The organism is Brevibacterium sp. 50QC2O2 (genome assembly GCF_024580675.1).
Lineage (GTDB): Bacteria > Actinomycetota > Actinomycetes > Actinomycetales > Brevibacteriaceae > Brevibacterium > Brevibacterium moorei.
On record NZ_JANIJZ010000004.1, the window covers coordinates 1 to 208,736 of the forward strand.

At 66.7% G+C, this 208,736-nt stretch carries 187 protein-coding genes and 2 tRNA genes; 47 read left to right on the top strand and 142 right to left on the bottom strand.

Features of this window, described 5'->3' with window-relative positions; genetic code table 11:
* Window positions 1–395: 395 nt before the first annotated feature.
* The 9 genes from tyrS to argC all read right to left on the bottom strand — a co-directional run bounded on the left by tyrS (window position 396) and on the right by argC (window position 10,622).
* Window positions 396–1,682, bottom strand: coding sequence for a tyrosine--tRNA ligase (gene tyrS, locus NQ038_RS04565; RefSeq protein WP_257061923.1), 1,287 nt, complete (start codon window positions 1,680–1,682; stop codon window positions 396–398).
* 131 nt (window positions 1,683–1,813) lie between these two features.
* A complete protein-coding gene (gene argH / locus NQ038_RS04570; protein WP_257047560.1) occupies window positions 1,814–3,232 on the bottom strand; it encodes an argininosuccinate lyase in 1,419 nt (472 codons plus the stop codon).
* Between the two features lie 154 nt (window positions 3,233–3,386).
* Entirely contained in the window at window positions 3,387–4,583 is a 1,197-nt protein-coding gene (locus tag NQ038_RS04575) for an argininosuccinate synthase (RefSeq protein WP_257047558.1), read from the bottom strand.
* 103 nt (window positions 4,584–4,686) lie between these two features.
* Window positions 4,687–5,214: an arginine repressor gene (locus NQ038_RS04580; protein WP_257059669.1), complete on the bottom strand. Its 528-nt coding sequence runs from the start codon at window positions 5,212–5,214 to the stop codon at window positions 4,687–4,689.
* Window positions 5,211–6,149 carry an ornithine carbamoyltransferase gene (argF, locus tag NQ038_RS04585; RefSeq protein WP_257061924.1) on the bottom strand — a complete coding sequence of 313 codons (939 nt, stop codon included), beginning with the start codon at window positions 6,147–6,149 and terminating at the stop codon, window positions 5,211–5,213. Before argF ends, NQ038_RS04580 begins: the two co-directional genes overlap by 4 nt.
* Window position 6,150: 1 nt before the next feature.
* Window positions 6,151–7,398, bottom strand: a complete 1,248-nt coding sequence (locus NQ038_RS04590) for an acetylornithine transaminase (RefSeq protein ID WP_257061925.1) — start codon at window positions 7,396–7,398, stop codon at window positions 6,151–6,153.
* Between the two features lie 40 nt (window positions 7,399–7,438).
* On the bottom strand, window positions 7,439–8,398 hold the full coding sequence (gene argB / locus NQ038_RS04595) for an acetylglutamate kinase (RefSeq protein WP_257061927.1): 960 nt from the start codon (window positions 8,396–8,398) through the stop codon (window positions 7,439–7,441).
* Window positions 8,395–9,552, bottom strand: coding sequence for a bifunctional glutamate N-acetyltransferase/amino-acid acetyltransferase ArgJ (gene argJ / locus NQ038_RS04600; RefSeq protein WP_257061929.1), 1,158 nt, complete (start codon window positions 9,550–9,552; stop codon window positions 8,395–8,397). The genes argB and argJ overlap by 4 nt, the downstream gene beginning before the upstream one ends.
* Window positions 9,549–10,622 carry an N-acetyl-gamma-glutamyl-phosphate reductase gene (gene argC / locus NQ038_RS04605; protein ID WP_257061934.1) on the bottom strand — a complete coding sequence of 358 codons (1,074 nt, stop codon included), beginning with the start codon at window positions 10,620–10,622 and terminating at the stop codon, window positions 9,549–9,551. The genes argJ and argC overlap by 4 nt, the downstream gene beginning before the upstream one ends.
* A gap of 99 nt (window positions 10,623–10,721) precedes the next feature.
* Between argC and NQ038_RS04610 the strand changes: the two genes are divergently transcribed.
* Entirely contained in the window at window positions 10,722–11,693 is a 972-nt protein-coding gene (locus tag NQ038_RS04610; RefSeq protein WP_257059677.1) for a quinone oxidoreductase, read from the top strand.
* Window positions 11,694–11,735: 42 nt separating this feature from the next.
* Here NQ038_RS04610 and NQ038_RS04615 read toward each other — a convergent pair whose 3' ends face one another.
* The 5 genes from NQ038_RS04615 to NQ038_RS04635 all read right to left on the bottom strand — a co-directional run bounded on the left by NQ038_RS04615 (window position 11,736) and on the right by NQ038_RS04635 (window position 19,241).
* The gene (locus NQ038_RS04615; RefSeq protein ID WP_257059679.1) at window positions 11,736–13,721 is read right to left on the bottom strand and encodes an AarF/ABC1/UbiB kinase family protein; all 1,986 of its coding nucleotides are present in this window, start codon (window positions 13,719–13,721) and stop codon (window positions 11,736–11,738) included.
* Between the two features lie 79 nt (window positions 13,722–13,800).
* The gene (locus NQ038_RS04620) at window positions 13,801–14,655 is read right to left on the bottom strand and encodes an SDR family oxidoreductase (protein ID WP_257047543.1); all 855 of its coding nucleotides are present in this window, start codon (window positions 14,653–14,655) and stop codon (window positions 13,801–13,803) included.
* On the bottom strand, window positions 14,655–17,198 hold the full coding sequence (gene pheT / locus NQ038_RS04625; RefSeq protein ID WP_257059681.1) for a phenylalanine--tRNA ligase subunit beta: 2,544 nt from the start codon (window positions 17,196–17,198) through the stop codon (window positions 14,655–14,657). Before pheT ends, NQ038_RS04620 begins: the two co-directional genes overlap by 1 nt.
* On the bottom strand, window positions 17,198–18,241 hold the full coding sequence (gene pheS / locus NQ038_RS04630; RefSeq protein ID WP_257047540.1) for a phenylalanine--tRNA ligase subunit alpha: 1,044 nt from the start codon (window positions 18,239–18,241) through the stop codon (window positions 17,198–17,200). The genes pheT and pheS overlap by 1 nt, the downstream gene beginning before the upstream one ends.
* A gap of 58 nt (window positions 18,242–18,299) precedes the next feature.
* Window positions 18,300–19,241: an RNA methyltransferase gene (locus tag NQ038_RS04635; protein WP_257047539.1), complete on the bottom strand. Its 942-nt coding sequence runs from the start codon at window positions 19,239–19,241 to the stop codon at window positions 18,300–18,302.
* Between the two features lie 72 nt (window positions 19,242–19,313).
* Here NQ038_RS04635 and NQ038_RS04640 point away from each other — a divergent pair, with 72 nt between their 5' ends.
* A complete protein-coding gene (locus tag NQ038_RS04640; protein WP_257059683.1) occupies window positions 19,314–21,122 on the top strand; it encodes a hypothetical protein in 1,809 nt (602 codons plus the stop codon).
* Window positions 21,123–21,199: 77 nt separating this feature from the next.
* On the opposite strand, the gene rplT is transcribed toward NQ038_RS04640, so the two are convergent.
* From rplT to infC, 3 genes are all read right to left on the bottom strand, one after another.
* Entirely contained in the window at window positions 21,200–21,586 is a 387-nt protein-coding gene (rplT, locus tag NQ038_RS04645; protein ID WP_257047536.1) for a 50S ribosomal protein L20, read from the bottom strand.
* Between the two features lie 34 nt (window positions 21,587–21,620).
* Window positions 21,621–21,818 carry a 50S ribosomal protein L35 gene (gene rpmI, locus NQ038_RS04650; protein ID WP_257047535.1) on the bottom strand — a complete coding sequence of 66 codons (198 nt, stop codon included), beginning with the start codon at window positions 21,816–21,818 and terminating at the stop codon, window positions 21,621–21,623.
* A gap of 97 nt (window positions 21,819–21,915) precedes the next feature.
* Window positions 21,916–22,530 (bottom strand): translation initiation factor IF-3, encoded by a 615-nt coding sequence (gene infC / locus NQ038_RS04655; protein WP_373456782.1) that lies wholly within the window; start codon window positions 22,528–22,530, stop codon window positions 21,916–21,918.
* 475 nt (window positions 22,531–23,005) lie between these two features.
* Between infC and NQ038_RS04660 the strand changes: the two genes are divergently transcribed.
* Entirely contained in the window at window positions 23,006–23,332 is a 327-nt protein-coding gene (locus tag NQ038_RS04660) for a DUF1844 domain-containing protein (RefSeq protein WP_257059684.1), read from the top strand.
* Between the two features lie 85 nt (window positions 23,333–23,417).
* Window positions 23,418–24,782: a catalase gene (locus NQ038_RS04665; RefSeq protein ID WP_257047534.1), complete on the top strand. Its 1,365-nt coding sequence runs from the start codon at window positions 23,418–23,420 to the stop codon at window positions 24,780–24,782.
* 39 nt (window positions 24,783–24,821) lie between these two features.
* Here the strand turns inward: NQ038_RS04665 and NQ038_RS04670 are convergent, their stop codons facing one another.
* Genes NQ038_RS04670 through NQ038_RS04700 form a run of 7 tightly spaced genes read right to left on the bottom strand, consistent with a single transcriptional unit; the run spans window position 24,822 to window position 29,716 of the window.
* A complete protein-coding gene (locus NQ038_RS04670) occupies window positions 24,822–25,607 on the bottom strand; it encodes an SseB family protein (RefSeq protein WP_257047533.1) in 786 nt (261 codons plus the stop codon).
* On the bottom strand, window positions 25,604–26,350 hold the full coding sequence (gene priA / locus NQ038_RS04675) for a bifunctional 1-(5-phosphoribosyl)-5-((5-phosphoribosylamino)methylideneamino)imidazole-4-carboxamide isomerase/phosphoribosylanthranilate isomerase PriA (RefSeq protein ID WP_257047532.1): 747 nt from the start codon (window positions 26,348–26,350) through the stop codon (window positions 25,604–25,606). The genes NQ038_RS04670 and priA overlap by 4 nt, the downstream gene beginning before the upstream one ends.
* A gap of 46 nt (window positions 26,351–26,396) precedes the next feature.
* The gene (gene hisH, locus NQ038_RS04680) at window positions 26,397–27,005 is read right to left on the bottom strand and encodes an imidazole glycerol phosphate synthase subunit HisH (protein ID WP_257047531.1); all 609 of its coding nucleotides are present in this window, start codon (window positions 27,003–27,005) and stop codon (window positions 26,397–26,399) included.
* The gene (locus tag NQ038_RS04685) at window positions 27,002–27,613 is read right to left on the bottom strand and encodes a hypothetical protein (RefSeq protein WP_257047530.1); all 612 of its coding nucleotides are present in this window, start codon (window positions 27,611–27,613) and stop codon (window positions 27,002–27,004) included. The genes hisH and NQ038_RS04685 overlap by 4 nt, the downstream gene beginning before the upstream one ends.
* Window positions 27,610–28,215 (bottom strand): imidazoleglycerol-phosphate dehydratase HisB, encoded by a 606-nt coding sequence (hisB, locus tag NQ038_RS04690; protein WP_257047529.1) that lies wholly within the window; start codon window positions 28,213–28,215, stop codon window positions 27,610–27,612. Before hisB ends, NQ038_RS04685 begins: the two co-directional genes overlap by 4 nt.
* Before the next feature lies 1 nt (window position 28,216).
* Window positions 28,217–29,371 carry a histidinol-phosphate transaminase gene (locus tag NQ038_RS04695; protein ID WP_257047528.1) on the bottom strand — a complete coding sequence of 385 codons (1,155 nt, stop codon included), beginning with the start codon at window positions 29,369–29,371 and terminating at the stop codon, window positions 28,217–28,219.
* Between the two features lie 9 nt (window positions 29,372–29,380).
* Complete coding sequence (locus NQ038_RS04700) at window positions 29,381–29,716, bottom strand: LysM peptidoglycan-binding domain-containing protein (RefSeq protein ID WP_257047527.1); 336 nt, start codon at window positions 29,714–29,716, stop codon at window positions 29,381–29,383.
* 254 nt (window positions 29,717–29,970) lie between these two features.
* On the opposite strand from NQ038_RS04700, the gene lexA reads away from it, so the two are divergent.
* Window positions 29,971–30,726, top strand: coding sequence for a transcriptional repressor LexA (gene lexA / locus NQ038_RS04705; RefSeq protein ID WP_257047526.1), 756 nt, complete (start codon window positions 29,971–29,973; stop codon window positions 30,724–30,726).
* A gap of 54 nt (window positions 30,727–30,780) precedes the next feature.
* Here the strand turns inward: lexA and NQ038_RS04710 are convergent, their stop codons facing one another.
* Both NQ038_RS04710 and hflX read right to left on the bottom strand, forming a co-directional pair.
* Entirely contained in the window at window positions 30,781–32,769 is a 1,989-nt protein-coding gene (locus NQ038_RS04710; protein ID WP_257047524.1) for an ATP-dependent DNA helicase, read from the bottom strand.
* Between the two features lie 4 nt (window positions 32,770–32,773).
* Window positions 32,774–34,252, bottom strand: coding sequence for a GTPase HflX (gene hflX, locus NQ038_RS04715; RefSeq protein WP_257047522.1), 1,479 nt, complete (start codon window positions 34,250–34,252; stop codon window positions 32,774–32,776).
* A gap of 284 nt (window positions 34,253–34,536) precedes the next feature.
* Between hflX and NQ038_RS04720 the strand changes: the two genes are divergently transcribed.
* The gene (locus NQ038_RS04720; RefSeq protein WP_257061935.1) at window positions 34,537–35,733 is read left to right on the top strand and encodes an IS110 family transposase; all 1,197 of its coding nucleotides are present in this window, start codon (window positions 34,537–34,539) and stop codon (window positions 35,731–35,733) included.
* A gap of 89 nt (window positions 35,734–35,822) precedes the next feature.
* Window positions 35,823–36,434, top strand: coding sequence for a class I SAM-dependent methyltransferase (locus NQ038_RS04725; protein WP_257047521.1), 612 nt, complete (start codon window positions 35,823–35,825; stop codon window positions 36,432–36,434).
* A 23-nt stretch (window positions 36,435–36,457) separates the two neighbouring features.
* Here the strand turns inward: NQ038_RS04725 and dapF are convergent, their stop codons facing one another.
* The 14 genes from dapF to NQ038_RS04795 form a co-directional block, all read right to left on the bottom strand.
* Window positions 36,458–37,402 carry a diaminopimelate epimerase gene (gene dapF, locus NQ038_RS04730; protein ID WP_257057601.1) on the bottom strand — a complete coding sequence of 315 codons (945 nt, stop codon included), beginning with the start codon at window positions 37,400–37,402 and terminating at the stop codon, window positions 36,458–36,460.
* 22 nt (window positions 37,403–37,424) lie between these two features.
* Complete coding sequence (gene miaA / locus NQ038_RS04735) at window positions 37,425–38,375, bottom strand: tRNA (adenosine(37)-N6)-dimethylallyltransferase MiaA (RefSeq protein WP_257047517.1); 951 nt, start codon at window positions 38,373–38,375, stop codon at window positions 37,425–37,427.
* Window positions 38,372–39,145, bottom strand: a complete 774-nt coding sequence (locus tag NQ038_RS04740) for a hypothetical protein (protein WP_257047516.1) — start codon at window positions 39,143–39,145, stop codon at window positions 38,372–38,374. Before NQ038_RS04740 ends, miaA begins: the two co-directional genes overlap by 4 nt.
* A 1-nt stretch (window position 39,146) precedes the next feature.
* Window positions 39,147–40,625, bottom strand: coding sequence for a tRNA (N6-isopentenyl adenosine(37)-C2)-methylthiotransferase MiaB (gene miaB, locus NQ038_RS04745; protein ID WP_257047515.1), 1,479 nt, complete (start codon window positions 40,623–40,625; stop codon window positions 39,147–39,149).
* A 60-nt stretch (window positions 40,626–40,685) separates the two neighbouring features.
* Window positions 40,686–41,312, bottom strand: a complete 627-nt coding sequence (locus NQ038_RS04750; RefSeq protein WP_257047514.1) for a regulatory protein RecX — start codon at window positions 41,310–41,312, stop codon at window positions 40,686–40,688.
* Window positions 41,305–42,510: a recombinase RecA gene (gene recA / locus NQ038_RS04755; RefSeq protein WP_257047513.1), complete on the bottom strand. Its 1,206-nt coding sequence runs from the start codon at window positions 42,508–42,510 to the stop codon at window positions 41,305–41,307. Before recA ends, NQ038_RS04750 begins: the two co-directional genes overlap by 8 nt.
* A 397-nt stretch (window positions 42,511–42,907) precedes the next feature.
* On the bottom strand, window positions 42,908–43,180 hold the full coding sequence (locus tag NQ038_RS04760) for a DUF3046 domain-containing protein (RefSeq protein ID WP_306427744.1): 273 nt from the start codon (window positions 43,178–43,180) through the stop codon (window positions 42,908–42,910).
* Window positions 43,140–43,457, bottom strand: coding sequence for a helix-turn-helix domain-containing protein (locus NQ038_RS04765; RefSeq protein WP_257047509.1), 318 nt, complete (start codon window positions 43,455–43,457; stop codon window positions 43,140–43,142). The genes NQ038_RS04760 and NQ038_RS04765 overlap by 41 nt, the downstream gene beginning before the upstream one ends.
* Window positions 43,458–43,643: 186 nt before the next feature.
* Entirely contained in the window at window positions 43,644–44,120 is a 477-nt protein-coding gene (locus tag NQ038_RS04770; protein ID WP_257047507.1) for a CinA family protein, read from the bottom strand.
* Complete coding sequence (gene pgsA, locus NQ038_RS04775; protein WP_257047566.1) at window positions 44,110–44,751, bottom strand: CDP-diacylglycerol--glycerol-3-phosphate 3-phosphatidyltransferase; 642 nt, start codon at window positions 44,749–44,751, stop codon at window positions 44,110–44,112. The genes NQ038_RS04770 and pgsA overlap by 11 nt, the downstream gene beginning before the upstream one ends.
* An 18-nt stretch (window positions 44,752–44,769) precedes the next feature.
* Window positions 44,770–47,688, bottom strand: coding sequence for a DNA translocase FtsK (locus NQ038_RS04780; RefSeq protein ID WP_373456783.1), 2,919 nt, complete (start codon window positions 47,686–47,688; stop codon window positions 44,770–44,772).
* 74 nt (window positions 47,689–47,762) lie between these two features.
* Window positions 47,763–49,901, bottom strand: a complete 2,139-nt coding sequence (locus tag NQ038_RS04785) for a pyridoxal-dependent decarboxylase (RefSeq protein ID WP_257047506.1) — start codon at window positions 49,899–49,901, stop codon at window positions 47,763–47,765.
* 136 nt (window positions 49,902–50,037) lie between these two features.
* Window positions 50,038–51,642 carry a malate synthase A gene (gene aceB / locus NQ038_RS04790; protein WP_257047505.1) on the bottom strand — a complete coding sequence of 535 codons (1,605 nt, stop codon included), beginning with the start codon at window positions 51,640–51,642 and terminating at the stop codon, window positions 50,038–50,040.
* 141 nt (window positions 51,643–51,783) lie between these two features.
* Window positions 51,784–53,163: an FAD-binding oxidoreductase gene (locus NQ038_RS04795; protein ID WP_257047504.1), complete on the bottom strand. Its 1,380-nt coding sequence runs from the start codon at window positions 53,161–53,163 to the stop codon at window positions 51,784–51,786.
* A 119-nt stretch (window positions 53,164–53,282) separates the two neighbouring features.
* Between NQ038_RS04795 and NQ038_RS04800 the strand changes: the two genes are divergently transcribed.
* Window positions 53,283–54,014 carry an IclR family transcriptional regulator gene (locus NQ038_RS04800; protein ID WP_257047503.1) on the top strand — a complete coding sequence of 244 codons (732 nt, stop codon included), beginning with the start codon at window positions 53,283–53,285 and terminating at the stop codon, window positions 54,012–54,014.
* Between the two features lie 63 nt (window positions 54,015–54,077).
* Here the strand turns inward: NQ038_RS04800 and NQ038_RS04805 are convergent, their stop codons facing one another.
* Together NQ038_RS04805 and dapA are read right to left on the bottom strand one after the other, a co-directional pair.
* Window positions 54,078–55,769 (bottom strand): ribonuclease J, encoded by a 1,692-nt coding sequence (locus NQ038_RS04805; protein ID WP_257047501.1) that lies wholly within the window; start codon window positions 55,767–55,769, stop codon window positions 54,078–54,080.
* Entirely contained in the window at window positions 55,766–56,686 is a 921-nt protein-coding gene (dapA, locus tag NQ038_RS04810) for a 4-hydroxy-tetrahydrodipicolinate synthase (protein WP_257047500.1), read from the bottom strand. The genes NQ038_RS04805 and dapA overlap by 4 nt, the downstream gene beginning before the upstream one ends.
* Before the next feature lie 98 nt (window positions 56,687–56,784).
* Here dapA and NQ038_RS04815 point away from each other — a divergent pair, with 98 nt between their 5' ends.
* From NQ038_RS04815 to NQ038_RS04830, 4 genes are all read left to right on the top strand, one after another.
* Window positions 56,785–57,417: an ATP-binding cassette domain-containing protein gene (locus NQ038_RS04815; RefSeq protein ID WP_257047499.1), complete on the top strand. Its 633-nt coding sequence runs from the start codon at window positions 56,785–56,787 to the stop codon at window positions 57,415–57,417.
* Window positions 57,417–58,940 (top strand): hypothetical protein, encoded by a 1,524-nt coding sequence (locus tag NQ038_RS04820; protein ID WP_257047498.1) that lies wholly within the window; start codon window positions 57,417–57,419, stop codon window positions 58,938–58,940. Before NQ038_RS04815 ends, NQ038_RS04820 begins: the two co-directional genes overlap by 1 nt.
* 69 nt (window positions 58,941–59,009) lie before the next feature.
* On the top strand, window positions 59,010–60,251 hold the full coding sequence (locus tag NQ038_RS04825) for a DUF1624 domain-containing protein (protein WP_257057603.1): 1,242 nt from the start codon (window positions 59,010–59,012) through the stop codon (window positions 60,249–60,251).
* 134 nt (window positions 60,252–60,385) lie between these two features.
* Window positions 60,386–62,917 carry a heavy metal translocating P-type ATPase gene (locus NQ038_RS04830; protein ID WP_257047564.1) on the top strand — a complete coding sequence of 844 codons (2,532 nt, stop codon included), beginning with the start codon at window positions 60,386–60,388 and terminating at the stop codon, window positions 62,915–62,917.
* A gap of 8 nt (window positions 62,918–62,925) precedes the next feature.
* On the opposite strand, the gene NQ038_RS04835 is transcribed toward NQ038_RS04830, so the two are convergent.
* Genes NQ038_RS04835 through dapB form a run of 4 tightly spaced genes read right to left on the bottom strand, consistent with a single transcriptional unit; the run spans window position 62,926 to window position 66,322 of the window.
* Window positions 62,926–63,756 carry an SDR family NAD(P)-dependent oxidoreductase gene (locus NQ038_RS04835; protein ID WP_257047493.1) on the bottom strand — a complete coding sequence of 277 codons (831 nt, stop codon included), beginning with the start codon at window positions 63,754–63,756 and terminating at the stop codon, window positions 62,926–62,928.
* A gap of 49 nt (window positions 63,757–63,805) precedes the next feature.
* Window positions 63,806–65,104, bottom strand: coding sequence for a hemolysin family protein (locus NQ038_RS04840; RefSeq protein ID WP_257047492.1), 1,299 nt, complete (start codon window positions 65,102–65,104; stop codon window positions 63,806–63,808).
* Window positions 65,097–65,573, bottom strand: a complete 477-nt coding sequence (locus tag NQ038_RS04845; protein ID WP_257047491.1) for a tetratricopeptide repeat protein — start codon at window positions 65,571–65,573, stop codon at window positions 65,097–65,099. The genes NQ038_RS04840 and NQ038_RS04845 overlap by 8 nt, the downstream gene beginning before the upstream one ends.
* Window positions 65,573–66,322: a 4-hydroxy-tetrahydrodipicolinate reductase gene (gene dapB / locus NQ038_RS04850; RefSeq protein ID WP_257047490.1), complete on the bottom strand. Its 750-nt coding sequence runs from the start codon at window positions 66,320–66,322 to the stop codon at window positions 65,573–65,575. The genes NQ038_RS04845 and dapB overlap by 1 nt, the downstream gene beginning before the upstream one ends.
* Before the next feature lie 193 nt (window positions 66,323–66,515).
* On the opposite strand from dapB, the gene NQ038_RS04855 reads away from it, so the two are divergent.
* The 6 genes from NQ038_RS04855 (at window position 66,516) to lpdA (ending at window position 74,210) form a co-directional block, all read left to right on the top strand.
* Window positions 66,516–67,841 (top strand): MFS transporter, encoded by a 1,326-nt coding sequence (locus tag NQ038_RS04855; protein WP_257047488.1) that lies wholly within the window; start codon window positions 66,516–66,518, stop codon window positions 67,839–67,841.
* Window positions 67,842–67,947: 106 nt separating this feature from the next.
* Window positions 67,948–69,258, top strand: a complete 1,311-nt coding sequence (locus tag NQ038_RS04860) for an MFS transporter (RefSeq protein WP_257047486.1) — start codon at window positions 67,948–67,950, stop codon at window positions 69,256–69,258.
* 12 nt (window positions 69,259–69,270) lie between these two features.
* Window positions 69,271–70,392 carry a thiamine pyrophosphate-dependent enzyme gene (locus NQ038_RS04865; protein WP_257047484.1) on the top strand — a complete coding sequence of 374 codons (1,122 nt, stop codon included), beginning with the start codon at window positions 69,271–69,273 and terminating at the stop codon, window positions 70,390–70,392.
* Window position 70,393: 1 nt separating this feature from the next.
* Window positions 70,394–71,371, top strand: coding sequence for an alpha-ketoacid dehydrogenase subunit beta (locus tag NQ038_RS04870; RefSeq protein ID WP_257047483.1), 978 nt, complete (start codon window positions 70,394–70,396; stop codon window positions 71,369–71,371).
* 28 nt (window positions 71,372–71,399) lie between these two features.
* Window positions 71,400–72,779, top strand: a complete 1,380-nt coding sequence (locus NQ038_RS04875) for a dihydrolipoamide acetyltransferase family protein (protein WP_257047482.1) — start codon at window positions 71,400–71,402, stop codon at window positions 72,777–72,779.
* Window positions 72,780–72,782: 3 nt separating this feature from the next.
* Window positions 72,783–74,210: a dihydrolipoyl dehydrogenase gene (gene lpdA / locus NQ038_RS04880; protein WP_257057605.1), complete on the top strand. Its 1,428-nt coding sequence runs from the start codon at window positions 72,783–72,785 to the stop codon at window positions 74,208–74,210.
* A 129-nt stretch (window positions 74,211–74,339) separates the two neighbouring features.
* Here lpdA and NQ038_RS04885 read toward each other — a convergent pair whose 3' ends face one another.
* On the bottom strand, window positions 74,340–75,086 hold the full coding sequence (locus NQ038_RS04885; RefSeq protein WP_257047478.1) for a VOC family protein: 747 nt from the start codon (window positions 75,084–75,086) through the stop codon (window positions 74,340–74,342).
* A gap of 353 nt (window positions 75,087–75,439) precedes the next feature.
* On the opposite strand from NQ038_RS04885, the gene NQ038_RS04890 reads away from it, so the two are divergent.
* Genes NQ038_RS04890 through NQ038_RS04905 form a run of 4 tightly spaced genes read left to right on the top strand, consistent with a single transcriptional unit; the run spans window position 75,440 to window position 80,656 of the window.
* On the top strand, window positions 75,440–77,131 hold the full coding sequence (locus NQ038_RS04890; RefSeq protein WP_257047477.1) for a TIGR04028 family ABC transporter substrate-binding protein: 1,692 nt from the start codon (window positions 75,440–75,442) through the stop codon (window positions 77,129–77,131).
* Window positions 77,128–78,078: an ABC transporter permease gene (locus NQ038_RS04895; RefSeq protein ID WP_257047474.1), complete on the top strand. Its 951-nt coding sequence runs from the start codon at window positions 77,128–77,130 to the stop codon at window positions 78,076–78,078. The genes NQ038_RS04890 and NQ038_RS04895 overlap by 4 nt, the downstream gene beginning before the upstream one ends.
* A complete protein-coding gene (locus tag NQ038_RS04900; RefSeq protein ID WP_257047471.1) occupies window positions 78,075–78,929 on the top strand; it encodes an ABC transporter permease in 855 nt (284 codons plus the stop codon). Before NQ038_RS04895 ends, NQ038_RS04900 begins: the two co-directional genes overlap by 4 nt.
* A gap of 11 nt (window positions 78,930–78,940) precedes the next feature.
* Window positions 78,941–80,656, top strand: coding sequence for an ABC transporter ATP-binding protein (locus NQ038_RS04905; RefSeq protein WP_257061936.1), 1,716 nt, complete (start codon window positions 78,941–78,943; stop codon window positions 80,654–80,656).
* 139 nt (window positions 80,657–80,795) lie between these two features.
* Here the strand turns inward: NQ038_RS04905 and NQ038_RS04910 are convergent, their stop codons facing one another.
* The 3 genes from NQ038_RS04910 to NQ038_RS04920 all read right to left on the bottom strand — a co-directional run bounded on the left by NQ038_RS04910 (window position 80,796) and on the right by NQ038_RS04920 (window position 85,217).
* Window positions 80,796–81,422 (bottom strand): superoxide dismutase, encoded by a 627-nt coding sequence (locus NQ038_RS04910; RefSeq protein WP_257047468.1) that lies wholly within the window; start codon window positions 81,420–81,422, stop codon window positions 80,796–80,798.
* Window positions 81,423–81,653: 231 nt separating this feature from the next.
* The gene (locus NQ038_RS04915) at window positions 81,654–82,988 is read right to left on the bottom strand and encodes a pitrilysin family protein (protein ID WP_257057608.1); all 1,335 of its coding nucleotides are present in this window, start codon (window positions 82,986–82,988) and stop codon (window positions 81,654–81,656) included.
* Window positions 82,989–82,997: 9 nt separating this feature from the next.
* Complete coding sequence (locus tag NQ038_RS04920) at window positions 82,998–85,217, bottom strand: polyribonucleotide nucleotidyltransferase (RefSeq protein ID WP_257047466.1); 2,220 nt, start codon at window positions 85,215–85,217, stop codon at window positions 82,998–83,000.
* A 181-nt stretch (window positions 85,218–85,398) separates the two neighbouring features.
* On the opposite strand from NQ038_RS04920, the gene NQ038_RS04925 reads away from it, so the two are divergent.
* Entirely contained in the window at window positions 85,399–86,265 is an 867-nt protein-coding gene (locus NQ038_RS04925) for an acyl-CoA thioesterase domain-containing protein (protein WP_257047464.1), read from the top strand.
* A gap of 95 nt (window positions 86,266–86,360) precedes the next feature.
* Here NQ038_RS04925 and rpsO read toward each other — a convergent pair whose 3' ends face one another.
* Window positions 86,361–86,630: a 30S ribosomal protein S15 gene (gene rpsO, locus NQ038_RS04930; RefSeq protein WP_257047463.1), complete on the bottom strand. Its 270-nt coding sequence runs from the start codon at window positions 86,628–86,630 to the stop codon at window positions 86,361–86,363.
* Window positions 86,631–86,834: 204 nt separating this feature from the next.
* Between rpsO and mtnN the strand changes: the two genes are divergently transcribed.
* Entirely contained in the window at window positions 86,835–87,653 is an 819-nt protein-coding gene (mtnN, locus tag NQ038_RS04935) for a 5'-methylthioadenosine/S-adenosylhomocysteine nucleosidase (RefSeq protein ID WP_257057611.1), read from the top strand.
* A 37-nt stretch (window positions 87,654–87,690) separates the two neighbouring features.
* Here mtnN and NQ038_RS04940 read toward each other — a convergent pair whose 3' ends face one another.
* The 11 genes from NQ038_RS04940 to rimP all read right to left on the bottom strand — a co-directional run bounded on the left by NQ038_RS04940 (window position 87,691) and on the right by rimP (window position 100,968).
* The gene (locus NQ038_RS04940) at window positions 87,691–89,358 is read right to left on the bottom strand and encodes an HNH endonuclease signature motif containing protein (RefSeq protein ID WP_257057614.1); all 1,668 of its coding nucleotides are present in this window, start codon (window positions 89,356–89,358) and stop codon (window positions 87,691–87,693) included.
* 474 nt (window positions 89,359–89,832) lie between these two features.
* On the bottom strand, window positions 89,833–90,747 hold the full coding sequence (locus NQ038_RS04945; RefSeq protein ID WP_257057617.1) for a lysozyme: 915 nt from the start codon (window positions 90,745–90,747) through the stop codon (window positions 89,833–89,835).
* Between the two features lie 385 nt (window positions 90,748–91,132).
* A complete protein-coding gene (locus NQ038_RS04950) occupies window positions 91,133–92,155 on the bottom strand; it encodes an LLM class flavin-dependent oxidoreductase (RefSeq protein WP_257057620.1) in 1,023 nt (340 codons plus the stop codon).
* Between the two features lie 210 nt (window positions 92,156–92,365).
* Complete coding sequence (locus tag NQ038_RS04955; protein ID WP_257057621.1) at window positions 92,366–93,316, bottom strand: bifunctional riboflavin kinase/FAD synthetase; 951 nt, start codon at window positions 93,314–93,316, stop codon at window positions 92,366–92,368.
* A 127-nt stretch (window positions 93,317–93,443) separates the two neighbouring features.
* The gene (locus NQ038_RS04960; protein ID WP_257047457.1) at window positions 93,444–94,475 is read right to left on the bottom strand and encodes a tRNA pseudouridine(55) synthase TruB; all 1,032 of its coding nucleotides are present in this window, start codon (window positions 94,473–94,475) and stop codon (window positions 93,444–93,446) included.
* A 77-nt stretch (window positions 94,476–94,552) separates the two neighbouring features.
* Window positions 94,553–95,314: a ligand-binding protein SH3 gene (locus tag NQ038_RS04965; RefSeq protein WP_257057623.1), complete on the bottom strand. Its 762-nt coding sequence runs from the start codon at window positions 95,312–95,314 to the stop codon at window positions 94,553–94,555.
* Between the two features lie 236 nt (window positions 95,315–95,550).
* On the bottom strand, window positions 95,551–95,985 hold the full coding sequence (gene rbfA, locus NQ038_RS04970; protein WP_257057625.1) for a 30S ribosome-binding factor RbfA: 435 nt from the start codon (window positions 95,983–95,985) through the stop codon (window positions 95,551–95,553).
* Between the two features lie 92 nt (window positions 95,986–96,077).
* On the bottom strand, window positions 96,078–98,945 hold the full coding sequence (gene infB / locus NQ038_RS04975) for a translation initiation factor IF-2 (RefSeq protein ID WP_257047454.1): 2,868 nt from the start codon (window positions 98,943–98,945) through the stop codon (window positions 96,078–96,080).
* Window positions 98,946–99,075: 130 nt separating this feature from the next.
* Window positions 99,076–99,360 (bottom strand): YlxR family protein, encoded by a 285-nt coding sequence (locus tag NQ038_RS04980; protein ID WP_257047453.1) that lies wholly within the window; start codon window positions 99,358–99,360, stop codon window positions 99,076–99,078.
* A 25-nt stretch (window positions 99,361–99,385) separates the two neighbouring features.
* A complete protein-coding gene (nusA, locus tag NQ038_RS04985; protein ID WP_257047452.1) occupies window positions 99,386–100,345 on the bottom strand; it encodes a transcription termination factor NusA in 960 nt (319 codons plus the stop codon).
* Window positions 100,346–100,452: 107 nt separating this feature from the next.
* Window positions 100,453–100,968 carry a ribosome maturation factor RimP gene (gene rimP, locus NQ038_RS04990; protein ID WP_257047450.1) on the bottom strand — a complete coding sequence of 172 codons (516 nt, stop codon included), beginning with the start codon at window positions 100,966–100,968 and terminating at the stop codon, window positions 100,453–100,455.
* 111 nt (window positions 100,969–101,079) lie between these two features.
* Here rimP and NQ038_RS04995 point away from each other — a divergent pair, with 111 nt between their 5' ends.
* Together NQ038_RS04995 and NQ038_RS05000 are read left to right on the top strand one after the other, a co-directional pair.
* Window positions 101,080–102,051, top strand: coding sequence for a hypothetical protein (locus NQ038_RS04995; protein ID WP_257061938.1), 972 nt, complete (start codon window positions 101,080–101,082; stop codon window positions 102,049–102,051).
* Window positions 102,052–102,055: 4 nt separating this feature from the next.
* The gene (locus tag NQ038_RS05000) at window positions 102,056–103,075 is read left to right on the top strand and encodes an aminoglycoside phosphotransferase family protein (protein WP_257047447.1); all 1,020 of its coding nucleotides are present in this window, start codon (window positions 102,056–102,058) and stop codon (window positions 103,073–103,075) included.
* Window positions 103,076–103,077: 2 nt separating this feature from the next.
* Here the strand turns inward: NQ038_RS05000 and NQ038_RS05005 are convergent, their stop codons facing one another.
* The gene (locus NQ038_RS05005) at window positions 103,078–103,881 is read right to left on the bottom strand and encodes a TSUP family transporter (protein ID WP_257047446.1); all 804 of its coding nucleotides are present in this window, start codon (window positions 103,879–103,881) and stop codon (window positions 103,078–103,080) included.
* Between the two features lie 31 nt (window positions 103,882–103,912).
* Window positions 103,913–105,730 carry a proline--tRNA ligase gene (locus NQ038_RS05010; protein ID WP_257057631.1) on the bottom strand — a complete coding sequence of 606 codons (1,818 nt, stop codon included), beginning with the start codon at window positions 105,728–105,730 and terminating at the stop codon, window positions 103,913–103,915.
* Between the two features lie 111 nt (window positions 105,731–105,841).
* Here NQ038_RS05010 and NQ038_RS05015 point away from each other — a divergent pair, with 111 nt between their 5' ends.
* On the top strand, window positions 105,842–106,234 hold the full coding sequence (locus tag NQ038_RS05015) for an RNA-binding S4 domain-containing protein (protein ID WP_257057633.1): 393 nt from the start codon (window positions 105,842–105,844) through the stop codon (window positions 106,232–106,234).
* A 106-nt stretch (window positions 106,235–106,340) separates the two neighbouring features.
* On the opposite strand, the gene NQ038_RS05020 is transcribed toward NQ038_RS05015, so the two are convergent.
* The 5 genes from NQ038_RS05020 to dxr all read right to left on the bottom strand — a co-directional run bounded on the left by NQ038_RS05020 (window position 106,341) and on the right by dxr (window position 112,292).
* Window positions 106,341–107,342, bottom strand: a complete 1,002-nt coding sequence (locus NQ038_RS05020; RefSeq protein WP_257057634.1) for a cytochrome b/b6 domain-containing protein — start codon at window positions 107,340–107,342, stop codon at window positions 106,341–106,343.
* 134 nt (window positions 107,343–107,476) lie between these two features.
* Window positions 107,477–108,403, bottom strand: a complete 927-nt coding sequence (locus NQ038_RS05025; RefSeq protein WP_257047439.1) for a DUF4081 domain-containing GNAT family N-acetyltransferase — start codon at window positions 108,401–108,403, stop codon at window positions 107,477–107,479.
* Window positions 108,400–109,551, bottom strand: a complete 1,152-nt coding sequence (ispG, locus tag NQ038_RS05030) for a flavodoxin-dependent (E)-4-hydroxy-3-methylbut-2-enyl-diphosphate synthase (protein WP_257047438.1) — start codon at window positions 109,549–109,551, stop codon at window positions 108,400–108,402. The genes NQ038_RS05025 and ispG overlap by 4 nt, the downstream gene beginning before the upstream one ends.
* Window positions 109,552–109,593: 42 nt before the next feature.
* Complete coding sequence (locus NQ038_RS05035) at window positions 109,594–111,069, bottom strand: RIP metalloprotease (RefSeq protein ID WP_257061939.1); 1,476 nt, start codon at window positions 111,067–111,069, stop codon at window positions 109,594–109,596.
* Window positions 111,066–112,292: a 1-deoxy-D-xylulose-5-phosphate reductoisomerase gene (gene dxr / locus NQ038_RS05040; RefSeq protein ID WP_257047434.1), complete on the bottom strand. Its 1,227-nt coding sequence runs from the start codon at window positions 112,290–112,292 to the stop codon at window positions 111,066–111,068. The genes NQ038_RS05035 and dxr overlap by 4 nt, the downstream gene beginning before the upstream one ends.
* A 166-nt stretch (window positions 112,293–112,458) precedes the next feature.
* On the opposite strand from dxr, the gene NQ038_RS05045 reads away from it, so the two are divergent.
* Together NQ038_RS05045 and ald are read left to right on the top strand one after the other, a co-directional pair.
* Window positions 112,459–113,667 (top strand): acyl-CoA dehydrogenase family protein, encoded by a 1,209-nt coding sequence (locus NQ038_RS05045; RefSeq protein WP_257057638.1) that lies wholly within the window; start codon window positions 112,459–112,461, stop codon window positions 113,665–113,667.
* A 173-nt stretch (window positions 113,668–113,840) separates the two neighbouring features.
* Window positions 113,841–114,956 (top strand): alanine dehydrogenase, encoded by a 1,116-nt coding sequence (gene ald, locus NQ038_RS05050; RefSeq protein WP_257047431.1) that lies wholly within the window; start codon window positions 113,841–113,843, stop codon window positions 114,954–114,956.
* A gap of 19 nt (window positions 114,957–114,975) precedes the next feature.
* On the opposite strand, the gene NQ038_RS05055 is transcribed toward ald, so the two are convergent.
* The 9 genes from NQ038_RS05055 to rpsB all read right to left on the bottom strand — a co-directional run bounded on the left by NQ038_RS05055 (window position 114,976) and on the right by rpsB (window position 123,435).
* Window positions 114,976–115,611 carry a hypothetical protein gene (locus tag NQ038_RS05055; RefSeq protein ID WP_257047430.1) on the bottom strand — a complete coding sequence of 212 codons (636 nt, stop codon included), beginning with the start codon at window positions 115,609–115,611 and terminating at the stop codon, window positions 114,976–114,978.
* A gap of 15 nt (window positions 115,612–115,626) precedes the next feature.
* A complete protein-coding gene (locus tag NQ038_RS05060; RefSeq protein ID WP_257047429.1) occupies window positions 115,627–116,184 on the bottom strand; it encodes a DivIVA domain-containing protein in 558 nt (185 codons plus the stop codon).
* Window positions 116,185–116,302: 118 nt separating this feature from the next.
* On the bottom strand, window positions 116,303–117,664 hold the full coding sequence (rlmN, locus tag NQ038_RS05065) for a 23S rRNA (adenine(2503)-C(2))-methyltransferase RlmN (protein ID WP_257047428.1): 1,362 nt from the start codon (window positions 117,662–117,664) through the stop codon (window positions 116,303–116,305).
* A gap of 112 nt (window positions 117,665–117,776) precedes the next feature.
* Window positions 117,777–119,147: an FAD-binding oxidoreductase gene (locus NQ038_RS05070; RefSeq protein WP_257057640.1), complete on the bottom strand. Its 1,371-nt coding sequence runs from the start codon at window positions 119,145–119,147 to the stop codon at window positions 117,777–117,779.
* 43 nt (window positions 119,148–119,190) lie between these two features.
* Window positions 119,191–120,111, bottom strand: coding sequence for a phosphatidate cytidylyltransferase (locus NQ038_RS05075; protein WP_257047425.1), 921 nt, complete (start codon window positions 120,109–120,111; stop codon window positions 119,191–119,193).
* A gap of 3 nt (window positions 120,112–120,114) precedes the next feature.
* Complete coding sequence (gene frr / locus NQ038_RS05080) at window positions 120,115–120,672, bottom strand: ribosome recycling factor (RefSeq protein WP_257047424.1); 558 nt, start codon at window positions 120,670–120,672, stop codon at window positions 120,115–120,117.
* A gap of 151 nt (window positions 120,673–120,823) precedes the next feature.
* The gene (gene pyrH / locus NQ038_RS05085) at window positions 120,824–121,576 is read right to left on the bottom strand and encodes a UMP kinase (protein ID WP_257047423.1); all 753 of its coding nucleotides are present in this window, start codon (window positions 121,574–121,576) and stop codon (window positions 120,824–120,826) included.
* A gap of 159 nt (window positions 121,577–121,735) precedes the next feature.
* Window positions 121,736–122,563, bottom strand: a complete 828-nt coding sequence (gene tsf, locus NQ038_RS05090) for a translation elongation factor Ts (protein ID WP_257047422.1) — start codon at window positions 122,561–122,563, stop codon at window positions 121,736–121,738.
* Between the two features lie 14 nt (window positions 122,564–122,577).
* Complete coding sequence (rpsB, locus tag NQ038_RS05095; protein WP_257057642.1) at window positions 122,578–123,435, bottom strand: 30S ribosomal protein S2; 858 nt, start codon at window positions 123,433–123,435, stop codon at window positions 122,578–122,580.
* Between the two features lie 496 nt (window positions 123,436–123,931).
* On the opposite strand from rpsB, the gene NQ038_RS05100 reads away from it, so the two are divergent.
* The 3 genes from NQ038_RS05100 (at window position 123,932) to NQ038_RS05110 (ending at window position 126,515) form a co-directional block, all read left to right on the top strand.
* A complete protein-coding gene (locus NQ038_RS05100; RefSeq protein WP_257057644.1) occupies window positions 123,932–124,912 on the top strand; it encodes a D-alanyl-D-alanine carboxypeptidase family protein in 981 nt (326 codons plus the stop codon).
* Between the two features lie 203 nt (window positions 124,913–125,115).
* On the top strand, window positions 125,116–126,279 hold the full coding sequence (locus NQ038_RS05105) for an inorganic phosphate transporter (RefSeq protein WP_257047418.1): 1,164 nt from the start codon (window positions 125,116–125,118) through the stop codon (window positions 126,277–126,279).
* The gene (locus NQ038_RS05110) at window positions 126,276–126,515 is read left to right on the top strand and encodes a hypothetical protein (protein ID WP_257047417.1); all 240 of its coding nucleotides are present in this window, start codon (window positions 126,276–126,278) and stop codon (window positions 126,513–126,515) included. Before NQ038_RS05105 ends, NQ038_RS05110 begins: the two co-directional genes overlap by 4 nt.
* Window positions 126,516–126,646: 131 nt before the next feature.
* On the opposite strand, the gene NQ038_RS05115 is transcribed toward NQ038_RS05110, so the two are convergent.
* From NQ038_RS05115 to NQ038_RS05285, 34 genes are all read right to left on the bottom strand, one after another.
* Window positions 126,647–127,711 (bottom strand): tyrosine recombinase XerC, encoded by a 1,065-nt coding sequence (locus tag NQ038_RS05115; RefSeq protein ID WP_257061940.1) that lies wholly within the window; start codon window positions 127,709–127,711, stop codon window positions 126,647–126,649.
* 31 nt (window positions 127,712–127,742) lie between these two features.
* Window positions 127,743–128,987: a DNA-processing protein DprA gene (locus NQ038_RS05120; protein WP_257061941.1), complete on the bottom strand. Its 1,245-nt coding sequence runs from the start codon at window positions 128,985–128,987 to the stop codon at window positions 127,743–127,745.
* Window positions 128,984–130,516, bottom strand: coding sequence for a YifB family Mg chelatase-like AAA ATPase (locus tag NQ038_RS05125; RefSeq protein WP_257061943.1), 1,533 nt, complete (start codon window positions 130,514–130,516; stop codon window positions 128,984–128,986). Before NQ038_RS05125 ends, NQ038_RS05120 begins: the two co-directional genes overlap by 4 nt.
* Entirely contained in the window at window positions 130,513–130,863 is a 351-nt protein-coding gene (locus tag NQ038_RS05130) for a YraN family protein (protein WP_257061945.1), read from the bottom strand. Before NQ038_RS05130 ends, NQ038_RS05125 begins: the two co-directional genes overlap by 4 nt.
* Window positions 130,864–131,164: 301 nt before the next feature.
* Window positions 131,165–131,479 carry a DUF2469 domain-containing protein gene (locus tag NQ038_RS05135; protein ID WP_257061946.1) on the bottom strand — a complete coding sequence of 105 codons (315 nt, stop codon included), beginning with the start codon at window positions 131,477–131,479 and terminating at the stop codon, window positions 131,165–131,167.
* Between the two features lie 46 nt (window positions 131,480–131,525).
* On the bottom strand, window positions 131,526–132,218 hold the full coding sequence (locus tag NQ038_RS05140; RefSeq protein ID WP_257047411.1) for a ribonuclease HII: 693 nt from the start codon (window positions 132,216–132,218) through the stop codon (window positions 131,526–131,528).
* Window positions 132,215–133,042, bottom strand: coding sequence for a signal peptidase I (gene lepB / locus NQ038_RS05145; RefSeq protein ID WP_257061947.1), 828 nt, complete (start codon window positions 133,040–133,042; stop codon window positions 132,215–132,217). Before lepB (NQ038_RS05145) ends, NQ038_RS05140 begins: the two co-directional genes overlap by 4 nt.
* 88 nt (window positions 133,043–133,130) lie before the next feature.
* Entirely contained in the window at window positions 133,131–133,568 is a 438-nt protein-coding gene (locus NQ038_RS05150; protein WP_257061948.1) for a hypothetical protein, read from the bottom strand.
* Between the two features lie 95 nt (window positions 133,569–133,663).
* Window positions 133,664–134,218 (bottom strand): signal peptidase I, encoded by a 555-nt coding sequence (lepB, locus tag NQ038_RS05155; protein ID WP_257047407.1) that lies wholly within the window; start codon window positions 134,216–134,218, stop codon window positions 133,664–133,666.
* Between the two features lie 53 nt (window positions 134,219–134,271).
* Complete coding sequence (gene rplS / locus NQ038_RS05160) at window positions 134,272–134,613, bottom strand: 50S ribosomal protein L19 (protein WP_257047405.1); 342 nt, start codon at window positions 134,611–134,613, stop codon at window positions 134,272–134,274.
* A 328-nt stretch (window positions 134,614–134,941) separates the two neighbouring features.
* Window positions 134,942–135,142 (bottom strand): hypothetical protein, encoded by a 201-nt coding sequence (locus tag NQ038_RS05165; protein WP_257061949.1) that lies wholly within the window; start codon window positions 135,140–135,142, stop codon window positions 134,942–134,944.
* A 75-nt stretch (window positions 135,143–135,217) separates the two neighbouring features.
* Window positions 135,218–135,700 (bottom strand): hypothetical protein, encoded by a 483-nt coding sequence (locus tag NQ038_RS05170; RefSeq protein WP_257061950.1) that lies wholly within the window; start codon window positions 135,698–135,700, stop codon window positions 135,218–135,220.
* Window positions 135,701–135,801: 101 nt separating this feature from the next.
* Window positions 135,802–136,653, bottom strand: a complete 852-nt coding sequence (trmD, locus tag NQ038_RS05175; RefSeq protein WP_257061951.1) for a tRNA (guanosine(37)-N1)-methyltransferase TrmD — start codon at window positions 136,651–136,653, stop codon at window positions 135,802–135,804.
* 3 nt (window positions 136,654–136,656) lie between these two features.
* Entirely contained in the window at window positions 136,657–137,181 is a 525-nt protein-coding gene (gene rimM / locus NQ038_RS05180) for a ribosome maturation factor RimM (RefSeq protein WP_257047401.1), read from the bottom strand.
* 157 nt (window positions 137,182–137,338) lie between these two features.
* Window positions 137,339–137,569 (bottom strand): RNA-binding protein, encoded by a 231-nt coding sequence (locus NQ038_RS05185; RefSeq protein WP_257047399.1) that lies wholly within the window; start codon window positions 137,567–137,569, stop codon window positions 137,339–137,341.
* 2 nt (window positions 137,570–137,571) lie between these two features.
* Window positions 137,572–137,991, bottom strand: a complete 420-nt coding sequence (rpsP, locus tag NQ038_RS05190) for a 30S ribosomal protein S16 (RefSeq protein ID WP_257047397.1) — start codon at window positions 137,989–137,991, stop codon at window positions 137,572–137,574.
* A 149-nt stretch (window positions 137,992–138,140) separates the two neighbouring features.
* On the bottom strand, window positions 138,141–139,748 hold the full coding sequence (ffh, locus tag NQ038_RS05195) for a signal recognition particle protein (protein WP_257047395.1): 1,608 nt from the start codon (window positions 139,746–139,748) through the stop codon (window positions 138,141–138,143).
* A 170-nt stretch (window positions 139,749–139,918) separates the two neighbouring features.
* Window positions 139,919–140,257 (bottom strand): P-II family nitrogen regulator, encoded by a 339-nt coding sequence (locus NQ038_RS05200; RefSeq protein ID WP_257047393.1) that lies wholly within the window; start codon window positions 140,255–140,257, stop codon window positions 139,919–139,921.
* A gap of 45 nt (window positions 140,258–140,302) precedes the next feature.
* Window positions 140,303–141,637 (bottom strand): ammonium transporter, encoded by a 1,335-nt coding sequence (locus NQ038_RS05205; protein WP_257047391.1) that lies wholly within the window; start codon window positions 141,635–141,637, stop codon window positions 140,303–140,305.
* Between the two features lie 170 nt (window positions 141,638–141,807).
* A complete protein-coding gene (gene ftsY / locus NQ038_RS05210; RefSeq protein WP_257057667.1) occupies window positions 141,808–142,962 on the bottom strand; it encodes a signal recognition particle-docking protein FtsY in 1,155 nt (384 codons plus the stop codon).
* A gap of 66 nt (window positions 142,963–143,028) precedes the next feature.
* Complete coding sequence (locus NQ038_RS05215; RefSeq protein ID WP_257047388.1) at window positions 143,029–143,469, bottom strand: hypothetical protein; 441 nt, start codon at window positions 143,467–143,469, stop codon at window positions 143,029–143,031.
* A 172-nt stretch (window positions 143,470–143,641) separates the two neighbouring features.
* Window positions 143,642–147,340, bottom strand: coding sequence for a chromosome segregation protein SMC (smc, locus tag NQ038_RS05220; RefSeq protein ID WP_257057668.1), 3,699 nt, complete (start codon window positions 147,338–147,340; stop codon window positions 143,642–143,644).
* A 7-nt stretch (window positions 147,341–147,347) separates the two neighbouring features.
* A complete protein-coding gene (locus tag NQ038_RS05225) occupies window positions 147,348–147,983 on the bottom strand; it encodes an isochorismatase family protein (protein WP_257047386.1) in 636 nt (211 codons plus the stop codon).
* Window positions 147,984–148,482: 499 nt separating this feature from the next.
* Window positions 148,483–149,394, bottom strand: coding sequence for a bifunctional DNA-formamidopyrimidine glycosylase/DNA-(apurinic or apyrimidinic site) lyase (gene mutM / locus NQ038_RS05235; protein ID WP_257047384.1), 912 nt, complete (start codon window positions 149,392–149,394; stop codon window positions 148,483–148,485).
* A gap of 36 nt (window positions 149,395–149,430) precedes the next feature.
* Window positions 149,431–150,135 (bottom strand): ribonuclease III, encoded by a 705-nt coding sequence (gene rnc / locus NQ038_RS05240; RefSeq protein WP_257047383.1) that lies wholly within the window; start codon window positions 150,133–150,135, stop codon window positions 149,431–149,433.
* Window positions 150,136–150,156: 21 nt separating this feature from the next.
* Window positions 150,157–150,360, bottom strand: a complete 204-nt coding sequence (gene rpmF / locus NQ038_RS05245; protein WP_257047381.1) for a 50S ribosomal protein L32 — start codon at window positions 150,358–150,360, stop codon at window positions 150,157–150,159.
* Between the two features lie 2 nt (window positions 150,361–150,362).
* Window positions 150,363–150,881, bottom strand: coding sequence for a DUF177 domain-containing protein (locus NQ038_RS05250; protein WP_257047380.1), 519 nt, complete (start codon window positions 150,879–150,881; stop codon window positions 150,363–150,365).
* 177 nt (window positions 150,882–151,058) lie between these two features.
* A complete protein-coding gene (locus NQ038_RS05255; RefSeq protein WP_257047379.1) occupies window positions 151,059–151,295 on the bottom strand; it encodes a hypothetical protein in 237 nt (78 codons plus the stop codon).
* A gap of 49 nt (window positions 151,296–151,344) precedes the next feature.
* Window positions 151,345–152,529: an MFS transporter gene (locus tag NQ038_RS05260; protein ID WP_257057670.1), complete on the bottom strand. Its 1,185-nt coding sequence runs from the start codon at window positions 152,527–152,529 to the stop codon at window positions 151,345–151,347.
* Between the two features lie 2 nt (window positions 152,530–152,531).
* Window positions 152,532–153,098, bottom strand: coding sequence for a pantetheine-phosphate adenylyltransferase (gene coaD / locus NQ038_RS05265; protein ID WP_257047377.1), 567 nt, complete (start codon window positions 153,096–153,098; stop codon window positions 152,532–152,534).
* A 25-nt stretch (window positions 153,099–153,123) separates the two neighbouring features.
* Window positions 153,124–153,678, bottom strand: coding sequence for a 16S rRNA (guanine(966)-N(2))-methyltransferase RsmD (gene rsmD, locus NQ038_RS05270; RefSeq protein WP_306427748.1), 555 nt, complete (start codon window positions 153,676–153,678; stop codon window positions 153,124–153,126).
* Complete coding sequence (locus NQ038_RS05275; RefSeq protein ID WP_257047376.1) at window positions 153,678–155,888, bottom strand: ATP-dependent DNA helicase RecG; 2,211 nt, start codon at window positions 155,886–155,888, stop codon at window positions 153,678–153,680. The genes rsmD and NQ038_RS05275 overlap by 1 nt, the downstream gene beginning before the upstream one ends.
* Before the next feature lie 6 nt (window positions 155,889–155,894).
* A complete protein-coding gene (locus NQ038_RS05280) occupies window positions 155,895–157,649 on the bottom strand; it encodes a DAK2 domain-containing protein (RefSeq protein ID WP_257047375.1) in 1,755 nt (584 codons plus the stop codon).
* 54 nt (window positions 157,650–157,703) lie between these two features.
* Window positions 157,704–158,819, bottom strand: coding sequence for a thiamine-monophosphate kinase (locus tag NQ038_RS05285; RefSeq protein WP_257047374.1), 1,116 nt, complete (start codon window positions 158,817–158,819; stop codon window positions 157,704–157,706).
* A gap of 33 nt (window positions 158,820–158,852) precedes the next feature.
* Between NQ038_RS05285 and NQ038_RS05290 the strand changes: the two genes are divergently transcribed.
* The gene (locus NQ038_RS05290; RefSeq protein ID WP_257047372.1) at window positions 158,853–159,380 is read left to right on the top strand and encodes a DUF3515 domain-containing protein; all 528 of its coding nucleotides are present in this window, start codon (window positions 158,853–158,855) and stop codon (window positions 159,378–159,380) included.
* A 27-nt stretch (window positions 159,381–159,407) separates the two neighbouring features.
* On the opposite strand, the gene NQ038_RS05295 is transcribed toward NQ038_RS05290, so the two are convergent.
* The 7 genes from NQ038_RS05295 to leuC form a co-directional block, all read right to left on the bottom strand.
* A complete protein-coding gene (locus NQ038_RS05295) occupies window positions 159,408–160,508 on the bottom strand; it encodes a D-alanine--D-alanine ligase family protein (RefSeq protein WP_257047371.1) in 1,101 nt (366 codons plus the stop codon).
* Window positions 160,509–160,541: 33 nt separating this feature from the next.
* Window positions 160,542–161,084: a YbhB/YbcL family Raf kinase inhibitor-like protein gene (locus tag NQ038_RS05300; protein WP_257047370.1), complete on the bottom strand. Its 543-nt coding sequence runs from the start codon at window positions 161,082–161,084 to the stop codon at window positions 160,542–160,544.
* Window positions 161,085–161,211: 127 nt separating this feature from the next.
* Window positions 161,212–162,216: an NAD(P)H-dependent glycerol-3-phosphate dehydrogenase gene (locus tag NQ038_RS05305; protein ID WP_257047369.1), complete on the bottom strand. Its 1,005-nt coding sequence runs from the start codon at window positions 162,214–162,216 to the stop codon at window positions 161,212–161,214.
* A 69-nt stretch (window positions 162,217–162,285) separates the two neighbouring features.
* Complete coding sequence (locus NQ038_RS05310) at window positions 162,286–163,092, bottom strand: 1-acyl-sn-glycerol-3-phosphate acyltransferase (protein WP_257047367.1); 807 nt, start codon at window positions 163,090–163,092, stop codon at window positions 162,286–162,288.
* Window positions 163,089–164,408 (bottom strand): UDP-N-acetylglucosamine 1-carboxyvinyltransferase, encoded by a 1,320-nt coding sequence (gene murA, locus NQ038_RS05315; RefSeq protein ID WP_257047366.1) that lies wholly within the window; start codon window positions 164,406–164,408, stop codon window positions 163,089–163,091. The genes NQ038_RS05310 and murA overlap by 4 nt, the downstream gene beginning before the upstream one ends.
* 72 nt (window positions 164,409–164,480) lie before the next feature.
* Window positions 164,481–165,080, bottom strand: coding sequence for a 3-isopropylmalate dehydratase small subunit (gene leuD / locus NQ038_RS05320; protein ID WP_257047365.1), 600 nt, complete (start codon window positions 165,078–165,080; stop codon window positions 164,481–164,483).
* Between the two features lie 21 nt (window positions 165,081–165,101).
* On the bottom strand, window positions 165,102–166,601 hold the full coding sequence (gene leuC, locus NQ038_RS05325) for a 3-isopropylmalate dehydratase large subunit (RefSeq protein ID WP_257047363.1): 1,500 nt from the start codon (window positions 166,599–166,601) through the stop codon (window positions 165,102–165,104).
* Between the two features lie 143 nt (window positions 166,602–166,744).
* Between leuC and NQ038_RS05330 the strand changes: the two genes are divergently transcribed.
* The gene (locus tag NQ038_RS05330) at window positions 166,745–167,464 is read left to right on the top strand and encodes an IclR family transcriptional regulator (RefSeq protein ID WP_257047362.1); all 720 of its coding nucleotides are present in this window, start codon (window positions 166,745–166,747) and stop codon (window positions 167,462–167,464) included.
* Window positions 167,465–167,561: 97 nt separating this feature from the next.
* On the top strand, window positions 167,562–168,119 hold the full coding sequence (locus NQ038_RS05335) for a DUF4282 domain-containing protein (RefSeq protein ID WP_257047361.1): 558 nt from the start codon (window positions 167,562–167,564) through the stop codon (window positions 168,117–168,119).
* Between the two features lie 157 nt (window positions 168,120–168,276).
* On the opposite strand, the gene NQ038_RS05340 is transcribed toward NQ038_RS05335, so the two are convergent.
* The 5 genes from NQ038_RS05340 to NQ038_RS05360 all read right to left on the bottom strand — a co-directional run bounded on the left by NQ038_RS05340 (window position 168,277) and on the right by NQ038_RS05360 (window position 172,531).
* Window positions 168,277–168,352: transfer RNA gene (locus tag NQ038_RS05340), tRNA-Glu, on the bottom strand.
* A 36-nt stretch (window positions 168,353–168,388) separates the two neighbouring features.
* Window positions 168,389–168,460: transfer RNA gene (locus NQ038_RS05345), tRNA-Gln, on the bottom strand.
* Between the two features lie 188 nt (window positions 168,461–168,648).
* Window positions 168,649–169,980, bottom strand: coding sequence for an alpha/beta hydrolase (locus NQ038_RS05350; protein WP_257061952.1), 1,332 nt, complete (start codon window positions 169,978–169,980; stop codon window positions 168,649–168,651).
* A gap of 199 nt (window positions 169,981–170,179) precedes the next feature.
* A complete protein-coding gene (gene gltX, locus NQ038_RS05355; protein ID WP_257061954.1) occupies window positions 170,180–171,673 on the bottom strand; it encodes a glutamate--tRNA ligase in 1,494 nt (497 codons plus the stop codon).
* 48 nt (window positions 171,674–171,721) lie between these two features.
* A complete protein-coding gene (locus NQ038_RS05360; RefSeq protein ID WP_257047357.1) occupies window positions 171,722–172,531 on the bottom strand; it encodes a fumarylacetoacetate hydrolase family protein in 810 nt (269 codons plus the stop codon).
* A gap of 72 nt (window positions 172,532–172,603) precedes the next feature.
* Between NQ038_RS05360 and NQ038_RS05365 the strand changes: the two genes are divergently transcribed.
* Window positions 172,604–175,354 carry an ATP-dependent RNA helicase gene (locus NQ038_RS05365; RefSeq protein ID WP_257061955.1) on the top strand — a complete coding sequence of 917 codons (2,751 nt, stop codon included), beginning with the start codon at window positions 172,604–172,606 and terminating at the stop codon, window positions 175,352–175,354.
* Window positions 175,355–175,428: 74 nt separating this feature from the next.
* Here NQ038_RS05365 and NQ038_RS05370 read toward each other — a convergent pair whose 3' ends face one another.
* The gene (locus NQ038_RS05370) at window positions 175,429–176,424 is read right to left on the bottom strand and encodes an LLM class flavin-dependent oxidoreductase (protein WP_257061956.1); all 996 of its coding nucleotides are present in this window, start codon (window positions 176,422–176,424) and stop codon (window positions 175,429–175,431) included.
* A gap of 250 nt (window positions 176,425–176,674) precedes the next feature.
* On the opposite strand from NQ038_RS05370, the gene NQ038_RS15585 reads away from it, so the two are divergent.
* Complete coding sequence (locus NQ038_RS15585) at window positions 176,675–177,355, top strand: hypothetical protein (protein WP_373456786.1); 681 nt, start codon at window positions 176,675–176,677, stop codon at window positions 177,353–177,355.
* A gap of 45 nt (window positions 177,356–177,400) precedes the next feature.
* On the opposite strand, the gene NQ038_RS05375 is transcribed toward NQ038_RS15585, so the two are convergent.
* From NQ038_RS05375 to NQ038_RS05395, 5 genes are all read right to left on the bottom strand, one after another.
* Window positions 177,401–178,684: an O-antigen ligase gene (locus NQ038_RS05375; RefSeq protein ID WP_257061957.1), complete on the bottom strand. Its 1,284-nt coding sequence runs from the start codon at window positions 178,682–178,684 to the stop codon at window positions 177,401–177,403.
* A gap of 9 nt (window positions 178,685–178,693) precedes the next feature.
* Window positions 178,694–179,602, bottom strand: a complete 909-nt coding sequence (locus NQ038_RS05380; RefSeq protein ID WP_373456785.1) for a glycosyltransferase family 2 protein — start codon at window positions 179,600–179,602, stop codon at window positions 178,694–178,696.
* 1,178 nt (window positions 179,603–180,780) lie between these two features.
* Complete coding sequence (locus NQ038_RS05385; protein WP_257061958.1) at window positions 180,781–181,656, bottom strand: glycosyltransferase family A protein; 876 nt, start codon at window positions 181,654–181,656, stop codon at window positions 180,781–180,783.
* Window positions 181,653–182,357: a WecB/TagA/CpsF family glycosyltransferase gene (locus tag NQ038_RS05390; protein WP_257061959.1), complete on the bottom strand. Its 705-nt coding sequence runs from the start codon at window positions 182,355–182,357 to the stop codon at window positions 181,653–181,655. Before NQ038_RS05390 ends, NQ038_RS05385 begins: the two co-directional genes overlap by 4 nt.
* 71 nt (window positions 182,358–182,428) lie before the next feature.
* On the bottom strand, window positions 182,429–183,682 hold the full coding sequence (locus NQ038_RS05395) for a nucleotide sugar dehydrogenase (protein WP_257061960.1): 1,254 nt from the start codon (window positions 183,680–183,682) through the stop codon (window positions 182,429–182,431).
* 405 nt (window positions 183,683–184,087) lie between these two features.
* On the opposite strand from NQ038_RS05395, the gene NQ038_RS05400 reads away from it, so the two are divergent.
* The 3 genes from NQ038_RS05400 (at window position 184,088) to NQ038_RS15365 (ending at window position 187,654) form a co-directional block, all read left to right on the top strand.
* On the top strand, window positions 184,088–185,455 hold the full coding sequence (locus tag NQ038_RS05400; protein WP_257061961.1) for a polysaccharide biosynthesis tyrosine autokinase: 1,368 nt from the start codon (window positions 184,088–184,090) through the stop codon (window positions 185,453–185,455).
* Between the two features lie 102 nt (window positions 185,456–185,557).
* Entirely contained in the window at window positions 185,558–187,036 is a 1,479-nt protein-coding gene (locus tag NQ038_RS05405) for a sugar transferase (RefSeq protein ID WP_257061962.1), read from the top strand.
* Between the two features lie 216 nt (window positions 187,037–187,252).
* Complete coding sequence (locus tag NQ038_RS15365) at window positions 187,253–187,654, top strand: hypothetical protein (RefSeq protein WP_306427749.1); 402 nt, start codon at window positions 187,253–187,255, stop codon at window positions 187,652–187,654.
* Here NQ038_RS15365 and NQ038_RS05415 read toward each other — a convergent pair.
* Together NQ038_RS05415 and NQ038_RS05420 are read right to left on the bottom strand one after the other, a co-directional pair.
* Window positions 187,644–188,933 carry an MFS transporter gene (locus tag NQ038_RS05415; protein ID WP_257061963.1) on the bottom strand — a complete coding sequence of 430 codons (1,290 nt, stop codon included), beginning with the start codon at window positions 188,931–188,933 and terminating at the stop codon, window positions 187,644–187,646. The two genes, NQ038_RS15365 and NQ038_RS05415, sit on opposite strands and share 11 nt — an antisense overlap.
* A 115-nt stretch (window positions 188,934–189,048) precedes the next feature.
* The gene (locus NQ038_RS05420) at window positions 189,049–189,951 is read right to left on the bottom strand and encodes a DMT family transporter (RefSeq protein WP_257061965.1); all 903 of its coding nucleotides are present in this window, start codon (window positions 189,949–189,951) and stop codon (window positions 189,049–189,051) included.
* A 9-nt stretch (window positions 189,952–189,960) separates the two neighbouring features.
* Here NQ038_RS05420 and NQ038_RS05425 point away from each other — a divergent pair, with 9 nt between their 5' ends.
* From NQ038_RS05425 to NQ038_RS05435, 3 genes are all read left to right on the top strand, one after another.
* The gene (locus NQ038_RS05425; RefSeq protein ID WP_257061966.1) at window positions 189,961–190,191 is read left to right on the top strand and encodes a hypothetical protein; all 231 of its coding nucleotides are present in this window, start codon (window positions 189,961–189,963) and stop codon (window positions 190,189–190,191) included.
* Between the two features lie 133 nt (window positions 190,192–190,324).
* On the top strand, window positions 190,325–190,879 hold the full coding sequence (locus tag NQ038_RS05430; protein ID WP_257061967.1) for a dihydrofolate reductase family protein: 555 nt from the start codon (window positions 190,325–190,327) through the stop codon (window positions 190,877–190,879).
* A 115-nt stretch (window positions 190,880–190,994) separates the two neighbouring features.
* The gene (locus NQ038_RS05435; RefSeq protein ID WP_257061978.1) at window positions 190,995–191,876 is read left to right on the top strand and encodes a 3-methyladenine DNA glycosylase; all 882 of its coding nucleotides are present in this window, start codon (window positions 190,995–190,997) and stop codon (window positions 191,874–191,876) included.
* A 35-nt stretch (window positions 191,877–191,911) separates the two neighbouring features.
* Here the strand turns inward: NQ038_RS05435 and NQ038_RS05440 are convergent, their stop codons facing one another.
* Window positions 191,912–192,751: a LysE/ArgO family amino acid transporter gene (locus NQ038_RS05440; protein ID WP_257061968.1), complete on the bottom strand. Its 840-nt coding sequence runs from the start codon at window positions 192,749–192,751 to the stop codon at window positions 191,912–191,914.
* 206 nt (window positions 192,752–192,957) lie between these two features.
* On the opposite strand from NQ038_RS05440, the gene NQ038_RS05445 reads away from it, so the two are divergent.
* On the top strand, window positions 192,958–193,878 hold the full coding sequence (locus NQ038_RS05445; protein ID WP_257061969.1) for an ArgP/LysG family DNA-binding transcriptional regulator: 921 nt from the start codon (window positions 192,958–192,960) through the stop codon (window positions 193,876–193,878).
* 77 nt (window positions 193,879–193,955) lie between these two features.
* Window positions 193,956–195,032, top strand: a complete 1,077-nt coding sequence (locus NQ038_RS05450; RefSeq protein WP_257057706.1) for an alcohol dehydrogenase catalytic domain-containing protein — start codon at window positions 193,956–193,958, stop codon at window positions 195,030–195,032.
* Between the two features lie 117 nt (window positions 195,033–195,149).
* On the opposite strand, the gene NQ038_RS05455 is transcribed toward NQ038_RS05450, so the two are convergent.
* The 9 genes from NQ038_RS05455 to NQ038_RS05495 all read right to left on the bottom strand — a co-directional run bounded on the left by NQ038_RS05455 (window position 195,150) and on the right by NQ038_RS05495 (window position 206,819).
* Complete coding sequence (locus tag NQ038_RS05455) at window positions 195,150–196,295, bottom strand: hypothetical protein (RefSeq protein ID WP_257049920.1); 1,146 nt, start codon at window positions 196,293–196,295, stop codon at window positions 195,150–195,152.
* Window positions 196,296–196,488: 193 nt separating this feature from the next.
* A complete protein-coding gene (locus tag NQ038_RS05460) occupies window positions 196,489–197,220 on the bottom strand; it encodes a hypothetical protein (RefSeq protein WP_257057710.1) in 732 nt (243 codons plus the stop codon).
* Between the two features lie 86 nt (window positions 197,221–197,306).
* Window positions 197,307–198,095 carry an FAD-dependent thymidylate synthase gene (gene thyX, locus NQ038_RS05465; RefSeq protein WP_257061970.1) on the bottom strand — a complete coding sequence of 263 codons (789 nt, stop codon included), beginning with the start codon at window positions 198,093–198,095 and terminating at the stop codon, window positions 197,307–197,309.
* A gap of 71 nt (window positions 198,096–198,166) precedes the next feature.
* On the bottom strand, window positions 198,167–199,327 hold the full coding sequence (locus tag NQ038_RS05470; protein ID WP_257061971.1) for a DUF418 domain-containing protein: 1,161 nt from the start codon (window positions 199,325–199,327) through the stop codon (window positions 198,167–198,169).
* 102 nt (window positions 199,328–199,429) lie between these two features.
* Window positions 199,430–200,524: a biotin/lipoate A/B protein ligase family protein gene (locus tag NQ038_RS05475; protein ID WP_257049916.1), complete on the bottom strand. Its 1,095-nt coding sequence runs from the start codon at window positions 200,522–200,524 to the stop codon at window positions 199,430–199,432.
* A 39-nt stretch (window positions 200,525–200,563) separates the two neighbouring features.
* On the bottom strand, window positions 200,564–202,906 hold the full coding sequence (locus NQ038_RS05480; RefSeq protein ID WP_257061973.1) for a prolyl oligopeptidase family serine peptidase: 2,343 nt from the start codon (window positions 202,904–202,906) through the stop codon (window positions 200,564–200,566).
* A gap of 126 nt (window positions 202,907–203,032) precedes the next feature.
* A complete protein-coding gene (locus tag NQ038_RS05485; protein WP_257061974.1) occupies window positions 203,033–204,124 on the bottom strand; it encodes a branched-chain amino acid aminotransferase in 1,092 nt (363 codons plus the stop codon).
* 61 nt (window positions 204,125–204,185) lie between these two features.
* Window positions 204,186–205,226, bottom strand: coding sequence for a 3-isopropylmalate dehydrogenase (locus NQ038_RS05490; RefSeq protein WP_257049913.1), 1,041 nt, complete (start codon window positions 205,224–205,226; stop codon window positions 204,186–204,188).
* 93 nt (window positions 205,227–205,319) lie between these two features.
* The gene (locus tag NQ038_RS05495) at window positions 205,320–206,819 is read right to left on the bottom strand and encodes a glycosyltransferase family A protein (protein ID WP_257061975.1); all 1,500 of its coding nucleotides are present in this window, start codon (window positions 206,817–206,819) and stop codon (window positions 205,320–205,322) included.
* Window positions 206,820–207,080: 261 nt separating this feature from the next.
* On the opposite strand from NQ038_RS05495, the gene NQ038_RS05500 reads away from it, so the two are divergent.
* The gene (locus NQ038_RS05500) at window positions 207,081–207,938 is read left to right on the top strand and encodes a CoA ester lyase (RefSeq protein ID WP_257049911.1); all 858 of its coding nucleotides are present in this window, start codon (window positions 207,081–207,083) and stop codon (window positions 207,936–207,938) included.
* 140 nt (window positions 207,939–208,078) lie between these two features.
* On the top strand, window positions 208,079–208,633 hold the full coding sequence (locus NQ038_RS05505; RefSeq protein WP_257061976.1) for a helix-turn-helix domain-containing protein: 555 nt from the start codon (window positions 208,079–208,081) through the stop codon (window positions 208,631–208,633).
* Window positions 208,634–208,736 lie beyond the last annotated feature (103 nt).

Genomic DNA, 208,736 nt, shown 5'->3' on the forward strand with positions numbered 1-208,736 from the left:
ATTGTTCTTCGTATCATCCATCATTATTATTTTCAGCCAGAAAATATGTACTACTTAGTTCTGGCATCACGAAAAAAACTATTCAAGTACGCTATTGAGTTCTCAAACAACAGGCACACACCCACACTGGCCAACCCCGACAACCACCCGTGAAACACGGGCAATCACAAGAGGAGTCACCGCGAAGGGATGCTCGATTATGTTCACTGCCGCCGGGATTTCCGGCCCCGCGAACCCGCTGGGCTGTCCTGGCGACAAGAGAAAACATTACACGACCCGCAACCCGGCCGCAACCCGAACCAGAGTGATCCGTGCTACAAGCATCGGGGCCCGCCGGCATATGGGGACGCAATCGTCCTCAGTACGCCGGCGGGCCCCATGTCCGGAGGAGCGGATCAGCGGGTCACGCGCACGGCGCCCAAGGTCTTCTTGCCGCGCCGCAGCACCGCCACACCCGCACCGGCCGCCTCCAGCAGATCCTCGGCACGCAGCACGGCATCCGCCTCGGCGACCTTCGTGTTGTTGATGTAGGCGCCGCCCTGCTGGATGGCCTTGCGGGCATCGCCCTTGGACTTGACGATGCCGGAGGCTGCGAAGGCATCCACGACCGAGATGCCGGCGGCCAGGGCAGCAGCGTCGAACTGCGCTGTCGGCAGGTCCGCGGTGGCGGACGCCACGGTGGCCGGCGCCAGCTCGCCCAGGTCTCCTCCCCCGAACAGCGCATCGGCCGCGGCGAAGGCCTGCGCGGTCTGCTCAGGGCCGTGGACCAGGGTCGTGACGTCCTGTGCCAGGGTCTTCTGCACCAGGCGCTTGTGCGGGGCGGCTTTGAATTCCTCGATGATCGCGTCGATCTCGTCCATCGGACGCAGCGAGAACACCTTGAGGTAGCCCGGCGCATCGGCGTCTGCCGCGTTGAGCCAGAACTGGCTGAAGGCGTATGGGCTGGTCAATTCCGGATCCAGCCAGACCGTGCCGGATTCGGTCTTGCCGAACTTGGTGCCGTCTGCCTTTGTGATCAACCGGGTCGACATCGCGTGTACGCTGTCACCGGTCACCCGCCGGATCAGGTCGATGCCGGCGGTCAGGTTGCCCCACTGGTCCGAACCTCCGGTCTGCAGGCTGGCCCCGTAGCGCTTGTGCAGTTCGAGGTAGTCATTGCCCTGCAGCAGCTGGTAGGAGAATTCGGTGAACGAGATCCCGGAATCGCTCTTGAGCCGCGCCGCGACGGCCTCCTTGGCCAGCATCCGGTTGACGGAGAAGTGCTTGCCGACTTCCCGCAGGAAGTCCAGCACGTTGACCTCGCCGGTCCAGTCGTAGTTGTTGACCATCCGAGCGGCATGCGGGCCCTCGAAGTCCAGGAAGCGCTCGATCTGGCCGCGGATCCGCTCAACCCAGCCCTCGACGACGTCGCGCGGGTTCAGAGTGCGCTCGGAAGTCAGTCGCGGATCGCCGATCAGGCCGGTCGCCCCGCCGACCAGTGCCAACGGGTTGTGCCCGGCGTCCTGCAGCCTGCGGGCCGTGAGGATCTGCACCAGATTGCCCATGTGCAGGCTGGGCGCGGTGGGATCGAAACCGACATAGAAGGTCAGGGATTCGTTCGCCAGGGCATTGCCCAGGGCCTCTTCGTCGGTGGTCTGTGCGACGAGTTCGCGCCTGCGAAAATCGCTGAGGATGTCGGTCACTGTTTCCCTTTCATATGTGCATGAGCGCCGAACGACAAGGCTCGGCACCCTTGATTCTAGCGGCGCACCGCCGCCGAGGTCCCGGCCGGGACCTCGGCGGCGGTGTTCCAGAGTGCCCCGTTCCCGCCGATTCAGCGGGTCGGCGTGTTCGCGAAGGCGCGCAGCCGCGCGACCTCGGCCCTGGCGTGCTCGAGCTGCCCTGCCACGGCCGAGCGCGCGGTGCCACCCTTGGAACTGCGCGAGTCGATCGAGCCGTGGGTCGACAGCACGCTGCGGACCTCACCGGTCAGGTGTTCCGAGATACCGGCGAAGTCCTCGTCGGTGAGATCCCACAGTTCCTGGTCACGGGACTCGGCCAGCTTGACACAGGCACCGGAGAGCTCATGGGCCACCCGGAAAGGAACTCCCTGCCGGACCAACCATTCGGCGATATCCGTGGCCAGGGCGAATCCGCGCGGGGCCAGATACTCCATCCTCTCGGTGTTGAAGGTCAGAGTGGCGACCATGCCACCGAAGGCCGGCAGCAGCAGCTCCAGGGTGTCCACCGCATCGAACACCGGCTCCTTGTCTTCCTGCAGGTCCCGGTTGTACGCCAGCGGCAGGCCCTTGAGGGTGGTCAGCAGGCCGGTCAGATCACCGATGATGCGCCCGGACTTGCCGCGCGTGAGTTCGGCGACATCGGGGTTCTTCTTCTGCGGCATGATCGACGAACCGGTGGAGAAACGGTCGTCCAGGGTGACGAAGCCGAATTCCTTGGTCGCCCACAGGATGACCTCCTCCGACAGCCGGGACAGGTCCACGCCCAGCATTGCCAGGTCGAAGAGGAATTCGGCGAACACATCGCGGGAGGCCGTGCCGTCGATCGAATTCTCCACCGAGTCAGCGAAGCCCAGTTCGGCGGCCACCGCCTGTGGGTCGAGGCCCAGCGAGGACCCGGCCAGAGCACCGGAACCATAGGGCGAGACCGCGGCACGGCGATCGAAGTCGGTCAGCCGGTCCACATCGCGCAGCAACGGCCAGACATGTGCCAGGAGCTGGTGGGCCAGCAGGATCGGCTGGGCGTGCTGCAGGTGGGTGCGCCCCGGCATCGCCGCTTCGGGGTGTGCGGCCGCCTGCTCGAGAAGCGCCTCGGTCACGTCGAGCACCAGGCCGGCCAGGCTGCGGGCGTGGTCGCGCAGGTACATCCGGCCCAAGGTGGCGATCTGGTCGTTGCGGGAGCGGCCGGCGCGCAGTTTGCCGCCGAGCTCGGCGCCGGCGATCTCCAGCAGGCCGCGTTCCAGCGCCGAGTGCACGTCCTCATCGGATTCCTGTGCCACGAAGTCCCCGGAGTCCACTCGTGCCTGGAGTTCGTCGAGGGCCGCCAGCATACCGGCCAGTTCCGTCTCGTCGAGCAGGCCGGCGGACGCCAGCACGCGGGCGTGGGCACGGGAGCCCGCGATATCGTAGTCGGCCAGGCGCCAGTCGAACTGGGTCGACTTCGAGAGTTTGGCCAGGGCGTCGGCGGGGCCGTCGGCGAAGCGCCCACCCCACAGGCTGATCCGTTCGGACACGGGTTCCTCACTTCTTCGTATGTAGCGGATACGTCGGTTGATGCGTGTTCCCCGGATACGGCCCAGGCCGCAAGCGGGAGGCTTTCGCCCTCAGCTTACGGCCTGGGTCCGGGTGCGGCCGGTCCGGATCATCCACCGGACCGGCCCGCTGCGCTCAGAACTTCTGGTTGCGCGCGGTGGCCTGCTTCGAGGACAGGCCGTAGATGTCGATGAAGCCACGGGCGGCGGACTGATCGAAGGACTGGCCCTCATCGTAGGTCGCCAGGTTGAAGTCGTAGAGCGAGTGCTCGGACTTGCGCCCGGTGACGACTGCCGTACCGCCGTGCATGACCATGCGGATGGTGCCGGAGACGTGGTCCTGGGTGTCCTCGATGAAGGCGTCCAGGGATTCCCGCAGCTCGGAGAACCACTGCCCGTCGTAGACCACTTCGGTCCACCGCTGGTCGACGAACTTCTTGAACCGGGCCTGTTCGCGTTCCAGAGTGACGTTCTCCAGTTCGCGGTGCGCGGTGATCAGCGCGATCGCGCCCGGCGCTTCGTAGACCTCGCGGCTCTTGATGCCGACCAGGCGGTCCTCGACGATGTCGATGCGTCCGATCCCCTGTGCGCCGGCACGCTGGTTGAGCTGTTCGATGGCCTGCAGCGGGGTGACCTTCGCACCGTCGATGGCCACCGGGATGCCCTTTTCGAAGGTGATCTGGACTTCGTCGGCCGGCGGCGGGAATCCCGGATCGTCGGTGTAGTCGTAGACGTCCTTCGTCGGGGAGTTCCAGATGTCCTCGAGGAATCCGGTCTCCACGGCGCGACCCCACACGTTCTGGTCGATCGAGAAGGGGTTCGACTTCGTCGTGACGATCGGCAGGTTGTTCCGCTCCGCGTATTCGATCGCGGCTTCACGCGTCAGCGCCAGGTCGCGCACCGGGGCCAGGCACTTCAGATGCGGGGCCAGCGAGGTGATCGCGACTTCGAAGCGGACCTGGTCGTTGCCCTTGCCCGTGCAGCCATGGGCCACCGTCGTCGCACCGTACTTCAGCGCTGTGGCGACCAGGTGCTTGGCGATGAGCGGACGGGACAGGGCCGAGACGTTCGGGTAGGCGTCCATGTACATGGTGTTGGCCTTCAGGCCCGCCATGCAGTACTCGTTGGCGAACTCATCGCGGGCGTCGGCGACGACGGCCTCGACAGCACCGCAGTCCATGGCGCGCTGGCGAACGGTCTCCAGGTCCTCGCCCCCCTGGCCCACGTCCACGGCCATGGCGATGACGTCCATGCCCGTCGCTTCCTTGATCCAACCGATGGCGACCGAGGTGTCGAGGCCCCCGGAGTACGCCAGTACGACGCGTTCAGTCATGAAACTCTCCTTCGTGATTTATTAAAATACTAACCCATGAATGTCTATTCATCATAGTGCCGGCACTGTGATCTGCGTCGGGCCCGGCCGAACACCCGACCGATCAGCCGGAGATTCCCGCCTGCTCCAACAGCGCGGCGGCCAGCTTCGGCCCCCCGTCGGCGGAGAAGGTGATGACCAGGACGGTGTCATCGCCGGCGATCGTGCCCATCACATCGGGCAGCCTGGCGTGGTCCATTGCCGAGGCCAGATACTGCGCGGCCCCCGGCGGGGTGCGCAGAATCACCATATTGCCCGAGTGCACCGCTGAGACCAACAGGTCTTCCAGCAGGCGGCCCAGCCGGGCGTCGAAGACCTCGGCGCCCAGGCCCTGCTGCAGGGAGGAGTCCCCACCCTCTCCAGGGACCGCGTAGACGGCGCCGGCCCGGGTGCGGACCTTGACCGCGCCGAGGCCCACCAGGTCGCGCGAGAGCGTGGCCTGGGTGACCTCGAAACCGGCTTCGGCCAACAGGCCGGCCAGCTCCGTCTGCGAGCGCACCTGCCGGGTGCGGATCAGCTCCGTGATCTTCGCCTGCCTGGCGGCCTTGGTGGTCACGGCCGCCATCCGACCGGCGGCGGGATGCGCGCTCAAGCCCGCTCCACCAGCCAGGCCAGCAGCGCCTTCTGCGCGTGCAGGCGGTTCTCCGCCTCATCGAACACGACCGAGGCCGGGCCGTCGATGACCTCGGCAGCCACCTCTTTGCCACGGTAGGCCGGCAGGCAGTGCAGGAAGATCGGCTCGTGGCCCAGCGCCATCAGTTCCTCGGTCACCTGGTACTTGGTGAACGGCGAGTCCTCATCGTCGCGGCCGGCGTGGTCCTGGCCCATCGAGACCCAGGTATCGGTCACCAGCACATCGGCGTCCTGTGCGGCCGCGACGGGGTCGTCGGTGATCATCAGCGAGCCGCCGGTGACGCGGGCCAGCTCCTGGGCCTCTGCGACCACGGATGCGGCGGGCTGGTGGCCGGTCGGAGCGGCGATGCGCACGTGCATCCCGGCATTGACCCCGGCCAGGGCATAGGAATGGGCCATATTGTTCGCGCCGTCGCCGTAGTAGCTCAGCGTCAGTCCTGCAACGCCGGAGGCGGAGTCGTTGCCGCGGTGTTCGCGGATCGTCAGCAGATCGGCCAGCAGCTGGCAGGGGTGGTAGTCGTCGGACAGCGCGTTGATCACCGGCACGCTGCCGGAGGCGGCCATCCGTTCCAGGCCCGACTGCTCATAGGTGCGCCAGACCATCGCCGAGACCATCCGGCTGAACACCTGTGCGGAGTCCTCGATGGACTCCTTGTGGCCCAGCTGCGATTCGCCCGGGTTGATGATGAGCGGATTGCCGCCCAGGGCTGCGACTCCTGCGGCGAAGGACACGCGGGTGCGCGTCGAGGTCTTGTCGAAGATGATCGCGACGGTCTGCGGCCCGGCCAGGGGCTTGAACGCGTAGGGGTCGGCCTTCATCGCCTGGGCCAGGTCGAGCACCTCGACCAATTCGGCCGGGCTCAGGTCGGTGTCCTTGAGGAAGTGGCGGGTCATATCATGCCTCCGTGGGGGTGGGCGCGGATTTCTGCGCAGCGGCCAGGATACCCGGCAGATCGTCCACGAACGCCATCAGGTCGGCGTCGTCGATGATCAGGGGTGGGGCCAGGCGCACCTTGCTGGGGGTGACGGCATTGGTGATGTAGCCGGCGGCCAGGGCGGCGTCGACCACGTCGTGGGAATCCAGGTCCGCGACCTCGAAGGCGCGCAGCAGGCCCGCCCCGCTCACCGCGACCACGCCGTCGACCTTGGCCAGGGCATCGGCGAATTCCTGGCCAACGGCTTCGGCGCGGCCCACCAGGCCGTCGCGTTCGAACACGTCGAAGACGGCATTGCCGGCCGCGGTGACGACCGGGTTGCCCGAATATGTCGAGCCGTGCTGGCCGGGCACCAGCAGGTTCGTCACCTCGGACCCGAAGGTCACGGTGGCCCCAATCGGCAGCCCGCCGCCCAGACCCTTGGCCAGGGTCATGATGTCGGGCACCACGCCCTCGCCGATCAGCGGATGCTGGTGTGCGAACCAGGCGCCGCACCGGCCCATCCCGGTCTGCACCTCGTCGAGGACGAGCAGGGCGCCGTGGGCCCTGGTCAGTTCGCGTGCCGCCGTGAGATAGCCCTGCGGATGGTTGCGCACCCCGCCCTCGCCCTGGATCGGTTCGATGAACATCGCCGCAGTCGTATCGTCGATCTCCGCCTCGAGGGCGGCGATGTCACCGAAGGGCACGAAGACGACACCGGGCACGCCGGGGGTGAAGGGCTCGCGATACTTCGGATTGCTCGTCAGCGCCAGGGACCCCATGGTCCGGCCGTGGAAGGAGCCCTCGACGGCGATCACCTTGGTCCGGGTGCCACCGGCGACCCGGCGCGACATCTTCAGCGCCGTCTCATTGGCCTCCGAACCGGAGTTGGCGAAGTAGACTGCCGAACCCCCGGGCGCCTTCGCGTGTTCGAGGATCCGCGTGGCCAGGTGGATCTGCGGCTCCGAGGCGAAGTAGTTCGAGATCTGCGCCAACGTGGCCACCTGGTGGGATACGGCGGCGACGTAGTCCGGATGTGCGTGGCCCAGGGCGTTGACCGCGATGCCGGCCAACAGATCGATGTACTCCTTCCCGTCGGAGTCCCACACATGGGCCCCGCGACCGTGGTCGAGCAGGAGCTGGGGCCGTCCGATGGCGGGCAGGATGGAGTGTTCGTGGGCGGTCCGCCAGCCGGTGGCGGTGGTCTGGGGCTGGGTCTGATCAGCCATGATTCCTTCTAACATTCGTGAGTGGTGGGGAGAAACGGGGTCAGCCGACGGAGCGCGGCACGAAGTCCGGGTACTGCACCAGGGTTCCGATGCCCTCGTCGGTGAAGACCTCGAGCAGCAGCGAGTGCGCGGTGCGCCCGTCGATGATGTGGGCCTGGCCCACACCGTTGTCCACCGCGTCCAGCGCGGCGGTCATCTTGGGGATCATGCCGGAGTCGAGGCGGGGCAGCAGTTCCCGCAACTCCTCCGGTGCGATGCGTGAGATGAGCGAGTCGCGATCGGGCCAGTCGCGGTACAGGCCGGGGACGTCGGTGAGCATGATGAGCTTGTCGGCGCCCACATACTTGGCGATCTGGGCCGCGGCCAGGTCCGCGTTGATGTTCAGCGGTTTGCCCGCCGGCCCGCCGAGTTCCGCCGCGATCGAGCACACCACCGGTACGCGCCCGGCGTCCAGCAGCTCGTTGAGCAGCTCGACGTTGACCCGGCGGATCTCCCCCACCCGACCCAGGGCGACCTGTTGGCCGTCAACCGTCACGGAACTGGGCGTGGCCAGCAGCAGGTCGCCGTCCTCGCCGGACAGGCCCACCGCCGCATCGCCGTTCATATTGATGCGCGCGACGATATCGCGGTTGACCTGGCCCGAGAGCACCATGCGCACGACCTCGGCGGCCTCCTCGGAGGTGTAGCGCTGGCCGGCGATGAATTCGCTTTCGATGCCCAGGCGCTCCAGCATCGTGTTGATCTGCGGGCCGCCGCCGTGGACGACGATGGGCCGCAGCCCGGCGAAGCGGAAGAAGGCGATGTCATCGGCGAAGGCCTGCTGCAGTTCCGGGGAGACCATTGCATTGCCGCCGTACTTGATGACGATCGTGGCGCCCTTGAAGGTCTTGATCCAGGGCAGGGCCTCAGTCAGGACCTCCGCCTTGGACTGGGCCACGGCCAGGCGCTGGGCGGGGCTCAGATGCTGGTGTGCGCGGCTACCGCGCGGCGTGTCGTTCATGATGAGTAGGCGCTGTTCTCTTCGACGTAGTCATGGGTCAGGTCCGAGGTCCACACCGTGGCAGCGGCCCCGCCTGCGTGCAAGTCGATGTCGACGGTCACCTCGCGGCCGAAGACGACTGTGGCCGGGTCGGCGTGCGGGGTGGATCCCTGGCAGACCATGACGCCGTTGATCGTCACGTCGATGGCATCGGGTTCGAAGGTGGCGTCCGTGGTGCCGACCTGGGCGACCACGCGGCCCCAGTTGGGGTCCTCGCCGAAGATCGCGGCCTTGAACAGGTTCGAGCGCGCGACCGCGCGGGATACGGTGACCGCTTCGGCCTCGCTGGCCGCCCCCCTGGTGGTGATCGCCACATCATGGTGGGCGCCCTCCGCGTCCACATGCAGCTGGCGGGCCAGGTCGACGCAGGCCTGGCGCAGCAGCTCCGCGAATTCCCCGGGATCGGGCTTGGCGCCCAGCCCGGAGCTCATCAGGACCACGGTGTCGTTGGTCGACATGCACCCGTCGGTGTCGAGCCTGTCGAAGCTGGCGTCCGTGGCGCTGCGCAGCGCCGCATCGAGTTCCTCCGAGTCCAGATCCGCGTCCGTGGTCAGGACGACGAGCATGGTGGCCAGGGCCGGCGCCAGCATTCCCGCTCCCTTGGCGATCCCGCCGATCCGGAAGCCGGTGCCTTCGTAGCCGATGGTCTTGGGCACGGTATCGGTGGTCATGATCGCCTCGGCGGCGTCCTGTCCGGCCTGCGATGTCTCCGCCAGGTCCGCGACCAGGCCGGGCAGTGCGCCCAGGATCTTATCGCGGAAGTCCTGCCCGCCCACACCGATCAGCCCCGTCGAGCACACCAGCACATCGCCTGCCGCGACGTCCAACAGCCCGGCGGCGGTTTCCGCTGTGGCGTGGGTGGTCTCGAAACCGAAGGGGCCGGTGAAGCAGTTGGCGCCGCCGGAGTTGAGGACGACCGCGCGGGCCCTGCCGTCGGCTGCGGCCTGGCGGCTCCACAGCACGGGGTTGGCCTGGCAGCGGTTGGAGGTGAAGACCGCGGCGACGGCATCGGAGGGGCCGGTGTTGGCGATGACGGTCAGGTCGGGTTTGCCACTGGGCTTGAGGCCCGCGGTAGCGCCTGCGGCGCTGAAGCCCTGCGGATAGGTGACGCTCACGGTGCAACTCCTTGAACTGGGATTGAGAGGTCTTCGGGCAGCCCGAGGCTCAGCTGGGCCGATTGCAGTGCCTGGCCGGCGGTGCCGCGGACCAGGTTGTCGATGGCTGCGCACACCAGGACGGTGCCGGCGCGCTCATCGATGGCGAACTGCAGATGCGCGGTGTTCGAGCCGACCGCCGCCGAGATGTGCGGCCACTGGCCGTGAGGCAGCAGCCGGATGAAGGGCTCATCGTCGTAGGCGGCATGGAAGGCCGCGGCGATCGTCGCGGGGTCTGTCCCGGGGGTCAGCGGCGCCTGGCAGGTGGCCAGAATTCCGCGGGCCGCCGGAATCAGCGTGGGGGTGAAGGAGATCCGCACGTCGGTTTCGTCCGGAGTCTGGCCCAGCACCGCGGCCAGGTTCTGCTCGATCTCCGGGACGTGCCGGTGGGTCCCGGCTGTGCCGTACGGGCTGGCGTCGCCCAGGATCTCCGCTGCCAGCAGGTGCGGTTTGAGCGACTTGCCGGCGCCGGAGACGCCATTGGCCAGCACCGCGTGCAGCTGGGTGTGGTCGATCAGCCCGGCTGCGACCAGGGGCTGGAGGGCCAGGGTGATCGCCGTGACATTGCACCCGGGTACTGCGATCCGCTTGGCACCGGGCAGGAGCGCGCGCTGCTTGCGGCCGCCGGGCAGCATGAGTTCGGGCAGGCCATAGGTCCAGGTGCCCTGGTGTTCGGATTTGTAGAACTTCTCCCAGGCCGCTGCGCTGACCAGGCGGTGGTCCGCCGCCAGGTCGAGGATGAGGGTGGCGGGCGAGGCGGCTTCGAGTTCCGCCGCGATCTTGCCGGACTCCCCGTGTGGCAGGGCCAGGACGACGATGTCGTGGCCCGCCAGGACCTCGGCCGTGGACGGCTCGATGACCATGTCCGCATATCGGACCAAATGGGGCTGGTACTCCCCCAAAGTGTGACCGACGGACGAATTGCCGGTGAGCGTTGTAACGTGAAGGGATGGATGGCCGTCGAGCAGCCGGAGCATTTCCCCGCCTGCGTACCCGGTGGCCCCGGAGACTGCAACACTGAAATCGGACATGTGCATAACGATACATGATGTTTAAACTTTATGCACTAGCGTGACGGTTCACCGTCCCGCGGTCCGAATCGATCCGCAAACCGACTCGAAGGAGCACCCATGTTCGCAATCCAGGCGATGCGCCAGGGCGGGCCCGAAGTACTCGCCTACAACGAACTGCCCGATCCCGTGCCAGGCCCCGGCCAGGTCCTCGTCGACGTCCGCGCCGCAGGCGTGAACTTCATCGACACCTACCGCCGCGGCGGCATGTACCCCATGCCCTTCCCCCACATCGTCGGCTCCGAGGGTGCGGGCACGGTGGCCGCCCTGGGTGAGGGCGTGAGCACCGTGGCCGTGGGCGATGCGGTGGCCTGGCACGACGCCCCCGGCTCCTATGCCACCCGCGTCGTGGTCGCCGAGAAGTCCCTGCTGCCGGTACCGGACGGAGTCGACTTCCCGACCGCCGCGGCGATCCCCCTGCAGGGTCTGACCGCCCAGTATCTGGCCACCGGCTCCCACCGGATCGAACCGGGCCAGACCGCGCTGATCCATGCCGCCGCCGGCGGTGTCGGCCTGCTGCTGACCCAGTTCGTCAAGCACCTGGGAGGCCGGGTGATCGGCACGGTCTCCACCCGGCAGAAGGCGGACCTGGCGCGGGCAGCCGGCGCCGATGAGGTGTTCCTCTACGGCCCGGATGTCGACATCACCGCGACCGTTATGGACCTGACCGACGGCGCCGGGGTCGACGTCGCCTACGACGGGGTCGGCAAGGACACCTTCGACGCCTCTTTGGCCAGCCTCAGGCCGCGCGGTTCCATGGTGCTCTTCGGAGCCGCCTCGGGCGCCGTGCCGCCATTCGACATCCAACGCTTGAACTCCGGTGGCGGCATCTTCCTGTCACGGCCCTCACTGCAGTGGTTCGCCCGGACCCCGGAGGAGTTGCAGGAGCGCAGTGATATGGTCTTCGCCGGGCTGAACGAGGGCTGGCTGGACTTCCGGGTGGGAGCGACCTTCCCCCTGGCCGAGGCCGCTGACGCCCACCGTGCTCTGGAGGGTCGGAAGACCACCGGTAAGGTCGTGCTCCTGCCCTGAGTGGGGCCGGCTGAGCGCCGCGGCCGATGATCCGCGCGCCGCTCAGCCGCTTCGGCGGGTCATCGCCGGGGCGACGACGCGTTCGGCCAGGATCGCTCCGGTTAACAGCAGCCAGGAGCCGAAGTACGTGAAGATCTTGAGCTCACTGGACAGGGTCGGCCCGATATCGGCGGCCATCAGCATGATCCCGCCGATGATGAGCGCCGTCGCGATCACCGTCTGCACCAGGGAGTCGCCCAGCAACCGCATCATCCTGCCCAGAGTGGACTGGTCCATCCCCGTGGGGCCCACGTTGAGCTCCCCGTCCTCCAGATGGGCCACCGCACGCGAGACCCGCCCCGGCAGTTCGAGCAGCTGTGTGCCCGTGGTCAGCGCATAGAGCTTCGCCCGGTCGACCATATCGGCCGGCCGCCTGGCCTGGGCCAGGAGGGAGTCACCGCGCGCCTGCACCATATCCAGTAGGTCGAGATCCGGATCGAGCACCTTCAGCGAACCCTCCAACGTGCTGATCGCGCGGAAGGCCGAACCGATCGGCGTTGGCATCGTGAAACCGTGGACGACGAAGAAGTTGGCCAGTTGGGTGAACAACTCGGAATAGTTCCCGCGCCCGGCGGTGGCGAAGCGCAGCATGACATCGCCGATATCGCGTTGCAGCATCCGGGCGTTCGCGCCGGCGGGATTGCCCAGCATATCGAGCACGGCCGAGGTCGCCGCCCGTGAGTCCTGGGTCTGCAGAGCAACCAACAGGATCATGATGTCCTGCCGGTCCCCGGCCTCCAGCCGGCCCACCGCGCCGAAGTCGATCAGCCCCATGGTGCCGCCGGGCTGGATCAGGATATTGCCGCCGTGCAGATCGGCGTGGAAGGTCCCATCGACCAGCATCTGTCTGGCGATGAGTTCGAACAGGTCCTCTGCCAGGCCCCGGCGCAGCCGCCTTGGCATCGTGGCCAGTTCCGTGTGGGCCTTCGACAGCGGGGTGCCCGCCACCCGGTCCATCACGATGACGGTGGGCCCCGAGAGCTCCGGGTAGATGCGCGGGATAACGATATCTTCCTGGCCCGAGGCCGCGGTGACCTCGCGCATCGCGATCGTCTGTGCGGCCTCCTCCCGGTAGTCCAGTTCGGTCCGAAGGGACTTCACGAAGGACTCCGCCAGTTTGTACACGCCCACTTGGCGCGCCCAGACCGCCCGTGCCTCCAGGCTCTCGGCCAGGGTCAGGATGATATCGGAGTCCGCCTGGACCTGCCCGCGGATCCGGGGGCGCTGCACCTTGACCACCACCGGGGTGCCGTCGTGGAGCACTGCGGTGTGCACCTGGGCCACCGAGGCCGCCGCCAGTGGTCTGCGGTCGAAGGAGGCGAACACCTCGTCGACGGGCTTGCCCCAGGATTTGAGCAGTTCGGGCTCCAGCTCCGAAAACGGCACGGGCGGGACCTCGGCCTGGAGCTTGGAGAACTCGCGGACGAATTCCGGTGGCACGGCGTCGGCGCGGGTGGCGGCGAACTGACCGAGTTTGACGAAGGTGACCCCACAGGCGGCCAGGGCCCGTGCGAGCGTGGCAGCCAACGAGTCCAGATCCACGTGGATCCGCCGTGGCAGGCGCGGACGGACATAACTGGACAGCCCGTGGACCACCAGGATCCGTTGGATCTCCAACAGGCGCCTGGTCCGCCGGTAACGGCCGGGCACCCGGGTGGCGCCCCGGGCGACCGACCCCAGGGTGCCCCCGGGCCACACGATCTCGAGTCCCAACAGCACGGCCACCTGAATGGCCACCAGCCAGCCGAACAACAGCAGGTAGACCATCGCGCCGGCCAGGCCCCACTGGTTGTCCAGCACATCGAGCACATCGGTCACATGCAGTAGCCGGTACGCCTCCTGGGTGATGGGCCACAGTGCCATGCCGAAGACCAGGGACAGGACGGCATTGCGGACCAGTCCTGTGCCCACCCGGGACAGCCGGCGGACCAGCACCCCCAGGATCGCCGCATTGAGCAGGCCCAGGGCGATCGTCCACACAACGGTCATGGGGCACTTCCTTTCACACCGGCACGGATCGTGCACCGTCCGGTGCCTGGCATACGGTCAGGGGATTCCGAGTCAGGATCTACATGTCCACGCGCAGCAGTCGCCGCCCGGCCTGCGGTGACGCGGCCGCCAGCGATTCAGGGGTGTCAAGGCCCGCGCGGACATAGCGACCCGACCATGCGTCGAGGTCTCCGGAGGCAAAGGCCAGCGCCAGGTCCGCCACCGCCTGTGGGTCCGTCCACTCGCTGCGTCCGTCGTGGACCGACATCGCAGAGGTCATCTCCGTGCGCACCACGCCCGGTGCCATTTCGAAGATCCGCAGGCCCTGCTCGTGCCCGTAGTGTTCGACCGAATCGGCCAGGCGGAACAGGGCGGCCTTGGAGGCCGAATACGCAGCGTATTCGACGGTGCCCTGGGCACCGGAACCGGAATTGAGATCGATGATGCGCGCCGGGGCCCCGGTAGTGGCCGCGGTGGCCAGCAGCACCGGCGCCAGGGCGTTGACCAGCAGGAGGGGGCCCGCGACGTTCGCTGCGACGACGGCCAGCAGGTCGGCCGGGTCGTCTTCCCAGACGGGGCCCGCGTTCGGCTCAATGCGCCCTGCGTTGTTCACCAGCACGCGCAGCCGGGTACCGGTGCGCGCGGCGATCTCCTCCAGGGATTCTCGCAGCGCCGTCACGGATCCGGGATCGGCGACGTCGAGGCCACAGCCGAAGACCCGCTGTGGTGCCCCGGCCGCGGCCGCGAGTTCGGCCGCCGTGGCCTGCGCCCGGGTGGCATCTGTGGCGGTGAGCACCACTGTGTAGCCGGCGCGGGCGAAGGCCTCGGCCAGATGGCGGCCGATTCCCCTGGCCCCACCGGTGATGAGCACCAGGTCCACACTGTGTTCCGTCCCGGCCGTACCCTGGCGGCCGACTGCCTGCTGCGCGCTCATCAGCCGCGGACCTCGGCCCCGTGACGCTGCGCGGCCACCGCGGTCGCGGCCTCGCGCAGGGCGGAGGCCTCGTCAGCGGTCAGCGTCCGATCGTGGGCGCGGAAGGTCAGCCGGAAGGCCACGGACTTCTTGCCCTGGGCGATCTGGTCGCCGGTGTAGACGTCGAACAGTTCAAGGGATTCGAGCTCGTCCCCGGCCCCGGCGCGCAGAGCCGCTGCCAACTGGCCCACGGTCACCGTATCGTCGACCAGCAGGGCGACGTCCTGCCTGGACACCGGGTAGCTCGACAGGGCCCCGTGCCAATCGCGGGCAGTGGGCTGCGCCAGCAGCGCGTCCAGGTCGATTTCGAAGGCAACGGTGCGCGCGGGCAATCCCAGGTTCTCGCACACCTTGGGGTGCAGTTCGCCCGCATGGCCCAGCACGGCGCCGGTGGCCCCGGTGAAGCGGGCGCAGCGGCCGGGGTGGTAGGGGGCGTACTCCGCGGCCGCGACCTCCGGACGCACGCCGATAAGGGCCGCAATCCGGTGGACCAGTTCGATGACGTCCTGGGCTCCGGCCTGCCGGCCCTTGCCCCAGACGCCGGGCAGTTCAGCGTGTCCGGAGATGATGCCCGCGAAGTGGTACGGCTGGGCCGGGACCGAGGCGAAGATCGCCTCGAGTTCGGCATCGTCGGGGTGATAGCCCGGCTGGAAGCTCAGTCCCTGGGCCAGGGCGGTGGTCTGTGGCGTGGTGACCAGTCCGGCCTCGAACAGGGCGACGTCCTTGAAACCGCGGCCCAGGTTGCGGGCCAGCGCATCGGGCAGGGTCGCCAGCAGGTGCGTGCGCATGAGCGGATTGTCCTCGGCCAGCGGATTGGCTAGGCGGATGTTGACCCGGCGGGGGTCGGCGGCGTCGATGAGTTCGGCATCGCTGCGCTTGTCCGAGGTGAACGGATAGGTCAGGACCTCCGTCAGCCCGGCGGCCGCCAGCAGGTTCGAGACCGCACGACGGGTCCGCTGGGCCCGCGTCAGCCCGGCGCCGCCGGGTGCCTGCGGCAGGATCGAGGGGACCTGGTCATAGCCGTTGACCCGAACGACCTCCTCGACCAGGTCCTCCGAGGCGCTCAGATCGGGGCGCCAGCCCGGCACCGTGACGCGCAGCAGCGCGCCCGGCTGTGCGGCCTCGGCCACCCCGTCGACGCGGCAGCCCACGGATTCGAGCGCGGATACCACCTGGGCCGGCGTGTAGGCCACGCCCACGCGCTTGGCCGCGGCGTCCACCGCGAAGTCCAGCACCGCTTCGCTCGGGGCGGAGCCGGCCACGGTGACATCATGGCTCAGCGTCCCGCCACCGAGTTCGACCAGCAACAGCGCACAGCGCAGTGCGGCAGTCGGCCCCAGGAACGGGTCGACTCCGCGTTCGAACCTGCGCGCGGCCTCACTGGGCAGCTTGTGGCGTCGCGCGGTCCGGGCGATCGACACCGCATCGAAGTGCGCGGCCTCGATCAGGATGTCGGTGGTCTGCTCGGTGACCTGGAGTGCGGCACCGCCCATCACACCGGCCAGGCCGATGATGCGGGTATCCCCCGCGGCACCGCCCTCATCGGTGATGAGCAGGTCCTCGGGGTCCAGCTTCCGCTTGACGTCGTCGAGCGTGGTCAGCTTCTCACCCTTGCGGGCGCGGCGCACGACCAGTTTGTCGCCCAGTTTCGCGGTGTCGTAGGCGTGCAGGGGCTGGCCGAGTTCGAGCATGACGTAGTTCGTCACGTCGACGGTCAGGGAGATGGGGCGCATGCCCTCGTCGAGCAGCCGCTTGACCATCCAGTAGGGGGTCCGCGCGGAGGCGTCGATCCCGGTGACCCGCAGAGCGGTCAGGCGGTCGCAGCCGGGCACCCCGTGGATCGGGGCCTCGTCGGCCAATTCGACGGGGAAGCCGGTGCCGGCGGCGGCCAACAAGTCGGAGGTGTCCAGGGCGGCGGGGTCGGCGAACTCCTGGTTCTTCAGCAGGGCGAATTCCCTGGCCACCCCGCGCAGCGACAGCTGGTAGCCGCGGTCGGGGGTGATGTTGACGTCGAGCACCGTGTTGTCCAGCCCCAGCAGCGCTTTGGCATCATCGCCGGGGGTCCCGTCCAGGCCCCAGTCGGCCAGTCGGATGATGCCGTCGTGGTCCTCGCCCAGGCCCAGCTCACGGGCCGAGCAGATCATCCCGTCGGAGACGTGGCCGTAGGTCTTGCGGGCGGCGATCGCGAAGTCACCGGGCAGCACGGCACCCGGCAGGCAGGCCACGACCAGGTCGCCCGGGCCGAAGTTGTGCGCCCCGCAGACGATCCCGCGCGGTTCGTCCTCGCCCACATCGACGGAGCACCAGTTGACGGTCTTGCCGTTCGAGTGCTTCTCGGGTTCTGCGGTGAGCACGCGGGCGACGACCAGGGGACCTGTAACGGTGGGGCCGAAGAAGTCCTCTTCCTCCAGGCCGATCCCGGCCAGCTCCGCCGCCAGTTCCCTGGCATCGGTGACGCCGGAAAGGTCGACGAGTTCGGAGAGCCATTCCAGGGAGACGCGCATCAGGCGACACCTCCGAAGGTGTGCGAGAAGCGGATATCGCCCTCGACCATATCGTGCATATCGTTGATACCTTCTCTGAGCATGAGGGTGCGTTCGATGCCCATGCCGAACGCGAAGCCCTGGTAGACGTCGGGGTCGATCCCGGCGGCGCGCAACACGTTCGGGTGGACCATGCCGCAGCCACCCCATTCGATCCAGCCGGGTCCGCCGACCTTATTGGGGAACCAGAAGTCCATTTCCGCGCTGGGCTCGGTGAATGGGAAGAAGCTGGGCCGCAGGCGCGTGGTGGATTCGGGGCCGAACATCGCGCGGGCGAATTCGTCGAGCGTACCCTTCAGATGGGCCATGGTCAGGCCCTTGTCGATCGCGATGCCCTCGACCTGGTGGAACACCGGGGTGTGGGTCGCATCGAGTTCATCGGTCCGGAAGGTCTTGCCGGGGCACACGACGTACAGCGGCACACCGCGGTTGAGCAGGGAACGCGACTGGACCGGGGAGGTATGGGTGCGCAGCACCAGACCCGCCGAGGCCGGATCGACGAAGAAGGTGTCCTGCATCTGCCGGGCCGGATGATCCGGTCCGAAGTTCAGCGAGTCGAAGTTGACCCATTCGTTCTCGACCTCGGGTCCCTCGGCCACTTCCCAGCCGTGGCCCACGAAGTGATCGGCGATCTGCTCCTGCAGCTGCTGGAGCGGATGGCGCGAGCCCGCGGGAGTCCGGTTGGTGGGCGCGGTGACGTCGATCGCCTCGCTGACCAGCACACGGGCGTCGCGTTCATCCTCGAGCTGCTGCTGGCGGGCGGCCAGGGCCTTCGAGACGCGCCCGCGGCTCGAGCCCACCAGCTTGCCCGCGGCGGCCTTGAGCGACTTGTCCAGCTTGCCGATGGACCGGTTCGCCAGCGCCAACGGCGCCTTATCGCCCATATGATCGATCTTGGCCTGTTTCAGGTCGTCCAGGGACTCGGCTTGGGCGAATGCGGCGAGCGCGGCTTCCACCGCGGCGGTGACGCCCGCCTCGTCGAGCGGATCAAGATGCTCGGACATCGGCCTTCTTTCTCACGATTTCGTTCAATGTGCAGTCAGGGGTCATTCTACCGGTGGCCTAGAGGCGGACGTTCTTGGCCGATTCGTAGATGCAGATACTGGCCGCCGAGGCCAGGTTGAGGCTTTCGGCCCGCCCGTAGATCGGGATGGCCACGGCGGCGTCGCACTGTGCCCGGTCGGCCTCGGGCAGACCCCAGGCCTCGTTGCCGAAGACCCAGACAGTGGGCCGGGTCAAGTCCAGCCCGGTGTCCCAGGGCACGTGCAGATCGTGGGCGGGCTGATGGGCGTCGGCGGCCAGCACCTGCATGCCGCGGGCACGGGCCAGTTCGGTGACCTCCGGCAGTCCGACCCCGGTGACGACCGGGGTGTGGAACAGAGAGCCGGCGGTCGAGCGGACCGTCTTCGGGTTGTACACGTCGACGCTGGCCGAGGTGAAGACGATGCCATCGGCACCCGCTGCGTCCGCGACGCGCAGCACGGTGCCGGCGTTGCCGGGGTCCCGCACCTGGCTGAGCACGATGACCAGTTTGGATTGTTTGGTCACCACGTCGGTCAGCGGGACGTCCAAGCGCTCGGCCACGCCGACCAGGCCCTGGCTGTGCTCCGTATCGGAGACCTCTGTCAGGGCCTCCTTCGTCGCCTGGTGGATGCGCACGTCCGCCTGCTTGGCAAGCCCCAGGATGTCCGTGTGGCGTTCCGCGGCCTCCGCGGTGATCCACAGATCCACCACCGAGCCGCGCGGCGCGCCCTTGGGGAAGATCGGCTCGCCGGTCTCTTTGTCCCGTCCGGTGGGAATCGTGACGGCCGCCGGTGCGAGTTCGAGCTGGTGGCGCAGCGCCTCGCGAATGGTCTGCGGTCCCTCCATCAGGAAGCGGCGGGCCTTATTGCGCCAGCTGCGCTTGTGCAGCTTCGCGGCCTCCTTCAGGTGCTTGGACTGCGGGGAGGTGATGACCGGTCCGCGCAGGCCGGGATACAGGGCGACGGGTTCGTCAGAAGTCATGGTCCAAGCCTAGCGGCCCCGACGGGGACGACGGCGATGCTATGAGATTCGGTGATTTGATATACAGGTGATGTGAGCGACACAGACCAGCCCAGACCGACCGCGCCCTTCATGCCCTCGGCCCCACCCCCACCCGTTCCTCCCCTGCCACCACAGGACCCGCCGACAGGCGCACCCGGTTCGGTGAACACCGGTGGTAGCCGGCGGAGCGCGCTGCGGCCGGCCCTGCTGGGAGCCGGTGCCGGTGTGCTCGTGCTCGTCCTGGCTCTCGGCGGGTTCGTGCTGTTCCGACATCTGGGCGCCGCGGACTTCAACCGGCCGCCGGTGGCGTCCGGCCGCGTCGATACGACGGGTCTGGAGGACTATGCACTGGTGCCAGCCCCCTCGGGTCTGGTCCCGCCGGAGAAGGACTCCGGCTATCTGTTCCTGGCTGGGGAGGATTCCGATGCCGTGGCGAAGCTGACACCCGATTCGCCCAGCCCCGACTGGATCGCGCCCATTCCCCGCAAACAGGGCACCAAGCGTTCGGATTGCAAACTCGCCGAGGACCACCTCGACTGTGGCAGTGTGACGATCGACCTGCGCACCGGCGACTCCACCGCCACGGGCGGGGACGACACCGGATCCACGGGTGCCGGCACAGAGGACATCACCGTCGACGACACCACGATCACGCGCGAGGGCGATACGATCGTCGGCCGCGATCCGCAGGGCACCGAGGTCTGGCGAGTAACCGTCAAGGATGCCAAGTCGTTCAGCGTCTCCGGAAGCAAGCTCTACGTCAAGGTCGCCGATATGATGTTCGTCTACGATTTCGCCAAGCGCGGCGGTGACACCGAGCAGACCGTCACGGACGAACAGCGCACGGCCGACCGGCCCCAGCGACTGGACAAGAAGGCCTTCGCCCAGGGGAAACTGCAGATCCCCAGCGTGTGCAAGGAGTTCGTCGACTACAAGGAGGACCTCGATCCGGAGCAGGCCGCACGCCGGGCAGCAGACCAACCCTTCACCGAGGTCACCATGTCCGGCGGTCGATTCCATCCGGCCGGGGCGCCGGTCGACTATCAGGCCGCCGAAGTGACCAAGGTCGTGCCGATGACAGTGGCGGGTGGGCCCGCCGCCGCGGTGGTCTTCACCTGTAACCCCGGCGGGAACTACACCTATGATTCGCTGGCCGTCTACGACGCCGAGCGCAAACCGCTGGGCAGCGTCGAGTTCGCAGGAGCCGATGCCCCGGCTCTGCTTGGCTGGGCGCCCAAACTGTATTTGGAGACCGTCAAGGCCACCGGGGACTACCTCCAGCTGAGTGTGCCGGTGGGAGTCTACGGAGACGGCTCGTGCACCGGCTGCGAGAAGTCGGGGACCGCCCGCTACAGTTACCGACTCGGTGCCGATGGTCTGCACATGGTCGACGGGGTGTTGGGAATCAAGGGCAAGCAGGTGCGCAAACCGGCGGTCCAGGATGTGCAGCGCTTCCTCGATGCGGTGCGCACCGGCGACGACGACTATGCCACGAAGCATGCGACGAAGGAGCAGATGGACACGCTCTCCTCCGTGTTGGGGGACGGCCAGGAGAAGGGCGCGCCGACCGTCCGCTCGGTGCAATTCGGTCCCGGCGTCAAAGCCGACAGCTGCGAGGTCGTCAATCCCGTGGACGACTCGGAATACGGTACCGGCACCTACTACTTCGCCAATGGCAAGACCCTGTTGGGCCTCGGCGCGCAGGACATCCGGCCGGGCGATACCGTCTGCGGCATCGTCACCGATGAGATCAAGACGTTCACGTCGGACGACTCCGAGTCCTGTCCGATCTACCTGCTGCTGCGCGGCAATGCCAAGGGCGATGTGCAGGCCTACTACTTCGGACGACAGTTCAGCTGAGGGCAGCGGGCAACACAAAGGGCCGGTAGGGGATCTCCCCTACCGGCCCTATGAAAAACCGTTGGCGCTGAGCGGACTCAGGCTGCGTTCTTCGGTGCGTTCACATCTGCGGGCAGCGCGGCCTTTGCCACGGCGACCAGCTTCGCGAAGGTGGCGGCGTCGTTGACGGCCAGTTCGGCCAGCATACGACGGTCGACCTCGACCTGCGCGGCCTTCAGGCCCTGAATGAAGCGGTTGTAGGTCATGCCGTTGGCGCGGGCTCCGGCATTGATGCGCTGGATCCACAGGCGACGGAAGTCACCCTTACGGGCGCGACGGTCACGGTAGCTGTAGACCAGCGAATGGATGACCTGTTCCTTGGCCTTGCGGTACAGGCGCGAACGCTGTCCGCGGTAGCCGCTGGCGCGGTCGAGAATGACCCGACGCTTCTTCTTGGCGTTGACCGCCCTTTTCACACGTGCCACGTGTACTCCTTAAGAAAAAAGTTTTCGGAAAGACTCAGCGCTTGCCCAAGAGCTTGAGGCCCTTTTTGGCATCGCCCTTCGCCAGGACCTGGTCCTGCGACAGGCGGCGCTTGCGACGCGAGGACTTGTGCTCGGCCAGGTGGCGGTTGTTGACGCGTTCGCGCATGACCTTGCCACTGCCGGTGAGGCGCAGGCGCTTCTTGGCGCCGCTGTGGGTCTTCTGCTTCGGCATGTTGCCGTTCTCCTTTACATCGACACCGTCGGGTGAACGACGGGGCTGGTCCCCGACGCAATGGTGCCCGGCAGGGCACCACCGCGTGGTTTGACGATTATTCCGCCTTGGACTTGCGTGCCTCGGCGTCTGCCTGGGCCTTCGCCTGGGCCTCGCGCTCACGACGCGATTTGACCTCGGCCGTCGAACCCTTGGCTCCGGCGGTGGCCTGACGGGACTCCGCCCTGGCATCCGCCTTGGACTTCAGTGGTGCAATCACCATGACCATGTTGCGGCCGTCGACACGCGGGGACGACTCCACGGTTCCCAGATCCGATACGTCCTCGGCCAGGCGGTTGAGCAGTTTGATGCCCATCTCCGGCCGCGACTGCTCGCGTCCACGGAACATGATCATGACCTTGACCTTGTCGCCACCGGACAGGAACCGGGAGACATGGCCCTTCTTGGTCTCATAGTCGTGGGCATCGATCTTGAGTCGGAACCGGATTTCCTTCAGGGCCATATTGGCCTGATTCTTCCGGGCCTCGCGCGCCTTCTGGGCCGACTCGTACTTGAACTTGCCGTAATCCATGAGCTTGGCCACCGGGGGCTTCGCCTGTGGGGCAACCTCTACGAGGTCCAGATCGGCTTCGCGAGCGAGGTCGAGCGCCTTACGAATGGCGACGATACCGACCTGTTCACCGTTGGGTCCGACAAGGCGGACCTCGGGCACCCGGATCCGATCATTAATGCGCGGCTCGCTGATGTGCTCGCTCCTAACATTCCAAGAAAAAGATCACTCGGGCCAAAAGGAAAGGCTCCCTTTCGACCAATGCGAAGGGAGCCCGGAATCTTATGATTGCAACCCGAGGGCTGCAACGCATTACCACATCAGTGGTGAAAATTCGTACCCGACCGCTTGAACGGTCAAGGTGGGAGCGGGCTCCGCTTTGCACTAACGACCATAGTACCCGTATCCGTCGGCATTTGCACATCGACTCCGTCACACACATGAATCTCACTCGACGTCGTCTTCCCCTCCCCTGCATTTCAACACCGGAGGGCGGCCACGGGGCCGAGGACCTGCGCAGTGGTCCGTGTGGGAAGCTTGGACCATGAATGAACAGACGAATTTCTCCTTCGAGACCCAGGATGCCGAGTCCGGCGCCGCCGCAGCCAACGCCGAGGAACAGGCCGCCGGCACCGCGATGCGCGACATCGCCGAGGTTGCGGCCGTCGAGGTCATCACCTCGGCAGCCGTCCACCTGATGAGCGCAGCGGCGGTCAAGGTGGGGCTGGCCGAGGACGCAGACGGAGTCAAGGGCGCGGAGTTGATGGACCTCGACGAGGCCCGCAAGCTCATCACCGCTCTGGCCGGCTTGATCACCGCAGGCGCGCCCGAGGTCAGCGATTCCCACGCCCGCCCGCTGCGCGATGGACTGCGCAGTCTGCAGTTGGCCTTCCGCGAGGCCTCGGCCATCCCCGATGCCCCCGGCAAGGGACCGGGCGAGAAGTTCACCGGCCCCGTTATGTGAGCCGCGAACCGAACCCGGGCCCGAGCCCGGTTTAGGTCGCCCAACCTTCCTTGCACGCGCACGCGCCCCCGTTATCCTGGGACGCGTGCGTGATCTTTTTGCATCGGACGTCCCCAGTGCCTCGGTTCTCAGCGGACCGGCCGGACCGATCCTCCTCCAGGACCACTATCTGATCGAGCGACTCTCCCGGCCGACCCCGCGGCGGCGGTCGGTCAACGCCAAGGGCGGCGGAGCACTCGGCACGTTCACCGTCACCGGCGATGTCTCCGCGCTGACCCGTGCCCAGGTCTTCGCCCCCGGCGCCCGGACCCAGGTGCTGGCCCGCTTCTCCTCGACCTTCGGCGAACCGGGATCCCCGGATACCTGGCGCGATCTGCGCGGCTTCGCCGTGAAATTCTACGGTCCCGACGGCAACCTGGACATCGTCGGCAACAACTCCCCCGTGTACTACGTGCGCGATACGACGGCAGTCGGGGCGCTCATGCGCGCTGGCCTGCGCGATCCGGAAACCGGGCTGTACTCCCACGACGCCCAGTGGGACTTCTGGTCGGCCACTCCACAGACGGCCCACCAGGTCGCCTATCTGATGGGCGACCGCGGGATCCCGCGGTCCTGGCGCGAACAGAACGGCTACGGCACGCACACCTTCCAATGGGTCGCCGCCGACGGCCGCAAATCCTGGGTCAAGTACCACTTCGAATCCGCGCAAAAGGCCGACTTCCTCTCCGCCCACGGCCATGAGGGCTTCGGACAGGCCGACGCGCAGGCGATGGCCGGCATCGACGCCGACTTCCACCGGCGCGATCTGGCACAGGCGATCAACGCGGGGAACTATCCCTGCTGGACCCTGTCGGTTCAGGTGATGGACGAACAGCGGGCGACCGAAGTCGACTTCGACCCCTTCGATCCGACCCGCGTGTGGCCCCACTCCGAGTTCCCCCTGCACGAGGTGGGCCGCCTCGAACTCGACCGCAACCCGCGCGACTTCTTCACACAGGTTGAACAGGCGGCCTTCACCCCGGCCAATCAGGTGGCCGGAACCGGGCTGAGCCCCGATCCGATCCTGCTGGCCAGGGTCCGTGCCTATGGGCTCTCGCACCGGCAGCGCATCGGCGCCGACTTCGCGGCTCTACCGGTCAATCGGACCCTGCCCGGCGTCGTGCCGGGTACCGCGGAGCCGCTGGCGGCCGAGGACCTGCTCGTCGGTGCCCAGTCCGCGGGGAGCCCGGCAGCGGGTCGAGCCGCCGCCGACTTCGCGCAGGCCCACACACTGGTGCGCACCGTAATGGACGATGAGCAGCGCGACCGGCTTGTCGGCAATGTGTCCGGGCACCTGCTCTGCGGCGTCAGCGAGCCGGTGCTGAGCCGGTCATTCGACTATCTGCGGCGCATCGACGCCGAGACCGGGGACCGCGTCGAAGCAGTGGTCCGTGCGGCCGGGCACCGGTGAACCGGACCGGGTCCCGATAGGACCGGCCCCGGCCGGCCGTTAAGCGGACTCGAGACTCAGAGTCAGGGAATCAGCGGCCTCGGCGATCTGCGGGGAGCCGGCCAGAGCCGTCTGCAGGGAGCCCAGCTCCGCCTGACTCGGCTGCCGTAGCGCCCGCACGTGCAGTGATACCTCGGGACCGCTCACAACGAGCCCGGCCGACCCCGGACCTACGCCCAGGGAGTCGATCCAGTCCAGGCCGGGAGTCTCACGCGCGATTCGCCCCAATTCCGCCACCGTGTTCGGATCGGCCCAGGCGGGCTGCCACTGCTCCTGTTTCAAGAACGCCCACAGGGCGGGCCTGCGCAGCAGGAAGGAACGCGGTGAGCCGGGGTCGAGCACGACCAGTTCCGCACCCTCCTCGACGGCCGCCGCGCACAGGCGCTCGGCCTCGATCGGTACGGGCCTGGCCTGCGGGTGCCAGGCGGTGAGGCTCGGGATGTCGGTGAAGCACGGAACGCAGCGCCTGCCGTCCTCCGAGGCCAGGAGCACCATCGCCATTTCGGATTTATTGTCGTGGACGTAGCCGTGTTCGTCGGTCGTATGTTCCACCGCGGTCGGCAGCACGGGGGCGTAGAGCCGGGTATCGCGCAGCGCTGCGAGGACGGATACGTGCAGCCGTGGATCGAAGGGATCCCGGGTCACGGCGCACAGAGCGTCGACGAGAACGGCGTCCGCCTCCCCCGTATCGCCGGAGAAGGGGTTGGGGTGCAAGTCCCGGCCGGCCCACGGGGTGCCGGCGGAATCCGCGGTGTTACCGTCGACGCCCGCGGCTTTGTCCGTCATGCCGGGCGCCCCGCCACGTCGAGGGCCTGGGCCAGGGTGAACTTGCCGGCGTACAGTGCCTTGCCGACGATCGCGGAGTCGACGCCCAGTCCGACCAGTGCGCGCAGCGCACGCAGATCGTCCAGGCTGGAGATCCCGCCCGAGGCGACGACCGGCTTATCGGTGCGCTCCGCGATCTGACGCAGCAGATCGACATTGGGTCCGCGCAGGGTGCCGTCCTTGGTCACATCCGTGACCACATAGCGCGCACAGCCCGCTTCCTCCAGCCCGTCGAGCACCTCCCACAGGTCTCCCCCGTCTTCGGTCCAACCGCGGGCGGCCAGGGTGGTCCCCCGGACGTCCAGGCCGATCGCCACCGTATCGCCATAGGTCTTGATGACCTCGGCGGTCCAGGCGGGGTTCTCCAGCGCCGCTGTACCGATGTTGACGCGCTCGGCGCCGGTGTCCAGGGCACGTTCCAGACTCTCCGTATCGCGGATCCCGCCGGAGATCTCCACTTTCAGGGAGACCGACTTCGTCACCCGCTTGAGCAGTTCGTAGTTCGACCCGCGCCCGAAGGCGGCATCGAGGTCGACCAGGTGGATCCATTCCGCGCCGGCCTCTTCGAAGCCGTGTGCGGCATCGATTGGGGACCCGTACTCGGTCTCGCTGCCGGCCGCCCCCTGGACCAGGCGGACGGCCTTGCCGCCGGCCACGTCGACAGCGGGCAACAGAACGAGGCGGGGATCGGTGGTTGCGGTCATGTTCTCTTCGCTTTCGAAAGGCGCCGGCATGCGAGGCCGACGGGGATTAGAAACTTATCAGCCAGTTGCGCAGCAGCCGGGCCCCGGCGTCCGCGGACTTCTCCGGATGGAATTGGGTCGCCCAGGTGGGCCCGTCCTCAACGGCGGCGACGAAGCTCTCGCCATGGGTGGCCATGGAGGCGCAGGTGCCGGGCGGGGGAACATGGGCGGCGTAGGAGTGCACGAAGTAGAAATACTCTTCGGCAAGGCCCGCGAACATCCGGGAGCCGGCCCCGGGAGTCACCCGGGTCCAACCCATATGGGGGATGACGGGGGCCGTGAGCTTTTGGACCGCACCCGGCCACAGGCCGATCCCGGCGGTCTCGACGCCGTGCTCGGTGCCGTGGGAGAACATCACCTGTTCCCCCACGCAGATTCCCAGCGTGGGCCGTCCCTGCGCATGACGGGTACGGATGATCTCCACCCCGTCCACGGCCCTCAGCCCGGCCATCACCGCACTGAAGGCCCCGACTCCGGGGACCAGGAGGCCGTCTGCCTGCGCCGCGCGGGTCCGATCGGCGGTGAGTTCGACCACCGCACCCGCGTGTTCGAGCGCACGGACCGCCGAGCGGACATTGCCCGCTCCGTAGTCGAGGACGACGACATCTGCGCTCATGCGCCGGCCCTCTTCGCCCCGCCGCCGAGCAACCGCCAGACCCGGTACAGGGAGAATCCCAGGACGAGGGCAGCCACCGCCACGGCGGCCCACACCAGGGCACGGCCCGAAAGCGCAACCAGGGCGCCGACGACGACGGCGATCACAGCCAGTAGGGCGACGACGAACCAGAGCAGAGCGGTACGCGCCAGCGATGCCCTGGCCGGGGTCATGGTGGCGGCCGAGGCCTGCATCTTGGTCATCGTCGAGGTGTCGATATGGCCCTCGACCTCGGTGGGCGCTGTCTGTTCGAGCAGCAGGGCCTCGACGATTCCCGGCAGGTTCGTCAGGGCCAAGCCGGCCGGCACATCGGACTCGCGCTTGCCATTGCGATAGTGGCCGGCATCGATCTGTTCCTCGCTGCGCACCAGCATGAGCACCTCGTGCTCACCGGCCAGGCGCGAGATCGTCGTGGCGATCTCGTCGGCCCCGGCGGCCGTGACGTCGTCGCGGGACAGAGCGGTGAATTCTCCGACGGGCACGACGTCACCGTGGATGTTCGACAGGACCAGGGCCGCAGCCAGCTGGTCCGCGCGTCCGAAGGGGGTGACGATCAGGGTACGGCTCACAGGGCTCCTTTGGTACTGGGAATCGCGCTGCCCATCCGCGGATCGGGTTCGACCGCCTGGCGCAGAGCGCGGGCGAAGGCCTTGAATTGGGCTTCGACGATATGGTGCGGATCGCGGCCGTCCAACAGGGTCAGGTGGACCGTCATACCGGCTGCGAAGGTCAGCGATTCGAGGGCATGGCGCGTCATCGACCCGGTGAAGTGCCCGCCGATCAGGTGGTACTGCTGCCCCTCCGGCTCACCCGTGTGAACGAAGTAGGGCCTGCCGCTGATATCGACTACGGCGCGCGCCAGCGCTTCGTCCAGCGGTACGTGGGCGTCGCCGTAGCGGCGGATCCCCGCCTTATCCCCCAGCGCCTGGCCGAGTGCCCGGCCGATCACGATCGCGGTGTCCTCGACCGTGTGATGGACATCGATCTGGGTGTCACCGGTCGCGCGCACGCGCAGATCGCACAGTGAGTGTTTGGCCAGTGCATTGAGCATGTGGTCGTAGAACGGCACGCTTGTGTCGATGTCGCCCTGGCCGGTGCCGTCGAGGTCGATCTCGACTTCGACAGTGGATTCGGAGGTGGCCCGCGTGGCGCGGGCGGTGCGGTGGGTCATATCAGTCCTGGGTCTCAGAGGGTGCAGTCAGCAGTTCCGGGTGCGCTGAGACCACGGCCGTCACCGCGGCGATGAAGGCATCCGTTTCCGCTTCGGTCCCCGCGTTGACCCGCAAATGGCCGGGGATGCCGTTGTCACGCACCAGCACTCCACGATCCAACAGGTACTGCCAGAGTCCGTGCGGGTCCGCAATCGATCCGAACAGCAGGAAGTTCGAATCGGAGTCCGCAACGCTGAACCCCAGCCCCAAGAGGGCATCGCGCATCCGGTCGCGACTGGTCTTGAGGGCCTCGACATTGGCCAGCAGGGAATCCGCATGATCCAGCGCGGCTCCGGCTGCGGCCAGGGTCAGCGCGGACAGGTGATAGGGCAGACGGACCAGCTTCAGAGCGTCGATGAGCGCCGGCTGGGCCACGGCATAGCCCAACCGCACACCGGCGAAGGCGAAGGCCTTGCTCATGGTGCGCGAAACGACCAGGCGCGGATACTCGTCCAGCAGGGTCAGCGCGGAGACGAATCCGGGACGTGCGAATTCCGCATAGGCCTCGTCCACGATCACGATGCCGGGCGCCGCGCGCACAATGCGCTCCACCGATTCGATCGGCGTCGAGCCACCCGTGGGGTTGTTCGGAGTGCACACGAAGACGACGTCGGGCCGCTCCCCTTCGATCGCGGCCAGGGCCGCATCGACGTCGATGTGGAAATCCGCGGCGCGCGGTACAGAGAGGAAGGAAGCACCCGTGCCCGTCGTGATGAGCGGGTGCATGGAATAACTCGGGGTGAAGCCCATCGCGGTGCGCCCCGGACCTCCGAACGCCTGCAGGATGTGCGAGAGGACCTCGTTCGATCCGTTGGCCGCCCAGATCCAATCCGGCGTCAGCACGGGATTGCGGTCGGCCGCACCCTGGGTGAGCAGGACCCGATTCAGATATCCGACGAGCTTGCCCCGCAACGCGGTGAAGTCCCGGTCGGGGTAGCGGTTGAGATCGGGCAGGACTTTCGCGATCGCGTCGGACATCGCGGAGACGACGTCTGGCGGCACGCTGTAGGAGTTCTCGTTGACATTGAGTGCGACGGGCACGTCGAGCTGCGGCGCTCCATACGGGGTCTGTCCCCGCAGGTCGTCGCGCAGCGGCAAATCCTGGAGATCGGTCACACGGAAAGTCTAACGCGCAGGCACCTGCAGGCTCTGCCCGGCCCGGATCGCGGAGTCGCGCAGACCATTGAGCCGTTTGATGTCCTCGACCACTATGTCCGTGCGCTGTCCGCCGGAGTGCGTGCGCGCGATCGACCACAGTGACTGGCCTTCCTCGACAGTCACCGTGGTCGTCGCGGGCGGTTCCGGCGCCTGGGCCGAGGCACCCGGTTGCGCCAGGAGGAACACCGGAACCGTGACCACGGAAATGGCCACCAGGACCACCAGCAGACGGACCCGGGTAAGAGCACTCCGATGCGGCGCCGGACGGGTTGTCCGGAATGCCTGTGACACAGCGATACTCATCGTTCCTCCTTTGGTTCGGGTCGCGCGGTGGGAAGTCCCGCGGCTCCTATTCGAACCTGTGTTCTATTGAAGCGCTTAATCGTATATATGTCCAGTCTTTTTTGGAACATTTTTGGAACATATGTGTGAAAATAGAATCGAACGGGGTCCGCAACCGTTGGCGCCTGCTGCAGCACAGCCTTCCAGCAGGCACTGACACGGCTCCTCTGAAGGAAAGTTTTCGCAGGTGAGGGCGATGAGGGACGGGGAATGACATGACAGCTGCACAGCGCCGGCCGCGCGGGCGGCCACGCAACGATAGCGTCGAGGACGAACTGCGCGAATTCCGCGACCGGGCCGGACACGGGGAGACCGGGAGCCAGTCGGCGGCCGCCGACGACCGGCGGCTGACCGCCAGGCAGCGGGTCGTCCTCGAGACCATCGAACAGGCCATCGTCGCCAACGGCTATCCGCCGAGCATGCGGGAGATCGGCGAGGCCTGCGGGCTGGCCTCGCTCTCCAGCGTCGCCCACCAGCTGACCCAGCTCGAACGGCTGGGCTATATCCGCCGCGATCCCAGGCGGCCCAGGGCCCTGGAGGTCGTCAATCCGGCCGAACAGAAGCTGGCCGCGGAAATCCACTCCACCGCGGAGCTCAACACCTCCTTGGTGCCGCTGGTCGGCCGGATCGCAGCCGGTGGCCCGATTACGGCCGAGCAGAACGTCGACGACGTCTTCGCCCTGCCCCGGCAGGTCGTGGGCTCCGGTGAGCTCTTCCTGCTCCAGGTGATCGGCGACTCCATGATCGACGCGGCGATCTGCAATGGGGACTATGTCGTCGTCAGGCGCCAGTCGAATGCCGAGAACGGCCAGATCATCGCGGCACTGCTCGACGATGAGGCCACGGTCAAGACCCTCAAGCGCACCGGCGGCAAGCAGTGGCTGATGCCGCACAACCCGGCGTATGAACCCATCGACGGGGACCACGCCACCATCATGGGCATCGTCACCGCCGTCATCCGCAGCATCTGAGGCGTTCGGCTGCGGGGCGCAGTGCCCGTGGCGCCCTGTTGCCCGGTCTGCGGCTCAGTCGGCTGCCGCGGGCATAGAGCCCAGCCGCTGTAGGGCGCCGCGGACTGTCGCATAGTCGTCGGTCCGCCACAGCGGCGGCAGGCTCTGCAGCAGGAAGCCCCCGTACCTGGCGGTACGCATCCGGCTGTCGAGGATCGCCACCACGCCGCGATCGTCGACGGTGCGGATCAGCCGACCCACGCCCTGGGCAAGTTTGAGCGCGGCCGAGGTCGCGCTGACGGCCATGAAGCCATTGGCCCCGTTGTGTTGGGCCTGCGCTGTCCGCGCCTTCGCCAACGGGTCGTCGGGGCGTGGGAACGGAATCCGGTCGATGACGACCAGTCGGCACGCCTGCCCCGGTACATCGACGCCCTGCCACAGGCTCAGGGTGCCCATCAGACAGGTTTCGTCCTCGGCCGCGAATCTCTTGACCAACTGGCCCAGAGTTTCCTCCCCCTGGAGCAGGATCGGCAGATCCGTATGCGCGCGCAGCGCCTCTGCGGCCTGAGTGGCCGCCAATTTGGAGGAGAACAGGCCCAGCGCCCCGCCGCCGGCGGCCGCGACGAGTTCGACCAGTTCGCTCGTCGCCTCATCGCCGAGTCCAGAGCGGCCCGGTTTGGGCAGGTGTCCCGCGACGTAGAGAATCCCCTGTTTGGGGTAGTCGAAGGGAGAGCCCACATCGATCGCGTCATAGCGCGGGGCATCGGGCCCGACCAGGCCCAGGGAGGCGGCCACCGCTTCGAACTTGCCGCCGAGCGCGAGAGTCGCCGATGTCGCCACCACGGTGGATTCCGCGAACAGCCCCGAGCGCATGGTGCCCGCCACCGACAGAGGTGCCGTGACCAACGAGGTCGTCTCCGTTTCCCGGAATTGATTCCGGGCCACCCAGAGAACGTCGTTATCAGCGTCCAGCGCCATGCGTTCTGCCAGTTCGAAGACTTCCTGCACGCGGGCCTTGGCCATCTTCTTCCCTGCGTCGGCATCATCGTCCGAGCGTTCCTTGTCCCCACCCATCTCCGAGACCAGCGTTCTGGCCTCGTCGCGCACCGCTGCGACTACGGACATAAGGGATTCGGGTTTGCGCAAAAGTAAACCGGTCTCGGATTCCGCCAGGGCCCGTTCGAAGCCGTTGGCCGCGCTGTCGAGCCGGCCGATCAGGGCCTCTGGCACCGTCGAGTGGCGTTTGGCCGAAGCCACCGCCGACTGGACCATGGGCACTGTCAGCGACCCGGTCAGCGCGTTGGTGACCCGATCGCGCAGTTCATGGGCCTCGTCGATGATGACGGCCCCGTGTTCGGGCAGGACCTTGTTCTGGCCGAAGGCGTCTATGGCCAACAGCGCGTGATTGGTCACCACGACGTCGGCGCCGGCGGCCTTGAGCTTGGCCATCTCCGCATAGCACTCGTCGTACAGCGGGCACTTCGAGCCGAGGCAGTCCGCGGCGTTGACGGATACCTGCTGCCAGGTCTTATCGGATACGCCGGGGGTCAGGTCGTCGCGGTCCCCGGTGTCGGTCGTGCGCTCCCAGGAACGGACCCGCGCGACTTCCTCCTCCAGCCGCGACATGCGCGTATTGCCGGACTGGGCTGCGGCGTCCGCACCCAGGTCGAAGAGCATGCCGGCATCGTCTTCGGGGTAGCCGCCGTCGAGCTTGTGCTTGCACACGTAGTTGCGCCGGCCCTTGAGCACCGCGGCAACGGGTTTGCGGCCGAATTCCGCCTTGGTGGCCTTGACCAGGCGGGGTAGGTCACGGTCGATGATCTGGCCCTGCAGCGCCAAGGTCGCTGTGGACACGACGACACGCGAGCCGGTGCGCATCGAGTATTCGACGGCGGGCACGAGATAGCCCAATGATTTGCCCGTGCCCGTGCCCGCCTGCACCAGCAGATGGGTCTCCGTGTCCAAAGCCGAGGCCACGGCCTCGGCCATGGTCTGCTGGCCCGCCCGCGGAGTACCTCCCAGAGCGCCGACGGCCAACCCCAGGAGTTCGGCTACATCCGCCACCCGGTCATTCCCCCTCTGTGTATCCGAAGGGGGCCAGCTCGGCGGCCAGATCATGATTGACCCGGGCGGTCAGGCGAGTGCCGGCTTCCCCGTACTCCTCGTGCTCGACGGTGCCCTGTTCGTGCACGCGCGAGACCAGATCGCCGCGGTCGTAGGGTATCAGCACGTCGACGGCGGTGTCGGGGCGCGGCAGCAGGTCCTCGACCCTGCAGCGCAGTTCCTCGACACCATCACCGGTATAGGCGGAGACCGCCAAAGAGCCACGGTGGGCGGCCAGCAGGCCGGCGAGCACCGCGGGGTCGGCGATATCGGCTTTGTTGAACACGATGAGTTCGGGAATCTGCCCTGTTTCGACATCGGCCAATACGTCGTGCACGGCGCTGATCTGGCTTTCGGGATCCGGATGGGAGGCATCGACGATGTGCAACAGCAGGTCCGAGTCAGCGGCCTCCTCCAGGGTCGACCGGAACGCCTCCACCAACTGTGTGGGCAGGTTGCGCACGAAGCCCACGGTGTCCGTGTAGGTGTACGCGCGCCCGTCGTCTGCCTGCGCCGCGCGGACCGTGGGGTCCAGGGTGGCGAACAGTGCGTTCTGCACCATCACCCCGGCGTTGGTCAGCCGGTTGAGCAGGCTGGATTTGCCGGCGTTGGTGTAGCCGACGATCGCGACCGAGGGAATCCTGTTGCGGTCGCGGTTGGAGCGCTTGGTCGCCCTGGCGGGCTCCATCGCCTTGATCTCCCTGCGCAGTTTCGCCATCCGGGTGCGAATGCGCCGCCTGTCCAGTTCGATCTTGGTCTCACCCGGACCGCGCGAACCGATCCCGGCCCCGCCAGCCACCCGGCCGCCCGCCTGCCGGGACATCGATTCGCCCCAGCCGCGCAACCGCGGCAAAAGGTATTCCATCTGCGCCAGTTCGACCTGTGCCTTGCCCTCCCGGCTCTTGGCGTGCTGGGCGAAGATGTCGAGGATCAGGGCGACCCGGTCGACGACCTTGACCTTGACCACGTCTTCGAGCGCACGCCGTTGGCTGGGGCCAAGCTCCGAATCCACCACGACGGTGTCCGCGCCCACCGCTGCGACGATGTCCGCCAGTTCCTGTGCCTTGCCGCGGCCCAGGAAAGTGCTGGGGTCCGGATTGGCGCGGCGCTGCAGCACTCCGTCGAGGACCGTCGAACCGGCCGTTTCGGCCAGTGCCGCCAGCTCCCGCAGCGATGCCTCCGCCTGGGCGGCGGTTCCGTGCGTCCAGATACCGGCCAGGACGACGCGCTCGAGGCGGATCTCACGGTATTCGACCTCCGTGATGTCCTCGAGTTCGGTCGACAGCCCCGCGACGCGCCGCAGTGCGGTGCGCTCCTCGACCTCCAGCTGGTCGTCGTGGGCGACCAGCCGCTCGTCGGTGAGCGCGGTCCCCGCCCGTGAGAGCACCCGGTCGACGACATCGCGACCGGTGCGGTTCCCGCCGCTGTTCTGGGGTTGGGTCATAAGGCCTCTGCTTCCTTTCGTCTGCGGTGTCCATTGTCCCACAGGCCACTGACGTTGATACTTGTAGGGATGGTTTCCATCCAGGGTGTGACCCAGGCACTGACTGGCCACCACAGTGTGTGCCTTTGCCGTGATCTGCCCACCCGCCAGGGACCGTCGAGTGTCCCGACCGGACGAGCATGACTTCATAGGAGCGCGGTCACTACCCCGTCAACGTCCTGTCTGCCCACCCGGCCGGGATTGCGCTTCCATCACCACCAAGGGACGAAAGGGCACCACCCATCATGCCAACACCACACCGACACGTCTACGCCGGCATCGACACACACGCCGACACACACCACGTCGCCATCATCGACGAGCTCGGCCGCAAACTCGACGACGCCGAGTTCCCCACCACCCCGGCGGGCTATGCCGCGATCCTCGCCTTCATCACCACCCTCGGCACACTGCGCAAGGTCGGGATCGAGGGCACCGCGTCCTACGGTGCCGGCATCACCGCCCACCTCCGCAGTCAGCAGATCGAAGTCCGCGAGATCATCCGCCCGAACCGGCAGGCACGCCGCGGCGGCAAGTCCGACCCGATCGACGCCTACGCCGCAGCCAAGGCCATCGCAGCTGACGACCACGACCGCCTGCCGATCCCGAAACTCCTCGGCGGCGTCATCGCCGGCCTGGCCAACCTCTTATGCGCCTACACCACCGCCGTCAAAGCCCGCACGACTGCGATCGTGCAGATCAAGAACAAACTCGTCACCGCCGACACCGCCTTTCGCCAGGCCCACCGCGGCCTGAACGACAAGACGCTGATCGCCCGACTCGCCGCCACCCGACCGGTGGCGACGGACTACCAGCGCAAGGCATTGCGCACGCTGGCCCGCCGCTATCAGAACCTCACCGGTGAGATCGACGAACTCCTGACCGACATCACCACCGTCGTCGCCGACACCGCGCCGGCACTGGCAGCGGCCAAGGGAATCGGACCGGTCAGCGCGGCGAAACTGTTGGTCACCGCGGGTGAGAACCCCGAGCGCATCCGCAGCAAGGAGGCCTTCGCCGCCTTATGCGGGGTGAGTCCACTGCAGGCGTCTTCCGGGAAGACGAACCGGCACAGGCTCAACCGTGGAGGAAACCGGCAGGCCAATCAGGCACTCCACCAGATCGTGCTCGTGCGCATGTCCAGTGACCCGCGGACACGGGCCTACGTGGCACGTCGGACCGCGGAGGGCAAGAGCAAACGCGAGATCATGCGGTGCCTCAAACGCTACATCGCCAACGAGGTCTACCGGCACATCGTCCGGCCCGAGCCAGTGCCCGCCGTCGACGATCTGAGGCCACTGCGCCAGTCGAAGAAGATCAGCTTGGAGACCGCGGCCGGGCACTTCAACACGTGGCCCACCACGATTTCCTACCTTGAACGCGGTAAACGCCGAGACGATGACTTCGTCATCGCCTACCGTGAATACCTGCTCGCCGCGTAGGCCACCTCGCCATGGTCGATCACCACCACCATGATCACGACCGGGCTTGACAACCTATAGGAGCATCACGGGCCCGGTACGATGAACCGGTGAGCGATCATTACTTCTCCGCCGAGCCGACCTCGGCCTCGCACCCGCGTACCCTCGACGTCCGCCTGGCCGGACACAGCGTGCAGGTGTCGACCGATGCCGGAGTCTTCTCCCCCACCCGACTGGATCAGGGAACGGCAGTGCTGCTCGACGCGCTGCCGATGCCCCCGGCAGGTGAGTTACTGGATCTGGGCTGTGGCTGGGGCCCGATCTCCCTCCATGCCGCTCTGCGAGCGCGCGAGGCCGGGATCGACCTGCGCGTATGGGCCCTCGACGTCAACGAGCGCAGCTTGGGCCTGACCGAAGCCAATGCCCGGGCTCTGGGCCTTTCCGAGGTCAACGCCGTGACCGCCGATCTGATTCCCGCAGAGCTGCGATTCCAGACGATCTGGTCCAATCCGCCGATCCGCGTTGGCAAGGACGTGCTCCACGGACTGCTGCAGACCTGGCTGCCCAGGCTGGTCCCCGGCGGCGAGGCCTGGCTGGTGGTCGCGAAGAAACTGGGGGCCGATTCGCTGCGCTCCTGGATCCAGGACAGCTTCCCCGGATACCGGGTGGAGAAACGCTCGCAGTCCAAGGGCTTCCACGTCATCGTCGTCGTACGCGGCTGATCCCGCTCCCGGCCGGCGGCGCGTCAGCCCTCCAGCCCCGCCTCGCGCAGTAAGCGCCGCGTGGGCCGCAGCACCGCGGTGAGGACCGCGGGGCCCGACAGCGCGACGGTACCGGCTGCGATGTCGATGCGCACGGTACCCCCCGGTTGCTCGACGTACCAGGAACCGGGGGCACCGCTGCCCGCCCAGGTGTGGGCGGCCAGCGCCGCAGCACAGGCCCCCGTCCCGCAGGCGTAGGTCTCCCCCACGCCGCGTTCATTCACCCGCATCCGCAGCCTGGCCACACCGTCGACGGGTTCGCCGGAGATCACGATGTACTCGACATTCGTCCCCGCCGGTGGAACCGGATCGATCACCGGCTGTTCCAGCAGATTCGCCCGGTCCAGTTCGGCTACGCCGGCCAGGGCCAGAACGGTGTGCGGGTTACCCATGTCCACGCTCAGCGCCGGGCGGGTGCCCTGTACCCCGTCGGTGACGACGGTCGAGTCCATTCCGTCCACGGGTGCCAACGGGAAGGCATAAGCGCCCATATCCACGCGGTACCAGCGATCGGCCCCCGGCGCTGCGTCCAGCGGGTTGTCCACCACTGTGACGTGTTTGGTACCGGCCCTGGTCCCCACCGCGAAGCCCGCGGAGGGATCGACCAATCCGTGTTCGACCAGGTAGTGTGCGAACACGCGCACTCCGTTGCCACACATCTCGGCGATCGAACCGTCGGCGTTGCGGTAGTCCATGAACCATACGGCTCCGTCGTCCCCGGCGCCCTTGGCCGCTTGGACGTCCGAGGCCTGGGCCGGACTCGCGGCCAGGCCCGCCGGGTGGATCACACGGATCAGGCCGTCACCGCCGATCCCCGCGCGCCGGTCGGTCAGGACGCGCACCGCGGCGGGGTCCACCGCAATGCCGCCGTCCGGATCGAACAGCAACACGAAGTCGTTCTGGGTTCCATGCCCCTTGGTCAGTTCCATCGTGTGCTCCTTCGCTGCGCTGTCATCGAATCGTGGGCTCCGGGTCCGGACCGTCCCCGGGACCTGCGGCTTCTGCAACGAGCCGCAGGGCGTGCTCCAGCAGCCCCGTGTCCTGTGCGTCCACCCAGGCGATCCGTGGATCCCGGCGGAACCAGGTCTCCTGCCTCCGGGCGAACTGCCGGGTCCGGACCACCGTCGACTCGATGGCCTCGGCCCGGGAGACGGTCCCTGCGAGCAGTTCCATGATCTGTCGGTAACCGATCGCACGGCCGGCCGTTTTACCCTGGGCCAGGCCCTGTGTGAGCAGAGTCCGGACCTCGCCGACCCATCCCGCGTCGAACATCGCCGCGACGCGCGCTGCGATCCGTTCGTGCAAAACGGCGCGCTCTATCCGCAGGCCGATCTGCACTGTCGGCATGGCGTAGGTGTATTCGGGTAGCTGGGCAGAGAACGTCCGGCCGGTCAGCGCCACGACTTCCAGGGCCCGCACGATCCGGCGGGCATCGCCGGCACCGATCCGCCGCGCCGCAGCCGGGTCGACCCGAACCAGTCTGGCGTGCATGGACTGCGTGCCCACCTCCGCGATCTGAGCTTCAAGCCGCGCCCGCAGTGCTGGATCCGTGCCGGGGAACTCCATCACATCGGTGGCCGCACGGACGTACAGGCCCGATCCGCCGACCAGGATGGGCTGTTTGCCGCGCGCTCGGATGTCGGCGATGAGCTCACGGGCCTCCCGTTGGAAGGCACTGACCGATGCTTCCTGGGTCACATCGAGGATGTCGAGCAGGTGATGTGGGATGCCACCGCGGTCCTCCGGCGCCAGTTTGGCGGTCCCGATGTCCATCCCCCGGTAGAACTGCATGGCATCGGAATTGATGATCTCGCCGTCGAGGCGCTGGGCCAGGGCGATGGCCAGATCGGATTTGCCTGTGGCGGTCGCGCCCACGATGTTGATCACCGGCGTCCGGGTCATGCGCGCGCCGCCGTCCAGCTCCCCGTCAGCGTGCCCGAGACCACGGTGACTCCGTCGAGTTCTTCGACCAGCAATTCGGCCGGGCCCGGCTCCCATCGCAGGCCGTGCGCCGCGGTCAGGGAGTGCAATGCGACCACTGCGTCGAGGTCGGCTGCGAACCGCGCCTGGTCCCGGTGCAGGTCTTCCAGGCCCGGCACGTCCCAGGCCCGCAGTGCGGCCAGTACAGCCCGGTCGAACTCCGCGGCGCCCGGCAGCGGCGCCAACGGACCGTCCGGGGTGGAGCGCGCGCTCAGGTCCACCGGCACGATCACGAGTTCCGGGCCGGCGGCGCCGACCGGATCGGTGGAGCCCACTGCCTGCCCGCGTTCGGGCTCCAGGGCGGGCCAGGCCCGCAGTCGTCCGGCCGGGCCCGAGGCGGCTACCAGTTCCGCGACCACGCCCAGTCCGGAATGTGCGGCCAGGCAGGCTCGTCGTTCCTCTTCCTTCAGCCGGGCGCAGGCCGCGCGCCAGGCCGCGCCAACGCAAATGTGCGTGCCCGTGCGCAGATCGACTCCACGGTCGAGTCCATAACCGCCGAGACCCGCCAGAGCGGGCAACCGCCGGGCGGGGAAGGTCAGGGGCGTGGGCCCGGCGAGCAAATCGACCACGCGGGCGCTGAATGCCCGCTGCCGCGTCGTTGCTCCCGGATTGACCCCGGGGACGTAGGCGGGGGCGGTTGGAAGCACGACCAGGCGGGCCGGTGTGCTGTGCTCCAGGAGGGTCCCCGACACGTCAGACGCTGGCCCGAATCGTGGGCATTCCCAGGACCGTCGGCCCCCCTGCGGATGCGCCGGGAGACGGAACGCCGCAGGAATCCGCCTGTGCCAGATCCCAGGCATCGCCCGAAACCGTCTTGCGCAGGTCGAAGGGAGCATCCGCGATCAGGAAGTAGGGTTTGGCCTCTGTGATGTCGGTGGTCACGATATCGCCGGGACGCGGCTGTTCGACCGAGTCCCCACTGGCGACGTGGACCAGCCGGTTGTCGCGGGCCCGCCCGGAGAAGCGGCCGTGCTCGTCCCGCTGGGAGGTCACGAGGACCTCGACCGGGGTGCCGATGAGACGCTTGTTCTCGTCCCAGGCGATCTCGTCCTGCAGGGCGACCAGACGTTCGAAGCGCTCCTGCACAATCGCCTTGGGAACCTGCCCGTCCATGGTGGCGGCCGGAGTACCGGGACGAATCGAGTACTGGAAGGTGAACGCCTGGCTGAACCGGGCGGCGGCCACCACGTCCAGCGTGCCCTGGAAGTCTTCTTCGGTCTCACCTGGGAAGCCCACGATGATGTCGGTGGTGATCGCGGCATGCGGGATGCGGTCCCGGACCCGCTCCAGGATGTTCATGAAACGCTTCGTCCGGTAAGACCTGCGCATCTCCTTGAGCACCCGGTCCGAACCCGACTGCAAGGGCATGTGCAGCTGTGGCATGACCGTGGGGGTTTCGGCCATCGCCTCGATCACGTCATCCGTGAACATGGCCGGGTGCGGGCTGGTGAAGCGGACGCGTTCGATCCCGGGAACCGCACCGACGGCGCGCAGTAGTTTGGCGAAGGCTCCGCGGTCACGGAATTCGCTGCCGTAGGAGTTGACGTTCTGGCCCAGCAGGGTGACCTCGATGACCCCCTGTGCGGCCAGTGCCTCGACCTCTGCCAGGATGTCTCCGGGACGCCGGTCGCGTTCCTTCCCGCGCAGGCTCGGCACGATGCAGAAAGTGCACGTATTGTTGCAGCCCACAGAGATCGACACCCAGCCGGAATGGGTTGATTCGCGCCGGGTCGGCAGAGTCGAGGGGAACACCTCGAGGGATTCCTTGATCTCGACCTGGGCTTCGTGATTGTGGCGGGCACGCTCCAAGAGCACCGGCAGCGCACCCATGTTGTGAGTGCCGAAGACGACGTCGACCCAGGGGGCGCGCTTGACGATCGTATCGCGGTCCTTCTGCGCCATGCAGCCGCCCACGGCGATCTGCAGGCCGGGGTGGGATTCCTTGACTTCCTTGAGTCGGCCCAGGTTGCCGTATAGACGGTTATCGGCGTTCTCCCGCACCGCGCAGGTGTTGAAGACCACGACATCCGCTTGGCCTTCGGAGACCGGACTGTAGCCGGCGTCGTCGAGCAGGCCCGAGATCCGTTCCGAGTCGTGGACATTCATCTGGCACCCATAGGTCTTGACCTCATAGGTGCGCAGGTTGCTCTGGGTTTCGAGTACGTCAGTCATGCTGCCCGTTAGTCTACCGGTCCTTGGCACGTGTTTCGCACCCTTGGCCCCTATGCTCGATTAAGAACCCGGAAAGGACTCCAGTGCCGCCTCCGTCGCCTTGAGACAGGCACCCTGGGCGAAGCCGCGACGGGCCAGCATCCCCAGGATCCGCCGCTTGCGGGTATCGCGCGGCAGGCGCACAGTGGACGCGGCCTTCTTCGCCGCGACTTCGTAGGCCAGGTCGAACTCATCGTCGATGTCCGCGAGTGCGGCGGCGATATGGGAGTCCGCCACTCCCTTATTGCGCAGCTCTCGGCGCAGAGCGCTCTTCGACAGGGCCCTGGACTCGCGTTTCGCCCTGACATACGAGCTCGCGTATTCGGCATCGTCGAGCAGGCCCGCAGACTCCAGCCGCGCGATGAGCTGGTCGACGATGTCAGCCGGGTGCTCCTTGCGCAGCAGTTTGGTGCGCAGGTCGTGAGCGGAGTGGGCCCGGGCCGCCAGCATGTTCATCGCCCGCTTCTTCGCCCGCTTGTATTCCGGATCCTCACTGAGGGCATCGGGGCCGGGTACCGTGCCGGCATCCCTGGCGGCCTGCGCCTGGCCAAGCACCTCGACAGCCCGTTGCAGGGCGGCGACGACGGTGTCCCGTTCGTCACCGCCCTGGCCGGATGGTGTGGTTTCCCGAGCAGAGGGATCAGACATTGCCCACTGCCGGTGCCGCGACCGGCGCCTGGCCCACCGGCTTCGAAACTACCGGCTTCGAGTCCGTGGGCTTCGCTGCGGCGGACTTCGATTCCGGAGTCTTCGCCCCAGCCTTCGGGTCCGCCTTGGCGGCATCCGTGCCGGCGGATTCGGCCTCGTCGGTTTTGATCAGACCCAGTTTCTCCTTGATCTTCGTCTCGATTTCGGCAGCCAGGCTCGGGTTGTTGCGCAGGTAGTTTCGGACGTTCTCCTTACCCTGGCCCAGCTGATCGCCGTTGTAGGTGAACCAGGAGCCGGACTTGCGCACGATTCCGTTGTCAACGCCCATATCGATGATGCTGCCCTCACGGGAGATACCCTGACCATAGATGATGTCGAATTCGGCCTGTTTGAAGGGCGGTGCGACCTTGTTCTTCACAACCTTGACGCGGGTCCGGTTGCCCACCGCATCGCCGGATTCCTTCAGCGTCTCGATCCTGCGGACGTCCAGGCGCACGGAGGCGTAGAACTTCAGCGCCTTACCGCCGGAGGTGGTCTCCGGCGACCCGAAGAACACTCCGACCTTCTCACGCAGCTGGTTGATGAAGATCGCGGTGGTGTTCGACTGGGCCAGGGCACCCGTGATCTTGCGTAGGGCCTGCGACATCAGACGGGCCTGCAGGCCCACATGGGAATCACCCATTTCGCCTTCGATTTCGGCCTTGGGCACCAGGGCTGCGACGGAGTCGATGACGATGACGTCCAGGGCACCGGAGCGGATCAACATGTCCGCGATCTCCAGCGCCTGTTCACCCGTATCCGGCTGCGACACCAGCAGCTGATCCGTGTCGACGCCCAGAGCCTTGGCATAGACCGGGTCCAGCGCGTGTTCCGCGTCGATGAAGGCGGCGATGCCACCGGCGGCCTGGGCACTGGCGACCGCGTGCAGGGCGACCGTGGTCTTACCCGAGGATTCCGGCCCGTAGATCTCCACTACGCGGCCACGCGGCAGGCCGCCCACGCCCAGGGCGATGTCGAGAGCGACCGAACCCGTGGGGATGACTTCCACCGCGGGGCGGTTCTCATCGCCCAGGCGCATGATCGCGCCCTTGCCGAACTGCCTGTCGATCTGTCCCAGCGCCGAGTCCAGCGCCTTGTTCTTGTTGTCCGCCGCTTTGTCGGCGCTGGTGGCCGCTGTGCGGGTGTTCTTGCCTGCCATGGTTCCTCCTTGGTGATTCCCTTATGCCAGAACTCTAGAACCAGGCACTGACACGGGTGTTCCGCCGACGCGAACTGTGGATATGCGGGCGCCGGATAACCATCGAAGGTCACAGGCGCAGTCCATCCCGTTGGCTATTCTAGACCATCATGGGAACATGTGTTCGAAATACTGCCCACCGAAGCCTCTACGCAATGCTCTGCCCACATCCCAGCGGACCGCGGTGGGCGTGATCCACAGGCCTCCGCACGCGGTCACCGTCATTCACCGAGGTAAAGGCGCAGGCCTATGCCCGGGGAGAATGCGCGGGGCCCGGATCCACGACCCGGGCCCGTTTCTTCCTCCCCCAGTGCTCCGCTACCTCGTCCACATAGACGGAACGATCCGAGTATCCGCCTCAGAAGGGGGCGGCGGGGGGCTTGTGATCGATTCCCAGCCTGCGTTCTGCCGGAATCCCTGCGGAATCGCAGACGGCCAGCCAGATCTCCTTGGGCTGGTAGCCGGCGTCGAACGCCTGCTCGGGGGTCAGCGAACCAAGTGGGCTCAAAGCCAGGTCGGCGTGCAACGAAGCGGCACGGATGGAACCGAACTCGTCATTCATCAACTGCCAGTAGACGGCATGGCGCATCTCAGCGCCGTCCCACCAGCTGCTGCTCGCCGGCGAGGACATGGGCCGAGAGTTCGGCCGGAATGGTATCGGGGATGTCGACGCCCTCGCTCAGGGCGACCCGGTCTGCGACCTCGCGCAGCATATGCGACAGAGGCATGTCGAGCGCCCCGCAAATCGAGGCCAGGAGTTCCGAGGACGCTTCTTTCTGACCCCGCTCGATCTCGCTGAGATACCCCAGGGACACGCTGGCCCCGGTCGAAACATCCCGCAGGGTGCGGTGCTGCCGCTGTCGGGCGGCACGCAGAGTGTCGCCGATTTCCGTACGGACAAGTGTCATCGGGCGGCCTCCGTTTTCTATCGATGTTGTCATACGTATGTACTAACCCATAGGATGCGGACTTTGTTCCTTCCAAACTACACGTTCACAGCTCCGGTCACCACCGCCCGGGCCGGGCAAAGCGGAAAACCTGAGCCGAACACACGCAACTTAGAGGTGAATTCCCACGCTGTGCTCATCCCGGATTCAGACCGTGGCCAGCTCACTGTCCACTACCGCCAATAATCGGGAGACGGTCGCCCGGCGGATGGCGTCCCGGTCCCCACTCAGATCCAGGCGAATGGTGCGCACGTCCGTCGGCATCGCCAACCCCAGGTAGACCCGACCGACCGGCTTGCCGTCCTGCGGATCGGGCCCGGCCACACCGGTGCACGAGATCCCGATATCGGCCCCGCACCGGTCCCTGGTACCCGTGGCCATCTGGGCTGCGACCTCGGGGTCGACCGCGCCACGCGCGGCCAGCAGTCCGGCATCAACTCCGGCCAGCACGTGTTTGAGCTCCGTCGCGTAGGTCACCAGCCCACCGCGCAGCACGCGTGAGGCACCCGGCACCTGTGCCAGGGTCGCCGCCACCAGCCCCGCGGTCAGGGACTCGCACGTGGCGATCGTCAGACCTTTCGCGGATGCTGCGGCGATGACGGCCGCGGCGCCCTTATCGATCATCGGCCCCACTCTGTTCCCCCTCTGGCGTCCCGCCCCCGGCGGCCTTCGCATCGCGCACCAGGCGGTAGGCCTGCACGCAGTAGTCCACCCCGGATACCAGGGTCACGACCACAGCCGCGGTCAGCACGATGACGGCCACCACCGTGAAGACCGCGGTCAGCCAGCCCACCTGCAGGGATGCCACCGGCACCAGCAGCAGGTACATGGCCAGGGCCACCGTCTGCAGGACGGTCTTGAGCTTGCCGCCCTTGGAGGCGGGCATGACCGCGTATGTGATGATCGCGAAACGCAGCAGGGTGATTCCGAATTCGCGCACCAGCACCAACACCGGGATGACCCACCACATATCGCCGACGATGGCCAGGCAGATGAAGGCGGCAGCCGTCAGTGCCTTGTCGGCGATCGGGTCGGCGATCTTGCCGAAGTCGGTGATGAGGTTGTATTTGCGGGCCACGTGACCGTCGATCGCATCCGTCACCATGGCCAGCACGAAGACGACGAAAGCCCAGATCCGCCAGATCGGATCGCTACCGCCGTCGTGCAGCAGAACGACGATGAAGATCGGCACCATGATGATGCGCAGAATCGTCAGCGCATTGGGGACGTTCCAGTTACTGGGCTTGGTCTGCATTTCGTTCACGCCTCCAGCCTACCGGCCCGTCAGCTCCCAGGCGTCTTCGCTTTCCCCCTCGACGACTTCCAGGCCCGTTGCCGGATCGATATCGCCCGGTGCCAGGCCGGCGCGGGCGGCGTCCTGTGCCGCATAGGCGTCGGATCCGTACGCATCGTGGCCGACGGACCCACTCGCCCCATGGGAGGCCTGTGGCTGTGGGGCTCCGGGCTCGGCGTGGGCGGCGGCGTCCATTGCATCGTGGATGTCCCCCGCCGCCGGATCGTCGCCCTTGATGTAGGACAGTGTGGCGGGCAGGTCCTCTGGCTTGACCAGCACATCGCGGGCTTTGGAACCCTCCGAGGGCCCGACGATCCCGCGGGACTCCATCAGGTCCATCAGCCGGCCGGCCTTGGCGAAGCCCACGCGCAGCTTTCGCTGGAGCATCGAGGTCGAGCCGAACTGCGAGGTGACGACGAGTTCCGCGGCCTGCAGCAGCAGGTCCATATCGTCGCCGATCTCCTCGTCGATCTGCTTCTTGGGTGCCTCGACCGCCACGTCTTCGCGATAGACCGGTGCCAGCTGGCCCTTGACGTATTCGACGACCTTCTCGATTTCGTCCTCGTTGACCCAAGCGCCCTGCACGCGCATGGGCTTGGCCGCACCCATCGGCAGGAACAGGGCATCGCCCTGGCCGATCAGCTTCTCCGCGCCCGGCTGGTCGAGGACGACGCGCGAGTCGGCCAGGGAGGACGTGGCGAAGGCCAGCCGCGAGGGGACGTTGGCCTTGATCAGACCGGTGACAACGTCCACCGAGGGCCGCTGGGTGGCGAGCACCAGGTGGATGCCCGCGGCGCGCGCCAGCTGCGTGATGCGCTGGATCGAGGCCTCGACATCACGCGGGGCGACCATCATGAGGTCGGCCAATTCGTCCACCACGACCAGCAGATAGGGGTAGGGGTGGAGTTCGCGTTCCGAGCCGGGGGGCGCCTGGATCTTGCCCTCGCGGACCGCGGCGTTGAATTCCTTGACGTGTTTGAAACCGAAGTTCGCCAGGTCGTCGTACCGGGCGTCCATTTCGCGCACGACCCATTCCAGAGCCTCTGCGGCCTTCTTGGGATTCGTGATGATCGGCGTGATGAGGTGTGGGATGCCCTCGTAGATCGTCAGTTCCACGCGCTTCGGGTCGACCAGAATCAGGCGGACCTCGTCCGGAGTGGAGCGCATCATGATCGAGGTGATCATCGAGTTCACAAAGCTCGACTTGCCGGATCCGGTGGCACCGGCGACGAGCAGGTGGGGCATCTTCGCCAGATCCGCAACGACGAACCCGCCCTCGACGTCCTTGCCGACGCCCACCACCAGGGGCTTGTCCGTCTTCCGCGCGGCCTGACTGCGCAGCACATCGCCCAATGCCACGGTTTCCCTGTCCGCATTGGGGATCTCGATGCCGATGGCCTTCTTGCCCGGGATCGGCGAGAGGATGCGCACGTCCGCGCTGGCCACCGCATAGGCGATGTTCTTCGACAGCGCGGTGACCTTCTCCACCTTGGTGCCGGCACCCAGTTCGACCTCATAGCGGGTGACCGTCGGCCCGCGGGAGAAGCCGGTGACGTGCGCGTCGATCTTGAACTGTTCGAAAACCTCGCGCAGCGCGGCCACGACCTTGTCATTGGCCTCCGAGCGTTCCTTGGCGGGAGGACCCGCGATCAGCAGATCCGAAGACGGCAGGGTGTACGTGACGTCCCCGGCCATTTCGAGCTGGGCCACGCGCTGCGGCAGTTCGCCGGCATCCGGCTGGGACTGCTTGTTGACCACCGGCACTTGGGCCTGCGCTGCCGTTTCGGCCTCGTCCATCCCCAGATCGTGTTTGAGCTGGGCACGTTCACGTTCGGCCCTGGTGGGCCGGCGCTGGCCGGGTTTCGGCGCATCCGGGTCCGCCGCCGAGCCGTCCTGAGAATCCGCCTGCTGGTCGTAGACGCCCTGGGGCCGCAGCACGCGGGTCGGCTCATCGTGTTCGGCCACGTGGTCCGTGGGCTGGCCTGCGGCCGCCTGATCGTGCTCTTCTAAGGCCTTGTCGTAGGCCCGGGTGGTTTCGGCCTCGTCGTCCTTCTTCCGCCCGCCGCGCTTCTTGCCCATGGGTTTAAGCGTCGCGGTGCCACGGTTCTGGCCCACCAGGTCCACTTCGGCGCGGCCCTCGTCCTGGTCGTCGAGTACGCGGTTGGCCCCGGTCAGCAAATCGTAGAGGCCGACGATGCGCTGCGGAATCCGGGCCACAGGCGTGCCCGTGATGATGAGCAGGGAGAACAGTCCGATGAGCACCAGCAGCGGCACCGTCACATAGACGGTGGTGGTGGCGACCAGGGGCGAGGACACGATGTAGCCCAGCGCGCCGCCCCCATTGGCCATGGCGGCACGCGAGTTGACGAAACTGGGACTGCCCGCGGCGATGTGCGCCAGTCCCGCTGCACACAGCAGGGCGATGAGCAGCCCGATGAGGATGCGATTGTTCCCGCGCACCCGGTCACCGTGCAGGAACAGCCGGATCGCGTAGCCGACGAAGACGATCGGCAGGACCAGGGCGACGCGCCCGAAGGTGCCCTCGATGACCGCGCGGACTCCGTTGCCAAAGCCCCCTGGGATGTTCCACCATTCGAAGGCCGCCGCGATCACGGCCAGGATGATGAGCAGGAAGCCGGTGCCGTCGCGTCGGATGCCACCGTCGCGCGATTCGTTCTCCCCCATGGATTTACGGGTCCGGTTGCCTGCCATTCGAGCCATTCCCATCCACGCCCCCGCAATGGGATTCACGGTGGCGTTCTGCTTGTCCCCCGAACCGCTGCCGCGCCCGGTACTGCGCGCAGCCCTGGAAGTGGCCGCGGACTTCGCGGTGGCCTTCTTCTTGGACCCGCCGCTCTTGCCACGGCCGGCAGTGGGGGAAGTCCTACTGGTAGCCATGGTTCCATGGTAGGCGGCGGCACGGACACGGCCGGGGATTTCCGCGGGCCTGGCGCGGCAGGTCCCTGTGCGAATCAGACCTCCCGGAGCACCTGCAACAGGGCGGCCGCGTGCTCCTCCGTGGTGTTGGGGTTGACGATGCAGGCGCGCAGCGCGGTCACGGACCTGCCCGCCGCAACCACAGTGGTCTGGGCGATGAAGGCACGGCCCGACCGCTGCACCCGCAGCGCCAGGTCCGCGTTGAGAGCGTCCAGATCTTCTTCGGCCACGCCTGCGGGAGTGTAGCGGAAGCACACGATCGACAGGCCGTGGCCGAACACCTGGAAGTCGGGGGCTGCGACGAGGAGCTCCCGCAGGGCCGAGGCCACAGCCAGGTCGTGACCGATCAGGCTGCGGTACCCGTCCAGTCCGGTCAACTGCAGCTGGGCCCACAGCTTCAATGCGCGGAAGGGCCTGGTCTGTTCCAAGCCGTATTCGGAGAACCAGACGGGTTCATCCGTTGTCGCCTGCGAGCGCAGATAGGGCGGCACCAGGCTATAGGCGTCCCGGGCCCAACTCCCGTCTTTGAACAGCACCATGCCACAGTCCACAGGGGCGTAGAGCCACTTATGGGGATCCAGCGCCAGGCTGTCGGCTTGCGCCATGCCGGCTTTCACACCGTCCAGGTCGTCGAGCAACAGGGCCGCGGGACCGCCATAGGCGCCGTCGACGTGCAACCACACATCATGGGCGCGGGCGATCCGGGCGATCTGATCGAGCGGATCGATCGCACCGGTATTGACGGTGCCGACGCTGGCGACGACGGCCACCGGGGTCAGCCCCGCTGCGATATCGGCCTCGAGCATCCTCGCCAGATGCTCCGGGAGCATCCTGTCCGCGGCGTCGTGGGGTACGCGGGCGATGCAGGAGCGGCCCAGGCCCAGGGCCTCCACAGCCTTGTCCAAGCAGGAGTGCGCCTGCGCTGTGGCGTAGATGCGGGGCGCAAGGCCGGCCACGCCGTCGACGCGGTCGTCCAGACCGATCGCGGCGGCCGCCCGGTGCCGGGCGGCCCCCAGGGCGGTCAGGGTCGCGGCGGAGCCGCCGGAGACCAGTTGTCCCGCTGCCGAGCCGGCGGTTTCCCAGCCGAGCAGTTCGCAGAACCAGCGAATCACCTCGTGTTCCAGGTGCACACCGGCGTGCCGTCCCCCGGCCATGCTGGGATTGAGCGCGGTGGCGATCGCATTCGCAGCGACGCCCATCGGGTGAGCGGGGGAATTGACCCAGGCGAAGAACATCGGGTGCCCGTTGCCGAAGGGGTAGGGCATCACCTGCTCGGCAATGTCTGCCAGCACACTGCGCACATCGCTTCCGGCCACCGGAACGGGCGAGGTTGCGAAGGTCGTCAGCAGATGTTCCGGCAGTGATCCGGTGACCGGGCCGGTCACCGTGTCCGCCAATACCCGGGAGGCGAGTTCGGCCGCCCGCGACAGCAGAGCCCGCTCGGCCTCCGGCGTCCAGTCCCAGCCCGGTACTGCGGGATCGGCCCGGCACACGATCGTCCCCGCACCGGGTTCCCGTTCGGACGGAACGGCACCCGGCGCGGGGACGGGGTCAGCACCCTGGACAACCGCCCCGGCCCGCGGCTCGTGCGCCCGGTCCGGACCGATGGCGTCCATCACCAGGTAGTAGGTGCACGGTACGGACGCGTCGTTGCGGAAGGCGTGGACGCGGGCTCCGCCGAAGTAGATGCTGTCGCCCGCTGCCAATCGGTAGTCCCGTCCGTCGAGGCTCAGGGTGAGCACACCCGATTCCACTGCGACGTATTCCCGGCTGCCGCGCATGTGTGGATCGTAGGCACCCGCGTCCACACCGGCGGCGATTTCCACGCGCATGAACTCGAATTCGACGCCGGCCAGATTCGGATTGAGGACGGTTCTGGACCAGGAACCTTCATCGAGCCGGGCCTGCTCGTCCTGGCGGCGGACGATGATGGCGTCATCGTCACCCGCCTCGCCGGCTACCAGGCGGCCCAGCCCGGTACCCAGGGCTGTAGCCAGGCGGTCCAGCGTGAGGATGGTGGGAACGCGTCCCCCGCGTTCGACCTCGGAGACCATACTGCGACTGACTCCGCTGCGCCGCGCCAGGTCCTGTACCGTCAGCCCCTTGGCCCGCCTGATGTCGCGCAGCCGGGGTCCAAGGGCTCGCGGGTCAACATTTCCTTTGATCTCCACCATGGATTCCACTATAGTGGATACTCCTACAAGGAGCCACCACACGCAGAACCGGCCGAGGCCGCACCCGGTGGGCGCGGCCTCGGCCGGAGATTCCCGCAGGCCGCGTGTACCAGCCCTGCCCGCGGCGACGATCCACTCAGTCCAGCAGTTCGTATGCCGGCAGGGTCAGGAAGTCGTAGTAGACCTCGGCGGTGGCCATGGCAACGAACAGTTCGGTGGCCCGGGCGAACGACTCGGGCCCGCCGGGCAGTCCCGCGGTCTCCTCGGCGACCAGCCGGTCGACCAGTTCCCGGGTCACGGTGGCGCCCGTATCGGCCAGGGTGACTTCGAACTTCAGCCACTGCCACACCTGGGTTCGGCTGATCTCCGCGGTCGCGGCGTCCTCCATCAGATTGTGAATCGCCGCAGCACCGTTGCCGTTCAGCCAGGACTGAACGTACTGGATGCCCACGTTGATGTTCGCCCGCAGGCCGGCCTCCGTGACATCGCCGGGGGTGTCCTTGACGCTGAGCAGCTCGGCCGCGCCCACGCTCACATCCTCGCGCAGCTTGTCGATCTGGTTGGGCTTATCGCCCAGCACCTTCGTGAACTGCTCCTTGCACAGATCGACCATGCCGGGGTGGGCGACCCAGGAGCCGTCGAAGCCGTCGGTGGCCTCACGGGTCTTGTCGCCGGTGACCTTCTCGGTCGCCACCGCGTTGACCTCAGGGTCCTTCGACGGGATCTGCGCGGCCATGCCGCCGATCGCATGCGCCCCGCGCTTATGGCAGGTGCGCACCAGCAGTTCCGTATAGGCGCGCATGAAGGGCACGGTCATGGTCACGAGGTTGCGGTCGGGCAGAATCCAGTCCGTCCCCTTGTTCCGGTGGGTCTTGATGACGGAGAAGATGTAGTCCCAGCGCCCGGCATTGAGTCCGGCGGAGTGCTCACGCAGTTCGTAGAGGAATTCCTCCATCTGGAAGGCCGCAGGGTAGGTCTCGATCAGGCAGGTGGCGCGGATGGTGCCGCGCGGGTTGCCCAGTGCGTCCTCGGCGAAGCTGAAGACGTCATTCCACAGTCGCGCTTCGAGGTAGGACTCCATCTTGGGCAGGTAGTAGTAGACGCCCTGGCCCTTCTCGATCTGGCGCTGTCCGGCGGTGGCGAAGTACAGGGCGAAGTCGACCAGGGAGCCCGATCCCTGTTCCCCGTCGATCAGCATGTGCTTCTCATTCATGTGCCAGCCGCGCGGGCGCACGATGATGGTGGGCAATTCCGCATCGGGGCGCAGGCGGTATTCCTTGCCGGTGTCCGCGGCGGTGAAGTCGATTTCCCGGTTGATGGCGTCGAGCAGGTTGATCTGGCCGCCGACCACCGAATCCCATGCCGGGGTGTTGGCGTCCTCCTGGTCGGCCAGCCAGGCCTTGGCTCCGGAGTTCAGGGCGTTGATCGTCATCTTCTTGTAGGTGGGGCCGGTGACCTCCACCCGACGGTCCTCCAGGCCGGGCGCCGGCGGGGCGACGCGCCACGAGTCATCGGCGCGGACCGCGGCGGTCTCCTCCAGGAAGTCCAGTTCGCCACCGTTGTCCAGGTGTTCCTGGACGGCCCGGCGGGCGGCCAGGCGTTCGGCGCGCGCCGGGGTGAACTTCCGGTGCAGGTCGACGATGAGCTGCAGGGCCACAGGGGTGAGGACCTTGGCGAATTCGGGCTGCAGTTCGGCGGTGATCTCCAGGCCCTGGGGTGGGGTGATGCTCGACGGGGACATTCGGGCTCCTTCGGCTCGATTTCATATCGTGAAATTAAAATCACGCTCAGTGAAACCATAGCAGGCATTGCGTGTCCCGCGCCACACCCCGCGCCACGAGCGGCAGCACGCTGCACACCCGCCGCCCCGATGCCCGAACCCTCAGGAATGCGAGCGCTGCGAGGCGAACACCACCCCTGGATTGAGGATCCCCTGCGGGTCCAGCGCGTCCTTGATCCGCTGATTGAGCTCCATCACGTCCTCGCCCAGATAGTCGGGCAGCCACGGCCGTTTCAGCCGGCCCACCCCGTGTTCTCCGGTGATCGTCCCGCCCAGTTCCATCGCCAGTTCCATCACCTCGCCATAGGCCGCGTGCGCGCGTTCGGTCTGCGCCGCATCCGCCGGATCGAAGACGATGAGCGGATGCGTATTGCCGTCGCCCGCGTGTGCCATCACCGCGATCGTGACATCCCGGTTCTTCGAGATATCGGCCATGCCCAGCACCAGGGCGCGCAGTTCCGGCAGCGGCACGCCCACGTCCTCCAGCAGCACGGTGCCCTGCTTCTCCACACAGGGGATCGCGCCCCGGCGGGCCGCGACGAACATCTCGCCCTCGTCCGGATCCGTGGTGTGCAGGCACTCCGAGGCGCCGAAACCGGTGCACACCCGTTCGATCTGCGCGATTTCGGCGGCCGCGAACTCCGCGGGCTCGTCGGATTGGACCACCAGCATCGCGGCGGCATCACGGTCCAGGCCCATGTGCAGTTCGTCCTCGACCGCGTTGATCGTGACCCGGTCCATGAACTCCAGCATGGAGGGCCGGGCGACCCGTGTGATGTCGAGGATCGCCTGACAGGCGGCGCCCAGATCGGGGAAGGTCGCGACCAGGGTCGAGGGAGCCCGTTGCACGGGCACCAGCTTGAGCACCGCCTCGGTCACAATGCCCAGCGTCCCCTCCGAACCGACGAACAGCTTCGTCAGCGACAGGCCAGCCACGTCCTTGAGCCGGGGACCGCCCAGCTTTACCGCCCGCCCGTCGGCCAGTACCACCGTCATGCCCAGCACGTAATCGGTCGTCACGCCGTACTTCACGCAGCACAGACCACCGGCGTTGGTCGCGATGTTCCCACCGATCGAGCAGAATTCGAAGGACGAGGGGTCCGGCGGATACCACAGGCCCTCCGCGGCCGCCGCGGCCTTGACCTCGGCGTTGAAGGCACCGGGCTGGACGAAGGCGGTACGGGTCAATCGGTCGATCGTGACCTCGCGCATCGCGTCCAGGGAGATCACGATCGCCCCGGTCAGTGCGGTCGACCCGCCCGACAGGCTGGATCCCGCGCCCCGCGGCACGATCGCCACGTCATTGGCCGCAGCCCAGCGCACCGCCGCCTGTACGTCCTCGGTGCACGTGGCCAGCACCACCGCCAGCGGGTGGCCGGCCTGCGGGTCGTTGGCCCGGTCGAACCGGTAGGCCTGGGTCTTCACCGGGTCGGTCAGGACCCGCCCGGGTGGCAGCAGACCGCACAGTTCTTCGAGACTCATGGGACTCCCCCTCATCGATCGTCGTTGATCAGTCCCCCTGATCTTCTCGCACAATCGGTTATGGCGAAATCCATATTCCACATTATGAAAACATGTGAGCCGCGGTTTAGGATCGCCCCATGGTGCAACATGTGCAGTCAGTCGACCGGACCCTTGATGTGCTCGAGGCACTGGTCGCCGCCGGCGGTACGGCCAGGGAGAAGGACCTGGCAGCGGCCTGCGAGCTGCCCGCCCCCACGGTCCACCGGATCCTCGCCACCCTGACGGCCCGCGGTTACGTCCTGCAGTTCGCCGATCGCTCCTATGCCCTGGGCTCGCGCCTGGTCCGCCTAGGCGCGGTGGCCGCCCGGCAGGTCGGGGCCTCGGTCCAGCCGATTCTGACAGCACTCGCCAAGGACCTGGGCGAGACCGTGAACCTGGCGTTCCTGACCCGCGATTCGATGACCTATGTCGCCCAGGCGGCATCGCCGCGGTCCATGCGGATGTTCACCGAGGTCGGCCGCAGCGTGCCACTGCACAATTCCGGGGTCGGCAAGGCGGTTCTGGCCTCCCTCCCGGACTCCGTGGCCGAGCCCCTGCTGGACGCGAGCGTGGGCGGCCCGCGCGCCCGGCGCCACATCAACCTCGAGGCCGAACTCGCCCAGTGCCGCAACCGCGGCTTCGCGCTCGACGACGAGGAGCAGGAGGTGGGCGTGCGCTGCCTGGCCGTCGCGGTCGCCGGCGCCCCGAGCCCGGCCGGGCTGTCTGTCTCCGGCCCGACCTCGCGCCTGGGCCCCGATGTCTACCCCGCGGTCGCCGCGAAACTCACCGAAACCGCCGCCGAACTGAGCGCCCACTGGGCGCAGGGATGAGCAGAGCGAGGTGGCCCGGAACCCAACAGGGTTCCGGGCCACCTCGCTTCGGTGCGCCGGTACTCAGTCGCGCACGACGACAACCATCGGAACGATCATCGGCTTGCGGCGCAGCTTGGAGCTGATCCAGCGGCCCAGTGTCCGGCGGATCGCCTGCTGCAGCTTGTATTCGTCCTTCGTGCCCTTGTTCAGGGCATCCTGGATCGCCTCGGTGATCTTCGGCTTGATCGTGTCGAAGACCTTGTCGTTCTCCGCCACGCCACGGGTGTGGATGACGGGGCCGGCCAGGATCGACTGGTTCTTGGCATCGACGGTCAGGAACACGGACACGAAGCCCTCGCCGGCGAGCACGCGGCGGTCCTCGAGGTCGGCCTCGGTCACGGTGCCGACCGAGGACCCGTCGACGAAGACGTAATCGCAGTCGACGGCGCCCACGACTTCGGCGTGGCCGTTCTTCAGATCGACGACCCAGCCGTCGTCGGCCAGCACGATGTTCTCCTCCGGCACGCCGGTGGCCTGGGCCAGCTTGGCGTTGGCGATCAGGTGACGCCATTCGCCGTGGACGGGGAACACGCCCTTGGGCTTGACGATGTTGTAGGTGTAGAGCAGTTCGCCGGCCGATGCGTGGCCGGACACGTGCACGTTCGCATTGGCCTTCGAGATCACCGTGGCACCGGCCTTCATCAGGCCGTTGATGACACGGGAGACCGAGTTCTCATTGCCCGGGATCAGCGAGGAGGCCAGGATGACGGTGTCATCGCTGTTGAGCTGGATCCGGTGGGTGCCGTTGGCCATCCGCGACAGGGCGGCCATCGGCTCGCCCTGCGAACCGGTGCACATGAGCACGACCTGGTCCTCCGGCAGGGAGTCGACGTCCTTGAGGTCGACCAGCACGCCGAAGGGCACGTTCAAATAGCCCAGCTCCTGGGCGATCTTCATATTGCGGACCATCGAGCGGCCCACCAGGCAGACCCGACGTCCGTGTGCGCTGGCGGCGTTGAGGACCTGCTGGACGCGGTGGACGTGGCTGGAGAAGGACGCCACGATGATCCGGCCCTCGGCCTGGCCGAAAAGCGACTCCAGGACGGGGCCGATGTTCTTCTCCATCTTGGTGAAGCCGGGGACTTCGGCATTGGTGGAGTCGGTCAGGAACAGGTCGATGCCCTCTTCGCCCAGCCGGGCGAAGGAGCGCAGGTCGGTGATCCGGCCGTCCAGCGGCAGCTGGTCCATCTTGAAGTCGCCGGTGTGCAGGCAGGTACCGGCCTCGGTGCGGATGCACACGGCCAGGGCGTCGGGAATCGAGTGGTTGACCGCGACGAATTCCAGGTCGAAGGGACCCAGTTGGTCCTTGTCGCCCTCGTGGACCACGCGGGTCACTGCCTTGATGCGGTGTTCCTTGAGCTTGGCCTCGACCAGAGCCAGGGTCAGCACCGAACCCAGGATGGGGATGTCCTTGCGGTTGCGCAGCAGATAGGGCACCGCGCCGATGTGATCCTCGTGGCCGTGCGTGAGCACCATGCCCACGACGTCCTTCCAGCGGCCCTCCAGATAGCTGAAGTCCGGCAGGATCAGGTCGACGCCTGGCTGCTCTTCCTCGGGGAAGAGCACGCCACAGTCGACGATGAGGAGTTTGCCGTGGAATTCGTACACGGTCATATTGCGGCCGACTTCGCCCAGGCCGCCCAGGGCGACGATGCGCAGTGCGTTTCGATCGAGCTTCGGGGGTTCGCCCAGCTCCGCCAGTAGATCTCTCACTGAAGTATTCTGCTCCCTAACAATTCCGTGCGCAGGAACTCGACCTGGTCCTCCGTTGCCGGCAGGACGGGCAGTCGGGTCGCGCGGTTCTCTATCAGGCCCTGGAGCTCGAGTGCGGCCTTGGCCGCGACCACTCCGGGCATATGGTTCATGATCGTGTCGACGACGGGCACCAGTTCAAGCGCCAGCTGTCGTGCCGTGGCCATTTCGCCTACGTGCGCGGCGGCCACCATCCGTGAAATCTGTGGTGTTGCGACGTGTCCGACGACGGACACGACGCCGATCGCTCCGGCCGCCAGCAGCGGCCAGTTCAGGGCGTCCTCGCCGGAATAGTAGACCAGGGGCGAACGCCCCATGACCTCCATGGTCGAGGCGATATCGCCCTTGGCATCCTTGACGGCCAGGATATTCGGGTGGGTTCCCAGTTCGACCAGGGTGTCGACGGTCAGCGGAATACCGGACCGACCTGGAATATCGTACAGCATAATGGGAAGGTCCGTTGCCTCGGCCACCGTCTTGGCGTGCGCGATGACACCCGCCTGGCTGGGCTTCGAATAGTAGGGAGTGACCACCAGCAGGCCGTGGGCACCCACCGCCTTTGCCCGTCCGGCCAGTTCGATCGTGTGACGGGTGTCGTTGCTACCGACGCCGGCGATGATCCGGGCCCGCTCACCGACCGCGGCGAGCACACAGGACAGCAGTTCGTCCTTCTCATCGTCACTGGTCGTCGGGGACTCCCCCGTGGTGCCGGAGACGACGAGCATATCGCAGCCCTGATCGACCAGATGCCGGGCCAATCCCGCGGTCGCCGAGAAGTCGATGCCACCGGCCTCGTCGAACACCGTCGCCAGAGCCACACCGACCGTACCGAAAGCGGAGATAGCCGTCCTCGCTTCACCGTCACCCATAATCGCCATGGGCCCAGTTTAACCGGCTGCACCGCAGGTGTGCATGGCGGGACGCGAAAGTCGGTGACATCCGCAACACGATGACGCAGCATGGCAGACTTGCGGGCATGATGCATCCAGCGGATTTCGTCTCGGTCGAGAACGCCGGCGTCCCCGGCAGGCTGGCCCCCTTGACCTTCACGGTGCCGGCGGGCACTGCGAGCGCACTGACGGGGCCCAACGGCAGCGGCAAGACCACCGCGCTGCGCCTGGTCGCCGGGCTCGAGGCCCCCGCCGGCGGCCGCATACAGGTGGCAGGTGCCGCTCCCGACAGGCGCAGCGCGGCCTTCCGCGGCCTGGTCGCGACCTTCTTCGACACCACGCCCCTGGATCCCGCCCTGACGTTTTCCGAGCACGCCGGGGTCCTGGCCGCCAGCTGGGCATCCCAGGATCCCGGGGTGCGCGCCCGCTATGGCGATTACGCCGCAGCGCTGGGCGTGGCGCACCTGGCCGAACGCTTCCCCCATGAGATGTCCTCGGGCGAGCGCCAGCTCATGCGCCTGTCACTGGTGTTGGCCAGGCCGGCCCGGCTGTTGCTCCTCGATGAGCCGGAGGGCCGGCTGGCCAAGGGCGTGATCGGCGTGCTCGCGGGACTGTTGCGCGAGCGCCTGGATACCGGCGACACGGTCCTGGTGTCCACGCATCGACCCGATCTGGTCACGGGATTGGGCGCCGCCGAGGTGAAGGTGGGAGAGGCCTGATGGCCACGAGAGCGCACCGCGGCGCCGAGCTGGGCTACCGCGTCTATCTCCTGCTCATGCTCGTTGCCGTGGTGGGCGCCCCCTCCTATCTGGGGATGCTGGGCCTGGTCCGCGCTCGACTGGCGGTTCTCGCGGGGCTCGCCCAGCTGAGCGAGCCGCTGGCCCCGGCCCTGCTGGCAGGTTGCGCGGCGCTGGGTCTGAGCCTGGCCACGCGCGGCGGACTGCAGGCGCCCGGGGCGTTCCGGCTGGCGACCCTGCTCGATTCCCCGCGGGCGCGCTCCTCCTGGCTGCTGCCCCGACTGCTCTGGCCCGTCGCCGGTGTCGCGGCTCTGACCTGTCTGCTGTGTTCGATCCCGGCCGCAGCCGGTGCCGGGGCCTGGTGGACGGCCTGGGCCCTGCTGCTGATCTCCGGTACCACTCTGGCGAGTCTGGTCTGCGCGGCCGGCGTGCTCGTGGCCCGGCGCACCCTGTTATCCGCCCTGGGCGCGGCGTGGGCCCTGACGGCCGTCCTCACAGCTGTAGCCCTGAGCGGGGGCTTCGCCTCGGCGCGGTTCGGTGCGGCGTCCGGCTTCGCCGCGGCCCTGGGCTGGGCCTGGGCGGGTCCCGTGGTGTTCGCCTCCACGGTGGCCTGTGCTCTGGGCTGTGTACTCGCCGCAGGCGCGCTCGTCGGCGCACTGCGCCACCTCGACGAATCGGCACTGCTCGAACGTTGTGGGGCCGCATCCGCTTGGCGCGGGGCCATGCTGACAGGCGATCCGGTGGCAGCGTCCCTGGCCTGCGCCGAGGCCCCCGTCCACCTGGCGCGGCTGCCCCGGGACGGACGGGGCGGGCGGCGGAACACTGCGCACAGGTCCACAGCGTTCGCTCTGTTGCGCGCGGCGCTCCCCCGGGTACGGGCGACGGGTCTCGGCGCGCTGCGCCGGCCGCAGTCGCTGCTCCTGGCCGGGGTCGCAGCGCTCGGGGCCGGCCTCGCCCTGGGGACGACGGGGCTGGTCGACGAGCGGCTGCTGTGGCTGCCCCTGAGCTGTTTCGTCTTCCTGGCCAGCTGGGCCCGGGCCCCCTTCGATGCCGCGCTCAGTGCTGCGGCCAGGGTGCAGGAGTCCGATCTCTCCGGCCTGCCACCGGCTCTGGAGTTCACAGCGGTACTCGCAGTGCCGTTTCTCCTCCTCGCACTGCTCACCTTGCTGGGGACCTGGGCGCCTGCCATCGTGGGCCTCATCCCCGGATCCGGCGCCCTGTTGCCCCGTGCCATCCTGATGGTCCCAGCGCTTGTGGGGCTGCGCGTCCGCGGGCTCCTGGCCCCGCCCCTGCCACTGTCGCGGCTGGCCTCGATTCCCACGGCCTTCGGCGATATGCAAGGACTGCGGGTTCTGTCCTGGGTGCTCGACGGGCCGCTGCGCCTTGGCCTGTTGGCGGCATGCGCCGCGCTGGCCTGGTCGCATCCGCTGATCCTGGCGGCGCTGGCCGCAGCGCTGGCCTACTATGCCTGGTTCGGCGTGCACCGCAGGGTCCGCAGCGCCTGAGGTGTTCCACCGGGTGTGCCGGACCGCGGGCAGCACCGGGTGTGCCGTGTGCCATGACAGACTGGGATCATGAGTCGAGCAGACCCGCCCGTGCGCACTTCCCCCGCTTTCCGACTGGCGCCGCCGGGACGGGATCTGGGCGTCGACCTGGCCCGTGGCCTGGCCCTGTTCGCGATGTTCGCCACCCATATCCTGCCCTTGGCCGGTGCGGACGGACAGCCCGCCTTCGCCGGGCATTTCGCCGGGCGCGCCTCCGCGTTGTTCGCGGTGCTGGCCGGTTGCTCCATCGTCTTGTCGACTCGCCGCCCGCTGGGTGCCGGCCGCTTCGGCCAGGCCGCGGCGGGCCTGGTGGTGCGCGGTGTCATCATCGTCATCATCGGCCTGGCCCTGGGCGAGGTGACCAGTTTCCTGGCGATCATCCTGAGCGTCTACGGCCTCATGTTCGTCCTGGCCGCAGCCTTCCTGCCCGCGCCCACCTGGCTGTTGGGCGTGCTGGCGCCGGTCTGGCTGACGGTCTCCCCCGTTCTCAGCTTCCTCATCCGCCGCAGCCTGGGACTTGCCGCCGACCACCGTGTCCCCGACCTGACCTCCGCACTGCATCCAGGGGAGTTGTTCACCGCAATCGCCCTGACCGGCTACTATCCGGCCCTGCAGTGGTTCGGCTATGTGCTGGCGGGGATGTTCGTGGCCCGGTTGTTCTACGGCGATCCTCACCGCGGTACCGACTCCCGGCAGCACGGACTCACCATCGACGCAGCGCTGGTGGCGGCGGGAGCAGTCCTCGCCCTGGTCGCTCGCGGCCTGTCCGCCCTGCTCCTGCCACTGGCCCGACCGGCGCTCGAGGCGAGCCTGGCCGGCCGGCAGCGGGACCTCGCGCAGATCCTGGTGGAGGGCAACTTCGGACTGACTCCCACGGATTCCTGGTGGTGGCTGACGATCTGCGCTCCGCACAGCGGCACACCGTTCGATCTGCTGCACACCGCAGGCGCAGCGCTCGCGGTGCTGGGACTGTGTCGGCTGATAGCGCGCGGTCTGAAACGCCCGGGGATCGGGCGGCAGGGTGCCGGTCCGTCCCTGATCCTGGCCCCGGTGACCGCACCCGGCTCGATGCCGCTGAGTATGTACGCGATCCACGTCGTCGTCTTGGAGATTACCGCGGCGGCGGGTCTGGCCGCCTGGCCCGAGTACGCGACCCACCTCCTTCTCCTGGCCGCCGTGGCGATTCTCTGGCGCGCCTGGGTCGCGCCGCGGGGCCCGCTGGAGTCCCTCATCCACATCGCAGTGTTGCCGGTGCGCGCACTGAGCCGGTGAGCCCGCGCGACCGCGCCGGGGTCCGCAGGGCCCGCCCGGCCCTCCCCGGACCCGGACTGCAGGCCATCTCACTTCACCTATACCCCCTGGGGGTATATGGTGGATGTGAGTGAGACAGAGGAGGACCCTTGGATATGCAGACCAGCCACACGGTCAGCGACCCCGTGTGCGGGATGACGATCGATCCGGCCACCGCCGCGGCCCACGAGGACGTCGGCGGTCACACCTATTACTTCTGTTCGGAGCACTGCCACCACACGTTCCTGGCCGATCCGGCCACGTACACGGGGAGCGCCGAACACTCCCAGCACGAAGGACACGGGCACAGCGCACACACGCACCACGGCGCCGCCGAATCCCACAGTGCACATGAGCACGAGGCACACGAGCACGATCCCAGCGCACACGCCGGGCACGACGCCCACGAGCACGCGCACCATCACACGGCCGCACAGACCACTGCGACACAGACGGCTACGGCACAGACCGCCCCGGCCGCCGGCGCCGCACATGGCACCACACATGGCACCGCCACCGAATACACCTGTCCGATGCACCCGGAGATCCGCCAGGACCATCCGGGGACGTGCCCCAAGTGCGGCATGGCCCTGGAACCCGTGACGGTCACCGCCGAAACCGGGCCCAATCCGGAATTGGTCGACATGACGCGCCGCTTCTGGATCTGTGCGGCGCTCGCAGTGCCGATCATGGTCTTCTCCATGCTCTTGCCCATGGTCCCGGCGCTGGCCGGCCTGGTCCCCATGGGGGTCTCGGCCTGGATCCAGTTCGCCCTGGCCACTCCGGTGGTCCTGTGGGGTGCCTGGCCGTTCTTCCGCCGCGGCTGGGATTCCGTCCGCCACCGCTCCCTGAACATGTTCACGCTGGTCTCCCTGGGCGTGGCCGCGGCCTATCTGTACAGCCTGGTCGCCCTCCTGGCCCCCGGTGTGTTCCCCGATTCGATGAAGATGCACGGGCACGTCGAGGTCTACTTCGAGGCCTCCGCCGTCATCGTCGCCCTGGTGGCGCTGGGCCAGGTGATGGAGCTGCGCGCCCGCGAGACCACCTCGGGCGCCATTCGGGCGCTGATGGATCTGGCACCGGCCACCGCGCTGCGGATCGAGGCCGACGGGACCGAACACGAGGTCCCCGTCGAGCACCTGCAGCCCGGCGATACCGTGCGAGTGCGCCCCGGTGAGAAGATCCCCGTTGACGGCACCGTCATCGACGGGCGCAGCAGCGTGGACGAGTCGATGGTCACCGGAGAGTCCCTGCCCGTGGCCAAGACCGCCGGGGACGCCGTCGTCGGCGGCACCGTCTCCGGCAGCGGCACCCTGCGGATTCGGGCGGAGAAGCTGGGCGCCGATTCGACCCTGGCGCGCATCGTCGACATGGTCGCCCACGCCCAGCGCTCCCGCGCGCCCATCCAGTCGCTGGTCGACAGGGTATCGGCCGTATTCGTTCCGACCGTCATCGCCGCAGCCGTCATCGCCTTCATCGTCTGGATGCTGGTGGGCCCGCAGCCGCGCCTGAGCCATGCCCTGGTCGTCGCGGTCAGCGTGCTCATCGTCGCCTGCCCGTGCGCCCTGGGCCTGGCCACCCCCATGTCGATCATGGTCGGGGTGGGCCGTGGCGCCAGAGCGGGCGTGCTGATCCGCGATGCCGCAGCCCTGCAGACCATGGAGCGCGTCGACACGATCGTCGTCGACAAGACCGGCACCCTGACCGAGGGCAGCCCCAGCCTGACCGGCGTCGTGCCCACCGGTCAGCTCGACGAGCAGCGGGCCCTGACATTGGCGGCGGCCGTCGAGTCGTCCTCCGAACACCCCCTGGGGGCGGCGATCACCGCTGCGGCCCGCGAGCGCGGCCTCGACGTGCCGAGCGCCACCGAGTTCGATTCGGATCCCGGCGGCGGGGTGCGCGCACAGGTCTCCGGGCACGAGGTGAGGGTCGGCAATGCCGGCTACGTCGCCTCGGCCGGGGACGACGGGCTGCCCGCCGAGCTGCACGGTCGGGCCGATGAGATGCGCGCCGATGGGGCCACCGCGGTCTATCTGGGAGTCGACGGGGAGATCGCGGCGATCCTGGCGATCGCCGATCCGATCAAGGAGACCACTCCCGCGGCGCTGCGCGAACTGCACGAGCAGGGACTGCGCATCATCATGCTCACCGGCGACAATGAGACGACCGCGCGGGCCGTCGCGCAGCGCCTGGGCATCGACGAGGTCCGCGCCGGCGTACAACCGCAGGACAAGAGCGATGTGGTCGGCGAACTCACCGCCGCCGGGCGGACCGTCGCGATGGCCGGCGACGGGGTCAACGATGCTCCAGCCCTGGCCCGGGCACATGTCGGCATGGCCATGGGCACCGGCACGGACGTCGCGATGGAGGCCGCCGGCATCACCCTGTTGTCGGGTGATCTGGGCGGGATCGTGCGCGCCAGGTCACTGTCGCGGGCCACGATGCGCAACATCCGGCAGAACCTGGTCTTCGCCTTCGTCTACAACGCGATCGGCATCCCGGTCGCGGCCGGCGTGCTGTACCCGGTGTTCGGACTGCTGCTCTCGCCGATGCTGGCCGCGGCCGCCATGGCCCTGTCCAGCGTCAGCGTCATCACCAATGCGGCGCGCCTGCGCCTGGTGCGCCTGGAGCACCGCGCGGCGGACTGAACTCGCTGCTACCAGTCGATGCCAAGCATCTGCGAGCACCGATCCCAGTGTTCGGCGACGATGTCCGGATCGTAGACCTGGGGTTTGGTCAGCCCGATCCGGCCCGGCGCGCGATAGTACTCGCCGGGCTGCCAATCGGCCTTCGGATTGCCCTCGATGAAGAACCGGAGGCGCTCGCCGGCCGTTTCCGGCGAGTCGAAGAAGCCGCTGAAGGCTCCCGTGTAGAGCGTGTGCAGATAGCCCCTGGCCTGCGCGGCGAAACTCGTCCGCACGAGCCCCGGATGGAAGGCCACAGCGGAGACGCCCCGGGAGCGAAAGCGCTTGTGCAGACCGCGGGTGAAGATGATGTTCGCCAGCTTCGCATTGCCGTAGGCACGGTTCGGGGTGAATGCCCGCCAGGTGTTCAGGTCGTTCAGATCGAGGCGGGCATAGAGCCGGGCGGCGATACTGGCGGTGTTGACGATGCTCGCCCTGCTGTCGACGAGGATGTCCATGAGCTCATGGGTCAACAGCATTCCGGCCAGATGATCGACTTGGAAGGTCCGTTCGTACCCGTCGACGGTCAGCGCCCGGTCCTTGAACAGCGCTCCGGCGTTATTGGCAAGCACATCGATCCGGTCGCAGGTCCGCCGCAGTTCGGCTGCCAGCGACCGGACCTCGTCCAAGCACGCGTAGTCGGCCACATGGTGTTCCACGCCGAGGGACTGTGCGATGCGCAGGGTCTTCTCCGCCGACCGCCCGATCAGGATGAGGCGGACGTCGCCGGCCGCGAGCTGCGCCGCAGCGGCCGCACCGATCCCATCACTGGCACCGGTTATCACAATGGTTCGAAGCGCCAACGGCGCACCCCCTGCTCGGTGTCCGGTCCTCGTGTGGGTCCAGCGTAGCCTAATCGCCCGTTTCCGGGCCCTCGTGCGGCCCTTCGGCCTGCTGCACCGAAACCCGCGAGATGCGCCTGCCGTCGACCGCTGCGACCCGCAGCAGCGCATCACCGATCCGCACGACATCGCCCACGCGCGCCAGTCGGCCCAAGCGTTCGACCATGAGACCCGCAACGGTATCGGCGGTCCCGCGCGGCAGTTCCAGACCCGTGGCCTCCTGGAAGTCCACCAGGTTCAACCGGCCAGACACCGTGCCACCGTGCCCGGCGGCCAATTCGGTGCGGGCGTCGTATTCGTCGAACACCTCGCCGACGACCTCCTCGACCAGGTCCTCGAAGGATACGATTCCGTCGGTTCCGCCGTATTCGTCGACAACCACCGCGATCTGGTCGCCGGCCGCGCGCATTTTCGTCAGGGTCGGCAGCACCCTGGCAGATGAGGGCACGAACAGGATGGGCCTGATGATTGTGGTGATGGATGCCTGCGGATCCTGCAGCGCCGCCTCGAGCAGATCGCGGACGTGGACGAAGCCGGCGACGGAGTCGAAGGACTCACCGACCACCGGATACCGGGAGAAGGGCTGTTCGCGCACGCGTTCGGCGGCCCGGCCGATGCTCAGGTCCGCGTCCAGCGTGGAGACGGCCGGCCGGGGCGTCATGACCTCGGAAACCTGCCGACCCCGGAGCGAGAGCACATCGTCGAGCATCTTGCGTTCGGCCGCCGGCATCCGTTCATCGGCTGCCACCAGACTGCGCAGTTCCTCGTCGCCGACGGCCTGGCGCTCCTGCTGTGGGTCACCGCCGAGCAGTTTTACCACCAGGTTCGTCGATATCGAAAGGAACCAGATGACCGGGCGCAACAGCCGCGCCAGGCCGCCCACCAGGGGGCCCACCGCATAGGCCAGCCATTCATTGCGCTGCAGGGCGATGCGTTTGGGCGCCAGTTCCCCCAGCACCAGGGACAGGTAGGAGATGATGAGGGTCAGCAGCACCGTGGCCAGCACACCGGCGACATTGGCCGGCGCCCCCAGAGCTGTGAACAGAGGGGCGACATAGGGTGCGATCGCCGAAGCGCCGAAGGCCGCAGAGGCGAATCCGGCGACCGTCACGCCGATTTGCACGGCGGACAGGAAGGTGTTGGGGTTGCGCGCCAGGGCGGCCAGTTTCGCCCCGCGGGGCCCACGGGATTCGAGTTCGGCGATCTGGCCGGCGCGCAGGGTGACCAGTGCCATCTCCGTGGCGGAGAAGAACCCGCCGATGAGCACGAAGACGAACACCAGCACGATGTTGAGGACGAGCTCACCCATGACCGGCCCGACGCTGTTCCCGTTCCAGCCCGATCGCCTTGCGCATGTTCTCCCTGGCGCGCTTGCGGTCGCCCGCCGCATCGTAGGCGCACGAAAGGTTGAACCAGGACTTCCACTCATCGGGCGCGGCCGAGGCCTCGGCCCGGTACTTTTCGAATTCCGCATCCGCGGCGGCACGGTCGATCCGACCGCCCGGGGAGCGCGGCAGATCGTCCACCGGCAGTTCGCCCCGGGATTCGAGGATGCCGGCCAACCGCTCCATGGAGGTGCCGAACATGAGTTCGCGGATCAGCGCCCAGGCGCCGATGATGGGCAGGACGACCAGGGCCGCTCCCATCACCTTGGCGATCGGCTGGGAGTCGGTGAGCATGATCCAGGCGCGCTGGAGCATGAAGACGAAGTACAGCAGCAGGCCCAGCGATACGATGAGCGCGCCGATCTTCGCCTTGGACATTTTGAAGGCCGCCATCAGATGTCCAGCACCGTCTCCAGGCCCACGCTCAGCCCCGGGTGCGCGGCGATGCGCCGCACCGCCTCGATGATGCCGGGCATGAACGATTCGGTTGCGAAGGAATCCGTGCGGATCGTCAGCGCGTCGTGGGCCGAGCCGAAGTGGATCTCCTCGGTCGCGTTCATCCCCAACTGGCGAATCGAGTGCACGTGGATGCCGTCAACCACTGCCCCACGCCCGCCCAGCGGATCGGAGGCTGTGGCGTCCGGCACCGCGGACAGGCCCGCGGTGGTGCGCGCCGCGGCGATGCGCTGGGCCGTGGTCACCGCGGTGCCCGAGGGCGCGTCGAGCTTGCGCGGATGGTGGATCTCCACCACCTCGGCGGAATCGAAATAGGGCGCGGCGAGTTCTGCGAACTTCATCGCCAGCACCGCGCCGATCGAGAAGTTCGGCGCCACCAGTACACCCACCCCGGGGTGGGTGTCCACCAGCTCGCGCAGCGCGGCCAATTTGTCCGCATCCCAGCCGGTCGTGCCCACCACCGTGTGGATGTCATGACCCACCAGGAAGCGGACATTGGCCTCGCTGGCCGCCGGCACCGTCAATTCGACGGCCACCTCGGCGCCGGAGTCCAGTACCGTCTCCAGGGCGTCGCCACTGCCCAGTGCGCAGGCCAGCTCCAGCCCCTCAGCCGCCTCAATCGCCGCCACGGCGTGCGAGCCCATGCGCCCGTGCGCCCCGATGACCGCAACCCGGATGTCTGCCATTACGTGTCCTCCCACCAGATGGAATCAGGTTAAAACCGCAGCCCGCCCTCGGGCCGGGCCCCGTCCCATTGTTCCAGACAGCGCCACCACCTGGAACGGGACCGGCCCACACCGCGGTGTCGGCGGGATCACACCCGGCGTAGTCTGAGCTGTGACCACGTGGTTCATCGGGCCGGCGACGCGAAGGACGGCAATGTTCAAACAGATCCTCTGGCCGGTCCTCGTCCCCTCCGTGCTGGTCAACATCGGCCTGGGCGCAGTGGTGCCGGTCCTGGTGCTCGCCGCGCTGAGCGTGGGGGCCACTCAGGCCTTCGCCGCGATCATCGTGGGCCTGGCCGGAGCGGTCTCCCTGGCCGGCACCGTGCCCGCGGGGATCCTGATCGACCGACTGGGAGATCTGCGCGCCATGCTCGCCGCCACCGGCGCCGCGATCGTCGTCACCGCTGCCACGGTGTTCGCCCTGGCGGCCGATCAACCCTGGTCCCTGGCCGTCTACACCCTGTCCATCATGGCCCGCGCACCGATCAACGACGTGTGGACACTGGCCCGCCAGGCCTATGTCGCCGACACCGTGGAGCCCCGGCACGTGAGCCGGGCCATGACCGCCCTGGGCGGAAGTATGCGCGTGGGCAATCTGGTCGGCCCGATGCTCTCCGCGGGCCTACTGCTGGTCTTCCCGATCTGGACGGTCTTCGTGTTCTCGGCGTTGGCCGCGCTGGCCGCCGTCATCGTCATGTCCCTGCCGATCGGCCGGGCCACACCCAGGGCCCGGGGCCCGGTCGCCGGGGCACCTGCATCGGAGACGGCACCGCAGCGTCCGACCGGCCCGGCAGCCGCCGACACCGCCGCAGGCGGCAGCGCCGCCGGCTCCCCGGCGGAGTCCTCTCCGCATTCGCACGGCCCACGCATCAGGGACTTGGACGTGCGCTGGGACTCCGTCTGGTTGGCCGGGATCGGCATCGCGACGCTGACGGTGGCCAGGGCCGGTCAGCCGATCATCGTGCAGCTGTGGGGCGTGCACATCGGGCTGCACGAATCGGCGATCTCCCTGCTCATCGCCCTGGGCGCCGCCCTCGAACTCATCATCATGTTCCTGGGCGCCTACCTCAAGGACCAGCTGGGCCGCACCACGACACTCATCACCTGCCTGGCCGTGTTCGGCGCGGGCTTCCTCATCATGGTGCTACTGCCCACCGGCGGCGGATTGATCGCAGCGGCCATCGTCATGGCGCTGGGCAACGGCCTCGGCGCGGGCATCAACCTGACCGTGGGCGCCGATCTCAGCCCCGAGGCCGGCCGCGCCAGATTCCTGGGCGTGTGGGCACTGTTCAACAACCTCGGCAAACTGGGCGGCCCATCGCTGATCTCCGTGCTGATCGCCGCCTCCGGGATCCGCTTCGGGATCCTGGCCACCGGGGTCACGGCGGTGGCCGGTGCAGCCTGGGTTCTCGTCTGGCGGCGCCGGATCGGCCTGCCGGGCCGCCAGCGCAGAATCGGGACACCCCCGACCGATCAGTGAGATTTTCTCCGGAAAAACCCTCCGACCCCTTTTCTGAACGAGCATCCAGCGTTATAGTGGAGCCATTTCTACCGAACGTAGAACCACCTCAACACGAAGGAGTGTCATGGCCGTTCAGGCTTCCGACGCTCCGGCCCTCGCGGGCCGGGGCAGGGTCCTCCTGGGCACTGTACTGGCCCAGCTGGGGCTCGGCACCGTCTACTCCTGGTCCATCCTCAACCCGCCTCTGGCACAGCGCCTGCTGGGCGACCACACCCAGACATTCGGCATCGCGATCACCTTCTCCATCATGATGATCTGCCTGTCGGTGTCCACTCTGTCGATCGGCTGGCTGCAGGCCAGATTCGGCGTCCGCAAGGTCCTGGTGGCCTGTGGCATCGTGCTGGCCTGCGGACTGTTCGTCTCCGGCTTCGTGGGCAATGTCTGGCTGCTCTACCTGTTCGCCGGGATCGTCGTCGGCGCCGCCGACGGTGTGGGCTACCTGCTGAGCCTGACGAACTGTCTGCGCTGGTACCCCGACAGGGCCGGCACCATCTCCGGGGTCTCCGTGGGCGCCTACGGCGTGCCGGCCGTCATCCTGCCCTTCGTCGTCACCCCGGTGCTCGGGGATGCGGCGTCCGGCTACCCCGGGCTGACCATGTGCTTCATCATCTGGGCGGTCGTCGCACTGCTGCTCATCGCCGGCGGCGGACTGCTGCTGCGCGATGCCCCGCACACGGGCAACGCCGGTCAGGCAGCCGGCGAATACACCCGCGGGCAGATGCTGCGCACGCCCCAGTCCTATCTGCTGTTCATCGGCATCACCGCGTTCTGCTTCGCCGGCCTGTTCATCATCGGCAACGCCGGCGGCGCCGCCCTGTCGGGGCCCACGGCCACTGACCGGCCCACGGCCTATCTGATCGGCACCGCGATCAGCCTGGTGTCGCTGGTCGCCGTGGTCAACACGATCGGCAGGTTCTTCTTCGGCTGGCTCTCGGACCACATCAAGCGCACCCTGATCGTCGCCGTCGCCCTGAGCGTCCTGGCGGTCTTCGCGCTGCTGTTGGGTCTGACGTGGCTGCCCAGCCCCTGGCTGTACATCCTGGGGTTCCTGTTCTTCGGCGCGGCCTTCGGCGGGTGCATCACCATCTACCCGGCCATCGTCGGGGACTTCTACGGGCACAACAACCAGTCGAAGAACTACTCGGTGATCTACCAGGGCTTCGCGGCCGGCGCCGTGATCACCCTGATCTTCAATTCGCTCATGGCCGCAGGCGCCCTGACGTTCGGCACCGCGCTGCTCATCGGCTGCGCATTCATGGCCCTGGCCGCGGTAATCCTGTTCGCCATCAGAGCGCCCGGCGCACCACCACAGACCGGCGGCCCGGACGGACCGGCGCCCGCCACACCATCGACCACACACGTCACACAGAAGTAGGAGGCACATACCATGACGGAGCAAACCGCCACCCCGGTCGTCGACTTCGCGGCGATCAGGGATTCCCAGGGCAAGGACGTCCAGGGTCCCATCAGCGTGCTCGACGAGAACCACAGGATCGTCGACCAACAGGTCTTCGACACCTTCACCGACGAGGACCTGACCGACCTGATGCAGAAGATGCTCTGGGAGCGCACTCTGCACGACCAGACCACGATCTTCTCCCGCCAGGGCCGCCTGGGCTTCTATGCCCCGACCATCGGACAGGAGGCCAGCCAGATCGGCAGCGTCACCGCGTTCGAGGCGATGGACTACCTGTTCCCCACTTACCGCGATCTGCCCCAGATGATCCAACACGGGGCCATCACCGTCGAACAGGGTTTCCTGTGGTCGCGCGGCCACGTCGAGGGCAACCGGATCGCCGACGGCGTCCGCAGCTGGTTCCCCCAGATCATCATCGGCGCCCTGCACGTGCAGGCCGCAGGGGCGGCCCTGGGGATGAAGATGAACGGAGAGCCGAATGTCGCGTTCTCCTATTCCGGCGACGGCTCGACCTCGCAGGGCGATACCTATGAGGGCCTGAACTTCGCCGGGGTCTACCGGGCGCCCCTGGTGATGATCATCCAGAACAACGGCTGGGCCATCTCGGTGCCCCGCGAGCGCCAGACCGCGTCCCGGACCCTGGCACAGAAGGCCTCGGCCGCCGGTGCCCCGGCCGTCCAAGTCGATGGGATGGACGTGCTGGCCGTGCACGCGGTGGCCAGGGCCGCGCGCGCATACGCAGCGGCGGGCAACGGTCCGGTGCTCATCGAACAGCTGACCTACCGCTTCGGCCCACATTCCTCGGCCGGCGACGATCCGAGCCGCTACCGCACCCACGATGAGGAACAGCCCTGGCTCGAACGCGATCCACTCAACCGGATGCGCGATCTGCTCACCGAGAAGGACCTGTGGTCCCTCGAGCAGGAGGCCGAACTGACAGAGAAGTACAAGAAGGAGTTCCGCGCCGCCATCGCGGCCGCGGAGAAGGCGCCCAAGCAGACGGTCGAGGAGTTCCTGAGTAACACCTTCGAGGTCCCCACCCCGAACATCCGCGAACAGATCGCAGCAGCAGGCGAGCGGGAGGGAAACTGACATGACGACGCGTTCATACATCCAGGCCATCACCGACGCCCTGGACCTCAAATTGGCCGACGATGAGAAGACCCTGATCTTCGGCGAGGACGTGGGAAAGAACGGCGGCGTGTTCCGCGCCACCCAGGGCCTGCAGGACAAGCACGGCACCGATCGGGTGTTCGACACCCCGCTGGCAGAGTCCGGCATCCTGGGCTTGGCGATCGGGCTGGGCGCCACCGGCTGGCGCCCGATCCCGGAGATCCAGTTCATGGGCTTCACCTTTGAGGCCGTGGACTCCCTGGTCGGGCAGATGTCGCGCAATCGGTTCCGCACCGCCGGCGCGCTGACCCAGCCGATCACGGTGCGCACGCCCTATGGCGGCGGGACCCACACGGCCGAGCTGCACTCGGACAGTCTGGAACACCTGTTCACCGGAGTCCCCGGCCTGCGCGTCGTGGCCCCGGCGACGGCCTACGACGCCAAGGGGCTGCTGATCTCGGCGATCGAGAGCAACGACCCTGTGCTGTTCATGGAGCACCTCAAGCTCTACCGCTCCATCAAGGAGGACGTCCCCGACGGCATCTACCGCGTCCCGCTGGACACCGCGAATGTGGTGCGCGAGGGCACCGACATCACTCTGGTGGCCTATGGCGCCCAGGTCCACGAGGCGCTCAAAGCCGCCGAGGCCCTGGCCCAGGACAAGGTGTCCGCCGAGGTCATCGACCTGCGCACGATCTCCCCGATCGACACCGACACGGTCTTCGCCTCCGTGGACAAGACGGGACGACTGGTCGTGGTGCAGGAGGCGCAGAAGATGGCCGGGGTGGGCGCCCACGTCGTCTCCGCGGTCGCCGAGAACCGGATCCTGAGCCTCGAGGCCCCGATCGGGCGGGTTTCCGCGCCAGACTCCGTCTACGCCTTCGCCGCCGATGAACACGCCTGGCTGCCGAATGCCGACGGCATCGCGGCCAAGGCCCGCGAGATCCTTAGCTACTGAGCCAGCCACAACACGATTGGAGTAAGCAATGGCATTCACATTCACCATGCCGGAGCTGGGCGAGGGCCTGGCCGAGGGCACTATCTCCAGCTGGCACGTCAAGGAGGGCGAGACCGTCGCCGAGGACGACACGCTGGTCGAAATCGAGAACGACAAGTCCGTCTCCGAACTCCCCTCCCCCGTCGCCGGGACCGTGACGAAACTGGGGGCGAAGGAGGGCGAGACCGTCACCGTGGGGCAGATGCTCGTCGTCATCGACGACGGCTCCCCCGATGAACCGGCCGGTGACTCCGCGAGTGGTTCACAGAGCGCGGAGAAACAGGATGAGGATATGGCGCCCACCGGTCCCGCCGGAGCGTCCCAGCCGGCCGGCGCGGCCCCGGCAGGAGGTTCGGCCCAGGCTGCGGCCAAGGCCCCGGCCGAGGACTCTGCCAAGACTCCGGCACCCACCGAACCGCCCCTGGCCGCGGCCGCGGAACCGGCTGCGCGCGTGCTGGCCATGCCCTCGGTCCGCAGATATGCGAGGGAGAAGGGCGTGGACATCCAGGCCGTCACGCCCACCGGCTCCCACGGGCACGTGCTGCGGGCCGATATCGACAAGCTGGCGGGCGCGGGGCAAACCACCGAGCCGACAGCGTCCGGGACGCCCGCAACCGCGACCCAGGCCGCCGCTGCGACACCGGCTGCCCCTGTGGCGCCGCGCGAGGGCGACCGGCGCGAACCGTTCTCCGGCATCCACGCCGCCACCGCCAGGGCGATGGCGACCTCGCAGGCCACCATCCCGCCCGTCACCCTGTTCGGCGAGGTCGAGGTGACGAAGCTGCTGGCGCTGCGGCAGGCCTACAAGGAGCGCGCAGCCGACCGGGACATCCACCTGACCCTGCTGCCGTTCATCGTCAAGGCGCTGGTCGCTGCCCTCAAGGAGTTCCCGGCATTGAACTCCTCACTGGACATGGACGCGGGCGAACAGGTGTTCCACTCGGCGTACAACGTGGGCATCGCCACGAACACCGAGCGCGGGCTCTACGCCCCGGTGATCAAGGACGCCGATGCGAAGAACCTGTTCCAGATCGCCCAGGAGATCGGCCTGAACACCGAAACCGCCCAAGCCGGCAAGCTGACGGCCGAGCAGATGTCCGGAGCCTCCATCACGCTGAGCAATCTGGGCAGCGCGAACGGCGGCTACTTCACCCCGATCGTCAACGCCCCACAGGTCGCGATCCTGGGCGTCGGCCGGGCTGTGCCGGGGCCGTACGTGACGAAGAAGGGCAAGCTCAAGGTCGGCCAGATGCTCAAGCTCTCGCTGAGCGTCGACCACCGGGTGATCGACGGGGTGGCCGGCCAGCAGGTGCTCAACCTGCTGGTGGAGCTGCTGCACGATCCGAATCTGCTGCTGATGGAGGGCTGAACGATGAGCGAACTGGAAACCCACGGCACCGTGGTCATCGGCGCCGGACCCGGCGGTTACGTCGCCGCGATCCGCGCAGCCGAACTGGGCCAACAGGTCACCGTGATCGAACAGTCCGACACGCTGGGCGGGATCTGCCTGAACGTGGGCTGCGTGCCGTCGAAGGCGCTGATCTCCGCCGGTGAGCGGCTGCGCCAGACCAAGGACTCCAGTGTCTACGGGATCACGGCCGGGGACGTCTCATTCGACTTCACCTCGCTGCAGGACTGGAAGCAGCACAAGGTCGTAGACCGGATGACCCGCGGGGTCGCCGGCCTGTTGAAGAAACACGGGGTCGAGGTGGTGCGCGGTTCGGCCACGCTGGTCAGCGATACCGAACTGCACATCATGCCGGCCGGCCCGCAGCAGTTCATGAGCGTGTCCGATCCGCGACGGATCGCCTTCACCGATCTGATCATCGCCACGGGTTCGCGCCCGGTGGAGATCCCCGGCTTCATGTTCGGTGGTCGGGTGCTCGACTCAACGGGCGCTTTGAACCTGCCCGAGGTCCCCTCCGAGTTCGTGGTGATCGGCGGCGGGTACATCGGGACCGAGCTGGCCGGGGCCTATGCCGACTTCGGCTCCCATGTGACGATTCTGGAGGGCACCGAGCAGATCCTGCCGAACTTCGAACCGGACCTGGTCAAGGTGGTCGAGAAGCGCCTACGGGCCAAGGGCGTGGACATCCTGACCGGGGTGCGCGCGCGCCGGGCCGATCAGCACGACGACGGGGTGCACGTGTCCTACGAGAAGAAGGGCGGACAAGAGCAGACGATCGCCGCCGACTACTGCATGATCACCGTGGGCCGGACCCCCAATTCGGATGCCCTGGGCCTGGAGGCCACCAGCGTGGAGGTCGACAAGCACGGACTGATCAAGGTCGACGAGCGCGGCTTCACCGGAGTCGATCACATCTACGCAGTGGGTGATGTGACGATGGGCCCGGCCCTGGCACATATGGCCTTCATGGAGGGCAAGACCGCGGCCGGCGCAATCGCCGGACGCCCGGACGCCAATGAGTACTTCAGCGTCCCGGCCGTGTGCTTCGCGGATCCGGAGATCGCCACCGTGGGAATGACGGCCGCGCAGGCCGAACAGAACGGACTGACGGTGACCACCTCGAAGTTCCCGTTCGCCGGCAATGCCCGCGCTGTCTCGCTGGACGAGGCGGAGGGATTCGTGCGCCTGGTCTCCACCATCGACACGGGCACCCTGGTGGGTGCCCAGATCGTGGGTCCGGGCGCCTCGGACCTGATCTCGGAGTTGAGCGTGGCGGTCAACTGTCAGCTCAACGTCGAGGACGTGGCGCTGACGATCCACCCGCATCCGACCCTGGGCGAACCGATCCAGGAGGCCGCGGACATCGCATTGGGCTATCCCACGCACCTGTAGTCCTGCGCCGAGCGGCCGAGTTGCTAAGCGGCCGAGTTGCAGGGACGGCCGGGACACGCCGGGGATTGAACCCCGTTGACGGCGCGGCCCGGCCGTTCGACGTCTCCGGGTCCTCTCCCCGGACAGGTCTCAGATCTGCTGGATGCCGTGTTCGGTCGACAGCTCCACCTGGCCGCCCGGGGTGCCGAGTACAGCGCGGTAGCCGGGAGTAGACGCCTGTTCGACCTCCGCCTCGATGCCCAGCACGGCCAGGGCCGCGGCGAAGGCCTGCGGATCGGGACCGAAGAAGGCCAGCTCCTCCAGCGTGGCGACCGCCGAACCGTTACCGTGCAGGCGCTCGGCGGGGTGTACCGAATCGCGCCAGTCGATCAGGAAGGGCAGACCGCCGCCGAAGGGTAGTGGCTCGTCTGCGGCGTGCTCGGCGCGGGTCAGACGCCACTGCAGCAGGCCGCCCTCCGGGGTCGCCCGCGACATCTCGTGCACCCGGCCGACGGGGACCTCGGCTGCGTGGGCGGCGTCAACCGTGGCGGGGAAGTCCGCGGGGTGGATCGCCCAGCGCTGCAGGTGTGCGGAATCGACATTGCCCAGCTGCGATTTGCCCAGTGCGGCACCGGCCTGCTGCGGGTCCGGGCCGAGGATCTCCAGGTAGGTCCGGGAATCGGCGGGCCAACCGGCCGGCACCACGGGGACCAGGAAATTCGCGGTCCCCAGACCCACGTGGGCTCCTCCGAATTCGGGGGCCAGGCCGGTCAGCCGGGCGAATTCCGCCGTGGCCTCGGCCAGGTTGGGCACGGCGTAGACCAGGTGGTCCAGTTCGGCCGGGATCTGGGTCGCGGGCGTCTGCGGAGTCGCTCCGGTATCGGTGTTCGAAGTCATGGCGCGAACCTATCAGAGGTCCGCGCCCGTCTCCGCGCCGACGCCACAGTGTGACATCGGCTGTGTCGCCGAGATGACACCCGATTAGGCACCGCCCGGGCTTCTGGGGTTCAATGGAGCAGTGAACTTCTCTGTGTCCGCCCGTCCGCAGTGCCTGTGCTGCTGGCGCCGTCTGCACATCGACCTGATGGCAGTCACCACCTGCTGCTGTCACTGACGCGACGCCGCTGAGCGTCCCCCGTCTCCCCCGTTCACATTCCTCAGAAAGACCTTTCGTGCCTCCTTTGCGCCCCTTTGCGCGCCCACATCGGCCATTCGACCATTCCACAAGCCAACAGGACTCGGGCGCCGGCGTGCCCCCGAGCAGTCCCGGACCCACCCGCCGCGCCGTGCTCGGCGCTGGCCTGGGCCTGACCGGCATGCTGCTGCTGAGCGCCTGCACCCACCCCGATACCGCGGTGCCCGCCGGCGCGAAGCCCGTGCCCGGCGGGGTACTCGACTATTTCGAACCGCAGAGCTGGACGGTGCTCTACCCGCCGGCAGGCGGTTTCTACCCCAACGGCGGAATACTCAACAACATCACCGCGCGTCTGCTCTATCAGGATCCGCAGACACTCAAGCTCTATCCCTGGATCGCCACGGCACTGCCGCGCATCAACGCCGACGCCACCGAATACACCTTCACGTTGCGCCCCGGCATCACCTACTCCGACGGCTCGGCGCTGACCGCGCAGAACGTGGTGGACAATTTCGAGCTCTACGGCCGCGGCGACAAGGCACGCGGCCTTGCCGTGTCCGAACAGGTGACGAACTACGCCGGCGGCGAGGTGCTCGACGAACACACCGTGCGCTTCCGCTTCTCCAAGCCGGCGCCCGGCTTCGCCCAGGCGGTCTCCACGATGAACTCCGGCCTGTTGGCCGACGCCACACTGAAGCTGGACTCCGCGGGCTTCGGGCCGGGAAGTGCGGCGAAGATCGCCACCTGCGGACCCTTCGCGATCACCGCTGAACGGGTCGGCACACTACTGAGTGTGAGGGCCAGGGAGGACTACGACTGGGCCCCACCGCACTTCAAACACCAGGGCAGGGCGTACCTGGACGGGATCGACTACCGGGTCAACAAGGAGTACTCGGTGCGCATCGGCTCCCTCGTGTCCGGCCAGGTGCAGGGTGTGCGCGACATCCAGGCGCCCGACCAGGCGCGCATCAAGGACAAGGGCCTGCAATTGGTGGCCGCGCCCACCAACGGGGTCAACAACAACATCTCGTTGCGCTCCCGGCACCGCCTGCTGGCCGATATCCGGGTCCGCCGGGCCCTCATCGCCTCGATCGACCGGCAGCGGATCCTCACCAAACTGTTCACCGACACCTACCCGCTGGCCACCGGGGTCGTCGCCCGTGGGGCCGCCGGCTACGTCAAGGCGCCCGATGATGCCTGGGTCCACGATGTGGATCGCGCGAACGCCCTGCTCGATGAGGCCGGCTGGGTGCGCGGCGCCGACGGGATCCGGGTCAAGGACGGTGCGCGTCTGGCCCTGCGCTCGAACACCGCCCTGCCCCAGCCGAGGTCCAAGGAGGTGATGACCCTGGTGCAGGAGGACTTCGCACGGATCGGCGTGGGCCTGAGCATCAACGACGGGGACCAGGTCCAACAGGACCTCGATTCCCAGGACATCGAGAAGGTCCAGGTCTACCACGCGATGGTGGCCAGGGCCGACTACGACGTGGTCGCCAGCGAATGGTCGATCAACAATCGTGACGCCCTGGCCAACCACGATGAGGAATCGGGTGCCTGGGGCGATGAGGAGGTCGAGCGGATCCTGGCCCGGATCACGGGTTCTGCCAAGGCGGCCGACCGCGAGCGCGCCCTGGCCGAGTTCCAGCAGCACGTGATCGACCAGGCACTGGTCCTGCCGCTGTTCGAGGAGCCGCAGGTCTTCGGCTTCCGGCAGGAGGTCCAGGGCTTCTTCACCGAGCCAGTGGGCCGGCCCACCTTCTACAACACCTGGCTGGCCGATGGTGCGGGGAGGGGTGAGGAGGCATGACCTCGACTCCGAAGTACATTCTGGCGCGCCTGGGCCAGGCGGTCCTGGTGCTGTTCCTGGCCTTCACCCTGGCGTCCCTGCTGCTGCTGATCCTGCCAGGCGACGGCGTGATGGCCCGGTTCTCCGATCCTGCGCTGGGCCTGTCGAAAGACGAGATCGCGGGCATCAGGGCGTCCTTCGGCGCCGACCTGCCATGGTGGCAGCAGTACGCCAGCACGCTGCTGGGCTTCCTGACAGGCGATTTCGGTTTCTCCACCCAGACGGGTGCCGCAGTGTCGACGCTGGTCTCCGCGGCCCTGCCCTCGACCGCGGTCTTGGCCCTGACGGGGTTCGTCTCCGCGCTGGTCCTGGCCGTTATCGTGACCCTGGTGGCCTCTTACGGCCGGTTCCGCTGGCTGCGCGACGTGGCCGATTCCCTGCCCAGCCTGTTCATCTCCGTTCCCGTCTTCTGGCTTGGCATCATCCTGGTCGAGTTCGTGTCCTTCCGGCTGGGCTGGATCAACGTGGTCGATCCCGGGCCCTTCGAATCGCTCATCCTGCCCTCGGTGACGATTGCCCTGCCGATCTCGGCGCCGATCGCACAGGTGCTCATCCGCTCCGTGGCCGAGGTCAGGGCCCAGCCCTATGTGCGCGTCACCCGGGCCAAGGGCGCCGCGGGCGCCTGGCTGTTCGTCCACGCGGTGCTGCGCAATGCGATCAGTCCCGCGTTGACGATCGCGGGCCTGGTGTTCGGCGAACTGGTCGCCGGCGCCGTGGTCACCGAGACCGTGTTCGGGCGCAATGGGATCGGTGCGCTGACCGCGCAGGCCGTGGCCAACCGCGACAATCCCGTGCTCCTGACGATCGTGGTGATCGCAACACTGGGCTTCGTCATCGTCAACCTGCTGGTCGATCTGCTCTATCCACTGATCGACCCGCGCCTGCGCACCCGGAAGGCGGCGGCATGAACACCCCGTTGAAGAACAACAAGGCTCAGCCACGCCGTACCGCGCTGCGGAACTCCCCCTGGCTCAAACCCCTGACCCTGCTGGCCGGACTCATCGTCCTGATCCCCGTGCTGTGGGCTCTGTTCCCCGGCCTGTTCACCGGCCAGGATCCCCTGGACGGCGGATCCACCGCTTCGCTCCTGCCACCGGATGCCCAACACTGGTTCGGCACCGATCAGGTGGGCCGCGATGTCTACGCCCGGATGGTCTACGGAGCCGGCCGGTCCCTGCTGGCGGCGATCATCGCGGTGGCCGTCGGTCTGGTGATCGGTACCGCGATCGGCGTGATCGCCGGTACTCAGCGCGGCTGGATCGAGGATGTGCTCATGCGCATCGTCGACGTGCTGGTGTCCATCCCCGGCATCCTGCTGAGCCTGTCGGTGGTCATCATACTGGGCTTCGGCACCGTGAATGTGGCCCTGGCCGTGGGAATCACCGCGATCGCCCAGTTCGCTCGGCTGGCCCGCGCGCAGACCCTGGGGATCGTGCGCAGTGACTATGTCGCGGCGGCCTACGGTTCGGGGGCCAATCACACGAAGGTGCTCATCCACCACGTCCTGCCCAACGCCTCGGGTCCGCTGCTTGCCCTGGCGGTGCTGCAGCTGGGCAGCGCGATCCTGCAGATCTCGACCCTGAGCTTCCTGGGCTACGGGACTCCCCCGCCCACCCCGGAATGGGGTCTGATCATCTCCGAGGGCCGCAATTTCGTGGCCACCGCCTGGTGGCTGACCGTGCTGCCGGGCATTATCGTGATGGCGGTCGTGGTCGCGACCAACCGCCTGGGCAGCGTCCTGCGGGAGGTAGGCGAATGAACACTGGGCGAATGAACACAGCGAACAGTACCCGGAACACCGTGCACGGCGATGACACCCCGGTTCTCGAAATCGAGGATCTATCGGTGGACTACCGGTCGCGCTCCGGTGACCCCGTTCCCGCCCTGCACCGGATCAGCCTGCGCGTGCCGGCGGGCCAGACCGCGGCGGTGGTGGGCGAATCGGGTTCCGGCAAGTCGACCACGGCCTCGGCGGCCTTGGGGCTGCTGGCCGGCAATGCGGAACTGTCAGGCGGCAGTATCCGCCTGCACACGGATTCCGGCACACACGAACTCACGCAGCTCTCGCCGCGGGCGTTCAAGCGCCTGCGCGGTAAGGAGATCGGCTATGTGCCGCAGGATCCGGGCAACTCACTCAATCCGGTCAAGACGATTCTGGGCAATGTCGAGGAGTCCCTGCGCATCCACACCGATCTGGACCGCACCGCGCGCAGACAGCGGGTCGTGGACCTACTGGAGATGGTGGGGATCGACCGACCGGAGCTGCGCGCGGGTCAGTTCCCGCACGAGCTCTCCGGCGGGATGCGCCAGCGCGTGCTCATCGCCTCGGCGATCGCACTGCGCCCGCGTCTGCTGATCGCCGATGAGCCGACGTCCGCACTGGACGTGACGGTGCAGAAGCGGATCCTCGATCTGCTCGATCGGCTGCAGACGGACACCGGGATGGGCATCCTATTCATCACCCACGACCTCTCGGTCGCCGCGGAGCGCGCGCAGACGCTCACGGTGGTCCAGCACGGCCGGGTGCGTGAATCGGGCCCGGCGGCCGGGATCATCGCACGTCCGAAATCGGAGTACACGCGCCGGCTGCTGGCAGATGTGCCACGGCTGGAGCTGGCCGCGCTCTCCGCGACCGAGGTTCCGGCGGGCGCTGCCGCGGACACCGCCGGGGCCACCGCTGCCACGGGTGATGGTGCCGGAACGACGGACCCCGCCGCCGAACCCGTGGTCGAGGTGCACGGCATCACCAAGGTCTATGCGCGCACCGACGCCGGAGTGATCGGCAGTGAGGACGTATCGTTCACCATTCCGCGCGGAAAGACCCTGGGCGTGGTGGGCGAATCGGGTTCGGGCAAGTCCACGGTGGGCAAGATGCTCTCGGGCTATCTCAAACCGGATTCCGGTCGGATCAGGGTCGCCGACATGCCGGTGACGGAACTGCCGCCGGAGCGCGACACCGAATACCGCAGGCGCGTCCAACTGGTGTTCCAGAATCCGGCGACCGCGCTGGATCCCAAACACACGATCGGGGCGAGCCTGGCAGAACCGCTGCGCAATTTCCGGATCGGGACCAGATCGGACCGCGCCGAACGGATCGCCGAGGCGCTGCGCATGGTCGCCCTCGATCCTCAGCTGGCCGATCGACGGCCCCGCGAGCTCTCCGGCGGGCAGCTGCAGCGGGTGGCGATTGCGCGTGCGCTCATCGTCGACCCGGATGTGGTGGTCTTCGACGAGGCCGTGTCCGCGCTGGACGTCACCGTGCAGGCGCAGATCCTCGAACTCATCACCGAGCTACAGGAACGAATGGGGCTGACCTATCTGTTCATCACCCACGACCTCGCGGTGGTAGCCCAGGTCGCCCACGAGGTGCTGGTGCTCTCGCATGCCCACGAGGTCGAATCCGGGCCGACCGCCCGGGTGCTGGCGAGGCCGCGCGATGAGTACACGCGTATGCTGCTCGACGCGGTCCCCCGCGGTCTGGATTGACCTGTTCCACCGACCCTGCTGTTCCGCAGGGCCCGGCTGAGTCCGAGTACTGAATATGCAACCGCCCCGCACCTGTTCCCAGGTGCGGGGCGGTTGTCATTCAAACGCCCGGTTCGGCGGAACCGGGGTCGTGTTCGACTCAGCCGAAGAGCAGGCCCTTGGTCTGAGCGGTGGCGCGGTCGAAGCGGCCCTGGACATCGGCCCAGTTGACGACGTTCCACCAGTTCTTCACGTAGTCAGCCTTGACGTTCGTGTAGTCCAGGTAGTAGGCGTGCTCCCACATGTCCAGCTGCAGCAGCGGGATGTAGCCGACCTGCACGTTGCCCTGCTGATCGTAAAGCTGCTCGAGGGTCAGACGCTGGCCCAGCGTGTCCCAGCCCAGGATGGCCCAGCCGGAGCCCTGGATCGAGGTGGCCGTGCCGGTGAACTGGCCCTGGAACTTGTCGAAGCCACCGAACTGATCGTCGATCGCAGCGGCGAGCTCACCGGTCGGCTTGTCGCCACCGTCCGGGCTCATGTTGTTCCAGAAGATCGAGTGGTTGATGTGGCCGCCCAGGTTGAAGGACAGGTCCTTCGAGAGCTTGCCGATGGTTCCGAAGTCGCCCTTGTCGCGGGCTTCGGCCATCTGTTCGAGGGCGGTGTTCGCGCCCTTGACGTAGGTCGCATGGTGCTTGTCATGGTGCAGTTCCATGATCTTCGCGGAGATGTGCGGTTCGAGTGCCGCGTAATCATACGGCAGTTCCGGGAGCGTGTACTGCTCAACCATGTGAATCCTCCTTGAGAGTATGTGATTGCGAGGGCGGGAAACCACCGGGGGCCTCCAGCGCCATCACCTTCGACCTTATCGAAGGCCGTCGTGATGGACAACGCCTGCAGGGGCATTGAGTATTCCCTGTCAGCGAAATGGACCGTCCCAGACGCCATATGACCGGCATCTGGGACGGATTTCGCGGTGGACCCCGCTCGGAACGAGTTCATGTCTCAGAGGAGACCCTCCTCAGGGCAGGTGCAGATCCGTGCGCGGACCGATCGCCACCAGGGCCCGGGGACCGGCCAGCATCCGCGCCGCCAGCTCGCGCACCTGCGCACCGGTGACCGAGCGCACCGCATCGACGATCCACTCGGCGCTGCGCAGCCGCTGCCCGGTCAGTTCGGAGCGGGCCAGGCGGTTCATCCGCACCGCCGTCGACTCCATCCCCAGCACAGTGGCGGCCGAGGCCTGGGCCGCGACATCGACGACCTCGGCGGCCGAGGGGCCGAGAGCGGCCAGGCGTTCGAACTCCGCCTGGCACAGGTCGAGCACCTGCTGCGCCTTCTCCGGGGCGCACCCGGCGTAGATGCCGAAATCGCCCACATCGGGGTAGCGCGCACCCGTGCAGTACACGGAATAGGCCAGCCCGTGCTCCTCCCGCACGCTCTGGAACAGACGCGAGGACATGCCGCCACCCAACAGGGACTGCAGCACGGTGGAGGCGAACCGGTCCTCGCCCAGTTCGCTCACACCCTCGAAGCCCAGCAGCAGCTGCTGCTGTTCGAGGTCCTTGCCCAGCAACTGCACGCCCGGGGTGAAGACCGAGGTAGCCCGCGCCGGGCGCGCGCCCGTGCCGTTGGCGCGACCAGCGGCCCAGCCGGTAACAGCGCCACCGGCTGGAACCTCGGTCCCAGCCACCGCGGGCAGGTGCGCGGTGGCGCGCAGGACCAGGTCCACAATCTGCTCGTGGCCCGCCCCGCCGGCGGCCGCGAACACCAACCGTGGGCCCACATAGGCGTGCCTGTAGTGCTCCAGCAGCTCCCCGTGGCCCAGGTCCCGGATCCGCTCGCGGGTCGCGCCCACCGGCCGGCCCAAGGGCTGATCGGAGTAGAACACCTGGTCGGCGGTTTCGAACAGCACATCCAGCGGGTCGTCGGCCGCCATCGCGAGTTCCTCGATGATGACGCCGCGCTCGCGTTCGAACTCGCCTGCGTCCAGCAGCGCGTCGAGCACCATGTCCCACAGCAGATCGGTGGCCTGCGGCAGATCATCTAAGATGCAGCGGGCGAAATAGCAGGTGTAGTCCTTGGCGGTCACCGCATTGGAGTCCCCGCCCAGCAGGTCGAAGATCCGCGCGATGTCCTTCGAGGAGTGGCGGTGCGTGCCTTTGAACAGCATATGTTCGAGGAAGTGTGTGGACCCGGCGGTCTCCGGGGTCTCATCACGCGAACCGGAATCGACCCAGACGCCCACCGTCTCGCTCGACAGGCCGGGCATCGTCTCCGTAATGACCCTGATACCCGAAGGGAGGGCAGTGCGGAAAACCCCACTGCCCTCCCCCAGGAGTGCTTCAGTATGCACTATTGCGGATCAGTCCTCCGCCTCGGCTTCGTCATCGGAGTCCTCCTCGACGACCGGGACCAGCGACAGCTTGCCACGATCATCGATCTTGGAGATCTCGACCTGGATCTTCTGACCCACGGAGACGACGTCCTCCACGTCCTCGACGCGCTTGCCACCGTTGAGCTTGCGCAGTTCGGAGATGTGCAGCAGACCGTCCTTGCCGGGCGTGAGCGAGACGAACGCGCCGAAGCTCATGCACTTGACGACGGTGCCCAGGTAGCGTTCGCCGACCTCGGGAACCTGCGGGTTCGCGATCGCGTTGACGGCCGAGCGCGCGGCTTCTGCGGCCGCACCGTCGGTCGCGCCGATCAGCACGGTGCCGTCGTCCTCGATCGTGATGTCCGCGCCGGTGTCCTCCTGGATCTGGTTGATCATCTTGCCCTTCGGGCCGATGACCTCGCCGATCTTGTCCACCGGGATGTTCACGGAGATGATGCGCGGGGCCGTGGGGGCCATTTCCGCGGGGGCGTCGATGGCCCCGGCCAGCACGTCAAGGATCACCAGGCGGGCCTCGCGGGCCTGGCCGAGTGCTGCGTCGAGCACCTGCGAGGGGATTCCGTCGAGCTTCGTGTCCAGCTGGATGGCCGTGACGAAGTCCTTGGTGCCGGCGACCTTGAAGTCCATATCGCCGAACGCGTCCTCGGCGCCCAGGATGTCGGTCAGGGCGGCATAGGCCGTCTGCGGACCGTCGGGGGTGTCGATGACGTCGGAGACCAGGCCCATGGCGATGCCGGCGACCATATCGCGCAGCGGCACACCGGCGTTGAGCAGCGACATCGTCGAGGCGCAGACCGAGCCCATCGAGGTCGAACCGTTCGAGCCCAGGGCCTCGGAGACCTGGCGGATCGCGTACGGGAAGTCCTCACGCGAGGGCAGCACCGGCACCAGGGCGCGTTCGGCCAGGGCACCGTGGCCGATCTCGCGGCGCTTCGGGCTGCCGACGCGGCCCGTCTCACCGGTGGAATACGGCGGGAAGTTGTAGTGGTGGATGTAGCGCTTCGAGGTCACCGGCGACAGCGAGTCGATCTGCTGTTCCATCTTCAGCATGTTGAGCGTGGTGACGCCCAGGATCTGGGTCTCGCCGCGTTCGAAGATGGCCGAGCCGTGGACGCGCGGCAGCACGCCGGCCTCGGCGGTCAGCGGACGGATGTCCTTCAGGCCACGGCCGTCGATGCGGACCTGTTCCTTCAGGATGCGCTGGCGCACGATCTTCTTCGTCAGGGCGTTGAGCGCACCGGCGATTTCCTTCTCCCGGCCGGCGTACTTCTCACCCAGCTGGGACATGAGATCGTCGAGCAGCGCGTCGCCGGCGGCTTCGCGTTCCTGCTTGTCGGCGATCGTGAAGTTCTGCGTCTGCTTGTCGAAGGCCAGGGCCTTGACGTCCTCGTAGACGTCGTCCTCGTAGTCCTTGAACACGGGGAATTCGACGACGGGCTTGGCGGCCTTGTCGGCCAGTTCCTGCTGAGCGCGGACCAGTTCGCGGATGAAGGGCTTGGCGGCCTCGAGGCCTTCGGCCACGACCTTTTCCGTCGGCGCCTTGGCACCGGCCTTGATCAGGTCAACGGCGTTCTCCGTGGCCTCGGCCTCGACCATCATGATCGCGACGTCGTCACCGACCACGCGGCCGGCGACGGCCATGTCGAACACGGCGTCCTTCAGCTGCGAGTAGTTCGGGAAGGCAACCCACTGGCCGTCGATCAGGGCGACGCGCACGCCGCCGATCGGGCCGGAGAAGGGCAGGCCGGAGAGCTGGGTCGACATCGAGGCGGCGTTGATGGCCAGGGTGTCGTACAGGTGATCCGGGTGGATCGACATGACGGTGATGACGATCTGCACCTCATTGCGCAGGCCCTTGACGAAGGACGGGCGCAGAGGGCGGTCGATCAGGCGGCAGGTCAGGATCGCGTCGGTCGAGGGACGGCCCTCGCGGCGGAAGAACGAGCCGGGGATCTTGCCGGCTGCGTACGAACGCTCTTCGACGTCGACCGTCAGCGGGAAGAAGTCGAAGCCCTCGCGGGGGTGCTTGCCCGCGGCGGTGGCCGAGAGCAGCATGGTTTCGTCGTCCAGGTAGGCGACGGCGCAGCCGGCGGCCTGCTGGGCCAGACGGCCGGTTTCGAAGCGCACGGTGTGCTTGCCGAAACGCCCGTTATCGATATGGGCGACGGCGGATTCGGGATTGAGACCCAAAGGTAACTCCGTTCAATGGAGGGTGCCCCGTCCACCCGTCCGATCATCGATCGAGACCCACGCACATTCGTTTTCGTCTTGCGGAGGTCACTACCGATCACCGGATCCTGAGTGGGTCCTGGGGCATGGACTGTTCTAGTCTACCAATCAGTGTCCGATGAAGAACAGTGAAAGGTGTCCGATGACTCATTCCCAGCCGACTCCCCCGCTCCCCGCCGTTGAGCTGGCACCCGCGGCCCAGCGCCGCGCCGCTCTGGAGGCCATGGGCGTGCCCGCCGGCAGTCGGAGGCTGGCCCGCCACGTGGGGGATCTGGAGTTGACCATGGGCGACGGTGTGGCCTCGTCCACGATGACCCTGGGCCCGCGCCTGCAGGCGGCACCCGGCCGACTGACCGCCGGAGCCCTGGGCGTCCTGGCCGACGAGGCGACCGGCTATGCAGTGGTCGATGCCGTAACGCACCCGAACTGGACGGTCAGCAGCGATATCGAGATGAACCTACTGGGCGCGCCGCTCGCCGTGGGCGAGACAGTGACTGTCAACGCGCAGACCCTGGCGGCAAATGACGTCGAGGCCGTGTCGGTGGGCCAAGCGGTCACCGCCGAGGGCCGGCTGGTCGCCCAGGTGCTGCAGCGTTCGCGCTATACCGCAGACACACAGGTCGAGCCGGAATATCCGGAGATGCCGGGGGCTGCGACCGCACACGGGGTCGATGAGCTGTTGGGTGCCAAGTGGAGTGCCGGCGGGGATGCCAGGATGACATTCACAGTGGGCCCGACCTCGCAGAACTCATCGGGCAATCAGCATGGCGGGGTGGCGCTCATGGCCTCGATGCGGACGGCCGAGTTGGCCCTGGAGGCCAAGGGCAGCGAGCTGCTGCCGACCTCGATCCACATTTCGTATCCGAGGCCCATGCCCACGGGGCTGGAGATCTCCTACACCGCGCACATCGAATCCCTGGGGCGGACCTTCGCAGTGCTGCGAGTGGTGGGCGAGGCCGCCGGCCGGGTGCGCACGATCGCCCAGGTCAGCGCGAGCCTGTACCGATGAGCCGGGTTAGCTGAGCCGGGTTTGCCCTGAGATGACGAAAGCCCGGTCGAGTCGGTGACTCGACCGGGCTTTCAGCCGGCTTCAGCGCGCTGGAATCAGCGGCGCAGGCCCAGACGCTTGATCAGCGAGCGGTAACGCTCGATGTCGACGTCCGCCAGGTACTTCAGCATACGGCGACGACGGCCGACCAGCAGCAGCAGGCCACGACGCGAGTGGTGGTCGTGGGTGTGCTCCTTGAAGTGCTCCGTCAGGTCCGAGATGCGGCGCGACAGAACGGCGATCTGAACCTCGGGGGAACCCGTGTCGCCTTCGTGAGTTGCGTATTCCTTGATGATCTCCTGCTTGATAGCGGAATCAAGTGCCATGAGAACCCTCCTACAAGATCGCTGCGCGGCGCCCGAACCTGATGTTGCGAGCACTATGGAACCGCGGCCGGCGAAAAAACGGCAGTGTCCAGCTTAGCGCGCCCGCGAGCACCGGCGCAAAGGGAACGATGCGAGGTGGAGCCCTACTTTGCGCGATGTTGGTCACACCTACAGGGCGACGCTGTGTTCTGGGAGAATGTTCCTATGACTTCCGCTGCCGTTTCGACCTTTGCATCCTGCCCCACACCGTTCCCCGCCGAGTTCGCCGCAATCGTCGGCGCCCCCGCCATCCAGGTGGCGATGGATGAGGAGGCCGCACCCTTCTTGCCCGATGCCGTTCAACCCGCGGCCGAGGGCATCACCGCGTTGGCCGAGCCGATCGATGTGGGGCGGGCCCGTTTCTATGCGCTGCAGACGGCTGGCGGGAATCCGTTCGTACTGGTGCGCGCGGGGATCGGTCTGGTGAATGCCGCGGCGGCCGCGACCCTGGCGCTGGCCGTTCTCAAGGCGTCGGCGATCGTCTCGGCCGGTTCCGCCGGCGGACTGCGCCAGGATGTGAATGTGGGCGATGTGGCCGTGGGTCGGGACTTCACCTTCACGGACGCCGACGGCACCGCCTTCGGATATGTGCGCGGGCAGGTGCCCGGCATGCCCGAGTCCTATCCCGGAGCCGAGGCGCTCATCGCCCGGGCTCAGACCACCCCGATTCCGCAGGTTGCCGACGAGGTCGAGGGGGCCTCCGTTGCTGCCGGACAGCTGCTGGTAGGGCAGATGCTCGCCGGAGGCTCTTTCGTCACCGCGCACAATGTGGGCGATGCCCGGCAGGCCTTCCCCAGTGCGTTGAGCACTGATATGGAGACCACCGCCATCGCGCAGGTCGCGTGGTCGATCGGTGTGCCGATGACTGCGGTGCGGGGAATCTCGGACTTGTGCGGGCCCGCGGCCGATCAGGACTTCCACCTGAGCCTGGACGTGGTCGCTGTGCGTTCCGCAGCAGTGGCACTGGGCGCGCTGGGGCTCTGACCGGGGCCCTGCCTGAAGCGGGCTTCCCTACCGTGGTTTAGAAGGGTGGGACGTCCGTATCGTCTGCGTTCGTTGTTCCAGGCGGGTCAGGTGGATCGGGGGAGTCTGCTGCCTCCCACCCCGGTGGGGAGAAGTCCTCTGGCACCCACACCGGCGGTAGACCCGCCTCATTCCGCGCAGCACTCACATCAACCAGAGCAGCCGCGAACCGGGAATGAAACACCGGCCGCTGCTCGATATCAACATGCCGGGGAGGAATCCACGCCGGCAAACCGCCAATCAACTCGGCCCTCCACCCATGCTGGTCATGCCACGTGTGATGGAACCGGCACGCCAAGGTCAGATTCGCCACCGTCGTCGACCCACCGGAGGACCAGGGGATCATATGGTGGGCATCGCACCACCCCACCGGCATATCACACCCCGGGAACGTACACCCCCGATCCCTGGCCGCAATCAACTCAACCTGCCGCCGCGTAGCAAACCTGCCCGCACTCCTCACGGTCACCTCACGTGTCCCCGGCTGGTTGGCCTGGAAATACACGAGCGCACCCGGAGAAAGGGACTCCAGATCCTGTAACCCGATCGGGCCGGCAGTGGATTCCACCTCCGCCTTCCCCCGCGCATACTCTTCAGCAGTCGCCGTGACCACCAGGGCCATCCCCGCACCCTGCGGACCCGAACCCGCAGCCCGGTCAATCAAGGTCGCGAACATGTCATGACGCCTGGCACCATCGGGCCGCTCCCGATACCCAAACGGATGATCCGCCTTCGTTGTCGGCTGCCCATCAACCGTCACCGCCGTCGGTGCTAGATCACCGGGCGGTTCATCAGCGGGAACCGCATCCAGGCCACCGACCTCAGTAACCGTGCCCGTTCCCGTCGCGTCCTCCACCGGCGCTCCGGGCTCCTGCCGATTCGTCAAGAGCCCATGCAACTTCCCACCCGTCACCGGATCCAACAGGCCCGTCAGATTCCACGCACCATTCCTCCTAGGTGTCACCGTCACATGAAACTCATCAACCAACGGCGGAACCTCCGCGAAACGCCCATCAGGATCCAGATAGGCTCGGATCCGAGAACCCAGCACACGAACCTGGTCCACATCAACACTCGACACCGTGTCCACGAGTAGTCTCTCGGCCGTGGCGTGATGGACATGCCGCACCTGGCGGGGGATCTTCTCGATCTCCCGGATCACCGCCTGCGCCTGATCCACCGACACACCCCCGTCCGCCAGGGCGAGGGCAACATGGGGGTAGGCCGGTTCCAGACGCGCACCCGTTAGAGACCGGCCGGCACCGATCGCGTGCGCAAACCGCACCCGCCGCCTCGCGGCCGCCCCATCAATCCTCAACAGGCGAGTCACCAGGGCCGGAAGAGTCTTCGCACCATAGTCGGCCGTGGGCACCTCGTATTCGGCCCGCGCCAGAACAGCAGCTTCCGTTGAGGTGGTCATCCGGGTGACGTGTTCGATTCCCTTGAGCACCAGGAGCAGGTCGGAAGCGTCGAGACTGGGATCCGTGCCCACACCGGCACCCAGACCAGCGAGTGACTCACTGGCGTGAACGAGTTCCGGAGCGATCTCCTGTAGACGCTCCCAATCTTCAGAAGTCAAAAAGGGGTCAGCTGGACGGGCGAAGGCCTCGGGGTTCTTGTCATCATCGGGGGAACCAGCACGTGGGAGGGTGGAATCAATGGTCATGACTTCTTCCCTCCTCCCGCATCCCGACCGAAACGCCGGCCGAACTGGCTACACGCGTGTGTGCTTGATGAATGTCGGGGAAGACGAACCGTAAAACCTGACGGGACTTCGCTGTCCGATTCGGGTTTCCTGACCTACTTCAAGTGTAGCGTGTGTCACTCATAATGGGAAGGGTTTATTCGAAACTGGTTTCCGATGTTTGCCGAGTAGCGCTCGTCTGTTTCGGTGGTAGCAGATGCGCTGGGTGGCAGGGTATGCGCGCGCATCTGACACGACAGACAAGGCGCGGGAACTCAACCCGACTAGCATCCAACTCGCGAGTACCACCGAAAGGCGCCGGCACCCCACCCGAGGAACACCCAACCCACGAGTACCACCGATGCAACACGCAGAGGCCAGGATTGGGAATCCTCCCAGTCCCGGCCTCGGCTGCCTCTTGACTCAGGCAGCGCTCGTACTCAGGCAACCATCTACTCAGGCACCCTTTGTCAGGGCCCTCAGCTGCTTCATACCACCGTTGAAGACATCCATGTCCGGCACCGGCCTGCCGGATTCGGTGTACTGCCAGAAGGTGAAGTTCTTCCAACCAGCGGGCAGCCGACCGGGGCCATCGGAGTACGAGCTCGGATACCGTGCGATGAACAGCGGGTTGGCGCCGAACTTCTTCGAATTGCCCGTGCACTGCTGCCACCAGTCACGCGTTGTGTAGATGGCGGGCCGAGTGCCCGTCTTCTTCTTCACCGTGGCAGAGAAATCGCTGATCCACTTGACCATCTTGGCATCGCTCATGCCGTAGCAGGTGGAGCCGTACGGGTTGTATTCCAAGTCCAGCAGCGGCGGCAGCGTCTTCCCGTCCGACCGCCAACGACCACCGTGGCTCACGAAGTAGGACGCCTGCTTCTTACCGGAGGAGGTGTCGGGCGTCGCGAAGTGGTAAGCGCCGCGGATGATGCCGGCCTTCGCCGCACCCTTGTACTGCGAGGAGTAGCTGGTGGAGACGTAGCCCGTACCCTCGGTGGCCTTGACATAGGCGAACTTAATGCCCTGGCCCGCCATCGACCTCCAGTCGGCCGCGTTGATCGAGTCCCACCGGCTGACATCCACGCCCTTGAGCCTACCGGCGGACTTCTTCGTGTGCTTCGGACCGTTCCCCTTCGACTTCCCGGGCTTCTTGGAAGGACCGGAATCCTGCCGGACGCCTGCACCCATCACGTGATCATGGGCGGTGTTCATCTGCTTCCGGGACGGCTGGGTCGCACCCCCGGACATGCGCGGAACACTCGACGCACCGGCACCGCGGCCTGCGCCACCACCATCTGTGGCGCTGAGGTCGGCGGCACCGGCCGACAGCGAAGTGCCGGCAGAGGCCGGCGGCTGCTGCGTGACCACGGACCCTGTGACAAGTGCTCCTACGACGATCAGGCCGGACAAAAGCCGAGACGGCCGCATACGAGGACGCGCTCCGATGCCGGGCTGCGAGGGAAGAGTCGATTTTTTCAGATCGAATCGCATAATGCACACCGTACACGGCGTGTCTCCACAACAAAATGCACCTTATGTGCTAATGACACCCGGTTCACCGCGGCGATCCGCTCCAGCAAGCGCGAGGAGGCATTGCACAAGTCACAGAAAAAAAATTTGCCCGCCGACCCAGACCACGATCCGGAAAACGGCCCAAATGCGAACGACGGCCTTCCAGGGTTCCATGTCATGGAACCCTGGAAGGCCGTCAAGCCTCCACCATATCGGCAGCATCTGCCGCCGGCCCAGGACCCTACTTCAGCAGTGGGAACAGATCCGCGGCGATGCGCTCCAGTTCGGAGTCCAAAGGCGATGCCTGGATCAGCACCAGGTCCAATCCGGCGTCCTCATAGGCCTTGATCTTCTCGGCGACCTGTTCGGGGGTGCCGACCAGTTCGGGGCGCAGCGCGCGGGTGCCGACCGAGTATTCGCGCTTGGACAGCTCCAGATCGAGGTTCGAGTTCGCGCGGAACTCCTCGAAGCTGGCGTACCCTGGCGAGTTCGGGTCCACGGTCGTAATGCGTTCCAACTCCTTGCGCGCCTCGGCCTCGGTATCGCGCACGATGACATAGGCGGACATGCCGATCGTCTCGAACGGCGCTCCCTGCAGACGCTCGCGGCGGGCGTTGACGTCGGCGGCCTTCTCGCGGATCTCCTCGACGGTGCCGCCGTGGGTAACATACGAGTCGGCGAAGGCTGCGATGGCCTCACGCCCGGATTCGGATTCCCCGCCGGCGAAGATCTTGGGGGTCTTCGCGGGCTTGGGCTCGACCACAGTGTTCTGGATGTCGAAGTACTTGCCCGACTGGCTGTACGGCGTCTGCGACCACAGGCCGCGCAGCGCGTTGACGAACTCCGTGCAGTGGACGTAGCGGTCGTCGTGCGGCGGGAACACGCCGCCGAACTGCTTGGCCTCCTCGGCCCACCAGGCGGCGACGACGTTGAGCGAGAACCGGTCGCCGCTGATATCGGCCAGGGTCGACACGGTCTTCGCGGTGATCTGCGGGTTGTGGAAGCCGGGGCGGATCGCGGTGAGGATCTCGATGTTCTCGGTCACAGCGGCGATCGCGGTGGCCAGGCTCCAGGCCTCCAGGCTGGGTGCCTCGGGTCCCTTACGGTCGTTGAGGTAGAGCTCGGGCACCAGGGTCAGGTCGAAGCCCAGCCGGTCTGCGGTCTGGGAGACCCGCTTGATGTAGTCCCAGGTGGCGGGCATACCCTCGTCACCGACATTGCGCAGAAATCCGCCGTAGACGGGGGTCCAGTAACCGTATCGCATGGTGCTCCTTCGCATTCGGACCGCTTCGCGGCCCCGACATCGTGTCGTGGGGTGCGGGCGGTGGGCCGCCCGGTATATCGACACTTGGCACGCTATCGCCCCACGGCCGAGGCCGCATGGGCCGTGTCACATCACGTCACCTGAGGCGTCGGTCGACCCGGCAGGAAGCAGGAGTCCGCTCCGGAAACAGAGCCTCCCGAGGAGTATCCCTCAGATTCCCAATGCGGCCCTGGTGTCGACGAGGTCCTGCCCCATCTGCACGATGAGGGCATCCATTCCGTCGAAGGTCACCTGGCCGCGGATCCGAGACTCGAATTCGATCCGCATATGCGTACCGTAGACGTCCAGCTGGCCGAACTCGACGCCCACGACGTGGGCCTCGACCCGTCGTTCGTTCCCCTCGAACGTGGGATTAGTGCCGATTGATATCGCGCCGGGCAACAGTTCGCTGTCGTCGAAGCGCAGCCATCCCGCATAGACGCCATCAGCCGGAATCAGACCGGCCACATCCATTCCCATGTTCGCTGTGGGGAAGCCCATTTCACGTCCACGGGCGTCGCCATGGACCACCGTTCCCTCCAGCACATGGCGCCGGCCCAGAACGGCTGCGGCAGCGGCCACCTCGCCGCGGGCCAACAGACTGCGGATCTCCGTGGATGAATAGCGCTCCCCACCGGTCCCCACATTCTTCAAAGGTGCGCACATGACGAAGCCCAGCTCGGTGCTGAGTTCCTTCAGGGTGGAAACCCCACCGGCATTGTCCTTGCCGAAACGGGTGTCCTCACCGACGAAGACCGCCTTGGCGCCGAGCTTGCCGACCAGGTAGTCACGGACGAATTCGTCCGCCGTCTGCTGCGCGAAATCCAATGAGTAGGGCTGGATGAGCACTGCGTCGATCCCGGTGGCGGCCAGCCTGCGGATCTTCTCCGCTTCACCGGTGATGAGTTCGGGTGCGTGATCGGGGTTGTGCACCATCGCCGGGTGAGGGCTGAAGGTCACCGCCAGCGAGGCCAGTCCCTTGTCCTGCGCCAAGGTCACCAGATGCTTCAGAACGGCCAGGTGGCCCTTGTGGACCCCGTCGAAGTTGCCGATGGTCAGGGCGGTTCCGCCGTCCAAGAGTCCGGATTCACGCGCCTGAACAACCGACCGGAAAACCTCCACGCCGCAGCCGTCCTCTCCCTGTACCGTCCAGCAGTCATCACATGCGCCCGGGATCATCCCGAGCGCCACCCAAGTTTATCGCAGGGGCGCCGTCGACAAGTCCTATGCCCGCTCCCCCGCGCCGGACTCAATGCCCCAGATCGGCCGGGGTCAGGAAGCCCGTGTCCACGGCCAGGCGGCCGCGGTCCAGGTGGGCGACGGCCACCAGCCGGTCACCGGTGAGCACAGAGACCCTGTGCTGCGGCCCGATACCCGCAGGCACCGCCACCGGCACGAATTTCCCCTGTGCCAGGGCCAGGGCCTCGGCTTCGTCCACCGTGATCACCGGCAGCACGCTCGCGGCCACCAGAGCCAGGGGCTTGAGCCGCGCAGTGGGAACTCTCCCGGACCCATCGGCCAGAGCCTCGAAGTCCGGCACAGGTTGTGCCTGTTCCACGGTGAAAGCGCCCACCCTGGTCCGCCGCAGTGCCGTGAGATGGCCGTAGACCCCCAGGGCACGGCCCAGGTCCCGGGCCAGCGCGCGGATATAGGTGCCCGATGAGCAGTCGACCACCACGTCGATATCGATATAGGTGCGACCGTCCTCAACGGCCACGCGGGGTTCGGCCAGCACCTCGAAGCGGGAGACGGTGACCGGCCGGGCCTTGAGCTCGACGTCCTCGCCGGCGCGCGCGCGCGCATAGGAGCGCACCCCGTCGACCTTGATCGCCGATACCGCACTGGGCACCTGTTCGATGTCCCCGCGCAGCGGTGCCAGCGCCGCCTCGATCCGGGCGACGCCGGAGCCGAGGCCCGAGGCCGCAGCCGACGAACCCTCCGCAGCACCGTGCTGGAGTTCCCCGGCCAGCGAGCAGATCACCGAGGGATCTGCGAAGGTGTCCGCGGGGGAATCCGCATCGTCTGTGGGCGTCGAGGCACCCAAGCGGATGGTCGCCAGGTAGGTCTTATCGCAGCCCACCAGGTAGGTCAGCAGCTTCGTGCCCTTGCCGGCGCCCAGTACCAGCAGTCCGGTGGCCATGGGGTCCAAGGTGCCTGCGTGGCCCACCTTCCGGGTACCCAGCCATTTGCGGACCCGGCTGACCACGCCGTGGCTGCTGATTCCCTGGTCCTTGTCGATGAGCAGGATGCCCGTGGCACCCGAGTCGTTCTTCTTCCCCACTCCCCCATCCTAGCGGGGAGCAACCCCGTTTCAGCGGAGCCCCACCGTGGGCCGAACCCGGCCCGGCGACCTATACCTCAGTTCACCGACACGTGCACGTGGTCGAAGTGGTTGGCGGTGGCCGACCCCCGATCCGGCATCGGACGACCCTGCCAATTGTTCGTGTACGGCGCGTAGAGCTTCTGTTCCCAGATCACGTACTTCACACCCAGGGCCTTGGCGTTTTTAATCGCGTAGTCGCGGATCGAATCACCCGTCGAACCGCTGATCATGATGTCAACGGCGTGCCCGGTGCCGTGATCGGAACCGGAATCGTTGCGGTAGCCGCCGAAGGTCTTGACCTGCGGGTACTTGGCGCACACGGCGCGGTAGACCTTGACGGCATTGGACTTGAAGTTCTTCTCCACCCCGCTGGAGACCTTGCAGGGCTTGTTCGATACCCCACCGGAGGAGGAAACTGCACCCGCGTCGGCACCGGTCCCACCTGCCGAGTCCGCCGCAGCGGCCGGGGTCTCCAGGTTCGCCTCGACGGCCTTCGTCTTTACGGCCTTCTTGAAGCCCTTCTTCGAGGTCTGCTCCCCCAGGAACTCCTCATCGCTTTGCGCCTGCGCGAGGTCACCGCCGGGCTGGGCCACAGCCTCCTGGGCACTGGCGGTGGAGACATTGGCTCCGTCCGCGGCTGACTGGCTGCCGGTGACAACGGCGGTCGACCCCAGGACAAGGGCGCCGGCTGCCACCGGAACCACGATCGCGGCCATCTTGGGCCGCTTGTCCATAACCGCCAGGATGCCCGCAGCGGAATTGCGGCGGGACGCCTTCGGCGCGGAGTGCTTACCCACGTGTCATTCCAATCATCGTCGTGCACGACCGGGTTTCCGGCCGCTCCGGTGGCTCCGGAGCACTGCACGACAGTCTACCGAGCAATCGCTTGAGTAACAATGTGATAACGGCCCCTTTCCCCGACATGCATCCCGCACGCTGACGGAGTGCACGCCCGGCAAGGGGCCGTATCAGCAGGCCCGGGCCTGCGCGGCACGGCGGCCGGAACCGTCCGGTCCCGGCGCGCCCGGACCACTCAGTCCTCCGGTTCCTCCCGCGGCTTGCGGTACGGATCGGCCTCGCCTGCGGGTTTGGCCTCGCGTGCCAGGGCCGCAACCTCGGCATCCTGGGCCGCGGCCCTGGCCAGCAGCTCGTCGAGTTCCGCAGCCGCCGCGGGCACCGCATCGGCGATGAATTCCAGGGTGGGGGTCAGCCGGATCTGCAGGCCGCGGCCCACCTCCTTGCGGATCAGGCCCTTGGCCGATTCGAGCGCGGCCGCGGTCCCGGCCAGCTCATCCGGGGTTCCGTAGACCGTGTAGAACACGCTGGCATGCTGCAGATCACCGGTGACGCGAACGTCGGTGATCGTCACAAAACCCAGGCGCGGGTCCTTGACCCGCTTCTCCACGGTGCTGGCCACGATGACGCGGATGCGGTCCGCGATCTTCCTTGCGCGGGTGGGATCGGCCATTGTCGTTCCTTACTCTCCATGTACCACGTGTAATCACGGGTGAGGGCCCGCGGGCATACAGCCCACGGACCCTCACCCTATCCGAACGACGCTCAGTCGCGCGGCTTCTCCTGCATCTCGAAGGTTTCGATCAGATCGCCCTCGCGGATGTCGTTGAACTTGCCCAGGCCGATACCGCCCTCGAACCCGTCGCGGATCTCCGTGACGTCGTCCTTGAAGCGGCGCAGCGATTCGATGGTGAGGTTGTCGCCCACGACGATCCCGTCGCGGGTGACGCGCGCCTTCGAATTGCGCTTGATGAGCCCGTCGCGGATGATGACACCCGCGATGTTGCCGAACTTGGACGAGCGGAAGATCTCACGGATCTCCGCCGAACCCGTGTGGACCTCTTCGAACTCGGGCTTGAGCATGCCCTTGAGCGAGCTCTCGATGTCGTCGATCGCATCGTAGATGACCGAGTAGTACCGGACATCCACGCCCTCGCGCTCCGCCAGGTCGCGGGCCTTGGCCTCCGGACGGACATTGAAGCCGATGACGATCGCATTGTCGACCGTCGCCAGGTTGATGTCGTTCTCCGTGATGGCACCCACGCCGCGGTGGATGATGCGCAGATCGACTTCGTCGCCCACATCGATCTTCAGCAGCGAATCCTCCAGGGCCTCGACGGCACCGGAGACATCGCCCTTGAGGATCAGGTTGAGCATGTCGACCTTGCCCTCCTCCAGGGCCTTCGTGAAGTCCTCGAGGCTGATGCGCTTGCGGGTCCGCGCCTGAGCGGCATTGCGCTCCAGCGCATCGCGCTTCTCCGCGATCTGCCGGGCGGTGCGCTCATCGTCGGTGACCAGGAAGGCATCGCCGGCGCGCGGCACGGTCGACAGACCCAGCACCTGCACGGGCCGCGAGGGGCCCGCTTCCTCCAGTTGCTCGCCGTACTCGTCGAACAGCGCGCGGACGCGACCGTAGGCGGTGCCGACGACGAACGGATCGCCCTGGCGCAGGGTGCCGTTCTCGATCAGCACGCTGGCGACCGCGCCGCGGCCCTTGTCCAGCTTGGCCTCGATCGCGATGCCGCGGGCCTGCTTGGTCGGATCCGCGTTGAGTTCCAGCGCGGCGTCCGTGGTCAGCAGGACGGCCTCGAGCAGCTTGTCGATGCCCTCGCGCTTGAGCGCGGAGATCGGCACGAACATCGTGTCGCCGCCGTATTCTTCGGCCACGAGGTTGTATTCGGTCAGCTGCTGCATGACCTTGGCGGGGTTGGCGCCTTCCTTATCGATCTTGTTGACCGCGACCACGATCGGCACACCGGCCGCCTGGGCGTGGTTCAACGCCTCGATCGTCTGCGGCATCACGCCATCGTCGGCCGCGACCACCAGGATCGCGACGTCGGTGACCTTGGCACCGCGGGCACGCATGGCGGTGAACGCCTCGTGACCGGGGGTGTCCAGGAACGTGATCTTGCGCTCCTGGCCATCGTGCGGGACCTCGACCTGGTAGGCACCGATGTGCTGGGTGATGCCGCCGGCCTCGCGGGCGACGACATTGGACGAGCGAATCGCGTCCAGCAGCTTGGTCTTACCGTGATCGACGTGGCCCATGACCGTGACGACCGGGGGACGCGGAACCATGTTCTCGTCGTCCTCTTCCTCGGCGTCGAGGTCGATGTCGAAGCTCTCCAGGAGTTCGCGGTCCTCGTCCTCGGGACTGACGACCTCGACCTTGTAGCCGAGCTCCTCGCCCAGGATCTGGAACGTGTCCTCGTCGAGCGACTGCGTGATCGTGGCCATCTCGCCCAGGTGGAACAGGATGGTCACGAGGTTCGTCGGATCGGTGTTGATCTTCTCGGCGAAATCGGCCAGCGAGGCGCCGCGGCGCAACCGCAGCGGGGTCGACCCATTGCCGCGGGGAACCTTGACGCCGCCGACCGACGGTGCCTGCATATCCTCGAGTTCCTGGCGCTTGGCGCGCTTGGACTTCTTATTGCGCGCCCGACCGCCACCGCGGCCGAATGCACCCTGCGTGCCACCGCGACCGCGACCGGAGCCACGACCGCCGCCACCGGGACGACCCGGTCCGCCTGCGCGGTTGCCGGGACCGTTGCCGGGCGCACCCGGACGTCCGCCACCACCGCCGCGCGAGGGCGCGGGCTTGGCCAGGGCGGAGTTCTTCAGCATCCCGGGGTTGGGACGCGGCACATTGGGCCGCGGGCCGCCGGGACGCGGTGCCGGCTTGGGGCCACCGGGACGCGGACCGGCCGCACCCGAGCCGCCGCGGTTTCCACCGGGCTTGGGACCCGGCTTGGCACCGGGCTTGGGCATCCCCTGGCTGGCCGCGAAGGGGTTGTTGCCAGGACGCGCGCCCGGCTTCGGGCCACCCGAGCGGTTGCCGCCGTCGCGGTTTCCACCGGGCTTGGGGCCCGGCTTGGCACCGGGCTTGGGCATCCCCTGGCTCGTGGCGAAGGGGTTGTTGCCCGGCCGATTGGCCCTGGTACCCGGCTTCGGCGCGCCGTGGCCCGAGGCGGCACCCGGCTTGGGTGCACGCGCGCCCGGCTTCGGAGCGTGACCTGCGGGCTTGGGGGCCTTCGCGTCGTGCTGGGCCTTGGGAGTCGGCGCATGCGCGGCCGGCTTCGGCGTTTCGTGACGCTCATGGTGGGCCGCGCCCGGCTTGGGCGCGGGCTTGGCACCCGGCTTCGGCGCGGCGTGGCCCGAGGCGGCACCCGGCTTGGGTGCACGCGCGCCGGGCTTGGGAGCGGCCGGCTTGGCGCCGGGCTTGGGTGCGGCCTTAGCCGGCTTGTCGGCCTTGTCGGAGGAGCCGTACGACTCCTTCAGTCGCCTAACGACCGGGGCTTCCACGGTCGAGGACGCCGAGCGAACGAATTCGCCCATTTCCTGCAGTTTGGCCAGCACGTCTTTGCTGGTTGTGCCGAGCTCCTTCGCGAGCTCATGGACACGGGGCTTAGCCACATTTCTCCTGTCCGGGTCCCCTCCGGACAGGAAGGAACCTCATTGCGGGTGAACAGCGCTCATTTCACTGCCCACGACCATTTGTCTTCGGTGTCATCGCCGGACACTCACAATTTGGTTTCCATCTTCTTTAACCACTTTCCGTGATTGCGAACGGTCCGGGCGCCCGGTCGGCCGCGACCGGCCGACGGAAGGCGCGCGCGAACGCGTTCTTCTGCAGTGCCTTGTACCAGCACTGTTGCGTGGGGTGGATCCAGGCGCCCCGGCCGGCGAGCCGATGCTCCGGATCCACGCGAATATGCGGCCGCGTCGATGGATCCGAATCAACATCGACGACGAGCCGCACAAGTGAATCCCACTCTTCGCGACTGCGACACCCGATGCATGTGCGAACGGGTGTATGGAAGGCAGTCACCCCATTATTCTAGCACCAGAGCCGTTCAGGCGGCTACGATGTCGATCTTCCAGCCGGTGAGCTTCGCCGCCAGGCGGGCGTTCTGGCCCTCCTTGCCGATCGCCAGGGACAGCTGATCGCCCGGCACAGTGGCCCGCGCGGAACGTTCTGCCGCGTCGAGCACCTCGACCCGCTTGACCTTCGCAGGCGACAGCGCATTGGCGATCATCTTGCCGGGGTCCTCGTTGTAGTCGACGATGTCGATCTTCTCATTGCCCAGATCGGCCATCACCGCGCGCACCCTGGCACCCAGTTCGCCGATACACGCGCCCTTGGCGTTGACCCCCGCCTTCCTCGCGCGCACCGCCATCTTCGTGCGGTGGCCGGCCTCCCTGGCCAGGCTGACGATTTCGACCGTGCCGTCGGCGATCTCCGGAACCTCGTGCGCGAACAGCTTGCGCACGAGGTTCGGGTGGGTGCGCGAAAGGGAGACCGACGGCCCCTTCGTCCCCTTGTGGACGTCGACCACATAGGCGCGGATCCGGTCACCGTGCCGGTAGACCTCGCCGGGGACCTGTTCATGCGGGGGCAGAACGGCCTCCACATCGCCCAGCTGTACCTGGACCATGTGCGGATCGCGGCCCTGCTGGACGACTCCTGAGACCAGTTCGCCCTCCCGGCCCTTGAACACGCCCAGCACGTTCTCGTCCTCGACATCGCGCAGGCGCTGGTGGATGACGTTCCGGGCGGTCATCGCCGCGATCCGCCCGAAGCCCTCCGGAGTGTCGTCGAATTCGCCGATCGGCTCATCGTCGTCGTTGAACTCCACCGCCCAGATGGTGGCGGTGCCGGTCTTGGTGTCGAGTTCGGCGCGGGAATCCGGGTAGTAGCCCTCGGTCCGCTGATAGGCCATGAGCAGGGCCTGCTCGATGAGGTCGACGAGTGTGTCGAAGGGGATGTCGCGTTCGCGTTCGATCATGCGCAGAGCGCCGAGGTCGATGTCCATATCACTGCCTAACTTACCCGGCACCGGAGTTTCCGGCGTTCAATTGTCGATATTGAGCTGAGTGACCAGGATAGTTCCTCCCGGCCGTGGGCGCCAGGGCCCTGAGCCTACTTGAACTTCACCAGTACATGGGCCCCGTGGACGTCGCCCAGCGCCAAGCGCAGCGGATCCGGCACCTTCGGGCCCTTGCCCGGACGCAAATCCGTCCCTGCGCGCGCGCCGGTGAGCACGAGCGTCGCGGAACCCGCACCGTCGTCCTCCACCCCGGCCAGCTCACCGGTGTAGCGCTGCTCGGCCGTGTCCAGTTGGACGGTCCGCCCGATCACCCGGCGATAGTGTCGCGGTGTGGACAGCGGACGCTCGGCCCCCGGGGAGGACACCTGCAGGTCGTAGGGGCGGGCACCGAACAGCTCGAGTCCGTCGGTCAACTCCGAGACGATCCGTGTGGCGCGTTCCACGTCCGCGAACGAGGTGGGTTCGGCCTCCTCGGTATCCAGATCGACGACCACCTCGAGGGTGGGGCCGGGCCCGGCCGCGTGCACGGACACCTCCTCCAGGAACAATCCGGCCTCCGCCAGGGGGCCGGCGATCGCGCCCCGCACCACTTCCACGTCATCGGCCATGCCGGTACTCCTTGTTTCCGCTCGTCGCTTCACTCATCCACCGGGGCCACGGTTCCGGCCCTGGGACCAGCCTATCGGCAGGGCGGCCGGGCGCGCGTATAGGATGACGATATGCGCACGCCGACCCCCTCCTATGGACGCTCCTATGGACGCCGCTCCGTCCTCATGGGATTCACCGGCATCACCGTTCTCGCCCTCACCGGCTGCGGCCTGCGCCTCGAACAGGGCCCGGTGCGCCCCACCCCCGGGCCCGCCGACACCGTCCGCAGCGCCATGGCAGAACTCTTGGCCCGTATCCAATCCTCCGGAGGCACCGCGCGCGCCGTCTCCCAGCTGCGCGCAGCACTCGGCCCGGCGCGGCCCACCACAGCAGCCACCGCCTCGGCTACCGGTGCGCTGCCCGCAGCGACCGGTCTGCGACAGACGGTCTCGGCCTTCTTCGACGGCCTGCCCGCCCTGGCCGAGGACGCCGCCATGCTCACCACCCTGGCCGATGTCGCGGTGGGCGCCGGCCTGACCGCAGCGGAGTTGCCCGGCCAGTCGGCCACCGTGATCGGCCGCCTGTTCGTCGCCCGGCAGGCCGCGGCACCTGCCGCCGTGCCGAGTCCGGATGTGCAGAAGCACACAGAGGACGACCGGACGAAAGCACTGGCGGCCTTCGTCACCGCCTGTTATCAGGCCGCGGCCGGCTACACGCGGGTTGCCGTCGCAGCACCGACGGGCAGCGCCTACCGGACCTTTGCACGGGAGCGGATCGCGCAACTGAACACGGCCTCGGCACAGGGCAATGCGCTGCTGCGGGCTGCCGGGGGCGAACCCGTGGCGAACCGCCCGGCCTGGTCATTCGACTCCGATCCACACGATGAGACCGGGGCCAGGACCATGGCCAGAGGGCTCGAGGACCTGCTGGCCGCGCGCATCGGGTCCCTGCTGCTGACCGGCGGCGCCCGCGACCTCGGCGTGGCGAACCTCTGGTACACCGGCTGGGCGCGTGGAAGGGCCGGCGGCGTCCAGGCGGTCCGCTTCGACTACACCGGCCAGAACCCGGGTGCGCTGGCCCCGGCGAGCGGAAACGGGGAGTAAGGACGTGCAGGTCCCACAGGTGCTTTTGAACTCCGCCGCCGAGGCGATCGGCGGCGAGCGCGCCCATGCCTGGGCCGCAGCGCTGGACTATATGTACCTGGAGCTGATGGACCGGTGGCACTTCACCCCCGACCCCAAACCGGGTTCCCCCTGGGCCGGCGCGGAATCGATCGTCATCCCCGTGCTCAGTCAGGACAACTACAAGGCGGTCGTGCGAATCGCCGCACCCAATCGGAACAATCCACATGTGCACGAACAGGTCCTGCGCGCCCTCGAACTGTGGAACGGCCATGGGGCCGTGCGCATCATCTACCAGGACGCGACCTTCCGGGCCACGATGCAGGAACGCCTGCGCACCCGGGTCAACCTGTCGACCGAGCCCTTGGAGGCCGTCGCCCCGATCTGGGGCCAGTTGGCCAGGGCGCTCAAGGTGCCCGGGCCCGCCGGCTTCGTGCGGGTCCAGGACATCGCTGCGGGCTGGGATGCCAAATTCGACCAGGATCTGAACCTGCTGTCGTCATTCCCCGACTTCCACCCTGGCGATCGGGCGCTGCTGGACATGGCCAGGTCCTGGACCCGGTACCTGGCCGCCTCCGATGAGCAATGGCTGTTACACGCCGATCTGCACTACTACAACATCCTGGCGGGCAATCCGGACGCCCACGGAGTCGCCACCTGGAAGGCCATCGATCCACAGCCGCTGACCGGACCGACCGCCTACACCGTCGCGCCGATCCTGTGGAACCGTCTGTTCGAGCTGCCGGGCGGCACTCCGGCCGGCCAGGCCAAGTGGTTGCGCGACTTCGGCGCCGATCTGTGCAGGCACGCCGACATCGAACCGAACTACGGCCTCGGGGCTGCGATCGCCAGGGAGGCGCAGAACATGTTCTGGTATCTGCACAGCGCCTACAACGGCACGCTGAAGTCCTTCGGCGACGCCGCCAGGTCACTGTGGGTGATGCGCGCACTGGCGGGAATGGACGTGGGCGGAGTCGATGCCCACTCCCTCAAGCGCCTGGGCTGAGCTCAGCCCTCGACGGTCACGAGGTTGGCCAGCAGCGGTGCGCCCAGCGTGATGATGAGCACCACCAGCACGACGATGAACACGATGCGCACGAAACCGGAGCCGAAGCGCAGGGCGGTGCGCGCTCCGATGATGCCGCCGGCCAGATTTCCCACCGCTACCGCCAGCCCGGCCGCCCACACCACATGGCCGGCCGGCACGAAGAGCAGTAGGGCTCCCAGATTCGTCGCCAGGTTCATGATCTTGGCGCTGGCCGAGGCCTGCAGGAAGCTGAAGCCCAGCAGCGCCACCAGGCCGATGACCAGGAACGATCCGGTGCCGGGCCCCAGGGCGCCGTCGTAGACTCCCACCACCAGGCCCAGCAGCCAGCCCAGCGCGTGGTGGCGCTTGGAGCGCAGGCCGAAGCGCAGATGGGCCTCGGCGCCCATGGCCGGCTTGAGCAGGGTGAACACGCCCACGCCCAGCAGCACCAGCACGATGATCGGCTCGAAGGCGTCACCGGGGATGAGGGTGGCGATCTTCGCACCCACCACCGCCCCGGCCAGAGCGAACACCGCGCCGGGCACAGTGAGCGATTTATCGGGTTTGACCTTGCGCAGATAGGTCACGGTGCTGCCGGCGGTGCCGACGATCGAGCCGACCTTGTTCGTCGCCACCGCCTGGATGGGGCTCATCCCCGGGACCAATAACAGCACCGGCAGCTGGATCAGGCCCCCGCCGCCGACAACTGCATCGATCCACCCGGCCAGCAGACCACCGGCCACCAGGGCCACGATGATCCACGGGCCGAGTTCGACTGCGTTCATCCCGGTACGGCCTCCCTGCGCTTCGAATCGGTCAGTCGGCCAGCGTCGCCTTGGCGTAGCCTGCCGCGACGTGCGCCGCCAGGGCGTCGACGGCCTCGGCCACGGGCAGTTCGCGGGATTCCCCGGTGAACCGATCGCGCAATTCGACCAGTCCGTCCTTCAGCCCGCGGCCCACCACCAGGATGGTCGGGATGCCCAGCAGTTCGGCATCACCGAACTTCATGCCCGGGCTCGTCTTGGGCCGGTCGTCGATGAGCACGGAAACCCCGCGGGCCTCCAGGTCCGCAGCCAGGGACTCAGCCGTCTCGAAGACCGAGGAGTCCTTGCCGGTGGCCACGATGTGGACATCGGCAGGGGCCAGGTGCTGGGGCCACAGCAGGCCCTTGTCATCTGCGTACTCCTCGGCGATGCAGGCCATCACACGGGTCACGCCGATGCCATAGGAACCCATGGTCACGACCTGCGTCTTGCCATTGACGTCGAGCACCTTGAGGTCGAGCGCCTCGGCGTACTTGCGGCCCAGTTTGAAGATCTGTCCGATCTCCACGCCGCGGGCCAGCTCGAGTTCCCCCGAGCCGTCGGGCGCCGGATCACCGGGCCGGACCTCGGCGGCCTCGATGAAGCCGTCGGCGGCGAAGTCACGGCCGGCGACCAGATCGAACACGTGCTGGTTCGCGGCGTTCGCGCCGGTGATCCAGCGGGTGCCGTCGACCACTCGCGGATCCAGCAGGTAGCGCAGGCCGGTGGAGCCCTCGGTGCCCAGCACCGGGGCGTCCAGGCTCAGGCCCGGCCCGATGTAACCCTTGACCAGACCGGGGTGCTTGGCCAGGTCCTCGGGCGTGGCCGCCTCGAGGTCGACCTCGCCCTCGCCCAACAGGCCGGTGCCGGCGGCGCGTCCGAAGTCGACCTCGCGATCGCCGGGCAGGCCGATGACGATGACCTCGCGGGTCCCGTCGGGGTGGATCACCGTCGCCACGACGTTCTTGAGCGTGTCGGCGGCACTCCAGGCACGATCGGCCCGCGGGTGCGCGGCGTTCGCGGCATCGACCAGGGTCTGGATCGTGGGGGTGTCCGGGGTGTCCTCGACGTGCGCGGCGGGCAGGCCCTCGAACGGGATGGGCTCCGGGACCACCGTGGTGACGGCCTCGACATTGGCGGCATAGCCGGCGGCGGTGCGAACGTAGGTATCCTCACCGACCTCCGAGGGGTAGAGGAACTCGTGGGTGCCGGAGCCGCCCATCGCGCCGGGGGTCGCCTCGACCATCACATAGGGCAGGCCCAGGCGGGTGAAGACGCGGACATAGGCCTCGCGCATCTTCTCGTACTGGACGTCCAGGCCGGCGTCTTCGACGTCGAAGGAGTAGGCGTCCTTCATGATGAACTCGCGCCCGCGCAGCAGGCCGGCGCGCGGGCGGGCCTCATCGCGGTACTTCGTCTGGATCTGGAACAGGTTCGCCGGCAGGTCCTTGTACGAGGAGTACAGGTCCTTGACCAGCAGGGTGAACATCTCCTCGTGCGTGGGGGCCAGCAGGTAGTCGGCCTTCTTGCGGTCCTGCAGGCGGAAGATGCCCTCGCCGAAGGCGGCCCAGCGCCCGGACTTCTCATAGGGTTCGGCCGGCAGCAGGGCGGGGAAGTGGACTTCCTGGGAACCAGCCCTGGTCATCTCCTGCCGGACGATCTCCTCGATCTTGCCCAGCACGGCCAGGCCCAGCGGCAGCCAGGTGTAGATACCGGGGGCGGCGCGGCGGATGTAGGCCGCGCGGTGCAGCAGCTTATGGCTCTTGACCTCCGCGTCCGCCGGGTCCTCCTTCAGGGTGCGCACGAACAGCGAGGACATCCGCATGGGCATGGTGGTCTCTCCTTGGAAAACGTGGGGCGCGCGGTGAGTCCGGCGCGCAGATTGCAACCCTCATGAGATTATCATTGCGCCGGGCCCGCGGTGGTGCCCTACAGTGGTCCCATGCCAGAACTGAACTTCGATCCGGCGGCGACCCAGCGCATCGACCTGTGGCTGTGGTGCGTGCGCATCTGCAAGACCAGGTCGGCGGCGCAGGCGGCCCTGAAGTCCGGCCATGTGCAGATCGACGGGGTGAAGGTCAAGCCCGCACAGAAGGTCAGGATCGGCCAGGAGGTCAGGGTCAGGCGCCCCGGCGCCGAACGCGTCCTGGTGGTCCAGGGGTTCCTCGATACGCGGGGTCCCGCGCCCATGGCACAGGCCTGCTATCTGGATCACTCCCCCGCGCCCAGCCCGCTGCTGCGCGCGGCCCTGCCCAAGCGCGATCCCGGCACGGGCCGACCCACGAAGAAGGACAGGCGGGAACTGGACCGCCTGCGTGGGCGCGACAGTCACTGACCGCACGAACGCACAGTTCCACTACTTAACGAAATGACGATTTCTGCCCGAAATCATCGATATATCAACAGTTCGTCAAGTAGTGGAACTACATAGGAGGGGCGGATCAGCGGGAGGACTTGCCGAACATATTGGCGATCGGCGTGAGGAACATGGGCCGCAGCAGGAACCAGCTGGCCACCAGCACCACGATCGAGATCGCGAACATGAGGAATCCGAACCAGGTCGCCGTGACATCCGGGGAACCGCCGTACATGTGCGTGACATTGCCCATCAGGCTGGCGAACCAGCCGTGGCCCTCGCGCAGTCCGGCGACCAGGGCGCCGACGAACACCAGGAAGACGTGGATGCAGATGAAGGCGACGAAGTAGATCATCGTCGGGAAGTGCAGCGCACGGGCGTATTCGACCTTGAAGACCTTGTTGATCGCCCATTCGTTCTTCCACGCATTCGACATCCGAAGGCCGGTGATGAGCGAGACCGGAGCGGCGATGAAGACCGTGACGAAGTAGGCCAGGACCTGCAGGGCGTTGTAGTTCGTCCAGCCCATTTCGGTCGGCCAGTTCATCGAGGCGTACTGCAGGGCGGTGGAGATCGCATTGGGGAAGATGTCCCAACTGGCGGGCACGATGCGGCGCCACTGGCCGGTGGCGAAGAGCATGATGAAGAACACCAGGCCGTTGAGGAACCACAGGAAGTCCATGGTGAAGTGGGTCCACAGGTTCAGGGTGATCTTCTTCGGGGCGCCCTTGGTCTTGATCAGGCCCTTGTTGTTGCGTGTCCAGTGCCCCTTGGGGTTGGGGTTGTTGCGCACGTCGAGCCCGGTCCTGATGATCGTGAGCATGAAGAACATGTTCAGGAAGTGTTGCCAGGACAACCAGGCGGGGATCCCATCGGCACCGCGGCGGACCTCATTGGCAGCGGACTGACCGGGGAACTTCTCGATGAAGGCCTGCACCCCGTCGAAGGTTCGCAGCCAGATCGCCAGACCGACCAGGATCGCAAGGACGACGATGCCGCCCAGAGCGTAGAGTCCCGGTTTGATGAAGGGCTGGAAGTCGAAGCCCTTGGACTTCTTCTTTTTCTTCTTCTGCGTCGACGCTGCCATGAAGCCTTCCTTGGCACTAGTGGGGAGAATCCTGATCACACCATAGCCGCCAAATTGAACGAGCGTTAAGTAGGTGATGCTAAGTAGGCGCCCGAGTGCTCCGGACACACCCGTCAAGCATAACCGGGCCCGCATCACACGGCGAACCGTTCCGCTCCGGCGCCTCCTCGGTACATGACGGTCGCAAAGGTCCCGACCTGCCGGTAGCCGGCGTGGGCATAGGACTTCAGGGCCGGGATGTTATAGGAATTCGCGTACAGGGAGACCACCGGTGCGACCCGGCGCAGCACGTCCTGGGTCAGCGCCGCCATCGCCCCGGCAGCCACCCCGTGTCCACGCGCGGCAGGAGCCACCCACACCCCCTGGACCTGCACAGAGTCCGGCGAGCGCAGTCCCAGGTCGGCCTTGAACAGGATTCGCTGGCCGCCGCTGCCATCCGGTTCGGTGATGACGTAGGTGGAGCCGGCCGCCAGCAGGCCGGCCACCCGGTCGCGGTAGCCACTCGCCCCGCCCTCCAGGGGGCTGAAGCCCAGTTCCTCCTCGAACATGGCGACCGAGGCGGGGAAGACCAGGGGCAGATCGGCCGGGCGGGCCAAGCGCAGGCGGGCGTCCGCTGCGACATCGGGGGCTGCGATCGCGGCCAACAGCGGTTGGTCCGGGCGCACCCCGCGGGGCTCGCCCCAGCCGGTGCGGCCGGCCAGGTCGAGGACCGCACCGGCCGCGCCGATGATCGACACCGCGGCCCTGCGCCGGGCCGCCAGCACCGGGGCGATGGCGGCATTCGACTCCGGGGTCGCACGGACCGGCACGATGGTACCGCCGAGCCAGTACGCCGAGCACAGCCGGCCTGCGCGGAAGTATCCGTAGAGGGTGCCCGTCATCGCCTGCGTCAGATTGCGCCCGTGAACGGCCAGCAGCTGCGACAGGTAGCAGTGTTCGGCAGGAGCGGCCGCCACCGCCTCGCGCAACCAGCCCAGGTGGATGGGTTCCAGCCGACGGATATAGCCGTCGGGGTCCCCGCCGCCTGCTGGTTGCCCGGTCCGCACAGAATGGAAGCTCACTGTGCGACGACGACTTCCGGGTGCCCCGCCGGGGCACCGGACTCATCGGCGATGCGCATCGCCTCTTCGATGAGGGTTTCGACGATCTGGGATTCCGGCACCGTTTTGACGACCTGGCCCTTGACGAAGATCTGTCCCTTGCCGTTGCCACTGGCCACGCCCAGGTCCGCCTCGCGCGCTTCGCCGGGGCCGTTGACCACGCAGCCCATCACGGCCACGCGCAGCGGCACCTCCATGCCCTCGAGTCCCGCTGTGACCTTCTCGGCCAGGCTGTAGACGTCGACCTGGGCCCTCCCGCAGGACGGGCAGGAGACGATTTCGAGCTTGCGCGGGCGCAGATTGAGCGATTGCAGAATCTGTTCGGCGACCTTGACCTCTTCGACCGGGGGCGCGGACAGGGACACCCGGATGGTGTCGCCGATGCCGCGGCTCAGCAGCGCTCCGAAGGCGGTGGCCGATTTGATGGTGCCCTGGAAGGCGGGGCCCGCCTCGGTCACGCCCAGGTGCAGTGGCCAGTCCCCGCGTTCGGCCAGCATCTCGTAGGCGGCCACCATGACGACGGGGTCGTGGTGTTTCACGGAGATCTTGAAGTCGTGGAAGTCGTGCTCTTCGAACAACGAGGCCTCCCAGACGGCGGACTCCACCAGTGCCTCAGGGGTGGCCTTGCCGTACTTGGCCAGCAGCCGTTTGTCCAGGGATCCGGCGTTGACTCCGATCCGCAGGGATACGCCGTGGTCCTTGGCCGCCTGTGCGATCTCGCGGACCTGGTCGTCGAATTTGCGGATGTTGCCCGGGTTGACGCGGACCCCGGCACAGCCGGCTTCGATCGCCTTGAAGACGTATTTGGGCTGGAAGTGGATGTCGGCGATGACGGGGAGCTTGGACTTCGCGGCAATCGCGGTCAGCGCCTCGGCGTCGTCGGCGGTCGGGCAGGCCACGCGCACGATGTCGCAGCCGGCTGCCGTCAGCTGCGCGATCTGCTGCAGGGTGGCGTTGATGTCGGTGGTGGGTGTGGTGGTCATGGACTGGATGCTCACGGGGTAGTCCGATCCCACTCCCACGGCTCCCACGTGGATCTGCCGGGTGGGGCGCCGCGGGCGCAGCACCGGGGGCGGTGCCGCCGGCATTCCCAGATCGATCGAGGTCACTTCTGTTCCCTTCTAAGCTGTCTCGGTGAAAGTCTATGCCGCCTAGAGTCCCAGGCGGATCGGTTTGAAGATGTCGACGTAGACCAGCAGCACGGTCATGCACAGCATGAGGCCCGTGACCGCATAGGTCAGCGGCAGCAGTTTGGCTGTGTCGAACGGGCCGATCACACCCCGTCCGCGGCGCAGGTTGATCCGCCGCCGCGCCCCCTCATAGAGGGCCACGGCGATGTGCCCGCCGTCCAGGGGCAGCAGCGGCACCATGTTGAAGGCGAACAGGAACAGGTTGAGCCCGCCCAGCAGGTTCAGTCCCGTGAGGAATTTATCCGTGACGTCCAGGCGGTCCGAGGACACGATCTCGCCGGTCACCCGCCCCACGCCCACCATTCCCACGGGGCTGTTCTCATCGCGTTCGGCGTCGCCGAAGGCCACCTGGCCCACCGCCACCAGCCGCTGCGGCAGGTGGATGAGCGCGTCAAAGGTCTGGCCGATCAGCTGTCCCATCTGCCCGGGGAACTCGCCGACGGGGATGCCGCTGCGGTCCATGGTCGGCGAGATCCCCAGGAACCCCTCTTCGCGGGTCTCCGGCTTACCGTCCGCACCGGTCACCGGATGGCCGGATTCATCGGTGACGGCCTGTTCGCTGCGGATCACGGGGACGTCCAGGGTCTGCCTGGCGCCGTCGCGTTCGATCACAATGGGCACCGTGGTGCCGGCCGCCGCGCGGACCTGGGAGCCCAGGGCGGCCCAGTCCGAGGTGGCATGGCCGGCGATCGAGACGATCCGATCGCCCGGACGCAGGCCGACCTGCCAGGCCGGTGTCAGGGGGTCCGCTTTCGTGCAGGCCGCCTCGGCCCTGCCCTGCTTCGCCGCTTCGGCCTGCCGCTCCTGTGCCTGCGAGGCGGGCACCGCGCATTCAACGATGGTCTGCACCGTAGTCGTCGGCTGCAGGTTGGCGCCGATGCACACCAGCACGATGAACATGATGATGATTCCCAGGACCAGGTTGACGGCGGGTCCGGCGAACATCACGGCCAGGCGCTTGGGCACCGACAGGGCGTAGAAGGTCCGGTGTTCCTCCCCCGGCACTATGTCCTGGTTCGAATAGGCCCGGGCCTCGGCCATCGTCGTCTCGAAGGGTCGGCGCCGCCGCTGCCTCCCGCCGGGCTCCCCCTGCGCGGATGGGCCCTGCGTGGCTGCGACACCCGCCGGCTGTTCCACCAGAGCGTGCGGGGCGACAGGCGCCAGGGCGTCCTCGCCGATCCGCGTATTCGTCCGATCCTTCGGCGGGTACATACCGGGCATCGCGATGAAGCCGCCCAGCGGCAGCAGTTTGACGCCGTACTCGGTTTCCCCGCGCCGGAATTTGAACAGGGTCGGGCCGAAGCCGATCATATAGTGGCTGACCTTGACTCCGAAGCGCTTGGCGAAGGTCAGGTGCCCCAGTTCGTGCAGCCCGATCGACAGGCCGACGCCCACCAGCAGGAGCAGGACGCCGAGAATGTAGAGCAGTGCCGTCATGCGCGCTCCACCCCCGGCTCGGGCTCACGGGCCACCGGTTCACGGGCTGCGATCCACCTGCCGATCGTGGCACGGGCCCAGGCGTCCGCGGCGCCGATCGCGGCCCTGGTGAAATCCGCCGCCGGAGTGTGGGCCTGCAGGGCGTATGCCAGACCCGTGGGGATATCGGTGAAGCGGATCCGGCCGGCGTGGAAGGCCGCGACGAGTTCCTCATTGGCCGCGTTGAGCGCAGCGGGATAGGTGGTGCCGCGCCGCCCGGCCTCGACCACCAGGTCCAGAGCGGGGAACGCCCGCCGGTCGACGGGTGCGAAGTCCCAGGTCACAGGCCTGTTCCAGGCGTTTCCGGCCGCTACCCGGGGCAGGCGGGCGCCGCGGGCCAGGGCATAGGCGATCGGCAGGCGCATATCCGGTGGGGAGAGCTGGGCGATCGTCGCGCCATCACGGAATTCGACCATCGAGTGGATCTGCGACTGGGGGTGGACGACGACCTCGATGTCCTCGAAGGGCACGCCGAAGAGCAGATGCGCCTCGATCACCTCGAGGCCCTTGTTGACCAGGGTCGCGGAGTTCGTCGTGATGACGGTGCCCATCTGCCAGGTCGGATGCGCCAGCGCCTGGCCCGGGGTGACCGTGGCCAGCTCGGCCGCGGACATGCCGCGAAACGGCCCGCCCGAGGCGGTGACGACCAGGCGGGCGACCTCGCCGTGGGTGCCGGCGCGCAGGGCCTGGGCGATCGCGGAGTGCTCCGAGTCGACGGCCAGCAGCCGGGCGCCGGTGGCCCTGGCGGCCTCGAGCACCAGGGTCCCTCCCATGATGAGTGATTCCTTGTTCGCCAGGGCCACGTCGGTTCCGTGGTCCAGGGCGGCGAAGGTGGCCGAGAGGCCGGCGGCCCCGGTGATCGCGTTGAGCACCAGATCGGCCGGAGTTCCCGCCAGCTCGGCCGCGGCCCGCGGGCCGAGCAGGATCCGGGTGACGGGGTCGGGCCGGCCGAGTTCGGCCCCGGCGCGGGCGAGTGCCTCGCGCACGGCTCCGAGGGCAAAGACGTGGGCCAGGGCCAGGGTTTCCACGCCGAACTCTACTGCGGCGTGCGCCGCAGCGGTCAGGTTCGAACCGGCCGCCAGGCCCGTCAGCCGGAAGTTTTCCGGGTGGGTGCGGACCACATCCTGGGCCTGTGTGCCAATGGAACCGGTGGCTCCTAGTAGGATCAGTGTTTGGGCAGTCACATTGACCGATCCTGCCAAACGATTCTGAAACAACGTCGTGAAGTCGGACCGGACTGCCCGGAAACGCGCAACCGGTTACTCTCCCCTCGGCAACCGCATGCCAGTCGGCAACCGCACGCCAGGGCGCGGGCAAGACCGCGACATCGCTTGAAGGAGCAGAACTCGCATGGCCAAGACCATCACCCCGGATCAGCTGCTGGGCATCGATTCGGTATTCGACAAGGACGATCTCGAGTGGGCCGGCATCGTCCGCAGCTGGCTCGACGACAACGTCCGTGAGAACATCGGCGACTACTACCTCGACGGCACCATTCCCGCCCGCGAGCTGGCGGAGGGCCTGGGCGATCTGGGCGTGCTGGGCATGCACCTCGAGGGTTACGGCTGCGGCGGCTCGACGGCCACGCAGTACGGCCTGGCCTGCCGCGAACTCGAAGCGGTCGACTCCGGCCTGCGCTCCCTGGTCAGCGTCCAGGGCTCCCTGGCGATGTTCGCCATCCACCACTGGGGCTCGGAGGACCAGAAGAACGAATGGCTGCCGAAGATGGCAGCCGGCAAGGCGATCGGCTGCTTCGGTCTGACGGAACCCGATGTCGGCTCCGACCCTGCGGGCATGAAGACGCACGCGAAGAAGGACGGCGACGACTGGATCCTCAACGGCGCCAAGATGTGGATCACGAACTCCCCCGTGGCCGACGTCGCCGTGGTCTGGGCGAAGACCGAGGAGCTGGACAAGAAGGGCCGGCCGATGGTCCGCGGCTTCGTGGTCCCCACCGACACCCCCGGGTTCTCCGCGCCGAAGATCCAGCGCAAGCTGTCCCTGCGCGCCTCGATCACCGGTGAGATCGTGCTGGACAATGTGCGCCTGCCCGCCGATGCGATGCTGCCCAAGGCCGAGGGCCTCAAGGGTCCCCTGTCGTGCCTGTCAGAGGCCCGCTTCGGCATCGTCTTCGGCGTCACCGGCGCTGCCCGCGACGCACTGGAGGCGGCGCTGGACTACACCGGCACGCGCATCCAGTTCGACCGTCCGCTGTCGTCCTTCCAGATCTCCCAGCAGAAGCTGGCCAAGGCCTTCGGCCAGTACTCGCAGATCACGTTGCTGGCCGCCCACCTGGGCCGAATCAAGGATTCAGCGGCCGGAGTCACTCCGGAGCAGATCTCCCTGGGCAAGATGGTCAACGCCGATACCGCGATGAACATCTGCCGCGATCTGCGCGCGCTGTTCGGCGGTTCGGGCATCACCAGTGAGTACCCGGTGCTGCGCCATGCGATCAACCTGGAGACGGTGCTGACCTATGAGGGCACCCACGAGGTCCACCAGCTGACGATCGGCCGCGCGCTCACGGGCATCAACGCCTTCGCGAACTACCAGGGCTGACCCGGATTCGCCGAGCCGGTGAAAATGTGCGCTGTTCCTCCGGGGGCAGCGCACATTTTCAATGGCCCGGCGCCGGGTTGCTTTAAAGGTCTGGCGGATATACCTTTTAGTCGAGAGCGCGGCGCCCGTCCGCGTTCACTCCTGTCAACGACGACAAACGGAGGACACAGGGAATGAGAATCGCCGTCCCGACCGAAATCAAGAACAACGAGAACCGTGTGGCACTGACCGATGAGGGTGCCCATGAACTGATCCACGCCGGCCACGAGGTCTTCGTCCAGTCGGGCGCGGGCCTGGGCTCGCTCATCACCGACGAAGCCTATCGCGCGGCGGGCGCCACCGTGCTCGAGACCGCGGAGCAGACCTGGGCCGCCGGAGAGCTGCTGCTCAAAGTCAAGGAGCCGGTGGCCGAGGAGTACCGGTACCTGCGGGCCGATCAGACGGTCTTCGCCTATCTGCACCTGGCCGCCGATCGGCCGCTGACCGATGCCCTGGTCGCCTCGGGTACCACGGCCATCGCCTATGAGACAGTGCAGCTGAACGACCGCAGCCTGCCCCTGCTGGCGCCGATGAGCGAGATCGCCGGCCGCTTGGCCGCCCAGGTGGGCGCCGAACAGCTGCTGACGGTCAACGGCGGGCGCGGGGTGCTGCTGTCAGGGGTGCCGGGGGTGACACGCGCCGAGGTCGTGGTGATCGGCGCGGGCGTCGCAGGTTTCAACGCCGCGCGGATCGCCGCGGGACTGGGTGCCAATGTGCAGGTCTTCGACATCGACATCCCGCGGCTGCGCCATATAGACGAACTCATGGGACACGCCGTGCAGACCAGGGTGTCGGGGAAGATGGCACTTGCCAGGGCGGTCGCCGAGGCGGACCTGGTGATCGGCTCCGTGCTGATCCCCGGTGCCCGCGCCCCCAAACTGGTCACCGACGAGATGGTCGCGGGGATGAAGGCCGGCAGCGTGCTCATCGACATTGCGATCGACCAGGGCGGGTGCTTCGAGAACTCACGGCCCACCACGTACCAGGACCCCACCTTCAGAGTCCACGGTTCGACGTACTACTGCGTGGCGAACATGCCGGGCGCCGTGCCCTCGACGGCCACCCGTGCCCTGTGCAATGCCACCCTGCCCTTTACGCTGCGGCTGGCCAACGCCGGTGTCGAGCAGGCGCTGCGCGCCGATCCGGCTCTGTCCAGGGGCCTGAACACCATGGCGGGAGCCCTGACGAATGCAGGGGTGGCCGCGGCCCACGGGCTGGCGGCGGTCGAACCCGCCGCCGCGCTGGGCTAGCCAATGCCGGCGGAGCGGGTCACATGCGCTGGCGTGCGGTGATCCGCCCGCCGTCCGCCGTTTCCTCAACGACCAGATCGGCCGGCAGTTCCAAAGCGGGGGCCGGTTCGATCCGGCCATCGCGCACCAGCACCTCGAGGACGGCCGCGAAGTCTGGCGCGCTGATGCGCACGCCCTCGACGTGACTGGGCAGTTTCCGCATCGAACGCCGCTGCAGTTCACTCAGCCCCGCGCCGGTCGCGGTCTGCGACGGCTCGGCGGCCTCGACCCGGATCGGGGCGGCGGGATCGGCGGTGAGCAGCCCGCCCAGGCGCAATACGGCCAGGCGCACCAGTTCGCGGGCCAGAGCCGGGACCTCGGCGGTGATGTGTACCCGCGCATCGGGAGTGTCGTCCTGGACGCCGTCCGCCGAAACCCCTACGCCCAGCAGGCGCAGCACCCCTGCGATCTTCGCGACCCGGTCCAGGCCCTGTTCGAAGCTGAGCACCACGGTGTCGCCGGCCGCATTGTCGGCGCGCAGGAAGTCGTCGTCGGCCCGGCCCATGACGATCGGATAGTCCAACAGGTCGAATGTCGGATTGAGCAGCCCGGGATGGTCCTCGGATAACACGCCGGGACGGACGAACCAGTGCGGTTCACGGGTGAAGGGCGACATCGTGTTCGGGACCTCTCAGTCGACGCTGGCCATGACCTCGACGACGCGGTCGATGAACGCGTCGACCTGGTCCTCGTTGTACGCCTTGTGCCCACGGCGGGTCTTGAACAGCACCCTGCGGACCTCGTCGACGCTCATCGGGACACCGTCGGAGAGGTAGGCCCGGATCTTGTCGCACAGCGCGTCGACCTCGGTCAGGTCGTAGCCGATCCGGCCCGGTTCAGCCTGATCGAAGCGCTCCCCATAAGGCCGCTGCAGGCGTCCCCGCAGGCTGCCGGCAGCGCGCGTGAGCTCATTGACCCAGGCATTCTGCCCGGCGCCCGCGATCAGCTGTTCCTGGGCGCGCTTGGCGAAGGCGTCCTCCAAACGGTCCAGAGCGGCGTCGACCACGCCCACGTGGTAGCCCTTGCGGACAAGGTCGAATCCGACGGTGCGCACGGCGCGAGCGTCCAGATCGCCTGGCAGCGTCGTGGAGCGTTCGAAGGATTCACGCGCCCGCTTGAAGAAGCTGTCGACCTGTGCAGGATCGTAGCCGCTCTTCCAGCCCGTCATGCGCGGGAAGTTCGTTTCCATTCCGCCCTTTCCTCCGCCCGGGGTAGTGCCGGGAACCACACCCGGGAGATCCCGGGAAGACACATCTTCTGTAGATCTTAGCGGGTGTGGCGCTCCCGTGATTCCCAGGAAGCCGAACTCATTCCGCGGCGGCCAGCTGTCCGCACGCCCCGTCGATGTCCTTGCCCCTGGTGTCGCGGATCGTCGTCGGCACACCATTGGCCACCAGGCGGTCGACGAATTCCTGCGCCACGGCCGGGTCGCTGGCCGTCCACACCGAACCGGGGGTCGGGTTGAGCGGGATCGGATTGACGTGCACCCAGCCGCGGCCGCGCGCATTGAGCTTCTTGGCCAGCAGTTCGGCACGCCACGCGTGATCGTTCATGTCCTTGATCAGCGCGTACTCGATGCTCACGCGCCGTCCCGTGGTCTTGTAGTAGTTGTAGGCAGCGTCGATCGCCTCGTCGGCCTTCCAACGCGTATTGACCGGGATCATCTCGTCGCGCAGTTCGTCGTCCGGCGCGTGCAGGCTCAGCGCGAAGGTCACCGGAATGTCCTCGGCGGCCAGCTTGTTGATCGCCGGGACCAGGCCCACCGTCGACACCGTGATCCGGCGCGCGCTCATGCCCAGGCCGTTCGGCTGCGGATCGGTGAACCGGCGTACCGCGTTCATCACGCGCTTGTAGTTGGCCAGCGGCTCGCCCATGCCCATGAAGACGATGTTCGTCACGCGTTCGGGACCGGAGTGCGCAGGGGCCTGCCCCGTGCCATGGGCCGCGGCCGAGGCGTAACCCGCCTTGGCCACGCCCGTCGAGTGGCTGCCGGGCCGACCGGCGCGGTCGGTCTCGTCCTCATCGGACTCGCCCCCGACCTCGGCGGCTGCATGGCCCAGGAAGTCCAGGTCCTCCGGCGCGTCCTGCGCGAGTTCGCCCGCGGCGATGACCTGATTGGCCCGCACCACCTGTTCGACGATCTCGGCGGTGGACATATTGCGGGTCAGGCCCTGCTGGCCGGTGGCACAGAAGGGACAGTTCATCCCGCAGCCGCACTGGCTGGACACGCACAGAGTGATGCGGTTGCGATAGCGCATCAGCACCGATTCGACCAGGGCGCCGTCGAACAACCGCCACAGGAACTTGATGGTGTCCCCGTTCGCGGTCTTCAGCCGCCGCACCTCGTTCAGCAGCGGCGGGAAGAAGCGCTGCGCCAACTCATCCCGCTTGCCCTGCGGCAGATCCGTCATCGCCTGGGGATCCGTCGTATTGTGCACGAAATAGTGCGTGGAGAGCTGCTTGGCCCGGAAACCGGGCAGGCCCATCTCCTTGACCGCCGCGATGCGTTCGTCCATCGTCATATCGGCCAGGTGCTGCGGGGGCTGCTTGACCCTGGGGGACTTGAAGTTCAGCAGCGGCCGCCCGCCGCGGGTGGGTGTGCGCGAGGTGGTCCCGTCCTCGTGTTCGACGACGGGACGGACCTGCCTGCGTGGTTTGAAATCAGCCATAACCTGTCAATTCAACCACGCCGGACCCACGCTTAGGACAGGCTGCGTGAGCAATCGCACCACAACCCGCCCGCGCCACATCCGCTCGCGTGGCATTCGGGCGGACAGTGCCTCAGGAGAACACCTTGCCCGGGTTCATGATGTTGTGCGGGTCCAGTGCCCGCTTCACCGCCCTGTGCATCGCAATCACCTCGGCGCTGAGCTCGCGGGACAGTCCGCCCATCTTCAGCAGGCCGATCCCGTGTTCACCGGAGACCGTGCCCCCGGCGTCCAGCGCCGCCTGCAGGATCTCCTCGAAGGCCTGCTGCGCGCGCACCCGTGCCGCATCGTCGCCGGCGGGCACGACCAACAGCGGGTGCAGATTTCCATCACCGGCGTGTGCGATCTGCGCCAGTTGCACCTGGTTGCGCTCGCCGATCTCCTGGATCCGGGCCAACACCTCGGGCACCTTGGACCGGGCGACCACGACGTCCTCCGTGAGCACCGGGCCCAGCCGTTCCAGAGCCGGATAGGCCAGGCGGCGGGCGGCGAAGAAGGCATCGGCCTCATCCTTGTCCTCGCTGATGGCGGCCATCGTGGCGCCGGCCGATTCGAATGCGGCGACGATCTTCTCCGCCTCGGCGCGGCCGGCCTCTCCCGGGAGGTCGCTCGATGCCAGCAGCACGACCTCGGCGTCGGCCGACAGCCCCATGTTCTTCCAGTCGTCCACCGCCTTCAAGCAGTACTTGTCGACCAGCTCCAGCGCCGCGGGGATGACTCCCGCGGCGGTCACATTGGCCACGCCCTGGCCGGCGTCGACCAGGCTGTCGAAGTAGCCGATGATCGCACGGGTCTCCGTGGGCAGCGGTACCAGACGGACCTTGATCTCGACGATCACGCCCAGGGTGCCCTCGGAGCCGGTGTAGAGGCCGCGGAAATCGTAGCCGGCGACGTCCTTCGCGGTGCGCTTGCCCACCCGGACGAGTTCGCCCAGGCCGTTGACCAGTTCGAGTTCGAGCACGTATTCGCTCGTCACCCCGTACTTCACGCAGCACAGCCCGCCGGCATTGGTCGAGACGTTTCCGCCGATCGAGGACCACGGCGCGCTGGCGGGATCCGGCGGGTACCACAGACCGTCATCGGCCACACGCGCCCGCAGATTGTCGTTGACCACCCCCGGCTGCACGGTGGCCGTGCGCTCCACCGGATCCACGTCCAGGATCGTCTGCATCCGGTCGAAGGAGATGACCAGGCAACCGGCGATCGCATTGGCGCCACCGGACAGACCGGTCCCGGAACCGCGTGGGACGATCGGCACGGAGTGCTCGATGCACCAATTCACGGCCGCCACGACCTGCTGCTTGTCGTGTGGGCGCAGCACCGCCAGCGCGGTCTCATAGGGGGCCCATTCCGCATCGTCGTGCAAGAACCGGTCCATCACATCGGGATCCGTGATGAGGCACTGGGGCCCCACCAGGTCCGCCAGGGTTGAGATATCAGGCATGCCACATTCCTATCATGTGTGGGCTAGGCGGCAGTGCCGGGTTTCAGCCGTTGAGGAACCCGGGCAGGAAGCTGAACAGCGCCAGGGCCACCGGTGCCGTCGGGAGGATCGAATCGAGCCGGTCCATCACCCCGCCGTGCCCGGGCAGCAGCGTGCCCATGTCCTTGAGGCCCAGATCGCGTTTGATCATCGATTCGGAGAAGTCGCCCAGGGTCGCGAAGGCGGGCACCACCAGGCCCAGCACCAGGCCGGTCCACCAGGGCGCCTGCACCAGGAGGACGGCCAGGCAGATGCCCACTCCCACCGCGAACACGGTGGAGCCCAGGTAGCCCTCCCAGGACTTCTTCGGCGAGATCGACGGAGCGATCGGGTGGCGCCCCATCAGGACGCCGAAGACGTATCCGCCGGTATCGGAGGACACGCACAGTGCCAGGAAGGTCGCCACCATCGCATTGCCGTGGTCCTGTGCGAGCAGGTAGACGACGAATGAGGCCATCAGGCCCACATAGGTCAGCGCGAACAGGTTGAGGCAGAAGTCCTTGACCGGGTTGGCGCAGTTGCGGACCAGGATGATCCACATGATGAGCCCCGAGCCGACGGTGAATACCGCCCACAGTGCCTCCCGTCCGCCGAAGTAGGCGGCGAGCACCATGAGCACGCCCACGCCGATGGTGGGCCAGCGCAGCACCTGGGAACCCGACTTGCTCAACGCGTCGGAGAGCTCCCAGAGGCTAGCGCCCACCCCGATGACGACGACGATGAGGAACAGCGGCGGCCAGATGACCAGGCTGAGGATGACGATCCCGCCGAGCACCACGCCCACGCCGATCGCCGCGGGCAGATTGCGCCCGGCCTTGCCGTAGTCCTTCGCCTCGGGGGGTTCGACGAGGGGATGTTCCGCGGTTCTGGTGTCCTCCGGGTCGAATCCCGGGGGCACCTGCGCCGCCGCTCCGTCTTGGGACACCGCTCAGACCTCGAGCAGTTCCTTTTCCTTTGCGGCCAACAGCTTGTCGACCGCCTCGACCTTCTGCTTGGTCAGGTCCTCGAGCTCGGAGACGGCGCGGTGCAGGTCGTCTTCACCGAACTCGCCGTCCTTCTGGGCCTTCTCCAGGGTTTCCTTGGCCTTGCGGCGAACGTTGCGGATGGCGACCTTGCCGTCTTCGGCATCGCCCTTGACGATCTTGACGTATTCCTTGCGGCGCTCCTCGGTGAGCTCCGGCAGGACGATGCGGATGATGTTTCCGTCGTTGGCGGGGTTGGCGCCCAGATCCGAGTTGCGCAGGGCGGTTTCGATATTGCCCAGCGCGGTGCGGTCGAAGGGGGTGATGAGAATGGTCCTGGCCTCAGGCACCTGGAAGGACGCCAGCTGCTGCAGCGGCGTGGGTGCGCCGTAGTAGTCCACGGGAAGTTCGGCGAACAGGCTGGGATTCGCCCGGCCGGTGCGAACGTTCGCGAAAGCGTCCTTCGTCGCGTCGATCGAGCTGTCCATCTTCGAGCCGGCTTCGGCCAGCGTTTCCTTGATCATGGAGGTTCTCTCTTCGTAGGGTTCTTCTCCCGGCCGGGCTGGGGCCCACGGGCGTTTGAAACCAGTGTAGTCGGTGCGCTCGTGCGCTTCAGGCGCGGCGTGGAGCACCCACCGGGCCGAGCGGCTCCGGTGGGTGCTGTGGGGGCAGGTGTCAGGCGGCGGTGACCGAGGTGCCGATCTGGGCACCGGCGATCGCGGCCTGCAGGTTGTCCGTGCCCTCCATGCCGAACACGCGCATCGGCAGGCGGTTGTCCATGCACAGGCTGAAGGCAGTCGAGTCGACGACCTTGAGACCGCGGGCCAGGGCATCCTGATAGGTGATGTGATCGATCTTGACCGCCGAGGCGTCCTTCTTCGGGTCCGCCGTGTACACGCCGTCCACACCGTTCTTGGCGATCAGCACCTCATCGGCGCGAATCTCCAGCGCGCGCTGGGCTGCGACGGTGTCGGTGGAGAAGTACGGCAGGCCGGCGCCGGCACCGAAGATGACGACGCGGTCCTTCTCCATGTGGCGGATGGCACGGCGCGGGATATAGGTCTCTGCGACCTGGGTCATCGGAATGGCCGACTGCACGCGGGTGTCGACGCCGGCCTGCTCCAGGAAATCCTGCAGGGCCAGGCAGTTCATCACGGTGCCCAGCATTCCCATGTAGTCGGCCCTGGTCCGGTCCATTCCGCGCTGCTGCAGTTCGGCACCGCGGAAGAAGTTGCCGCCACCGACCACGATGCTGATCTCCACTGCGGGCGAGGCCGCGGCGATCTGCCTGGCCACACCGGAGACGACGTCCGGATCGACGCCGACGTTTCCTCCGCCGAACACCTCACCGGAGAGCTTGAGCAGGACGCGCCGCTTGGAGGTGCGCAGCGGATCGTTGGCGTGAGCGGACACGGGCGTTTCGGACATAGGTTCCCTTTCGAACGGTGCAACCACGATTTTGACCATCGTACAGTTTAGCGCGCACGCCAGGCGGGCGCACAAAGGCCGAGGCCGCACCCCGGTGACATCACAGTGTCACTCGGGTGCGGCCTCGGCCTGCGCATCCTCCCGGTGGGAGGATGCGGATCAGTTGCCCACGCGGAAGCGCAGGAAACCGGTGGCCTTCAGGCCGGCGTCGGACAGGATCTTGCCGACGGAGACCTTCGGGTCCTTGGCGAAGCCCTGGTCCAGCAGAGCGTTCTCCTTGTAGAAGCCGTTGAGGCGGCCTTCGACGATCTTCGGCAGGGCGGCCTCGGGCTTGCCCTCGTTCTTCGTCAGTTCGGTCAGCACCTGGCGCTCGTGCTCGACGATCTCCGCGGGGATGTCCTCGCGGGAGAAGTACTTCGGCGTCAGAGCGGCGATGTGGACTGCCACATCGTGGGCCACGGCCTGGTCGTCGCCCTCGTAGGCCAGCAGCACGCCGACCTGCGGGGGCAGGTCCTTGTTGGTGCGGTGCAGGTAGGACTCGACGTGCTGGCCCTCGATGCGGGCCACGCGCTTGAGTTCGACCTTCTCGCCCAGCGAGGCGCCGCCTTCGGTGATGATCTGGGAGACGGGCTTGCCGTCGACCTCGACCGCCAGGAAGGATTCCGCGTCCGCGGCGTTGTTGGCAACGGCCAGGTCCAGGATCTGGTTTGCCAGTTCGATGAACTTATCGGACTTGGCGACGAAGTCGGTCTCCGAGTTGAACTCGATGATCGTGCCGACGCCGTTTTCGACGTGGGTGGCGATCAGGCCGTCGGAGGTCGAACGACCTTCGCGCTTGGTCGCGCCCTTGATGCCCTTGAGGCGCAGGGCCTCGGCCGCAGCGGCCTGGTCGCCATCGGCGGCGTCGAGGGCCTTCTTGACGTCGAGCATGCCGGCGCCGGTCTTCTCACGCAGCGCCTTGATGTCGGCTGCCGTGTAGTTAGCCATGGATTCTCCTCTTCTTACTTCTCAGCAGCGGCGTCTTCGGCCGGAGCCTCAGCAGCAGCCTCGGCGGCGGGAGCCTCCGTGGCGGGGGCTGCAGCGGCGGCATCCTTGCCCTCGAGGACCTCGCGCTCCCATTCGGGCAGCGGCTCGACGGCGGAGACGTTCTTCTCACCCTCATCGGCGGAGTGGCGCTTGATCAGACCCTCGGCGACGGCGTCGGCGACCACGCGGGTCAGCAGCTGCACGGAGCGGATCGAGTCGTCGTTGCCGGCGATCGGGTAGTCGACCTGGTCGGGGTCGCAGTTGGTGTCGAGGATCGCGATGACCGGGATGCCCAGCTTGCGGGCTTCGTCGACGGCCAGGTGTTCGCGGTTGGTGTCGACGATCCACAGCGCGGACGGGGTGCGCTGCATATCGCGGATGCCGCCCAGGGTGCGCTCGAGCTTGTCCTTCTCGCGGCGCAGGATGAGCAGTTCCTTCTTGGTGTGGCCGGAACCGGCGACATCGTCGAAGTCGATCTCTTCGAGTTCCTTCAGGCGACGCAGACGACCGGAGATCGTCTGGAAGTTCGTCAGCATGCCGCCGAGCCAGCGGTGGTTGACGTAGGGCTGGCCGACGCGCTTGGCCTGCTCTTCGATGGCTTCCTGCGCCTGCTTCTTGGTGCCGACGAACAGGATCGAGCCGCCGTGGGCGACGGTTTCGCGCACGAATTCGAAAGCGCGATCGATGTGGGTCAGCGTCTGCTGCAGATCCACGATGTAGATGCCGTTGCGCTCCGTGAAGATGAAGCGCTTCATCTTCGGGTTCCAACGACGGGTCTGGTGACCAAAGTGCACGCCGCTTTCCAGCAGCTGGCGAGTGGTGACGACGGCCATGCCGCACACCCCTTTCCTGGGCGCCCCAACCAGGGGCGCACTGTTGAGTCATGCTGCCGCGCACGGGCACGATGTGCCCGAAGGACCGCATGACGGATTCCGGTTGATTCCTGGTATCCGTCCGGATGCCGGCGACTCCCTGCCCGGCGCCTGGTTGTGACCATGCGCGCTTCGGGCTGTGGATTCGCACCGTCGGCATACTCGGATGCATCGGATACGCGAAGTCGAAAGGCGTCATAAGACACTTTCCGCTGTGGCGATTCTATCCCGGCCGGTCAACGAGCGACAAGCCGAATACCGCACCGACACCAGTGATTCAGGGCACATGGGTGAATGTGCACCGCGGGTCACCGCCCTGTGGACCGCGTGCCCACCGTGTGTTCATCGGACTGTGGACACGGTGCCGGCATCCACAGCTCCGCCTAGGGCTCTTCCCACAGTGCCCCGGACCGGCTGTGCTGGAGGCATCGAGAGCCGATGGACTCCAGGAGGAACGATGTCCACTCCCCCGCCCCGCGACACCTTGCTCATCGCCGTGTGCGCTGCCCTGATGACCGTCATGGCCAGCTTGGTGGCGCTGCCGGCCCGGGCCCAGGAGACGCCCAACTGGCTCAGCCCGGTGGCCGGTTTCACGATCAGCAGGGCCTTCGACAAACCCGCCCAGAACTGGAATTCCGGCCACCGGGGGATCGATGTGGCCGCCGGGTTCGGAGAGCCGGTGCGGGCCCCGGCCGATGCCACCGTGACCTTCGCAGGGTCGATCGCCGGCCAGGGATCGCTGACCCTGGACACCGGCGACTACACCGTCTCCTTCACCGGCGTCGCTCCCCGGGTGAAGAAGGACGCGACGGTGGCAATCGGAGATGCCATCGCCGAGGTCTCAGCACCCGGACACTGCGAGACCGGCTGCGTGCACATCGGAGTGTGGCGCAGTGGTGCGGCCAAGGACTATCTGAACCCTGCGGATTTCTTCGGCGCGGACTATTCCGTCCTCCTGGCCATGGCACAGGCACCCGATGAACTCCCCGCTCTGCCGGCCGGCGGGTCGGACTCCCGCTCGGGTGCGGGAGCCTGGGGCGGGCACTCGAATGGGCGCATCCCCGAAGTGGCGCTGTGCCCCATTGCGACCGCGCCCGGACACCGGCAGCGCTGCGATGCGGCCAGAGCATTCGACCTGCTCAGCGGAGCCTTCAAACAGCGCTTCGGCCACCACATCTCGGTCACCGACTCCTATCGCGACTATGCGACCCAGGTCAGCGTCAAGGCGCGCAAGGGGCGGATGGCCGCGACCCCCGGCCGCTCGAATCACGGCTGGGGCCTGGCAGTGGACCTGGGCAGCGGGATCAGTTCCTTCGGCAGCCCCCAGCACGAGTGGATGCGGCAGAACGCTCCCCGCTACGGCTGGATCCACCCCGCCTGGGCGCGCACCTCGGGAACACTTCCCGAACCGTGGCACTGGGAGTTCCGCGCCGGCTGAGTCGGTCCGAGCACCCGCGAATGCGTAATGCACATCACCGCATGGGACCTGCTTCACTGCGCGGCATGCACGGACGGTGACACCAAGGTGAACATCAGGTGAATTCGCCCGGGAGGGCCCGAATCGGCTTGGCACCAGGTGCCCGCAGGGCGTGAAAATGGACGAAGAACACCGTCAAGTCCGCCGAGTAGTTAAGGCCCCCTGTGTCCCTTACATTCACGCTCTTCATCGTCGTGGTCGTCGTGGTCGTGGCACTCGCCTTCGACTTCACGAACGGCTTCCACGATTCCGCGAACGCCATGGCGACTTCCGTCGCCACGGGCGCGTTCACCCCCAGGACCGCGGTGCTGGTGGCGGCCGTCCTCAACGTCATCGGCGCGTGCATGTCCACCGAGGTCGCCAAGACGATCTCCGGCGGACTGTTCGATGAGAATCTCGTGACGCCACAGTTGGTTCTGGCAGGGCTGGCCGGCGCCATCATCTGGAATCTCATCACCTGGTTGTTCGGGCTGCCGTCCTCTTCCTCCCACGCACTGTTCGGCGGTCTGATCGGCGCGGTCCTTTTCACCGCCGGAACCCAGGGCATCCACGCCGGGGTCGTCGTCTCGAAGATCCTGCTGCCGGCGCTCATCGCCCCCGTGGTCGCCGCCGTCGCCTCGGCGATCGCCACAAAGCTGACCTACAAGATCTCCAACCCCGACGACAAGTACTCACAGCGGCTCTTCCGCAACGGCCAGCGGGTCTCCGCCTCGCTCGTCGCCCTGGCACACGGAACCTCGGACGGACAGAAGACGATGGGCGTCATCACCCTGGTGCTCATCGCCGCTGGGTTCCAGACCGGCGGGACCGGACCCCAGTGGTGGGTCATCATCTCCGCCGGGCTGGCGATCGGCCTTGGCACCTTCTCCGGAGGCTGGCGCATCATGCGCACCATGGGCAAGGGCCTGACCGATATCCAGACCCCGCAGGGCTTCGCAGCCGAAACCTCCTCGACCGTGGCGATCCTGGCCTCGAGCCACCTGGGCTTCGCCCTGTCCACCACCCATGTGTGCACAGGATCCGTCGTGGGCTCCGGCCTGGGCCGCGGCACCGCGGTCCGCTGGGGCACCTTCGGGAAGATGGCCCTGGCCTGGCTGATCACCCTGCCGGCCGCCGGCCTGGTGGGCGGCGTGACGGCGCTGATCGCCAATACGGGCGGTTACGCCGGACCACTGATCGTCCTGGCCCTCTTGGCAGCGGGCTCCCTGGCCATCGTCATCCACGCATCGAAGACGAAGATCGATGCGAAGAACGTCAACGAAGCGCGGGACGTGGTCGTCATGGCCGGTCCCACGACCACACCGAAGACTCAGGAGGTTGCGGCATGAGCATCGATTGGATGTCCCTGGCCGTGGTCTGCGGCATCACGGTGGGCGCCACCGCCGTGATCGCCATCATCGTGGCCACCAGCGCCAAACTACTGGACCGTTCACATGTCCACGAGGTCAATTCCGGACCGTCCGCTCAGGCCAGCGCCGAACGAATCGGCGGCATGGTCCTCCTTGCCGTCGTCGGCCTCATGCTGTTGTTCGGACTGTGGCTGATCGTGCCCTACTTCCACTGATTTCTCCCCGAAATGCCTACTGCGGGCCATGAGCGATGAGCTCATGGCCCGCAGTGCGTATATCGGCAGTGCTTCGGGCCCACTGTGTTGGCCGGCGCTGCCGCAGACCCGCGGTGCGTCTCGACGGCGCCTCAAGCTCTGGGGTGGGCCTGTTCGTAACCTTCGCGCAGCCGCCGCATGGAGACATGCGTGTAGATCTGGGTGGAGTTGAGGCTGGAATGGCCCAGATATTCCTGCACCTGGCGGATGTCCGCCCCGTTCTCCACCATATGGGTGGCCGCGGAGTGCCGCAGCCCGTGCGGGGCCAGCTCCGGGGAGCCCGCCTGCCCGGCGGTCGCCGCATGGACGACCCTTCTGACCTGGCGCACATCGATCCGGCCCCCGCGGGCTCCCAGGAACAGCGCCTGGCCCGAACGCGGTCCGAGCAGTTCCGGCCGGCCCTGCGCCAGCCAGGCGTCCACCGCGGACTGGGCGGGTACACCGTAGGGCACCCGGCGTTCCTTGTTGCCCTTGCCCAATACCGTCACCATGCGGATCGAGTCATCGATCGCGTCCACGTCCAGGGCGGCGAGTTCGGACACGCGCATCCCCGTGGCGTAGAGGAGTTCAAGCATAGCGGCGTCGCGCAGCCGCTGGGCCCGTTCACGGGGTGCGGCATCCTGGGACGCGGCTTCCTGAGATGTGCTGTCCCGAGATGCAGTGTCCTGCAGCGGTGCGCCCGCTGGAAAATCTTCCTGGGGTTCGGTGTCCTGCACGGGTGTGCACTCCGGATGGGCCAGGGCCTCCGCCCGGTCGAGCACTCCGGCGGCCTGCTCCTGCTTGAGTACCGCGGGCAAGCGCGAGGCCCGTTTGGGGCTGACGAGGCGGGCCGCCGGATTCCCCCGGGTCAGGCCCTGCCGCTGACAGTAGGCGCCGAAGGCCCGCAGTCCCGCGATGTGCCTGGCCACCGTGCCCGCTGCCCGGTTCTGATTGTGCATGTCCCACAGCCAGCCGCGCAGATTGCCCAGTTCCACCTGGTCCAGGGCCGGGGGCTCTCCCCCGGAGTCCGCCAGCAGGAAGTCGAAGAAGCCGCGAACATCGGCGCTGTAACTGCGCACAGTGTGCTGCGAGGCCGCGCGTTGGATGCGCAGGTCGTCCAGGAAGCCCTCGAGTGCCCGCTGGTATTCGGACGGGTAGGGGGAAGCTGCTTCGTCCATGCGCCAAGTCTAGATCCCCTGCGCGCTCCGGTCATCCGGTTCCGCGCACCTTGACCCAGCCGGCGGCCGAGTGTTCGGCGTGCCCGGTCAGCTCCAGTTCGGCGAGCGCCGCCATCGCCTGCCGGTGGGTGATCCCCGCCTTGACGGCCAGGACGGTCGGGTCGGCTCCCCCGCGCAGCGGCAGGGCACTGTAGAGCCGGAGCTGTTCGGGACTCATCCCGTCTGTGGGCCGGGTCAGGACCGGCTGGGCTGGTCCTTCCGTGTCCGCCAGTTCTCCGATCCCGCCCACCAGCTCGCGGACCTCTGCTGCTGTGCTGACCAATACGGCCTGGCCCTCGCGGATGATCTTGTGGCAGCCGGCGGATTCCCCGTTGAAGACGGAACCGGGGAAGGCCCCCACCGGGCGCATCAGCCCGCTGGCTTTGTTCGCGGTGCTGAAGGAGCCCGAGCGCCAGCCGGCCTCCATCACGATCGTCCCCAGTGAGAGTGCTGCGATGATGCGGTTGCGGTCGAGGAAGCGGTGCCGCATGGCGGTGGCCCCAGGCGGGAGTTCGGTGACCACGGCGGAGCGTGCTGCGACCTCGTCGAGCAGCGCCGAGTTCTGTTTCGGATACCACTGGTCGATCCCGCAGGCCATGACCGCCACCGTGCTGGAGACGTCCGCTTCCGGTTCCGTGGCTGCGCGCGCAGCAGCGGCGTCGAGGGCCGCAGCGTGGGCTACGGCGTCGATGCCCAGCGCCCCGCCGGAGACGACCGTGTGCCCGTGGCCCACCAGATCCATGACCACGGTGCGGGTCAGGGCCAGGCCGTATTCGGTGGCCGCGCGGGTGCCGACGATGGCGATGGGGTCGACGAGGGCCCGGTTCAGGGGCAGTCCGCCGCGCACCCAGAGGCCCAGCGGTGCGAAGAGGCCCAGATCGTCCAGGGCGTGGGGCCATTCTGCGTCGCCGGGGATGACGAGGCGGGCCCGGCCGGTGCGCAGCAGTGCCGCGTCGTTGTCGAGGTTGACCAGCGGCAGCCGGGCATTCCAGGTCTCCCACTCATTGCGCAGGCGGACCCCATCCGGTTCCATCCCCTGTTCGGCCACGATTGCCTGCAGCGCGTCGATGGCGGTGTCACGTCCCCCGGTGATCAACTCGAGCGTGTCCTCTGCACCCAGTTGCAGGCAGGCGGCTTTGAGAGTGGGCCGACCGGGTTCGGTCAGGTGCATGAGCAGGGCCGTCGCCCTGCGCTGCCGCGGACTGCTCGTCTTCGCGTCCATGGTGTCGTGTGTCATCGCACATCCTTCATTCGCAGGGCGAAGGCCTGGAGGACGTGCTCCCGGCCCGGTCGATCGATTCCGTCGAGGTCCGCCAAGCTGGTCGCCACCCGGAGGATGCGGGTGAAGCCGCGGGCCGACAGCAGCCGGCGCTCCATCGCATCGTGCAATGGGGCCGTCTCCTTGCGCGTCAGGGCGAAGTGGTCGAGCAGGAAGGCCCCGTCGGCCTTCGCGTTGAGTTCCCATGGCAGACCGGCATAGCGTTCCGTTTGGGCAGCTCTGGCCCGCTCCACCCGGGCCGCGACCGTCGCCGAGGTCTCCTGTGGGCGGCCACTGACCAAGTCGGCCGGCGCGACCGGCAGCATGTTGAGTTGGATGTCGATGCGGTCCAACAGGGGCTCGGAGAGTTTGCTCCGGTATCGCTTGCGCTGCGCCGGAGTGCAGATGCACCGGTTTCCGGGGGCCCCGGAGGCCCCGCACGGGCAGGGGTTCGAGGCCATGATGAGTTGGAAGTCGCTGGGCATGCGCACCGAGCCCCAGGAACGTTCGATATTGCAGTAGCCGTGTTCCAGGGGTTCGCGCAGGGATTCGAGGACGTCGCGCGAGAATTCCGGGACCTCGTCCATGAACAAGATGCCACGGTGTGCCCGGCCGATCACGCCCAGCCTGCCGTATTTGGAAGTGCCGATGAACGCGGCCCTGGTCGCCGAATGGTGTGGGGCCTCGAACGGCGCGACGACGCACAGGTGATTGCCCGGTTCGATCGCCCCGTCGGTCGAGCGCAGGGCGAGGACCTCCATGGCGGCCTCCGGGGTCAGTGGGGGCACGATGGACGGCAGACATTCGGCCAGCAGGGTCTTGCCTGCGCCAGGGCTGCCGGTCATGTACATGTGGTGGCCGCCGGCCGCGGCGACTTCCAGGGCGAAGCGGCCCTGGGCCTGGCCCTGGACTTCGGCCAGGTCGTGGGTGGTGCGGGGCAGCGCCACCTGGGGGATGTCCATTTCCACCGCGGGCAGGCCGGTCTCGCGCACCCGGCCGCCCAGACTGTTGACGACCTGGGCCAGGTCGACGGCGCCCAGGACCCGCATGCCGGTGACCATGGAGGCCTCATCGAGGTTGGCCCGCGGCACGATCATCCGCTCGAAGCCCGCGGCCTGGGCCGCCATCACGGCCGGCAGCACCCCGGTGACAGGGTGCAGGCGGTTGTCCAGGCCGAGTTCCCCGTAGCACACGATGTCCTCGCATCCGCCTGGCACCAGGGCCTCCGCCGCCAGGATCGCCAGGGCGATGCCCAGGTCGAAGACCGTGCCCTCTTTGCGCAGGTTGCCTGGCGACAGACTCACGGTGATGCGCTGTTGGGACAGGGACACGCCCATATTGCTGATCGCTGCGCGCACCCGCTTCTTCGATTCGCTCACGGCGGCGTCGGGCAGGCCCACGATGTCGATTCCCGGTAAGCCGGAGTTGAAGCTCGCCTCGATGGCCACGGTCTTGCCCGTCATGCCCAGGACCGCCACGGCGGCGCTGCGGCCCACCCGCCCGGTCATTGCGCGGCCTCGACGTGGGTGATCAGCGGATCGCCGGGACCCAGCACGATGCCGATCGCATCGATCCGGATCTGGGGCTCCCAGGTCCGGTGTTCGCTCAGCCAGGCGCCGGCCAGTCGGCGCAGCCGTTGCAGCTTGGAGTAGCCGATCGCCTCCAGGGGGTGGCCGGAGCGCACCGAGGTGCGGGTCTTGACCTCGACGAAAACCAGGGTGCGTCCCGCGCGGGCCACGATGTCGATTTCGCCTAAGCGGCAGCGCCAGTTGCGCTGCACGATGTCCCAGCCCTTGGCCTCAAGGAAGGCCGTGGCCAGGTCCTCCCCCGTGCGTCCCACCGTCTGATTCGTCATGGCCCCAGGGTGCAGGGACCGGTTCGCTCCGGCCAGGGGTCATGCGTCCCCTGTGGACGATGCCCGTGGTTCCACAGGGGCGAGGACGCACGGTGGGACGCTCGTGCAGTTGACTCTGGTGCGGCACATTTGCGGGCAGATCGTGCCGAATGGGGCTGTGACCAGTCCGGCATCGGGCCGTCCACCGGCCGGTGACGCCGCGGTCGCCCGGCGTCCACAGGTCGATGATGCACCGATCGCCGGAGCCCGGCCGGTGCGGTGGAGCCCGGCGTGCCGAGACACCAGGCGAGTTCACAGAGGTTCAGCGCAGGGCGCTGGGCGGCTCCAAGTCCGATTTGGCGATCTCTTCGACGTTGACGTCCTTGAACGTGAAGACGTGGACCTGCTTGACGAAGCGGGCTGAGCGGAACGTGTCCCAGACCCAGGCGTCGCCCAGGCTCAGTTCGAAGTACACGTCATCGGATTCGTGATGCGCCTTGAGGTCGACGGAATTGCACAGGTAGAACCGGCGTTCGGTTTCCACGACATAGGTGAACAACGGCAGGATGTCGCGGTACTCGCGGTACAGCGACATCTCCAAATCGGCTTCGAAATCGTCGAGGTCCTCTGCACTCATGGCGCCATCCTAATCGATCGGTAGTAGCCGGGTCCGCCCGGCGCGCTCAGCGCAGTTTGAAGGACCGCCGGTGGTGGGAGGTGATGCCCAGCTGTGCGACGGCGGCCTTGTGCGCCGGGCTCGGGTAGCCGGCATTGGATTCCCATCCATAGCCGGGGAAATCCACGGCCAGGGCGTGCATGAGCTCATCGCGGGCCACCTTGGCGACCACACTGGCCGCGGCGATCGTGACATAGGTGCCATCGCCCTTGACGAAGGTGCGCACCGGCGGGACCGGGACCTCGGCCGAGGGTCCGAAGACCGCCGCAGCATCCAGGGTCAGGTTCTGCGAGAGCCAGTCGAAGCTCCCGTCGAGGAGCACCAGGTCCGCCGGCGTCAGCTGGGAGAGTGCCCGGCGGCCGGCCAGGCACAGGGCCAGGCTGATGCCGAGCGCGTCGATCTCCGCCGGCTGGGCGTAGGCCACCGCGGTGTGCGGGTTCCAGCCGGCGATGGCCTCGACCATGCTGGTGCGCGCCGTGGCGCTGAGTTTCTTCGAGTCGTCCAGGCCGGCGGGGATTCGGGACTCCGGAGCCTCGCCTGCCAGCAGGGTGGGTAAATCGAACCGGGCCGCACCGACCCCGACGGGCCCTGCGATGCAACCGCGGCCCACCTCGTCCATGCCGATGACGGACTCGATTCCGGACGCCAGCAGTTCGCGTTCCAGGGTCAGGTCGGTCAGCCCCCGATGCGTCCGCCTCATCGATTCGTCGCCATCGTGTCGGACAGCGTGGGTGCCGAACTGGACTTACCGGTGTCTCTCAGTCCACCGGCGTCGCCGTCGCCACCGGCCGGGTCCTCCCCCGGGTCCGTGTCCGGTACCTTGGCGAAGACCTCGCTGGGGTTGCGCAGGATGCGCATCCGGTTGGAGGGCCAGTTGATGGCGAAGGCCTGGCCGACGAAATTGTCCTCCGGCACGAAGGGCCCGCCGGACGATTCCTGGTTGTAGCGCGAGTCGGCCGAGTTCGAGCGGTTGTCGCCCATTACCCAGTAGTGTCCGGCCGGGACGCGGACGTTGAAGGCCATGGAGGACGGTTCGATGCCCGAGGACAGGTAGGTTTCGTCGATCGGCTGGCCGTTGACGGTGATGCGGCTCTGCTCATCGCAGCACACCACGTGGTCGCCGCCCACGCCGATCACGCGTTTGATCAGCTGTTGGCCGGCGTCGGCGGGGACCAGGCCGATGAATTCGAGGACGGGATTGGGCTTGTACTCGTCGATCGTCGACTGCCCCAGCCAACCGCCCGGATCGTCGAAGACGACGATGTCCCCGCGCTTGGGGTGGTTCCACGGCAGTTGGTTGACCAGGATGTGGTCGTGCACCTGGAGGGTGTCCTCCATGGACTCCGAGGGGATGAAGAAGGACCGCATGACCCAGGTCTTGATCCCCGTGGACAGCAGGAGGGCGATGATGAGGATGATGACGACCTCGCGTACGCCACCCCAGAATTTCTGTGCCGGGGTCTTCGGCTGTTTCGCTTGGTCTTTTCGCCCGCGCGCCGCGGGTACCTGACTGGCTGAACTCACAACGGACAAGTCTACCGGTCTCGGACTGTGTGGGGCCTGTGTCCTAAGCCGGGGCACGGGCCAGATTCACGGTCCATCTCGCTGGCCCTCAGGGTTTGAGCTCCGGATCGTCCAACTTCTCCACGCTTCGCTTTCCGACCGGCCGTTCGGTGGTCACGATGATGGTGGACTCCGCACCTTCGGCCGTACACGCCTCCGGGGCAGCGGGCAGGGCTCCTTCGATCAGCGCGATGCTGATGGTCTGGGCCGATTCCCTTAAGACAGTCCGGTAGCCAAAGCACTCGGATGTGCCGGAGATGAACGACAGTTCGATACGGTGTGCGTCGAGTATCTTGAGCCCCGACCAATCGATGGTGTGCTCCGAATGCAGGTCGTCGTGCTGTTCCTCCGGGGCAGGACTGGGCCCCGGCGCATCGGCTGTCACGTGCTGAGAAGAGCTACCCGAGGACTGCGCCGAGGCACACGATGCCAGGAGGAACAGTGGCAGCACAAGGCAGATACGCAACAGTGGCTTTTTCCCCAACATCACCCCATTCAACCTTCCCCGATCACCATCCGCAATGGCGAGCAGACCAGGAGAACCGTCCCGGAACGTACCGGCAAGCCGCAGCGCCCACACCTTCAGTGCCCGATGACGGTTCCCAGCACGGTGCGCTGATCGATCATCCCGCCCCCCGGCGAGCCCAACAGGGCTCGGGAGTCGGTCGAATCGTCACGGTTGTCCCCCATCAGCCAGATCCGTCCGGCGGGAACCTCCACGTCGAAGGTCTGCTTCGAGGCCTTCTGAGCCAGGGTCACATAGGGTTCGTCGACGGCTTTCCCGTTGATCTTCAGACGCCCATCCGGGCTGCAGCAGGTCACCCGGTCCCCGGCGACGCCGATCACCCGTTTCACGTAGAACACGTCACGGGGGCCCAGGCCGAACCAGCCGGCTACCTGGTGTGGCAGATCGGGCCGGTGGGCTGCGATGAAGGAACCCCTGCCGTCGATGACGACTAGATCGCCGCGCTCGACGGTGTGGGCCAGGCCCGCCGGGCGCCACACCCAGACTCGTTGGCCCGCGTGCAGGGTCGGTTCCATCGAGGCGGTGGGCACTGTGAACGTCTGGACGACGAAGGCGCGCAGGGCGCCGGCCAGCAGCAGTGCGGCGACGATCAGGCCCAGCCCGGATAGCACAAGGGTGCGCGCCCGTGACGGACGCGCACCCAAGTGGTGTGAGGAAGAGCGGATCAGCGCTTTTCCTTGATGCGGGCTGCCTTGCCGCGCAGGTCGCGCAGGTAGTACAGCTTCGCACGACGCACGTCACCGCGCGTGAGAACCGCGATCTTCTCGACCGTCGGGGCGTGCACCGGGAAGGTACGCTCCACACCGACGCCGAAGCTGATCTTGCGGACCGTGAAGGTTTCGCGCACGCCTTCGCCCTGACGGCGGATGACGATGCCCTTGAACTTCTGGATACGCGAGCGGTTACCTTCGATAACGCGCACATCGAGTTCGACGGTGTCGCCGGCGCGGAAGGCCGGGACGTCCTGCTTCATCGACTTGGCGTCGAGGAAATCAAGCTTCTGCATGTTTCTTCTCCTGTTGTCATGCCCCGGATCACTTCAACATCAATCAGGCTCCGCACACCGGTCACCCGGGTGCGAAAGGGTGTGATTCGTCCGCCGAGCCGAACGCCGAGGTCCCCTTGCGGGAATTCCGGCGGTCCGTCCCTGAACCGGGCCGAGCACCCACTCATCCGAGCGGGCCCGGCACCGTAGGCTTCCGGCCCTCCGAGGCAGGCCGAACGCCAACAAACGCAATAGACAACTCTAGCCCAGCACCCGCACCCACTCAAGTGAGGTGAGACGCTTCACAGAGCTTGCTCGAGAACCTGAGCTACGCGGACCCGGCCGAACTCTACGCCGGACCGTGTTCCTCAGCATTGGAACCGGTGCGCGCGATCCGGTTCCACAGGAACACCACATTCACCAGTCCGATGACGGACACCGCCGTCAGCACCGTCTGCACCCAGCCCCACGGGCCACCCAGAATCGGACCGATCACCTGGCCGAGGAGGACCAGCGCGAACGTCACTCCCAACAGGATTCGCAGAACCATGAACAATCACCACTGATCATTTCGTGTAGGAACAAGCCGCCTTGCAGTTCACGATACCAACCCCGCGGGACCGTGTCAGCCACGGATCCACTCATGAGGGTTCAGCAACGGTTCCGCAAGCAGGGCCGCTGCCAGCCCGTCATCACAGCCGACGACGGTGACGCAGGTGTCCGCGGTTGAGGCCAGGAACCAGGAATGGTCCCTGGCCCACAGATAACTCAGTTCGGTGAAGTGGACATCGCCCCAGCGCCGCCGAACCGCTGCGAAGGTGCAGTCCGCGAGCTCTCCGGACAACAGAACATAGTTCAGTCTGCCTTGGTACCAGGTGCTTTCCGGCTCTCGGAAGCCGCTGGACCGCCCCCGGTCCTTTTCATCGAAATACCCCGCATACAAAGCGAAATCGCAGATGGCGTCGGGACCCGCATAGTCCAGTAGGACATGATCGAGCACCGCAGCCTGTTCATCTGATAGATCTTCGTCAACCGCAGGTTCGACGTTCGGGGACTGGATTGGGAACCGATCGTCCTCGACGAAGGTGGTGCCGGGATGCAGCAGCACAATCCACCGGGCGAACCGGTCACCTGGGATCGAATCCGTCGACTCGACCCAGCCAGTGAACCAGTGGACTTGTGCATCGGGAACCCGAGTGATCATCCCAGTCAGTCAATGCCGGAGGATTGCCCTGGCAGCCCGGCTTCGACGGCCTCGGGCGCGTCCTGCTCGAGCAATTCCACCCGCAGTTCCTCGAGGAACTTCCGGTCCTTCTTGTCCAGGTTCTGCGGGTCCAGGGCCTCCAGCAAGTCGGGCCGAGTCCGGGCCGTGCGCTCCAGGCTGCGCTCGCGCCGCCACCGGGCGATCGCACCATGGTTGCCGCCCAACAGGATCTCCGGCACTGCCCGCTCCCGCCAGGTGTTCGGCTTGGTGTAGACGGGGTACTCCAACAGCCCGTCTTCGTGGCTCTCCTCTTCCAAGGACTCCGGATTGCCGATCACACCTGGGATCAGCCGGGCCACGGCCTCGATGATGACCATCGCGGCGACCTCTCCCCCGTTGAGCACATAGTCGCCCAGGGACACGAAGCGCACGTCGAAGCCCTCATGGGCCCAGTCGATCACCCTCTGGTCGATTCCCTCGTAACGCCCACAGGCGAACACTAGATGGTCCCGGCCGGCCAGTTCGTGCGCCTGCGCCTGAGTGAACCGCACGCCGGCGGGGCTGGGCACCAGCAGTACCGGCCGTTCGGCGCCCTCCCCTGCCGATTCCCCCTCCGGCCCACCGAGGGGAGCCGCCAGCATGGTGTCCAGCGCCTCACCCCAGGGTTCGGGCTTCATCACCATGCCGGCTCCCCCGCCGTAGGGGGTGTCGTCGACGGTGCGGTGCCGATCATGGGTGAAGTCCCGCAGATCGTGGACCTGCAGGGCCAGTTGTCCGTCCTCGATGGCGCGGCCGATCAGGGAGAGCTTCAGCGGTTCCAGATAGTCGGGGAAGATCGAGAAGACGTCGATGCGCACGGTTCAGTCCTCCGCCTGGCCCAGGTCCAGCAGCCCCACCGGTGGGTCGATCTCCACCCGCCCGGCCTCCGGGTCCACCACCGGCACGATCTGTTCGACGAAGGGCACCAGGGACTCGGTCCCGCCGGCCAGGCGCACGTGCAGCAGGTCCTGTACCGCACCTGGGGTGACCTCCACGACCTCGCCCACCGGCTGTGCGTCCGGTCCGGCATCCACCAGGTAGACCTGGGCGCCCACCAGGTCCTCGATGTACCAGGCATCGTCCTCGACGACGTCGTCATCGTCGACGATCAGCATGGTATTGCGCAGCTCCTCCGCGCGGTTGCGGTCCGCCACCTCGGCAAAGGACAGCAGCAGCCGGTTCTGATGCCAGCGCGCCCGGGTCAGCGTCAGGGTTCCCACGTCGGGGTCGGTGCCGAACTGTGCATCGGGAACGAACCGGGAATCGGGGTCGTCGGTGCGGACCTCGACGGTGACCTCTCCACGGATTCCGTGGGGCTTGCCCATCCGGGCGACGACCTGGCTCATGTGTTCTGCCTCTGTTCGGTGTTGGGGACGGCGGTATAAGAAGGAATGCTCTGCCACGATTTTATCGGCTGCACGGGCAATGCCAACGGCCGGTAGACAGCAAACCGCCGCCCCGGGTGAACCCGGGACGGCGGATCGAACTGCTATGACTGAAAGCTCAGGACTCGATGAGGTCGACCCGGATGTTGTCCGGGGCGGCCAGGGCGTTGATCACGGTGCGCAGCGCCTTGGCTGTGCGACCGGACCGGCCGATCACGCGGCCCAGGTCATCCGGGTGGACCCGGACTTCCAGAGTCGTGCCACGGTGCCCATGGCGTTCCTTGATGGTGACATCATCGGGATAGTCCACGATTCCGCGGACCAAGTGCTCCAAAGCCTTGTCGAGCATGCTCAGGCCTCAGCGGTCTCTTCTGCGGCGGCTTCCTGCGCGGGAGCCTCAGCAGCGTCGTCGCCACCCTTGGGGGTGATCGCTTCCTTGATGACCGACTTGCCCTCCGGGGCCACGTAGGCGGCCTTTTCCGGCTGCGCCTTCACGCGGCTGGTGGTGTCCTTGTAGCCCTTGAACTTGGCCCAGTCACCGGTCAGCTTCAGCAGCTTCTTGACCTGCTCGGTGGGCTGTGCACCGACGCCCAGCCAGTACTGCGCGCGCTCCGAATCGATCTCGATGACCGAAGGGTTGTGCGTGGGCTGGTAGATGCCGATCTGCTCGATCGCACGGCCATCACGGCGGGTGTGCGAATCGGCGACGACAACGCGGTAGAAGGGTGCACGGATCTTGCCGATGCGGGTCAGGCGAATCTTGACTGCCACTTTAGTGGTGTCTCCTTTTATCAATAGGGTGGGCGCACACCCCGTCCCGTGGGGTTGGGAGGTGTAGTTCGTCCGTGTTCTTGAGTGAAGCCCAGGTTGAGAGGGTCCCGACAGCACTCGAGTACAAGTGTTTATTATGCCAGAAGCACTTACTTCTTGCCAGTCCCGAAGCCGCCGAAGCCCTTGGGCAACTTGCTCAGGTCGAACTCCTCTTCGCCACCCATATCGATGCCGCCGAAGGCCGAGCCGACGGGGTCGGGCGTCTTGCCCTCGCGGCGCAACTGTGCCTGGCGCGCTTCCTCCGCCCGCTTGGCCGGATTGCCGGACTTGCCGCCCTTCTTCTTATTGCCCTTCTTCTTCGAGCTCTTCTTCGTGCCACCACCGCCGGTGGGCATCCCCGGCATTGCGGGCATCCCGGGCATTCCGCCGCCCATTCCGGGCATCCCCCGGCCGCCCTTCTTGCCCATCTGGCGCATCATCTTCTGTGCCTGGGAGAAACGGTCCATCAGCTGGTTGACCGCGGTCACGGTCGTGCCGGAGCCCTTGGCGATGCGGGTGCGCCGCGATCCGTTGAGGATGCGCGGATTGCTCCGCTCCTGCGGTGTCATGGAGCGCACGATCGCCTCGATGCGGTCGATCTCACGTTCATCGAAGGCGTCAAGCTGCTCGCGGAACTGGTTCATCCCGGGCATCATGCCCAGCATCTTCTTCAGCGAGCCCATCTTCTTCAGGGCCGACATCTGGGTCAGGAAGTCGTTGAGATCGAAGTCCTCGCCCTTTTCGACCTTTTTGGCGAGCTTCTCCGCTTCCTTCTCGTCGAAGGTCTTCTCGGCCTGCTCGATCAGGGTGAGGATATCGCCCATATCGAGGATCCGGTCGGCCATCCGGTCCGGGTGGAACTGCTCGAAGTCCGTCATGCCCTCACCCGTGGAGGCGAACATGATCGGCTTGCCGGTCACCTCGGCCACGGACAGTGCCGCACCGCCGCGGGAATCGCCGTCGAGCTTCGAGAGGACCACGCCGGTGAAGTCCACGCCCTCGTTGAAGGCCTGGGCGGTGGCCACCGCATCCTGGCCGATCATCGCGTCGATGACGAACAGGACCTCGTCGGGGTTGACGGCGGCGCGGATGTCCGCGGCCTGCTGCATGAGTTCCTCATCGATGCCCAAGCGGCCGGCGGTGTCGACGACGACCACATCGTAGAGCTTGGACTTCGCGACCTCGATGGAGTCCTTGGCGACCTGCACCGGATCGCCCACGCCGTTACCCGGTTCGGGCGCGTAGACGAAGGCGCCCGCGCGTTCGCCCACGACCTGCAGCTGATTGACCGCGTTGGGCCGCTGCAGGTCGGCCGCCACCAGCATGGGGCGGTGGCCGTCGGATTTGAGCCAGTGGGCCAGCTTGCCCGCCAGGGTGGTCTTACCCGCACCCTGCAAGCCGGCCAGCATGATGACCGTGGGCGGGCGTTTGGCGAACTGGATCCGCCTGGTCTGCCCACCGAGGATCCCAATGAGTTCGTCGTTGACGATCTTGACGACCTGCTGGCCGGGATTGAGCGCCTTGGAGACCTCTTCACTCAGCGCGCGTTCACGGACCCGCCCCGTGAAGGCGCGGACCACGGCCAGGGCGACGTCCGCGTCGAGCAGGGCACGGCGGATCTCGCGGATGGTGGCGTCAACGTCGGCTTCCGACAGCCGGCCCTTGCCGCGCAGGTTCCTGAAGGTCGCCGACAACCTATCGGACAGAGAGTCAAACAACGGAAGTCCTTTGCCTAAGCGAATGCATACGGTGAACAAGGATACCAACCCGGCACGCATCCGGCCCGCAGGTATCGGAACCTGCGGGCCGGGGTGTGCTGTGACGGCTGGTAGGAAACGTCACAGTTCGGGGGTGGCCGTCCGGGCCCCTACCGGCCCGGTCGCATGTCTCAGAGGGCGGCCAGACCCTCTGAGCGGTCGGAGACGCGGATCACGGATTCCACCGCGGTGACCCAGACCTTGCCGTCGCCGGCAGTACCCTGGCTGGTCACGTCGAGGATCGCGGTGACCACCCGGGAGACGTTCTCGTCGACGACCAGGATCTCCAGTTTGAGCTTGGGCACCAGGTTCGTGGTGAAGGTCGCACCCCGGTAGACCTGCTTCTCGCCCTTCTGCCGGCCGAAGCCGGAGGCCTCCGAGATCGTCAACCCCTGTACGCCGGCGGCTTCGAGCGCCTGCCTGACATCGCCCAGTTTCTCCGGGCGGATGACCGCTGTTACCAGTTTCATTCTCTATTCCGTCCTTGTCTGTTCTGCGTCAGTTGAGCGCCTGCGCTACTTGTCCGCCTGGGCAACGCGCTGGGCCTCGTATTCGGCGAAGGTCTGGCTGACGACCGCGGCGCGCGGCAGCCCGCCGCCGATAGCGGCGCCCGTGCCGACTCCGCCAAACTCGTAGGCGGTCTCCGCGTGTTCGTGCAGATCGATGCCCTCGACCTCGGCCTTCTCGCTGACCCGCAGGCCGATGGTCTTCTTGATGACCCAGGCGATGATGAGGGTCATGACCGCGGTGAAGACGATGGAGAACACCGCCGCCATCACCTGGGCGATCAACTGGGCGATGCCGCCGCCGTAGAACAGACCGCCGGCGGTGACGTCATCGGCGGGCAGGGCGAAGAAGCCCAGGGCCACGGTGCCGATGATGCCGGAGACCAGGTGGACGCCCACGACGTCCAGGGAGTCGTCGTAGCCCAGCTTGAACTTCAGGCCCACGGCGTAGGCGGAGCCCACACCGGCCAGGATGCCGATGATGATCGCGCCGATGACCGAGACATTCGCACAGGCGGGGGTGATGGCGACCAGGCCGGCGACCACGCCGGAGGCCGCGCCCAGGCTGGTGGGTTTGCCGTCGCGGAACCATTCGACCAGGATCCAGGCGACCATCGCCATCGCCGGGCAGACCAGGGTGTTGACCCAGATCAGACCGGCCTCGGTGGAATCGGTTGCGGCACCGCCGTTGAAACCGAACCAGCCGAACCACAGCAGCGAGGCGCCCAGCAGGACCATGGACAGGTTGTGGGGGCGCTGGCTTGAGTCCTTGCCGAAGCCAACGCGCTTGCCGACCAGCAGTGCCAGGATCAGGGCGGCGACGCCGGCGTTGATGTGGACCACGGTGCCACCGGCGTAGTCGATCACGGTGCCGAAGGTGGATCCGAACCAGCCCTCGTCGGACAGCAGGCCGCCACCCCAGACCATGAACGCCAGGGGGCAGTAGACCAGGGTGACCCAGACGGGGACGAAGACGACCCAGGCGGCGAACTTGAACCGGTCCGCCACAGCACCGGCGATCAGGGCGACGGTGATGATCGCGAAGGTGGCACCGAAGCCCACCGAGATCATGCTGCTTTCCTTATCGTCGAGCAGAGTGCTCAGGCCGAAGAAGTCGAACGGATTGCCGACGACCTGACCCCAGGAGGAGCCGGCCGATTCCGAATACCCCCACAGGACCCAGACGACCGCGGTGATACCGATGGCCAGGAAGACCATCATCATCATGTTCAGGGAGGCCTTGGCACGTGTCATGCCGCTGTAGAAGAATGCCACACCGGGGGTCATGAGGAGCACCAGGGCTCCACAGACCATCACCCAGGCGTCGACTGCCGTAAGTTCCATTTTTCCTACCAGCTGTTCTATCGGTGCACGCCCGGGTCGTGTTCGCCCGGAGCGCCTAACAGTGATAAGTCTGGAAAAGCGGTGTTTCAGATCACTCGTGTATCAGTTTCGGCGATGTAACGGAATCCACCGATTTGTTACGCCGGCGTTTCCGCCTGCTCAGTCTCTGCTCAGTCCTCCAGCAGAGCGTCCACGAACCCCTCGGCGGTGAACGGGGCCAGATCGTCGGCGCCCTCGCCCAGGCCGATCAGCTTGACCGGGACCCCCAGTTCCCGCTGCACTGCCACGACGATTCCGCCCTTGGCGGTTCCGTCGAGCTTGGTCAGCACGATGCCGGTGATGTCCACGGCCTCGGCGAACACGCGAGCCTGCTGCATGCCGTTCTGGCCGGTCGTCGCATCGAGGACCAGGAGCACCTCGTCGATCGTATGGCCTTCGGCCAGGGGCTTGGTCGCGGTGCGCTTGACCTTGCCCAGCTCGTCCATCAAGCCCTTCTTGTTCTGCAGCCGGCCGGCGGTGTCGACCAGGACCACATCGGCGGCCTCGGCCACCCCGCGCTCCACGGCCGTATAGGCCACCGATGCAGGGTCGGCACCCTCGGCACCGCGCACGGTGTCCACCCCCACCCGTTCTCCCCAGGTGGTCAGCTGTTCGGCCGCTGCCGCGCGGAAGGTGTCCGCCGCGCCCAACAGCACGCTCTTGTCCTCGGCGACCAGGACGCGGGCCAGTTTGCCCACGGTGGTCGTCTTACCGGCGCCGTTGACGCCGACGACCAGGACCACGGCCGGCTGACCGTCGGTTCGCTCGGTCGCCAGATTCCTGTTCATCGTCGGGTCGACCAGGTTGATCAGTTCCTCGCGCAGCAGGGTGCGGACATGTGCGGGTTCACGGGTGCCCAGCACCCGCACGCGTTCGCGCAGCCGGTCGACGAGCTCCGTGGTCGGGTCGACGCCCAGGTCGGCCATGATGAGGGTGTCCTCGATGTCCTCCCACGTCGATTCGTCGAGGTGGTCGCTCGACAGCAGGGCCAGCAGGCCGTGGCCCAGGGCGTTGTTCGACTTAGCCAGACGCGCGCGCAGCTTGGCCAGGCGGGTACCGGGCTCGGTGGGCACGTCGACCGGTGGGCCCTCGACGACGGCCGAGGTGCCGGCCGGTTCCGCGATATCGGTCGCCTCGCCGCCGGGGACGGTGGCAACCGACACGGTCTCCCGACCCGTATTCTCATGGCGGTGGCGGCGCCGCGGTGCCAGCAGCACGAAGCCCAGGAGGACGAGCACCACCACGATCGCGATGATGCCGATGGTGATGAGGAGCTGTGTATCCACGGGTGTTCCCTTCGAAACGAGTGGGTGAACCTGCCGGTGCCCGGCGGCACGCGGTGGAACCGTCGGCTACCGGAACAGCAGGTTGAGGGTGGTGCGCAGACCGGTACCGCCCTTGGGGACCTTCCAGTGCCGGGTGCGCGGGCGCAGCGTCGCCAGGGGCGGGGCCGCATGACGGCGCGGCTGCGGATAGAGGATATATGAGTGATGGGCCAGGTCACCCGCCGCCGCCTGTTCCCTGGTCGCCAGGTGGCTGGTGGCGTCGTCGGTCCCGAAGTAACCGTAGGCCTCGTCGTCATAGCCGGTCCATTCGCGTGGCAGCCGGAAATGTGGGGAGGCCGAGTCGGAGGGCTGGAGCCGGCCCTCCCGGCGCAGGGCCGGAACGGCGACCAGGAGCACAACGGCGATGCCGATGCCCACACAGACGACCAGGCCGATCAACATGACCAGCACCCCGCCCACTCCCAGGACCGCCGGACCGTCTTCGGCCAGGGCTGCGGTGACGACCACTGAGGCTCCTTCCCGGGCGGCCCGAACCAGACTGCCGGGGTCGCTTTGGCTAATGCACAACGCGAATCATTCTAACCGGATGATCTTGTCAGATCCGGCGTATTCGTGTAGACGTCGGCAACATTCCGATAACGTATCCGATGTCACCCTCCCTGAACTGGGCCGTTGCTTATCACACCGACTGTGACTTCGATCGCTGCTCGTCATCGGCCCGCTTGACCAGGCGCTGCGAGATCACCGTGGAGATGCCATCGGCGCCCATCGTCACGCCGTAGAGCGCGTCGGCGATCTCCATCGTGCGGTTCTGGTGGGTGATGACGATGAGCTGACTGGACTCCTGGAGTTCTTCGAACACCGTGAGCAGGCGTTGCAGGTTCACATCGTCCAGCGCCGCCTCGACCTCGTCCATCACGTAGAAGGGGCTGGGGCGGGCCTTGAAGATGGCCACCAGCAGCGCAATGGCCACCAGCGAGCGCTCTCCGCCGGAGAGCAACGACAGGCGTTTGACCCGCTTGCCGGCGGGCCGGGCGTGGACCTCCACGCCACAGGCCAGCAGGTCTTCCGGGTCCGTCAGCGTCAGCGATCCCTCGCCGCCGGGGAACAGCCTGGCGAAGATCCGCTCGAATTCCCTGGCGGTGTCCGCGAAGGCCGCGGCGAAGGCCTCTTTGACGTGCTCGTCGACCTGTTCGACCAATTTGAGCAGTTCCGCCCTGGTCGATTCGATGTCGCCCAGTTGGGATTCCAGGAAGTCGTGGCGTTCCTTCAGCGCCGCGTACTCTTCCAGGGCCAGCGGGTTGACCTCCCCGATCGCCTTGAGTTCCCGCTGCGCGGCCTTGCGGCTCTTCTCGACCTCGGCGCGCACGAAGGGCTGCTCGGTCGATTCGCCGACCGGGACTGGCAGGTGCGGTCCGAACCTCTCGACCAGGTGTTCGACGCTTAAGCCCGTTTCCTCTTGGACCCGAGCGCTCAGTTCGGCCAGTTCGGCCTCGTAGCGTTCGCGCACCAGCCGGGCCTCGGCCTCCTCCTGGGTCTGTTTGGCCAGGCGCTCGGCCGCTGACTGCCGGGTGGTGCGCAGCTCTTCGAGATCCTCGCCCAGCGCACTGCGGGACTGCTTGGCCCGGTCCAGATCCGTTTCCGCCTTCGCCTGCGCGGCCGCCAACAGATCGCGCAGGCCCGTGGCAGCTGTGACGATCCGACCTGCGCGCTCACGGGAGACGCGAGCGCGTTCGGCGTCTTCTGCCACCTGTTGCGCGGCGGCCCTGGCGTCCTCGGCCCGCCGTTGCAGGGCTGCGACGCGATCGCCCAGGAACTTCGCGCGGTCTCCGGCAGTGCGCACCGCGATGCGCGCCTCCATCAGCTGTTCGCCCAGGTGCGCGATGCCCGCGGAGAGCTCGTCGCGGACGGCGCTCAGCCGCTCCTCCTCCGTTTCCCCGGCGGCCGATTCCGGACCCGCATCGGAGTCCTCCGCAGCCCGATCCGCCTCCCGCTGTGCCTGCTGCGCGTCCAGTTCTTCCAGGGTCCGCTGGGCGTCCTCCAGATCCTGCTGGGCCCGAGTGCGCCGCTGGGTCAGGGTGGAGTGGCGTTCGTCGAGTTCCGCTCGGCGGGAGTCGAGTCGGCTTGCCGCGGTAGTGGCCGCCGCCAACTCCTGGGCGGCCGAGGCCCGTCTGACCTCCGCTGCGTGCTCGGCCTGCTGCGCCGTGCGGTGGGCGGCCTCGCGGTCGGCCACGACCGCTGAGAATTCCTCACGGCGAGCGCCCAATTGGTCCAGGGCCCTGCGTTTGCGCTCGAGATCGGCCTTGGTCCGTTCGAGTTCCCCCGCCGCGGCCAGGCGCGCGCCCTCGGCATCGACGCCCCGGGAGACGGCCGTGGCGGAGTACAGTTCCCCGTCCAGGGTCGCGTAGCGCATGTCCCGTTCGGCAGCCTGTTCCAGGTCCGCTTCCACGGCTCCCCCGGCCAGCAGCTCCAGAGCGGTCTGCGCATCGGCGACGACCTGCACGTCGGCCAGCAGGGTCTCCAGCAGGCGGCCGACGGCGGGATCCGAGCATGTCACCAGATCCAGGGCCGGGACGGGCCCCGGCCGGGCCGAGGTGGGGGCGGGCACTGTGCTGTCCGTTGGCTCTGCGGATTCGGCAGGCTCTGCCGGCCCTGTGGACTCCGCAGGGCCGCCGGGGCCGGCGATCAACACCTCGATCGCGGTGCCCGCGTCCAGAGCTTCGAGCAGACCTGCCGCCGTCTCCAGGTCGGCTGCGAGCACCGCCTGAGCTCCGGAGCCCAGCGCTGCGGTCACCGCCCGTTCGGCCCCGGGGGCGATCCGCAGCAGATCCCCCAGTGCGCGGTCCACGCCGGGCACGTTGAGCGCCAGCACATCGGCCAGGTGCGCAGGTGTCCTGGCGCCCTCCTGCAGGGCCTGGGCCCTGGCTCCGGCCGCTGCCAGCAGACGCCCGGCCGATTGCACGCGGGTGTCCAGTTCGGCCAGGTCCCGCCGCGCCGTGGCCAGATCCTCGGCGGTCTGTTCTGCGGCCTCACTCAGACCGGTCCCGGAATCGTTCAGATCCGCGACCCTGGCGCGGACCCGGTCGGCAAGTTCCTTGGCCCGGCGGTGTTCGTCGGCCAGGTTCGCAGCCTGGGCATCCAGGTCCGCGAGGTCCGCGGCGGTTCGCTCAAGTTCGTTCTGTGCGGATTCGATGGTGTTCTCGGCCCTGGCCCGGCGTTCGACCAGCTGTGACTGGGCTGCCCGCAGTTCGCCCAGTCGGGCCTCGGTATCCGTCAGCCTGGCCTGGGCCGCGTCCTTCTGCGCCGTAAGTTCGTCTACCTGGGCCTGGCGCTTCTGACTCAGCTTGACCGCCTCGGCCTGTTCTGCCGCATAGCGTTTGGCCTTCGCCAGAGTGGCCTCCGGGGTCTCGCCCTGCTCCGGTGCCACCGGGGCGCGATCGAAGAAGCTAATCCGGTCCTCGGCCCGTTGGGCCAGCGCACGCGCCCGGGCGGCCGCACCGTCGAGGTCGCGCACCAGCGCGGTCAGGTCCTCGGCCCTGGTCTCGAGTTTCGCCAGGTCCGCGGTGCCGGCTGAGATTCGGCGGTCGAGTTCGGCCAGTTCGAGTTGCAGTTCCTCTTTCGCCTTCGCCGCGACCTGCGGTGAGGTCCCGGCTTCCAGCTTGGCGCTGAGCCTGACCACGTCGTCGGCGGCCAGCCGGGCCTCGGCGTCGCGCAGCACCGCTTGCACGCCCTGGGCGCGTTTGGCCGCCTGCGCCTGCCGGCCCAGGGGTTCGAGCTGATCGGACAGTTCGGCGCGCAGGTCGTTCACCCGGTCGAGGTTCGCCTGCAGGCCGGTGAGTTTGCGCAGGGCCTTGTCCTTGCGGCGGCGGTGTTTGAGGACGCCGGCCGCCTCTTCGATGAAGCCGCGCCGGTCAAAGGGGTCGGCGTGGAGGATCTCGTCGAGCCGCCCCTGGCCCACGATGACGTGCATCTCCTTGCCCAGGCCGGAGTCGTTGAGCAGTTCCTGGATGTCGAGCAGGCGCGCGGGGCTGCCGTTGATCGAGTACTCGCTGCCGCCGGAGCGGAACAGGGTGCGGGTGATGGTGACTTCCGTGTAGTCGATCGGGATGGCGCCGTCGGTGTTGTCGATCGTCAGCGACACCTCGGCGCGGCCCAGCGGTTGGCGTTTGCCGGTGCCGGCGAAGATGACGTCCTCCATCTTCGAACCGCGCAGGTTCTTCGCGCCCTGTTCGCCCATCACCCAGGCCAGGGCGTCGACGACATTCGATTTGCCCGACCCGTTGGGGCCCACCACGCAGGTGATTCCGGGTTCGAGTTCCATCCGGGTGGCCGAGGCGAAGCTCTTGAACCCGCGCAGGGTCAACGTCTTGAGAAACATGGTGGGTTCAGTTTATCGGTTGGCCCTCGCTCAGCAGGGCTCCGGCGGTGCGCATCTCCTCCAGTGCCGCCGCCGAGGTCTCCGGTGCCACCCCGGCGATCAGGCCGGTGAGCAGCCGCACGCTGAACCCCGCGGCGAGGGCGTCGAGCACGCTGGCCCGCACGCAATGGTCCGTGGCGATCCCAACCACGTCAACGGCCTCGACCCCGGCCTCGTGCAGCACGGCGGTCAGGCCCCGGCCGTCGGCCGTCCGACCTTCGAAGGCGGAGTAGGCGGGCACGCCCATGCCCTTGAGCACGTGCACGTCGATGGCCGCCGTGGCCAGGGCCGGATGGTAGTCCGCGCCCGAGGTCCCCTGCACACAGTGCACGGGCCAGGTCGTGGAGAAGTCGGGGGCCTCGTCCGGCGCTGCGAAGTGCCCGCCGTTGTCGTTGCCGGCTTCGTGCCAGTCGCGCGAGGCCGCGATCAGGGCATAGGGCGCCTGGGCTGAATTGCCAGTGGTAAAGTCCCGGGGTCGGTGCGCGGCCAACAACGCCGCCACGTCCTGGGCCACGGCGGAACCTCCGGCGACACCCAGGGCGCCGCCCTCGCAGAAGTCGTTCTGCACATCGACGATCAACAGTGCTCTGCTCGTGTGGCTCATGGGTACAAGCCTATTGCGCGCGGGGCCAGCCGACCAGGGTCGCGATCATTAAAAAAGATAGCAAAAGACCACTATGCTGGCAGCGAAGATCCCACCTGGATTTTATGAATAGGTTCAGACATGCGCATATTATACTTAGCAATTGGACTACTGCTTGTGATCATTGGAATCGCGCTATCAGTTCTTGGATACTTTCTGAACTCCAACATGAGCACATCCGGAGCGAATATCGGAGCCGGCATACTCGTGCTGGCTGGAATATCCGTAACGACGATCGGCACGATTCTGATACTGAGCTGGGCGGTATTGCAGGTGATTTCCTTGAAAAAGGCGCGACGGACTGGTCCCGATGAGGTATAGCCTCTTTCGTTCCGATGGCGAGACCAGTCAGGTGTCAGTAATGGTGACGGGCCTACAGGATCACGAGATCCTCGTCGGCGACTAAATAAACGAGCCGGCGCTCATCGGTGATCCGTCGTGACCGCCTTTGTCCAGGGCCCTAGCGCTGCGGGCGCTGGCAGGTAGGACAGAAGTGGGTGCTGCGCCCACCCACTACGATTCGCTTGAGCGGGGTCCCGCACCGGGCGCACGGCTGGCCCTCGCGCCCATAGGCCTGCAGGGACCTGGCGAAGTAGCCGGATTCCCCATTGACGTTGACGTACAGATCGTCGAAGCTGGTGCCGCCGACCTCCAGCGCCCGGGCCATCACCTCGCGCGCGGCCTCGACCACGCGCACGACCCGGGAGATCCGCAGCCTATCGGCCAGGGCCAACGGATGGACTGATGCGGCGAACAGGGCCTCGTCGGCGTAGATATTGCCGATTCCGCTGAGCACCGATTGGTCCAGCAGAGCCGTTTTGATCGCCGTGTGCTTGCGTGCCAGGACCCGGGCCACGGCCTGCGGCTCGAACCCCGGTTCGAAGGGGTCGGGGGCGATGCGGGAGGCACTGAGCGCAACGGGCCGCGGCCGGCCCGCCGATGCGCCCCAGTTGGCCATTCCCGGCACGATCGGTTCAACGCCCAGATGGCCGAAGATCCGCTGGTCGATGAACCGCAGTTCGACATCACCGTTGCCGGGCGCGTGCAGGTCCATGATCGCCCTGGTGTGTTTGTGCACGGGGTCACCGGGCTGGTGGATGCGGAACTGCCCGCTCATCCCCAGGTGCACGGCCAGGGCCCGGTCTCCATCCAGCAGCGGCAGCCACATGAACTTGCCGCGGCGCTGCGCTCCGGTGAGCGTGGCCTCGGCCAGGTCAGCGGCGAACAGGATTCCCGCGCCGGCGGGGATGTCCCTGCGGGAGGTGGTGCCGAGGATCCGCTCGTCGAGCACGCGCACGCGCTGCACATGGGCGCCGGCCACCCAGCCGGCCAGGCCACGGCGGACGGATTCTACTTCGGGGAGTTCGGGCATGTCTCGGAGGTGTCGGGGGCAGGGCCGTGCGCCGGCTCAGCGATCCCAGCTCGGATGCAGGCGGACGATCTCCTTAACCGCGATTTCAGCGGCGACCAGTTCCGCGGCCTTCTTCGAGGTCCCCTCTCCGGAGCCCCAGGAGCGTTCACCGGTGAAAGCGGTGGCGGTGTAGACCCTGGCATGATCGGGCCCGCGGCCCTCCAAGGTGTAGGTGACCGACCCCAGTTCCAGGTCGGCCGCGGCCTCCTGCAGGGTAGTCTTGTAGTCCATTCCGGAACCGAGCACCACGGCATCGCGGATGCTGTCGTCGATCAGCCGGTGGACCAGGTCGAAAGCGGACTGTCTGCCGCAGGAGACGTAGCAGGCACCGATGATGGCCTCGACGGTGTCGGCCAGGATCGAGTCCTTATCGCGCCCACCGGTCAGGTCCTCGCCCTTGCCCAGGAGCAGGAAATCGCCGATCCCGTGTTCGCGCGCATGCCCGGCCAGGGCACGGGTGTTGACCACAGAGGCGCGTTTCTTGCTCAGTTTGCCCTCAGGCAGGTCCGGATTGCCGAAGAACAGCGATTCGGTGGACACCAACTGCAGCACGGAGTCGCCCAGGAACTCCAGGCGCTCGTTGGTAGGGATGCCGCCGTGTTCGAAGGCGTAGGACCGGTGCGTCAGGGCAAGACGAAGCGTCTCGGCGTCGATATCGACGCCGAGACGCTCGTTGAGTTCAGTCAGAGACTGCTCATGCAATGGAGGTAACCTCTGGATCGCTCAGATGTCGGCGACCTTGCGGCCCTTGTACTCCAGGAACAGGGGGGTTCCAGCGGAGTCTTCGACAACGCGGGCCTGGTGGGGGCGCGAGTACACAACGCGACCGTTCTCCACAGTCTTGACCAGGGTCGGAGCCTGAGCCTTCCACTGCGAACGACGGTGGCGGGTGTTGCTGCGCGACAATTTACGCTTCGGAACAGCCACGTCTAGCTCTCTTTCTCTTCAGACAACAATGTTTCCAGTTTAGACCAGCGCGGATCGGATTCGCCTTCCGGTTCGAAGTCGACTCCGGTGGTGAAGGTGAAATCGCCATCGTCATCCGTCTTCAGCGGCCTAAACGGCAAGCTCATCACCACTGCGTCACGAAGAGCGGGTTCCAGGTCGATCCGGCCGCGTTCCACGGCATAGGATTCCTCGTCTTCCGGGTCACGCTCGTAGACGAAGAGCTCGTTGAGCGGGACGTCGAGGTCCAGCTCCAGTTCTTCGAGCGTCCGGGCATCCTGCCCCTTGGCCACAGCCTTGACGGTGCCGGTGACATAAATGCCCTCGACCACGCTTTCCAGCTGCAGCGCAAGCTGCATGGGGTCCCCGGCCGGAATCCCGATCATTTCGATCCGCAGGTCCTGCGGCGCGGCAACGGTCTTCTCCAGCTTGAGCCATTCCCCCGGCTTGTCCAGCAGGTTCATGCTCCGCAGGTCGAGTTCGAGTTCAGAATGCTTGTTCATCTCTCTTCACTCCCCTCCGTCTTACCTTCGATTTCCGTGCAGCACACGCACTGACACGCAAGCAACAAGTCTATCAACTGGGGGTGTACTGCGCTAGTTCGCCCCAAGCGCAGCACATGTGACCTTGGGTACAGCACCTGTGCAGAGCATGCGGGCGCACCCAGGACACCACGCACATCACCTGGTGCGGATGAACACCAGGACGCCGTAGGCCGCACTCAGGCCGGCCAGCATGGAGCCCGCGAAGCGCAGCACGCCGGCCACGGTGGGCCAGGCGCCCGGCAGTCCCGCCAACCACAGGGAACCGCCGAGGACCACCAGGCCGATGCCGAAGGCGACGAGCGGCCAGCGCAGTGCACGGGCACGCGTGCGCCGCGCAGGCTGCGGGGACCTCGGTTCCGGAGAAGACTTCACACCCCCAGTCTACGGGTGCGCAAGTGGTACCACCGAAAAGGCATGGCCCTCAGTCCCGCCGGCCCCGCACCGCATTGCTCAGCGTGGCGGCGGCACTGGCCACCAGCAGACCGCCGCTCATCACGAAGATCGCGGCCACGCCCACCGAGGCGCTCAGCGCCGAGGCCGCCAGTGGGAACGCCACCTGGCTCAGCCGGTTGCCGGCCAGGCGCAGCGACATCACGGCACCGCGGTTGGCGGCATCGGCCAGGGAGGACACCAGGGTCATCGTCAGCGGCTGGGTCATCCCGAAGGCGAACCCGCTGAGCACCATCATGAGCGCCAGGGGCCAGACCTGTGGGAACACCGGAATCGCGAACACACACAGGCCAGCCAGCAGACTGGCGGTCCACAGCAGCCGCAACAACCCCACCGTGTGCGTGAGCTGGGTGGTGAACAGCCTGGCCACGATCGTGGCCAGGGTGCGCACCGTGAGCAACAGGGTCACGGCCTCGACCGAGATCCCATGGGTCTGGCCCAGCACCGGCAGGTAGGCGCTCATCAGGTCGATCGCGGCCAGGGTCGACATGGACGCCAGGATCGCCGGCTTCATCCCGTGCAGTCCCAGCAGGGTGATGGGCGAGAGCGCCGCGGCCTTCGCCATCTCGCGGGAGACCCGCGGCATCCGGGGCCTGCACATGATGCCGAACATGCACGGAATCGCCAAGGCCCCGAAGGCGCACATCACCCACATGCCGCGCACCGGGTCGACGTGGGCGCCTGACAGGCCGCCGCCGGCCACCAGGCCCGCGATCGGCATGCCCAGGGTCTGCCCGATGGACACGCCCAGGGTCAGCGAGCCGAACCGGGCGGTCAGATCACCGGCGGGGAAACTCGAGGGGATGACGGCCTGCGAGCCGACGGTCATCAGCAGCTGGCCGGTGCCCAGGCCCACCGCCGCGACGGCCACGCCCGCGATCGACGGGCTCAGGGCCGCGCCGGCCACACTCACGGTGGACAGCACGGTGCCCAACCACAGCACGGGGATGACGAAGCCGCGATCGACCTTGCGCCCGATGTAGATCGCCAGGAACAGCGGCACGATCGAATAGACGCTCGTCAGGATGCCGACGGCCGCGGAGCCACCACCCAGTTCCAGCGCCCGGTAGCTCATCAACACCTTGGTGGCGTTGAAGATCCCGTGCATGAAGATGGTGTGCAGGACCAGGAAGAAGAACCATCCGGGACGGAACACCCTCAGCTCCGCTTCGCGCCGGCGCTGCAGGCTTCAGCGGCACCGTCGGCGCCACCGGGCTGCGCTTGCTGCGACTGCTGTGCGCGCCGTGCGGTCAGCTCGGCCAGGACCATCTCCGGAACCATCCCGGCCACGTCCCCGCCCAACGCGGAAACCTCGCGGATGAGCGAGGAGGACACGTGCTCATAGGCGGGATCGCCCGGCACGAAAACCGTCTCGATGTTCTTCAAGTGCCGGTTCATATGCGCCATCGGCAGTTCGTAGGCGTAGTCGGTGCCCGAGCGCAGTCCCTTGACCACGGCTCCCGCACCGATCCGCTCGCAGTAGTCGACCAGCAGGCCGCCGGGCACATCGTCGATCGTGATGTTGTCCACTCCGGCGAACCGGGGGTCGGCGGCCAGGCCCGCGCGGATGAACTCGATGCGCTGGGCCAGGGGGAAGTGGCCGGTCTTCGAGGGATTGTGCACAACCGCGATGACGACGTGCTCGAACATCCGCGCCGCCCGCAGGGCGATGTCGATGTGGCCCACCGTCACGGGATCGTAGGAACCGGGGCAGACGACCTTCATGCGTCGTTCATCTCCTTTGTGGATTTCACTTCTTCTCCAGCCACCACAGTGCCGTCTCACCGTGCGTCTTGTGTTTGAACACCTGCAGGTCCTCCGGCAGCGTGGGTTCGGGCGAGCGCGTGGAGCGCTCCAGCACCACCAGGCTGGACGCATCGCGCAGCAGCGGCACCAGGGCAGCGAGCACCTGGGTCACCTGGGCCTCCGTCAGCGGGTACGGCGGATCGGCGAACACCAGGTCGGTCTCGCCTGGCTCGATCTGTCCCAGCGCCGCGGGTGCGGTCCCGGTGATGAGCCTGGTGCGCTCGGCCACGCCCAGATCCGCGATATTCGCCGCCACCACGGCCGAGGCGGACCGCGCCTTCTCGACGAAGGCCGCGTGGGCCGCACCCCGGCTCAGGGCCTCCAGGCCCAGCGCACCGGAGCCTGCGAACACGTCGAGCACCCGGGCGCCATCGAGCATGCCGAGGGCCTCGAGCGAGGCGAACAGGGATTCGCGCACCCGGTCCGAGGTGGGCCGGGTGGCCGAACCACCGGGTGTGCGGATACGGCGGCCGGACAGGCTGCCCGCGACGATGCGCATCAGGAGACCTCCATCCAGGTTTCGTCGGCGTCGAGGATCTGCCGGTCGACGTGTGCGCGCAGGGCGGGGAAGGACTCCAGGGTGGGGTCCTCGTCGACCAGGGCGAAGGCGTCGGCGCGCGCGGCCAGCACCAGGTTCTCGTCCTTGATCACCGATAGGTATTTCAGGCTGGTGCGCAGGCCCGACTGGCTCAGGCCCAGCACATCGCCCTCGCGCCGGGTCTCCACGTCGAAGGTGGCCAGGGCGAAGCCGTCCAGGGTCCCTGCCACGGTGTCCAGCCGTTCCCTGGCGGGGTCGTCTGGCGGGCGGTGGGTGGCGAAGAAGCAGATCGCCTCGCGGCCGTCGCGGCCGATCCTCCCGCGCAGCTGGTGCAGCTGGGCGACTCCGAACATCTCCGCGTCCATAATGGCCATGCAGGTGGCGTTGGGGACGTCGACGCCCACCTCGATGACGGTGGTGGCGACCAGCACATCGGTATCGCCCGCGACGAAGGCCGCCATCGCCGCATCCTTGTCCTCCGGCGTCATCCGGCCGTGCAGGATGCCGATGCGCGCTGCGCGCGTCCCGCCTCCGGGTGTTGGGATCGCGCACAGTTCGGGCCGGGCCGCCAGGGCCGCAGCCGTGTCCTCGACGCCGGGCAACACTCCGCCCGGGGCCAGGCCGGTCTCGTCCGCCTTCGAATCGATCCGGCCGACGACGGTGAACACCTGCTGGCCCGCGGCGATGCGTTCGGCCATCACCTGGTACATGCGCTCATACCAGCGGGGGTGCTCGGCGCCGACGACGAAGGTTTTGATCCGCTTGGGCCCACCCGGCAGTTCATCGAGCACACTGACGTCCAAGTCCCCGAACACCGTCATCGCGACCGTGCGCGGAATGGGCGTGGCCGTCATCACCAGCATGTGAGGGACCCCCTCCCCGCCCTTGGTGCGCAGGGCCTCGCGCTGGCGCACCCCGAAGCGGTGCTGTTCGTCGACGACCACCAGGCCCAGTTCGGCGAATACGGTCTTCTCACTCATCAGCGCATGCGTGCCCACCACGATGTCGACCTCGCCCGAGGCCACGGCCAGCGCCACCTTGCGGCGCCGGGCCGCGGGCAGGGAGCCGGTGATCAGTTCGATCCGCACCCCATCGGGGTCCCCTGACAGCGTGCCGTCGTTCACGCGGGAGCCCAGCAGGGAGCGCAGGGAGTTGTAGTGCTGGGCGGCCAGCACCTCGGTCGGGGCGACCAGAGCGGCCTGCTTGCCGGAGTCCACCGCCTGCAGCATGGCCCGCAGGGCCACCAGGGTCTTGCCCGATCCGACGTCGCCGTGCAGCAGCCGGTTCATCGGCCGGCTGCGCAGCAGGTCGGCAGAGATCTCCGTGCCAACGCGGATCTGCGAGCGCGTCAGGGTGAAGTCGAGTTCGGCGTCGAAGGTGTCGAGGTGACCGCCGATGGCGCCGGCCAGGGCGATGGCGGACTGCTCCTCGAAACGCCTGCGCCGGCTGGCCAGTTCGGCCTGCAGGGACAGTGCCTCCTCGAACTTCAGCGCGTGGATCGCCTGCTCGGGCTGATCGGCCTCAGCGGGGTCGTGCAGGTACTGCAGCACGGTCCGGAAGTCCGGCAGGCCGTGTGCGGTGCGGATGCGCTGCGGCACGACGTCGGCGAAGCACTCCTGCGGGGCCGCGGCCAACAGCACCTTCGTCAGCCGCTGGATCCGGTTGCTGGCGATCCTGGCATTCGCCCGGTAGATCGGGATGGGCTTGGTGATGGCCCCTGGAGCGTATTCCTCCGAACCGTCCTGGGTGATGAACTTCGGGTTCTGCAACTGGGGACTGCCGCGGAACTGTTCGACCTTGCCCGCGATCAGCACGAAAGAGTCGATCGCATCCGCAGCCTTCTTCTCCATCCACTTCTGGTTGAAGAAGGTCGCCGAGATCGTCGCCTCCCCGTCGCTGAGGCGCAGCCTGGTCATATGCATCATGCGCGGGCCCCTGGAGCGCTGATTCGGTTTGCTCCACGAATCGGCATCGGTCACGCGCACGTAGAGGACCGCCTCCTGGCCCACTTCCAGCTCCCTGATCCGGGTGGCCTGGCCGGGGAAGATATAGCGGCGCGGCAGATTGCGGAAGACGTCGTGGATCGTCACCAGGCCCAGGGATTCGAGGTCCTTGAGGTCTTTGCGGGAGGTGATGAAGTCTTTCAGGAGCGGTTCGCGCGCGCTACTCATCAGCCCTCATTCCGCCGCGAGTTCCGCACACAGGCGGCTGGAGCGGCTCTCGACGACGTCGACGATGGCCTCGGGGTAGGCATCCTGCAGGTGGGCCCGGGCGGCGGCCAGGGCAGCAGGCGGCAGGGAGGTGCCGGTGACCAGGGTCAGCAGTTCGGCATCCGGGGCCAGCGCGTCGATGAGCCCCAGCAGTGCCGATACGGAGTCCTCGTAGACCGAGCGGACCCGGCCCACCTGGACGAACATGACCTCGTCGGGGGCCAGCGCGGGTTCTGCGGCATCCGCCGCACCCGGCAGCGAGGTCCCCGCCGGCCATCCGGACCCGCGGACGACCTGGCGCCCGGCGGCCCGGCCCGAGCGGACCACGGACCCACAGGACAGGGAGTCGACGACATCGGCCATATCCGCGGCCACTGCGGCCGGACCCGCGGCCGGGTCGTAGACGGCCAGGGCCGCGAACACCTGGGCCTGGTTGAGGGCGGGAACCAGTAGAACGTCGGTGTGCAGCGCGAGTTCGTGCAGGGCCACATGGCTGGCGGCGTCATGGGACACGACGACGGCAGGACCCTCCTCACCGGTCTCCCCCGGCACTGCCGAGGCGCCCGACTCGTCCGGCCCGGGGGCTGCGGACGCCTCGCCATCGTCTGCCGCCGGATCCGGGGTCGGGCTCAGTCCCGCTGCGAGTTCGGCCACCAGTGCCTCGTAACCGGGCAGGGCCGCATTGACGGCCACCGCCTCGGCCACGGCAGCGGCGAACAGCGAGCCGATGCCTGCTACGGTGACCAGCACCGTAGTGCGCCGCCGGGGGCCACCGCTGACCGTGAGGTCCTCGACGCGCAGCTGCGCGATGCCCAATGACTTGCAGGAGCGCAGCGCCTCCAGCGCGGAGGACGTGTCCGGCACGTGGACGTGGACCTTGGGCCAGGACACCACGATCGAGGTGCCACCGGCGGCTTTGAGCACGCGTTTGACATGACGGGCGCGGTCGCGTTTATCGGCGAGGAAGAAAACGAGCTCGTAGCCGGTCTCCCCCGCCCGGGCCTCCGGACGTTCGACGGTCACGCCGTCCAGTGCCTCCTGCCGCAGCCGACGGCCCGCCATGGCCTGTTCGGTCATCGTGGCCCCGGCCGGGTCGCGCCCGGTGGCCGTGAGGTAGAGCAGGTCGAACAGTTCGACGATGCCCGAGGAACCCGCATCGACCACATCGGCCTCCGAGAGCACATCGAGCTGGCCGGTGGTCTCCAACAGGGCCTGCTGGCTGCGGGTGCGCACCGCGGCGATCAGTTCGATGAGGTCGGCCCCTGCGTCGGCCTGTTCCCTGGCGCATTCGGCCATGGCGTGCAGGACCGTGAGCATGGTCCCGTCCACCGGATCGGCGATCGCCTCCGCTGCGCGGTCGGCGGCCAGTTCCAGAGCGGCCGCGAAGGTCGCGGAGTCGAGTTCCGTGACACCGGCGAGTCCGTCGGCCACCCCACGCAATGCCACGGAGAGGATCAGCCCGGAATTGCCGCGGGCCCCGCGCAGGGCGCCATTGGCCATCGCCTCGACGACCTGGCCCAGTGTCACCTGGCCGGTCAGTCCCTCGACTGCGCGGTAGGCCGAGCGGACGGTGTGATAGAGATTGGTGCCGGTATCGCCGTCGGGGACGGGGAAGACGTTGAGCGCGTCGATGTCGGTGCGCTCGCGCCGCATCCGTTCGACGATCCGCCTGGCCCAGCGGGCCGCCAAGCGACCGCCGAGCCGCTCGGGGTCCATGCTCATCCCGCCCTCCTTCGAGCCGTTGTGGGTCCGTCCTCGTCGTTGCAACAGCCGCGGCTAGGCGAAGTGTCTGAACGCCCCATCGGCAACCGCCGCCCCGGCCAGGTGAATGCCGAGGGCGCCGCCGGCATCCGGTGCGCCGGCCTCGACCGCCCGCCTGGTCACCGTGCCGATCGCCTCCCACTTTACCGGAGCCCGGTTCGCACCCGTGCCGGGCAGGGTGGGCGCGGTCACCAGGAAACCGTGGTCCTCTCCCCCGGTGAGCACCCAGTGGCGGGCCAGGTCCAGGGCCGGCGCCCCATCGGCGCGCAGTGCGCGAGCCGCGGGCAGGAGAGGCCGGGACAAGCGGTCGATGGCGTCCGGATCGAGGTCGATGACGACCTGCGAGGCCCGGGCGATGCGGCCCAGATCGCCCACCATCCCGTCCGAGGCGTCGATCCCGGCATGGGCCCACCCAGGCAGCCGCGCGGCCGCAGCATAGTCCGGCCGCGGCCCCAGTTGCACCGCCAGGGCCAGGTCCAGGTCCGGGTCCTCTCCGGGGCGCACCCCGGCCAGCAGCAGGTCGAGGCCCGCGGCGGCGAAGCCCACGGTGCCGGCCAGATAGACGGTGTCGCCCGGCCGGGCACCGCTCCGGCGCAGCGGCGGGGTGGAGCGCGGGTAGTCCCCGAGCGCGGTGATGGAGACGATGAGCTCCCCGGCCGCGCCGATATCGCCTCCGAGCACTCCGGTGCCGGCCCGCGCGCACTCGGCGAGCAGGCCGGCGTAGAACTCCTCGATCCGCTCAGATTCGGTGTCGCCCGGCAGTCCGAGGGAGACCAACAGTCCGTGGGGGCGCGCGCCCATGGCGAACACGTCCGCGAGGTTCTGCGCAGCCGCCTTGACCCCCAGGCGGTACCAGCCGCCCGGAGTGGTGCCGGCCGCCCGGCGGAGGCCGGCGCCCGGGCAGAGTGCATCGGGAAGTTCGCCGAGGTCCAGCCAAGCGGGCAGAAAGTCCTGTCCTGCCACGAGCATGTCGGTGGTGCTCGCCAGGGCGCCGGCGGGGTGGGTCACGGCGGCATCATCGCCTGGACCCACCGCCGCCGGATGGTTCAGGGCAGCGGCGGGCGCGCGATCGAGCGTATCGGTGATGAGGCGCAGCAGAGCGGTTTCGCCCAGCCGGTGCAGGGTGGCCATGGGCCCACGCTAGCAGGCGGATAAACTGCGGGTATGCGCAGATACACGGGTTGGACTCTGGCGGCCGCGAGCGTGGGGCTCGGACTGGTCCTCAGCGGGTGCACCGACACTCTGGTCGTCGAATCGGCGCCGCATCCGGAGGATCCGGCCTGCGCGAACACCATGCTCAGCCTGCCCGATGTGGTCGGCGACTTCCATCGCCGCGACACCTCCAGCCAGGCCACCGGCGCCTGGGGCGATCCCTCGGCGGCGGTGTTCAAGTGCGGGATGGACGTCCCGGCGCCCACCACCGATCCCTGCGTCAGCGTCAGCGGGGTCGACTGGATCTCCACGCAGCAGGACGAGAAGACCTGGCGTTTCGTGACCTACAACCGCAAACCGGCGGCCGAAGTCCTGGTCGACCCCACGCGGATGCCCGGCGCCACCGCACTGGCGGCCCTGGCCGATGCCGTGGGCAAGCTGCCCGAATCCGCTCGGTCCTGTGTCGCGGCCAAGGACCTCGACGAGTCCGGTACCCCGCAGGTCAGTGGTACGGCGACGCCGCCGGCGACACGCCCTTAAGGGACGCATCGCCGGCTGTTCCCGTCCTCAGCGGGTGCGGTCGCGCAGGGCGATCGCGATCAGCCGGTTCAGCAGCTCCGGGAACTCAACGCCCGTGCGCGCCCACATCATCGGATAGGCGGAGCTGGGGGTGAAGCCCGGCAGGGTGTTGAGCTCGTTGACCAGCACGCTACCGTCGTCGAGCACGAAGGTGTCGACCCGGGCCAGGCCCGAGCCCTCGAAGGCCTGGAAGGTCTTGCGGGCGACCCGGCGGACCTCCTCGGTCACGGCCTCTGGCAGTTCGGCCGGGCAGGTCACCTGGGAGGCGCCGTCGAGGTACTTCGCCTCGAAATCGTAGAACTCGTGTTCGGCCCCGAAGGTGATCTCCGAGGGCCAGCTGGTCGCGGGTTCGGTGTCGTGGAAGGAGCCCAGCACCGCGCATTCGACCTCGCGGGCGACGACTCCCGGTTCCACGATCACCTTCGTGTCGTGGGCGAAGGCCGCGGTGAAGGCCGCAGCCAGCCCGGAGGCGTCGTGGACCTTCGAGATCCCCACCGAGGAGCCCGCGCGGGCGGGCTTGACGAAGGCGGGGAAGCCCTGGGCGATCACCGCATCGTGTGCCGCCTGGGCGTCCGCGGTGTATTCGTCCTGCCGGATCGTCACCCACGGGGTGGTGGGGATCCCGGCCGCGGTCAACACGACCTTCGTGAAGTGCTTGTCCATCGCCGCGGCCGAACCGAACACGCCGGGGCCGACATACGCCGCTCCCATGAGTTCGAACAGGCCCTGCACCGTCCCGTCCTCCCCGTAGGGACCGTGCAGCAGGGGGAAGAACACGTCCACCGACCCCAGCCGACGGGTTGACCCGTCGGCGCGCCGTTCCACCAAGGGGTGGTCGGCGGAGGTCGGGGACACGAAGATGGCCGTCCCGTCGTCTTCGACTTCGGGCATCGCCTCCGCATCGAAGGCGAAGTCCTGCCAGTCGGGCACCAGTCGCCAGGTGCCCTCCCGGGTCACGCCGATCGGCAGGATCCGGTATGCGGCATCGTCCAGAGAGGACAGCACTCCGACGGCGCTGACGCAGCTGACGGAGTGTTCGGACGAGCGGCCACCGAACAGCACGGCGACCACGGGACGGTTATCAGGCATGTTTCCTTATTTCGTTGACGGAGTGGCGGGGGTTCACGCCTCGACTTCGAACGTGGTCTCCAGCCACGCCCGGCCGATGCTCTTGAAGAAGATGTTGAAGCCGACGAAGGCCGGCGAGGAATCCTCGGGCAGGTTCAGGGGCTCGCTGAGCGCGTGCACGATGAAGAAGTAACGGTGCGGGCCGTGTCCGGCCGGCGGAGCCGCGCCGACGAAGCGCGGTTCGCCCGCGTCGTTGCGGAACACGGAGACCCCTGCCGGCAGCAGGTCCGCAGCCGGATTGCCGGCGTTCGTGGGAAGTTCGGTCACCGTCCCTGGGATGTCGGCGACGACCCAGTGCCAGAAGCCGGATCCGGTGGGCGCATCGGGGTCGTAGCAGGTCACGGCGAAGGCTTTGGTCTCCTCCGGGAAGTCCGTCCAGGACAGCTGGGGCGATTCGTCCCGGCCGCCGGAGATCCCCATCGAGCCTGATGCCTGGGCCAGGGCCAGTGGTGCGCCCTCGGCCACATCGGTGCTGGTGACGGTGAAGCGCGGAACGTCGTTCAGGCGGGCGAAGGGCGAGTTCAACTGTTCGCTCATGATTCCTCCTCGGATTTCGGTATGCGTTGCACGGGGCGTATCCCACACTACAGGTGCGCGTCCGCTGCGGGTCGGGCCCTGCGGCCGGAGTGCGGCCCGGCGTTGGATGCGGACCGGGTCCGGCGAATCAGATCCGGGGATCCTCGACCTTGCGTTTGCGGGCCAGCAGCAGGGTGGCCATTTCGCCGACGCTGAGCTTCCCGGCCAGCACGCCCACGACCGCCTGCGCGATCGGCAGGTCGACACCGTGCTCGGCACCCAGGGCCAGCACGGCCTTGGCGCTCTTGACGCCCTCGGCAGTCTGCTTGGTCTTCGCCACCGCCTCCTCCAGGGTCAGTCCCTCTCCCAGCAGGCGGCCGAAGGACCGGTTGCGCGAAAGCGGGGAGGCGCAGGTGGCGACCAGGTCGCCCATCCCCGCCAGCCCGGACAGGGTGTGCGCCCGCCCACCCATGGCCAGGGCCAGGCGGGTCGTCTCCGCCAGGCCGCGAGTAATGATGGAGGCCTTGGAGTTATCGCCCAGGCCCTGCCCATCGGCCATGCCCACGGCCAGCGCGATGACGTTCTTGATCGCCCCGCCCAGCTCCACGCCCACCACATCGGTGTTCGTATAGGGCCGGAAGTAGGAGTTCGCGGAGATCTCGGCGACACGTTCGGCGACCTCACTGTCCTCGGCCGCGACGACGGTGGCCGTCGGCTGGCAGGCGGCGATCTCACGGGCCAGGTTCGGCCCGGAGACCACGGCGATCCGGCGCTTCGGCAGACCGGTGGCCTCGGCGACGACCTCCGTCATCCGCTTGCCCGTGCCGATCTCGATGCCCTTCATCAGGCTCACCACGATCGCATCCGGCCGGATGTGCCCGCCCCAGGCCGCAAGGTTCTCCCGCAGGCTCTGGGCCGGCACGGCCAGCACGACGATTTCGGCATCTGCCAGTGCCGCAGCCGGATCCGAGGTGGCGCTGAGATTCTCCGACAGTGTCACCCCCGGCAGATAGCCGGAGTTGGTGTGGGCGGAGTCGATCTCCGCGGCCACATCATCGCGTCTGGCCCAGATGGTGACGGGGTACCCGGCATCGCAGATGACCTGGGCGTACACCGTCCCCCAGGATCCGGCTCCCATGACCGCCGTCTTCACACCCGACTCCTTACACGTTTCGTCCGATAAGTGGAATAGGCCGCGATGGAGCGCGGCCTGCCGACTATTTTAGCCGTCCGCCCGATCCTCATCGGCCAGGCGGTGGTCGGTGGTGAACCGCGCGGGCAGTTCGACCCCGCGCAGACGGGCCAACAGCGCAGCCGTCTGATAGGTGATCTCATGGGTCAGCCGCGAGATCCCGTCGGGCACCCCGGCATACGGGGCGGGATCGATCCGCTCACCGTAGACCAGGTCCATCCGGCGGCCGAACTGCGGTTTGACGGCCTTGTTGTGCTTGGTCATCGTGTCCTGCAGTCCCCAGTGCGCGGCCGGCACCACGGGCGTCCCGGTCTCGATGGCCAGGCGCGCGGCCCCCGTGCGCGAGGGGTCGGGCCAGCCGTCGGGGTCGGCGGTGAGCGTGCCGCGCGGGAAGATCACGACGACCTCGCCGGCGGCCAGGGCCTTCTTGGCCGAGACCAGTGATTCCGCCGCCCCGGCGGAGCCGCGCAGCACGGGGATCTGCGCCAGCGGGCGCATGAACACGCCCAGGAACCCGGTGAACAGGGACGCCTTGGCCAGGAAGTGCGGCATCCGACCGTGGTGCCACAGGTCCAGCGACAGCAGCACAGGGTCGACCTTGCTCAGGTGCAGCCCCGCGACGATCACCGCACCGGAGTCGCCGACGTTCTCGAAGCCATGGCTGTGCGGCTTGCCCATGGTGCGAAACAGCGCGGTCAACGGGGGCGCCACGACGTGGGCGACCGAGCGCGAGCGGGCCAGCAGCTTCGGCGAGTAGTCGATCCCGGCGACCACCTCTTCCTCGTGCGCCCGCTTCCGCTGTTCCTTGGCGGCCCTGGCCGCGGCGTCCTTGCTCATACTTCCTCCACCCGGGCTCCCAGGCCCTGCAGTTTCATGTCGAAGTCCTCGTAGCCGCGGTTGATCAACTCGATCCCGCGCACCTCGCTGGTCCCCTCGGCGGCCAACGCGGCGATGACGTGGCTGAAGCCCCCGCGCAGGTCGGGCACGGTGATCGAGGTCCCGTGTAGGCGACTGGGCCCGGAGATCGCAGCGGAGTGCAGGAAGTTGCGCCGGCCGAATCGGCACGGCGTACCGCCGAGGCACTCGCGGTAGAGCTGGATCTGCGCGCCCATCTGCCCCAGCGCCTGGGTGAAGCCGAAACGGTTCTCGTACACCGTCTCGTGGATGATCGACAGGCCCCTGGCCTGGGTCAACGCCACCACCAGGGGCTGCTGCCAATCGGTCATGAAACCCGGGTGCACATCGGTCTCGAGGACGACGGAGTTCAGTTCGCCACCGGGGTGGCGGAAGCGGATGCCGTCCTCTTCGACGGTGAACGCCCCACCGATCTTGCGGAAGACGTTGAGGAAGGTGATCATGTCCTGCTGGTGCGCCCCGCGCACGAAGATGTCCCCGCCTGTGGCCAGGGCGGCCGAGGCCCAGGAGCCCGTCTCCATCCGGTCCGGCAGCGCACGGTGGGTATAGCCGGAAAGCGATTCGACGCCTTCGATCCGGATCACCCGCTCGGTGTCGACGGTGATGATCGCGCCCATCTTCTGCAGAACGGCGACCAGGTCCATGATCTCCGGTTCCACAGCGGCGTTCTTCAGCTCCGTGATGCCGTCGGCGCGCACTGCCGTCAGCAGCACCTGCTCGGTCGCCCCGACCGAGGGGTAGGGCAGTTTGACCTTGGTCCCGCGCAGGCGCTGCGGGGCCTCCAGCAGGATCCCGCCGGGGGTCTTGTCGACGCGCGCGCCGAACTTGCGCAGCACGTCGAGGTGGAAGTCGATCGGCCGGTCGCCGATCTTGCACCCACCCAAATCGGGGATGAACGCCCGGCCCAGGCGGTGCAGCAGCGGCCCACAGAACAGGATCGGGATGCGTGAGGACCCGGCGTGGGCGTCGATGTCGGCGATCGAACCCTGGGAGACGTTCGCGGGGTCCATCCGCAGCTCCCCATCGGCCCGACCGGCGTCCGGTCCCGAGGTCACCTCGACCCCGTGCAGGCCCAGCAGGCCGGTGACGACGTGGACGTCCTTGATATCGGGCACCGAACGCAGTACCGAGGGGGTGTCCCCCAGCAGCGAGGCGACCATGGCCTTGGGAACCAGGTTCTTGGCCCCGCGGACATCGACCTCGCCCGTCAGCGGTGTTCCGCCGTGGACTCGCAGCATGACCCTCCCATATGAGATCTGTGTAGGTTCGCACCGATCGGTGCGAACCTACAGAATCTTAACGGGTGTATATCAGAACTTCGCCGGAATGGTCTTGGGCTTGAACGACGGGCGGCGGGCCTCGAAGGCCGTGATCTCCGCTTCGTGCTGCAGAGTCAGCGAAATATCGTCCATTCCCTCCATCAGCCTCCAGCGCGTGAAGTCGTCCAGGGCGAAGGGCACGGTGACGGTATCGCAGCTGACGGTGCGCTGTACCAGGTCGACGGTGACATCGATGCCCGGGTTGTTGTCCATCACCTTCCACAGCAGTTCGACATCGGGCTGCTCGACCTGGCAGGTGACCAGGCCGTTCTTACCGGCGTTGCCCCGGAAGATGTCCGCGAAGCGGGCGGAGACGACCGCTTTGAAGCCGTAGTCGTGCAGGGCCCAGACAGCGTGCTCACGGCTCGAGCCCGTTCCGAAGTCGGGGCCGGCGACCAGCACCGAGGCGCCCTCGTAGGCGGGACGGTTGAGGATGAATTCCGGGTCCTCGCGCCAGCCGGCGAACAGGGCGTCCTCGAAACCGGTACGGGTCACGCGTTTGAGGTAGACGGCCGGAATGATCTGGTCGGTGTCGACATTCGAGCGGTGCAGCGGAACGCCGACGCCGGTATGGGTGGAAAACTTCTCCATGGTGGAACTCCCTTGTGGCTCTCAGGCGGACTTCTGGACGACGGTCAGCGGCAGCTGGGTGTGTGTTTCGCGCGGTTCGCGGGGCCGGTGGCTGTGGGCCACCAGTTCCGGATCTTTCTCCGGCAGGTCGGCCGGGCTGGACAGGGTGCCGCGCACGGCAGTGGCGGCGGCCACCAGCGGGCTGACCAGGTGGGTCCGTCCGCCCTTACCCTGCCTGCCCTCGAAGTTGCGGTTCGAGGTCGCAGCACAGCGCTCCCCCGGAGTCAGCTGATCGGGGTTCATGCCCAGGCACATCGAGCAGCCGGCGAAGCGCCATTCGGCGCCGAAGTCGGTGAAGACCCGGTCCAGGCCCTCTTCTTCGGCCTGTAGGCGGACCAGGGCGGAGGCCGGGACGACCATCATCCGCACGTCCGGATGCTTGACCTGCCCGCGCACCACCTCGGCGGCGGCGCGCAGGTCCTCGATCCGGCCGTTGGTGCACGAACCCAGGAAGACCGTGTCCACCTTGATCTCGCGCAGCGGGGTGCCCGGCGTCAGACCCATGTAGTCGATCGCGTTCTGGGCCGCCACCTTGGCGGATTCGTCGACGATCGCGGCGGGATCGGGCACCGTCGCGCTCAGCGGCAGCCCCTGCCCCGGATTGGTTCCCCAGGTCACGTAGGGCGAAATGTCCTCGGCCTGCAGGGTGACCTCGGCGTCGAAGACCGCGTCGTCGTCGGTTTTCAGCGTCTTCCAGTATGCGACCGCGGCGTCCCAGTCCTCGCCCTGCGGGGCGTGCGGCCGGCCGTTGACGTAGTCGAAGGTCGTCTGGTCGGGGGCGACCATACCGGCCCTGGCACCTGCCTCGATGGACATATTGCAGATCGTCATCCGCGCTTCCATCGACAGCTTGCGAATCGCCTCGCCGCGGTACTCCAGGACGTAGCCCTGTCCGCCACCGGTGCCGATCTTGGCGATGATCGCCAGGATGATGTCCTTGGCGACCGAGCCCTCGGGCAGTTCACCCTCGATGTTGATCGCCATCGTCTTGAAGGGCTTGAGGCTCAGCGTCTGCGTGGCCATGACGTGTTCGACCTCGGAGGTGCCGATGCCGAAGGCCAGCGCGCCGAAGGCCCCGTGGGTCGAGGTGTGCGAATCCCCGCAGACCACCGTCATACCCGGCTGAGTCAGGCCCAGCTGGGGGCCGACCTGGTGGACGATGCCCTGCTGCATATCGCCCAGCGAATGCAGGCGCACGCCGAATTCGCGCGCATTGGTGCGCAGCGTTTCGATCTGGGTGCGGCTCGTCAGGTCCGCGATCGGCTTGTCGATGTCCCAGGTGGGGGTGTTGTGGTCCTCCGTCGCCAGGTGCTGGTCGACGCGGCGCAGCTTGCGTCCTGCCAGGCGCAGGCCCTCGAAGGCCTGCGGGCTGGTGACCTCGTGGAGGAGCTGCAGATCGATGTAGATGAGGTCCGGTGAGCCGTCCTCGCCGGCCACAACGACGTGATCGGCCCACACTTTCTCTGCCAGGGTCTTGCCCATTGCCCACACTTCCTTTGTCTTGAGCCTGAAGGGAATCAGCGGTTGCGGCGGTCGGGGTGAGACCGCCATCTGCCACTATTTTAGGTGCGGGTTTTCGCATTCCGGACTTGCATCTTGGATTGTGAGACCACAAAATAGTGCCTATGAGCACAGAAAACGGCAGCGGCGTCGGTGTCATCGACAAGGCCGCACTCGTCATGTCGGCACTGGAGGCCGGCCCCGCGTCCCTGGCGGAACTCGTCTCCCTGACCGGCCTGGCCCGACCCACCGCCCACCGGCTGGCCGTAGCCCTCGAATACCACCGCTTCGTCGGCCGGGACATGCAGGGCCGATTCGTCCTGGGCCCGCGTCTGAACGAACTGTCATCGGCCGCCGGCGAGGACCGCCTGCTGGCCGCCGCGGGCCCCGTCCTCAACCAGTTGCGCGACCGCACGGGCGAATCGGCCCAGCTGTTCCGCCGCCAGGGCGACCTGCGCCTGTGCGTGGCCGCGGCCGAACGGCCCGTTGGCCTGCGCGACTCGGTGCCGATCGGCGCGACCCTGAGCATGCGCGCGGGATCCGCGGCACAGGTGCTGTTGGCCTGGGAGGAGCCCGACCGGCTGCACTCGGGCCTGCGCGGGGCCAGGTTCTCGGCCACCATGCTCTCCGGCGTGCGCCGGCGCGGCTGGGCCCAGTCGATCTCGGAGCGCGAACGCGGGGTGGCCAGCGTGTCGGCCCCCGTGCGCGGACCCAGCAACCGGGTCGTGGCCGCCGTCTCGATCTCCGGACCGGTCGACCGGTTGACCCGCCAGCCCGGCCGACTGCACGCCCAAGCCGTGCTCGAAGCGGCGAAGGTCCTCACCGAGGCCCTCAACCGCGGCTGAGCCCACCGCCCCGATTCCACCGCATCCGACGGAACCGGGGCGGTTCCGTATTCACAATCGCCAGGAGGGTCCTGGCCGTAGTCCCCGAAAGGAAATCATGTCCCAGTCCCCCAACCCCGAGCAGCAGCCCTATCAGCCCACCGGCTACCCGCAGGCGGGCTACCCACAGACCGGGTCGCAACCGTCGGGCTCCCAGCCCTACGGCCAAGACGCCTACGCCGGCTATCAGCAGTACCCCTCCGCCGGCCAGCCGCAGGCGGCACCCGGTTACGACTACCAGGCCCAGCCGGGCCCGCAGGGCCAATGGGCGCCGCCGGCCAAGGCCGCGGGCGAACCCGGCTTCATCAAGGCGCTGTTCGATCTGCGCTTCAACCACTTCGTCTCCATCAAGTTCGCCTCGATCATCTACGTCATCGCGATCGTCCTGGCCGGGCTGACCTGGCTGTGGTACATCGTCATCGGTTTCATGATGGGCTTCGCCGTCGAAGAGGTCGGCTCCGACTATTCCCCGATCATGGGCATTCTGGCGATTTTCCTGGGCTGGATCCCCGCGGTCATCCAGATCGTCGTCTCCCGGGTCATCCTCGAGTTCCTGGTCTCCGGCGTGCGCACCGCCCAGAACACCACCAAGCTGGTCGAACTCCAGTCCAAGTGACCTCCAAGTTCCACTACGACATGAATTGTCGATTGGGAACGGTCCCGATCGGTTTTTCCGACATTTCGGGTTGTAGTGGAACTCAGGGGGTGTAGTGGAACTCCAGAGGAACGGCGGGGACGAGAAGGGGCCCGGTTCACATGAACCGGGCCCTTCTTGGTACTCCCGAGCAGATTTGAACTGCCGTTACCGCCTTGAGAGGGCGGTGTCCTAGGCCGCTAGACGACGGGAGCAGGACACTTCGCAATGAAGCTGCTTCATAAGAAGCGCTGGGCTACCAGGACTCGAACCTAGACTAAGTGAACCAGAATCACTCGTGCTGCCAATTACACCATAGCCCAATGTTTTGCAATCAACCGGAAGTCCTAAGAACTTCTTTCCGTTGACCGCGGCAACAGAATGAAACTTTACACGACCCATTTCCGCGATGCAAAACCAGAACGGCCCTCCTGGCGGTGATCCTGCTCACGTAGGGGTATTAGGGCTCGTGTGCCCCGGAATTCCGGGGCACACGAGCCCTGACACCCGCCTACACCAGGCTGCCGTCGCGGGCCAGGCGCAGCAGCTTGTCCAGCACCACCCCGTTGGAGGCCCGCAGCCCGTTGTGCTCGTACTCGCTGGTCACCCAGGTCCGCACGCGCGGCAGCAGACCGGCCGTGGGCAGCGAGTACTCCCTGGGCACATAGGCGTCCTCGTAGTACACGGCGGCCACGACCGGGACCTCGGCGGCCCGCAGCGCATCGGGCTCCCACATCACGGGCCAGGAGAAGGCCGCCAGCTCCCCGGCCACCGGACGCCACGGCCGCAGCGGACCCGTGGCGAAGTGCTCCGGGGCGATGTGTTCGCCTGCCAGCCACAGCGGGTCCGTGGCCACGGCCCGGGGCATCCCGCGCACCCCGGCCCAGGTCGTAGCGGTGCCATTGGCCCAGCAGGATTCCTGTAGCACCGCATACAGGGGGTTGCGCGCACTGAACGGCAGGGCGGCCAGCAGGTCGTGCCGGAAGGCCGCCGAGTCGATGTCCTGGGCCAACAGATAGTGCAACGCCGCGGCCCCACCGGACGCCCCCAGCAGGTGCCCCAGGCCGCGCACATGGGCGGGACCCGCCTGGGTGCCGTCGGGCAGCTCGATGCCCTGGCCGCGCGCTGCCCGTTCGGCCAGCCGGCGCATCCGGGCGGCGTCGGCGGGGAACCGCTCGAAGTAGCTCTGAGATTTCGCGCGCAGGGTGTGCCAGGTGGTGGTGTAGAGCTCTGCGGGGTCCGGCGTGTCCGCCAAGGAGCCGGCCACACGGGGCAGGCCACCGGTGAAGATCGCCAGGTCCAGGGACTCCGGATGCGCGGCCAGATATCGCAGAGTGGTGAACCCGCCGAAGGACTGGCCCATCACGGACCAGGATTCGCAGCCGATATCCCGGCGCAGGGCCTCGGCGTCCTCGACGATGGCATCGGCGCGGAAGTGGGTCAGGAAGGCAGCCACCGCACCCGAGTCCTGGACGGGGTCCGTACCCCTGGCCGAGGTCCCCCTGAAGGAGCCGTCGACGTATCCGATCGGGTGGGACAGGCCGGTGCCGCGTTGGTCGAGCAGGACCACCGAGTAGTCCTCGAGCGCCCTGGCGAGCCAGGACGGGTTCCCCGCAACCGGTCCGGGGACCTCGGAGCCTGGCCCTCCCTGCAGGAACAGCAGATAGGGTTTGGCCGCCTCGCCCGTGCTCACGATCCGCGCGGCCACGTCGATTTCGCCGACGGCCGCCAACCGCCCAGGCAGGCCCGCCGCAGCCTGTGCACCGAAGTGGTCCACCGGCACGCGCACCCGGCGCTCATCGATCCGCAGGCCACCGGGCAGACGGTAACTGTCAACCAACATGAACTCATCCCTCCTGGCCCGCCGGGCGGGCCGTGTTCGTTAGTCCCAGGGTATGCGCAGCTCCCGGCGGATGGGACGGTCCCGCCCGAGGCGACAGCCGGCAGATGGACGCGGATACGCGAATGCCCGGACCGAATCCGGTCCGGGCATTCGTGCGTACCGATGGCGGGCTGTGGCCGAAGGGCCGTTGCCCTATTGCCTAGGCGTTTGCCAGGTGATCGGCCAGGGCCCGCAGCCGGTTGAGAGTGGATTCCCGGCCCAGGATCTCCATCGACTCGAACAGCGGCGGGGAGACACGGCGGCCCGAGACCGCCACGCGCAGCGGCCCGAAGGCCAGGCGCGGCTTGATACCCAGCTCGTCGACCAGCTTGGCCTGCAGCCCTTCGTGCAGCGCGTCGGTGGTGAAGTCCGCCTCCGGCACGCCGGAGAGCAGTTCGATCGCGGCGGCCAGGACCTCGGGGGCGGTGTCCTTGAGCGTCTTCAGACCCTCCGGGGTCAGTTCCAGATCCGCATCCGCGGTGAACAGGAAGGACAGCAGATCGGGTGCCTCGCCCAGCAGGTTCATCCGCGTCTGGACCAGCGGAGCCGCCTGGGCCAGCACGGCGTGCTGCGCATCCGTGGGTGCGGCACCGCCCGCGCCGAAGACGTTCGCAGCCTGCAGATAGGGCACCATGCGCTCGGTGAAGTCGGCGACGTCGAGCAGGCGGATGTGGTCGCCGTTGATCGAGGTGGCCTTCTTGATGTCGAAGCGCCCCGGATTGGGCAGCACATCGTGGACGTCGAATGCTTTGACGAATTCCTCGACGGAGAAGATGTCCTGGTCCGGTCCGATCGACCAGCCCAGCAGGGCCAGGTAGTTGATGAAACCCTCGGGGATGAAGCCGGCGTCGCGGTGGTGGAACAGGTTCGATTCCGGGTCGCGCTTCGACAGCTTCTTGTTCCCCTCCCCCATGACATAGGGCAGGTGGCCGAATTCGGGGGTGGCCTGGGCGACGCCGATCTTCTTCAGCGCCTCGTACAGCACGATCTGGCGCGGAGTCGAGGACAGCAGGTCCTCACCGCGCAGCACATGGGTGATGCCCATGAGCGCATCGTCGACGGGGTTGACCAGGGTGTAGAGCGGATCACCGTTGGCGCGCACCACCACGAAGTCCGGCACTGAGCCGGCCTTGAAGGTGATGTCCCCGCGGATCATATCCGTGAATGTGATGTCCTCATCGGGCATCTGCACGCGCAGCACGGGCTCGCGGCCCTCCGCGCGGAAGACCGCCTTCTGCTCGTCGCTCAGCGTGCGGTCGTAGCCGTCGTAGCCCAGCTTCGGGTCCTCGCCCTTGGCCTTGTGGCGGGCCTCGACCTCTTCGTTGGTGGAGTACGATTCGTAGACCAGACCGGCGTCCTTGAGCTTGGCGATGACGTCCTGGTAGATCTCACCGCGCTGCGACTGCCGGTAGGGGGCGTGCGGCCCGCCCACGTCGATGCCCTCGTCCCAGTCCAGGCCCAGCCAGCGCATGGCCTCGAGGATCTGCGCGTAGCTCTCCTCGGAGTCGCGCTGGGCGTCCGTGTCCTCGATCCGGAAGACGAAGGTGCCGCCGGTGTGGCGCGCATAGGCCCAGTTGAACAGGGCGGTGCGCACCATGCCGACGTGCGGGGTGCCGGTGGGTGACGGGCAGAAGCGAACTCGTACGTCGCTCATTGTCAGGTGATTCCTTTGTTCGTTCGGTAGGAAGAAAGAGGTCTGGGCTCAGGCGTCCAGCACGGGGTTGCTCAGCAGGCCCAGGCCGTCGATCGCGATGTCGACGCGGTCGCCGGCGTTGATCGCGCCCACGCCCTCCGGGGTGCCGGTGAGGATCACATCGCCTGGCAGCAACGTGATGACCTCACTCAAGTGCTCGATGACGGTCGGGATGTCGAAGATGAAGTCGTCGGTGTTCCCGTCCTGCTTGAGCTCCCCGTTGACCCAGGAGCGGATCCGCACACCTTCGGGATCCAGGTCCGTTTCGATCCACGGGCCCAGTGGGCAGCTGGTGTCGAAGCCCTTGGCGCGCGACCACTGCTTGTCGATCTGCTGGATGTCGCGCAGGGTCACGTCGTTGGCCGCGGTATAGCCCAGCACGTATTCGTAGGCCTTCTCCGCCGGAACGTTCTTCGCCACGCGGGAGATGACCACCGCGAGTTCGGCCTCATAGGAGACCTTCTCACTGATGGCGGGCAGACGGATCGGATCGCCGGGGCCCACCACCGCGGTGTTCGGTTTGAAGAAGGTCAACGGGCTGGCCGGGACCTCGTTGCCCAGTTCCTTCGCGTGGTCGGCGAAGTTCCGGCCCACGCCGATGACCTTGGAGCGCGGGATGATGGGGGCGATGAGACGGACGTCGTCGTACTTCAGGTGAGCGCCGGTCGATTGGGCCGGGCTGAAGAACGGGTCGCCGTCGAGGACCGCGATTTCGAGTTCGGAGGTGTCCAGAGTTCCGTCGGCGGCGGCTTCGGGCAGGTCCCCCTCGACGACGCCGTACGTGGGTGCATCGTTGTGCACGAATCTGACAATGCGCATGGAACCATTCTAGAAGGCCTCGGGCCCGGATGGGTGGTCGGGGCGCGAAGCGCTGCGACTACTGTGGTGCACATGCCCGATCGCCCCGCCTTCGTCTTCGACATCGACCGGATCGGCGCGGGCCTGCCCGCCGCCACGCTCGCCACGGGCCTGCGAGGGCTCGCAGAACCGGGCGCGGACGCAGTGGAGCCGGGCGCCTCGGGCAGTGAACTGCCGGCCGGGGCGCACTCCGGCCCGCGCGCCGTCGTCGAGGCCCCGCCCGGCTCGGGCAAGACGACGGTTGTCCCGCCGGTCGTGGCGAACCTGGTGGCCGCTGGCCCGGGACGCGGGGCAGGCAGGGTGATCGTGACCCAGCCGCGGCGCATCGCCGCCCGTGCCGCCGCGAACCGGTTGGCCGAGCTCTCCGGGACCCGGGTCGGTCAGGAGGTCGGCTACACGATCCGCGGCGAGCGCCACGTCAGTGCCGCCACCCGCGTCGAATTCGTCACCACCGGCGTGCTGTTGGGCCGGCTGATGGGCGATCCGGAACTGGCCGGGGTGTCCGTGGTCGTGCTCGACGAGGTGCACGAGCGCGCGGTCGACTCCGATCTGGCCTTCGCGATGCTGCGCCAGTTGGTGGAATTGCGCGAGGACCTGGGCCTGATCGTCATGTCTGCGACCCTGGACGCCGGCCGCTGGGCGCAGCTGTTGGGTGAGGACGGGGCACCGGCGCCCGTGCTATCCGTGGCGGCCCGACCCCATCCCCTGCGCGAGGTCTGGGCTCCCCCGGGCTCCCCTGCCCTGGATGCCCGTGGAGTGACGCCCGATTTCCTACGCCATGTGGCGGGCGTTGTGGCCGAGGCGCTCGGGGGCGGAGCGGACGGGGGCGGGACGGGCCCGGCCCGTGCAGCCGCGGAGGCTGCACGGGCGGACGAGCCAGTTGCCGGGGCGGCCGGGAGCGCCGGCGATGTGCTCGTCTTCCTGCCCGGCCAGCGCGAGATCGACCGGGTCGCGGGTGAGCTGCGTGGGCATGTGGACCAGCGGTCAGCCGAGGTCCTCACCCTGACGGGACGGACGCCGGCCGCCGAACAGCGGCGGATCATGCGTTCACGCCAGGACGGCGCGCGCCGGGTCATCCTGGCGACCAATGTCGCCGAGTCCGCACTGACCGTGCCCGGTATCGACCTGGTGGTCGACGCCGGACTGGATCGGCAGCAGCGGCTGGACACCGGCCGGGCGATGGCGGGGCTGGTGACGGTGGGCGCGTCGAAGGCCGCGATGGTCCAGCGCGCGGGCCGCGCCGCCCGGCTCGGTCCCGGCACCGTCATCCGATGCATGGCACAGGCGGATTTCGCGGCGCGCCCAGCCCAGACCCCGCCGGAGATCCGCACCACCGATCTCACGGAGCCCGCTTTGCAGCTGACCTGCTGGGGCGCCCCCGGCGGGGCTGGTCTGCGCCTGCCCGACGCACCGCCGGAGCGGCCCCTGGCGCTGGCGCAGGCCACTCTGCGGGCTTTGGGGGCGCTCGACTCCCATGGCGCCGCCACCGCCCTGGGACACCGGCTGGCCCGCGTCCCCGCGGATCCGCGGTTGGCGCGCGCCCTGTTCGACGGAGCCGAGCTGACCGGACCGCGCGCCGCCGCCGAGGTGGTGGCCGCCCTGGTCTCGGACGTACGTGCCCCAGGCGGGGACCTGTGGTCGCTGCTGCGCGGCCTGCGCCGGGACAAGAACACCCGCTGGCAGGCCGATGTGCGCCGCTTCGAGGGATTCCTGCCCGGTGCGGGTGGGCACGACGGCGCGGGACCGGCGGCCGGTGCCGAGGATACGGGGCTCATCACCGCCTTGGCCTTCCCCGACCGGATCGCCCGACTCCGGCCGGGTACCGCCGGGGAATACCTGCTGGCCGGCGGCACGGGTGCCGAGCTCCCCCGCGATTCGGCCCTCAAGGGTCATACGTGGTTGGCGATCGGGGATGTCGCCCTGACCGGCGCTCGGGCGCTGATCCGAGCGGCGGCCGTGATCGACCAGGACCAGGCAGAGCTGGCCGGCGCGGAACTGCTGGAGACCACGACCACGGCGGAGTTCTCCGGCGGCAAGGTGCGCGCGCGGCGCGTCGAGGGCCTGGGCGCGATCGAGCTGAGTTCGACGCCCACCCGGGCCGACGCCTCGGCCGCCCGGACCGCGGTAGCCGCCTTCGTGCGCGAGCAGGGGGTGTTGGACTTTCTGGAGCTGGCCGAGGGCACCCAGGGCGACCGGCCGGCCGGGGACACCCGCGATGCCGCCTTCGCGCAGCTGCGCGGGCGCCTGGGACTGTTGCACGCCGTCTACGGCGAGCCGTGGCCCGATGTCAGCCTGAGCACGCTGGCCGGACACGCGACGACGTGGCTGGGACCGGATCTGGAGCGGGTCGCGGGCGGTGCCAAACCGGGGCGGATCGACGCAGTGGGCGCGCTGCGCCGGCTTCTGCCCTGGCCCGCCGCGGCACAGTTGGACGAACTGGTGCCCGAGCGCGTGCCGGTGCCCAGCGGTTCCCGGGTCCGGTTGGACTATCCGGCGCCGGAGTCGCACGGGGCCGCGATCACCCCGCCCATCCTCGCCGTGAAACTCCAGGAGTGCTTCGGTCTGGCCGACGGCCCGTCGGTCTGCCAGAGCCGGATCCCCGTACTCCTGCACCTGCTGTCCCCGGCGCGCCGCCCCCTGGCGGTGACCGCCGACCTCAGATCGTTCTGGGACAACGCATATCCGCAGGTGCGCGCGGAGAACCGCGGCCGCTATCTCAAACACCCCTGGCCCGAGGACCCCTGGAATGCCGTGGCCACGGCCAGGACGAAGAACCGAATGTAGGGACGCTGAATGTCGGAGTGCGGCGACAGGTGCTGCTCGGTTCGGGTCCGAGTGCTGCTCGGTTCAGGTGCCGCTCAGTCGACCCGCAACTGCGGGATGACGTGTTCGGCGAACGCCTCCACTGTCTGCAGCGTCCGGTCCCGGTCGGCGCTCGCTTCGGGATGAATGGCGATACGCGCGGCACCGGTCCGCTCGACGAACGTGCCCAGCTCGTCGACGACCTGGGCGACGGAGCCGATGATCGCGCCCTGCGCGCTCATCGCCGCCTGTGCCGCCGGTCCGACCGGCTCTCCATCCGGTCCGACGTGCGAACCCGCGTTGGGAACGTGGGGGTGGTCGCCGGCCTCGAACGACTGTTGCAGGGCGTGCTGGAGTCCGTCCCTGGCCGTGGGGTCCTCGCTGACGATGGCGATGAGGCAGTGCAGGTGTTCCGGAGCCGGACCCCGTACGCCTGCAGCCGCGCGTTCTACCGCATAGCGCTCCTCGACCGCGATCCGGGGTTCCGCCGGCATCGCGAAGTAGTGCTGCAGCGCCAGCCCGTGCGCCGCGGCGAAGCGGACCCCGTCCTGACTCGTCGTGCCGAGCATGAGCGGAGGGTGGGGCAGGGTGTGAACGGGCGGCTGTAGTTCGAAGTCCTTCTCCCCTACCGGATCCCAGGCGCTGAGGATTCCGGCCGCGGCGGCCTGTGGGTCGTGGTCCCAGCGCGCCACGTCCTTGTCCAGCACCTCGAAATCCTTGGCATATCCACCGCGACCCAGGCCCAGGGTGAAACGCCCGCCGCTGAGCTGGTCGAGCAGCGCGGTTCGCTCCGCCATCTCAACCGGATGCAGCAGCGGGGAGAGGGTCACGGCGGTTCCCACATTCAGCCGCCGTGTGCGACCCAGGATGAAGGCGGCCATCGTCAGCGCACTGGGACTGATGCCGAATCGGATGAAATGGTGTTCGGTGACCCACAGGTCGTCATAGCCCAGGTCCTCCGCGCGCTCTGCCTGGGCCCGAGTGAAGTCGAAGACGTCCTCGGCCGTGGGCCCGAGGTTTGAGCCGGTATTCATCAGCAGGCCGAAACGCATGTTCTACCTCCGCGATCATCATCGATGCATTCAATATAGCCAAGCCTAAGCATACACAAATACGATGAGAACCTGTGCCAGGGGCCTTACGGTAAAGTCTGAAGACCCGCGCAATTCGACCAGCCAACGATACAGACCGAAAGAACGCGTCATGCCAAACCGAATCAGACTCAACAGTTCGCAGCTCTTCGGCTCCAGGAGGCCCCAGCACTCGCCGCAGCCTCCGGTATCCGGCGCACAGCTTAGTCCAATGCAAAGCCACCTTGATCGAAAAGCGCCAGCGCCAGCGAACTCAAACTTGAACATACTCTTCATATGTACCGGAAACATATGTCGATCAGCCTATGCACACCACGCACTCGACCTTGAATTAGAGCAAATGGGCCACCAACGCAGTATCACCGTGGCAAGTGCAGGCACACACGCCGTCGTCGGATCACCTATGGACCCGACGATGGAAACACTGTTCACACATACATACGGTAACGGACTCCCACCAGAACACATCGCACGGCAAGTCACAGAAACTGCGCTACGATCAGCCGACCTAATATTCTGCATGACAAATGCACACATGGAGCAATTATCAACCTTTGGACGCAGGGTATACGACCATACATTTCTGCTCCCGGAAATACAGAACACACTCGCTGCCTCGGAACCAAACACAGTATTAGGCAGACAGCTTCCGCCGGAAATACCCGACCCATTCCGTCACGACACACATATCTATAAGACGGTTGCCCGCCAAATAACAAGCCACATCGGGAGTCTCAGGTATCTAATCACAAGGATAAGCCAGGAAACGCACCGCCAATCCCCACCTGTACACAGTCAGACAGAATCATACCAGGAAGCCCCCAACCTGGATTCGATCCCTACTATCATACAGTCGCACCAAATAGTACAGATCATCCAAAACAACCTCTAACCCAGCAACTGCCGCTTAACATCCAGGCACCTAGATAGGGGACCATTACGAACAACGTTTTCCGGCCATCTGACCGAGGACACCAGCTACCATAACCACAAGAGCAAAGGCGAAGGGCAACGACAATCGCGCCTCGAATAACGAGTAAGTCACAACCACCAACACCACAGAAACTGCGAACCTTGAAAACTCTAGCGGAATAGACCCCTCGTATGCCTGGGAAACCGCCGACGCGGTAAGCCAAGCCAAACCAAGCCCAATGAATACAAACCCAACAGCACCGACCTGCAGCAAGATGTCAAGATAGCTATTATGTGCGTGATGCACCGAGAACCCAACATCCGTGGATACGCGGATCTGAACCCTACTGCCCAGCGGCCAAACATCGCCCCACCCATACCCTATAACAGGAGAATCAAGCCAGGCGCGGAAACTCGATTCCCAAATACCGGTACGACCGGTCAAGGTCGTATCCCGGCCCAAGAGCGAGAACACTCTGCTTATGTTCCCAACCAAAAACACGGTAAACCCGGTCAGCAGCAATATCCCAATGGCGAACACAAACACCCTGTAGATGGGGCTCAGCTTGCCAAGCACCATGACAATAGCAACGAGTAGCAGACCAAAGCACAATTCCAAGAACGCAGTAACAGACGATGCACGGTATAGTACAAATATGAACAGTAGGCCTATAATTGAATAAAATACACGCGAAGTTGCCTTCTTAACCGTCGGTAAGCGAGAAAACAACGCTACCAGGCTGATCACCATGATAAAGGCAAGATGGTTACGATGATTATAAACGCCTTTTAGGCTTCCAGTCTCGTAACTACCGAGTTCGAGAGCAGCACTGGGATCCAACATCCACGTAAGTAACGAAACCGTCGCCGCCAAGCACCCGGCACCAATAATCGAACTTACGACCTCTTCGCCGCTTAGCCTCAGTGCGACGATCAGTGAAAAAACCATAGCCAACACCAATAGCAACGCCGCGCCGATCGAAACTCCAACGTTCCCACTCCACACGCACGACAAGGTGACAAATCCCGCATAGAGCGCCATAAACCCTATCGGTGCAGTAAGCGCAACCTGCGAATGACTACGCCTCAGGAGCACCAAAAACACGGTCATGGGCCCGACAAGCGCTAGCTGTCGCACCGGTACGTCTGCTGGAGCGTACCGAGTACCGGAAAGAATGAAAAGCGCCAGTCCTACGATCAGTACAGAAACGATTGAAACAATCCGGGCCGCACCACCGTACGGAGCGCTTGCACTTAGGGCAAGCGATCGATCAACCAGCTGGCCGCCCAACGAGGAACGAGAACTCATCACTCAAAGTCACCTTTTATACTCAACGTAACCGCCGTTGACAGCGCCCTCCATATATCCGATTCCACGGAATACACGCCGAAATGCTGCAGCGTTCAGGCCCCGGCCAAAGACCCAAGACCCGGCCAGGACGGGAGCACCGGCTGCAACACGGGCGACGCCCAAGAGAACTCCCCTGCCCCGGTTAAATATAGTGGGCGTGGATAGCCGGAAATCAACACCGCCTATACGGCGGTACCGTTTCGCCAACCATGAAATTGTGCCCCTGGACTGCGGGACTTCTTCAGTCGCGATCGCATTCGCTGCCCAGATAATACGGCAGCCCTCTGAGACGAGACGCCGAGTCAACTCCGCGTCGGAACCGCCGGTAAGTCCGAAAGCATCCTGAAACCATGCTTCGCGCGGCCGCCCGCAGAAGACCTGGTACTTGCACAGGAGGTTCCCCGAACCAGCCTCATTCAATAAAGACAGATTCTCTCGTTGTGCCCGATCGAAAATACCGGAAGACCGAATGAAGTCAGGGATAGAGGCATCTAGCACAGACTCTACTGGCCCAGCGACCATATCCGCATCCGTTTTCTCCTGTGCTGTTAGCAGTTCCACAAGCCAATCGGGCTCAACCCACTCATCATCGTCCAGGAAAACGATAAAGTCGCTCCCATTGGCATATTCAACAGCTGCGTTTCGCGTCGCCGCGATCCCCGGTACCGGCTGTGCTATATATTCGATATGCCCGCCGCTCCAGTTCATGCACAGCTGCTGTGCGGACTGGTCGAGATCGTTGTCGACCACGCAGATATCAACCTGTACCTTGAGAACATTCTTTACCGCTACCTCAACACTGTACAGCAATCGTTCCAACAGTCGTGGCCGCTTAAAAGTGGCTATAGCAATGACAATCCTTCGCCCCACTAGCACATTTCCTTCCTGCCCCTATATGATACACAAATCAAGATAATCAATTGCACGGTATAACAGCATATACTAGCGCAGGCGGACGCAGTCCCATTTCTCGTTAGACCAGCGGTCAAGCCTACAAGAAATAATGATATTGCAGCCACGCACGTATTCGTTATCATGAGTGACCGTTGTCGCTCATATGCCACGCATATTGAGCCAATGATAATAGCGGTACCCGCGAGCAAATAGCTGGTAGCTACACACGTTATCGTAAATGCGCTGGGCAAACCGACCCATCCGATTATCTGTCCAAGAAAGGGCGCCAGAATCGGCGAACTGCCAATCAGTCCAGCTCCAGCAATTGCCGACATCAATGGTAGCCCGAGAACTATGAGACGAAATCGACTCATGCTGTAGTTGCGAATTCTGACTAACACCAAGCTGGAACTAGCCGAAAACATCAACAGAGCCGGGCTCGCAAACCGCGAACCTAATCCATAGGCGGCGGCAGCTTCGCCCCCAATGACCGCGGAAACTATTGGGACGTCTAGATTCCGCAGTTGTCCCGCTATCGATGTGAAAGTAAACGGAACAGCCCTCCTCAGCAGCGAAATCATTTCGGGATACTGAAGTCCGATCTTCGACGGGGTAATCACATGAACAATCATGTTCGTCGCCAGCGCAGCAATTGCCAAGGCAAGTGTAAACGCCCATTCCTGCGCCACCATTAGCGAAAGGGCAAGGAACATCCCTAATCCCGTAACCCTGCGGGCACCGGTAAGTAGTGAAACACTAGCAACTTTGCCTTCCGCGGTCATTCTCAACAGCCTGGTCTCAGTCGCCCTCTCAAGAGGGCCCCACAAAATCAGCGGAACCGTGCACAGCAGCTCATGATCAAGGCATGACAGTGCCACGATGACCACAGCCCCAAGACAACATGCAACTAGTGACAAACGGTCTGACGCCCGAATCGCCTTTCTGCTGGTATCCTCATCACCGTAGGCCCGCTCCCGCATTGACAGGGTCCCAAGTCCCAGATCCCCCAACGCCGAGACGATTGATGATAAAGAATAGACGGCTAATACCTTTGCAAGGAGTCCTGGGTCAAGCTGTGTTGCTAGGATCGCCAGCATTACCATTTGCATAAGGGCTGAAAGAGTCTTCCCGCCAATGACCAGAGTATAGTCACGCATTGCCTACCTCTTCATGGCTATGCCGGCTAACAGACGAACCATTGCAGCAAAATGTGGTGGGTGCACATTCAGCCACCGGAAGGATTCTCCTATGCCCTTACGCGACCGAGACAGAATCGCCGGTAGCAGAATATGTAGGGCTACGAAGTCGGATCTAGCCCTACCAGTAACGTCTTTCGCATGTTTCCGCAGCCATGTAGTGCTCTTTGTCCAGTCCATGGATTTTGATATTGAACCGCTGCTGCCCTGTGATACTGATACCAGCGTGTCAGGTATGGCAATACACGTGATCGTCAGGTCCGCCATAAGCCTAATCAAAAGATCCCAGTCCTGATGTTTGCCGAGGTCTTCATCCCAACGGAAGCGCTTCATGATATCTGATGATCCCAGAACCGCCGGAGTATTGAATTGAGCTGAACCGTAACGTAGCCGGGTCCGTTTTACCAAGTAGTTGCCAAATGCTTCGTTATTCGCTTTGAACACTTCAGGTGCAGTATCGGAGACAGTTCCATCCTCACGCACGAACCTGCTGGCCACGACCGAGATAGTCGAATTCCGTCCTGACTTTCTAATAGCCGCTATCTGGGTAATCGCTTTAGTCGGCATCCAAGTATCATCATCGTCAAGGTATCCTATATACTCACCCTGTGCCAGATCTAGGCCCAGGTTGCGTGCCGCACAAGCGCCTCGATGATCTTGGACCTCGAGCATATAATTCCGATCTGAAAGCTCTGCACGCACATAATCGAGTTTATCGGGACTATCAAGAATTACAATAGGCTCGGTTTCGCAATCCACTTGTTGTAGCACCGAATCCACTGCCTTTACCAGGGATGGTCTACCGACCGTAGGGATTATCACCGACACAGTCGCCCTCATTTAACCCTGCTCCCCGAAACTACCTGTCGCAATCTAATCGCAGCCAACCGCCAGGGTTCTACCAAATAGCGATACGCCAGGCGCTTCGGCTGAAAACCTAGCCGCCACGCCCATTCAAGGCCCACCGACCCCAACCAACGTGGCGAATTACGCTGATAGCCTGATAGTTGATCTATTGCACCGCCGATTGTCGCAATCACCCGTATTCCCGCTATTTCAATCAGTTTCAGAGCCAAAGACTCTTGTAGTGGCATCCCCAGGCCAACCAACACCATGTCCGGCTTGTACTTCGTTAACAGATTCATCACTTCCGCAGACTTTTCTTCCGACCAGTGTGAACCATCAATTGTCGTGATCTTGCTACCAGGAAGTTTCGCTCTTAGATAGTTCCCGAAGGCTGTACTGGGTCCCGCCTCAGCCCCTATAACGAGGACCGATCGTAGACTACCAACTTCTCGAAGGCGTGGGATCCAGTCAGTCGACCCTATCCTACAATTCTTACTTGTCCCACCTGATAGGCGATAGTCGAGTGCAATGGGTGACCCATCGGCAAGGATAATGTCTGCCTCATTGTATAATCTGTTGAAGCCTTCATTTGTATGGTATAGGTATACGCTGTGCAGGTTATGGCCGACGATTATTAGGCGGCCGTGTGTCGCTATTTTCCGATCAATATAGGAAATCAACGAATCTATCGTCATCGGCGTAATTCTCACCGCTAAGGTTCGACAATTTTTAACGACAGCAGACGCATTCGGCATGTTGGCTCTACCTACAATTTATATGCAGCTGAACCCGAAGTAGTCCCTCGTGTGTCTAGGAATACTTGCGATCTAGCGGCGACTTCCTCAATATCAATGGCTGGCACATTTTGCAATAGAATTACCAGGTCGTAGTTTTCCACTCTGCCAAGGTTTCCCGTTACATGAGTTGCCGTGAGCCCGGGGATTCCATCATCGGTGATGTTAGGATCATAGTAATGGACATTTACGCCCTTTTGGGATAGTAACCCGGCAACGATAAGAGAGGGACTCTCCCGGATGTCGGATATCCCACTCTTATACGTCATTCCGATAAGCAGGACGTCACTTCCCCTTAAGGCCTTAAACCTATTGTTGAGCAGGTCCTGGCCTCGGGATACCACGTAGGCGGGCATTGATGAGTTGATGTCTTGAGCGAGTTCAACAAAACGGAACGGGTGGTTCAACTCGTGGCGTACTCGATAATTAAGGTAATTTGGATCAATCGGGATACAGTGACCGCCTACACCTGGGCCGGGATAAAATGCCTGGTAGCCGAATGGTTTGGTAGAGGCCGCGCGGATGACCTCCCAAACATCGATTTCAAGCTCGTGACAGACCATGGCGAGTTCGTTAACCAAACCGATGTTGATGTGTCGGTAGGTGTTCTCGAGCAGCTTTGTTAGCTCCGCTTCGGCGCTGCCTTTGACTGGAACCACAGTATCGATAAATGTTTCGTAGAACGCCACAGCACGATCTAACGAATTGTCTTCATCAGCTCCGACGACTTTCGGAGTGTTTTTAACTCCGTAAGTTGGATTTCCAGGATCTATACGCTCCGGCGAGAATGCGACAAACAGATCTACCCCGAGGGTTCGCCCGGTCTCCTGCAGCTTCGGCACCACTTCCGACGCGGTTGTTCCCGGATAAGTTGTCGACTCGAGTATAACGAGGGTGTCATCGGAGAGATTTGCTGCTATGGCGTCGAGCGCCGCGCGCACGGAGGCCAGATCCGGTTCGTTTCCTTCGCTTAGAGGAGTCGGTACGCAGATAACAATCACATCCGCGGTCGCGTATGCACTTGCGTCGGAGGTTGCCTTGTACCCCTGGCTCAGCATGGCCTGTACATCTTCATCGGAAATATCGTCGATGACCGACAGTCCCGCGTTGAGCTTCGCTACTCGGTCCCTGTTAAGGTCCATGCCTGTCACACTATGCCCGGCGCCACTTGCACCCTGCGCTAGCGGGAGGCCCACATAGCCCTGTCCAACGATAACTACTTTCACTTCGGCGTCTCCTTGTCGTACAAGCCCGCTTCCGCGCGGTCATCATGGTAGCGCTAATAGTACGTATTTCAGATCAGTAAACGGGGTCGCTAGCCTCTACCGGGTGCAAGTGTACATCGACATCGCAGTGCACCCCGCCCATGCCGTCATACGATATCAGTAGCGCTTGCTGTGCCGGGTGCATGCACCGTACGGGCTTCTCCGCCAAACGTCCGGCTCTGCTGCGCTCTTGGCTCATGCAACGATCCCCTGGCGCAAGTAGGAAGGCTCTACACACGCCGCCGGTTCCAAACCGAGCCGACCCTTACCGACTATCACGCTACACTGATTGAAGCTGCCTACCATGAGAGTCGGGCCTCGTTACCCGCAAAACCAGGTGACATACAACAACTAGAAAGGCTCCACGTGCCGCTCGTCGACTACTTAAGGCTATTACGGGAACGCTGGGTGACAGTCGTTGTCATGGGCATCATCGGTACCGTGCTCGCGGGGACTCTTGCAGTCATTCAAAACCCCCAGTACCAAGCCTCAGTCAAGGTATTTGTATCAACAATAAACTCTGGCGAGGCTGTAGAACTCCAGCAGGGTAGTACGTTCGCCCAACAGCGAGTTTTAAGCTACGCCGACCTAGCGACGACATCAGCAGTCCTTACACCTGTTATCGATGAGCTCCAATTAAACACCACACCAACCGCGCTCGCCAAAACCATCGCGAGTTCCGCGACCACTAATACTGCCCTCATAGAAATAGAAGTTACCAATTCAGATGCGAAAAAGTCCGCACAAATAGCAAACGCCGTGAGCAACAGTCTGTCGTCAGTAATTGCTGACCTTGAAAGTACCAGTTCTTCGAAGAGTAGCCCTGTCAAAGTCACAACCGTGGAGCCGGCTTCAACTCCCGAACGGCCTGTCTCTCCACGACTTAATCTTTACATTGTGGTTGGCCTGTTCCTGGGCTTAGCCTTCGGCCTGACTTCGATAGTTCTCCGAAAGATGTTGGACACCAAGATCAGAAGCGACAGAGACATAGCAGCGGTTACTAGTACGCCGGTAGTCGGCGGCATTCCATTCGATAAATCAATAGACCAGCATAGACTCGTAGTAAAACTTAAACCGCTTTCACCAGCAGCCGAAATGTACCGCGCAGTCCGCACGAATCTTGAGTTCCTCGAAAGTGACTCGACCAATCGCTCCTTCCTCATCACCAGCTCGGTGCAGTCAGAGGGGAAGTCCACTCTAGCCGCAAATCTTGCACTGACGATCACGGACTCCGGCAAGCGGGTTCTACTCATAGATGCGGATCTCCGACGTCCTGCAGTGGATAGATACTTTGATATAGACGGGACACAAGGGCTTACCGATTTGCTGATCGGCAGAGTCGAACCGCTAACTGTACTCCAGCAATGGGGACACACTAATCTATACCTTCTTCCAGCAGGGCATATACCACCAAACCCAAGCGAACTTCTAAGCTCCGAAGCATTCCGTGCAGTACTCGAGGAATTCAGTGAGGTCTTCGATGTAGTACTCATTGATTCCGCCCCGCTACTTCCGGTTACTGACTCGGTTGTCTTGAGTAAACTTACTACTGGCATAATTCTTGCAGCGGCGATCAACAAAACTACCAAATCTCAGCTCGCCAACTCCCTAGAAGTAGTGGAAAGAGTCGGCTCCGCCGTATCCGGTATAGTCCTTACCATGATTCCCGCCCGTGGCATTGGCTACGGGCGGTATCAGAGCTCATATTATAGCAATAATGCAGCGAAATCATGATGAATTCCACCATTACCTCGCCACTGATTTGCAGCGCCTTACTCTTGCCCTACACAACCTAGAACCAAGCCAAAGCAGATCGGCCTGACAGAATCGCGCACCATGACAAGTTCAGTATCCCCTCCACCCCGGCAGCTTCGCACATCATCCCGATGGCAAAGTGTCTACCCTCGCATTTTATTCTGTCTGGACGCGTGCTGTGTAATCCTAGCGTTACTTGCGGCAAACCATATCCGTTTCGGTGCCATCAACACCCAAGATACCGTAACAGGAAGTGCCGATCTTCTTAGCTACCGCGCATTATCAGTGGCGATATTTTTTCTGTGGTTTGCTGCATTAACAATTTGGTCAACACGGAGTGTTCGAATTCTTGGTGTTGGCACCAATGAGTTTTCTCGAGTACTTACAGCTAGTTTCTACATATTTGGACTTATCGCGATAATATCCTACGCATTTCGCATTGAAGTTGCCAGGGGATTTGTTGCCGTGGCTTTTCCTATAGGCCTCTTTCTTCTAATGGTTGTTCGTGCAACCGCAAGACTCGTCTTTTCCAAATTCCGTAAAGCCGGGCGCTGCATGCGATCCGTTGTGGTAGTTGGGCGGCCTAGCAGCGCTATTCACTTGGCCCGGCAAATAATGCGGACGCCGCGATCAGGCCTAACTCCCATTGGATTTATAACTCCCGGATATACCAGCCACGAGTTATCAAGCTTCAATTTCCCACTACCCGTGTTGTCTCAATCAAGTATTCCCTCGGAGCTCATGTCAGTGTTGACTGATATTAAAACTGAGGCCGTTGCAATTGCCGGCGACGGAGGATTTAAACCAAATGTTCTCCGCAGACTCGGCTGGTTATTAGCAGACCAACGTATCAGTACTATGATGTCTCCAAACCTGACAGATATAGCCGGTCCCAGAATACACACGCAGGTTGTTGAAGGGACCGCTCTCCTCCACATTTCAACGCCGCGGTTAGATGGAATTCACGGATTCACGAAGCGCGTCTTTGACATATTCGGTTCGGGCGTAGGTCTCTTCGTCTTATCTCCTCTGTTCTTAGTTACTGCCGCGCTGATTAGAATGGATTCCCCTGGCCCGGTGTTTTATATGCAGGAGCGGATTGGGCGCGACGGCAAGCCATTCAAAATATACAAGTTCCGCAGCATGTGTGTTAATGCGCACCAGTTGTTACCGGACCTTAACGATAAAACTGACGGCAATGGAATAATGTTCAAGATGCACGAGGATCCACGTATCACGAAAGTTGGCAAGTGGATTCGGAGGTTCAGCATTGATGAACTACCACAGTTGCTGAATGTGATTATAGGAGATATGAGCCTAGTTGGCCCACGACCGCCTCTCCCGGACGAGGTCGCCGAATACGAGGCGGATACAACCCGACGACTCCGGGTCCTTCCTGGTATCACCGGATTGTGGCAGGTTTCGGGCAGGTCCGACCTCAGTTGGGAGGACTCGGTTAGGTTGGATTTGTACTACATCGAAAACTGGTCGCTGGTCCAAGACTTAGTGATTATCGTGCGCACTGTCCGTGCGGTGGTTTCCGCACGTGGGGCATATTAGTTTCGATGATTTTCACGTGGCGAGCACCGGTGTCTCCGCTCGTGCTTCGTTTGGTGGTTGTTCGGACAGGACGTGAATTGGCTAGAAACCATCTGCGGGATAGTGGTTGCCGAGCTCCATCCAGCCTCGATGGCCTCCTGATGGTTCGGGCCCTCCGGTGGGATAGTCGGGGCGTGTCCTCCACCGTTTCAGCGCGCTCCGTAGATGTATCCGCCGATGTTTCCGCACGCGGGTTCGGCCGCCGAAGCAGCTGACCCCGACGCACCCGCCGTCACCCGGTATCTGCCGGCCGAGGTCTTGCGCGCCCGCCGGGATTCCCATGAAACCAGGGCCCACGCCCGCACCGATGCGCACCATGTCCGCCGGCTGCGCGGTGAGAAGCACCCGGTCGAGGATTTTCTGTTTACCTATTACCCTTTTAAGCTCGGCCAGATCGCGCGTTGGAATCCCGGCGCACGGGTTGCGGTGGAGATCCGGGACGAGGCCGACCCTGCCTATTTCGACCGGCGCTGGTACCGGTTCTTCCAGGCCGAACCGGCCTCGACCTCGGCGACCTATGCAGCCCTCGACCTGCCGGCCTGGCATGCCAACAGCAGCAGGGAGCCGCTCAGCGTTTGACCGCGCCCAGCGGCAGCATCAGAAGCGCCGCCAACAGGGGGCCCGCGGCCAGAGTGGTGAACGAAGCGTAGACGGAATCCGTCGCGGAGAACACCGCGCCCACTGCGGTGGGGACGATGACGCTGCCCAGCTGCCAGATCGCGTTGATCGACCCGGCCGACGCCCCGGAGAGCCCCCGGCCCGCGTAGCCCAGGATCAGGTTGTTCTGAATCGGCGAATAGCAGTATGCGGCGAATCCTAAGAAGGGCGCGGCGATATAGAAGAGAGTCAAGTCGTGCAGACGGCCAAAGACCAACAGCATGATGCTGAACATCAGCAGGATGCCGGTGGCCAGGTACTTCGAGTGGAACTTCGTGCGCCCGTCGATGAAACCGATGATCGGCTTGCACACGACCGCGGTGATGGCGAACAGGGAGACGACCGCACCCGCGTGGAGCGGATCGATCCCGACTCCCTTGATCATCAGGGTATTGGCCCAGGTGATGAACCCGTAGGTGCCCCACAGGCTGAAGAATCCGGCCACCGCCAGGATCAACAGGTTCCGGTTGCGCAGGACGTCCAGCAGGTTGGGGAAGGGGTGCTTGGGCTGCGCGCCGGGGCCGGTTTCGGCGCCCACCGCGGTACTCGGGGCAGCTGCACTCGCCCCAGCGGCCTCGGCACCGGTTGCACCAGGGGCGTTGCGGTGCAGGATCAGGATGACGATGCCCAGCACGATGGAGATGGAGCCGAAGAGCTCATAGGACACGCGCCAACCATGGGACTTGATCAGGGTGGGCACAACCAGGTTCGCGATGACGGTGCCCAACGAGGTGGCGGTGGTGAACAGGGAAACGGCCAGGGCGCGTTCGCGTCCGGAGAACCACACGGAGATCGACTTGGCACCGGCCGCGTAGTCCGCGCCGGCGAACAGACCGACCAGGGCCTGGATGACGAAGCCCAGCGCCATCGAGTGAACGTTGCCGAAGGTGACCATGCCCGCGCCGGCCACCAGGATCGAGCCGCCCAACACCGCGCGGGGACCGAACCAGTCGCTGGCCACGCCGCCTAAGAAGTTCGAGACGACGTAGCCCACGTAATAGCAGGTGGCGAAAACGCCCAGGGAGGACAGCGCAACGCCCAGATCGCCGCCCACGCTGGGCGCCGCCGGGCCCCAGACCGAACGGTCCAGGCTGGTCATGAGGAAAGCGGCCCAGGACAGGACGAGGATCAGCCAGCGGTAGCCGGGGAGCGGGCCCGAGGGTGTGGAGACGGATTGCGGGGATGTATGCAGAGAACTCACAGGACAAGGACTATATACCCGGGTTCTCCTTCTAGCGGGCGGTGTCCGCCTTGTGGTGCGACGCGTGCAATGCCGAACTCCCCTGCGGCACCGGCCGGGCCCGGCCCGGCCGCGGCTACCGCTTGGACTGGACTGCCACGCACGCGACCGTCACGCCGATGCCCACCAGCTGCAACCAGCTCAACCGCTCCCCCAGAACGAGAGAGCCCAGGACAACCGCGGACAGCGGCTGCAACAACAGGATCGTGGCGCCCAGATCCGCGGGCAGGCGCACGGTGGCGAAGCCGATGAGGACGAACGGCAGGAACTGGCCGCCGACCGCCAGCACCGCCAGCCAACTCCAGGCGGAAGCGGACAGGTGAACCACGATGGAACCCGTGCCCAGGCCGAAGACCCCGATCACCACGGCGGCGCTCGCCGATCCCAGCGCCACCGGTCCGAAGGCCCGCCGCGGTTCCAGGGTGCCCGCGCGGCGGTTGCAGTACAGATAGCCCGCGTACAGACAGCCGGCCAGCACGCTCAGCACCGTACCGCGCACGGGATGGGGCATCGTGGTCTCCCGACTGCCCAGCCCGCCGGTCAGCAGCAGGCCCGCGAGCATCACGGGAAGGACGAGGGCGAACCGCCTCCGCAGCACGGCCCCGTCGAGGACGCGGGCCAGCAGCGGGAAGACCAGCACCTGGGAGCCGATGAGCACGGTGGCCACCGCCGCGCCCACGTCCAGGACCGACTGCGTCCACATCAGGTAGTCGCACGCCAGGAAGGCACCCGACAGCAGGGACCAGACCACGGCCGGCCGCGACATCCGGCCGTGGCGCCGCAGTTCGAGGCAGAACAGAACGGCCAGCGGGATGAGCGCCAACAGGCAGCGGTAGAACGCCGCAGTCGCAGCCGAGGTCCCCGCGAGTTTGATGAAGGTTGAGGCGGACCCGACCAGGATGCACCCGCAGATCATGGAGACCAGGGACGCGAAACGGGGGCTGGGCGCCGGACCGGGCCCCGACTGTGCGACTGTCATGGCTTCAGCATGACATCCCCCCCGTCAGCTAGAGTCGTTGTCCAAGGATGCGCGGTCGCGCCCGAGCACCGAGTCAATGACGAATCGGAAAGGACACCGATTTTCGGCGGGATCGCCTGTTTCTTCATTTCCTCGGATGACACCGTCGGCATCGTCGCGCTCGTCTCCGCGGCCTGGCTCATCGCATTCACGCTCGGCGCATCCTTGATCGCGGTCCGCGCTGTGAAGTCCGTGCGCTGAGGCGGTCCGCGCACCGCAGGTGGGAGGACGGTCGGCCGGGTAGTCGGATGGTCGGCCAACTCGTCGGGCGGGACCGTCCGGTCGCCGGCGGCCATGCCATAATGACCGGACCGAAGAATGGGAGAACGGACCGATGACTGATTGCGTGTTCTACACGGCTGCGACCCTCAACGGATTCCTGGCCTCGGACGATGATTCCCTGGACTGGCTGCTGCGCGTTCCGCAGGACGATGTGCAGGGCGATATGGACGCGTTTTTCGCAAGCGTCGGGGCCCTGGTCATGGGTTCCGCCACCTATGAATGGATGTTGCGCCAGGAGGATCTGCTGGCCCACCCCGCGAAGTGGGCCGAGATCTATGGCGAGCGCCCCGCTTTCGTCTTCACCACCCGCAGCCTGCCGGCGATCCCCGGCGCGGGCATCCGGTTCGTCTCCGGAGATGTGGCCGATTGGTTCGACCCGATCACCCGGTCCGCCGGCGGCAGGGACGTCTGGGTGATGGGCGGGGGCGCTCTGGCCGGACAGTTCGCCGCGGCCGGCCTGCTCGACCGGATCATCGTGACCTTCGCACCGGCCACCCTGACCAGTGGCAAACCGTTGTTCCCCCACGATTTGGGCTGGGAGGGCCTGGAACTGACCGGGGTCAGACAGATCGGTCGCTTCGCCGAGCTGAGCTACCGGGTGGGATAATCGGGACGTGTCCTCCACCGTTTCAACCGGCCCCGTAGCTGGTTCCGTAGATGTTTCCGCGCCCGGTTCGGGTGCCGGCGCAGCTGCGCCGGCCGCGCAGGCCGTCACCCGGTATCTGCCGGCCGAGGTCTGGCGCGCCCGCCGGGACGCCCATGAGACCAGGGCCCACGCCCGTACCGATGCACACCATGAGCGCCGGTTACGCGGTCAGAAGCATCCTGTCGAGGATTTTCTGTTTACCTACTACCCTTTTAAGCCCGGCCGGATCGCCCGGTGGAATCCCGGCGCCGGCGTCGCGGTGGAGATCCGGGACGAGGCTGACCGCACCTACTTCGACCGGCGCTGGTACCGGTTCTCCGAGGCCACGGGGCCGTCCTCGGCGACGTATGCCGCCCTCGACCTGCCGGCCTGGCATGCCGACCGCGGCACGGGCGCCGGTTTCATCCACTCCCTGCTGGAGGCCACCTTGGACCGCGAGGCCTCGTTCGGGTGCTTCGGCATGCACGAATGGGCGATGGTCTACCGGCTGGGCCCCGATCAGCGCCGCCATGAGCAGGTCCCCCTGCGGCTGAGTCAGGAGGAGACGGATCGGGTGGTGGAGAACCACCGCATCCAGTGCTCACACTTCGATGCCTTCCGCTTCTTCACCGAACCGGCTCGACCCCTGAACACCCTGCAGCCCACCCGCGCCGCGATGGTCGACAATGAGCAGGCGGGCTGTCTGCACGCGGGGATGGACCTGTACAAATGGGCGATGAAGCTCGAACCCACGGTGCCGGGAGAGGTGGTCCTTGACGCCTTCGACCTGGCCATCGACATCCGCGCTCTGGACATGGAGGCCAGCCCCTATGACGTGCGCGGCTGGGGCTATGGCGTGGTCCCGGTTGAGACGGCTGCGGGCAAGGCCGAGTACATGCGCAGGCAGAAGCAGCTGAGCGTGCGAGCGCAGGCGATGCGCCGCCGGCTGCTTGACTGCCTGGCCGCCGCCGGGGTCTGAACCGCGCAGTCTTTGGACCTGAGGCGGCCCCGGGCTCAGGCCAGGTGGCGCAGCAGACCGACGGCCAGGCAGATCATGATGACGCCGGATCCCAGGTCCATCCAGCGCAGGGCGCCCGGCCTGCGGGCGAACAGGCGACCCAGGAGTTTGGCCGCGAACCCCAGAACGGTGAACCAGGCGGCCGAGGCCCCCAGCACCCCGAGGGCGAAAATCCACCGCTGCTCGCCGTAGTTCGCCGACATCGAACCCAGAATGACGACCACGTCGAGGATCGCCTGCGGGTTGAGCCAGGTGAAGGCCAGCAGGGTCACAATCGCGGTGAGCATCGCATGGCGGCCGGTCTGCGCGGGATTCGCCTGGCCGGCATGAGCGTGTCCGGCCTTCGCTCGGTCCTCGGGCACGCCGCCGAGGTCCCCGTCGAGCCCGGTCGCGGGCGCCGCACCGGATGTGCCCTCCCCGGTCCCGGATGCAGCAGTGACCGGTTCGGCGAACACAGGCGCCACTGCTCGGGCTGCTGCCCCCACAGGGGCGGTCGCCGGTGCAGCCGCGGCGAGCACGACCTCGCGCTCGGTGTGGGCCGCGGGGTCTGCGGAGCGGGGCCGGAAGAAGTGCCAGACATTCAGGCCGCCGTAGCAGACCAGGAAGGCCACGCCGATCAGCGTCATGACCGTGAGCACGGAGGGGAAGGCCGTGACCAGGCGGCCCATCCCGGCCACGCCGACGATCGTCAACAGGATGTCGGAGAGGAATCCGACGATGAGCAGCGGCAGCATGTGCGCGCCCGATGCGCCGTGCTTGATGAGGAACATCGTCTGCGCGCCGACGGCGGCGAACAGTGCGATACCAGCGAAGAATCCGGTCAGGGCGACGCTCATGACCACTACCTCCCAACGAGAAGACGAGGGGAACCGGGGATGCCCGGCCCAACGGATACCACGCTAGGCCGCCACCCGAATGAAGCAAAGCAACGAATTCTTTCCCTCCCTAAGATATTCTTATCATCAAGGATCACACAGCCTTCTGACCTGGGATAACACAACCAATACCGGAGTCAGCACACAGAATCAGTGGGGGATCTCATATGGCCACTCTCAACGACCTGTCGACCGCTGCCCTGCGGACCTTCGCCACGATCGTCGACCTGGGCACGATCGAGGCCGCCGCACACCGTTTGGGCGTCACCGCCTCCGCCGTGTCCCAGCGGCTCAAGGCGCTGGAGACCCAGGCGGGAACCGTGCTCCTGGTGCGCACCAAGCCGGTCGAGCCGACACAGGTGGGCAGGATCATCTACCGGCTGGCCAGGCAATACCAGGTCGCGATGCACGATGCCCAGGAAGCGCTGGACCGACGCACCCGGGTGCGCGACTTCACCCGCGTCACCCTGGTCGTCACCGCCGACGCCCTGGCCACCTGGATCACCACCGCGCTGGAGGGCGTGGCAGGCGAACACAAACTGCTGCTGAGCATCATCCGCGAGGACGAATCGCGCGCGGCCACCCTGGTGCGCGACGGCACCGCAATGGCAGCCGTGAGCGCCAGCCCGGAACCCGCCCCGGGTATCAGCGTGACCGAGCTGGGCACCTGGCGCTATTGGGCGGTGGCACACCCACAGTTCATCCGACGCTATTTCCCGTCCGGAATGGACAGGCGCGCAGTCGGCCGGGCGCCCCTGCTGCGCTATGACGATGACGACCGGATGCCCGTGGATCTAATCGCCCAGACCGTGGGCCCCGGGACCAATCCGCCGACCCACTTCCTGCCGGAATCGCGCCAGATGGTGCTGGCATGCGCCAGGCAATTGGGTTGGACCATGGTCTCGCGCGAGCTGCGCGCACTGGTCCCCGGGGCCGCAGGACTGGTCCCCGTGCCGGGCACCGAACCGGTCGACGTCCGCCTGTACTGGCAGCAGTGGGCCATGTCATCGCCCACCCTCGACGCGATCCAGCAGGCCGTCGGCGCTGCCGCCCGCCGCGCCTCGTCGACACCCGGCGCCCGGTGGTGAACCGGGCCGACGCCCTGCCGTGACAGAATGCGAAACGCGCAGGGCCCGACCGCGTCACGCCACATAGACTCGGAGGCATGCGAGCCGTATACATCACCTCCGCCGGCGCCACGCCGACCGTCGAGGACATCCCCTCCCCCGCCCTGCCCGCCGACGGCGTCATCCTCGACGTCGAGGCGACCGGGCTGTGCCGCTCGGACTGGCACGCCTGGTCAGGCCACGACGACACCGTGCACTTCCCGCACGTGCCCGGCCACGAGATGGTCGGCCGGATCGCCGCGGTCGGGCCCGAGGTGAAGAACTGGTCCGTGGGCCAGCGCGTCACCACGCCCTTCGTCTGCGGCTGCGGCCGGTGCGAGCTGTGCCTGGGCGGCAACGCCCAGGTCTGCCCCACCCAGACCCAGCCCGGTTTCACCCACTTCGGCTCCTGGGCCCAGCAGGTGGCCCTGCACGCGGCCGACGCGAACCTCGTCGCCGTGCCCGAAACCCTGCCGGCGGAGGCCGCGGTGCCCCTGGGCTGCCGCTTCGCCACCAGCTACCACGGACTGAAGAACCGCGCCCGGCTGCGAGCCGGCGAGATCGTCGCCGTCTTCGGCTGCGGCGGCGTGGGACTGTCCGCGGTGATGATCGCCGCGGCCCTGGACGCCCACGTGATCGGCGTGGACATCAGCGATGACGCACTGGCGCTGGCCCGCGAACACGGCGCCGAGGCCGTGGTCAACACCCGCGGCATGTCCGTCGACGAGGCCGCCGCGGCCGTGGCAGCCGCCGCCGGGGACGTGGCTGCGGCGAACGGGCTGACCGGGGTGGGCACGACCTCGGGCCCGGCCGTGACCGTCGAGGCGCTGGGCCTGCCGGCCACAATGAACGCGGCGCTGAAGTCCCTGGCCCCGCTGGGCCGGCACGTGCAGATCGGGCTGCTCGCCGAATCCCCCGTGACCGAGGTCCCGCAGGTCATCGGCAAGGAGATCGCGTTCTTCGGCTCCCACGGGATCGCCGCTGCGGGCTACCCCGAGCTCATGGCCCTGGTCGAATCCGGCCGGCTGCGGCCCCAGGACCTGGTGACCCGCACGATCGATCTGGAACGGGCCTGCACCGAGGTCGTCGAATTGAGCAACGGTTCGACCCCTGGCATCACGATCATCCGTCCCTGAACCGAGGGCCCCGGCCCCGAACGCACCCCGGACACACAATGAGCAGGCGCTTTGGTCTGGTTCTCGCAAGAGAATCAGACCAAAGCGCCTGCTCATTCGGGTTGAGTCCCGGGTGACTCAGGAAGCCTGGTGCTTCAGGTGCTCCCTGCGGACCAGACGGACGATGACGCGGATGATCATGAGCGCCAACAGCAGCATGCCGACGTAGCCGTTGAGCTGGTAGACGATGTTGACCAGCGTGGAGAAGTCGAAGGACATGCCGATGAACATGCCCACGATCGCCAGCACGATGGTCGTGATCTTGAACGAGCCTGTGCCGTCGGTGGTGAACCTGGAGCTGACGGTCCACAGCATCGGCACGGCGGTCGTGTAGATGCCGGCGAGGATCATCACGGAGATGATCGCGGCGATCGCCGGGCTCAGCTGCCGGGCCAGGACCAGCATGGGGATCTGCGCATCCCAGGTCTGGGCCAGGTTCGCCAGCAGGCCCAGTCCCACGACGATGCAGGTCGCGGCGAAGAAGAACCCGCCGAGGGCACCGCCCCAGACGGCCTCCTTGCGCACCTTCGCGGTCTTGCCCAGGGCAGCCAGGAAGGGCACGGTGGCCAACATGTTGTAGCCCACGTAGCTGAAGCCGGCCATGAACCAGTTCGAGGCCGCCGCCTTGACCTCCAGAGTCGGCAGCAGGGTGTCCGATTCCTTGATCCCGCCGGGGTTCTGGATGATCCCGACGATGCCCAGGATGATCGCGACGATGACGATGAGCGGTCCGATCTTGCCGATGATGTCGACCAGCCGGTTGAGGCCGAACCAGGCGGTGACGATGACCAGCAGGGTCATGCCCACACCGCCTACCCAGGGCGAGACGCCGTACTGTTCGTTCGCGGTCGCCGCGGCGCCTGCGATCATGACGGTGAAGATCAGGAAGATGAATACGATCGTGAAGTAGTCGAAGAACGTGCCCAGGGCGCGGCCGCCGTAGTAGTGGAAGATCTTGCCGGGGCGCTCGAACCGCTCCCGCTGACCGGTGGTGAACAGTTCGACCATGATGAAGACGAACAGCACCATGACCAGCAGACCGGAACCGAAGACGCCCCAGCGACCATAGGCGGTGAAGTACTGGAAGATCTCCTGGCCGGTGGCGAAGCCCGAACCGATGAGGAATGCGAGGATCGCACCCGCATAGGTCAGGATGCGACCGGTGGTCGATCCGGTGCCGGTGTGCGTTTGGCCGCCGGTGGACGTGGCGGTACTACTGCTCATGGTGGCGTGTGCTCCTTGGGGTGTGTCTACGGGGTCGTGCTGCGGGTCTGACGGTGGATGGACTCACCCTCCACCGTCGGGGATTGACGAACACCTCAGACTAGTCGCCCCTGCACACAGTCCACACCTACGTCCGCATAGTGATACGACCGTACGGCGGGTGCACCACGGACTCCCCGCCGGGTGAAACCGCTCAGTCGATCAGACGGGCCGCGACGACCGTCCGGGCGGGCTTGCCCTGGACCACCGGCAGCTGGACCAGCAGCTGGCCTGCCGGCGTGTCCAGGGCGGTGCCGCGGGAACCGCCCGGACTGCGTTCGAGTGCCAGCGTGTAATCGCCCAGCCGGCTGATCGACAGGCCCTCGAGCTCTTGGACCACGGGCAGGCCGCGGGCTTCGGCATCGGCCGCTGGCCCCCGCAGTTCGGGACCATAGGGCTCGGGTGCCCCCGTCCCCCAGGCGCGCACGACCTCCTGGGTCGTCTCCTGCGGGCCGGTCTCCGTTTCGACCATGAAGGGCACTGACTCACCGCTTTCCACGATGGCGCGCACGGCCTCGGCGACGAAAACCGGATCGGCGGCACCGTCGTAGACCCAGCGCTTGCCCAGCACGGAGTGCTGCATGGTGCCGAGCAGGGAATTCTCCGCCCCGTCCAGGGGCGCATCCCGGTAGGACAGCGGGATCTGCAGCAACGGCAGGGACTCCTCACCGGCTGCCTCGGCCAGCACGGCGCGCCACCCGTTGGGGACCATGCGGACCAGCAGAACCTCGGCGCCCACCTCACCTGCAGGATCGTCGAAACGATAGCTGCCGACCTTGACCAACGAGGTGTCCTCGCCCAACTGCGCCCACGGCTGGTAGGGCAGCCACTCGGCGATGAGTTCGAGTTTGCCCGGCTGGAGTTCGGCCTGATGGATGATTGCCACTGCGTGCTCCTTTGCGTTGCGGTATCCCGGGGCGTGGGCCCCGCTCACGGCCCCCGGTGATCGAATCGTGCTGGTGCTCTTCTGGATCAGGCCTTGCGGGTCCCCGGGATCCACTCCCCGTCCTCGGTGACGGTGTAATCGGCGAAGATCGCCGGCGCCTGCTCACGCATGATACGCGCCACCCGGTCGAAGACCAGCCGGATCTCCTCTTCAGCGCCCTTGGCCGTGCGCATCTCGATGACGTGTCGCAGGGTCCGCAGGTTCGCAGTCCACACGATCCCGGTGGCCAGGCCCTCCGGGGCGAACCGGCGCATAAAGGACGTCATGTGCTTCTTGTGTGAGAACTTCTGGCCCTCTGAGTCGAGTCCGAAGTGTTCGGCCATCCACTTCTGGTGCTCCTCCATCTGATCGAGCAGCTTAAGTGAGCGCTCCATCAGCTCCGGGTCCTGACGCGCCCATTCCGGGAACCACAGGGGGATGTCGTCGAGGCGCACATAGCGCAGGGACTCCTGGCTGAACGCGGAGCCGGCACGGTGGCGGATCAGCTCATGCGTGAAAACCCGCGAGACGTTGTGGAAGATGAAGGTGAAGTTCGCATGTTCGAGGACGGAGCCGTGCTGGCTGCCAATCACATTGCCCAGGTAAGCGGTCGAATCCGTGCGCACGCGCGAGACGTTCTTGTTCAGTCCGGGCTCCCACGAGCGGTAGCACATGCGTCCGGCGAACTCGACCAGGTCCTCGGCATCGGGGCTGTCCTGTTCGGCGACCCGGTCGGACCAGCTGGAACCGGAGACCTCACCCAGATATGCGTTGACCGCGTCCCAGTCCAGCTGGGGTTGGGCGATGAGTTCGACGGACGGTTCGACCTGGCGCACGGAAGCTCCTTGGAAGACGGGTGCGGACCTGACAAGCATAGTAGGACGCATCCGTGCGGAGACAGCCGGGTTCAGCTGGTGGAACCCGTCACCGGTACTGCGGCCGAGATACCCGCCCGGCCGGCGGGGACCTCGGCGGCGGTGGAGGTCGTGCGCCGCAGCTGCGGCCGGCGCCAGCCGGTGCACCAGCGCCACAGGTACTCCACCGGTCCCATCCGGAAGCGGCGGAGCCAGGCGGTCGACCAGGCCCACTGGGCCAGGAAGACCACGCCGGCGAACAGCAGCGCCACCCGCCAGGCAACGGTACCGGCAGCGGCGGACATCTGCTCGGCCGGCCGGCCCGCCGAGCTTGCACCGATGCCGAACTCGCCGGTGAAGGCCAGGGAGAAGAGCAGGATCAACAGGGTCGCGCTGAGATAGTTCGTGCACGCCATCCGGCCCAGCGGAGCGAAAACCGCCACCAGCGGGCGGCGGACCGGGGTGGAGAGCAGGAAGATGAAGGCCGCGACATAGGTGGCGGCCATGAGCAGGCCCAGGCCCGCGGACAGGCGCGTGTCGGCCAGGCGTTCCAGCGCGGTGGTCTGGGCGAAGACCAACAGGGTCAACGAGGCGCCGACGATCGCAGTACTGCCGGCCGTCCAGCCGGCCCGCGGGCACGCCTCGATGCGCTGGGCCAGGCCGCGCACCCCGGCCAGGGCGCCCAGCAGGAACAGCCCGGGAATCAGTGCCAGTCCCCCGCCGAGGAACACCCCGGCGACCAGGAGGAACATCCCGGCCAGCCCCAGACAGCCATCCGTCCAGGTGCGCGCCCTGGCGGTGGCCCGCGGCAGCCGGCTGATCGGCACCAGCAGGACCAGGCCGTCCAGGGCGTAGGGCAGCAGGGCCTCGCCGGGTTGGAACAGCTGGTGGACAGAGCCCAACACCGCCAGGAAGAGCATCCGTCGCAGCAACTGCGCCCCCGTGTAGCCGCGGCGCCACATTATGCCGAAGCCCACCCCGAACAGCAGGCTGAAGATGGGGAAGAACCGGTTCTGCACGAAGTCCTGGAGCCAGCCGTAGGCGGGCAGGACTGTGCCCGAGGTGTCGATGACGGGCAGGTGCAGCAGCGGACCGATGTTGACCAGCAGGATCCCCACGAGGGCGAACCCGCGGATCGCATCCAGACCGTCGAGCCTGGCGGTGGGCGAGTCATCCCGGCCGGTGGGAGCGGGTGCGGGCTGTCTGAGATCCATACCCTCCACCCTAGGAATCCGAGGGCTCCTACGGAATGCGGTGCGCACCCGTGCCCGGGTGGGGTTTTCCCCTCCTCCGTCTGGAGGAGGGGCGGGGTCGGCTCAGGGCACCCGGTGGGTCCAGGCCTCGGTGCCGAACTTCGTCTCCACCAGTTCCAGAGCCCGGTCCAGTTCCGCCTGGGTGACCTCGCCGATCCGGGCGTTCGTCAGGCCGATGAAGGCCCGCTGCATCGCGGCGATGACCTCCTGACGGGGCACACCGGTCTGACGACGCAGCGGGTCGACCCGCTTCTTGGCCGAGCGAATCCCCTTATCGGAGAGCTTCGCCTTGCCCACGCGCAGCACCTCGGACATCTTGTCCGCGTCGATGTCATAGCTCATCGTGTCGTGATGGAGCAGCGGCCCGTCGGTCAGACGCCGCTGCGCGGCCCCTCCGATCTTGCCGTGGTCGGAGGAGATGTCGTTGATCGGCACGTAGAAGGCGTTCACCCCCAGGTCCCGCAGCCCCTGCAGCACCCAGGTGTCCAGATACTTGTAGCTCTCCTCGTAGTCAAGACCCGCGACCAGGGATCCAGGGGCGTACATGGAGAAGGTCACGCAGTTCCCGCCCTCCATGAACATGGCGCCGCCGCCGGAGATCCGCCGGACCACCTCGACGCCGTACTTGTCCACGCCGGCCTGATCGACCTCGTTGACATAGGACTGGAACGCCCCGATCACGGTGGCGGTGTCCTCCCACTCCCAGAACCGCACGGTGGGGTTGCGGCGGCCGGCCGCGACCTCTTCGAGCAGTACCTGGTCCAGGGCCACATTGTGGCGGGTGGGGCGGACCACGTCGTGGATGAAATCCCAGTCGTGATCGTAGAACTCCGTGGCGCCCGCCATCCCCCGCTTGAGCGCCCAGGCCACGTCCGCGGCGGAGAAGCCGTGCAGGGCGGGTGCCGACATGCCCGCCTCACGGGCGGCCCCGGCCAGGGCCCGGTCGATGCGCTCGATGATCTGGGCGCGGTCGTCGGTGGTGGCCACGCCGAGCAGCGCCGGGGCGATCGCGAAGTAGCCCTCTTCCGGTTCGATGAAGAAGTCCCCGGAGAGCTGGAGTGCACTCAGCACCCCGTCGGTGAGGGTGCCGTCCAGGACGATCAGCTTGCCGCCGGGGACCTTGCGTTCGGAATGGAAGTCACGATTCTCTGAGCTCATAAGCCCAGCCTAACGCGTACCCTGGCGCCGATGACCCGGCTACTCCCTGGTCAGCTGCCGCCAGAGGAAGCGATAGGTCAGCGCGCGGGTCTCGGCGGCCTGGCGGTTGTCCGCGGCTGCGGAATGGCCACCGGCGGTGTCCTCGAAGAACCAGACCCGATCCGCGACCTCCTCCCAGTCCTCCATCTTCGCCGCCATCTTGCGCGCCTGCACCGGGCCCACCCGGTCGTCCGAGGTGGCAGTCCAGAACAGCACAGGCGGATAGTCCTGTGCCGCGCGCCGCTGGGAGTCGATCAGCTGGTACGGCGAGAAGGTCTTGATGAAGTCCCAGTCGTCCGTGTCCGGATCACCGTATTCGGCGATCCAGGAGGCACCGGCGGACAGCTTCGTATAGCGGCGCATGTCCAGCAGCGGCACCCCACAGCTGATCGCCCCGAAAAGCTCGGGGTACTGCGTGAGCATATTGCCCACCAACAGGCCACCATTGGAGCCGCCCGCACAGGCCAGATGTGAGGGGGTCGTCACGCCACGGTCGACCAGGTCGCGGGCCACCGCGGCGTAGTCCTCATAGGCGCGGTGCCGGTTCTCGCGCAGCGCCGCGGTGTGCCAGGTGGGGCCGTATTCGCCGCCGCCGCGAATGTTGGCGACCACGTAGACGCCGCGCCGACCGGTCGGCAGGGTGCCACCGGCCCCGGTTCCGACCGGATCAGTCCCCGCGGCCGAGGCGCCGGTTGCCGGAGCCGGCCCCGTCGCCTCGGCCCGGCCGGGGTTGGGCCCGGTCGTCCGGGTCAGCCAGCCCAGGCCGATGGTGGGCGCGTAGCCGGGCAGGCGGGAGAGCTCGAAGCCGCCGTAGCCGTCCTGGTAGACGGGGTTGAGGCCGTCGAGTTCCATGTCCGCCGGTGCCACCTGGAAGTAGGGCACACGGGTGCCGTCGGCGCTCGTGGCGAAGTGCTGGGTGACGGCGAAACCCGTCGCATCGAACAGTTCGGGCCCATTCTTGATCCGTACGGGCTCCGTGGCCGAGGTCCCCCTGATGCGCGCCGCCGCACGCACCTGTGGACTGGGCTCCGGGGCCAGGGACTGCGCAGTGGCCGGCTCATGGGGACCGGCCGGCACATCCAGGATCGTCCCGCGCATGAGCGTGGTGGGGGTGAGGAAACCGGAGACGGTCAGCCAGAAGTCGTCGGCCGACTCATGGTGCTCATCGTCGGGATCTACCGCGGCGACGGACACCGTGTGATTGGCGGGCACGCCAGGCAGATCGCGGGTGGTGAAGCCGTGGCCCAGGTCGACCACGCGCACGACGGACTGCACATCGCGCAGCAGGCCCAACAGCATGTAATTGCGGGTGATCGACCAACCCTGCAGGCTGGTGTGCTCGTCCGGGGTGAAGAGGATCCGCACCGAGGTATCGCCCGCGGTGAAGGCCGCGAGTTCGGCCACTGCCAATCCGCCGGCCGGTACCTCGCCCCAGTCGGTGCGCGGACGCAGCAGGAGCAGTTCGCGGTCGACGTCGACGGATACGTCGGTGGGCACGTCGATGGTGGTCCACGGGACGTCGGGGCGGCCGGAGGGGTCGTTCGCCCCGCCGGCGGGGGCTTCGGGCGCGTCGAGTGCTGCGAGGAAGTCCGGCAGGGGCACGAACTTCAGGCGGGTGTTGAAGAAGTCCAGGACCTCGACGACGAACACCCGCTCGAAACCGCGGGTGTGGTCCACGGCGATGGAGATCTCCAGTTCGTCCAGCGGCACGGCCGCCACCTCGCGCGCCAGTGCCGGGTCCTGGCCGCGCTGCAGCACCCGCGCCGATGCCGGATAGGACGATTCGGTCATGGAGCCGGGGCCGAAGTCGGTGGCCACCAGCAGTTTGTCAGGTGTCAGCCAGCTTGCCTGGGCCTTGGCCGTCGGCAGCACGAAGCCGCCGTCCTCGGGGGCGAGGAATTCGCCGGTCCCCAGGTCGAATTCGCGGATCGTGTGCGCGTCCCCGCCGTCGGGGCTCAAGAAGATCAGCGCCCGGTCGTAATCGGGCCGGCGCAGGCGGGAGCCGTGGAACACCCAGTCGATCCCGTCGGCTGCGGCCAGGGCGTCGACGTCGAGCAGGACCTCCCAGTCCGGGGAATCGCTCAAATATTCGTCCCAGGTGGTGCGCCGCCAGATCCCACGCGGATGCGCCGCATCGCGCCAGAAGTTGTAGTAGTGGTCCCCGATCTTGGACACCCCGGGAATCCGGTCCTCGGAGTCCAGAGCGGTGTGGATGGCCGCGGCGGTCGCGTCGAAGTCGGCATCGCAGAAGTCCGCGCGGGTGCGGGTGTTCTGCCCCTGCACCCAGTCCAGGGCGTCCTTGCCGTGGATGTCCTCAAGCCACAGGAACGGATCGTCGGTCACTGTTCTTCTCCTCGTCTATGTCCATATACGAAAGCGTCCACTACTTGACGAAATGTCGAAAAATCGGCGATTGCGCCGGAAATTCGACATTTCGTCAAGTAGTGGACGGGTGGGGCCGGTGGTGGCTCAGGCGAGCTGGACCATCCAGCCCTCGGGGGCCTCGGCGCGGCCGTACTGGATGTCCAGCAGGGTCTTGCGCAGCGCCATGGTCTTCTCGCCGGGCTCACTGCCCATCTCGACGGTGAAGTCGGTGGACTTCAGCGCGCCGATCGGGGTGATGACGGCGGCGGTGCCACAGGCGAAGGCCTCGACGATCTCGCCGGCGGCGGCGCGCTCGCGCCATTCGTCGACGGTGATGAGGCGCTCCTCCGGGGTCAGGCCCAGGCGCGGAGCCAGGTCCAGCAGCGAGCGGCGGGTCACGCCGTCGAGGATCGTATCGGACACCGGCGGGGTGACGAGCTTGTCATCGGAGGTGACCAGCATGAGGTTCATGCCGCCCAGTTCCTCCAGGTACTTCGATTCCGCGGCGTCGGTGAACATCACCTGGGCGCAGCCCTGTTCCTTGGCCTCGATCATCGCGCGGGTGGAGGCGGCGTAGTTGCCGCCCGTCTTCGCGAAGCCGGTGCCACCGGAGCCGGTGCGCTTGAGTTCATTGGACAGCCAGATGTCCACCGGCTTCACGCCGCCGGAGAAGTAGGCGCCCGAGGGGCTGGCGATGACGTAGTAGTCCGCCTGCTCCGTGGGACGCAGGCCCAGGAAGTACTCCGCGGAGAACGTGAACGGGCGCAGGTACAGGCTGACCTCGTCCGATTCGTCCTTCGGCATGGGCACCCAGTCCTTGTCCTGGGCGACCAGGGCCTTGAGGGACTCGACGAAGTCCTCTTCGCTCATCTCCGGCAGGGCCATGCGCACGGCGGACTTGTTCATGCGGGCGGCGTTGCGGTCGGGACGGAAGGTCCAGATCGTGCCGTCTGCGTGCTTGTATGCCTTGAGGCCCTCGAAGATCTCCTGCGCGTAGTGCAGGACCGCCGCGGCGGGATTCAACGGGATCGGACCGAAGGGAACGACCTCACGGCCGTGCCAGCCCTGTTCGTCCGTGTAGCGGATGTGCGCCATGTGGTCGGTGAATTCCACGCCGAACGCCGGCTTCTGCAGCAGCAGGTCGCGGATTTCAGCGGGGCGGGGCTGAGGATTCTTGTTCACCTCAAAATTAGACATAACAGCTTTCTCTCTCACGAGATGGTCAGAACGCCGGAATGGCGTACTTCAGTTTATCGCCTCAGCCTATCCGTGCGGCGATCGCATCGCCGATCTCGCTGGTCGAGCGCTGCGCGGTACCGCGCTCGGCGAGGTCGGCCTCGGCTGCGGTGCGGATCGCCTTGGCGACGACCTCCAGGCCCAGGTTCTCGGCCATGAGGGCGCCCGACAGGATGGCTGCCGTCGGGTCCGCGATCCCCTGACCCGCGATGTCCGGCGCGGATCCGTGGATGGGTTCGAACAGGCTGGGGCCGGTTCCGGACACATTGAGGTTGCCCGAGGCCGCCAGGCCGATTCCGCCGGTGACGGCGGCTGCCAGGTCGGTGACGATGTCGCCGAACAGATTGTCGGTGACGATCACATCGTACTGGGCCGGGTCGGTCACCAGGTAGATCATGGCGGCGTCCGTGTGCTGATAGTTCACGGCCACGTCCGGGTAGTCCGGGGCAACGGATTCGACAACGCGGCGCCACAGGTGCCCGGCGTGGACCATGACATTGTGCTTGTGCAGGTAGGTCAGCTTCTTGCGGCGCTTGTTCGCCTGTTCGAAGGCGAAGCGCACTGTCCGCTCGATGCCGTACCAGGTGTTCACGGACACCTCGGTGGCGACTTCGTGGACGGTGTCGGTGCGCATCGAACCGCCCTGGCCCACATAGGCGCCCTCGGTGCCCTCGCGGACGACGACGAAGTCGATCTCGCCCGGGTTGGCCAGCGGGCTGGTGGTGCCGGGGAAGAACTTCGAGGGCCGCAGGTTGACCCCGTGGTCCAAGCCGAAGCGCATCTTGAGGATGATGCCGCGCTCCAACACACCGGACGGAGTGGTGGGATCACCGCAGGCGCCGAAGTAGATCGCATCGAAGCCCTTGAGCTCTTCGAGTTCCGCATCGGTCAGGGTCTCGCCGGTCTCGTGCCAGCGCTTGGCCGAGGCCTCGAACAGCTTGGTGTCCAGCGTGGTGTCGTCACCGGCTGCCGCAATGGCGCGGTTGAGGACCTTGAGGCCCTCGGCGATGACTTCCGGTCCGATGCCGTCTCCGGGCATCACTGCGATCTTGAAAGTGCTCATGGGGCAAGTCTAGAAGCAGCGTCTCATTATGCGTCTCAATGTCTCATATGGTGGCAAGTGAGCAAGGCGCCGTTAGAACTGGCCCGCCGAGGGCTACGCCGCAACCGACTCTCCAACGCGCGCCAGGACAGCACGCCCGCTCTTCTTCACCTTGATCCGCCAACCACAGCCTTCCCCTTCGTAGGTAGCGGGAAGCCGCACAAGAACAGGTGCTCCCACAGGCATCTCGTCCAGAGCGCACATGAACAAGGTGCACGTACCCTGCTCCGCGATCCGGTCCAGAGGAACCCTGACGACAAAGCCCGGATCGCCCTTCCGGGTCCCCGGCCTAGACTTTTTTCGCTCCACCGACCGCGCGGAATGGACCGGGCGCGCAGTATCGGTCTGCACGATGACCGCCACATCTCCGGGTACCGTTGACCTGCCGAGGAGAGAACGCAACCCCATCGTGGCCCCCAAAGTGCCGGACCCGGTGGCCAATGCGCGCAGGGTACGGGCAACTGCCGCGAGCTTCCGCCGGTTCGATGCGGCCGGGTCGGCGCCGGACAACCCGATGGAAGCGCTCACGTGCAAAGTCAACCCGGTTGCGTCCGCAGACACCTTGTGCACTGTGAAATCGGGCTTGATCAACTGCTCGAGCTTGGCCAACCGGTCCAGGCGTCGCCGGTTCCCCTGCACCAGGGCCACAATGCGCTCAGCTTGCAGTGGGGTGAACCGTTGTGACCACGCCGGGGCCGCAACGCCGAAGTCCCACTTCACCAATTCTCCAAGGGCCACCAGGGAGGCTGCTGCCGCCTTCGCCCACATGCGCTGGTCCCCGGGGCTGCTCTGCAACCAGTGCACGCTGTCAAAACGCCGCAGAATCTTGGTCCGCACAAGTTCACCGATCAGGTCCTCGACCCGGTCCGAGGACCCAACGAGGTTGTGCCCGATCGACACAACCGACTTCATGTATTCAAACGGGTCCGCTCGGCGCGACGAGATATGGCCGGAAGCCTCATGCCTGACCGCGATGTAAAGAGGCTTGCCTCCGGCGAATACGATGCGATCGGACTGCGCATAGACCTGGGACATGAAGATCCCGTCTTCCAGGCGAACAGCACCCTCGGCAAAGCGAATGTCACCCTCCAATAAGAGCGAACGTCGAATCATCCGCAGGCAGCACAACGAGGCAATCACGTCGGCCACTTCCACGGGTCCCGGCTTCAAGTGTCTGTTGAATGCCGCGACTCCCCGGCCCCCTTCGGTCCCCATCCGCGGCACCACGACATCCGCGTCGAATCGTTTGGCCGCGGTACCCATTTCACGCAGAGCCGTCGGCGCCAGAACATCATCATCGTCGACGAAGAGAACATACTCGCCCAGAGCCGCATCGACCCCGACATTCCGAGGTCGGCCCGGCCATCCACTGTTCGATTGGTGTATTACCCGAAGGCGAGCATCCGTGTGGGCTGCAGAATCGAGGATGGCAGCGGTCCCATCTGTACTCCCATCATCGACGATGACGACTTCAAAACCCCCAGGAGGCTCTTTCTGGGCTTGGATCGCCGCGAGAGTCCGGTGAATCGTGGCAGCGGCGTCGTGCGCCGGCATGACAATGGAGATCTATGGAGGCATTTCCCAAGGTTCACATCGGAAAGCGAACCATGTCGTTCAAATCACCAGTTCTTGAAAACTTTGAACGTTCGAAGTCTTCACATTTTTCAGAAATACCCGTCGAACGGCCCGAAGCAGTGCAGCTACGCGCCCAGCCGGGCCGCAGCACATCGACTCCCGCCACAGCTACCGGTGTCGCACGCCGAGGCCGCACGGCCACCCGCTGTCACCTCGGCAATCGTTTATTAGACTGGGCCCATGCCTGATTCGATTCGCAACTCCCGCGCCGCAGCACTCCCGGCCAAGCTGTCCCGCACCTGGCTGCTGACGAACGCCGCCAAACCGGAACTCTTCGAACCGGCGCAGCGCTCCGAAGCCGACTCGATCATCTTCGATATGGAGGCCGCCGTCCCCGACACGCTGAAGTCCGAGGCCCGTGACAACGTCGTCGATGCGCTGTCGAAGGGGATGTCCGGCTGGGTCCGGATCAACGCCTCGACCTCTGACTACTGGGAGGACGACCTGGCCGCGCTCAACGGCCTGCCCGGCCTGCGCGGGGTGATGCTGCCCAATACGGAGAAGCCCGACCAGGTGACGCTCACGGCTATGCGCGCCGGAGCCGGCATGCCGGTCCTGGCCCTGATCGAAACGGCGGTGGGGATCGAGAACGCCACCCGCATCGCCGAGGCCCCCGGCACCTTCCGCCTGGCTCTGGGCACCAACGACTTCCGCAAGGACACCGGCGTGGGCGACGATCCCATCGCCCTTGCCTACGCTCGCTCCCGTCTGGTCATTGCGACCCGGGTAGGTGGACTGCCCGGCGCGATCGACGGTCCGTCCGCCGCGGGTGCGGCACCTGCGACGGTGGAGACCGCCTGCCAGTGGACGATCAAGATGGGTATGACGGGCAAACTCGTCCTGAACCCCGAGCAGGCCGAGGAGATCAACAACTGGTTGGCACCGAGCGCCGACGACCGTCGCTGGGCCAAGGAACTGCTCAGCGAGGCCGAGGCCGCAGGCGACGCCGCATTCGTCGACGGCTCCTACCTGCCGCGTCTGACCAGGGCCAAGAAGATCGCCTCCCTGGCCGACTCCTACGGACTCTGGAAGGCCTGAGCACCGGCACACCGCAAGCGCGCCGAATCATTGGGCCATCTGTCTCGGATTGGGCTGTTGGCGGGTTCACGTGGTCGTTGCAACACCCCTCACCACATGGGGGTACGGCCACGATGCCGACCAGAGCAGAACGACAGGTAATGAAGGAGGCCTTCTACGAGGTCTTCGACGCGATCGGGTCCCTGCGACCCGCCGCTCGCGAGGCGGGTATAGACCCGACCACGGCTTGGCGTTGGATCAAAGAATCAGGGCGTACCGCCCACCGCCTCGACGACCCCAGGAAAGCCACTTTCCTCACCCTGCGCGCGGAAGGAGTTTCCCGATCGCAAGCCGCCGGGCAGGTGGGAATCGTGTACTCGACCGCTTACAGATGGGATAAGGGAATCCGGCGCCTGGGCGCGGGAATTCTCTACCCGGACGGGCGTTTCACGCCCCGGACGGGGAAGTCCCAATCCCGTGAGAAGATACCTTTTGTGCAGAAACCCACAAGCGGTGTCCTTCCCCTTCCTGAAAGCGTGAACCCGCGCTATCTGTCCTATTCCGAGAGGGAATGGATAGCCGACCTGTATCGTGCCGGCTGGTCATTCAGAGCAATCGGGAGGGACTTGAAGCGTTCCGCGTCGACGATTCAACGCGAAATCAATCGACGTAGCATAGACGGGGAGTATCACGGCTCATCCGATTTGGGAGTGTAGTTGGGGTCTGAATCCCCCTGCTTCCAGGAGGCTGCGTGCAACGTAGTTGGTCAGGTTCCGGAAGCCGAGGGCGGAGCCTCGGAGGTGCTCGAGTCTTCCGTTG

What these genes read in the sequence shown, in the direction of transcription:
- NQ038_RS04575 (WP_257047558.1), bottom strand. Translation starts at nt 4,583, where the DNA reads ATGACTGAACGCGTCGTACTGGCGTACTCCGGGGGCCTCGACACCTCG.
- argF (WP_257061924.1), bottom strand. Translation starts at nt 6,149, where the DNA reads ATGACCCGCCACTTCCTCAAGGACACCGACCTGAGCCCGGCCGAATTG.
- NQ038_RS04590 (WP_257061925.1), bottom strand. Translation starts at nt 7,398, where the DNA reads ATGGCTGATCAGACCCAGCCCCAGACCACCGCCACCGGCTGGCGGACC.
- argB (WP_257061927.1), bottom strand. Translation starts at nt 8,398, where the DNA reads ATGAACGACACGCCGCGCGGTAGCCGCGCACACCAGCATCTGAGCCCC.
- argC (WP_257061934.1), bottom strand. Translation starts at nt 10,622, where the DNA reads ATGTCCGATTTCAGTGTTGCAGTCTCCGGGGCCACCGGGTACGCAGGC.
- NQ038_RS04610 (WP_257059677.1), top strand. Translation starts at nt 10,722, where the DNA reads ATGTTCGCAATCCAGGCGATGCGCCAGGGCGGGCCCGAAGTACTCGCC.
- NQ038_RS04615 (WP_257059679.1), bottom strand. Translation starts at nt 13,721, where the DNA reads ATGACCGTTGTGTGGACGATCGCCCTGGGCCTGCTCAATGCGGCGATC.
- NQ038_RS04620 (WP_257047543.1), bottom strand. Translation starts at nt 14,655, where the DNA reads ATGAGCGCGCAGCAGGCAGTCGGCCGCCAGGGTACGGCCGGGACGGAA.
- pheT (WP_257059681.1), bottom strand. Translation starts at nt 17,198, where the DNA reads ATGCGCGTCTCCCTGGAATGGCTCTCCGAACTCGTCGACCTTTCCGGC.
- pheS (WP_257047540.1), bottom strand. Translation starts at nt 18,241, where the DNA reads ATGTCCGAGCATCTTGATCCGCTCGACGAGGCGGGCGTCACCGCCGCG.
- NQ038_RS04635 (WP_257047539.1), bottom strand. Translation starts at nt 19,241, where the DNA reads ATGACTTCTGACGAACCCGTCGCCCTGTATCCCGGCCTGCGCGGACCG.
- rpmI (WP_257047535.1), bottom strand. Translation starts at nt 21,818, where the DNA reads ATGCCGAAGCAGAAGACCCACAGCGGCGCCAAGAAGCGCCTGCGCCTC.
- NQ038_RS04660 (WP_257059684.1), top strand. Translation starts at nt 23,006, where the DNA reads ATGCGCGACATCGCCGAGGTTGCGGCCGTCGAGGTCATCACCTCGGCA.
- NQ038_RS04670 (WP_257047533.1), bottom strand. Translation starts at nt 25,607, where the DNA reads ATGACGGACAAAGCCGCGGGCGTCGACGGTAACACCGCGGATTCCGCC.
- priA (WP_257047532.1), bottom strand. Translation starts at nt 26,350, where the DNA reads ATGACCGCAACCACCGATCCCCGCCTCGTTCTGTTGCCCGCTGTCGAC.
- hisH (WP_257047531.1), bottom strand. Translation starts at nt 27,005, where the DNA reads ATGAGCGCAGATGTCGTCGTCCTCGACTACGGAGCGGGCAATGTCCGC.
- hisB (WP_257047529.1), bottom strand. Translation starts at nt 28,215, where the DNA reads ATGACCCACCGCACCGCCCGCGCCACGCGGGCCACCTCCGAATCCACT.
- NQ038_RS04700 (WP_257047527.1), bottom strand. Translation starts at nt 29,716, where the DNA reads ATGAGTATCGCTGTGTCACAGGCATTCCGGACAACCCGTCCGGCGCCG.
- lexA (WP_257047526.1), top strand. Translation starts at nt 29,971, where the DNA reads ATGACAGCTGCACAGCGCCGGCCGCGCGGGCGGCCACGCAACGATAGC.
- hflX (WP_257047522.1), bottom strand. Translation starts at nt 34,252, where the DNA reads ATGACCCAACCCCAGAACAGCGGCGGGAACCGCACCGGTCGCGATGTC.
- NQ038_RS04720 (WP_257061935.1), top strand. Translation starts at nt 34,537, where the DNA reads ATGCCAACACCACACCGACACGTCTACGCCGGCATCGACACACACGCC.
- dapF (WP_257057601.1), bottom strand. Translation starts at nt 37,402, where the DNA reads ATGGAACTGACCAAGGGGCATGGAACCCAGAACGACTTCGTGTTGCTG.
- miaA (WP_257047517.1), bottom strand. Translation starts at nt 38,375, where the DNA reads ATGACCCGGACGCCGGTGATCAACATCGTGGGCGCGACCGCCACAGGC.
- miaB (WP_257047515.1), bottom strand. Translation starts at nt 40,625, where the DNA reads ATGACTGACGTACTCGAAACCCAGAGCAACCTGCGCACCTATGAGGTC.
- NQ038_RS04750 (WP_257047514.1), bottom strand. Translation starts at nt 41,312, where the DNA reads ATGTCTGATCCCTCTGCTCGGGAAACCACACCATCCGGCCAGGGCGGT.
- recA (WP_257047513.1), bottom strand. Translation starts at nt 42,510, where the DNA reads ATGGCAGGCAAGAACACCCGCACAGCGGCCACCAGCGCCGACAAAGCG.
- NQ038_RS04760 (WP_306427744.1), bottom strand. Translation starts at nt 43,180, where the DNA reads ATGTCCTCGCCGGCGAGCAGCAGCTGGTGGGACGGCGCTGAGATGCGC.
- NQ038_RS04765 (WP_257047509.1), bottom strand. Translation starts at nt 43,457, where the DNA reads ATGACACTTGTCCGTACGGAAATCGGCGACACTCTGCGTGCCGCCCGA.
- NQ038_RS04770 (WP_257047507.1), bottom strand. Translation starts at nt 44,120, where the DNA reads ATGATCGATAAGGGCGCCGCGGCCGTCATCGCCGCAGCATCCGCGAAA.
- pgsA (WP_257047566.1), bottom strand. Translation starts at nt 44,751, where the DNA reads ATGCAGACCAAGCCCAGTAACTGGAACGTCCCCAATGCGCTGACGATT.
- NQ038_RS04780 (WP_373456783.1), bottom strand. Translation starts at nt 47,688, where the DNA reads ATGGCTACCAGTAGGACTTCCCCCACTGCCGGCCGTGGCAAGAGCGGC.
- NQ038_RS04785 (WP_257047506.1), bottom strand. Translation starts at nt 49,901, where the DNA reads ATGGTGGAGATCAAAGGAAATGTTGACCCGCGAGCCCTTGGACCCCGG.
- aceB (WP_257047505.1), bottom strand. Translation starts at nt 51,642, where the DNA reads ATGTCCCCGTCGAGCATCACCCCACCCCAGGGCCTGGAGATCACCGCC.
- NQ038_RS04795 (WP_257047504.1), bottom strand. Translation starts at nt 53,163, where the DNA reads ATGAGTCTCGAAGAACTGTGCGGTCTGCTGCCACCCGGGCGGGTCCTG.
- NQ038_RS04800 (WP_257047503.1), top strand. Translation starts at nt 53,283, where the DNA reads ATGGTGCAACATGTGCAGTCAGTCGACCGGACCCTTGATGTGCTCGAG.
- dapA (WP_257047500.1), bottom strand. Translation starts at nt 56,686, where the DNA reads ATGGCGATTATGGGTGACGGTGAAGCGAGGACGGCTATCTCCGCTTTC.
- NQ038_RS04815 (WP_257047499.1), top strand. Translation starts at nt 56,785, where the DNA reads ATGATGCATCCAGCGGATTTCGTCTCGGTCGAGAACGCCGGCGTCCCC.
- NQ038_RS04820 (WP_257047498.1), top strand. Translation starts at nt 57,417, where the DNA reads ATGGCCACGAGAGCGCACCGCGGCGCCGAGCTGGGCTACCGCGTCTAT.
- NQ038_RS04825 (WP_257057603.1), top strand. Translation starts at nt 59,010, where the DNA reads ATGAGTCGAGCAGACCCGCCCGTGCGCACTTCCCCCGCTTTCCGACTG.
- NQ038_RS04830 (WP_257047564.1), top strand. Translation starts at nt 60,386, where the DNA reads ATGCAGACCAGCCACACGGTCAGCGACCCCGTGTGCGGGATGACGATC.
- NQ038_RS04840 (WP_257047492.1), bottom strand. Translation starts at nt 65,104, where the DNA reads ATGGGTGAGCTCGTCCTCAACATCGTGCTGGTGTTCGTCTTCGTGCTC.
- NQ038_RS04845 (WP_257047491.1), bottom strand. Translation starts at nt 65,573, where the DNA reads ATGGCGGCCTTCAAAATGTCCAAGGCGAAGATCGGCGCGCTCATCGTA.
- dapB (WP_257047490.1), bottom strand. Translation starts at nt 66,322, where the DNA reads ATGGCAGACATCCGGGTTGCGGTCATCGGGGCGCACGGGCGCATGGGC.
- NQ038_RS04855 (WP_257047488.1), top strand. Translation starts at nt 66,516, where the DNA reads ATGTTCAAACAGATCCTCTGGCCGGTCCTCGTCCCCTCCGTGCTGGTC.
- NQ038_RS04860 (WP_257047486.1), top strand. Translation starts at nt 67,948, where the DNA reads ATGGCCGTTCAGGCTTCCGACGCTCCGGCCCTCGCGGGCCGGGGCAGG.
- NQ038_RS04865 (WP_257047484.1), top strand. Translation starts at nt 69,271, where the DNA reads ATGACGGAGCAAACCGCCACCCCGGTCGTCGACTTCGCGGCGATCAGG.
- NQ038_RS04870 (WP_257047483.1), top strand. Translation starts at nt 70,394, where the DNA reads ATGACGACGCGTTCATACATCCAGGCCATCACCGACGCCCTGGACCTC.
- NQ038_RS04875 (WP_257047482.1), top strand. Translation starts at nt 71,400, where the DNA reads ATGGCATTCACATTCACCATGCCGGAGCTGGGCGAGGGCCTGGCCGAG.
- lpdA (WP_257057605.1), top strand. Translation starts at nt 72,783, where the DNA reads ATGAGCGAACTGGAAACCCACGGCACCGTGGTCATCGGCGCCGGACCC.
- NQ038_RS04885 (WP_257047478.1), bottom strand. Translation starts at nt 75,086, where the DNA reads ATGACTTCGAACACCGATACCGGAGCGACTCCGCAGACGCCCGCGACC.
- NQ038_RS04895 (WP_257047474.1), top strand. Translation starts at nt 77,128, where the DNA reads ATGACCTCGACTCCGAAGTACATTCTGGCGCGCCTGGGCCAGGCGGTC.
- NQ038_RS04900 (WP_257047471.1), top strand. Translation starts at nt 78,075, where the DNA reads ATGAACACCCCGTTGAAGAACAACAAGGCTCAGCCACGCCGTACCGCG.
- NQ038_RS04905 (WP_257061936.1), top strand. Translation starts at nt 78,941, where the DNA reads ATGAACACAGCGAACAGTACCCGGAACACCGTGCACGGCGATGACACC.
- NQ038_RS04910 (WP_257047468.1), bottom strand. Translation starts at nt 81,422, where the DNA reads ATGGTTGAGCAGTACACGCTCCCGGAACTGCCGTATGATTACGCGGCA.
- NQ038_RS04925 (WP_257047464.1), top strand. Translation starts at nt 85,399, where the DNA reads ATGACTCATTCCCAGCCGACTCCCCCGCTCCCCGCCGTTGAGCTGGCA.
- rpsO (WP_257047463.1), bottom strand. Translation starts at nt 86,630, where the DNA reads ATGGCACTTGATTCCGCTATCAAGCAGGAGATCATCAAGGAATACGCA.
- mtnN (WP_257057611.1), top strand. Translation starts at nt 86,835, where the DNA reads ATGACTTCCGCTGCCGTTTCGACCTTTGCATCCTGCCCCACACCGTTC.
- NQ038_RS04940 (WP_257057614.1), bottom strand. Translation starts at nt 89,358, where the DNA reads ATGACCATTGATTCCACCCTCCCACGTGCTGGTTCCCCCGATGATGAC.
- NQ038_RS04950 (WP_257057620.1), bottom strand. Translation starts at nt 92,155, where the DNA reads ATGCGATACGGTTACTGGACCCCCGTCTACGGCGGATTTCTGCGCAAT.
- rbfA (WP_257057625.1), bottom strand. Translation starts at nt 95,985, where the DNA reads ATGGCCGATCCCACCCGCGCAAGGAAGATCGCGGACCGCATCCGCGTC.
- nusA (WP_257047452.1), bottom strand. Translation starts at nt 100,345, where the DNA reads ATGGACATCGACCTCGGCGCTCTGCGCATGATCGAACGCGAACGCGAC.
- rimP (WP_257047450.1), bottom strand. Translation starts at nt 100,968, where the DNA reads ATGGCCGATGACGTGGAAGTGGTGCGGGGCGCGATCGCCGGCCCCCTG.
- NQ038_RS04995 (WP_257061938.1), top strand. Translation starts at nt 101,080, where the DNA reads ATGCGCACGCCGACCCCCTCCTATGGACGCTCCTATGGACGCCGCTCC.
- NQ038_RS05005 (WP_257047446.1), bottom strand. Translation starts at nt 103,881, where the DNA reads ATGAACGCAGTCGAACTCGGCCCGTGGATCATCGTGGCCCTGGTGGCC.
- NQ038_RS05010 (WP_257057631.1), bottom strand. Translation starts at nt 105,730, where the DNA reads ATGCCCATGCGGATGTCCTCGCTGTTCGTGCGCACCCTGAAGGAGGAC.
- NQ038_RS05015 (WP_257057633.1), top strand. Translation starts at nt 105,842, where the DNA reads ATGCCAGAACTGAACTTCGATCCGGCGGCGACCCAGCGCATCGACCTG.
- NQ038_RS05020 (WP_257057634.1), bottom strand. Translation starts at nt 107,342, where the DNA reads ATGGCAGCGTCGACGCAGAAGAAGAAAAAGAAGAAGTCCAAGGGCTTC.
- NQ038_RS05035 (WP_257061939.1), bottom strand. Translation starts at nt 111,069, where the DNA reads ATGACGGCACTGCTCTACATTCTCGGCGTCCTGCTCCTGCTGGTGGGC.
- NQ038_RS05045 (WP_257057638.1), top strand. Translation starts at nt 112,459, where the DNA reads ATGGCCAAGACCATCACCCCGGATCAGCTGCTGGGCATCGATTCGGTA.
- ald (WP_257047431.1), top strand. Translation starts at nt 113,841, where the DNA reads ATGAGAATCGCCGTCCCGACCGAAATCAAGAACAACGAGAACCGTGTG.
- NQ038_RS05055 (WP_257047430.1), bottom strand. Translation starts at nt 115,611, where the DNA reads ATGTCGCCCTTCACCCGTGAACCGCACTGGTTCGTCCGTCCCGGCGTG.
- NQ038_RS05060 (WP_257047429.1), bottom strand. Translation starts at nt 116,184, where the DNA reads ATGGAAACGAACTTCCCGCGCATGACGGGCTGGAAGAGCGGCTACGAT.
- rlmN (WP_257047428.1), bottom strand. Translation starts at nt 117,664, where the DNA reads ATGGCTGATTTCAAACCACGCAGGCAGGTCCGTCCCGTCGTCGAACAC.
- NQ038_RS05070 (WP_257057640.1), bottom strand. Translation starts at nt 119,147, where the DNA reads ATGCCTGATATCTCAACCCTGGCGGACCTGGTGGGGCCCCAGTGCCTC.
- frr (WP_257047424.1), bottom strand. Translation starts at nt 120,672, where the DNA reads ATGATCAAGGAAACGCTGGCCGAAGCCGGCTCGAAGATGGACAGCTCG.
- pyrH (WP_257047423.1), bottom strand. Translation starts at nt 121,576, where the DNA reads ATGTCCGAAACGCCCGTGTCCGCTCACGCCAACGATCCGCTGCGCACC.
- tsf (WP_257047422.1), bottom strand. Translation starts at nt 122,563, where the DNA reads ATGGCTAACTACACGGCAGCCGACATCAAGGCGCTGCGTGAGAAGACC.
- rpsB (WP_257057642.1), bottom strand. Translation starts at nt 123,435, where the DNA reads ATGGCCGTCGTCACCACTCGCCAGCTGCTGGAAAGCGGCGTGCACTTT.
- NQ038_RS05100 (WP_257057644.1), top strand. Translation starts at nt 123,932, where the DNA reads ATGTCCACTCCCCCGCCCCGCGACACCTTGCTCATCGCCGTGTGCGCT.
- NQ038_RS05110 (WP_257047417.1), top strand. Translation starts at nt 126,276, where the DNA reads ATGAGCATCGATTGGATGTCCCTGGCCGTGGTCTGCGGCATCACGGTG.
- NQ038_RS05115 (WP_257061940.1), bottom strand. Translation starts at nt 127,711, where the DNA reads ATGGACGAAGCAGCTTCCCCCTACCCGTCCGAATACCAGCGGGCACTC.
- NQ038_RS05120 (WP_257061941.1), bottom strand. Translation starts at nt 128,987, where the DNA reads ATGACACACGACACCATGGACGCGAAGACGAGCAGTCCGCGGCAGCGC.
- NQ038_RS05125 (WP_257061943.1), bottom strand. Translation starts at nt 130,516, where the DNA reads ATGACCGGGCGGGTGGGCCGCAGCGCCGCCGTGGCGGTCCTGGGCATG.
- NQ038_RS05130 (WP_257061945.1), bottom strand. Translation starts at nt 130,863, where the DNA reads ATGACGAATCAGACGGTGGGACGCACGGGGGAGGACCTGGCCACGGCC.
- NQ038_RS05135 (WP_257061946.1), bottom strand. Translation starts at nt 131,479, where the DNA reads ATGAGTGCAGAGGACCTCGACGATTTCGAAGCCGATTTGGAGATGTCG.
- NQ038_RS05140 (WP_257047411.1), bottom strand. Translation starts at nt 132,218, where the DNA reads ATGAGGCGGACGCATCGGGGGCTGACCGACCTGACCCTGGAACGCGAA.
- NQ038_RS05150 (WP_257061948.1), bottom strand. Translation starts at nt 133,568, where the DNA reads ATGTTGGGGAAAAAGCCACTGTTGCGTATCTGCCTTGTGCTGCCACTG.
- rplS (WP_257047405.1), bottom strand. Translation starts at nt 134,613, where the DNA reads ATGCAGAAGCTTGATTTCCTCGACGCCAAGTCGATGAAGCAGGACGTC.
- NQ038_RS05165 (WP_257061949.1), bottom strand. Translation starts at nt 135,142, where the DNA reads ATGGTTCTGCGAATCCTGTTGGGAGTGACGTTCGCGCTGGTCCTCCTC.
- rimM (WP_257047401.1), bottom strand. Translation starts at nt 137,181, where the DNA reads ATGAGCCAGGTCGTCGCCCGGATGGGCAAGCCCCACGGAATCCGTGGA.
- NQ038_RS05185 (WP_257047399.1), bottom strand. Translation starts at nt 137,569, where the DNA reads ATGCTCGACAAGGCTTTGGAGCACTTGGTCCGCGGAATCGTGGACTAT.
- NQ038_RS05200 (WP_257047393.1), bottom strand. Translation starts at nt 140,257, where the DNA reads ATGAAACTGGTAACAGCGGTCATCCGCCCGGAGAAACTGGGCGATGTC.
- NQ038_RS05205 (WP_257047391.1), bottom strand. Translation starts at nt 141,637, where the DNA reads ATGGAACTTACGGCAGTCGACGCCTGGGTGATGGTCTGTGGAGCCCTG.
- smc (WP_257057668.1), bottom strand. Translation starts at nt 147,340, where the DNA reads ATGTTTCTCAAGACGTTGACCCTGCGCGGGTTCAAGAGCTTCGCCTCG.
- NQ038_RS05225 (WP_257047386.1), bottom strand. Translation starts at nt 147,983, where the DNA reads ATGAGCCACACGAGCAGAGCACTGTTGATCGTCGATGTGCAGAACGAC.
- mutM (WP_257047384.1), bottom strand. Translation starts at nt 149,394, where the DNA reads ATGCCCGAACTCCCCGAAGTAGAATCCGTCCGCCGTGGCCTGGCCGGC.
- NQ038_RS05250 (WP_257047380.1), bottom strand. Translation starts at nt 150,881, where the DNA reads ATGAACAAGCATTCTGAACTCGAACTCGACCTGCGGAGCATGAACCTG.
- coaD (WP_257047377.1), bottom strand. Translation starts at nt 153,098, where the DNA reads ATGAAGGTCGTCTGCCCCGGTTCCTACGATCCCGTGACGGTGGGCCAC.
- rsmD (WP_306427748.1), bottom strand. Translation starts at nt 153,678, where the DNA reads ATGCGCATCGTCGCGGGCAGCCTGTCCGGCCGCCGTATCCGCACACCC.
- NQ038_RS05275 (WP_257047376.1), bottom strand. Translation starts at nt 155,888, where the DNA reads ATGAGTAGCGCGCGCGAACCGCTCCTGAAAGACTTCATCACCTCCCGC.
- NQ038_RS05280 (WP_257047375.1), bottom strand. Translation starts at nt 157,649, where the DNA reads ATGAGCATGGACCCCGAGCGGCTCGGCGGTCGCTTGGCGGCCCGCTGG.
- NQ038_RS05285 (WP_257047374.1), bottom strand. Translation starts at nt 158,819, where the DNA reads ATGGCCACCCTGCACCGGCTGGGCGAAACCGCTCTGCTGCGCCTCATC.
- NQ038_RS05290 (WP_257047372.1), top strand. Translation starts at nt 158,853, where the DNA reads ATGCGCAGATACACGGGTTGGACTCTGGCGGCCGCGAGCGTGGGGCTC.
- NQ038_RS05295 (WP_257047371.1), bottom strand. Translation starts at nt 160,508, where the DNA reads ATGCCTGATAACCGTCCCGTGGTCGCCGTGCTGTTCGGTGGCCGCTCG.
- NQ038_RS05300 (WP_257047370.1), bottom strand. Translation starts at nt 161,084, where the DNA reads ATGAGCGAACAGTTGAACTCGCCCTTCGCCCGCCTGAACGACGTTCCG.
- NQ038_RS05310 (WP_257047367.1), bottom strand. Translation starts at nt 163,092, where the DNA reads ATGAGCAAGGACGCCGCGGCCAGGGCCGCCAAGGAACAGCGGAAGCGG.
- murA (WP_257047366.1), bottom strand. Translation starts at nt 164,408, where the DNA reads ATGCTGCGAGTCCACGGCGGAACACCGCTGACGGGCGAGGTCGATGTC.
- leuD (WP_257047365.1), bottom strand. Translation starts at nt 165,080, where the DNA reads ATGGAGAAGTTTTCCACCCATACCGGCGTCGGCGTTCCGCTGCACCGC.
- leuC (WP_257047363.1), bottom strand. Translation starts at nt 166,601, where the DNA reads ATGGGCAAGACCCTGGCAGAGAAAGTGTGGGCCGATCACGTCGTTGTG.
- NQ038_RS05330 (WP_257047362.1), top strand. Translation starts at nt 166,745, where the DNA reads ATGAGCACAGAAAACGGCAGCGGCGTCGGTGTCATCGACAAGGCCGCA.
- NQ038_RS05335 (WP_257047361.1), top strand. Translation starts at nt 167,562, where the DNA reads ATGTCCCAGTCCCCCAACCCCGAGCAGCAGCCCTATCAGCCCACCGGC.
- NQ038_RS05350 (WP_257061952.1), bottom strand. Translation starts at nt 169,980, where the DNA reads ATGTTGGTTGACAGTTACCGTCTGCCCGGTGGCCTGCGGATCGATGAG.
- gltX (WP_257061954.1), bottom strand. Translation starts at nt 171,673, where the DNA reads ATGAGCGACGTACGAGTTCGCTTCTGCCCGTCACCCACCGGCACCCCG.
- NQ038_RS05360 (WP_257047357.1), bottom strand. Translation starts at nt 172,531, where the DNA reads ATGCGCATTGTCAGATTCGTGCACAACGATGCACCCACGTACGGCGTC.
- NQ038_RS05365 (WP_257061955.1), top strand. Translation starts at nt 172,604, where the DNA reads ATGCCCGATCGCCCCGCCTTCGTCTTCGACATCGACCGGATCGGCGCG.
- NQ038_RS05370 (WP_257061956.1), bottom strand. Translation starts at nt 176,424, where the DNA reads ATGCGTTTCGGCCTGCTGATGAATACCGGCTCAAACCTCGGGCCCACG.
- NQ038_RS15585 (WP_373456786.1), top strand. Translation starts at nt 176,675, where the DNA reads ATGCAAAGCCACCTTGATCGAAAAGCGCCAGCGCCAGCGAACTCAAAC.
- NQ038_RS05375 (WP_257061957.1), bottom strand. Translation starts at nt 178,684, where the DNA reads ATGAGTTCTCGTTCCTCGTTGGGCGGCCAGCTGGTTGATCGATCGCTT.
- NQ038_RS05385 (WP_257061958.1), bottom strand. Translation starts at nt 181,656, where the DNA reads ATGAGGGCGACTGTGTCGGTGATAATCCCTACGGTCGGTAGACCATCC.
- NQ038_RS05390 (WP_257061959.1), bottom strand. Translation starts at nt 182,357, where the DNA reads ATGACGATAGATTCGTTGATTTCCTATATTGATCGGAAAATAGCGACA.
- NQ038_RS05405 (WP_257061962.1), top strand. Translation starts at nt 185,558, where the DNA reads ATGACAAGTTCAGTATCCCCTCCACCCCGGCAGCTTCGCACATCATCC.
- NQ038_RS15365 (WP_306427749.1), top strand. Translation starts at nt 187,253, where the DNA reads ATGTTTCCGCACGCGGGTTCGGCCGCCGAAGCAGCTGACCCCGACGCA.
- NQ038_RS05420 (WP_257061965.1), bottom strand. Translation starts at nt 189,951, where the DNA reads ATGACAGTCGCACAGTCGGGGCCCGGTCCGGCGCCCAGCCCCCGTTTC.
- NQ038_RS05425 (WP_257061966.1), top strand. Translation starts at nt 189,961, where the DNA reads ATGACATCCCCCCCGTCAGCTAGAGTCGTTGTCCAAGGATGCGCGGTC.
- NQ038_RS05430 (WP_257061967.1), top strand. Translation starts at nt 190,325, where the DNA reads ATGACTGATTGCGTGTTCTACACGGCTGCGACCCTCAACGGATTCCTG.
- NQ038_RS05440 (WP_257061968.1), bottom strand. Translation starts at nt 192,751, where the DNA reads ATGAGCGTCGCCCTGACCGGATTCTTCGCTGGTATCGCACTGTTCGCC.
- NQ038_RS05445 (WP_257061969.1), top strand. Translation starts at nt 192,958, where the DNA reads ATGGCCACTCTCAACGACCTGTCGACCGCTGCCCTGCGGACCTTCGCC.
- NQ038_RS05450 (WP_257057706.1), top strand. Translation starts at nt 193,956, where the DNA reads ATGCGAGCCGTATACATCACCTCCGCCGGCGCCACGCCGACCGTCGAG.
- NQ038_RS05455 (WP_257049920.1), bottom strand. Translation starts at nt 196,295, where the DNA reads ATGAGCAGTAGTACCGCCACGTCCACCGGCGGCCAAACGCACACCGGC.
- NQ038_RS05470 (WP_257061971.1), bottom strand. Translation starts at nt 199,327, where the DNA reads ATGGATCTCAGACAGCCCGCACCCGCTCCCACCGGCCGGGATGACTCG.
- NQ038_RS05475 (WP_257049916.1), bottom strand. Translation starts at nt 200,524, where the DNA reads ATGAGCTCAGAGAATCGTGACTTCCATTCCGAACGCAAGGTCCCCGGC.
- NQ038_RS05485 (WP_257061974.1), bottom strand. Translation starts at nt 204,124, where the DNA reads ATGTCTAATTTTGAGGTGAACAAGAATCCTCAGCCCCGCCCCGCTGAA.
- NQ038_RS05490 (WP_257049913.1), bottom strand. Translation starts at nt 205,226, where the DNA reads ATGAGCACTTTCAAGATCGCAGTGATGCCCGGAGACGGCATCGGACCG.
- NQ038_RS05495 (WP_257061975.1), bottom strand. Translation starts at nt 206,819, where the DNA reads ATGCCGGCGCACGACGCCGCTGCCACGATTCACCGGACTCTCGCGGCG.
- NQ038_RS05500 (WP_257049911.1), top strand. Translation starts at nt 207,081, where the DNA reads ATGCCTGATTCGATTCGCAACTCCCGCGCCGCAGCACTCCCGGCCAAG.
- NQ038_RS05505 (WP_257061976.1), top strand. Translation starts at nt 208,079, where the DNA reads ATGAAGGAGGCCTTCTACGAGGTCTTCGACGCGATCGGGTCCCTGCGA.